Below are 226,551 nucleotides of genomic sequence, written 5' to 3'. Positions count from 1 at the left end.
ACTGGTACTAATCGGCCGAGGACTTATTAACAACACTCAACTACATTCGTGTGGTGAGTCGAGGTTGTTTGACGCACACGCACAAGTTGCGCGCATCCACTATGTACTTCTGAAACAACACACCATCCCCCCGGTTGGTGGGGGTGGTTGATAGTTTCATATTGTTTCGGTGGTTATAGCGGTGGGGAAACGCCCGGTCCCATTCCGAACCCGGAAGCTAAGCCTGCCTGCGCCGATGGTACTGCACTGTAATGGGTGTGGGAGAGTAGGTCACTGCCGAACACATTTTTGTTGAGCCCCCAACCGGGAACGGTTGGGGGCTCAACCCATTTCCGGGCCCGGGGGTCTCGATACGCGGCCTGCGCTTCGCTCGGTCGCTACTCGACCACCCTAAAGGGGAGCGCTGTCTTCCAGGGTGGTCGAGTAGCCCGCGAACGAAGTGAGCGAGCGTATCGAGACCAGGTGCGAGGGGCAGGGTCTCGATACGCGTCCTGCGCTTCGCTCCGGTCGCTACTCGACCACCCTAAGAACGGGCCGTGCGTGACGCGCGGGGTCTCGATACGCGGCCTCGCTGCGCTCGGTCGCTACTCGACCACCCTAGTGGGGAGCGCTGTCTTCCCTGGGTGGTCGAGTAGCCCGCGAACGGAGTGAGCGAGCGTATCGAGACCAGGTGCGAGGGGCAGGGTCTCGATACACGGCCTCGCTCCGCTCGGTCGCTACTCGACCACCCTAGAAGGGAGCGTGGCGGACGAGCTGAGCGGTCACTGGGTCGGCGGCAGGGCGATGTACTTGGTGTTCAAGTACTCGCCGATGCCTTCTGAGCCGCCTTCGGAGCCCAGGCCAGACTGCTTGATGCCGCCGAAGGGGGCGGCCGGATCGGAGATGACTCCGCGGTTGACGCCGACGAGACCGGCCTGCAGCCGGCGCGAGACCCGCTGGACACGGGCGAGGTCGGTCGAATAGAAGTACGCGGCCAGACCGTAGGCGGTGTGGTTGGCGATGCGGATCGCGTCGTCCTCGGTGTCGAAGCCTTGAACGGCGGCGACCGGACCGAAGATCTCCTCGACCAGGATGTCGGAGCCGGGGGCGATCTGATCGATGACGGTCGGGGCGTAGAAGAAGCCGCCACCCGGCAGCCGATCACCGCCGGTGTGGACCTTCGCACCCTGGGCGACGGCGTCGTCGACGAGGGCCGCGATGCGATCACGCTGCCTGGCGTTGATCATCGGCCCCAATTGAGACGACTCCGCCCACCCCGGCCCGACTGCCGTCGCGGCGATGCGTTCGGTGAGCCGCTCGGTGAACTCGGCACGGACACCGTTCTGTACGAGGATCCGATTGGCGGCGGTGCACGCCTCGCCGCCGTTGCGGAGCTTGGCGGCGATGGCGCCGTCGACCGCCGCATCGAGATCGGCGTCGTCGAAGACGATGAACGGTGCATTACCGCCCAACTCCATCGAAGTGCGCAGGACGTTGTCGGCTGCCTGTCCGAGCAGGATCTTGCCCACCTGGGTCGAGCCGGTGAAGGAGACCTTCCGGAGCCGCTCGTCGGCCATCAGCGCGGCCACCACTTCGGGAGCGCGAAGCGTCGGCAGCACCGTGAGCACCCCCGGCGGGACACCGGCCTCGCTGAGCACCTTCGCCAGCAGCATCGTCGTGAGGGGAGTGTCCTCGGCGGGCTTCACGATCATCGTGCAGCCGGCGGCCAGCGCCGGTCCGATCTTCCGGGTGGCCATCGCGAGCGGAAAGTTCCACGGGGTGACGGCCAGACAGATGCCGACCGGCTCCTTGGTGACCACGATCTGACCGTTGCCGGCCGGCGCCGTGGTGACCCGGCCGTTGATGCGCGCGGCCTCCTCGGAGAACCAGCGGAAGAACTCGGCGCCGTAGGTGACTTCGCCCTGGCTCTCGGCGAGGGTCTTGCCCATCTCCAGCGTCATCAACAACGCGAAGTCGTCACGCCGCGCGATGATGCTCTCGAAGGCGGCGCGCAGGATCTCCCCGCGGGTGCGGGGCGCGGTGGCCTCCCATTCGGCGGCAGCGGCCGCCGCGGAGTCGACGGCGCGGACGGCGTCGTCGACGGAGGCGCTCGCCACCGAGACCAGGGGGATTCCGGTCGCGGGATTGAGCACATCGAAGACGGCGCCGTCGGACGCCGCGCACGGACCACCGCCGATCCACAGGCCGGTCGGGACCTGCGCCAGCAGCGCGTCGGCGGTATCGGGGAGTCGGTTGTCGGAGTCGCTGGTCGGGGTCATGTCCCCGAGGGTAGTCCGGCAGGCGGCGGTCAGCAGGGGTTCTGAGGCCGTCGGAGGGCTCCACTAGACTTGCGGTGTGCGTCTTGTGATTGCCGATTGCCAGGTCGACTACGTCGGTCGCCTCACCGCTCATCTCCCGATGGCCAAGCGACTCGTGTTGGTCAAGTCAGATGGGTCAGTGAGCATCCACGCCGACGACCGCGCCTACAAACCGCTGAACTGGATGAGTCCGCCGTGCTGGCTCGTCGAAGAGGGGCCCGCCGAAGGCGCGGCGGGCATCGAAGCGGTCTGGGTGGTGGAGAACAAGGCCGGGGAACAGCTGCGGATCAGCATCGCGGGCGTTCATCACGACTCGAGCCACGAGTTGGGGATGGACCCCGGGCTCGTCAAGGACGGCGTCGAGGCCCACCTGCAGGAACTGCTGGCCGAGCACATCGAGACGCTCGGGGCCGGTTACACGCTCATCCGGCGCGAGTACATGACGGCCATCGGACCGGTCGACATCCTCTGCCGTGACGCCGACGGACAGACGGTGGCGGTCGAGATCAAACGGCGCGGAGAGATCGACGGGGTCGAGCAGCTGACCCGATACCTCGACCTGCTCAATCGGGACGCGACGCTGGCACCGGTCGCCGGGATCTTCGCCGCGCAGGCGATCAAACCGCAAGCCAAGACTTTGGCCACCGATCGGGGCATCCGATGCGTCACCCTCGACTACGACAAGCTTCGTGGAACTGAGAACAACGAATTCAAGCTGTTCTGAAGCGATCCGCGCCGGTTCGACCGGTCAGGCGGTCACCTGGCTGTGCGAGACGGGCTTGGTCGCGGGAGTCGTTCCGTAGCGCTCGCTCTCGAAATCGTCTGAGTGTTCACCGTCTGCGTCGTCGTGGTCTGCGCTGGTGTCGTCGGCCTCGTTGTCACCCGAGTCGACGTCCTCATCGAGGGCGCTGAGCACATCGGTCTTCTCGGCGGGGGCGTCCTCGCGGGTCGCGAAGCGGTCGCGGCCGACGAGCGTGCGATTGAGGAGTTCGAGGTCGTCGCCCTCGGTGAGCGCGACGAGTTCCCGTTCCTCCGCCGACAATGACAGGGCCTCGGGCAGATTCGTGATGTGCTCGCGCAGCGCATCGAGGTGATCGAGGATCTGTTTGTGGGCGCCGTGCGCCGACTCGGCGAGCTCGCGCGAGCGCCGCAGCCGGGCCATGGCGATGCTGTGCGACGCACCGCGCAGGCGGGCGGCGTCGGCCTCGGCAGCCGCGACGATCTCCTCGCCGCGCTTGCGGGCGGCTTCCTCATCGCGCTGCGACTGGGCCTCGCGGGCCTTGGCGGCCTCGTCGATCTCGGCCGCGCGCTTCTCCGCGTCGGTGATCATCGAGTCGGCGTGCTCCTGCGCCAGCTCCTTGGTGCGGGTGGCGGCGGAGGCCGCGGCGGCGCGGATGTCCTCGGCCTCCTGGCGTGCCACCGACAGGGTCTCGGCGGCCTCGTCGCGGGCCGTGGCGCGCAGCTCGCTGGACTCGTCGGTCGCCAACTGGAGCATCCGCGAGATGCGGTCGGTCATGCCGGCGACTGTCGTCGGCGGCACCGACAGCTTGTCGACTTCATCCTGGAGGTCGCGGATCCGGCGGCGGGCATCGTCGAGGTGGCCCTGCAGTTCGTCGGAGTTCGCGTGCGCCGAGTCACGGTCGGCGGCCATCATGCGCAGCTCTGCCTCGAGGCGTCGCAGATGATCGGTCACCTGATCGCGGTCGTAGCCGCGCATGACGATGGGGAAGGGGCTTTGACGATGGCCAGGAGCTGACATGAGGCCAGTCTATGGCGCTTCGCGGTCGGGCATGAGTAAGGCGAGCGGGGTGTTGTGCGGAGTTTTGGTAACGGCTTCGTCGCATCTCGCCGACAGCCGGGGCGGACACTCGGGCAGCGCCCGCCCCCGCGCCGTCGAATCAGTGCGAAGCGGCCGGCTCGACCAGCTCCAGCAGCACCCCGCCCGCGTCCTTCGGGTGGACGAAGTTGATGCGCGAATCAGCGGTGCCGCGCTTGGGTGCCGGGTACAGCAGCCGCACGCCGGCTGCGGTCAACCGCGCGGACACCTGGTCGAGATCGGTCACGCGGACCGCGAGTTGTTGCAGGCCGGGACCATTGCGGTCGATGAACTTGGCGATGGTCGAGGCCTCCGACAGCGGGGCCAGCAGCTGGATCATCGTCTCACCACCTACGGGGCCGATCATCGCCTCGCGGACCCCCTGCTCCTCGTTCACCTCTTCGTGCTGGTTGACGAAGCCGAGGTTGTCGAGCCACCACGCGGCCGCCGCGTCGAGGTCCGGGACGGCGATGCCGACATGGTCGACGGCCGTCACGAGGTCGCCGATCGAGGTCAGAGCACCGCCCGCGGTGGTATTTGTCACGTCGTTCGATGAGGAGTCAGTCATGCCATAACGGTAGCGTTGTCTGCAGGCGGGGCGCTCATCGCGGCTGCCCCGAGCACGACAGCAGCAATGGTCGCAGATCGCCGTCCAATGACTCGCGGCCGCAAGTAGTGCTGCCACATGCCAAGGAGCTGATACATGTCCGACAACACCACTGTCATCGTGTCCGGTGCGCGTACCGCGCAGGGCCGCCTGATGGGCTCGCTGAAGAACTTCTCCGCCGTCGATCTCGGCGCCATCGCGGTCAAGGGCGCGCTGGAACGCGGCGGCGTCGACCCGGCCGCCGTCCAGTACGTCATCATGGGCCAGGTCCTCACCGCGGGCGCCGGCCAGATGCCTGCACGCCAGACCGCGGTCAAGGCCGGGATCGGCTGGGACGTGCCCGCACTCTCGATCAACAAGATGTGCCTGTCGGGCATCGACGCGATCGCGCTCGCCGATCAGCTGATCCGCGCCGGCGAGTTCGACTGCGTCGTCGCCGGCGGCCAGGAGTCGATGACGCAGGCCCCGCACGTGCTGCCCGGCAGCCGCGGCGGCTTCAAGTACGGCAACACCGAGCTCGTCGACCACATGGCCTTCGACGGTCTGCACGACGTGTTCACCGATCAGCCGATGGGCGGTCTGACCGAGCAGGGCAACGACACCGACGGCTTCACCCGCGAAGAGCAGGACGAGTTCGCGGCCCGCAGTCACCGTCTGGCCGCCGAGGCCATCGCCAAGGGCGTCTTCGTCGACGAGATCGTCCCGGTCGAGATCCCGCAGCGCAAGGGCGACCCGATCCTGTTCGCCGAGGACGAGGGCGTGCGCGCCGACACCACCGTCGAGACGCTCGCCGGCCTGCGCCCGGCGTTCCGCAAGGACGGCACCATCACCGCGGGCAACTCCTCGCAGATCTCCGACGGCGCCTGCGCCGTCGTCGTGATGAGCAAGGCCAAGGCCGAAGAGCTCGGCCTGACCTGGCTGGCCGAGATCGGCGCGCACGGCGTCGTCGCCGGCCCGGACTCGTCGCTGCAGCAGCAGCCGGCCAATGCGATCGTGAAGGCCTGCGAGCGCGAGGGCATCACCCCCGCGGACCTGGATCTGCTGGAGATCAACGAGGCCTTCGCAGCCGTCGGCCTGGCCTCTACCAAGGCTCTCGGCGTCGACCCGGAGAAGGTCAACGTCAACGGCGGCGGCATCGCCGTCGGCCACCCGATCGGCACCTCCGGTGCACGCATCACCCTGCACCTGGTGCTCGAGCTGGCCCGCCGTGGCGGCGGCGTCGGTGTCGCGGCCCTGTGCGGCGCCGGCGGCCAGGGCGACGCCCTGATCGTTCGCGTTCCGAAGAAGGCTTGATCGCAGTGAACGACTTCTTCAACGTCTCCACCCCGGCTAAGCGGTTCCGGCTGATCGCCGTCATCGAGGCCTTCACGTGGGGCCTGCTGCTGATCGGCATGGCCGTCAAGTACGGCGCGGGTATCGACTCGGCCACCATGGTTCCGGGCGCCCTGCACGGTGCGGCGTTCGTCGTCTACCTCGTCATCACGCTCCTGACCGCACGGTCGCTCGGTTGGAACCTGAAGGTGCTGGCCTTGGCTCTCGTGGCGTCGATCCCGCCGTTCTTCACGGTGTGGTTCGAGGTGTGGGCCAAGAACAACGGTCATCTGGCGGAACTGTCCGACTCGGAGTTCACCGTCCCGGACGATCGTGACACACTGAATGTGTGAGTAGACCTTCCCGGCTCCAACAGCAGGCGAGCGTGGCAGCGGCGATGTCCGGTGCGGTAGATCTGTCAATTCTCAAGGAGCGGGCCGAGGCGCAGCGTGCCGCTGCGTCACGGCCCGCTCCTGAGTCGTATCCGGGGCAGGAACAGGGGTTGCCCGCCGACGTCGACGAGGCCGCGTACGCGTCCTCGGCCGCCGTGATCGACGTGACCGAGGCCGATTTCGAGGCGCAGGTGGTCGAGCGGTCGATGCGGCAGCTCGTCGTCGTCGATCTGTGGGCCACCTGGTGCCAGCCCTGCAAGCAGCTCTCGCCGGTACTGGAGAAGCTGGCCGCCGAGTCGGGCGGGCGCTGGGTGCTGGCGAAGGTCGACGTCGACGCCAACCCGCGCATCGCGCAGGCCTTCGGCGTGCAGTCGGTGCCGATGGTCGTCGCGCTGGTCGCCGGGCAGCCGGTCACCGCGTTCAACGGCGCGCAGCCGGAGGCGCAGATCCGCGCCTGGATCGACGACATCTTCGCCCAGGCCGGTCATCTGCTGCCGGAGACCGCAGGCGCGGGCGAGGCGCCCGAGCCCGAGCAGGATCCGCGGATGGCGGCGGCTGAGGAACTGATGAACGCCGGCGACATGGACGGCGCCCTCGCCGCCTACCGGGCGATCGCCGAACTCGAGCCCGACAACCTCGAGGCGAAGTCCGTGGTCCGCAACCTCGAGTTCGTCTCCCGCGCCCAAGCGCACGACCCCAACGTGGTCGCCGATGCCGAGACCGGAGACGTGGACGCCCAGCTCGCAGCCGCCGACGTGCTGCTCCTCGGCCAGCGGCCCGACGCGGCGTTCGACCGGATCATCGACCTGATCAAGGTGACGCGAGACGACGACCGCAGCCGTGCGCGCGCCCGGCTCCTGGAACTGTTCGAGCTCTTCGATCCGGCCGAGCCCTTCGTCGTCGCGGCCCGCCGAAAGCTGGCGACGGCGCTGTATTAGGGCCCGCGACCGAGCCCGACCCTCAAGAGTGCGACTTTTGACCACGTGGTGGTCAAAAGTCGCACTGTTGTTGTCAGGGGGCGGGGTCTTGCAACGGTGTGCAACTCTCCCACGCGGTTGCGAATCCGGACAGGGTGAAGGGCAGCGGAACTCACCGGGAGGGCCGCCTTCGCTGGACGGAGCGGGACATGACTCAGACTCGAGTGGCTTTGGTGACGGGTGCCGCGCGCGGAATCGGCGCGAGCATCGCGAATCGTCTTGCGGCGGACGGGCTGGACCTGGCCCTGGTCGATCTCACGGCCGAGGCGTGTGCAGGCACCGCCGACGAGGTGCGCGCGCTCGGGCGTCGCGCAGTGACGATCGGGGCCGACGTCTCCGATCGCGAATCGGTGTTCGCCGCCACGGCCCGCGCGCTGGACGAACTCGGTCGGCTCGACGTGGTGGTCAACAATGCGGGCGTCGCCCTCGTCGGGCCGGTCACCGATGCGACACCCGAGGCCTTGGAAAGGCTGTGGAGGATCAACGTGAACGGCGTGCTGTGGGGAATCCAGGCCGCCGCCGACGCCTTCCGCAGACAGGCCTCCGGCAGCGACGAGACGGTGGTCCGGAAGATCATCAACGCGTCGTCGATCGCCGGGCACGACGGCTTCCCGATGCTCGGCCCGTACAGCGCCACCAAGTTCGCCGTCCGGGCGCTCACGCAGGCGTCGGCACGTGAGCTGGCGGCTGATCAGATCACCGTCAACGCTTATTGCCCGGGCGTCGTCGGCACCGACATGTGGGTGGAGATCGATCAGGCCTTCGCCGACCTCACCGGTGCCGCAGTCGGTGAGACCTACGACAAGTTCGTCGGTGGGATCGCACTCGGTCGGGCGCAGACGCCCGCCGACGTGGCCGCATACGTGTCGTACCTGGCGAGCGCGGATTCGGACTACATGACCGGGCAGGCCGGGCTGATCGACGGCGGGTTGGTGTTCCGGTGACGCGGGACGGCTCGATCAACGGGTGGCGAGTTCGGCGACGTCTCCCGGGGTGAAGAAGACCGCGGACGCGGCGGGCAGGGTGATGGTGGCGCTGTAGGGGCGCCCATGGCTGGGTTCGTCGACGGCGACGATCCGGCCGAGGTTGCCGACACCGTGACCGCCGTATTCGCGTGCCGCGGTGTTGAGGATCTCGCGCCACGGTCCGACGACGGGGAAGCCGAGTCGGTAGTCGAACAGATCGCGGTCGGAGAAGTTGAAAACGCAGGCCACTGCGGCCGCGTCGTCGGAGCCCTCCGCGCGGCGCAGGAACGCGATCACCGTGTTGCGGAGATCGCGGGCGTCGAGCCATTCGAAGCCGCGCGCGTCGCCGTCGAGCCGATGAAGGGCCGGCAGACGGGCGTGAAGTCGCGCGAGGTCGGCGGCGGTCAGCGCGATGCCGCGATGCACGGGCGCCCGGGGCGAGGAGGCGTCGAGCAGGTCCCAGTCGAGGCTGCGATCGTCGGCCCACTCGCGGACCTGACCGAACTCCTGGCCCATGAACAGCAGCTTCTTGCCCGGGTGGGCCCACTGGAACGCCAGGGTGAGGCGGACGTGGGCGGCGCGGTCGCAGTCCGCGGGGATCCGGGTCATCAGGGTGCCCTTGCCGTGCACGACCTCGTCGTGACTGATCGGCAACACATGGTGCTCGGAGGTGGCGTGCGTGAGAGAGAAGGCGACGTGCTCCTGCCGCTGCGCGCGCGAGGCGGGCGGCAACGACACGAGGGTCAGCAGGTCGTGCATCCAGCCGAGATTCCACTTGAAGTCGAAGCCCAGCCCGCCGCGGTCGGTGGACTCGGTGACGCCCGGCCACGCGGTCGACTCCTCGGCGATCATCATCGCGCCCGGACAGGCGGCGTGGACGGCGTCGTTGAGGCGGCGCAGGAAGTCGACGGCCTCGTCGTTCTCGTTGGTTCCACGCGCATTGGGCCGCCACTGGTCCGGACCCCGCGAGTAGTCGAGGTACAGCATCGACGCGACCGCGTCGACCCGCAGACCGTCGAGGTGGAACTCGCGGCACCAGTACACCGCGCTCGCGATCAAGAAGTCGCGGACCTCGGCACGGCCGAGGTTGAACGCGTACGTGCCCCAGTCCGGCTGCTCGCGCCGCAGCGGGTCGGCGTGCTCGTAGAGCGGGGTGCCGTCGAACTCGCCGAGTGCGAACGGATCCTTCGGGAAGTGGGCGGGCACCCAGTCCAACAGCACGCCGACGCCCTCGGCGTGCAGGTGGTCGACGAAGAAGCGGAAGTCGTCGGCGCCGCCCCAGCGGGAACTGCACGCGAAGTACGACCCGACCTGATAGCCCCACGAGCCGCCGTAGGGATGCTCGGTGACCGGCATCAACTGCACGTGCGTGAAGCCGTGGGCGCGGACGTACTCGGCGAGTCGCACGGCCGTGTCTCGATAGCCCAGACCGCCGCGCCACGACCCCAGATGAACCTCGTAGATCGACATCGGTTCGGACCTCGGCGAGCGTTCGCGTCGAGCCGCGACCCAGGCCTCGTCGGTCCAGGCGAACGTCGAGGCCTCCGCGATCACCGAGGCGGTCTCCGGGGGGAGCTGTGCCGCGCGGGCGAGCGGGTCGGCCTTGTCGCGGACCAGACCGTCGGCGCCGACCACGCGATACTTGTACGCCATCCCGGCCGTCGCGCCGGGGACCGTCGCCGCCCACACTCCGTCGGGCCCCCGGCTCATGACGTGATCGACGGCGGCCCAGCCGTCGAAGTCGCCGAAGACGGTGACCGACCGGGCATTCGGCGCCCACACCGCGAACGTGACGCCGCCGGGGACCCGATGGGACCCCAGGCGGAGCCACAGCGGGCCCGTCGGTGCGGACGCCGTCACGGCTTCGCGGCGCCGGTGGTCAACCGTGACAGTGCGGCCCGGACCGCCTTCGGGTCGGTGGTCCGCCAGAACGGCGGCAGGCCCGCCAACAGGTAGCCGCCGTACCGGGCGGTGGCCAGCCGCGAGTCGAGGACCGCGACGACGCCGCGGTCGGCGGTGGCCCGCAGCAGCCGCCCGGCGCCCTGGGCCAGCAGGAGCGCGGCATGGTTGGCCGAGACCGTCAGGAAGCCGTTGCCGCCGCGCGCGTCGACGTCGCGCTGGCGTGCCGACAGCAGGGGGTCGTCGGGGCGGGGGAACGGGATGCGGTCGATCATCACCAGCCGCAACGACGGCCCGGGCACGTCGACGCCCTGCCACAGCGACAGCGTTCCGAACAGGCAGGTGCTCTCGTCGGCGGCGAACTTCTCGATCAGCGCCGACGTGGCGTCCTCGCCCTGGCAGAGGATCGGGAAACCGACCCGGTCGCGGAGCTTCTCGGTGGCCTCCTTGGCCGCCCGCATCGACGAGAACAGGCCGAGCGTGCGACCGCCCGCGGCGTTCATCAGATCGACCATCTCGTCGAGCGTGCCCGGATCGATGCCGTCGCGGCCCGGTGCGCGCAGATGCCGGCCGACGTACAGGATGGCCGCGCGCGGGTAGTCGAACGGACTGCCCGCATCCAGGCCGCGCCAACCCGAGCCCTCGACGTCGTCGCCGCTGCCGTGCGGGGGGAGCCCCCATGTGCGGGCGAGTGCGTCGAAGTTGCCGCCGATCGTCAGGGTCGCCGAGGTCAAGATCACGGTCGAGTCGGTGAACAGCGACGTGCGCAGCAGACCGGCCACCGACAGCGGCGCGATGCGCAGCACTCGTCGGACCGTGGTGCGGAACCGGTCGGCGGACAGCCAAACCACGTCGTGGCGCTTGGTGATGTCGGCTTCGCCGAACACGGTGAGCACGCGGACCACCGAATCGTGCAGCGAGTCGGTCGCCGACAACGCCATCTGCCGGGCGGCGGCCGCCTCCGGATCCGAGCCGGCCGACGGCGCGGGCCCGACGGCGTTGCGCGCGTTCCACAGCCGGTCGCGCAGCGACGCGAGGATCTCCGGCGCGCCGGTCGGCAGCCGCGTCCACTCGCCCTCGGGACAGTCCTCCAGCAGCAGCTCTAGCTGCTCACCGGCGCCGGCGAGGGCGTCGGCGGTGTCGTCGTCGATCAGCTTGCCGAGTCGTCGAGCCACCTGGGCGACGCCGGCCGCGGAGATCTCCTCGGTGGTGACCGAGGTGATCCGGTCGACGAGCTCGTGGGCCTCGTCGATCACCACGACCCGATGCTCGGGCAGGATCGTCGCCGGACTCATCGCATCGATGGCGAGCATGGCGTGATTGGTCACCACCACGTCGGCCGCGCCGGCCTTCTTGCGGGCCAGCTCGGCGAAGCAGTCCTCGCCGTATGCGCAGTTCGCGGCGCCGAGGCATTCGCGCGACGACACGCTGACCTGCCGCCACGACTGGTCGCTGACGCCGGGCGACAGGTCGTCGCGGTCCCCGGTCTCGGTGTCGGAGGTCCACTCGCGCAGACGGGTCACCTCGCGCCCCATCCGGGACAGGTCGAAGGCGTCGAACAGCTCCGCGTTCGGCTCCTCGTCGGCCATGCCCGAGTGGATCCGGTTCAGGCACAGGTAGTTGGCCCGACCCTTCAGGATGGCGAACGACGGCTCTCTGCCGAGGGGTTCGGTGAGCGTCGCCGACAGTCGGGGCAGATCGCGTTCGGTCAGCTGGCGCTGCAGCGCGATGGTCGCCGTCGACACGACCACCGTCTCGCTCGTGTCCACCGCGTGGCGAAGTGCCGGGACCAGATAGGCGAGCGACTTGCCGGTGCCGGTGCCCGCCTGCACGGCGAGGTGATGATCGTCGTCGATCGCCGCGCCGACCGCCTCGGCCATCGCGAGCTGACCGTCGCGCCGCGCGCCGCCGAGGGATTCGACGGCGGCGGCGAGCAGGGCGGGGACATCGGGGACGCTCACAGCGTGCTGGGACTCGCCGCCGGGACGCCGGTGTGGGTCAGATCGCCGACCAGGTCGACACCGAAGCCGCGCAGTTCGGCCAGGGCCGCCTCGGCGGTGGCTTCGGCGACCCCCGCCGTGTACGGGAGGAGCACGCGGGTGCGGAAGCCCAGGCCGACGGCGTCGATCGCGGTCGCCCGGACGCAGTGGTCGGTGGCGATCCCGACCACGTCGATGTCGGTGATGCCGCGAGCGGTCAGCCACTCGACCAGCGGGGTGCCGTCGCCGTCCTCGCCCTCGAAGCCCGAGTACGCGGCGCTGTACTCGCCCTTGATGAACACCTCCTGCACGGGATCGGTGTTCAGCGCGGGGTGGAACTCGACGCCGCCGGTGCCGACGAGGCAGTGCGGCGGCCAGGTGGTGACGAAATCGGGATCGGCGGAGAAGTGGGAGCCGGGATCGACGTGGTAGTCGCGGGTCGCGAGGACGGTCGCATAGTCACCGGTGAGGTCGTTGATCGCGGCGGCGACGGCACTGCCGCCGGCCACGGCCAGCGCGCCGCCCTCACAGAAGTCGTTCTGTACATCGACAATGATGAGTGCGCGATTCGCCTGGGTCATCGACTCTCCGGTTCGTTCCAATAGCGGGTGCCGATGGCGGGATCGCCGTGGCTCAGCCCCAGACCTTCCCACGGGAGTGTGACAAGGCCGTGCGCCAAATGACGGCGCGACTGCTCCAGTGTAGGCAAGTCGGTCACCCGCCGACCGTCGCGGACCAGCGGGATCTGCAGGTCGGTCACCTCCAGGCCCTCGGTACCGGGAATGGCGTCGAGTCGGGAGGCGCCGTCGCGCAGGATGATCTCCTCGACCACGGTGCCGGTGGCGCGGGCGGCGCGGACCGCGCGCTTGGCCCCGCCGTGCGACTCCTTGCGGCTCGACCGTTTGGCCACGGGCACCCCGTCGACCTCGACCAGCTTGTAGACCATGCCCGCGGTGGGGGAGCCGCTGCCGGTGACGAGCGAGGTGCCGACCCCGTACAGGTCGACCGGCTCGGCGCGCAGGGACGCGATCGCGTACTCGTCGAGATCGCCGGAGACGACGATCTTGGTCTCGGTGGCGCCCAGGTCGTCGAGCTGCTGACGCACCTGCCGGGCCAGCACGCCCAGATCGCCGGAGTCGATCCGGACCGCGCCGAGCCCGGTCCCTGCGACCTCGATGGCGTTGCGGACGCCGGTGGTGATGTCGTAGGTGTCGACCAGCAGGGTGGTCCCGACCCCGAGTGCCTCCACCTGGGCGGCGAAGGCGGCCCGCTCGTCGCTGCCGTCGGCGTGCGCGAACGACAGGGTGAAGGCGTGGGCGGCGGTTCCGGCGCTCGGCACGCCGTAGGTGCGGGCGGCCTCCAGGTTGCTGGTCGCATAGACGCCGGCCAGGTAGGCGGCGCGCGCCGAGGCCACCGCCGACTGCTCGTGGGTGCGGCGGCTGCCCATCTCGATGATCGGGCGACCGGCCGCGGCGTTGACCATGCGCGCGGCGGCCGAGGCGATCGCACTGTCGTGATTGAGGATCGACAGGATCAGGGTCTCCAGGATCACCGCCTCGGCGAAGCCGCCCCGAACCGTCAGGATCGGGGAGCCGGGGAAGTAGAGCTCGCCTTCGCGGTAGCCGTCGATCCGGCCGTCGAACCGGTAGTCCGACAGCCAGTCCAGGGTGTCCTGGTCGACGACGCCCGACAGCGCGTCGATCTCGTCGGCGCCGAACCGGAACGATTCGAGAGCGTCCAGCAGCCGCCCGGTGCCTGCGACGACGCCGTAGCGGCGGCCGTCGGGAAGCCTGCGGGCGAAAACCTCGAAGACGCACCGCCGTTGCGCGGTTCCGGCGCGCAGGGCGGCCGACAGCATGGTCAGCTCGTATTGATCGGTCAGCAGCGCGGTACTGGTCACCTTCGCTACCCTATTACTCATGGCGCTCGAGGAGGCGACACCAGGTACGAGCACCGGTACCGCGGTGGCAGAGCCGCAGGTGGTGCACGACCGCCCGTGGGTGACGCTGGTCTGGGACGATCCGGTGAATCTGATGAACTACGTCGCTTACGTCTTCCAGAAGATCTTCGGCTACTCGGAGGAGAAGTCGAAGGCGCTGATGATGCAGGTGCACACCGAAGGCAAGGCGGTCGTCTCCAGCGGTGATCGCGCGAAGATGGAAGCCGACGTCCGCAAGCTGCACGCGGCCGGCCTGTGGGCGACGATGCAGCACGATTCGTGATGAGGACCTGGCGAAGGACCGGCGCGGGCGACGCCGTCCGCATCTGCTCCAACCTCGAAGGGTACGAATGCCAGCTGCTGGCGTCGATGGTCGAGTCGATCACCGAACTGCTCACCGAACGGGTCGAGTCCGCGCCGCGTGACAGCCTCTCGGAGCTGACCGGCATCGTCACCGGGCACACCGACGCCCCCGAAGACGTGACGCTCGGCCGTCTGCTGCCCGACTTCCACCGACCGGACCAGGATTCGGAGCTGGTCGCCGGACCGATCGCCGCCGACCTCAACGGGGCGCTCCGGAGCGTCAACGAACCCCAGATCATCGACGCCAAGCTCGCGGCGGCGCGGACCGTGCTCGACACCCTCCCGTCGAACGGCGGCGATGTGACGCTGACCGAAGCGCAGGCCGACGGCTGGCTGACCGCCCTCACCGACATCCGGCTGGCCCTCGGTGCCATGCTCGGGATCACCGACGAGCCGTCGAAGATCCCGCCCGATCATCCGCACGCGGCGCACCAGGACGTCTACGACTGGCTGTCGGTGGTGCAGGGGCTGCTGGTGGAGGCGCTGATGTCGGCGGACTGGACGCAGCCGGAGGAGGGGAGTTCGGCGCCGGGGGAGCATCGCGGCGACGACCGCGGGGGCCAACCGTGGTGACGCGGGCGCCCGGCGCGCCCTCTCATGCGGGCAACCGCATCACCGACATCGCGGGCATCACGGTCGGCCACCATCACCGGCTCGACGAGGACGTGCAGCTGGCGACGCCGACCGAGCCCGGCAGCGGCTGGGCCACCGGGACCACGGTCGTCGCGCTGCCGCGCGGCTGTGCGACGGCGGTCGACGTGCGCGGCGGCGGTCCCGGCACCCGTGAGACGGACCTGCTCGATCCGGTGAACACCGTCCGTGGCGCCGACGCGATCGTCCTCACCGGCGGCAGCGCCTACGGCCTCGCGGCCGCCGACGGCGTGATGTCGGGGTTGGAGCAGGCCGGCATCGGTCTGCCGATGGACCGCCTCGGCCACGTGGTGCCGATCGTGCCCGCGGCGGTCATCTACGACCTTCCGGTCGGTCGGTGGGAGAACCGGCCGACGGCCGAGTTCGGTGCGCGGGCGCTCGCGGACGCCCGGACCGATTTCCTGATCGGTTCGGTGGGAGCCGGCGTGGGCGCGCGGGCCGGCGCGCTCAAGGGCGGCGTCGGCACCGCATCGATCACCGTGAGCGACGGTCCCGCGCGCGGGCTGACCGTCGCCGCACTGGTGGTCGCGAATCCGGTCGGCGGTGTGGTCGACACGTCGACGGGACTGCCGTGGGGCGCCGACGACCTCGACTTGCACCGGCTGCATGCGCCGAAGCAGTTGGAGATCCGCAGGCTCGCGGAACTGACTGCCAAGGGCACCGTCCTCAACACCACCATCGGCGTGGTCGCAACGGATGCCGAGTTGTCGGTGGCGGGCGCCGCGCGATTGGCGATGTCGGGCCACGACGGGTTGGCGCGCGCCGTTCGTCCGGCGCATTCGCCGCTCGACGGCGACACCCTGTTCGCCGTCGCCACCGGCCAGACTCGCACCGACCCGGCGGTCGCCGTCGACGTGCCGCCCGGGATGGACCCGGACACGGCGGTCGTCGCCTCGCTCGCCGAGACGGCCGCCACCGTGGTGCAGCGCGCGATCGTCTCCGCGGTGGTCTCGGCGACCAGCGTCGCCGGGATCCCGGCCTATCGGGACGTGCTGTTCTCGGCGTTCGGCGAGTGATGGTCTGCGTGCGGCAGTCGGCGAACGCACGTCGACCGGGGGAACGCAGGTAGCCTCGATGAGGCCGAAGCCGCGCTCGTCGACCGGGTGCGTGATCGGCTCGACGAAAGGGCATCCATGACCGGCCCAGCGGCGCCGCCGTCCACTCCCGCGCCCGGCGGGCCGATGCCGCGGTGGAAGCGGTCCGGCCTCACGATGGGCGTCATCACGGCCGTGCTGCTGTTGATCGAGGCGGTCGACCTCGCGATGAACGACGACCTCAACCGCTTCGGCATCGTGCCGCGGCAGGTGTCCGGTCTCGACGGCATCGTGTGGGCGCCGCTGCTCCACGCGGACTTCGCGCACCTGATCGGCAACTTGATCCCGGGTGTCGTGCTGGGCTTCCTGCTGCTGATGGCGCGCCGATTCCTGGCCGTCACGGCGATCGTGTGGATCGTCAGCGGATTCGGGGTCTGGCTCACCGCCCCCACCGGATCGGTGACCGTGGGGGCGTCGGGCGTGGTGTTCGGATGGCTCGCGTATCTGCTGGTCCGCGGCCTGTTCAACCGGGACGTCTGGCAGGTGCTCGGCGGCGTCGTCCTACTGGCGGTCTACGGTGGAATCCTGTGGGGCATGCTGCCCCAGGGCGGAAACGTGTCGTGGCAGGGGCACCTGTTCGGCGCAGCGGGCGGACTGCTCGCCGCGTGGGTGCTGACCGACCGTCGCCCCGATCGCAACGGTAAGGCCGGCCCGTCGTCGGTCCAGATTCCAGGAGGTCCGCGATAAGCGAGGCAGGCACTGGCCCCATCGGCATCTTCGATTCGGGCGTCGGCGGTCTCACCGTCGCGCGCGCCATCATCGACCAGCTGCCCGATGAGGACATCATCTACATCGGCGACACCGCGAACGGACCGTACGGTCCGCTCACCATTCCGGAGATCCGCAAGCACGCGCTCGCGATCGGCGACGAACTCGTCACGCGCGGGGTGAAGGCGATCGTCATCGCGTGCAACACCGCGTCGGCCGCCGGACTGCGAGACGCGCGCGAACGGTACGCGCCCATCCCCGTGATCGAAGTGATCCTGCCCGCGGTGCGTCGCGCGGTCGTGGCGACCAAGACCGGACGCATCGGCGTGATCGGAACGGAGGCCACCGTCGCCTCCCGCGCCTACCAGGATTCGTTCGCCGCCGCGCGCGATGTGGAGATCACCGCCGTCGCGTGCCCGCGGTTCGTCGACTTCGTCGAACGCGGCATCACCAGCGGACGTCAGATCCTCGGGCTGACGCAGGGCTACCTGGAACCGCTGCAGGAGGCGGACGTCGACACGGTGGTGCTCGGCTGCACGCACTACCCGCTGCTGTCGGGCGTCATCCAGTTGGTGATGGGCGATGAGGTGACCCTGGTGTCGAGCGCGGAGGAGACCGCCAAAGACACCTTCCGGGTGCTCACCGAGAACGACGCGCTGCATCCGCACTCGGGTCGTGAGGCACGTCGGTTGTTCTCTGCCACAGGTGATCCCGAGTCGTTCCGGAAGCTCTCGAAGCGATTCCTCGGCCCGTCGGTGGGTCGCGTCGAACATTTCTGAGAATCAGATGTGGTCTTGCGCATAGCAATCGAGGAGCGAACTCGCCGGTCACATGAGGGCGGTTCGATGCCGGGAATCTGCGACCGCATGGCAAAGTGTGTCTCATGCGGTTGACGGTGCTGGGGTGTTCGGGAAGCGTGAATGGCCCCGGTGCGCCGTGCTCTGGTTACCTGGTTCAGGCCGAGGGGCATCGCCCGGTTCTGCTCGACTGCGGGCACGGCGTGTTCGGTGAACTGCAGCAGCACGCGGACCCCAACGAGGTCGCCGTTCTGCTCAGTCATCTGCACGCCGATCACTGCATGGACCTGCCGGCGATGCTCGTGTGGCGGCGATGGTCGCCGAATCCGGCCACCGAACGTTCGCTGCTCTACGGGCCCGCGGGGACGGCGATCCGGCTCGGCGCCGGCGCCTCGGAGTATCCGGGGGAGGTCGACGACCTGTCGGACACCTACGACATCCGCGAGTGGGTCGATCGCGAGGCCGTCGACATCCACGGTCTGCACATCGAGCCGTACCAGGTGAACCATCCGCCGAGCACCTTCGGACTGCGCATCACCGGCCCCGACGGGGAGGTCCTGGTCTACAGCGGCGACACCGGAGTGTGCGACGAGGTCGTCGAACTCGCGCGAGACGCCGACCTGTTCCTCTGCGAGGCGTCGTGGACCCACGCCCCCGGGGTGCGACCGGAGAACCTGCACCTGTCGGGCGTCGAAGCCGGTCAGATGGCCGCCCGCGCCCGCGTCCGATCCCTGGCCCTGACCCACGTGGTCCCGTGGACCGACGCCGACGCCATCCTCGACGAGGCGTCCGGCGAGTACGCGGGACCGCTGCAGCTGGTGCATCAGGGTCAGATCATCGAGGTCCGCAAGCCTGTCTCCGCGTGCTGACGGCGGCAGCGGACGGGCGCCGGTCGTCAACCGTGTGACTTTTGACCACCTGGTGGGCAAAAGGCGCACGGATGATGCGCGGGTTCGGTTGTCGCGTCCTGGTCAGAACGAAGGCTCGCCCCAGTAGGCGTCCGTTGCGGCCTCGCGAGCTTCGCGGGCGCGGCGGTTGGCCGACCGCATCTGGCGACGGTATCGGTGTTTGGCCGCCAAGCGGGTCTCCGACCGCTGGGGCTCGTCGGCCGGATCGGCCGTACCCGGCTCGATCACTGCGCCGTGGCGGCACTGCATCTGACCGATCTCCGGCAGCAGCCAGTTGTTGAGCGCCCGCTGGCGCACGGTGATGCCCTCCGGGGTGGTGACCTCGGTCCACACGCCGCTGGCGGCGTCGATGAACTGCTCGTCGATCCAGCCCGCACAGTGCGTCTTGATCAGGTGATGGTGACGGCACTTCGGATTCAGATTGCACGGGCAGGTGGCACCGCCGGCGGCGGGCTCGGCGTGGTTGAACTCCACCACGTGGTCGAGGTCGCACTTCCACGCCGCGCGGTCGCAGCCGGGCGTCGTGCACTGGCCGAACAGGCCGCGGACGGCGGCATCGCACATCGCGGTCGGGCGATGCGGGTCGGCGGACTGGTGGGTGGCTTCGGCCAGAACGTCGAGGTCGAGGTCGCGGACGACGGCGTCATTGCGCTCTACGATGTCGCGGACGTGCTGGGCCGAGATCGGGCCGAACCCGTCGAGGTAGGCGGGAGTGGTGGTCGTACCGTCGAGGGTCTCTCGGCGGCACACCACGTGCAGGACGATCGACGCGCAGCGGGCGGCGACGGACTCGTCGGACAGTTCGGCGTCGCACTCGTCGATCCCGCACCGGCAGGTGAATGCCGTGCCGTGGATCCGCGAGGTGACCGCGTCGGAGCGGCGCTGGTCCTTGGTTCGGGGGTCACGTGCACACACTCCGGCGATCAGGGCGTTGATGATCTCGACCGAGAGCGCATTATCTTCCGCCGAGGCAGTGACGGTGAGCTCGGACAGCTCGAACGTCAGGGGAGCGAGCACCACGCGCTTGCCGGCCTTGGCGGCAGCGCGGGCGGCCCGCGCGGCATCGGGATCGAACTCGGCGACCACCGCGTGCGCAGTCTTCGACACCCGGGACACCGACAGCCCACCCATCCCGCGCAGTCGGTACGACAGTTCTGCGTCGATGACCGCCAAGACGTCGGGGTCCTCGACGAGTGAGGTCTCCAGCACCGCACGCGCGAACGCGGCGGGGGACAGCAGCCCATCGCGCATCAACAGTCCGGTCGCCGGGATCCGCTCGATGCACGCGACAGCGCGATCGAGGAACGAATCGGCAGCGAACGCACCGACATTCGCGACCACGCCGAAACTCGCACTGACCTGCGCGTACGGATCGCACACGCGGCCGAACTCCGTGACATCGGCGACAGTGCGCAACCGGATATCCAGCACGCGATAGATCGCTGCGTACCGGAACCACAGGATGACACCGTCGACCGCTCCGGCGCCTCCGGCGAAGGACATGAGGGCGCCCAGGTCTGCGGCGCCCTCGATCGTGGGCAGGGGGAGCTCGACGGTGAGCTGCCCGGCGTCGGCCCGAAACGAGCCGAGCCCGCCCGACAGTCGTGTGGCCTGCGAAGCGGGGGCCGCGAGCACCGATGCGTTCATGGTGTCCTCCTCAACTAAGTATTAGTTCTTATGTTCGATATTATGTCGGGGGTCTGACATTTCTCGGCGACGACGGCGTCGGACGCCGACTCGGGTGCGGTCCAGTAAGGTCGGAGCCGTGACTTCACGAGCAGATGGCAGGGCCGACAACGAACTCCGGCCGATCAAGTTCACCCGCGGATTCACCGCGCATCCGGCCGGTTCGGTGCTGGTCGAGTTCGGCAACACGCGCGTCATGTGCACCGCCAGCGTCACCGAGGGAGTGCCGTCGTGGCGCCGCGGTTCGGGCCTGGGCTGGCTGACCGCCGAGTACTCGATGCTCCCGGCCGCCACGCACGAGCGCTCCAAGCGCGAATCGGTGCGCGGCAAGATCGGCGGGCGCACCCACGAGATCAGCCGCCTCATCGGTCGCTCGCTGCGGGCCTGCATCGACCTGGCCGCGCTCGGCGAGAACACGATCGCCATCGACTGCGACGTCCTGCAGGCCGACGGCGGCACGCGCACGGCGGCGATCACCGGCGCCTACGTGGCGCTGGCCGACGCCGTCACCTACCTGGGTGCGGCGGGCAAGCTCGCCGACCCGCAGCCGCTCTCGTGCATCATCGCCGCGGTCAGCGTCGGCGTGGTGGACGGCCGCGTGCGGCTCGACCTTCCGTACGAGGAGGACTCGCGCGCCGAGGTCGACATGAACGTCGTCGCGACGGACGCGGGCACGCTGGTCGAGGTTCAAGGCACCGGCGAGGGGGCGACCTACTCGCGCGCGACCCTCGACAAGATGCTCGACGTGGCCTGCGCAGGCATCGAGAACATCGTCGCGGCTCAGCGCGAGGTGCTGGCGCAGCCGTACCCCGGCACGCTGCCCGGCGCTGACCGGTGACCGCACAGATCCTGCTGGCGTCCAACAACGCCAAGAAGCTCGCCGAACTGCGGCGCGTGGTCGAAGCGGCGGGCATCACCGGGCTCGACGTGCTGGGCCTGGCCGACGTCACCGCCTACCCCGAACCGGTGGAGGACGGAGCGACCTTCGAGGACAACGCGCTGATCAAGGCGCGGGTCGCCTGCGAGGTGACCGGACTGCCGTCGCTCGCCGACGACTCCGGGCTGGCGGTCGACGCCCTCAACGGCATGCCCGGAGTGCTGTCGGCGCGGTGGAGCGGCGGCAAGGGCGACGCGGCCAACAACGATCTCCTGCTGGCTCAGCTCGCCGACGTCCCCGACACCCGTCGCGGCGCAGCCTTCGTCTCGGTGTGCGCCCTGGTGCTCCCGGGCGGCGACGAGGTGGTCGTTCGGGGCGAGTGGCGCGGGACCATCCTGCGACAGCCGCGCGGCGTCGGCGGCTTCGGCTACGACCCGCTGTTCATCCCCGACGACGAGGCGGCCGCCGGTCGTACCTCGGCGGAACTGCCCGCGACCGAGAAGGACGCCCTGAGTCATCGGGGCAAGGCGCTGGCGCAGTTGGTGCCCGCCCTGCGCGCACTCGCTTCAGCTGACGCGGCCGGAGCGCCGCAGACGGAAGGAACCCACGAATGACGACATTCGACGATGCCGTGATCAAGGCGGTCACCGGCCACATGAACGGCGATCATACCGACGACAACCTCGTCATCGTGCGCGCCTTCGCCGAACCGACGGCCACGGCCGCGACGATGACCGGGCTCGATGCCGAAGCCGGCATCTGGTCCGCGACGGTCGACGGCGTCGAGCGGACGGTTCGCGTCGATTGGCGCGGTGAGCTGACCGACCGCGCGTCGATCCGGCGCGAGGTGGTCGCCCTCTACACCGCGGCGGCCGCGAAGCTCGGGATCGCCGCCGACGCGCACTGACTCGGCGCCTGCAGACGTCAATGAGAACGGCGCCGCCACTGGCGGCGCCGTTCTCATTGTTCACCGGCCCAAACCGGTCCCGATCACTGATCGAGCTTGAACGTCTTCTTCACGTCCAGGGTGCGGATGTGCTCGAACCAGAACGAGAGGAACGGGATCGTGCCCGCGATGGCGGTGGCGATCAGCTTCGGCATCGGCCAGCGGGCCTTGATGCCGAGGTCGACGGTGCAGATGAGGTAGATGAAGTAGATCCAGCCGTGGGCGATGCCCACCCATCCGAAGCCGTCGACGTCGAACCCGTACTTGGCGATCATCTCGGCCACCAGCAGCAGCAGCCAGACACCGGTCACCCAGGCGAGAACGCGGTAGCGGACGAGCGCGCTGCGAATCTGCGCGGGGCTCGCGGTGACACTGCCCTGGGCGGCGTCGGTCTTCGTATTCTCAGTCACTTCGGTCCTTCGTCACTTGCGTTCGGGCTGCTTGTCGAGAGCAGCGAGGTACTTGTTGTACTCGGCGAGGGCGTCGTCCGGCGCGCCGTCGATGATCGCCGACACCGACGGATCGCTGCTGGTGGGACGGTCGGGGAGGATGCCCTCGGGGATCTCGGTCGGCTCGGAGCGGTTACGACGCTCGGCGTCGGGGTCGGCCTCCATCACCACGAAGCGGCGGTATGCGTAGATCATGGCGGCGGCGAACGCCGGCCACTGCAGCGCGTAACCGAGGTTCTGTCCGGTGCCGCCGGCGGATTCGTAACGGCCCCACTGCCACCACGCCAGTGCCAGGCAGGTGCACGCCGCGACGGCCACGAGCACGATCAGCGCCGGACGATGGTGTCGTCTTCCCGGCGACGACGGAGAGTAGTTCACACCATCGACGGTACCTGGTGAGCGGGCGTGTCCCCACTTCGTCGAGGACGCCCGCGCTGTGCCGTCAGACACCCGTCTGCTAGAAATTAGCTAAGCCTAATCTTAGGTACTCACTGGATGGGGGATGGCATGGGCAAGGGCTTCCAGGGTGCGATGCTGCGCGCGCTCGGCGCGAGGAATCATCCGGCCACGGTCACGAGTGTCGGCTGGATCACCGACCACGTCGTGCGCATCGACTTCCACTGCGCGCAGATCCTGCACGCCGCGGGGGAGAAGCCCTCGGCGTGGATCCGCGCCTGGTTCCCCGACGTCGCCGGCGGCACCAGGTTCCACCAGCGCGGCTACACGCTGCTCGACGCGGATCCCGCTGCGGGAACCTTCGGCATCTGCTTCCTGGTGCACGATCCCGCGGGGCCGGCGTCGACGTGGGCACGCGCGGCGGCGGTCGGCGACGAACTGCTGATGACCAGGCTCGGCGGCGACGGATACGACGTCGCCACCGGCGACGACGCACCGCTCGGCTATCTGCTGATGGGCGACGTCGCCGCCTGGCCCGCGATCTGCACCGTGATCGAGAACGTGTCCGTCGACATCCCGATCCGCGCGGTCATCGAGTACCTCAACGACGACGACCGCGACCTGCCGCTGCCCGACCACCCGCGGCTGCGCGTCGACTGGGTCCCCTCGACACCGGACCGCCGCGCCCTCGCCGACGCCGTCGGCGACGCCGACTATCGGGGCTGGCACACCTGGGTCACCGCGGAGTCGAAGACCACCCGGCTCGCCAAGGGGGTCCTCACCCTCAACCACGAACAGAACAAGGCCACCCTGCACACCCAGGCGTACTGGATGGCCGGACGCGCGATGGGCAAGCAAGTCGACACCGCCACCGAACGCATCGTCGGGCCGCAAGCGGCCGAGGCGCAACCGGCCGACGACGCGCAGCCGGTCTCGTCGCCCGCGGTCCGGGCGCCGCGCCGGCGGGACGACCCGGCCCCGTCGGTTCTCGCACCGGCGGTCCCCGCGCTGGTCCTGGCCGGTCTGTTCGAGCTGATGCTGTCGTTGCTGGCGGTGGTTCCGCTGGTCCTGTTCGCCGAGTTGGCCCGGCTGCTGGTGGACGGAGCGGGGCGCCAGGAACTCGTCGACGTCGCAGTGTGGGCGTTCATCGTGCTGGCGGCGGGTTCGGTGGGAAGCACGATCCTGATCACCGCCCTGCACGTCTACGACCAGACATACGCCGCCGCAGTACGCCGACGGGTACTCGACAAACTGAGCCGGCTGCCTCTCGGCTGGTTCCTCGGCAGGCGCGACTCCGAGGTGAAGAAGCTCGTCCAAGACGACATCTCGTCGCTGCACCACCTGGTCACCCACGCGGTCGGGGACCTGGTCGCCGCAGTCGTGACGCCCCTGGCGATCCTCGGATACCTGTTCTCGGTGAACTGGGCGCTCGCGCTGGTACTGCTGGTCCCGGTCATCGTCTACATCGTCGCGATGGGGCGTCTGGCGACGGCGGACAAGCCGCGACTGGAACAGAAGATGCGGTGGGATGCGACACTGCCCGGCGACGCCGAACGGTACATCGTGTCGCAGCCGGTGAGCCGGGTGTTCGGCGACACCGCGACCACCGATCTGCCCGCCACCCTGCGTCGACTGACCGACTTCGTCAAAGACTGGCAGCGCGCCACCATCGACGTGAAGTCGGTGATACTGCAGCTCAACCGGCCGACCACGTCGATGGTGGTCGTCGCGCTGGCGGGAACCGCGCTGATCACCTCCGGGGCGATGGATGCGGCCGCGATCCTGCCCTTCCTGATTCTGGGCACCTCGTTCGGCGACCGGCTGCTGGCCGCGTCGTACGCGGTCGGCGGGCTCCGAGAGGGCATGAACGGCAAGACCTCTCTCGACCTGCTGCTGACGACCGCGGAACTCGAGCGCGCCGAGAACCCGGCGGCCGAGTCCGCCGGGCCCGCGCACGTCGCGTTGCGCGGCGTGAGCTTCGGCTACACACCCGGTCGGCCCGTGGTCAGCGACCTGACCCTCGACCTGGTGCCCGGTGGCACCACGGCGCTCATCGGAGCGTCCGGCGCCGGAAAGTCCACGGTCGCCGCGCTCGTGGCCCGCCTGTGGGATCCCGACGACGGGGCCGTCCTCCTCGACGGCGTCGATCTGCGCGACATCCCCGAAGAGCAACTGCGCCGTCGCGTCGCCGTCGTCCTCCAAGACGTGCAACTGGTCCGCGGCACCGTCGCCGACAACATCGCACTCGGTGTCCCCGACGCGACTCGCGAGGCGATCGAGGCCGCCGCGGGCGCCGCCCGACTCGCCGACGTCATCGACAGACTGCCAGACGGGTACGACACCGTCGTCGACCGCGACAGCCTGTCGGGCGGTCAGCGACAACGTCTCGCAATCGCCCGCGCGCTCCTCGGCGACCCGCGCCTGGTGGTGCTCGACGAGGCGACCGCCGCAGCCGACCCCGACTCCGAATGGGAGGTGCGGCAGGCGTTGTCGCAGCTGCTGGCCGGCCGGACCGTCCTGGAGGTGGCGCACCGCTTGCACACCGTCGCGGACGCCGACCGGATCGTGGTCCTGGACGGCGGGCGGATCGTCGAGCAGGGCGGCGGCGCGGAGCTGTCGGCCGCCGGCGGACGGTACGCGGCGATGGTCGCGCAGGCGCAGGAGTCACTGCGATGAGCACGGCATCGGTGAGCCGGGGGCAGGGGCGCCCGGGATCAGAGAGCAGGGGATCAGCGAACATGGATTCAGAGTGCAGAGGATCGGCGAGCAGGGAATCGGTGACCACGACCGGAGTGCTGCCGACGATCTTCAGCGACGTCCGCGCCGTCACCGGAGCGGCGGGACGGGCGCACCGCGCGACCTTCTATCTGCTCACGGCGCTCTCCACCGCCCTGCAGGCGGCAACCGTCTTGACGCTGGTGCCGCTGTTGCGGGCGCTGTTCGGCGACCACCCGGCAGAGGCGTGGAGCTGGGTCGCCCTGATGGTGGCACTGCTCGCGGGCGGTTGGGGCGCCGACATCGGCGCCACGCGGGCGGGACTGCGTATCGGCTTCGGGCTGGTGGACGCGAGCGAGCGCGCCGGGCTGGCGGCGATCGGCCGACTGGACATCGCCGACCTGCACGGCGAGCGCGCCACGCGCCTGCGAACGCTGGTCACCAGATCCGGCCCGGAGGCCACCTCCGCGGTGGTGCTGCTGTTCTCGCCGCTGATCCACGCCGCGCTCCTGATACCGATGCTGGCCGTCGGTCTGGCCTTCGTGTCCTGGCAGCTCGCAGCGGTCTCGCTGGGCGGCGGCATCGCCCTGCTGGCGGCCTTCTACCTCGGGCGACGTGCCGTCGCGCGAGCCGAGGAACGCTTCGCCGACGCCGATCGCGCGCTCGACGAGCGGATGCTCGAGTTCGGTTGGGCGCAGCCGACCCTGCGCGCAGCCGGGGTCGGAACCGCCACCGTCGACCAGGTGCTCACCGAATCCCGCCGTCACGGCCTCAAGCTGCTCGCGTGGCAGATCCCCGGCGACCTGCTCTTCACCGTCACCGGCCAGGCGGTGCTCCTGGCCTTCGGGTTCACCACCGGAGCGCTGTACCTGGGCGGTGACCTGTCCGGGGTGACCGCCGCGGCGATGGTCGTCGTCCTGCTGCGGGTGGTCGAGACGACCGGCTCGCTGTCGTTGCTGGCGACACCGATCGCCGGCGTGGAGCGGCTGCTGCGAGAGCTGCGCGAACTCGTCGAAGAAGACGCCGTCCGGGGAGCGCCGCCGCGCGCGGTCGCCTCGTCCGGAGCGGCCGGCGCGGTCCGGCTGCGCGCGATCGGGTACACCTACCCCGACGGCACGCGCGCCCTCACCGACGTCGACCTCGACCTTCGCGCCGGTGAGATCACGGTCCTGGTCGGCGGCTCCGGCTCGGGCAAGTCGACGCTGCTCGACGTCCTCGCCGGGCTGCGTGAGCCGACCGAGGGCGCCATCACCGTCGACGGCGTTCCCGCGGCCGCGGCCCGCCGACTGGCCGATGCGTCGGTGGTCTTCCAGACCACGTCGTTGCGGCCGGGAACGCTGCGGGACAACGTGGTGACCGTCGGTGATCCCGCGCTGGCCGAGATCGCGGACCTCGCCCGGCTCGATCCCGTCCTCGACGCCCTGCCCGCGGGCTGGGACTCGCGCGTCGGCGAGGGCGGCAATCCGCTGTCGGGCGGTGAGCGACAGCGGGTGGGCCTGGCGCGAGCACTCGCGAAACCGGCGTCGCTGCTCCTGATGGACGAGGTGACCTCGTCGCTCGACGTGGTCACCGAACGTGCGGTCGTCGAATCGCTGCGGCGGGTGCGCGGTAGCCGGACGGTGGTCGCGGTGACGCACCGACCGGCGCTCGTCGCGCTGGCCGACTCGGTGATCGTGCTCGACGACGGCCGCGTGGTGGAGGCCGGTCCGGTCGAGGAACTGCTCGCCCGCGACGGCGCCTTCGCGGGTCTCTGGCGCCGCTGGCGGGAGTCGGAGGGCTGGCAGGTCTAGGTCGGAATCGAGATCCGAGCGGCTCGCTGATCGTCGGGCGAGTCCGATATGTCGTAGGCGGCCGTTACGATGGCCGCAGGTCACGATGATCGAGGTCGGAACACTGACGAGCAGGCAGGGGATTGGCGATGGCACCGCGAAGCAACAGGCTGATGAAGTCGTCCGAGGCGATGAGTCCGGCGCAGCTCGCCGACCTCCTCGAAGGCCTGGCCGCTCGGATTCGAGGCGGTTCGGTGACGCTCAAGTCGGGGACTGAGGAAGTGGTGCTCGACCTGCCCGGGCGGGTGAAGGTCGACGTCGAGGTCACCGAGGCACAGCGACGACGCGGCACCAAGACCGAACTCGAGATCGAGATCGAGTGGTACCCGGGGGAATCGGGGACCGGCGGTCTGGAACTCGGGTGATTTCGGCTACTTGATCGCGAACAGCTCCAATGCGATGTTGTCGGGATCGCGGAACTCCAGGATCCAGGCCTCGCCGATGTCCTTGACCGGTTCGTGTGCGATGCCCTGCGCGTCGAGGACGGCGACGGCGTCGTCGAGGGCGGCCCGGTCGGCGACGGCGAGCGAGACGTGGTCGAGGCCGACGCGGTTCTCGTCGAACCGATCGTCGCCTGGGGCCACCGGTCGCAGGCCGAGCAGATTGCCGCCGACGCGATAGAGCACGCCGCCGAACAGGAATGCCAGCTTCTTCTTCGTCGCGTCGTCGGCGTCGGCGGGGACTTCGGCGTAGACGGGCAGGCCGAACACCGCGTCGTAGAAGGCGCGCGATCGGTCGATGTCGGTGACGGTCAATCGGATATGTGAAATACCTAGCGGGGCAATGGACATACTCTGAGTATGCGCTTCTCGCCGCGGTCGGTGAAGGGATCGGATCGGCGCGGGCGGCACATCTTCGGCAGAGAGAGGGCACGCGATGGCAGATCGGAACACACCCTGGTTCATCTCGAAGATCGCGCGTCATCTGCTCAAACCGATGTCGCAGTCGCACATCCGGCTGTACCGACTGACCGGCGGACGCGTCGGCGGAAAGCTCGGCGGCAAGCCGATCTGCCTGCTCACCACCACCGGCCGGAAGTCGGGGAAGGAGCGTACCCAAGCGCTCCTGTACGTCGCGGACGGTGACGACGTGCTGCTCGTCGCCGCCCAGGGCGGGCTGCCGCAGAACCCGATGTGGTTGCTGAACCTGCGTGCCGACCCGCGCGTTCGGATCCAGATCGGTGGCCGAGTCCGCGCCATGCGGGCACGCGAGGCGACCGAGGACGAGCGGACCGCGCTGTGGCCCCGACTCACCGCGCACTATCCAGGGTGGGCGCAGTACCAGTCGTGGACCGACCGTGTCATCCCGGTGGTCGTGTGCAGTCCGAGCAGCGGAGACGATGAAGGGGGTCGCGATGAGTGAGGATCCGACCGGCTGGCAGCGGGTGTGCCGGCTCGACGAGATCACCGCGGGCCGGGGTCGGCCGCTGATGCTCAAGGGCACCGAGATCGCGCTGATGCGCGACGGCGACGACGTGCATGCGATCGGCGGCATCTGCCCGCACCGCGGCGGGCAACTGGCCGACGGCGTCATCGTCGACGGCTCGGTGATCTGTGCCCTGCACCTGTGGGACTTCGAACTGCGCAGCGGCATCTCGGCGTTCAACCCGGCCGACAGCGTCCCCGTGTATGGAGCCCGGGTGCGCGACGGACAGGTCGAGGTCGACGCCGACTCGGTGCCGCGCGGGCCCGGCCGCCCCGACGTCTACCTCGGGCCGTGGCTGCGGCGCGGCGCCACCGATCGGGGAATGGAACTGGTCCACGCACTCGCCGACGGCGGTCGGGCGCCCGTCGACGCCATGGGCACCCTGCGGCTCGATCCCGACCACGATCGCGGCCGCCGATATCCGAGTCTGGACGATCTGGTCTTCATCCCCGCCCAGCTGAACCGCCTGCCGCTGCTCGACGACGAACCCGTCGACCTGTCGGTCGCCCTCGGCACCCGCGCGGCCAGACCGCTGCGTTTGGACCTGCCGCTGCTGGTGAGCCACATGAGCTTCGGAGCGCTGTCGGTCGAGGCGAAGGTCGCGCTGGCCGCCGGAGCCAAGGCCGCAGGGACCGCGATCGGCAGCGGCGAAGGCGGGATGCATCCCCGGGAGAAGGAAGCCGCGGGTGCGTACATCCTCGAGATGGCGTCCGGGTACTTCGGGTGGACACCGGAGGCGGTCGCCCAGGCCGACGCCGTCGAGATCAAGATCTCCCAGGGCGCCAAACCCGGTCAGGGCGGACTGCTGCCCGGCGCCAAGGTGACCGCAGAGATCGCCGCGGTGCGCGGCATCGCGCCCGGGACCCCCGCGCACTCGCCGTCGCGGTTCCCCGACATCAACTCCCCGGCCGACCTGCGCCGCAGGATCGAACAGATCCGCGAGATGAACCCCGGGATCCCCGTCGGCATCAAGTTCTCCACCGGCGATGTGGAGGCCGATGTGGCCGTCGCGGTCGACGCCGGCGCCGACTGGATCACCGTCGACGGACTCGGCGGTGGCACCGGGGCCGCACCGGTCCACGTGCGTGATCACGTCGGACTGCCGGGGTTCCTCGGAGTGCGGCGCGCACGACGCTGGCTCGACGACCACGGCGTCGACGACGTCCAGATCGTCGCCACCGGCGGCTATCGCACACCCGACGAGATGGCCAAGATCCTCGCGCTCGGCGCCGACGCCGTCGCGCTGGCGACCGCGTCGATGATGGCGATCGGCTGCCAGCAGTACCGGGCCTGCCATCGCGGCACCTGCCCGGTCGGGATCGCGACACAGCGCCAGGAGCTGCGCATGCGGCTCGATCCGGAGATCTCCGCGCGCCGGCTCACGACCTTCCTCACAGCCGCCACCACGATGATCGGCGATTACTACCGGCTCACCGGGCACCGTCGACTGTCGGAGCTGGGGGTGGGGGATCTGGCGAACCTTCACCAGGAGTCGGCGGGGGAGTCGCTGCTGGGGTGAGCCGCGCTCGATGGCGACGTCGAACCTCGAAGTCCCTGCGGGCGAGGAAGATTGTGCATTTCGGGCGTCCCGGGTATCGTCCGCGCGGGTGAACGTGATGTAGTCCACATCACTCGGCTGAGGGGGAGCAGGCATGACCGGATCGATACGGCGGGCGATTCTTCTGGTGGTCGTCGCGACCGTCGCAATGATCGTGCCCGCGATACCCCAGGCGCCGGCCAACGCCGCGACGATGACCGATTGGTTGTGTCATCCCGGTCAGAGCAATGATCCGTGCGATCTGCCGAACGACACCACCGACCTCGGAACCGGGACGACGACTCCCGCGGTTCGCGTCGACGATGCGGCGAAGAAGGTCGACTGCTTCTACGTCTATCCGACGGTCACCGATCAACCGACGTTCATCGCCGACCGGCGGGCCGTGCCGACGGTCACGTCGATCGCCCGGTTCCAGGCGGCGCGGTTCAACTCGCAGTGTCGGATGTTCGCGCCGGTCTATCGACAGATGACGCTGTGGGGTCTGTCCCCGGCCATCGCCGCCTCGTGGGTCGGGAACCGCGATCTGCCGAACATCGGCTACGGCGATGTTCGACGTGCCTGGCGCGACTACCTCCGCACCGAGAACCGCGGTCGCGGCGTGATCTTCATCGGCCACTCGCAGGGAACGATGATGCTGCGCAAGCTGATTCGTGAAGAGATCGATCCCGATCCGGTCCTGCGGAAGAAGGTCGTGGGCGCCTTCCTGATGGGCGGCAATGTGATGACCGCGCCCGGCAAGGCCACCGGCGGCGACTTCAAGCACATCCCGATCTGCACGCGTGAGGCCGAGACCGGCTGCGTGATGGCGTACTCGACGGAGGCGATCGGGCTGCCGTCGATGTTCGGAAACTCGGCGGTGGAGCTTCTGAGCACGCCGATGAATCTCCCGACCGGACCCCGTTACCAGGTGGCCTGCACCGACCCGATGAAGATCAGCGGCGACCATCGCCCGGTCGGCGCGACCACGCCGAGCAAGCCGTACGCGATGAGCATGATCGCCCTGTTGATGAAGTACACGACCTTCCCCGAGAGTCTGCCGTCGACCTCGTCGACGTGGACCACCGGCAAGGGGCGCGCTCGCCTCGCCTGCACCGACACCCTCGGCTTCCGTCGGCTGCACCTGACGATGGTGCGCCCGCAGCAGGTGAACGAGCTTCCGCTCGTCGACACCCATCTGCTCGACATGAACTTGGGCATCGACCGGTTGGTGGAGATCGCGCGGCAGCAGATCGCCGGATACCGGGGCTGAGCGCAGGTCGTTCGCGAACTCCGCGAGAGGGATCCCGGACGGTGATCGCCCCGATCCGAGGCCGGCAACTTCGATGGTGCGCGAGGGGGGACTTGAACCCCCACGTCCGTAGACACTGGAACCTAAATCCAGCGCGTCTGCCAATTCCGCCACTCGCGCGTGCCCTGCAACTGTACCGGTACGCTCTCGGGGTGACTCGCTACCCTCTGGACACCCCGGAAATCGTCGATGCCCTGGGCCGCGGACTGCGGTCGGCGGACTACACGTCGGAGGGGATCGAGCGCCTGCTGGGTGAGCAGGCGAGCCAGTCGCTGGTCGGCGGCGTGTGGTGGCCGGCGCTGCGGGCGACCCGCCGCGCCGATCCCGACGACGCCGCGCTGGCGACCCTGATCCGACTGTTCCTGCTCGGATCCACCGAACCGGCCGACGACGTCGCCGTCGCACTGCCGACCGTAGGCGTCGCCGATCTGCTCGACCAACAGGTCATCGAGACGGCCGACGACGGCGTCCGCGCCCTCCTCGACATCCGCCCGCACGGCAGCGACGCCGCCGACTATCTGGTGGTGGCCGATCAAGATGCATCGATGCGACCCGGCCCCGTCCGTCACGACCACGTCCTCGGTATCGGCGGGGCGTCGATGTCGTTGGCGCAGGCCGTGATTCGCACACCTTTCCGACGGGCGCTGGATCTCGGCACCGGCTGCGGGGTGCAGGCGCTGCACATGTCCGGGCACTGCAAGCAGATCGTCGCCACCGACACCAACCGGCGCGCGCTGGCACTGGCCGCGGCGACGGCGCGACTCAACGGGCTCGACTGGGACCTGCGCGAGGGCAGCCTGTTCGAGCCCGTCGCCGGCGAGCGCTTCGACCTCATCGTCTCCAACCCGCCCTTCGTCGTCGGGACCGGCGCGCAGGACTACATCTACCGCGACTCCGGGATGGTCGGCGATGGGATCAGCCGCTCGCTGATCGAGCAGATCGGCGATCACCTCAATCCGGGCGGCATCGCCCAGATCCTGGCGAACTGGGTGGTCCGCGACGTCGACGCGTGGGACGAGCGCGTCCGCGCCTGGGTGGAGTCGACGGGCCTGGATGCCTGGGTGGTTCAGCGCGAACTCGCCGACCCGATCAGCTATGTCTCCCTGTGGGTCTCGGACGCGGGGGAGTCGGTGACCGACGCCGCCGAGCGCGGCGCCCGCTGGCTCGACTGGTTCGACGAGCAGGGCGTCGTCGGCATCGGCATGGGGTCGATCACCTTCCGCAAGCCGATCGGCGATCGACCGGCCGACGTGGTGATCGAGGAGATCACCGCCGCCGGACAGGAGGTCACCGGCTTCGAGGCACAGTCGTGGTGGGCGCGGCGTGACTTCCTCCGCGAGAGCTCCGATGCCGACCTGCTGGCCTCACGGCTGTCCACGTCTCCGGTGTTTCTGGAGACGCAGTCCCTGCCGGGCGCGGACGGTTGGCAGCAGGTCAGTGCGGCGGTCACCCGGCCCGGCGGACCGGGCGCCGTCCTGCCCGTCGACGAGGTGCTGACCGCGCTGCTCGCCGGCTGCCGCGGACAGGTGCCGCTGGCGGCGCTGATCGCCCTGCTCGCCGACTTCCACGGCGTCGACGCCGACGCGCTCGCGCAGGCCGCGATGCCGTCGATCCGCGAGGCGATCGCGCGGGGGATCCTGTATCGCGCCGACTGACGCACCGCTTTTCGGGCTATCGCACCGCTTTCGTTTTGCGCACTCAGTCGCGACCGAGTGCGCAAAACGAAAGCGGTGCGATACGTCGGGACTACCGGCCCGTCGCCGAATCCAGGGCGGCGGCGAGGTCGGCCTTGATGTCGTCGACGTCCTCGAGGCCGACGGAGAAGCGCAGGTGGCCGTACTCCTTGAAGCCCGCCGGATAGGCCGCGACGCGGGGTCCGGTGGTGCCGACGTGCACGATCAACGACTCGTCGTGGCCCACCGAGACCGCCGAGGTGACCACCTTCAGGTCGTTGACGAAGCGGTTCTGCAGATCGGGGCCGCCCTTGAGCGCGAAGGCCATGATCCCGCCGTAGCCGCCCGAGCCGCGGCGTCCGTCGCCGAACTGGCGGGCGGCCAGCTCGTGTTGCGGGTGGCTCTCCAGACCCGGGTAGGCGACGTAGGCGATGCGGTCGTCGGCCTCCAGGAACCGGGCGATCTCCAACGCCGACTCCTGATGCTGGCGCAGGCGCAGCGGCAGCGTCACCGACCCGCGCATGATCAACCAGGCGTTGAACGGGGAGATGACCCCGCCGACGTCGACCATCGCCTCCGACCGGATCGGGTCGACCAGATCGGCGCGGCCGATCACGGCGCCGCCCATCGCATCGCCGTGCCCGTTGATGTACTTGGTCAGCGAGTGCACGACGAGGCCGGCACCGTCGTCGAGCGGCCGGTACAGCGGAGGCGGGGTGAAGGTGGAGTCGACCATCAGGATGATCCCGTGATCGTTGGCGATCTGCGCGAGCGCGGCGATGTCGGCGACCTTGGTGGTCGGGTTCGCGATCACCTCGGTCGCCAGCAGCTTGGTGTTCGGTCGGATCGCGGCGACCAGCGCGTCGAGATCGGTGACGTCGACGAAGGTGGCCTCGATGCCGTACTTGCGCGGCAGCAGCGAGGTCCACAGCTTGTAGGTGGCCTCGTAGGTGGTGTCGGAGACGAGCACGTGGTCGCCGACCGACACGTGCCCGAAGAAGACCGCGTGCAGCGCGGCCACCCCGGACGCCAGTGCGACGGCGTCCTCGCCGTGCTCCATCGCGGCGAGCTTGTCCTGCAGGGCGATCTGGTTGATGCCGGTGTTGCGCGTGTACGTCAGGTGCTCGGGATTCGACCAGTCCATCGTCGACGGGTCGGCGGGCAGATGATACGAGTTCGCCATGATGATCGGCACCCGGATCGCATTGCCCTCACCCGGTGCGTGATTGCCGCCGTGGACGCTCAGCGTCCGCTCGCCGATCGATCCGGGCACTGACTTGTCGGGCCTGCTCATCTCGCCGCTCTCCGTTCCGGGCCGACGCCCACGCGTGTGAATCGGGGGCGGGCCGACGCCGCGCGCCCCCGCAATCAGCGTAGGACTGCGGGGGCGCGCGGTTGCCGCGGGGCGCGGCGAGCGTCATGCGGCGGCGTGCTCGGACGCCGCCAATCATCTACGTGTACAGGTCGGCGATCGCCTGCTGGTAGGTCTGATGGATCACATTGCGCTTCAACTTCATCGTCGGCGTCAGCTCGCCGGTCTCGATCGTGAAGTCGGTGTCGAGGATCTCGTACTTCTTGATGGCCTCGGCCTTCGACACGGTCTTGTTCGCATCGGCGATCGCCCTGTCGATCTCCGCGCGCAGTGCGGCGTTGTTCACCAGGTCCGACAGCGGGGTCGACGCGGGCAGACCGTTGCGCTCCAACCATCCGGGAACCGATTCCGGATCGAGCGTGATCAGCGCCGCGATGAAGGGCTTCTTGTCACCGACCACCAGGGTCTGGCTCACCAGCGGATGCGCACGGATGGTGTCCTCGAGCTGCGCCGGCGAGACGTTCTTGCCCGCGGCGGTGACGATGAGCTCCTTCTTGCGCCCGGTGATGAACAGGTACCCGTCCTCGAGCCGGCCGATGTCGCCGGTGTGGAACCAGCCGTCGCGGATCGCGTCGGCGGTCGCCGCCTCGTTCTGCCAGTAGCCGCTGAACACCATCGGGCCCTTGAGCAGGATCTCGCCGTCCTCGGCGATCTTGACCGTGACGCCCGGAACCGGGCGGCCGACCGAGCCGATCCGGCTGTGGTCCTCGTTGTTCGCGGTCACCGCGGCGGTCGTCTCCGACAACCCGTAACCCTCGTACACCGGGACACCGGCGCCGCGGAAGAAGTGCCCGAGGCGCTCACCCAGCGGAGCGCCGCCGGAGATCGCACCCTCGCAGTCGCCGCCGAGCGCCGCCCGCAGCTTGCCGTAGACGAGCTTGTCGAAGACGGTGTGCTTGACCTTCAACAGCAGCCCCACGTCGCCGGCCTCGACGGCCCGGCTGTAGGCGATGGCGGTGTCGACCGCGGCCGCGAAGATCTTGCCCTTGCCGCCGTCGATCGCCTTCTGCTCGGCCGTGTTGTAGACCTTCTCGAACACGCGCGGCACCGACAGGACGTAGTTCGGCTTGAAGACGTCCAGGTCGGCGATCAGGTTCGGCAGGTCGTTGGTGTGGCCGAGCACCACGGCGTTCTCGACGCAGCCGACGGCGACGACGCGCGCGAAGACGTGGGCCAAGGGCAGAAACAGCAGCGTCGACTTGCCCTCCTCGAGTCCGTTGCCGACGGCTTCGGCGGTCGCGATGGTCTCCGCCAGGAAGTTCTCGTGCGTCAACACCACACCCTTGGGGCGGCCGGTCGTGCCGGAGGTGTAGATCAGCGTGGCCGCATCGGACGAGCGGGCGGCGGCCTCGCGCTCGTCGAGCACCGAGTCGGGGACGTCGGCGCCGCGCTTGCGCAGCGCATTCACGGCACCGTCGTCGATCACCAGGGTCTCGCGCAGTGCGGGCGCCCCGGCGATGACCTCCTGGTGCGTGGACCGGTTCGCGGCGGTCTCCACGATCAGGATCGATGACGCCGAGTCGGTCAGGATCCACTCCACCTGGTCGGGAGAGGAGGTCTCGTAGATGGCGACGGTGGTCGCGCCGGCCCGCCAGATCGCGTAATCGATGACGCTCCACTCGAAGCGGGTGGACGACAGCAGAGCGACCCGGTCGCCGGGGTTGACTCCGGCGGCGATGAGCCCCTTGGCGACCGCGTCGACCTCGTCGGCGAAGGCACTGGCGGTCACGGTGATCCACTGGCCGGAATCAGCGCGCTTGCGGAACAAGGGCAGCGTCGGACGGTTGCGCCGATAGTTCTGAAGCGAGGTGATCGTGGTCGCGTTCTCATCGACGGCCTTGATCGATGGAGTCGTGAACTCCTGCATAGTGTCGTCCCCTTTTGATACGAATTTCTGGATCCGTCTTACGGATCCAGTTACCGAACAGTACCCCAGCTGTCAGTGAGGAGCATCACAGGGCTCTGACGGGGTACTATCTACAGCCGATGACTATGAATGTTCGCCGATGAGCGAAGCAGAAAACAGCAGTTCCGCGGAGAATGCGGCCGACGGACCCTCCGGGTTCGACGGCCTCGGGATCGACGCCCGAGTTCTCAAGGCTCTCGACGACATCGGCTACGAATCCCCCTCGCCGATCCAGGCAGCCACCATCCCGCCGCTGATGGACGGCCGCGACGTGGTCGGCTTGGCGCAGACCGGTACCGGTAAGACCGCCGCGTTCGCCATCCCGATCCTCACCCGACTCGACACCGCCGCACGCAAGCCGCAGGCGCTGGTGCTGGCGCCCACCCGTGAGCTCGCGCTGCAGGTGGCCGAGGCGTTCGGCAGCTACTCGGTGCACATGCCCGAGGTCAAGGTGCTGCCGATCTACGGCGGCCAGAGCTACGGCATCCAGCTGTCGGGTCTGCGCCGCGGCGCACAGGTGATCGTCGGCACGCCCGGCCGCGTGATCGACCACCTCGACAAGGGCACGCTGGATCTGTCCGAGCTCGAGTACCTGGTGCTCGACGAGGCCGACGAGATGCTGACGATGGGCTTCGCCGAGGACGTCGAACGGATCCTCGCCGACACGCCCGACGACAAGCAGGTGGCGCTGTTCTCGGCGACCATGCCCGCGGCGATCGGTCGGCTGGCCCGCAAGTACCTGAACAACCCGCAGGAAGTCACCGTCAAGAACAAGACGGCGACCGCGCAGAACATCACGCAGAAGTACCTGCAGGTGTCGCATCAGCGCAAGCTGGACGCGCTCACCCGGGTGCTCGAGGTCGAGTCGTTCGACGGCATGATCATCTTCGTCCGCACCAAGTCGGCGACCGAGGAACTGGCCGAGAAGCTGCGTGCCCGGGGCCTGAGTGCGATGGCGATCAACGGCGACATGGTGCAGGCGCAGCGTGAGCGCACGATCAACCAGCTCAAGGACGGCTCGCTCGACATCCTCGTCGCGACCGACGTGGCTGCACGCGGTCTGGACGTCGACCGGATCTCGCACGTGGTGAACTACGACATCCCGCACGACGTCGAGTCGTACGTGCACCGGATCGGCCGCACCGGCCGCGCCGGACGGTCGGGGTCGGCGCTGCTGTTCGTCTCCCCGCGCGAGCGTCACCTGCTGCGGTCCATCGAGCGCCACACCCGGTCCGAGCTCGAAGAGATCGACCTGCCGAGCGTCGACGACGTCAACGCGCAGCGGGTGGCGAAGTTCGCCGACTCCATCACCTCGAACCTCGAGTCGAACAACCTCGATCTGTTCCGCGGCCTGGTGGAGAACTACGCCCGCGACCACGATGTGGCGATGGCCGACATCGCGGCGGCGCTGGCGCTGGAGACGCGCGACGGCGGCTTCCTGATGGCACCCGACCCGCCGAAGGGCGAGCGTCGCGATCGCGGTGAGCGTCGCGAGCGCACGCCGCGCGGCGGCGGCGGGCACTTCGCCACCTACCGCATCGCGGTCGGACGCAAGCACAAGGTCTCCCCGGGAGCGATCGTCGGCGCGATCGCCAACGAGGGCGGCCTGACCCGCGGCGACTTCGGCAACATCAGCATCCGCGACGACTTCAGCCTCGTCGAACTGCCGAACGATCTCGACGCGGAAACGCTCGGCATGCTCAAGCACACCAAGATCGGCAAGAACCCGATCGACCTGCGGCCCGACATGGGACCCCCTCGCGGTCGCAGCGGCGGCGGTGGCGGGCGCGGTTCGCGCAGCTACGACGACCGCGGTCGCAAGGGCGGCTTCCGCCAGGGCGGCGACAAGTACGGCAAGCGTCCCGCGCGCGTCGCCGGTCGCGGCCGCGACGGTCGCTGATCTCTCACGGCTGATCTTCCAGTGATTCGGCTCCCGGTGCTTCGGCACCGGGAGCCGAATGCGTCAGCGAGGCGTCGGCGTCGGCGTGCGGAGGTCGTCGTCGGCGTCGATGATCGCCTGGATGCGCGGCCCGAACTGGTCGATGATCTCCTGCGTCGAGAGAGCGGCGAAGGTCTCGGCGCCGACCAGGTACCGCATCAGCGCGAGGCCGAAGACGCAACTGCCGACGGCCCGGACCGTCTCGTCCGACAGCCCGGCCGTCGACGCCAGTGCGGGCATAATCTCGCCGGAGGCGAAGTCGCCGAAGGTGTTGGCGGCGCCGTCGTCGTTGACCGCGGACCGGAGCATCGCCTGCAGCGCGGTCCCCATGCCGTCGCTCTCCCAGATCGACGTGAACGTGATGATCAGCCGGCGGCCCAGCTCGTCTCGGGGGCCCTGCGCGGCTTCGATGACCCGTGAGACGGGGTCGCCCGGCACCTGCATCACCGCGGTGAACAAGCCGCGCTTGCTGCCGAAGTGATAGGAGACCAGGGCGACGTCGACGCCCGCATCCGCAGCGATCGACCGCATCGAGGTCTTCGTGAATCCGTTCTCGCCGAACAACTTCCGCGCTGCGATGAGAATGTCGTCGCGCGTGGTGCTCTCACCGCCGCGTCGGCCGCTGCGGGCGGCGGGCTTGGTCTTCGGGGAAGGGGTCTCGGCGGTCACGAGGTCGATCCTAGCGGTCGGCCGAAGAGGGATTTCAACAATCGTTGACTTACGACGCCGGCGGATCTACCGTCGGTATTCAACGAACGTTGAATAATCGGATGGAGGTCGTCATGTCCCACACGGCGAAGAAGCTGACCGGGGTGGTCGTCGGGCTCGCGCTGGTGATCCCGCTGGTGCTGCTGGCGTTCATCACGCCCGCCTCGCGCGCCACCCCGCACCACGTGCCGATCGGCGTCGCCGGACCGGCGCAGGCGGTCGGGCAGATCTCGGGGCAGCTGGAGCGGCGGCAGCCGGGAGCCTTCACGGTCACCGGTTACCGCACCGCCGACGAACTGCAGGCCGCCGCCCGCGATCGCGAGGTCTACGGCGGCTTCGTGGTCGGACCGACGCCGCAGACGGTCGTCGCCACCGGCGCGAGTCCGCTGGTCGCGGCGATGCTGACCGAGATCGGCGGTTCGCTGCCCGATGCCGGTCCGGTGGTCGACGTGGCACCGGCCACGGCCGACGACCCGCGCGGCGCGGGCTTCGGCTCCATGGTCCTGCCGGTGTTCATGACGGCGATGGCACTGGGACTGACCGCGGCCACGGTCGGTCGTCGGCGCCGGGTGATGGCGCTGATGCTGCCGGTCGGCGCGGCTGCGGTGGGAGCCACCGCCGTCGGTGTCGCCATGTGGGCCGGGGTGCTCGGCGGCGCCTTCTGGGGTCAGTGGCTGGCGATGTCGTCCGGCATTCTGGCGATCGGCGCGGTGGTCGCCGGTGCGGTGTCGGTCATCGGCACGGCCGGCGCCGGGATGGCGGCGGTGGTGGTGATGCTGGTCGGCATGCCGCTGGCGGGCATCGCCTCGCCGCCCGAGTTCCTGCCCTCGTTCTGGGCGACCCTGGGGCAGTCATTGCCCCTGGGAGCCACCGGCACCGCGCTGCGCAGCGCCGCGTTCTTCAATCCGGCGGGCATCGTCGGCGCCGGAGCGGGAACCGCGTACCTGGTGCTGGCTGCGTGGATCGCGGTCGGCTATGGGCTGATGCAACTGCGACGCGAGCCCGCGGACGGCCGCGCTGACGAACGCCGGCTCGCCGGCCGGTCCGATGCACCCGAGGTCGGCGAATCGGTGGGCGCCGCCGACGGGGTGCTGACCGTCAGATGATCGCGGGCAGCGCGACGGCGGCGGTCGACTCCACGTAGACCGTCGCCAGCGGGGTCAATGCCGAGGGCTCCGGGTTCACCTCGATGATCGGCGTGCCCGACTCGGCGGCCAGCAGGGGCAGGTCGGCGGCCGGGCGGACCACGCCGCTGGTGCCGATGACGATGAGGAGATCGCACGCCGCGACGGCCTCGGACGCGCTGCGCCACTCCCGTTCGGGCAGCATCTCGCCGAACCACACGACGTCGGGCCGCAGGCTCGCGCCGCACTCCGGGCACCGCGGCCGCTCGGCCGCGAGCGACAGCTCCGCCTCACCCCGGTGGGCGCACGCCTCGCATCGGGGGCCGAGCAGGCTGCCGTGCAGGTGGGCGGTGACGGTCGATCCGGCTCGCTCGTGCAGGTCGTCGACGTTCTGCGTGACGACGCTGACCCGTCCGGTGCCCGCGCGTTTGCGCCGCTCGAGTTCGGCGATCGCCAGGTGCCCGTCGTTCGGCGCCACCTCGCGCAGTCGCACGGCGCGGTCGCGGTACCAGCCCCAGACCAGGTCGGGGTCGCGCCGCCAACCGGCCGGTGAGGCCAGGTCGGTGGGATCGTAGTTCTCCCACAGCCCGGTGAGGGCGTCGCGGAAGGTCGGGATGCCGCTCTCGGCCGACATGCCCGCCCCTGAGAAGACGCACACCTTCGCCGCCTCGGCGACCAGGGCGGCGGCCCGGGCGAGGGCGTCGGCGGATGGGGAGTCGGTGTCGGGGGAGTCGCTCACGCCTGCGCCTGCATCGCTCGGCGCAGCATGGCGGCGGTCGACTCCAGATCCCCGCCCCGCCGGGTCAGCAGACCCTTGGCGAAGCTCAGCTTGTCGCCCGCGTGGCGCGGCACCACGTGCAGGTGCGAATGGAACACCGTCTGCGAGGCGGCGCGACCGTCGTTCATCGCCAGGTTGACGCCGTCGGCGGCGATCTCACTGGACCGCAGCACGGCCGCGATCCGCTGGCCCGTGGCGAAGACTCGACTGCCGATGAGCGGATCCAGATCGGCCAGCCCCGACGAGTGCCGGCGCGGAACGACGAGGGTGTGGCCACGGGTCACCGGCGAGATGTCCAGGAAGGCGATCACATCGTCGTCGGAGTAGACGGTGTGCGAAGGGGAGCGGCCTTCGATGATGGCGCAGAAGGGGCAGTCGAGCATGGTTCCCGAGCCTAGTGTCCGGCACCGGTGTCCCGCAGACGGCTCGTCCTCGGCGCCGGGGCGTGCGTCGCGGGAGCCGTCTTCTGTGAGCAGTGTCACGAAAGATTCTCTTCCCGCTGGCAGGGACGGTTACCGACTGGTCTACCAGCGGGTATACCTTCGGGTCACCCCAAAACATGAGGGAAGCCTCATGTTTCTGTGCGAATATGGGCCACGTTCCCGCGACACTATTCTCTGCCCCCAGACGCTCGACAGGAGAGCTTGTGACCCTCGACCAGCACCGCACCGGCCGATCCACCGACAAGACGGAGTCGGGCAGCTTGCTCGACCGACTCGCCGCAGGCGAGAGCTACGCGATCTGCTTCGGCGGCCAAGGCGGTGCCTGGCTCCCCACCCTCACCGAGCTGGTGACCGACGCCGATCTCGGCCAGTCGATCGCGGCCACGGTCGAGCAGGCCCGCGCCGCCGTCGCGCCGGTGGCCGACGAGCTGGCCGCCGCGGGCGGCGACCGGTTCGAGCCGCTCGAGTGGATTCGCGCCCAGGACGAGGAGCTCCCGGTCCCGAGCGAGACGCAGCTCGCCGACGCGCTCGTGTCCCTGCCCGGCATCCTGCTCACCCAGCTGGCCGCCGTCGCCAACCTCGGCAAGCAGGGGCTGGACACCGCGGTGCTGCCGCCGAGCGCGGTCATCGGCCACTCGCAGGGCATCCTGGCCACCGAGGCCGTCGCCGCCGACGGGCAGCTCCCGACCGTCGCCGACGCCGACCTGCTGGCGGTCGCACAGATCATCGGCGCCGCCTCGACCGTCGTCGCGCGCCGCGCGGGACTGCTCGGCACCCGAGACGCCGCCCCGATGATCTCGATCTCGGGCGTCAGCGCCGAGGCAGTCTCCGACCTGCTCACCGAGTACCTCGCCGGCCGTCCCGCGGACGGCCCGGGCCTGCCGACCGTCGCCATCGTCAACTCGCGCCGCAGCGTCGTCCTGTCCGGTGCGCCGCGTCACCTCGCCGCCTTCGCCGCCCTCGCCGAGCTGCGCGCCGCCGATGAGGCCGACGCGCGCAAGCGGAAGATCACCGGCGGCACGCCGTTCTCGCCCGTTCTGGAAGACCTCAACGTCACCGTCCCGTTCCACCACCCCGACCTGGCACCTGCCGTCGAGCTCGCCGTCGAGTGGGCGCAGCGCTGCGGCCTGGACGCCGAGCTCGTCCGCCGGTACGCCACGGCCGTCCTCGTCGACCCCGTCGACTGGGTGGAGCTGGTCGGTGAGGCCGCCGGTTCCGGAGCCCGCTGGATGATCGACCTCGGTCCGATGGACCTCGCCTCGCGCCTGTCGGCGCCGAACCTGCGCGGGCAGGGCGTGGGCGTCGTCGCCGCAGCCACGCGCGGCGGGCAGCGCAACCTGTTCGTCCCCGGCTCGACCCCGGAGGTCTCGCGCCCCTGGTCGGTCTTCGCACCGCGCCTGATCAGCCTGCCGAACGGCCGCACCGTCGTCGACACGGCGTTCACCCGCCTCACCGGCCGCTCGCCGATCCTGCTGGCGGGCATGACCCCGACCACCGTCGACCCGGCCATCGTCGCCGCGGCGGCCAACGCCGGGCACTGGGCCGAGCTCGCCGGCGGCGGACAGGTCACCGAGGAGATCTTCGAAGGCAATGTCGCCCGTCTCGAGGAGCTTCTCGATGCCGGCCGTCAGGTGCAGTTCAACTCGCTGTTCCTCGACCCGTACCTGTGGAAGCTGCAGCTGGGCGGCAAGAAGCTCGTCCAGAAGGCGCGCGCCAAGGGCGCGCCCTTCGACGGCGTGATCATCACCGCGGGCATCCCCGAACTCGACGAGGCCGTCGACCTGGTCCACGAGTTCACCGAGGCCGGCCTGCACTACGTGGCCTTCAAGCCCGGCACCGTCGACCAGATCCGTCAGGTCGTCCGCATCGCCCTGCAGGTCCCGCACTTCCCGATCATCGTTCAGGTGGAAGGCGGCCGCGCCGGTGGTCACCACTCGTGGGAGGACCTCGACGACCTCCTGCTGGCCACCTACGCCGAACTGCGCGACCGGTCCAACGTCGTCCTGTGCGTCGGCGGCGGCATCGGCACGCCCGAGCGCGCCAGCGAGTACATCACCGGCACCTGGGCGGTCGCCCACGGCTACCCGGTGATGCCGCTCGACGGGATCCTCGTCGGCACCGCCGCGATGGCCACCCTGGAGGCCACCACCGCTCCCGAGGTGAAGCAGCTGCTGGTCGACACCGAGGGCTGCGACACCTGGATCGGCGCCGGACACGCCGAGGCCGGCATGGCCTCGGGCCGCAGCCAGCTGGGCGCCGACATCCACGAGATCGACAACACCGCCTCGCGGACCGGCCGCCTGCTCGACGAGGTCGCCGGCGACGCCGAGGCCGTCGCCGAGCGGCGCGAGGAGATCATCGCCGCCCTCGCCGGCACCGCCAAGCCCTACTTCGGCGACGTCACCACGATGACCTACCGCGCGTGGCTCGGTCGCTACGCCGAACTCGCCACCGGTGCCGACGGCCGGTACGGCTGGGCCGACATCACCTGGGAGCAGCGCTTCGCCGACATGCTGCGCCGCACCGAGGCGCGGATGAACGAGCTCGACTCGGGCGAGTTCGTGTCCGCCTTCGGCGACGACTTCGCCGACCCGCACGCCGTGATCGCCGCGCTCGCCGAGATGTACCCGGCGGTCGACGTCGACATCCTGCACCCGGCCGACGTCGCCTTCTTCCTGGACCTGTGCCGCACCCCGGGCAAGCCCGTCAACTTCGTCCCCGTCATCGACAAGGACGTGCGCCGCTGGTACCGCAGCGACTCGCTGTGGCAGGCGCACGACGCGCGGTACTCCGCCGACGAGGTGTGCATCATCCCCGGCACCGTCGCCGTCGCGGGCATCACCGAGGTCGACGAGCCGGTCGGCGACCTGCTGAACCGCTTCGAGGCTCAGGTCACCGCGGATCTGCGCGCCATCGGCGAGCAGCCGCAGGTCGTCGCCGCGCGCCGTCGGCGCGACGTGGTCCCCGAGTCCGGGCCCCTCAGCGTCGTCATCGAAGCCGAGGACGTCCTCTGGGCGGGCCGCCAGGTCCGCAACCCGATCGCCCTGCTCGGCGACCGCGACGCCTGGAAGCTCTACGACGGCGAGTACGCCGAGCACCCCAGCGGCGCGATGCTGGCCTTCGTCCCCGATGCCGAGACCGCCGACGACGAGATCCGTCTCGACCTGGTGGTGCCGGTGTCGGGATCGATCCTGCGCATCCCGTTCGCCGGCGACCTCCGCGCGATCGACGGCGGCAGCCCCCGCATCACGACCGCGGGTGCCGCCGACGCGATGCGTGAGCTGCTGACCGTCGCCGCGGGCGGCGAGCTGATCGAGTCCGTCGACGGCGTCGTGACGTCGACCGTCGGCTGGCAGGCGCACTCGGTCGCCGACCACAGCGGCGCGACCGCGTCCGGGCTGCCCGGCGCCCTGACCCCGACCACCCCGGCCTCGCCCAACGGCTTCGCCGTCCCCGACACCCTCGTCGTGGCCTGCTGGCCGAGCGTCTTCTCGGTGATCGGCGCCGCCCGCACCGCCGACGGCCTGCCGGTCGTCGAAGGTCTGCTCGACCTGGTCCACCTCGACCACGCGGTCGAGCTGACCGGTGAGATCCCCGCGGTCGACACCGAGCTGACCGTCGCCGCCCGACTGATCGGGGTCACCGACTCCGACGTGGGCCGCGTCGTCGAGGTGCAGGTCGACGTCGCCGACGCGCAGGGCACGATCGCCGTGCTCACCGAGCGGTTCGCGATCCGCGGCCGCACCGGCGCAGCGACCCTCGCGGACCCGGTCCGTGCCGGCGGCGCCGCCGCCGACGAGCACGCGGGCACCCGCAAGCACCTGCGGTCGGCCACCATCGAGGCGCCGCACCGGATGAACGGCTTCGCCGTCGTCTCCGGCGACCGCAACCCGATCCACACCGACGCTCTCGCCGCCCGCCTCGCGGGCCTGGGCGATCCGATCGTCCACGGCATGTGGCTCTCGGCCGCCGCGCAGCAGGTGCTGTCGGCGGGGGACCGGGAGAACCCGGTGCCCGCGCCGCGTGCGATCCGCGGATGGACCGCCCGCTACCTGGGCATGGTCCGCCTCGGCGACACCGTCGACATCCGCGTCGACCGCGTCGGCATGGACACCGGCCGGGAGACCGTCGAGCTGACCGCCAAGGTCGACGGCGAACTGGTCATGGCCGCCACCGCGCTGCTCGATGCGCCGCGCACCGTCTACGCCTTCCCCGGTCAGGGCATCCAGCACAAGGGCATGGGCCTGGAGGCCCGGTCGCGCTCGGCTGCGGCTCGGGAGATCTGGGACCGTGCCGACAAGCACACCCGCGAGGCCCTCGGCTTCTCGATCCTGGCCGTCGTCCGCGACAACCCGACCACCCTCGTCACCGTCGCCGGGAGCGGGGCGGATCGGACCCGCGTCACCTACCACCACCCCGACGGCGTGCTGTTCCTGACGCAGTTCACCCAGGTCGCGATGGCGACCCTCGGCGTGGCGCAGATCGCCGAACTGCGCGAGTCCGGCTCGTTCGTCGACGGTTCGATCACCTGCGGTCACTCGGTCGGCGAGTACAACGCCCTCGCCGCCTGCGCGGGTGTGCTGCCGCTCGAGGCCGTCCTCGAGGTGGTCTTCCAGCGCGGCAGCGCCATGCACCACCTGGTCCCGCGCGATGAGAAGGGCCGCTCCGACTACCGGATGGCCGCCATCCGCCCGAGCCAGTTCGGGCTGTCCGACGCCGACGTCGAGGACTTCGTCGCAGGCATCGGCCGCGACGCCGACGAGTTCCTCGAGGTGGTCAACCTCAACCTGCTCGGCTCGCAGTACGCGATCGCGGGCAGCGTCCGAGGCCTGGAGCTGCTGGAAGCCGAGATCGAGCGCCGCGTCGCCGAGTTCGGCGGCAAGCGCGCGTTCATCCTGGTTCCCGGCATCGACGTGCCCTTCCACTCCACCGTCCTGCGCGCAGGCGTGCCGGAGTTCCGCGGCAAGCTCGAGGAACTGCTGCCGGCCGACATCGACCCCGACATCCTGGTCGGACGCTACATCCCGAACCTGGTGCCGCGACTGTTCAACCTGAGCCGCGAGTTCGTCACCGAGATCGCCGGCCTGGTGCCGTCCGATCCGCTCGATGCGGTGCTCGCCGAATGGGACGCCTGGGCCGCCCGTCCGTCGGAGCTGACCCGGGTCATCCTGATCGAGCTGCTGGCCTGGCAGTTCGCCAGCCCGGTCCGCTGGATCGAGACCCAGGACCTGCTGTTCACCCCGGCCGCCGAGGGCGGTCTGGGCATCGACCGGTTCGTCGAGGTCGGCGTCAAGAACGCGCCGACCCTGTGCGGGCTGGCTCGCAACACCCTGAAACTGCCCGACTACGAGGCGGCCGCCGCCGAGGTGCTCAACGTCGAATCCGACGCTGCGGTGCTGCGCGCTGAGGATTCCGCACCCGAGCCGGTCGAGGACGAGGTCGTCGAGGAGGTGGCGGCCGAGTCTGCTCCGGCCGCCGCACCCGCGGCCGCCGTCCCCGCCGCGGCTCCGGCAGCGGCCGCCGGGCCACGTCCGGACGACATCGCCTTCGGTCCCGCCGACGCGGTCCGCGCGGTGATCTCGCTGTGGACCAAGATGACCCCGGCGCAGATCGGACCGGCCGACACCATCGAAGCCCTGTGCGACGGTGTGTCCTCGCGTCGCAACCAGCTGCTCCTCGACGTCGGCACCGAGCTCGGACTCGGCGCCATCGACGGTGCCGCCGAAGCCGACATGGGCGCCCTCGCCTCGACTGTCAGCACCCTCGCCCGCGGTTACAAGCCCTTTGGCGCGGTCCTCACCGACGCCGTCGGCGACCAGATCCGCAAGGTCGTCGGCCCCATCGGCAAGCGCGCCTCGTACATCACCGACCGGGTCAGCGACGCCTGGCAGCTCGGTGAGGGCTGGGGCAGGCACACGCTCGTCGCGGTGGCCCTCGGCTCCCGCGAGGGGGTCAGCGTGCGCGGCGGCGACCTCGGCGACCTGCTCGACGGCGGCGTCGGCTCGGCCGCCGACTTCGACGCCCTGATCGACCGGGCCGTCCGCAGCGTCGGCGCGGCCCGCGGCATCGCGGTGGAACTGCCCGCGGCCGCTGCGGCCGGCGGCGGGACCGTCGACGCGGCCGCCCTCGGCGAGTTCACCGAACAGATCACCGGCCCCGACGGGGTGCTGGCGCAGGCCGCACACACCATCCTCGATCAGCTCGGGCTGACCGACGTCGTCGACGCCGCCGGTGTCGAGGCCGACCCCAACGCCGAACTGGCCGACCTGGTCAGCGCGGAACTGGGCTCGGACTGGCAGCGGACCGTCGCCCCGGCCTTCGACGAGCAGCGCGCCGTGCTCCTCGACGACCGGTGGGCGAGCGCCCGCGAGGACCTGGCCCGACTGTGGCTGGAGGAGGCGGCGGACGTCGACGTCCGCCACGACGAGCTCGCAGCGGCCATGACCGGCGCCGGCGAGCAGATCGCCGAGCACGCCACCTGGTGGCAGGGCAAGGCCCTGGCACTGGGCATGCACCAGCACGCCGCCGTGTACGCCGCCATCGCGCACGCCGCACAGCTGCCCGAGCCGGGCGAGTTCGCCGACGACGTCGCCGTCGTCACCGGCGCCTCGCAGGGATCGATCGCGGCGGCCGTCGTCGGACGCCTGCTGGCCGGCGGCGCGACCGTCGTCGCGACCACGTCGCGGCTGAACAGCGATCGGGTGGCCTTCTACAAGGACCTGTACCGCACGCACGCCCGCCATGACGCCGCCCTGTGGGTGGTGCCGGCCAACCTCGCCTCGTACGGCGACGTGGACGGCCTCGTGGAGTGGCTGGGCACCGAGCAGACCGAGAACCTGGGTGCCAGCACCGCCGTCGTCAAGCCGGTGATGCGACCGACCCTGCTGTTCCCGTTCGCCGCTCCGCGCGTGGCCGGCGACCTCACCGACGCCGGCGCCCGCGCCGAGATGGAGATGAAGGTCCTGCTCTGGTCGGTGGAACGGCTCATCGCCGGACTGTCCGGCATCGGCGCCGACCACGACATCGACGCCCGCCTGCACGTGGTGCTGCCCGGTTCGCCGAACCGCGGCATGTTCGGCGGCGACGGCGCCTACGGTGAGGCGAAGGCCGCGCTCGACGCGCTCGTCACCCGCTGGGGTGCCGAGGAGTCGTGGAACAAGCGCACCAGCCTCGCGCACGCCCTCATCGGCTGGGTCCGCGGAACCGGCCTGATGGGCGGCAACGACGGTCTCGTCGAGGCGGTCGAGGCTGCGGGCGTCAAGACCTGGAGCACGCCGGAGATGGCGGCCGCGCTGGTCGAACTGTGCACCCCGCAGGCCCGCGAGTCGGCGGCCGCGCAGCCGCTGGTCGCCGATCTGACCGCGGGTCTGGACCCGGAGAAGATCAACCTGCGCGAGCTGGCGGCCGAGGCCGCGGCTGCGGCGCAGGAGGCCCCGCAGGCGCCGGCCGACGACACCGTCGAGGACGGCGTCCGCCTGGCGGCGCTGCCCGCCCCGGCGCGCGCCGAGACCCCGCTGGCCCACGCGTGGCCCGAGCTCGACTCGCGTCCCGAGGACCTCGTGGTCATCGTCGGTGCGGGCGAGGTCGGCCCGTACGGCTCGGCCCGCACCCGCTTCGAGATGGAGGTGGACGAGGAGCTCTCGGCCGCCGGCGTCCTCGAGCTGGCGTGGACCACCGGGCTGATCACCTGGGAGCAGACGCCGAAGGCGGGCTGGTACGACGTCGAGAGCGGCGACCCGGTCGCCGAGGCCGACATCGCCGAGCGCTACCACGACGCGGTCGTCGAACGGTGCGGCATCCGCCGCTACGCCGACGAGGGCGCCATGGTCGACAACACGGCGCCGCTGCTCGAGTCGGTCTTCCTCGACAAGGACCTGACCTTCACGGTCCCGAACGAGGCGCAGGCCCGCGAGTTCGCCTCGGCCGATCCCGAGCGCACCCGGATCGCACCGAACGCCGAGACCGGCGACTGGACGGTCACCCGCCTGGCGGGCACCGAGATCCGCGTCCCGCGTCGCGCCAGCCTGTCGCGCACCGTCGGCGGGCAGATCCCGACCGGCTTCGACCCGGTCCGCTGGGGCGTCTCGCCCGACATGGCCGAGTCCGTCGACCGCGTCGCCCTGTGGAACCTGGTCGCGACCGTCGACGCCTTCGTCACCGCGGGCTTCTCGCCGTCGGAGCTGATGCGCTGGGTGCACCCCGGCCTGGTCGCGAACACGCAGGGCACCGGCATGGGCGGCATGACCTCGATGCGCTCGCTGTACATCGACACGCTGCTGGGCGAGTCGAAGGCCAACGACATCCTGCAGGAGGCCCTGCCGAACGTCGTCGCCGCCCACGTGGTGCAGTCGTACATCGGCAGCTACGGCGCCATGATCCACCCGGTCGCCGCCTGCGCCACCGCCGCCGTCTCGGTGGAGGAGGGCGTGGACAAGATCCGCCTCGGCAAGGCCTTGTTCGCCGTCGCCGGCGGCTTCGACGACCTCGGCATCGAAGGCATCGTCGGCTTCGGCGACATGTCGGCCACCGCGGACTCGGCGAAGATGACCGCCAAGGGCATCGACGACCGCCGCTTCTCGCGCGCCAACGACCGCCGTCGCGGCGGGTTCGTGGAGTCGGCGGGCGGCGGCACCGTCCTGCTGGCCCGCGGCGACGTCGCCGCGCAGCTCGGCCTGCCGGTCCTCGGTGTGGTGGCGTGGGCGCAGAGCTTCGGCGACGGCGTGCACACCTCGATCCCGGCCCCGGGCCTGGGTGCCCTGGGCGCGGCTCGCGGCGCCAAGGCGTCGCCGCTGGCCACCGCGCTGTCGGCGCTCGGCGTGAGCGCCGACGACGTGGCCGTGGTGTCCAAGCACGACACCTCGACCCGGGCCAACGACCCGAACGAGTCGGAACTGCACGAGCGTCTGGCCGAGGCCATCGGCCGCAACACCGGCGCCCCGCTGTTCGTCGTGTCGCAGAAGTCGCTGACCGGTCACGCCAAGGGCGGCGCCGCCGCCTTCCAGCTGATCGGCATGTGCCAGATGCTGCGCGACGGCGTCATCCCGCCGAACCGCAGCCTCGACTGCGTCGACGAGAAGATGCGCGAGTACCCGCACCTGGTGTGGCCGCGCGAGACCCTGCGGATGGGGGAGCGGTTCCCGCTCAAGGCCGGTCTGCTCACCTCGCTGGGCTTCGGTCACGTGTCGGGCCTGATCGCGGTGGTCCACCCGGAGGCGTTCATCGCCACCCTCGACGCGCAGGAGCGGGCGGCCTACCGCGCGCAGAGCGCCGAGCGTCTGCGCGCAGGTCGGCACCGTCTGCTCGAGGCCATGTGCGGCGGCGACGCCGTCTACCAGCGCCCGGCCGACCGTCGCCTGGGCGAGGGCGACGAGCACGAGGTCGAGGCCGGCCTGCTGCTCGACCCGCAGGCACGCCTGAACGAGCAGGGCGCCTACGCGGACGGTTCCCGATGACGGTCGTCGGAGTCGGCATCGACCTGGTGTCGGTGCCCGACTTCGCCGAGCAGCTGCGCACGCCGGGCTCGTCGTTCGGCGCCACCTTCACCGTCGGTGAACGCCGCGACGCCGCCGAGCGGACCGGCGACGACGCCCGCCACCTCGCCGCGCGCTGGGCGGCGCGCGAGGCGGTGATCAAGGCGTGGTCGTCGAGCCGCTTCGGTGCGGCGCCGCTCCTGCCGGAGAGCGCCGTCCACGACGTGGAGGTGCAGACCGACAACCACGGACGTCCGCGCATCCGGCTGCACGGCGACATCGCCCAAGCCCTCGCGGGCCTGGACATCCACGTCTCGCTGACCCACGACGGCGACATGGCCGCCGCGGTCGCGATCCTGGAGGACCGCGGCTGAGTCAGCACGACTGAGGCAGAACGACCACAGCAGAAACGACAACACTGTCGTTCGGTGTCACCAGGTGGCACCGAACGACAGTGTTGTCGTTTCCGTCGGGGCCGTTCCGTCGGGGCCGTTCCGTCGGGGCCGTCAGCCGCGGCCGGCGACCTCTTCGAGCATCAGATAGCCGCCGAGCATGCGCTTGAGTTCGTACACGGTCATCTCGTGATCGTGCCCCTCCTGCACCGAGAAGCTCAGCAGGGAGAAGGCGGTGTGCACCAGCACCTGCGCCATCATCGCGCGCCGCTCGCGCTGATCCGGGGTCAGCGGCGCGAGGATGCGGGCCACCTGGTCGGCGAGGATCCGTTCGTTGATCGACGCGGTCGCGCGAGTGGCGGGGGTGGACTGCACGGCCAGCCACACGGCGCGGCGTGACGGATCGGTCCGCCACAGCTCCGCGAGGTGATCGAGGAACTTCTCGAGCAGCTGCGGCCACTCCAGCGACGGGATCTCGGCGGCGAACTGGCTCAGCTCGTCGCGGACCGTGCTCGAATCCTGGCGGTCCAGTTCGCACACGACGACGTACTTGTTCGCGAAGTACTGGTAGATCGTGCCGATCGGCAGGTCGGCCCGCGTGGCGATCTGCTCGCACGTCAGGGACTCGAAGCCGACATCGATCAGGACCTCGCGAGCCGAGTTGAGGATCGACTCGAAGGTGCGCCGGCTGCGCGCCTGGGTGGGCCGCTTGCGGGGGACCAGCGGCTGTGCGGGATCGGTGTCGGACATCGGGCCGGTCGACGGCTCAGATCGACAGGTCGCGGCGCAGCTTCGCCACGTGCCCGGTCGCGCGGACATTGTACTGCGCCGCGCCGATGGTGCCGTCCTCGTTCACCAGGAACGTCGAGCGGATGACGCCGTTGACGATCTTCCCGTACAGCTTCTTCTCGCCGAAGGCGCCCCACGCGGTGAGGACCTCCTTGTCCGGGTCGGACAGCAGGGGGAAGGTCAGCTCGTCGCGGTCGACGAACTTCGCCAGCTTGGCGGGCTTGTCGGGGGAGATGCCGATGACGTCGATGCCCTGGCCGTTCAGCTCGGCGAGATTGTCGCGGAAGTCGCACGCCTGCTTGGTGCAGCCCGGCGTCATCGCGGCGGGGTAGAAGTACACGATCACCTTGCGGCCCGCGTAATCGGCGAGCGAGACGGGATTGCCCTCCGCGTCGGGAAGGGTGAACGCAGGCGCCTTGTCTCCGACCGAAAGTCGTTCATTGCCAGACATGGGGCAAGGCTATCGGATTCGAACAGGGCACCGACTGAAGTAGGCTCGAACCGTTGTCTGTCGTGTCGATTCATGATGCGACGTTGCGTGGCACAGACGCATGTGGGCGCGATATTCGAGACCGCTCGCCGAGCGTGAGCGGATGAGTAGAGGGAGGGCCGCAGTGGCCGACGAAACCGAACGCATCGAGCAGGAGATCGCCAAGGCCCGTGAAGAGCTGGCGGGCACACTCGACCAACTCGTCGAGCGGGCCAACCCGCAGCGACTGGCCGACGACGCCAAGACCAAGGCCGTCGAGATCGTCAACCGGCCGCCGGTGAAGTTCGGTCTGATCGGTGCCGGCGCCCTCGTCGTCGTGGTGGTTGTTCGCAAGATCTTCCGCTGATCGTCGTGCTGCCTTTGCGGGAACGTACAGAAATGGCCTCTGACCAGCCGATTTTTGTTCTGGGCGTGCAGGGTGTTAATGTTTTTTCCGCAAGGCCGCAGCGGCAACAGCCACCGCGGTAGTGCAGCAAGGCCAAGCGCCATTAGCTCAATTGGCAGAGCAGCTGACTCTTAATCAGCGGGTTCGGGGTTCGAGTCCCTGATGGCGCACAGAGAACGGCCGATCCCCTTCCAAGTCGGAGGGGATCGCCTTTTTCCAGACGACGATCGTCGTCACCACCGCGGGGTGGAGCAGCTCGGTAGCTCGCTGGGCTCATAACCCAGAGGTCGTAGGTTCGAATCCTGCCCCCGCTACTAGAAGAGAGAACCCCCGTTCGCCGAATCGGTGAACGGGGGTTCTCTCGTTTTCGGCATCCCCACCTGCCGCGCCCGACGCCTAACGCCTATCCTCGCCGATATCCGCCCGACAGTTCGGTCAGCAGATCGGCGACGAGGGGATTGGGTTCGGCGTCGGCACGCAGCGCCGCCGACACGGTCAGGGTGAACGCCGGATTGTGCCGGCACATGATCCCGGGCTGGCGCAGGTCCTCGTAGAGCAGCGTCCACGAGTCGGGCCGGTTGACCAGATCGAAGCTCACCGGATGCCCGTCGCGGATCTCCGGGCCGTAGGTCGCGGTGACGCCGGCCTTGGTGAAGACCCGTTCGACGAGCCGGTGCAGCAGGACCTGCTTGTCGAGCGGCGGCAGCAGCAGGGGGTACTCGGCCAGTTCCTCGGGCCGTGGCGGACGGCCCAGCCGGGCGAGTGGATGTCGGGGGCTGAACGCCACGACCGGCTGTTCGATCCACAGCGGGTCCAGATACAGGCCCGCAGTCTCGGGCCGGTCGTCGGGCAGTCGGCCTCGGATCAGCGCGAGGTCGGCGTCCCCCGCGGCGACGGCCGCGATCCGCTGGCCGAAGGGTTTGATCAGGAAGTCGACCTCCGCATCGTGGTGGCGTTCGCGGACCGCGGAGACGGCGGCCAGCGCGGCACCGGCGAAGGACATGTTGGCGGCGATCCGCACCCGGTTGGGCTGCGGCGCGACGGCGGCGATCGCGTCGTCGCGCAGGCGCAGCAGTTCGCGGGCGCGGGGCAGCAGTGCCTCGCCGGCGTCGGTGAGCCGGACCCGGCGGGTCGAGCGGTCGAACAGATCGATGCCCAGCTCACGTTCCAAGGCGGCGATCTGATGACTGATCGCGGACTGGGACACGAAGCAGCGTTGCGCGGCCCGGGAGAAGCCGCCGGTGTCGGCGACGGCGGCGAGATACTCGAGCTGGCGGAACTCCATTCCCTCATCTTATGAACAGAACAGATCAATCTCATCCGAAAAGCAGTGATCAACGAGATTGAAGCACCAGATTCCATCTGGAACGCTGATTAACACACCACCGGACGCCAGACAACGAGAGGGAAGTGGGGACATGCGCAGCACCGAGGTCGTCGTGATCGGCTCAGGATTCGGGGGACTGGCCGCCGCCAAGCAGCTGGCGAAGTCGGACGTCGACACCGTGCTGATCTCCGCGACGCCCGAGCATCTGTTCCAGCCGCTGCTGTATCAGGTCGCGACCGGTGTCCTGCGGGCCGAGGAGATCGCCCCGCCGATCGCCGAGGTGCTGGCCGACAAGGATTCGATCGAGGTGATCGAAGGCTACGTGACCGGACTCGATGCGAAGGCCAAGACGCTGACCTACGCCACCGGCGAGGGCGTCGAGCAGATCGCCTACGAGTACTTGATCGTCGCCGCCGGTGCCACCCAGGGCTACTTCGGGCACGACGAGTGGGCCGAGTCGACTTTCTCGCTCAAGACCCTCGATGACGCCGTCCGGCTGCGCGCGCACCTCAAGGATTGCTTCGCCGCCCCGATGAACGACGCCGCCGCACACACCTTCGTGGTCGTCGGCGGAGGCGCGACCGGCGTCGAGGTCGCCGGTCAGATCCGCGAACTCGGCAACCGCTACTTCACCGAGGCGCCTGCGACCGTCCACCTGGTGGAGGGCGCGGGCGATCTGCTGCCCGTCTACGGCGGGCGCCTGTCGGCGTTCACGCGCAAGACCCTCGCCCGATCCGGGGTCGACGTGCTCACCGAGACCTTCGTCACCGACATCGACGGGGAAGCGGTGACCCTCAAGCAGGCCGACGGCACCGAGCGGACGATCGTCGCGCGGACCGTCGTCTGGTCGGCGGGCGTGCAGGCGACGCCCCTGGCGGCGGTGATCGCCGAGGCGACCGGATGCGCGACCGACCGTGCCGGACGTCTGCTGATCAACCCGGACCTGACGGTCGGCGGCCGCGCGGACGTCTTCGCGATCGGTGACATGACCAGCCTGCACAAGCTGCCGGGGCAGAGCCCGGTCGCGATGCAGCAGGGCAGGCACGCCGCCGACATGATCCGCGGAGCGACGGTCCGCGGCACCCGGTTCCGCTACGTCGACAAGGGCAGCATGGCCGTCGTCAACCGCCACAACGCGGTGGTCGACGCCCCGCTCGGCGTCAAACTCACCGGAGTCCTCGGCTGGTTCACCTGGCTCGGCGTCCACCTGTTCTATCTGGTCGGCTTCCGCAACCGGCTCGGTGCGGTGCTGTCCTGGTTCCGCGCCTTCGCCGGCCGGTCGCGCCCGGGGTTCGCGCAGGTTCGCGCGGACGCCGCCCGGCCCGCCGTCGCGGAACGACACGACGACGGCGACCCCGCACGGGCGGGCACGCTCGCCGATTCGGCTGCTTGACACGCCTTCTCGCCCGCGGACCGGATGTCCGCGGGCGAGAAGCGATCCACGTCGTTCGCGTGAATGGTGTGTGTCGCTCCACACGTGTCCGATGTGGAGCCCGTCGCCGGGCTCTCGTACAATGGGCAACCGGAATAGGGTCCGCTTTCGGTGGATCCGGATGATTTGCTATGGGAGCACAATGCGTTTTCGTCGGATGCGCGATCGTGGGTTCGGGGCCAAGATCACGACCGTCTTTGCCTTCTCGGCTGTACTGATGCTGATCGCGTCGTGCAGCAGCTACGACGGTGAAGTCCACGCCAGCGGTGAGTACGCGGACATGATCAAGCCGGCGATCTCGGTCTCCGATGAGTCGGGCAAGCCGCTCACCAAGGGGGCGGTCGGCGTCCAGCCGGGTCGGCCGATCGTCGTGACCGCATCCGAAGGCGCCATCGGCTCGGTGACCATCCCGAAGTCCGACGGCACCCCGATCAAGGGGACCCTGAGCGACGACGGCACCAAGTGGACCAGCGCCGAGCCCTTCGGCTACGGCAAGAAGTACACGGTGACCGCCGATGCGATCGGCGTGGGCGGCAAGACCCGCAGCACCACGAGCTTCATCACCCGGGCGCCGAACAACGTCACCCACGCTTACATCAGCCCGCCCGACGGCGAGACGGTCGGCGTGGCGCAGACGATCGGCGTGCGCTTCGACGAGTCGATCCCGGATCGTCAGGCGGCCCAGGATGCCATCAAGATCACCAGCACGCCTGCGGTCAAGGGGGCGTTCTACTGGATCAGCGACCAGGAGGTCCGCTGGCGGCCGGAGAACTTCTGGAAGCCGGGCACCAAGGTCAGCGTGAAGGCCAACGTCTTCGGCATCGACCTCGGCGACGGGCTGTTCGGTGAGGACAACTCCTCGTCGTCGTTCACCGTCGGACGTCAGATGGAGCTGGTCGCGGACGACAACACCAAGACCGTGACCGTCAAGCGCGACGGCAAGGTGATCCGGACCATGCCGACCTCGATGGGCAAGGACGGCACGCCCACCGACAACGGCGTGTACATCATCGGCGATCGTCTCGATCACATCATCATGGACTCGTCCACCTACGGTGTGCCGATCACCTCGGCCGACGGCTACCGCACCCCGGTCGACTACGCCACCCAGATGTCGTACAGCGGCATCTACCTGCACGCCGCACCGTGGTCGATGTGGGCGCAGGGCAACACCAACACCAGCCACGGCTGCCTCAATCTGAGTCCGGACGACGCCCTCTGGATCGTTCGCAACACCCTGCGGGGCGACCCGGTGACGGTGAAGAACACCGTCGGCCCGGAACTGCCGGGCACCGACGGCCTGGGCGACTGGAACATCCCGTGGTCCACGTGGTCGAAGGGCAATGCCTGACCGACGCCTGACAGCACGAACGAACAAGGCGCCCGGAACCTCGACGGTTCCGGGCGCCTTGTTCGTCGACCGACGTCGGAGGCTGACGTTGTCATTGTTCGATGTTACGATCGACTCACGATGGATCCGGTACACGCGTATAGTACTGGTGAGTCAGATCAAGCACCGTTGCTGTTGTCACACTCGAGATAGGTAGCTCAACACATGGCACGTCCTTCGTGGGAGACCGAAGACCTGACCGCACTGCGCGACATGGCGCGCGCATTCTGCGAGAAGGAGGTCGCACCGAACTCCGAACGCTTCATCGAGCAGCATCACGTCGACCGTGACCTCTGGACCAAGGCGGGCGAGGTCGGCCTGCTGTGCATGTCGATCCCCGAGGAGTACGGCGGCGGTGGCGGCACGTTCGCGCACGAGGCCGTGCTCATCGAGGAGCAGGCGCGCGTCGTCGACTCGTCGTGGGGGCAGAGCCTGCACAACGGCATCGTCGCGCATTACATCCTCGCCTACGGGTCGGAGGAGCAGAAGAAGCACTGGCTGCCCAAGATGGCCTCGGGTGAAGTCGTGGGCGCCATCGCCATGACCGAACCGGGCACCGGCAGCGACCTGCAGAACGTCAAGACCAAGGCGATCAAGGACGGCGACGACTACGTCATCGACGGATCGAAGACCTTCATCACCAACGGCGGACAGGCCGACCTGGTGATCGTCGTCGCCAAGACCGACACCGGCGAAGGCGCCAAGGGCATCTCGCTGATTCTGGTCGAGACCGATCGCGAGGGCTTCGGTCGCGGCCGCATCCTGGACAAGGTCGGCATGCGCGGTCAGGACACCGCCGAACTCAACTTCTCCGGCGTCCGGGTTCCGCAGTCGAACCTGCTCGGCGACCAGGAGGGCCTCGGGTTCATCCAGCTGATGACCCAGCTTCCGCAGGAGCGCCTCATCATCGCCGTCGCCTCGGTCGCGGGCATGGAGATCGCGCTCGAGAAGACGCTCGAGTACACCAAGGAGCGCACCGCCTTCGGTCGCCCGGTGTTCGGCTTCCAGAACACCAAGTTCAAGCTCGCCGAGGTCGCGACCGAGGCGCACGTGGCGCGTGTCTTCCTCGACGACTGCATGGAGAAGCATCTGCGCGGCGAGCTCGACATCCCGACCGTCGCGATGGCCAAGTGGTGGACCACCGATCGCGCGATGGGCGTGGCCGACACCTGCCTGCAGCTCTTCGGCGGCTACGGCTACATGAACGAGTACCCGATCGCACGCATGTGGGCCGACAACCGCGTCCAGATGATCTACGGCGGCACCAACGAGATCATGAAGGAGATCATCTCCCGCTCGTTGTGACCGTCATGCCGCCGGCTCCTACGGGTTGATGAACGCCGCCAGGAACTCAGTGAGCATCCTGGCGGCGTTCGCGTCGTCGCGGGCGCGCCCGGTGATCAGTGAGGACCCGCGCTGCTCACGGAAACCCGATTAGGTAGACTGGTCTACCTAATCACTGTTCCGGTCCAGACCTCGTCCCGATTCGAGATCGCTGAACCGGGCCGAAAGGGGACCGCCATGGGACGGGGAGCGTCAGCGAAGGACCGGCTGCTCGACGCGGCGGCGCGACTGTTCTACGCCGACGGGATCGCGGCCACCGGCATCGACGCGATCACCGCGGAGGCCGGAGTGGCGAAGCAGAGTCTCTACAACAACTTCGCGTCCAAGGACGAGCTGATGCTCGCCTACATCGAGCGCAGGCACGCCGAATGGCTGGACCTGTACCGGGGACGACTGGCCGCGGCCGAATCCGCGCGCGCGGCGGTGCTCGCCGTCTTCGACGCTTACCTCGACCACGCTCGCGCAGGCTACGACCACGGCTTCCGCGGGTGCGGGCTGCTCAACGCCGCCGCGGAACTGCCGGTCGGGGCACCCGGCCGCGACGCGGTGCGAGCGCACAAGCAACACGTCGAGGAGATCCTGCGCGAGCATCTGGTGACTGCGGGATGCCCGGACCCGGCCGAGACCGCCGAGCATCTGGCCTTCCTCCTCGAAGGGGCCACCAGCCGGGCCGGGCTGGACGGGAACGAGGCGTGCATCCGCCGCGCCCGCGACCTCGCCGAGACGATCATGGCGCGATGGTGACGGCGCCCGGCTCGCTCGGCGCCGGACGGTCGGCGGGCATCGCCGCCGTCGCCGTGGCCTGTCTGCTGTGGGGGACGACCGGGACGGCCGCCACCTTTGCGCCCGGCGTCGGGCCGCTGGCGATCGGCGCGGCGGCGCTGGGGATCGGCGGCTTGCTGCAGGCGGTGATCGGTGCCCGACCGCTGCGTCGCGAACTGCCGCTGTTGCGCACCCGTCGACCGCTGGTGCTGCTGGGCGCGGTCGGCGTGGCGATCTATCCGCTGGCCTTCTACAGTTCCATGCAGCTCGCCGGCGTCGCGATCGGCTCGGTCGTCTCCCTCGGTTCGGCGCCGATCTTCACCGGCCTGCTCGAACGCATCGTCGACGGTGCCCGTCTGGGCTCGCGGTGGCTGCTGGCCGCAACACTCGGCATCGCAGGCAGCGTGCTGCTGTGCACGGCCGGGTTCGACGCCTCCGGCGTCGGCGGCTCAGTCGTGTGGGGTGTGCTTCTGGGCTTGATCGCGGGCCTGGCGTACGCCGGATACTCCTGGGTGGCGCACACCCTGATGGCGGCGGGCGTGAGCCGGGCCGCGTCGATGGGCGCCGTGTTCGGCGGCGGGGGACTGATGCTGATGCCGGTGCTGATCGTGACCGGGGCGCCGATCATCACCTCGCCCGGCGGGTTGCCGGTCGCGATCTACATGGCGCTGGTCCCCATGTTCGGGGGCTACCTCCTGTTCGGATTCGCCCTCACCCGGATCCCGGCGAGCACCGCCACCACGCTGACCCTCGCCGAGCCCGCGGTGGCGGCGATCCTCGCGGTGATCGTGGTCGGCGAACGACTGACCGCGACGGGCTGGCTGGGCATGGCCCTCATCGCCTGCGTCCTTCCGCTGCAGGCGATGTCGGGTTCGGCGGCGGACCGATCGCCCGAGGCCGAACGGACGACGCCCGAAGCCGTTCCGGTGGAATCAGTTCCGTGATCGGTGCCGATGGACGACAATTGGTCTTTGGCGCCGGGCGGTGAGCGTCCGGGGGTGAAACAGTCGAAGGGGTGGACCAGTTGGTCGAGATCGTCCTGGCCGACGTGCGGACGGCATGCGAACACGAGATCGTCACCGAGTGGGCCGCCCGACACCACCCGGGTGTCAGCGTCCGCGAGCTCGACCAGCTCGACGTCGACGCGCTCGACGCCGACACCCTGCTGATTCCGGTGCGGGTGGTCTGGCTGCCGCCGGTCCGGCACGGGGAACGCAAGGTGGCGCTGGCCGATGCGATCGTGCTGTCGAATCCGCGCCGCCCACCGGCCTTTCGGCAGGAGGCGATCCGCAAGCTGGGGCCCGACCGGGTCCGCGTGGTGGCGGGTGAACCGGCCACCGTCGCCGACCTCGGAGCCAGGTACGACGAGAAGCAGGCGCAGGGTGCGTCGTTCGCGGGCTTCGTCGGCATGCAGGCCGCGCTCTCGGCCGAACGCGCCGAACTGGAACTGGTCGGAACCCGCTACAAGGTTCCGCGACTGGTGGCCGAACAGATCAGCTCCTCGGCGCGGTTCCAGGCCGCGGCCGCCGAATTGAGCGCGGAACTGGGCCGGACCGCGGCGTCGGTGGCGCAGGAGGCCACCGACAAGATGAGCTCGTTCGTCGCGACCCAGAGCCGCCTGGTCCGCGACATCTTCACCTCGACTTTCAGCGGTCTCTACGAGCGCGCGTGGTCGGTGTCGGTCGACCTCGACACCCTCGGCAGACTGCGAACGCTCAACAAGTCGAGTTCGCTGGTCTTCCTGCCCTCGCACCGCTCGTACGTCGACTCGTTGATCCTCGCGAGCGTCCTGCACCAGCACGACTTCCCGCCCAACCTGGTGCTCGGCGGGGAGAACCTCGCCTTCTGGCCGATGGGGCCGATCGCCCGCCGTGCCGGGACCATCTTCATCCGCCGCAAGTTCGGCTCCGACCCCGTGTACAAGCTGGCGATGCGTTCGTACCTGTCGTTCATCGTCGAGAAGCGCTTCAACCTCGAGTGGTACATCGAAGGCGGCCGTAGCCGCACCGGCAAGCTCCGCCCGCCCATGCTCGGCCTGCTCGCCTACGTCGCCGACGCCGTCGAAGCGCTCGACGGCGCCGATGTGATGGTGGTGCCGACGTCGATCGTCTACGACCAACTGCCCGAGATCGCGGCGATGGCGCGCGAATCGGCGGGCGGCGCCAAGACGCCCGAAGACCTCAAATGGCTGCTCAAGTACGCGCGCGGTCAGCGCGTGTACCGCGGTGAGGCGCGCGTGCGCTTCGGCGAGCCCTTCTCGCTGCGGCAGGCCCTGGCCGAGTCTGGTGCCGGCCGGGCGCGATTGGAGAAGGTCTCGTTCAAGGTGATGGACGAGATCAACGCGGCGACCCCGATCTCGGCGACCTCGCTGGCCGGCTTCGCCCTGCTCGGAGCGCAGGACCGGGCCTACACGGCCCACGAGATCGAAGTGATCCTGGCGCCGCTGCTGAGCTACATCGACTCGCGGAAGCTGCCCGGTCCCGACCCGGCGCTGTGCCGCGGCATCGGGCTGCTCACCACGCTGCGCGAACTCACCGACGCCGGCGTGCTGCAGACCTACGACGGCGGACCCGAGCAGGTGTGGATCATCGCGCCCGACAGTCACGCGGTCGCCGCGTACTACCGCAACGGGGCCCTGCACCACTTCGTCGACCGCGCCATCGTCGAACTCGGGATGCTCGCGATCTCCGACGGCGACGTCGTCGAAGGGGGACCGGCGCCCGATGCGCAGGCGACCGAGGGGCTCCTGGCGCCCGCGCAGCAGGAGGCCCTCCGGATCCGCGACCTGCTGAAGTTCGAGTTCTTCTTCCCCGCCAAGAAGGAGTTCCTGCACCGACTCGGCGCCGAGATGGATCTGATCTCCGACGAATGGCGGACCGTCCGGCCCACCCAGGAATGGGTGCACCAGACGCTGCTGGCCAGCGCGGGCATGCTGCTGGCACGACGTTCGCTGCAGACCTTCTTCGACGCCCAGCTGGTGGTCGCGACCCGGCTGGCGGCGATGGGCACCGACGATCTGGACAAGCAGACCGTGCTGGCCGACTGCCTCGGCCTGGGGCATCAGCTGTCGTTGCAGGGCGTGATACCGAGCAAGGACTCGGTGTCGCGCGAACTGTACGACGCCGCCTACCAGCTGGCCGACAATCGCGGCGCGGTCCGCGGTGATTCGGCAGACGAGGTCGCGCGCAGCCGGCGCGCGTGGCTCGCCGAGGTGCAGGTGATGCGCTCGCGCCTGTCGCGGCTCGCCGCGATCGAGGCCGAGCAGGCCGCCGCACAGCAGGCCGCCGCCGAACCGCCCGCTCCAGAACCGCCCGCCGCCGAACCGCCCGTTGTCGAACCGAAGGAGACCGACCGATGAGCGCGCTGGCCGAGCGACTCCGGGAGATCCAGGCGGCGCCGCCCGGCAAGCAGGTGTGCGCCTTCTTCGACTACGACGGCACCCTGCTCGAGGGGTTCTCGGCGACGGCCATCCTGCGCGCTCGTCTCCGGAGCCTGGAGTTCACCGCCGGGGAGCTGGCCGACGGATTGATGATCGGCCTGCGCGGCTGCGTCTCCGAGCAGGACTACGCCGAGGTCCTGGAGGCGACGAAGCCAGCGTTCGCGGGGAAGACCTACAACGAACTCCTCGCGATGGGCGAGCAACTGTTCAAGCAGGACACCGCGGCCAAGCTGCGGCCGCAGATGTGGCAGATCCTGCGGGCGCATCGGGCGCGCGGGCACCGGATCGTGATCGCGTCGTCGGCGACCCGCTTCCAGATCGAACCGATCGCCAAGGAGATCGACGCCGACCACGCGCTGGCGACCGACGTCGAGGTGGTCGACGGCATCGTGACCGGGCGGATCCTGGGGCGTCCGCTGTGGGGGCCGGGGAAGGCCGCCGCCGTGCGGCGGCTGGCAGCCGAGCACGATCTCGATCTGGCGTCGTCGTTCGCCTACAGCGACGGCAACGAGGACGTTCCGTACCTGGAGTCGGTCGGTCACCCGGCCGCCGTCTCCCCGCAGCGCGAACTGCGCGCGGTCGCCGAAGCCCGCGGCTGGCCGATCCTCGACCTGCGCAATCCCACCTACAACCGGCTGGGGATGCTCGCCCGAACGGGCGCCTTCTACGGCAGCTTCCTCGGGGGTGCGGCGGCCGGTTTCGCCAGGTCGCTGTTCAGCGACGACGACACCGCCGCCATGCAGAATGCGATCTCCGCCGGCATCGACACCGGCTTCGCGCTCGCCGGCGTCGACGTCGCCGTCCTCGACGGGCAGGAATACCTGACCGCTGCCCGACCCTGCGTCTTCGTCTTCAATCACCAGTCCAAACTCGATCTGCCGGTGATGATCCATCTGATCCGCGACCATGCGACCGGCGTCGCCAAGAAGGAGATCAAGAGCCTGCCGCTGTTCGGGCAGATCCTCGAGGCGGGCGGTGTCGCCTTCATCGACCGCGCCGACGCCGGCCGGGCCATCGAACAGTTGGCGCCGGTGGTCCGCAAGATCACCGACGAGGGGTTCTCGCTGGTGGTGGCGCCGGAGGGCACGCGGTCGGCGACGCCGCGGATCGGCCGGTTCAAGAAGGGGCCCTTCCACATCGCGATGAACGCGGGTGTCCCGGTGGTGCCGGTGGTCCTGCGGAACGCCGGCGAACTGATGTGGCGCGGGGCGCAGTTGATCAAGCCCGGCACCGTCGAGGTGCGGGTGCTGCCGCCGATCGACACCGCCGACTGGGTGCCGGAGAAGGTGGGCGAGTACGCCGAGCAGGTGCGCGGACAGTTCCTCGACGCGCTCGCCGACTGGCCGGTGACGGCGTTCGCCGACGGCCGGATGACCCGGACGATGGGAGTATTCGAATGGCAGGAGCGTTCGCGTGACGAATGACCGGGTGACGGACGACGGCGTGACGGACGGCAGCCAGACGGCTGACCGTGTTGTGACCGACCCTGTTGTGAATGACCGTGTTGTCAATGATGAGGTCGTCGACCAGCCGCTGTCGTGGGGCAGCGAGCCGGAGATGAGCGCGGTCGACACCGTGATGTGGCGCGGGGACGCCGACCGCCGGATGCGCTCGACCATCTGCATGGTGGAGGTCTACGACTGCGAACCCGAGTGGGACAGGCTCGTCGCCGCGCACGACTGGGGCAGCCGGATGGCGCCGCGGTTCCGCCAGCGGGTCGTCGAATCGCCCTTGCACACCGGCACCCCGAGTTGGCAGGTGGATCCCGACTTCGACCTGCACTATCACCTGCGCCGCGTGCGGGTGGCCGGTGACGGTTCCATGCGGGAGGTCTTCACCCTGTGCGAGCAGTTGGCGATGACCCCGCTCGACCCGGCGCGCCCGCCCTGGGAGGGCTATCTGATCGACGGTCTGGCCGACGGCAAGACGGCGTACTTCTTCAAGGCGCACCATGCGCTCACCGACGGGCTCGGCGCCATTCTGGTGCTGGCGCAACTGCATTCGACGAGTCGGGAGCCGATCCCCGGCAAACCTCAGCCGCCCGCGCCGCAGACCGAGGACCTGTCGGCGCTCGGCGTGCTGACCCGCCAGCTCGGGGAGGAGGTGCGGCGGGTGCCCCGGTTGGCGGGGATGGCGCTGGATGGTGCGCGGGCCCTCACCGACCCGAAGCGGGCGCTGAGCCGCGTGCTGCGATACGGGCGGTCGGTGCCGCGGGTGGCCGGACTGGTCAGTCCGCCCGGCTCGCCGCTGCTCGCCGGCCGGAGCGTGTCGTGGCGGTTCAGCGCCTTCGAAGTGCCCTTTCCGGCGATCCGCGCCGCGGCCGCAGCGACCGGCGCATCGGTCAACGACGTCTACCTGGGCGGGCTGATCGGCGGCTTCCGCCGATACCACGAGCGCATGGGCGTCATGGTCGAATCGATCCCCGTCGCGATCCCCATCTCGGTGCGGACCGACGACGATCCGGCCGGCGGCAACCGCATCGCCGTCGGACGCCTGGCCGGGCCGGTCGGCATCGACGACCCGTTCGAGCGGGTGCTGACCATCCGCGAGCAGGTCCGTGCGGCGCGCGGGGAACCGGCCGTCGACATCTTCAACACCATCGGCCCGGTGCTGGCGTGGCTGCCCGGTCAGGTGCTCACGCAGTTCAGCGGTACCACCGCGCAGAACGACCTGCAGGCCAGCAATGTGCCCGGCATCCCCTGGGAGACCTTCGTCGCCGGCGCCAAGGTGGAGCGGATGTTCCCCTTCGGCCCGCTGCCCGGGTGCGCGGTGATGGCGACGATGATCACCCACGGTCAGACCGCCTGCCTGGGAGTGAACTTCGACGCCGCCGCAGTCACCGAGCCGGAGCTGTTCGCGCAGTGCCTGGTGGACGGATTCAACGAGGTGCTCGATCTCGCGGCGGACGCCGGTGCGGGCAGGTTGACCCACGTGGTGTGAGCGGTGCGGCGTGTGCCGGGCCGGGAATGCACGAGGGCCTGCGACACGCAGTGTGTCACAGGCCCTCGGCCATGTCAGCCGCTACTTGAGGTTGACTGACGCTCCACCCGAGAACATCGAGTCGTGAAGCTCGATCGATGCGGGCGCGGCGTTCTTCGGCATGTCGTACACCAATTTGACGTCAACCGAGTTTCCCGGATTGATGTTGTCCCAAATCGGGATGTCCGAACCGCCCAGGGCGACCTGCGCAGTGGTGTCGGGTTCAAAACTGCGCCCCTGCGAGTCCACGACCTTCTGGGAAGTCGGTGAGAATGACTGCGGCTTGTCTCCGATGTTCTCGACCTTGACCGAGACGATCACGAACTGCCCCTGGGCCTGTTGAGTGAGGTAGGGATTGTCGCCGACTGAGGACAGGTTCTTCTCGACGCCAGTCACAGTGAACTCGAACTTGCCGTCGCGCACGGGAGTATTGATCCCGGCGCTGCTGTTGTCCGAGCCGCCCTTCGCAGCAGACGAGGCGGTGTTGTCGGCCTTCTTCGTGTCGTCACCGCCGCCGAAGATTGCGACGAGTGCGATGATCACAACAATGGCCCCGAGGATCCACGGCCACTTCTTGCCCTTTTTCGGCGGCGCTTGCATCGGCTGAGGCGCCGGCGGGTACTGCTGAAAGGCGTCGGGCTGAGGCTGGTTGGGTGGCGGTTGCGTCATTGGTGCTCCTGATTCAGGCAACGAGACAATACAAACTTGGCAACTGTAGCAACATGCGTCTCACCGATATCACTGAAATGTGGCTAATCATATGAACGGGTGACACGGCTGGAATCTCGTCTATCTGGCACTTCAGGTGCAGGGCACGCGCGTCCCGAATGCACTTCACCGGCGAGGTGGTGCCTCGCCGGTGAAGTCGTTTTCCATGCCGGACCAGGTGAAGGGTCAGACCGGGCCTATGGGGTGGTCGCGCCGGGGGTGGTGGCGCTGTGGTGCTCAGACGTCGCCGCGGCGCAGCATCCGTCCGTGCGGAGTCTGGAAGTCGACCTTCTGTCCGCGAAGCCAGGTGCCCTTGACGACGCCGGCGAGGGCGCGGCCGTCGTACGGGCTGATCGGGTTCTTGTGGTGAAGGCGGTGCACGTCGACGACCTGTGCCGACTCGGGCTCGAAGATCGCGAAGTCGGCGTCGCAGCCGAGCGCGATGCGGCCCTTGTTCGACAGTCCGGCCAGCGCGGCGGGCTTGGCGGCCATCCACTGCATCACCTGCGGCAGGCTGATGCCGCGGCGCTTGGCCTCGGTCCAGATCAGCGACAGGCCCAGCTGCAGCGAGGCGACGCCGCCCCACGCGGTGCCGAAGTCGCCGCTCTCGACGTCCTTCAGATCGATGGTGGAGGGGGAGTGGTCGGAGACGATGCAGTCGATGATCCCGTCCTGCAGGCCCTGCCACAGCAGCTCTCGGTTCGACGCCTCGCGGATCGGCGGGCAGCACTTGAACGCGGTCGCACCGTCGGGGATCTCCTCGGCCAGCAGCGTCAGGTAGTGCGGGCAGGTCTCCACCGTGAGCCGGACGCCGTCGCGGCGAGCCGAGGCGATCATCGGCAGCGCGTCCGACGACGACAGGTGCAGGATGTGGGCGCGCGCACCGGTCCAGCGCGCGCGCTCGATGACCTCGGCGACCGCCACGTTCTCGGCGCCGCGCGGACGCGAGGCCAGGAAGCGCGAGTAGTGGTTGCCCTCGGCGGTCGGGGCGTGGTCGATGGCGCGGGAGTCCTCGGCGTGCACGATCATCATCGAGTCGAACTTCACCAACTCGCGCATGTCCGCTTCCATCTCGTCAGCGGTCAGGTGCGGGAACTCGTCGACGCCCGAATGCAGCAGGAAGCACTTGAAGCCGAAGACGCCTTCGTCGTGCAGGCCGCGCAGGTCGCCCTCGTTGCCGGGGACGGCGCCGCCCCAGAAGCCGACGTCGATGTACGTCTTGCCCGACGCCGCCTGCCGCTTGATATTGAGCGCGTCGACGGTGACCGTCGAGGGGATGGAGTTCAGCGGCATGTCGATGAGGGTGGTCACGCCGCCCGCGGCCGCCGCCTTGGTGGCCGACTCGAAGCCCTCCCACTCGGTGCGGCCGGGCTCGTTCACATGGACGTGCGTGTCGACCAGGCCGGGGATCATGACCTGGTCGGGGGCCAGTTCGATGACCTCGGCGCCCTGCAGGCCGGCGCCGAGCGGCTCGATGGCGGTGACGCGACCGTCGCGGATGCCGATCTCTCGGGCCACGATGCCCGCGGTGGTCAGCGTCTGCTCACCGCGTACGACGAGGTCGAACGGGGGCCGGTTCCCGGAGCTCGCGGGCTCGGGGGTGGCCGGGGCCGCGGTCTGCTCGGCAGTGTCGTCGGCGGGGCTGTCGGTCATGCGGATGCTCCTCCACGCGGGTCTGGTCGGTCGGCAGTCGTCGACCGGGCGGCGACGGGTCGCCCACTACGAGAGCCTACACCGAGGAAATTCCTCATAGTGGAATTCGCTGACTGTTTTTCGGAATTTTCTGAGATGTGCGGGGGCTCACCCGCCGGTCAGGGGCATGACCAGGCGGTCGTGGCGGTCGGGGCGACATGTTAGGGGGTTGACATCCGACTCGCGAGTAGGGATAAATAAGCAACCTCACGGAATTATGATTCCGCACAGTGGAATAGCGCGGTTGGCGGCAAGGTCCACCGCGACGAACGAGAGTCCTGCCATGAGTACCGAATCCTCTGGAGTGATTGAGGGCGCCGACGGCGCCTCCACTGCGCGGGCCGCCACCGGCCACGTCGACGGGCCCGAGGGCCTGCCGTTCAACATCGGTGGTGAAGGGCTGGCGGGCATCATCCCCGGCGACGCCGCTCCGGCCCTGCCCGCCGGCGTCAGCGGTGCCCTCTACAACAACGACCTCGCGCCCACCAAGCGCGAAGGACGCCGCTGGTCGGGATACAACATCTTCACCCTGTGGGCCAACGACGTCCACAGCCTCGGCAACTACGCCTTCGCGATCGGCCTGTTCGCCCTCGGCCTGGGCGGCTGGCAGATCCTCCTCGCCCTCGGCCTCGGCGGCCTGTTCCTGTTCCTGCTGCTGACCCTGTCGGGCTTCATGGGGGAGAAGACCGGCGTCCCGTTCCCGGTGATGAGCCGCATCTCCTTCGGCATCCGCGGCGCCCAGATCCCGGCGCTCATCCGAGGCGCGGTGGCGATCGCCTGGTTCGGCATCCAGACCTACCTGGCCTCGGTTGTCCTGCGGATCATGGTCGTCGCGCTGATCCCGTCGGCCGACACCCTCGACCAGAACAACTTCCTCGGACTGTCGACCCTCGGGTGGATCACCTTCCTGGTGCTGTGGGTGGTGCAGGTCGTCATCGTCAGCTACGGCATGGAGATGATCCGCAAGTACGAGGCCGTCGCCGGCCCGGTCATCCTCGTCACGATGATCGCCCTGGCCGTCTGGATGCTCAGCGAAGCGAACTGGTCGATCGCCTGGACCACCCCCGACTCGCTGACCGGCGGTGAGATGTGGCTGCGGATCGTCGGCGGCGCGAGCCTGTGGGTCGCGATCTACGGCACCTTCGTCCTGAACTTCTGCGACTTCACCCGCAACGCCTCGTCCAAGGGCGCCATCGTGCGCGGCAACGTCTTCGGCATCCCGCTGAACATGCTGGTCTTCGGCGGCATCGTCATCACCCTGGCGGGCGCGCAGTTCAAGATCGACGGTCGCGTCATCGAATCGCCGGCCGACATCGTGCAGACCGTGCCGAACACGCTGCTGCTGGTGCTCGCCTGCCTGGCGCTGCTCATCCTGACCGTCGCGGTGAACCTGATGGCGAACTTCGTCGCCCCGATCTACGCGCTGTGCAACCTGTTCCCGCGCTCGCTGAACTTCAAGCGCGCGGCCCTGGTGTCGGCGATCATCGGCCTGGTCATCCTGCCGTGGAACCTGTACAACTCGCCGGTCGTCATCAACTACTTCCTCGGCGGCCTGGGCGCCCTGCTGGGCCCGCTGTTCGGCATCGTGATGGCCGACTACTGGCTCGTGCGCCGCTCGCGGATCGACATCCCGGCGCTCTTCCGCGACGACGCCGAAGGCGCGTACAGCTACCTGCGCGGCGTCAACCCGCGTGCGGTGATCGCCCTGGTCCCGACGGCCGCCTTCGCCCTCGTGATGGCCTTCGTCCCGGCCTTCCACGTGGTCTCGGAGTTCTCCTGGTTCATCGGCGCCGGCGCGGGTGCGATCGTGTACCTCCTGGTCGCCGATCGCAAGGGGCCGTTCGCCGACGTCTCCGGCGAGCCGATCGCCGTCGTCAGCACCCACTGAGTCAGCCCCACTGAGTCAGCACCCACCGGGCCAGGACCCACTGGGTCGGCTCGATGTGAACCGAAAGCAGGAGTGAAGTGAGAATCCTCGTCGCCAACGTGAACACCACCGCGTCGATGACCGACGCCATCGCCGAATCGGCTCGCGCGGTCGCGTCGCCGGGCACCGAGATCGTCGGCATCACGCCGCGGTTCGGCGCCGACTCGTGCGAAGGCAACTTCGAGTCGTACCTCGCCGCGATCGCGGTCATGGATGCGATCACCGCCTACCCGGAGCCGTACGACGCGGTCATCCAGGCCGGCTACGGCGAGCACGGACGCGAAGGGCTGCAGGAACTGCTCGACGTGCCCGTCGTCGACATCACCGAGGCCGCGGCGTCGACCGCGATGTACCTGGGGCACAAGTACTCGGTCGTCACCACCCTCGATCGCACCGTCCCGCTGATCGAGGACCGACTCAAGCTGGCCGGTCTCGACGCCCGCTGCGCGTCGGTCCGCGCCTCCGGGCTCGGTGTGCTGGAACTGGAATCGGATCCGGAGCGCGCCGTGGAGGCGATCGTCGCTCAGTCGCTCGAAGCCGTCGAACGCGACCACGCCGAAGTGATCTGCCTGGGCTGCGGCGGCATGGCCGAGCTCGAGGAGAAGGTGCGTGCCGCCACCGGCGTGCCGATCGTCGACGGTGTCCGTTCGGCCGTCACCATCGCCGAAGGCCTGGTCCGGATGGGTCTGTCGACCTCCAAGGTGCGCACCTACGCGACCCCGCGCACCAAGACCGTCATCGGCTGGCCCTTCCAGCTGTAACCACCCTGATCCGACGGCAGCGGCCGGGCACCTCTCACCGAGGTGCCCGGCCGCTGCCGTGCCGCCGAAGCTCTTCGCTTCGCTGCTCGTTCCGCCCTCAGGGTGGTCGAGTAGCCCGCGAACGGAGTGAGCGAGCGTATCGAGACCTGCGCGTGCGGGGGTCTCGATACGCGTCCTGCGCTTCGCTTCGGTCGCTACTCGACCAGCCTGAAATGGGCTTCGTTTGGCCTTGCCAGGGTGGTCGAGTAGCCCGCGAACGGAGTGAGCGAGCGTATCGAGACCGCGGACCCGAGAAATGGAAACCGCCCGGCACGCCCTTGGAGGGGACGGCGTACCGGGCGGTGTATCGGGGGACCGGAGTCCGAGGGGACGTCAGAGCATGATCTGGCGGTTGACGTCCTTGTACAGGAGGTAGCGGTAGTTCGACGGGCCGCCGGCGTAGCAGGCCTGCGGGCAGAAGGCGCGCAGCGACAGGTAGTCGCCCTCCTGCACCTCCACCCAGTCGCCGTTGAGGTGGTAGACGGCTTTGCCCTCGAGCATCAGCAGACCGTGCTCCATCACATGCGTCTCGGCGAACGGGATGCTGGCGCCGGGCGAGAAGGTCACGATGTTGCAGTGCATGTCGTACGCCAGGTCTTCCGGGTCGAGCATGCGGGTGGTGCGCCAGGCGCCGTCGGTACCGGGCATCGCCGACGGCTCGATGTCCTGCTCGTTGCCGAACTTCACCGACGGGACGTGGCCGTCGATCGGCTCGTAGCGCTTGCGGATCCAGACGAAGCTGGCGTCGGCGTCGCCGTCGTTGCGGGCAGACCAGATGGTGCCCGCCGGAAGGTAGGCGAAGCCGCCTTCGGCGAGGGTCTCGGTCCGACCTTCGGCAGCGATGGTGAGGGCGCCGGAGGTGACGAAGATGAAGCCCTGGACCTCGGCCTGCGGCTCGGGGCGCTCGGCGCCGCCGCCCGGCTTGACCTCCATGATGGCCTGGAAAAAGGTGGTGGCCCCGCCGGCGACCGGCCGGTTCAGGATCCAGCCGCGGGTGTCGGTCCACTCGGGGAAGACCGAGGTGACGATGTCGGAGAGGGTTCCGCGGGGGATCACCGTGTACGCCTCGGTGACGATGGCGCGGTCGGTCAGCAGGTCGGTCTGCGGGGGCAGGCCGCCACGGGGCGTGTAGTACGACGCTTTCTGCGGTGCGGTCACCGGGTCTCCTTCGTTGGCGGGTGGGGTCGATCGTGGATGTCGAGGTCGGATGTCGGCTGCGGTCAGCCCAGCGGCGTGGTGATGCGCCCGAGTGCGACCTGGCGGACGGTGTCCATCGGCAGGTCGGTCGCGGCTTCCACATCGGCGGCCGGGAGCGCGCCGCACACGGCGCCGCGGTTGATGAATCCGGCCAGCGCGCGGGCCGTCGCGGGCTCGTCGAGGATCGCCGAGTCGATGCGGTGCATGTAGTTGCGCAGGCGGGTCGCGGCCGGGGCGAAGCCGTCACGGTAGAACGCGTAGGTGGCCAGGAAGCGGGTGACCAGCTGCGCCGGATGCAGGTCCCAGCCCTGGTAGATGCCGCGTTCCAGGTGACGGCGCACCAGGCGGGCGTGCAGCTTCCAGGCGGCGGCGACGTTGTCGGCGTCGCCGATGGGCAGGATGTTGGTCGATCCGTCCGAGAGGTGGACGCCGGTGCCCGCCACCGCGAGCTGCATGACGTTCTTGGCGTGGTCGGCCGCCGGGTGCTCCATCGACTGGTAGGCGGCGGCGATGCCGAGAGAGGCCGAGTAGTCGTAGGTGCCGTAGTGCAGCGAGGTGACGCGGCCGTCGCCCGCGTGGATGAACTGTGCGACCGGTGCGGTGCCGTCGGCGCCGAGGATCGACTGCGGGGTCTCCACCTGCACCTCGAAGCCGATGCGGCGTTCGGGGAGGCCGTGCGCCTGCTCCAGGGCGCGCGCGACGGTCACCATCGCCTCGACCTGGTCGACCGAGGTGACCTTGGGGAGGGTGAGGGTCAGCCCCTCGGGCAGGGAGCCCGCGGCCATCAGGCCGCCGATGAAGCCGTCCAGGGTGCGCAGACCGCGTCGTCGGACCGGAGCCTCGAAGCACTTGAAGCGGGTGCCGATGAAGGGCGGCAGCAGACCGGCCTCGGCGGCCTTGTTGACTGCAGCGGTGACCGTCGCGACGTCGGCGTCCTCGACCTCGTCGCCGCGATTGCCGTAGCCGTCCTCGAAGTCGAGGCGCAGGTCCTCGATGGGCTCGGCGGTCAGCTTGGCGGCGACGAGCTCGGCCAGCTTCTCGGGGGCCGAGTCGGGGGAGGAGCCGAGGCCGACGAGTGCGGCGACCTGGTCGAGGCCGCCGGCCTGCTGCGCTGCGTCGACCGCGGCCGCGCCCCACTGCTGCGGGAGCTCGGGGGTGTAGCGGTCGGCGGGGACGTACACGGTGTGGATCGGCTGGCGGCGACCGTCGTCGCCCGGGTAGCGGCGCGCGAGCGCTTCGTCGGCTGGGGCGAGCGAGGCGTCGACGGCTTCGAGGAAGCTGTCGTCAAGGTGGCGGCCGCTGGTCATAGATCCTCCCGATAGTTTGATTATGCGGAATCTCAATTCCACATCGTGGAGTTTAAAGGAAATCCAGGGTGGTGCACAAGGCCTGTTGGATAATGGTGATGCTTGGAATTCCGCATGGTGGAAGATATAGTTTGGTGGTATCCGAGCGGAGGAGGGCGGCGTGGCCGCAACGACAGCCGGCGCGAAGACCGGCGGGGGTGTGCAGTCCGTCGAGCGGGCATTCGAGCTGATCGAACTGATCGGCCGCGCAGGCGGGGAGTGCTCGCTGACGCACCTGTCGTCGGAGTCGCCGCTGCCCCCGCCAACCATTCATCGCCTGCTGCGCACGCTCGTCGGGATCGGCTACGTCCGGCAGCTGCCCAACAAGCGCTATGCCCTCGGGCCGCGACTGATCCGGCTCGGCGAGGTCGCCAACCGGCAGCTCGGCGCAGTCGCCGAGCCGGTGCTCGAGTCGCTGGTGGCCGAACTGTCCGAGACCGCCAGCCTGGCCGTGCTCGACGGCGACATGGTCATCTACACCGCGCAGGTCCCGTCGCCGCACACGATGCGGACCAACAACGAGGTCGGGCGCAGGGTCAACCTGCACAATTCCGGTGTCGGCAAGGCCGTGCTCGCCGAACTCGACGACGCCCGCATCCTCAAGCTCGTCTCGCAGGCGGGCATGCCTGCGGCCACCGAGCACAGCGTCACCTCGCTGTCGGGGGTGTTCGCCGAGGTCGAGAAGGTGCGGTCGAACGGTTTCTCGGTCGACGAACAGGAGCAGGAGATCGGTGTCCGCTGCGTCGCCATGGCGATTCCCGGTGCGCCGACGCCGATGGCCGTCGGCATCTCCGGACCTACTTCGCGGATGAACGACGTGCTCCTCGAACGTGCCGTGCTCGCGCTGAGGCGCGCGACGGGTGTGATCTCGGAGGCGTTGATCGGGGCTCGGGAGGGGTAGTTCGCCGTATATGGTGCGGTCACTGCACTCGTCGATGGGGGAGACGTCATGGTGAAACAGGCCGGTGGCTTCGCGCTGTTCGGGGTCGTGGTCGCGTTGTTGGCGTGGTCCCTCTCGAATGGATCCGGGTCGTTCGGGGATTCCGCTCAACTGGTCATCATCGGGTCGTTCAGATCCCTGCCCTCGTCCGGCGAGCAGTTGCTTGCAGCAGCGGCGGTGGGAGCTGTGGTGGGGGCGGTGATCGGCGCACTGTTGTGGGCGATCGGATTCCGCATGGTCGGTGAGCGCAACAATCGTGTGGGCCGGACCGTGGCCGCAGGCGTCGTCGGCGCGGCGGTCGGGGTCGGCGGCGGTGTCGCGTTCGCGTTCGGCGGCGTGGTCGGTTCGCCGCCGTCGACGTCGATGATTCTCGGGGCGTACGCGGTGTGTGGGCTGGTCGGCTACGGACTGGCACTTGCGGCGATCAGCGTGGTGCTGCGGCTGTCGGGCGACCTGGCGGTTCGGCGGACCATGGTGGTCTCGGCGGTCGCGATGGTGCCCGGTGCGCTGGTCGCGCTCGCGGCTGGTGTGGGTGCCGCGTGGATGCTCGGCTTCACGATCGCTCCCGACACCTGGGTGGCATCGTCGGTATCGGTGATCGTGGTACTTGCGGCGACGCTCGGGGCTGCCCGGATAGTGGCGATACGCGGTATCCAGGCGGCTGGTGAAGGGTCAGAGCTGCTGCCGACCTGAGGGGTCGGGAACTCGGCGGCGCTGATCGGGGCTCGGGTGGGGTGAGAGTGGCTCGAGCAATGTCGATCCCCGCGTAGGCTTGCACCCGCGCAGAAACTTCGTTGAGGTGTGTTCATGTGCGTGGACTCGCCGTTGGCGAGGTGATTCTCCGGTGCATGGCGCCGGAGCTTCGATGAGGGAGGGTGGTCGCCGGTGGCGGAAGCCGGCAACTGCCTTCCTCGTGGCACAGCTACATGTGTATCGGCACCAGAGGACGCCGCCGTGAGATCGATTATTGGTTGCGTGCCGCGTTGTCTGCGCTGTTCTGGGTGGCTCCGCAGGGGCGGAGGTACCGGTGACGCGAGGCTGAGGTACCTGGGCTCCCGGAGTGGCACCACAGCTTCAGTGAACTTCACCGGATCTCGTCGCCAAGCTTGACCGCGCCCAGTGATTCTCTTGACCACCTCTCGCGGCCCGAATCCGAATCGACCCGGGTTTGTTGAGACCTAGTCTTCCAAACTAGCTACGCAGGTTCGAGTACCACTCCACGACTTCGGTCGCGGCGCCGTTGTTGAGCTGGATATCCACTCTGAGCTGCAGGTATCTGCGGGCGACGACGGTGGACGAGAATTGTCAGACCCTCGCGCTAGTGTTCACACATACAATCGAATACCTAGTGAACCACCGCACATTGAAGGGGAGGTGACCGGCATGACCAGCCCGTTCCAGGCTCTGCCCGATGATCCGGCCGAGCTCGCCGCTCTCGCTGATGCGGTGTTCGGCAAGTTGGCTGCCGCCCCGATGGCGGCGGTCACCGAAGACGGTCTCCTGGCTGTGGTCGACACTCTGGAGGCGGCGCGTCGTCGTCTCGACGGCGTCGATGCCGCCGTGCTCACCGAGGTCTCCGATCGTGCCGTGTTCCGCAAGGCCGGCTACCTGTCTCTGCACGCCTACCTGTCTGCCGGTCTGCGCCTGGGTGATGGTGCGGCCAAACGCCGCCGCACCTCGGTGGCCGCGATCGGCCGGTTCACCAACCTGCAGGGCCAAACCCTGGCGCCGGCGTGCCCGGCCACCGCGGCGGCTGTCGCCGACGGCGCGATCGGCGCCGACCATGTTCGCGAGATCGACGCGGTGATGGACAAGATCCCCGCCGCGGTCGACCCGCAGACCCGGGGGCGGGCCGAAGCCCAGCTCGCCGCGGTGGCCCGCGACCTGACCCCGGACGGTGTCCGGATGGCCGGCGTGCGGTTGTTGGCGCATCTGGATCCGGATGGGCAGCTCACCGATGATCGGGACCGCCGCCGGCGTCGCGGGGTGGCGGTGATGCCGCAGGGGCGGGATCTGATGAGCAAGGTCCGCGCCCTGCTCACCCCGGCCCTGCGCGCCGAGATGGAAATCATGCTCGGCTCCTGGGCGGCACCGGGCATGAACAACCCCGACGACCCCGACTCCCCGTCCGGCGCCGTCGAGGCCGCCGACCCGACCGTCCTGGCCGCCGCGGCCGAGCGCGACGACCGGACTGCGATGCAGCGCAACCACGACGCCCTGCTGGCGATGTTCCAGTTCCTGCGCGCATCGACCGGGCAGGGTGCGGGACGGTTGTCGTCGGAGTTGGTCATCACCGTCACCGACAAGGAGTTGCGCGAGCAGGCCGGGGTCGCGATCACCGCGACCGGTACTCGTGTGCCGGTGACCGACCTGGTCCGTGTTGCGGCCGGGGCGGTTCCGCATCTGGCGGTGTTCTCCCATGCGACCGGCCAGCCCCTGTACCTGGGGCGGGGTCGACGGTTTGCGTCGAAGGCACAGCGGTTGATGTTGTTCGCCCGTGATCGCGGGTGCACCGCCCCGGGCTGCGCGGCGCCGTTCGCCCGCACCGAAGCCCACCACCTGCGCGAGTGGCAGAACGGGGGCCGGACCGATATCGGCAACCTCGGCGCCGCGTGCGGACGCCACAACCGCAGCGTCGGGCGCCGACTCGGCGACTGGGAGACCGTCGTGCTGATCGACGGCCGCCACGCCGGGCGCGTCGCCTGGCGGCCCGTCACCGCAGGCCGCACACCGGTGTGGCGGGTCAACCCGCTCCACCACGCGGAGTTGCTGCCCGACCAGGGGCCGAATGCCCCGCCCGCCGAGGAAGACTCGCGGGCCGAGGCGTACTTGGCCCGACTCCTGGCTGCCTGACCGGCGGCACCACCGCCGGTCAGGGGTCTCGGCGTGCCCCGGGGTGTGGGAAACCTCGGTGGCAAGGGGTCTCGATGCGCTTGTTCGCTTCGCTCGCAGGCTTACTCGACCAACCGAGGAAGGTCACGGCTTCACAAGTAGCACTTGACCCGCCCCCAGGCTGGTCGAGTAGCCACCGAGCGCAGCGAGGCGGCGTATCGAGACCTACACACTAGAGCGACCGCCCCGGGGTCTCGATGCGCTTGCTCGCTCCGCTCACAGGCTTACTCGACCAGCCTGGGAAGGGAAGGAGCCGATTGGAGACGCCGGCGTGCCCTGGTGGCCGGGTGGCAGGGGGCTCGATGCGCTTACTCGGCCGGGCTGGGAAGGGACCGGCCGGGGATGGCGGCGTGCCCCGGGGTGACCGGGGGCTCGCCGAAGTCGGCGTCGCGGACGGGGAGAAGACCCAGGAGTGGGGCGAGGAGCAACGACCAGGACGCGACGGGGAGCGCGGCAAGCGCGGCGGCGGAGGAGGGGAACCACCAGGCGACGGCGACGGCGACGAGCGCCGTCGTCACCGCGGCGCAGACGCCGGGAAGACGCCGCACCCATCCGGCAGTCGACAGCCCGACCAGCACGGCGGTCACCACACCGATCGCCGGAAGTAGCAGCCGCGGGTCCGTCGGCGTCGGCAACTCGATCGGCCACATGATGACCAGCGCGCCGCCCGCGACGACCACCGCGGCGACATCGCGCAACGGCCGTCGGACGGGATGCACCGGCGGCACCGACATCGCCCGCACGGACAACCACCACTGCACGCCGACCGCCGCGAACATCGCGGTCACCAGCGCGGCGGTCGTCGACCGCGGCAGCACACCCGCGACCTGCACCGCGACCGCGACCCCGGCGGCGAGAGTCACCGCCGCCCACACCCCGTGCTCGATCCGCCACCAGCGGGTCCCGGCATCGGCATCGGCGACGGCGCGGCGCCAGACGGGATCGTCATCGGGATCGTGGCCCGGGCTGCGCGCCCGCGACCACCGCCGCGCGCCCCGCGCCGCGGCGACCACGTTGTATCCGCCGCTCGCCAGCAGTACGACGGCCGCGCACGCGCCGACCACCGTGTTCGCCGGCCCGCCGGCCGCCGTCCGCACACACGCCAGGATCAGTACGAGCGCCGCGGCAAGCCGCAGCGGATCGGCGACGAGCGTCGCGGGCACACTCACCACCCGCGCGGCCTGCACACAGGCCCACCGCAACCACCGCGCCACCGTGCCCGTCCCCGGCTCGGGGAGCAGCGCGCGCCAGATCAGCGGCACGATGCGCGACACCACCGCGAAACGGTAACGCGGCGACAGCACAGGCACCTCACCACTGGCATCGAGCGGGAACACCCACCGACCATCGACGGTGAACGACTCCGGCTGCCCGACCACCGCCTCCTGCAACTCGGCGATCGCCGCGGCATCGGCCGCGCCGACGGCCCGATCGCCGGCCTCGGCGAGCATCCGGACGATGCCCGCGGCCGCGTCGAGCCGCCCCCAACGCCAATCGCCGGCCCGCCACCGCCAGTCGAGGAACCCGCCGAAATTGCTGAACGATGCGCCCGCCAGCTTCACCGACGCGATCGACGGTGTCGCCGCCGACTCCGGCGCGCCTTGCAGGATCCGGCGCAGCTTCGCGCGCGCCGCCTCCGCGGAGACCGACGCGGTCAGGGCAGGCAGCCGCGGCGGCTCGTCGCCGCTGACCGTGGTGAACGAGATGACCGCCGCCGTGCCGGGAACCCCGGTGACCGCCAGCGACCGCACCAGCGTCGGCACATCCCACCCACCATACGGTGCGCGATACAGATTCGCGTAGAGCGACGACGCCCAGCCGGGGCCGTCGCGGCGCGGCTCACCCGCCGCGATCAAGTCGCAGTGAAGTGCGGTCAGCGCCGACCACAGGGCCGGAAGCAACGGCGTCGTCTCATGGGCACCCGGCACCCACGCGGCGAGCGCACAGTAGAAGTCCGCCTCGCTGACATTGACATCATCGCTGTTCAGAGCGGTATTGCAGTTCAGTGCGGCGACGACCGCGGTCGGAACGGTCTCCTCGCGCTGCGCAGTCCACGAGGCGATCACCGCGTCGGGCAATGCCGCGAGCCGCCCGTCGGAGGTCACCGACAGCGCCAGTGGCAGATCGACGGTCCGGCGGCGGGCCTCCACCGCAACGGTCAGACAGCGGTACAGCCGATTCTTGATTCGGGACAGGCGGCGGAAGCGCACCGAGTCGACGGGTTCGGCCCGCATCGCATCCTGGGTCCACGAGATCAGGATCTGGCCGGCCTCCACCAGCGCGTGCATGTCGCCGTCGACCAGTCGGACGGCGCGGAGGTCGGGGTCAGCGTAGAGCCGCGACAGGAGCGGCTCGATGCCCAGCGCCGCGGTCTCGTCCGGCGCGGTCAACTCCATTCCGGTGCGCGGCGGGGTGCACACCTGCGGCCACGGATCGTGCAGGAGCTGCCCGATCCGAACCGTGTCGGTCCCGATCCGGGTGCGAAGGTAGGCCGCCGGACCGACGCTCGGCAGCGGCGTCCCGGCGCGCAGACTGGCGGCCAGAGCGAAGTCGCGCCCGCGCTGGGCCATCACCCGATCGTTGTGCCCGCGCACCAGCGCGAGCTCCTCCTGCAGATTCTCCTCGCGCTGCTGCAGCTTGAGCGCGGTCAGAATCGTCGTCTCCCAGTCGAACCGGCGCGGCTGCAGGGCCGGGGCGACGGCCGCGGGCGTCGGATCGAGGTACACCAGACGGCGCCGCGTGGGTCGGTCGGCGGGCGCCCGCGCGATGGCGTCGAGCGCGCGATCGATCGGGATGTTGTCGAACAGACCGCCGTCGACGACCGCGAAGCGGGCCGGATCGGAGTCGGCGCCGTCGGCCGGTGTGGCACCACGCCTGGTGGGACCGGGCGGGACGGAACCGGCTGCAGGGGGCACCGCATAGGGGAAGACGGGCGCCATGTTGCGGTCCATCCCGACTCCGGCATCGAGGTCGCCCAGCGTGGACACCAGCCGGGCCGGCTCGAAGGCGCCGGGGAACGACGAGGTGGACCGGATTGCGACGGCGATCCGATCCAACGCCGCTGCCGTCGACCGCGCGCCGTCGACCGCCTGCGGCAGCGTCGAATACCCGGACGCGATCGGCCCCGGCCGCCGAACGAACGTGAAACCGGCCCGGTGGTCGTGCAACTGGCCCGCGGGCGCCTCGATCAGCGTGGCCGACAGTTCGACCGTCTGCGTCGCCTGCACCAGATCGGGGCGTCCGGTCTGCCCGACCACGTCGGTCAGTGCGCGATGCGCCGCCGGGTAGAAGGCGCCGTCGCCGTCGAGCAGCGACGGGATGCGGCCCCGGCCGGGTCGGCGCAGGAGCCGCCACAGCGCGCCGTCGCCGATCCACGTCCGATGCACCGGATCGTCGAGCGGGACCCCGAAGCTCTGCGCCAGACCGAGGACGACGGCGTTGAGGCCGCCGGCCGACGTGCCCGCCAGGATGTCGATCTCGACGTGTTCGAAACCGTTGTCGTTCAGCAGCTTTCGGTAGATTCGGGCGCGTCGTCGGACTTCGGGGGAGTCCGGCGCGAGCCGATCGGGATCGGTGAGGGAGGCTCGCCGCAGCAGGTCGAGTTCGGCGACCGCGCCGCCGATCCACACCGCCAGACTCACCCCGCCCCGCAGCGCCAGCGCCAGGCGCAGGATGCGGGGAGTGGTGGGGCCGGCGGTGGTCATCGCCGTCAGCTCGGCCAGTACATGCTGTCGGGAGTCGCCCGCGCACCGAAGATCGCCTGTCCCACGCGCACGCACGTGGACCCCTCTTCGATCGCCAGCTCATAGTCGCCCGACATGCCCATCGACAGGCCGCCGTCGCCGATCAGGTCGGGGTCGGACTCGCGCATCTCATCGCGCAGACGACGCAGGAGCTGAAAGCACGGTCGGACGCGGTCGCGGTCGTCGGAGAACAACGCCAGCGTCATCAGCCCGCGCACGCGCAGCGACGAGTAGTGACGCAACTCGGTGAGCAGCGCGGGCAGCTCGCTGGGCGCCAGCCCGTACTTGCTGTCCTCGTCGGAGGTGTTGACCTGCACGTACACGTCGAGCGAGCGGCCGGCGGCCTGCAGTCGACGGTCGAGGGCCTGAGCGACGCGGACGCTGTCGAGAGCCTGGAACTCGGCGGCGAACGCGGCGACGTCCTTGGCCTTGTTGGTCTGCAGATGCCCGATCACCGACCACTCCACATCCAGGTCGGCGAGGTTGGTGTGCTTGCGCTTGGCCTCCTGCACCTTGTTCTCGCCGAGCCGACGACAGCCGGCGGCGACCGCGTTGACGATCCGCTCCTCGGGGACGGTCTTGCTGACCGGCAGCAGTTCGACCTCGCCGGGATCGCGGCCCGCACGCTGCGCCGCAGCGTCGATCTTCGCCTGCACGACCGCCAGATTGTGGCGGAAGTCCTCGACCTCGACGGCGGTGGTGTACTCGGAACGGTTGATGTCGGCGGAATCGGTCATGCTTCGATTATCCACCGCGGGTCGGACAGTCCGGGGCCGGTCCCGACGGTCATCTGCGGTTCCCGGGCCGGCGGCCCGCGATTACTGCGGCAGTGCCAGATGCAGGATCGGGTAGGGGCGGCCGTCGCCGTCGAGGTCGCTGCGGCCGACCCGGGTGAAACCGCGGTGCAGATAGAAGCCGACGGCGTCGGGATTCTGCTCGTTCACATCGACCCGCGTCACCGCGTGATCGGTGACCGCGTGGGCCAGGAGGGCGCCGCCGACACCGGTGCCGCGCATCTCGTCGGCGACGAACAGCATCTCCAGGCTGTCGTCGGCGACGCCCGCGAACCCGACCGGTGCGCCGTCGCGTTCGGCGACCACGAGGGTGACGGCCGGGAAGTAGTCGGTGGCGAGCCTGCTTTCGATGGCCGCGAAGTCGGCGGCGTCGAGGAAGTCGTGGGTGGCGAGGACGGCGCTGCGCCAGATGGCGACGAGGGCCGGGTACTCGGCCGGTCCGCTGGTGGGTCGGAGGCTCGGTGAGGAGGTCACGAGCGTCCACCGTACGGCAGTCCCGCCCACGCCACCCCGGCCGACAGGGCGGTCGCCGCGCCGAGGACGCCGAGGCCGATCGGGAGCGTCGCCGCCGCGGCCACCGCACCCACCAGGAGCGGACCGCCGGCGTCGCCGAGTTCGCGCCCCAACTCGGCATTGCCCATCGTGCGGCCCATCCGTTCCTCGGGCGTCGATGCGGCCAGGTGACTGAAGGCCAGGGGCGTCACCACGCCGATCGCGGTGCCGAGAGCGGCCGCGGCGACGAACAGGGTGATCGCGTGCGGGGCCGCCGCGAGCAGGGCCACCGCGGCGGTCAGCACCGTCAGGCCGACCGTGCAGCCGGTCCGCGCCGACAGCCTGCCGGCGTCGAGCGCGCGTCCGGCGCGGGGCTGAGCCAGGATGGACGCCAGCGCCAGCACGCCGACCGCAGCCGGGCCGACGAGCGGTGGAAGGTGCAGCTGGGTCGCCAGATAAGGGAGGAAGCCGACGGCGACCCCCAGCACACCGGTCGAGGTGGCGAGGATCAGCGTCGGGACGAGGAAGCCGCGTTCGGTGGTCTGGCGGACGAGGTCGGCGACCGTGTAGCGCGGTCGGGGCATCACGGGCAGCGCAGGCATGCCGAGGATCACCCAGACGGCGGCGCCGGCCGCGACGACGGCCATCGTCCCGAAGACGGCGGCGATGCTCCACCAGTGCGCGATCGCCACACCGATCAGCGGCCCCAACACGTAACCGACGCTCTTCCACGCCCCGTACCGGCCGAAGAATCGACCCATCTGCTTCTTGCCCGCGATCCGGGCCACCGACGACGACGCCGCGGGGGAGAAGGCCGAGGCGGCCACGCCCTGCCCGGCCCGGGCGAGCGCGAACATCAGCGACGTGGGATGCACCACCGCGAGCAGCGAGGCGACGACGAAGCCGAGCAGGCCGGCGACGATCACCGGTTTGGTGCCGACGCGGTCGCTCAGGGACCCGAAGATCGGTTTGAAGAGCACCTCGGCGACGTCGTAGAGGGCCAGGATCGCACCGAGCCCGAGCAGGCTCAAACCGACGTCGGCCGATTCGGCGCCGAGGACGGCCGCCACCCCGTGGGCGCCGAACGCGGTGGTGAAGCCGGCTAGGTACAGCGGCGGCAGTGAACGACCGGACTGGGAACGACCGGACGGTTCGGGGTCGGGACTCCTGCGGGGCACGCGTGCAACTTAGCGCACCCTTGGTCACGTCGCGCGCCGATGCGCGCAGCATGTCCGATGCGCCGGAAAGGCGGCCCGAAGCATCGGAGCCGAGCCCTGCCGCCTCGGAATATCCGTACCCGCCGCGGCGCTGACCCCGTCATGAAGAAGATCGGCTTCCTCTCGTTCGGTCATTGGTCGCAGGCGCGCGGTTCGCACGTCGCCTCGGCGTCCGATGCCCTCCTGCAATCGATCGACCTGGCGGTCGCCGCCGAGGAACTCGGTGCCGACGGTGCCTACTTCCGAGTGCACCACTTCGCCCAGCAGCTCGCATCGCCGTTCCCGCTGCTGGCGGCGATCGGCGCCCGAACCAGCCGCATCGAGGTCGGCACCGGGGTCATCGACATGAGGTACGAGAACCCGCTGTACATGGCCGAAGACGCGGGCGCCGCCGATCTGATCGCCGGCGGCCGACTGCAGCTGGGCATCTCCCGCGGATCACCCGAGCAGGTGATCGAGGGCTACAAGTACTTCGGGTACGACCCCGGTGAGGAGCGGACCGACGCCGACATGGCGCGGCAGCACGCCGGGGTGTTCTTGACAGTGATCGAAGGTGAGGGCTTCGCCCAGCCGAATCCGCGGCCGATGTTCCCGAACCCGCCCGGCCCGCTGCGCATCGAACCGCATTCACCGGGCCTGCGTGACCGGATCTGGTGGGGTGCGGGCACCCGCGCGACGGCCGAATGGACCGCGCGTCAGGGACTGAACCTGATGAGTTCGACGCTGCTCACCGAAGACACGGGCGTGCCCTTCCATCAACTGCAGGCCGAGCAGATCCAGCGGTTCCGGGACGAGTGGAAGGCGCAGGGATTCGAGCGTGAGCCGCGAGTGTCGGTCAGCCGCAGCATCTTCCCGCTGGTCACCGACGACGATCACCGCTTCTTCGGGCGCCGCGGTGCCGACAGCGACGATCAGGTCGGCGTCATCGACGGGTCGACGGCGCGGTTCGGCCGCTCGTACGCCGCCGAGCCCGACGAGCTGATCGAGCAGCTGCGCGAAGACGAGGCGATCGCCGCCGCCGACACGCTGCTGCTGACGGTGCCGAACCAGTTGGGTGTCGACTACAACGCGCAGGTGCTGGCGAACATCATCGAGCACGTGGCACCGGCCCTCGGCTGGCGCTGATCGCAGTCGGGCCCAGGCGAGGCGGCCGCGCGGGCCGGCGTCGTCTCAGACCCGCTGGATGATCGCCGCCAACCCCTGCCCGCCGCCGATGCACATGGTCGCCAGCCCGTAGAGAGCATCGCGACGACCGAGTTCGCGGGCCAGGGCGCCGAGCATCCGCGTGCCGGTCGCGCCGACCGGGTGACCGAGCGAGATGCCCGATCCGTGAACGTTCAGGCGCGCGAAATCGTCAGCGCCCAAACCCCATTCGCGGGTACAGGCGAGCACCTGCGCGGCGAAGGCCTCGTTGAGTTCGATGAGGTCGATGTCGGCCATCGTCAGGCCGGCGCGAGCCAGTGCGGCCTCGGTCGCAGGCACCGGCCCGATGCCCATGTAGGCCGGGTCGACGCCCGCGACCGCCCAGGACACCACCCGCGCCAGCGGTGTGAGTCCCAGCTTCTCGGCGTGCGCGGGATGGGTCACCAGGCACAGGGCGGCCGCGTCGTTCTGGCCGCTGGCGTTGCCCGCGGTGACGGTGGCCTCGGGGTCCTCGTCGAGGAGCACCGGCCGCAGGGCTGAGAGCTTCTCCACCGTGGTGTCGGCGCGGGGGTGCTCGTCGGCGTCGACGAGCACCGATCCCGCTTTCGTCGGGACCGTCACCGGCACGATCTCCTCGGCGAACACGCCGGCCTGCTGCGCGGCGACGGCGCGCCGGTGAGAGAGCGCGGCCAGCTCGTCCTGCTCGACGCGGGAGATGTCGTAGCGGCGGCGCAGGTTCTCGGCGGTCTCCAGCATGCCGCCGGGCACCGGATGATGCCGTCCGCCCGCGGTCAGCCGCCCGCGAACCAGCCCGTCGTGCAGCACGACCCCGGCGCCGCGGACTCCCCACCGCATGTCGACGCTGTAGAAGGGCACATTGCTCATCGACTCGACGCCGCCCGCGACCGCGAGATCGTTCGCGCCGACGGCCACCTGCATGCCCGCCACCATCACCGAGTACAGGCCCGACCCGCACCGGCGGTCCACCTGGGCGCCGGGGACGGTGACCGGCAGCCCCGCGTCCAGGGCCACCACGCGCCCGATGGCCGGCGCCTCGCTGGTGGGGTAGACGTTGCCGAGCACGACGTCGTCGATCGCCTCGGGGTCGACTCCGGTGCGGTCGAGGAGGGCGCGCAGGGCGGTCTCGCCGAGGCGGGCCGCCGACAGCGACGTCAGCGATCCGCCGTACCGGCCGATCGGGGTGCGGACGGGTTCGCAGATGACGACATCACGCATGCCTGCCACCCTGTCACGGTTGCGGTCCGGTCGACGCGAAAACTGTCAGCCACGCCGACAGGATCTCTCGTTCGCGGTCGGGCCGGTCGCGCAGGACCGCGCCGATGGCCAGGCCGCGCAGCAGGCTCAGCAGGCCGTCGAGGAAGACCGCGGACTGCTCGGGACCGAAGTCGGCGACGAAGGGCGCCAGCATCTGCTGGATCTCGGTGAACAGCCGGTGCGCGCCGGGCTGCAAGGCCTCGCGCAGGGCCGGCTCGGTGCGCGCCGCCGCCCACAGCTGCAGTCCGGCGACGAAGGTCGGGCGCCGCGTGGTCTCGTGGATGACCTCGACGACGCGGTCCATCGAGTCGCCGGGCCCGACCGCGTCGCGGATCTCGTCGGCCTGATTCTCGGCGATGAAGTCGACTGCGGCGACGGCGATCTCGGTCATCGACCCGAAGTGGTGGGTGAGGGCGCCGCGGCTCACGCCGGCCGCGGTCTGCACGCGCTGCATCGTCATCCCGGCGTATCCGTGCTCCACCAGGACGTCGACGGCGCCAGTCAGGATCTGGGTGCGCGTGCGGACGGCGCGCTCTTGACGGGGCTGGTTGCTCACGTCACAATAGTGGCAGAACGCAAAACAGACCATTTGATCTGTTTTATTGATCGGCGATCAGGACCACGACGACACTCCGGTGCGCTCAGGCGGCTGTGGGCGGCATGAGCGCACCGGATCTCACCAGGAGGAACAGGCCCCATGACCATGGCAGTGACCCACATCCGCCGCGGCGCGCTGGCGCACGCCGACCGGCCGGCGGTGTACTTCGGCGACGACGTGCTCACCTTCCGCGAGGTGAACGACCGCGCCAACCTGATCTCGCATCGGTTGCTCGAAGCCGGCGTGAGCAAGGGGACCCACGTGGCGCTGCTCGTGAACAACGGCCTCGACTCGGTCCCGATGGAGTTCGCCGCCATCAAGACCGGTCTGGTCCGCGTTCCGCTCAACGCGCGACTGTCCCTCGACGAGCACGCGGCGATGATCGTCGGATCGCACGCGACGGTCGTGGTCGCCGACGCGTCGCTGATCGACCGGGCGGTAGCCCTGCGGGAGCTCCACCCGGAGCTGACGGTGCTCGGTCTGCGCACCGCGGCGCCCGGCGGCGACCTCCTGGCCGCGACCGACGAAACCGTCGGGGAACCGGAGGTCGACCTGCGGCCGGAGGATCCCACGCTGATGCTCTACACGTCCGGCACCACCGGCACCCTCAAGGCCGTGATTCACACGCAGGGCTCGTACGGGGCGGTTTGCGCCAACATCCTGGCGAATCTGCTGGATCCGCAGCCTGATTCGGTCATGGTGCACGCGGCGTCGCTGATCCACGCCAGCGGCACCTTCGTGCTCCCGTACTGGATTCGCGGCGGGGCGTCGGCGATTCTGCCCGGCTTCGATCCCGCCGGATTCGCCGACGCGATCGGCCGTTACCGGGCCACTGAGATCAACCTGGTGCCGACCATGTTCGCGATGCTGCTCAACGCCGGCGTCCTCGCCGACGCCGACCTGTCGTCGTTGCGGAAGGTGATCTACGGGGCCAGTCCGATGCCCAAACCGGTGCTGGAGCGGTCGATCGAGGCGTTCGGCCCCATCCTGACGCAGTACTACGGGCAGACCGAGGCGCCGCTGGTGATCGCGGCACTCGACGAGCACGCCCACGCCGACCGTTCGCTGTGGGGCGCGTGCGGGCTGCCCTCCTGCGACGTGGAGCTCAAGCTCCTCGACGAGGACGGGATCGAGGTCCCCGCCGGTGAGATCGGGGAGATCACGCTCCGCGCGCCCTTCCAGATGGCGGGCTACTTCGAGTCCGCGGAGCTCAATGCCGCCACCTTCACCGACGACGGCTGGATCCGCACCCGCGACCTGGCCCGGTTCGACGACCGCGGCTACCTGTTCCTGGTGGACCGCACCAGCGACATGATCATCACCGGCGGCTACAACGTGTACCCGAGGGAGGTGGAGGACGCGCTCTCGTCGCACCCGGCGGTCGCCGAATGCGCCGTCGTCGGTGCGCCCGACGACCAGTGGGTGGAGGCGGTCACGGCGTTCGTGACCACCGTGCCGGGGAGCGAGGTCGGTGAGCGGGAGCTGATCGAGCACGTCCGTGCTCGGATCGCCGCTCACAAGGCGCCCAAGAGCGTGCGATTCGTCGAGTCGATCCCGAAGTCGGCGGTCGGCAAACTGCTGCGACGCGCCCTGCGCGAACCCCTGTGGGCCGACCGGACCGAGCAGGATCAGACGGATCAGGATCAGCCGAGCCAGGATCAGCCCGGCCGGGATCAGACCCGCCAGAATGAGGAGAACCGATGAGCGACATCCGGACCGAACGCGACGGCGACGTCCTGCTGGTGATCATGGCGCGCCCCGATAGGCACAACGCCGTCGACGGTGGCATGGCGCGCGAGTTGGCCGACGCCTTCCGCGATTTCGAGCAGTCGGACGCGAAGGTCGCGGTTCTGGCCGGGGACGGGCCGTCGTTCTGCGCGGGTGCCGACCTCAAGGCCGTCGGCACCGAGCGCTCCAATCCGCTGACCCTGGAGGGCGACGGGCCGATGGGGCCCACCCGGATGGATCTGGACAAGCCGGTGATCGCCGCCATCAACGGGCACGCGGTGGCCGGCGGACTCGAGTTGGCGCTGTGGTGCGACCTGCGGGTGGCCGACGAGGACGCCACCCTCGGCGTCTTCTGCCGACGGTGGGGCGTGCCGCTGATCGACGGCGGAACCATCCGGCTGCCGCGGCTCATCGGGCACAGTCGTGCGATGGACCTGATCCTGACCGGACGTCCCGTCGACGCGGCCGAGGCGCTGAGCTTCGGGCTGGTCAACCGGGTGGTGGCGACCGGAACCGCCCGTGCGGCCGCCGTCGCGCTGGCCCACGACATCGCGCGGATGCCCGGCACCTGCATGCGCGGTGACCGACGGTCGGCGCGCGCCCAATGGTCCGACACCGAGGAGACCGCGCTGCGGCGGGAGTTCGCGATCGGGATGACGTCGTTGCAGGCCGATGGGCGCAGCGGCGCCGGACGGTTCGCGGCGGGCAAGGGGCGCGGCGGCTCGTTCGACGACATCTGACCCGCGGCGTCTGACCGGTCCCCGCTCCGGGTGCGCGCGGGGACCGGCCGGCGACGTAGGGTTGACGCATGGCTGACGCAACAGCTCCGGAGACCTTCGCGGCGCCGCGACTCCGGGCTCTCGAACGAACCGACCTGCCCTTCGTCCACGAACTCTTCAACGACCCGGACGTGATGCGGTACTGGTTCGAACCGGCTCACGCCACCCTGACCGACCTGGAGGAGACGTTCACCCAGCAGCGCGGCAGCGATCGGGAACGTCGGTTCATCGTCGAGTCCGCCGGCCGTCGGGTGGGGCTGGTCGAGCTCGTCTACATCGACTACGTCCACCGCAACTGCGAGTTCCAGATCATCATCGCGCCGGGCGAGCAGGGCCGCGGCTACGCGGGCGCCGCGACGCGAGCCGCGCTCGACTTCGCCTTCACCGCACTGAATCTGCACAAGGTCTTCCTGCTCGTAGACACCGAGAACGCCGCCGCGATCCACGTCTACGAGAAGTCGGGCTTCACCGTCGAAGGGGTGCTCGTGCAGGAGTTCTTCGCCGGCGGCGCCTACCGCGACGCCACCCGGATGGGCATCTTCCAGGCCGACTACCTGGCGGCGAAGGCGGATCGGGTGGGCTGACATGGGGGCGCGCCGCAGCATCGGGTCGCTGATCGGACCGGTCGGCGTGCTGTGTGCTGCGGTGTGCCTGCTGCTGGGTGCGGGCCTCGCCCCGGCGTCCGCCAGTCCCGGTCGGTCGACCCCGTCGCGCCTGCCGGTCACCTACGACTTCCTCGACGGCATTCGCGCCGAACTGGCGAATCCGGGCGGCTCGCTCCCGGGAACCAACGACTTCTCGTGCCGGCCCACCGCCCGGCATCCGCGGCCGGTGATCCTCGTCCACGGCAGCGGCGGCGGACGCCAGACCAACTGGGCGACGCTGGCGCCGATCCTGAAGAACGACGGCTACTGCGTCTTCGCCCCGACCTACGGCGCGTTGTCGTCGGTGTGGCCGGCGTCGGCGCTCGGCGGGCTCGGCCCCAAACTCGACAGTGCATGGGACGTCAAGGAGTTCGCCGACCGCGTGATGGCGGCGACCGGGTCGTCGCAGGTCGACGTCGTAGGGCATTCACTGGGCACCGAGATCCCCACCTACTGGATGAAGTACCTCGGCGGCCGCGGGCACGTCGCGCACTACGTCTCGCTCGCGCCTTACTGGCGGCAGGGCCCCGACGACGATGATGCGCGCGGGGAGGCGATCGAGACCTTCCGGCGGGGTCTGGGCATCCCCGACCCCGCGCGGCCGGCGTGCCCGGAGTGCACGGCGCCGCCGAAGAACACCGATTTCAACCGTGCGGTCCGTGTCCCGACGCCGTACCTGCCGGGCGTCGAGTACACCAACATCGTCACCCGAGACGACGAGATCGTCGTCCCCTACGCCGCGGGCCTGCTCGACGGTCCGACCGGCACGCACGTCCGCAACATCGTCGTCCAGAACGACTGTCCGCAAGACCATTCGGACCACATGTCCATCACGTCCAACCGGCGCAGTGCGGCGATCGTGCTCAACGCCCTGGACCCGATGCACCCGCGGCCGGTGCCGTGCGTGCCCGTCCAACCAGTAATCGGAGGTTGACTCATGAGTGAACACGCACCCGAACCCGTCACCGACGCGGACGCCGGCGCGCAGACATCGGCGGCGTGGTCGGTGGCCGACGGAATGCTCACCGCCACCTACCGGCCCGGGAACATGGTCCGCGGTCTGGAGATGGTCACCGCGGTGGTCGGCGCCGCCGAGGAGGCGAACCACCATCCCGACATCGACCTGCGCTATCCGACGGTCACCTACCGGCTGGTGACGCACAGCGCCGGGCAGCTCACGTCCTACGACGTCGCTCTCGCGCGCCGGATCGACGAGATCGCCACCGGTCTGGACATCGCGACCGCCTGAACGGGCGCCGCGTAGTCTGGCGCCCATGGCCACACCCGAGTACGTCCTGCGTCTGCGCGAGCACATCGGCCACGACCCGCTGGTTCTCGTCGGCGTGACGGCGGTGATCCTCCGTGAGGTCGGCGGGGCGACCGAGGTGCTGCTGGGCCGGCGGTCGGACACGGGCGCGCTGACGCCGATCACCGGCATCGTCGACCCGGGGGAGCAGCCGGCGGTCGCGGCGAGGCGGGAGGCGATGGAGGAGGCCGGCGTCGAGATCGAGGTCGAACGCCTCGCGCGCGTGCATCAACTGCCGCGCAAGAGGCACGTGAACGGTGACCTGGTGGACTACCTGGATCTGACCTTCCGCTGCCGGTGGCTCGCCGGCGACCCGCACCCGGCCGACGGCGAGCTCACCGACGTCGGGTGGCACCCGCTCAGCGACCTGCGCGACGTCGCCTCCGACGACTTGCGCGAACGCATCCGTCTCGCGGCGACGGGGTCGGGCGAGGCGGTGTTTTCAGGGTTGTCGAGTAGCCACTGAGCGCAGCGAGGCGGCGTATCGAGACGGTGTGTGGGGGTCTCGATGCGCGGCCTCGCTGCGCTCGGTCGCTTACTCGACCAGCCTGGGTTGGGGCGGGCCTTCGTTTCGGTTGCGGTCGCTCGGGTGAGCGGTGGTTTCAGGGTTGTCGAGTAGCCACTGAGCGCAGCGAAGCGGCGTATCGAGACGGTGTGCGGGGGTCTCGATACGCGGCCTCGCTGCGCTCGGTCGCTACTCGACCAGCCTGGGTTGGGGCGGGCCTTCATTTCGCTTCGGTCGCCCGGGTGAGCGGTGGTTTCAGGGTTGTCGAGTAGCCACTGAGCGCAGTGATGCGGCGTATCGAGGCGGTGTGTGGGGTCTCGATGCGCGGCCTCGCTGCGCTCGGTCGCTTACTCGACCAGCCTGGGTTGGGGCGGGCCTTCGTTTCGGTTGCGGTCGCTCGGGTGAGCGGTGGTTTCAGGGTTGTCGAGTAGCCACTGAGCGCAGTGATGCGGCGTATCGAGGCGGTGTGTGGGGTCTCGATGCGCGTCCTGCGCTGCGCTTCGGTCGCTTACTTGACCAGCCTGGGTTGGGCCTGCGCTTCGTCCAAGTCGCTACTCGACCAGCCTGAGGCGGCGGGTGGTGCGGGCTGGCTGTGCTTCGGTCGCTACTCGACCAGCCGCGGCGTGTCGAGACGAGCGCGCGGGCTAACGCCAGAAGGTCGAGGCGGCGTCGGCGAGGTCGAGGAGCCACTGGGGGAAGACGCCCAGCAGCAGGGTGATGGCGGCGGAGACCGCGATCGGGATCGACGTCAGCAGGCTCGGGACGCGGATCTCGGGAGCGTGCTCGGGCGGATCGGCGAAGAACATCGCCACGATGACGCGGATGTAGAAGTACGCGGCAATGGCACTGCACACGACGCCGACGATGACCAGCGTCCACGCCCCGTCGTGTCCGGCGGCACTGAAGACCGCGAACTTGGCGATGAAACCGCTGGTGAGCGGGATGCCGGCGAAGGAGAGCAGCAGCAGCGACATCATCGCACCGACCAGCGGTCGACGTCGCCCGAGCCCGGCCCACGACGCGAGATCGGTGGCCTCCCGGCCGGTGGCGTCGCGCACCACCGACAGCAGGGCGAACCCGCCGAACGCCGACACCGCGTAGGCGGCCACATAGAACAGGGTGCTCGACACCCCGGCGCGCGACAGCGTGATGGCACCGACGAGAGCGAAACCGACGTGGCTCACCGACGAGTAGGCCAGCATCCGCTTGATGTCGTTCTGCGTCACCGCCATCAGCGTCGCGATCACCATCGTCGCGATGGCGACCACCCACAGCGCCGGCCGCCAGTCGCGTTCGACGGCGGGGAAGGCCACGTGCAGCACCCGCAGCAGCGCGCCGAACGCCGCCACCTTGGTCGCCGACGCCATCAGCGCCGTGACCGGGCTCGGCGCACCCTGATACACGTCGGGCACCCACGACCCGAAGGGCACCGCGCCGACCTTGAACAGCAGTCCGACGGCGATCAGCGTGACGGCGATCAGGGTCAGCGTGTGGTCGGCGACCGGGGTCAGCGACTCGCCGGCGACGCTCGCGCCGATCTTCGCCAGCGACACCGTGCCGGTGGCGCCGTAGGCGAAGGAGGTGCCGAACAGGAAGATCGCCGACGAGAAGGCGCCGAGCAGGAAGTACTTGAGGGAGGCCTCCTGCGACAGCAGCCGTCGGCGACGGGCCAAGCCGCACAGCAGGTACAGCGGCAGCGACAGCACTTCGAGGGCGATGAACATGGTCAGCAGGTCGCCGCAGGCGCCGAACAGCATCATGCCGCCGACGGCGAACAGCGCGAGGGGATACACCTCGGTGGTGACGGTCCCGGCACGCCCGGCGATCAACTCCTCCGCGGAGCCCGGGACCGTGGCGCCGGCGGGAGTGAAGGCGTCCGCGGGCAGATCGGCGTCGTCGACGACGGCCCCTTCTCCCTCGCCGGTGTCGGCGGTCGTGCCGCCGCCGATCGACACGCGCCGCCCGGCAGCGGTCCGCACCTCCAGCGGCGCCCACACCCGGTCCAGCCGCCGCTCGGCCATCAGCGCCACCGATCCCAGGGACACCAGCAGCACCGTGCCCTGCAGGAACAGGGTGGGACCGTCGATGATGACCGCTCCCGACATCGCGGTCGACGCCCCGTCGACCCGATAGGACCGAGTCACCAGCAGCAGGGCGACGAAGGAGGCGATCAGGCCGCCGCCGGCCAGCCAGAGCTGGACGCGGTAGCGGGCGGCGGCAGGGACGAACGCCTCCACCAGCACCGCGACCACCGCGACCCCGAACACGATGAGCATCGGCGACAGCCGGAAGTAGTCGACGCTGTGCGGATCCAATGCCGGGGTCATCGAGAGCCTCCCTGTTCGGCGACGGGCACGGGGACACAGGTGGAATCGACGCAGTCGACGGTCACCGACGTCGCGGGCACCGCCGGATCGATGTACTTCAGCGCCAACTGCGGGAAGATCCCGAGGATCAGCAGCCCGGCGATGAGCGGCGCGACGACCGCCTTCTGCCGCACGTCGAGATCACGGATCGGCGCCTGACCGTCGACGTCGACGGTGGCGCTGTGCCGGACCGGCCCGCCCATCATCCGCTGATACGCCCACAGGACGTACAGGGCCGACAGGACCAGCGCCGACGTCGCGACGATCGCCGCGACCGGATACTTCCCGAAGGTGCCGATGATGACCAGGAACTCACTGATGAACGGGGCCAGGCCGGGCAGCGACAGCGTCGCCATCCCGGCGACGAGGAAGGTGCCGGCCAGCACCGGTGCGAGCTTCTGCACTCCGCCGTAGTCGTCGATCAGCGCGGTGCCGCGCTGGGTCACCAGGAAGCCCGCGATGAGGAACAGCGCGGCCGTCGACAGCCCGTGGTTGACCATGTACAGCGCCGACCCCGACTGCCCCTGGGCGGTGAGTGCGAAGACGCCGAGCACGATGAACCCGAAGTGCGAGATGGACGTGTACGCGATCAGCCGCATCACATCGCGCTGGCCGATCGCGCAGACGGCGCCGTAGACGATGCTCACCACGGCGAGCGCCGACACCCACGGTGCGAACGTGATCGACGCGTCCGGGAACAGGCCGAGACAGAATCGGAGCATCGCGAACGTGCCGACCTTGTCCATCACCGCCATCATCATCACCGCGGCCGCCGGAGTCGTCGACACGGCGGCGTCGGGCAGCCAGGAATGGAAGGGCCACAGCGGCGCCTTGACCGCGAAGGCGAACAGGAAGCCGAGGAACAGCAGGTTCATGGTGGCGGGGGAGGCGTCGAGCCGGCCGGTGGCCGACGCGGATCCCAGGTCGACCAGGCTGAAGGTGCCGCCGCCGCCGGGCCCGAGCCCCGACCGCGCGCTCACCACGTACAGGCCGATCACGGCGGCGAGCATGATGAGCCCGCCGAACAGGTTGTACAGCAGGAACTTGACCGCGGCGCGGGCGCGGACCCGTTCATCGGCGCCGCCGAAGCCGCCGATGAGGAAGTACATCGGGACCAGCATCGCCTCGAAGAAGAGGTAGAACAGCAGCACGTCGGTGGCGACGAAGCTCATCAGCACCATCGACTCCACCGCGAGCATCAGCGAGACGTAGATGTGTGTGCGACGCGGTGCGCCGGTCTCGGCGGCTGCCGGGTCTGCGTCGGCGTCGCGCCAGCCCGCCAGCAGCAGGAGGGGTGTCAGAGCCGCCGTCAACAGGATCAGGGCCAGTCCGATGCCGTCCAGCGCCAGCGAATAGCGCGCCCCGAACGCCGGAATCCAACTGACGTCCTCGACGAGCTGGAAGCCGACGCCGTCGGTGGAGAACCGGGTGGCGACGACGATCGCCCACGCCAGCGTCAGCAACGAGGCACCGATCCCGACCTGCTTCGCATTGACCGCGCGGGCCGCCGGAATCAGCATGACCACGAGCGAGGCGACGGCCGGCAGCAGCCACAGGACGGTGAGCCAGGGAACCGAACCGGGTCCGGCGGCGAGCGCCGCGGCCGAGAGGTTCAGCGTCGAGGTGTCGGTCACAGCACGCTCACCACCATCGTCAGGGCGGCCACCACGACGGTGCCCGCGAGAATCGAGAGAGCGTAGGTCCGGACGAACCCGTTCTGACGTCGCCTGGTGACCTCCGACAGACCCACGACCCCGGCGCCCACCGCGGCGGGCACGGCTCCGAGTCCGCGGTCCTCCAACTGCACCAGCCCGGTGGTGACGAGTTGCCCGGGGCCGGCGAAGACGCGTTCGTTGAAGGCGTCGCCGTAGAGGTCGGCGCGCGCGGCGACGGTCAGCGCCGACACGTCCTGCGGCGCCGTCTCCGGGATCTCGGCACGGCCGTACATGCGCCAGGCGACGCCGACGCCGACCAGGACCACCGCCAGCACCAGCACGGTGACCGCCCAGCCGGGCAGCGTTCCGCTGTGCTCGGGCGCGGTCCCGACGACCGGGGCCAGGAAGTCCGACAGGGTGCCGCCGATCGCGAGCAGTCCGCCGGAGAACACCGAACCGACGGCCAGGACGATCATCGGCCACGTCATCGACCGCGGCGACTCGTGCGGCTCGGGGGCGCTCTCGCCGGGGCCGGCCGCCTCCCAGCGGGGTCTGCCGAGGAAGGTCATCACCATCACGCGCGTCATGTAGAAGGCGGTGATGCTTGCGCCGAGGATCGCCGCCCCGCCGAGCACGGCCCCGCGCACCCCGCCCGTGCCGAGGGCGGCCTCGATGATGTGGTCCTTGGAGTAGAAGCCGGCGAAGGGCGGGATCCCGATGATCGCCAGATAGCCGAGGCCGAAGGTGACGAACGTGATCGGCATGAACACCCGCAGGCCGCCGAGCCTGCGCATGTCGGTCTCGTCGTTCATCGCGTGCATCACCGAACCGGAGCCGAGGAACAGTCCGGCCTTGAAGAAGCCGTGCGTGAGCAGGTGCATGATGGCCACCGCGTACCCGGCGGGGCCCAGCCCGGCGGCCAGGACCATGTAGCCGATCTGGCTGACCGTCGAAGCGGCGAGGGCCTTCTTGATGTCGTCCTTGGCGCAGCCGACGACGGCGCCGAACAGCAGGGTCACCGCACCGACCACGACGACGCCGGTCTGCGCATCGGGGGCGAGGTCGAACAGCGGTGCCGACCGGGTGATCAGGTAGACGCCCGCGGTCACCATCGTCGCCGCGTGGATGAGCGCCGACACCGGAGTCGGGCCCTCCATCGCATCACCCAGCCACGCCTGCAGCGGCACCTGCGCGGACTTGGCGCACGCACCGAGCAGCAGCATGAAGCAGATGCCGGTCAGCGCCGCCTGGCTCGCGGTGCCCGCGGCGCCGAAGACGCCGTCGAAGCTGACCGACCCGAAGGTGGCGAACATGACCGCCAGGGCGATCACCATTCCGATGTCGCCGACCCGGTTCATCACGAACGCCTTCTTGGCGGCGGTCGCCGCGACCGGCTTGTGCTGCCAGAAGCCGATCAGCAGGTACGACGCCAGACCGACGCCCTCCCAGCCCAGATACAGACCCAGGTAGCCGTCGGCCAGGACCAGGATCAGCATCGCGGCGACGAACAGGTTCAGGTAGGCGAAGAAGCGCCGTCGGCCCGGGTCGGTCGCCATGTAGCCGATCGAGTAGACGTGGATCAGGGTGCCGACCACCGTGATCAGCAGGACGAAGCACATCGAGAGCTGGTCGAGGCGCAGCGCGGCGTCGACGGTGAAGTCGCCGGTCTGGATCCACCGGTAGCCGCCGCTGACGACGGTGCGCGCGGCGTCGTCGCGCCTGATCATGCCGATCCACATCGCAATGCCGAGCACGGCGGCGACGCCCGACAGCGCGGTGGCCAGCAGGTGGCCCCAGCGGTCGGTCCGACGTCCCGCGACCAGCAGGAACAGTGCGCCGAAGGCCGGCAGGCCGGGGATCAGCCAGAGGAGGGCACGAGTCAGGTCGTGGCTCATCGCCTCACCGCCTCAGCAGGTTCGCGTCGTCGACCGAGGCCGAACGCCGGGTCCGGAAGATCATCATGATGATCGCCAGCCCGACCACCACTTCGGCGGCGGCGACGACCATCGTGAAGAAGGCGATCACCTGGCCGTCGAGGCTGCCGTGCATGCGGGCGAAGGTGACGAAGGAGAGGTTGGCGGCGTTGAGCATCAGCTCCACGCACATGAACACGACGATCGCGTTGCGGCGCAGCAGCACCCCGGCGGCGCCGATGGCGAACAACAGGGCCGCCAGATAGAGGTAGTTCGCCGGATTCATCGCCTGTCCTCCACATCGCTGCCCGGGGATCTCCCGCCCCGACCCGCGGCGATCTCGCGGGCCGTGATCATCGCGTTGACCGACAGCGTCGACGGGCTGCCGTCGGGTTCGCGCGCGGGGACGTCGACCGCGTTGTGGCGCGCGTACACGCCCGGCGGCGGCAGCGGCGTGGCGTGCGAACCGCTCTTGAATCGCTCGATGGACTGCTCGCGTTGGCCGCCGCGGGGGCCGAACCTGCGTCGGTGGGCGAGCACCATCGCGCCCAGCGTGGCGACGATCAGCAGCGCTCCGGTGAGCTCGAAGGCCCACAGGTAGCGGCCGAAGATCAGTTGGGCGAGCATCCGGATGTTCTCGTTGCCGCCTGTGCTGAGCCCCGTCGAAGTGCCTGTGCCGCTGTAATCGGGGGCGCCGACGAAGGCGGCCAGGGAGGCGCTGCCGATCGCCGCGATCAGCAGCACCGCGAACCCCAGTCCCAGCCCTGCGGCGAGGTATCGCTGGCCGCGGATCGTCTCGACCAGCGACTCGGACGAGTCGACGCCGATCAGCATCAGCACGAACAGGAACAGCATCATCACCGCGCCGGTGTAGACCACCACCTGCACCACCCCGAGGAACAGCGCACCCTGCATCACGTAGAAGACGGCCAGGATCACCATCGTCATGGCGAGGAAGACGGCCGAGTACACGGCTTTGGGACTCAGGACCACGCCGAGGGCGCCCAGCACGACGATCACCGCCAGCACCCAGAAGGTGACGGCCTCGGTGCCGGTGGTGCGCGAGAGTTCGGCCAGGAGCATCGACGCGGTGCTCATTCGTCACCCGCATCGGGAACGGTGAGGCCGTCGGCGTCGACGTCCCCGCGGTAGTAGTTCTCCGGGCGCGCCCCCTCGGCCATCGGATGCGGCGGCGGCGTCATCCCCGGCTGCAGCGGCGCCAGCAGCCGATCCTTCTCGTAGATCATGTCGGCGCGGGAGTCGCTCGCCATCTCGTACTCGTTGGTCATCGTCAACGCGCGCGTCGGACAGGCCTCGATGCACAGTCCGCAGCCGATGCAGCGCAGGTAGTTGATCTGGTAGACGCGGCCGTAGCGTTCGCCGGGCGAGTAGCGCTCCTCTTCGGTGTTGTCGGCGCCCTCCACGTAGATCGCGTCGGCCGGGCACGCCCAGGCGCACAGTTCGCAGCCGATGCACTTCTCCAGACCGTCGTCGTACCGGTTGAGCTGGTGCCGACCGTGGTATCGACGCGAGGTCGGCACCTTCTGATCGGGGTACTCCTCGGTGATGGTCTTGCGGAACATGCCGGTGAAGGTGACTCCGAAGCCGGCGAGGGCGTCGGGGATCTTGAACAGCGACGACCGCGGGGTGTCGGCGGGATCAGGCATGGGAGGCCTCCGGTTCCGAGGGTGGCGGGGACGCGGTGGTCCCGGACAGTTTCGGGGTCGGCAGCACCTGTCCCGGCAGCGGCGGGACGGGGAAGCCGCCGGCCATCGGGTCGAACGGCGCCTGCGTCGGCGGCAGCGTCGGCGGCGGACGCCTGCCGATGGTCTCGCGGCTGATCGCGACCAGCAGGGTGGCGGTGACCACCACGCCCGCGCCGGCCAGGATCGACCCGGAGGCCCATCCCGACAGGGATCCGGTGGCCTCGCGGATCACCGCGACCACCAGCACCCAGCCGAGGGCGAACGGGATGAGCACCTTCCATCCCAGTCCCATGAACTGGTCGTAGCGCAGGCGCGGGAGGGTGGTCCGCAGCCAGAAGAAGACGAACAGGAAGCTCCACATCTTGATGACGAACCAGAGCAGCGGCCACCAGCCGGAGTTGGCGCCGTCCCAGATCGACAGCGGCCACGGCGCCTGCCAGCCGCCGAGGAACAGGGTGGTGGCCAGTGCCGAGACGGTGGCCATGTTGATGTACTCGGCGAGCATGAACATGGCGAACTTCAGCGACGAGTACTCGGTGTGGAAGCCGCCGACCAGTTCGCCTTCGGCCTCCGGCAGGTCGAAGGGGGCGCGGTTGGTCTCGCCGACCATCGAGATCGCATAGATCGCGAACGAGGGCAGCAGCAGGACGATGTACCAGTGGTGCGCCTGCGCGGAGACGGTCTCCGAGGTCGACATGGTGGTCGAGAGCAGGAAGACCGCCGCGAAGGTCAGCCCCATCGCGATCTCGTACGAGATGACCTGGGCGGTGGAGCGCAGCGCGCCCAGCAGCGGGTAGGTGGAGCCGGACGACCAGCCGGCCAGGACGATGCCGTAGACACCGATCGACGCCAGCGCCAGGACGTACAGCACACCGATCGGCAGGTCGGTCAGCTGCAGCGGCGTCCGATGACCGAAGATCGACACCTCCGGTCCCATCGGGATCACCGCGAACGCCATGATCGCCGGGACCACCGACACGACCGGTGCCAGCAGGTAGAGGACCTTGTCGACCCCGAACGGCGTCAGGCCCTCCTTGAGCGCGAGTTTGACGCCGTCGGCCAGCGATTGGAGGGCGCCGTGCCAGCCGACCCGATTGGGTCCGAGCCGGTACTGCATGCGGGCCATGATCTTGCGTTCGGCGAGGATCGCGACGAGCACCGTGAGCACCAGGAAGGCGAAGACCGCGACCGCCTTGACCAGGACCAGCCACCAGGCGTCGGTGCCGAAACTGTCGAGGTCGGGGAACACGGTCTGCGCCGCGGTCTGCTCACGCATGGTCGTCCCTCGCGATCGAGACGACGGCTCCGGCGGCGGCCTCCAGAATCGGATACACCCGCGATCCCGGCGAGTTCAGCGGCAGCCACACCACGCGGTCGGGCAGATCGGTGACGGTCAGCGGCAAGACGATGGTGCCGTGGTCGGTGGAGACCGTGACGCGGTCGCCGCCGGTCGCGCCGATCTCGGCGGCGGTCGCGGCGTTGAGCCGCACGGTGGCGGCGTGCGCCGTGCCCGCCAGGTGAGGTTCACCGTCCTGCATGCGGCCGAAGTCGAGCAGCATCCGCCACGAGGCCAGCACGGCCTCGCCGCGCCCCGGGGCGCGGTCGGCGTCGACGGCCGGGTCCGGCGTCTGGCCGACGGGGGTGCGGGGACCGTCCCAGCCGCCGATCTCGGCGAACTCGGCGTGAATCGTCGCAGCGTCGTTGCAGCGGAGGTCGACGCCCATCTCGGCGGCCAGGGCGTGCAGCACCCGGTGGTCGGAGACCGGCAACGACCGCCCGCCCGACTCGGCCGAGGGCAGCGCGACGCCGAAACGGCGCGGTCGGCCCTCCCAGTCGACGAAGGTGCCCGCCTTCTCGGCGACGGCGGCGACCGGCAGGACCACGTCGGCGTGGGCGGTGACCACACCCGGTCTCAGTTCGAGGCTGACGACGAAGTCGGCGGCGGCCAGCGCGGCCTCGGCCGCCGACGGGCGGGGCAGGTCGGCCGGTTCGATGCCGCCGGTCACCGCCGCCGACAGCTCCCCGCGATGCAGCGCCGACAGGATCGCGTCGGTGTCCCGACCCGGGGTGGCCGAGGGCATCACACCCCAGACGGCGGCGATGTCGCGTCGTGCCCGCTCGGCTGACAGCGGTCGCCCGGCGGGCAGCAGGTTGGGGGCGGCGCCGACGTCGAGGGCGCCGCGTTCGCCGGCCCGGCGCGGCACCCACGCGAGGCGGGCGCCGGTGTCGGCGCACACCTGCGAAGCGGCGGTCAGCGCGCCGGGAGACCCGGCGAGGCGCTCCCCGACGAGGAGCGCCGCGCCGGGTGCGGAGAGCAGTGCGTGCAGTCGCGGGTCGCGCAGCACCGCGCCCTCGCGCCCCGGCACGCACTGCAGGAGGCTGCCGCCGGTCTTGGTGACGCTCGCCGACGCCCACGGCCCGATCGAGTGGATCCGCTGCCCGTGCCTGCGGGCGGCCTTGCGCAGGCGAAGGAACAGGATCGGGCATTCCTCCTCCGGTTCGAGTCCGGCCAGCACCACCACCGGCGCCTTCTCCAGCTCGGCGTAGGTCAGACCGATCCCGCTGCCCGCCACGTGCGCGGACAGGAACCGGTCCTCCTCGTCGGAGTGGGCGCGCATGCGGAAGTCGACGTCGTTGCTGCCCAGCACCGCGCGCGCGAACTTGCCGTAGGCGTAGGCGTCTTCGACGGTCGCCCGGCCGCCGACGAGGACGCCGGTGCGGGTGCCCGCCCGGCGCAGGCCGCGCGCGGCGATCGCCAGCGCGGACGACCACGGCGCCTCGTGCAGCTCGCCGTCGTCACCGCGGACCTGGGGCGTGGTGATCCGGTCGGGGCGGGTGGCGTAGGTGAAGGCGAAGCGGCCCTTGTCGCAGTTCCACTCCTCGTTCACCTCGGGATCGTCGCCGGCCAGCCGGCGCATCACCGTGCCGCGACGGTGGTCGGTGCGCTGGGCGCAGCCCGCGGCGCAGTGCTCGCAGATGCTGGGGGAGGAGATCAGGTCGAAGGGACGGGACCGGAAACGGTAGGCGGTGCTGGTCAGGGCGCCGACCGGACAGATCTGGATGGTGTTGCCGGAGAAGTACGACTCGAAGGGCTCGTCGGTGTAGGCGCTGACCTGCTGCAGGGCGCCGCGTTCGGCCATGTCGATGAGGGGATCGCCTGCGATCTCGTCGGAGAACCGGGTGCAGCGGGCGCACAGGATGCAGCGTTCGCGGTCGAGCAGGATCTCGCTGGACAGGGCCAGCGGTTTGGTGAAGGTGCGTTTGACGCCGCCGTACCGGGACTGGGGGCGTCCGGCGGTCATCGCCTGATTCTGCAGCGGGCATTCGCCGCCCTTGTCGCAGGTCGGGCAGTCGAGCGGGTGGTTGATCAGCAGCAGTTCCATGATCCCGGCCTGCGCTCGGTGGGCGGCGTCGGAGGTGTGCTGGGTGTGCACCACCATGCCGTCGGTGACGGTGATCGTGCACGAGGCCATCGGCTTGCGCTGGCCCTCGATGTCGACCAGGCACTGCCGGCAGGCGCCCACCGGGTCGAGCAGCGGGTGATCGCAGAAGCGGGGGATCTCGACGCCGATCAGTTCGGCGGCCCGGATCAGCAGGGTGCCCTTCGGGACCGACACCTCGACGTCGTCGATGGTGAGGGTCACCATGTCGTCGGGCGGGGCGGCGGCCTGGTCCGGGGCACCGGTGGTCTTGTCGGAGGCGGTCACGACGATGCTCCTTCGGTGCGGGGGAAGACGGTGGCCTTCGCGGGATCGAAGGGGCAGCCGCCCGGATGGCCGTCGCGGGGGAAGTGCGCCAGGTATTCGTCGCGGAAGTGTTCCAGCGAACTCATGATCGGGGCGCCCGCGGCGTCGCCGAGGGCGCAGAAGGCCTTCCCGACGATGCTGTCGGTGATCTCGGTGAGTGTCGTCAGATCGTCCTCGGTGGCGTCGCCGGCCTCGAGGCGGCGCATCATCTGGACCAGCCAGTACGTGCCCTCCCGGCAGGGCGTGCACTTGCCGCACGACTCGTGCTTGTAGAACTCCGACCACCGCAGGACCGTGCGGACGACGCAGACGGTGTCGTCGAAGATCTGCAGCGCCTTGGTTCCCAGCATCGATCCCGCGGCGCCGACGTTCTCGTAGTCGAGCGGCACGTCGAGGTGGTCGGCGGTGAAGATCGGCGTCGACGAGCCGCCCGGCGTCCAGAACTTCAGTTCGTGCCCGGCTCGGATGCCGCCGGCCTGTTCGAGCAGTTCGCGCAGGGTGATGCCCATCGGCGCCTCGTACTGGCCGGGCCGCGTCACGTGCCCGGACAGCGAGTACATCGTGAAGCCGGGCGACTTCTCGGTACCGAACTCGCGGAACCAGTCCGCACCGTTGCGCAGGATCGCAGGCACGCTGGCGATCGACTCCACGTTGTTGACGACGGTCGGACTCGCGTACAGGCCCGCGACGGCGGGGAAGGGGGGACGCAGCCGGGGCTGGCCGCGTCGCCCCTCGAGGGAGTCGAGGAGCGCGGTCTCCTCACCGCAGATGTAGGCGCCCGCGCCTGCGTGCACCACCAGGTCGACGCCGACGCCGGAGCCGAAGATGTCGTCGCCGAGCAGTCCGGCGGCGTAGGCCTCGTCGACGGCGGTCCGCAGGCGACGGATGACGCTCGCGACCTCGCCGCGCACGTAGATGAAGGCGTGTCGGGCGCGGATCGCGTAGCAGGCGATGATCGCGCCCTCGATGAGCGTGTGAGGCGAGGCGAGCATCAATGGCATGTCCTTGCAGGTGCCGGGCTCGGACTCGTCGGCGTTGACCACGAGGTAGTGCGGGGTGTCGCGTCCGCCGGGCTTGTCGCCCTGCGGGATGAACGACCACTTGGTGCCGACCGGGAAGCCCGCACCGCCGCGGCCGCGCAGGCCCGAGGCCTTCACCTGCTCGACGACCTCGTCGGGGGTCTTCCGCAGCGCCGCCTTGAGGCCCTGATAGCCGTTCTGCCGCAGGTAGTTTCGCAGGGTCCACGACTCCGGTTCGGACCAGTGCCTGCTCAGCACCGGGACCTGCGCGGGTTCGGGCGTCGTCGAGGGCAGGCTGACGGCGATCATCACTGCGCCCCCGTTTCGGATTCGGGTTCGGGCTCGGGCCGGGCTTCGGTCGGAGCCGGCGGGCCCTGCTCGGGGAGGCCGGCGAGCAGTCGCGCGGCCTGCCGGAAGGTGCACAGGGTGTCCGGCCCGCGGGAGGGGGCCCGCGGGGTCCCGGAGCGCAGGTCGGCGACGAGGGTGCGGGCCGACTCGGGGGTCTGATTGTCGAAGAACTCCCAGTTCACCATCACCACGGGCGCGAAGTCGCAGGCGGCGTTGCATTCCACGCGTTCGACGGTCACCTTGCCGTCGGCGGTGGTCTCGCCGGGGTTGATGCCGAGCGAGTCGGTCAGCTCCGACAGGATCGCGTCGCCGCCCATCACCGCGCACAGTGCGTTGGTGCAGACGCCGACGAAGTAGTCGCCGGTCGGGGACCGCCGGTACATCGTGTAGAAGGTCGCGACGCCGGCGACGTCGGCGGGCGTCAACTCCAGTTGCTCTGCGCAGAACATGATGCCGGCGCGGGTGAGGTAGCCGTCGTGGCTCTGGACCAGGTGCAGCAGCGGCAGCAGGGCCGATCGCGAATGCGGGTAGCGGGCGATGATCTCGGCCGCCTCGTCGGCCAGCGCCCTCGTCTCCTCGTCGGGGTAGCGGTCGGGGCCGTCGAAGTCGATCGGCGGGTGGGGCGCGACCGTGGAGAACGCCGGCGGGCCGGCACTGATCTCCGCCGGCGGGCCGGCACTGATCTCCGCCGGCGGGCCGGCACTGATCTCAACGAAGACCGGTTCGCTCATCGGTCCACCCCTCCCATCACCGGGTCGATGCTCGCCACCGCGGTGATGACGTCGGCTACCAGACCGCCCTCGCACATGGCGGCGACGGCTTGCAGGTTGGTGAACGACGGATCGCGGAAGTGGACGCGGTACGGGCGGGTGCCGCCGTCGGAGACCATGTGCACGCCGAGCTCGCCGCGCGGCGATTCGATGGCCGTGTAGCACTGTCCGGCCGGGACGCGCATGCCCTCGGTGACGAGTTTGAAGTGGTGGATCAGCGATTCCATCGACATGCCCATGATCTCGGCGATGTGTTCGGGGGAGTTGCCCAGGCCGTCGGGCCCGACCGCGAGGTCGGCGGGCCAGGCGAGTTTGCGGTCGGCGACCATGACCGGACCGGGTTCGAGGGCGGCCAGGCATTGGCGGGCGATCGCGATGGACTGCTTGCACTCCTCGACGCGGATCACGTAGCGGCCGTAGGAGTCGCAGCCGGTGTCGGTGATGACGTCGAAGTCGTAGTTCTCGTAACCGCAGTACGGTTCGGACTTACGCAGGTCGTACGGCAGGCCGGTGGATCGCAGGATCGGGCCGGTGATGCCGAGCGCCATGCAGCCGGTGAGGTCGAGGTAGCCGACGCCCTGTGTGCGGGCCTTCCAGATGTAGTTCTCCGTCAGCAGCGCCTCCACCTCGCCGATCTGGCCGGGCAGCTTGTCGAGGACGGCGGCGATCTTCTCCTCGGCGCCGTCGGGCAGGTCCTGCGCGATCCCGCCGGGTCGGACGAAGGCGTGGTTCATTCGTAGGCCGGTGATGTCCTCGAACAGGTCGAGGATGTCTTCGCGGGCGCCGAAGCCGAGGAACATCGGCGTCACCGCACCCAGTTCCATGCCGCCGGTCGCCAGTGCGACCAGGTGCGAGGCGATGCGGTTGAGCTCCATCAGCAGGACGCGGATCACGGTGGCGCGTTCGGGGATGTCGTCGGTGATGCCGAGCAGCTTCTCGACCGCCAGGCAGTAGGCGGTCTCGTTGAAGAAGGGGGCGAGGTAGTCCATGCGCGTGACGAAGGCGACGCCCTGAGTCCAGGTGCGGAACTCCAGGTTCTTCTCGATCCCGGTGTGCAGGTAGCCGATGCCGCAGCGGGCCTCGGTGACCGTCTCGCCCTCCAGTTCCAGGATCAGGCGCAGCACGCCGTGGGTGGAGGGGTGCTGCGGACCCATGTTGACGACGATCCGCTCGTCGTTGGGGCCGGCGGTCGCGCGGGCGTGGACGGCGGCGACCACGTCCTGCCAGTCGCGGCCGCTGACGGTGAAGGTGGTCGGGGCGGGCATCAGTTGTACCTCCGCCGCTCGTCGGGCGGCGCGATGGTCGCACCCTTGTACTGCACCGGGATGCCGCCGAGGGGGTAGTCCTTGCGTTGCGGGTGGCCGTCCCAGTCGTCGGGCATCTCGATGCGGGTCAGCGACGGATGTCCGTCGAAGACGATCCCGAAGAAGTCGTAGGTCTCGCGCTCGTGCCAGTCGTTGGTCGGGTACACCGGAAGCAGGCTCGACACGTGGGGGTCGGCGTCGGGGATGGCGACTTCCAACCGCATGCGGCGGTTGTGGGTGATCGAGCGAAGCGGGTACACCGCGTGCAGCTCGCGCCCGGTCTCGTCGGGGTAGTGGACGCCGCTGACGCCCAGGCACAGCTCGAACCGCAGGGTGGGTTCGTCGCGCAGGGTCGCGGCGACGGGCAGCAGGTGGCTTCGGGGCACGTAGACGGTCAGGTCGCCGCGATCGACGATGACCTTCTCGACGGCGTCGTCGAAGGCGATGTCGCGGCGTGCGAGCCCGGCCTCGAGCTCGTCGACGATCTCGTCGAAGTATCCGCCGAAGGGGCGTGACGTGTTGCCCGGCAGGGTGATCGGTGCGACGAGACGGCCGTAGCCGGAGGTGTCGCCGGTACCCTCCGCCCCGAACAGGCCGCGGCGCACACCGATCACCTCGTGGCCGCTGACCGGGCGGGCGAGCTCGTCGCTCATCGCAGCAGCCCCTTCAACTCGATCGTGGCCGGGGCGGACAGGGCGGCGGCCTCCGTCGCTCGGATCACCTCCTCGCGGTGCACGCCGAGCGGCATCTGGCCGATCTGCTCGTGCAGTTTCAAGATGGCGTGCAGCAGCATCTCCGGGCGTGGCGGGCAGCCGGGCAGATAGATGTCGACCGGGACCACGTGGTCGACGCCCTGGACGATCGCGTAGTTGTTGAACATGCCTCCCGAGGACGCGCACACGCCCATCGCCAGCACCCATTTCGGTTCGGCCATCTGGTCGTAGATCTGGCGCAGGACCGGGGCCATCTTCTGGCTCACCCGCCCGGCCACGATCATCAGGTCGGCCTGTCGCGGGGAGGCGCGGAAGGCCTCCATGCCGAAGCGGGCCAGATCGTAGCGCCCGGCGGTCGTCGCCATCATCTCGATCGCGCAGCAGGCCAGGCCGAAAGTGGCCGGCCACAGTGAGCCCTTGCGCATGTACCCGGCGAGTTTCTCAACCGTGCTCAGCAGGAAGCCTCCGGGCAGTTGTTCCTCGAGCCCCATCGCTTGTCTCCTTCACTGATCTGGCGCAGTTCGCGTCGGTCGATCTCGTCGCTCACCTCGCAGGGGGCGAGCGGATCGATCGCTATTCGGTTGGCGGGTCTGGTCGGTCGGCGCGGGTCAGTCCCAGCGCAGTCCGCCGCGGCGCCATTCGTAGGCGTAGGCGACCGAGACGTTGACGATGAACAGGGACACCGCGATCAGCCCGAACCAGCCGAGGCTGTCGGCGGCCACCGCCCACGGGTAGAGGAAGACGATCTCGATGTCGAAGATGATGAACAGCATCGCGGTCAGGTAGTACTTGACCGGGAAACGCTGTACCAGGCCGGCGGTCGGGGGGAGCGGTTCGATGCCGCACTCGTAGGCTTCCAGCTTCGCGCGGTTGTGGCGCCGCGGTCCGACGACGGTGGAGATGACCACCGAGACGACGGCGAAGGCCAGGGCGATCGCACCGAGTACGAGGATCGGTCCGTATGCATTCATGCCCGCGCGCCTCCACTTCCGCGACCAGTGGTGAGGTGGCCCCCACGCCCGATGTCCGACTGTGACTCAGTCCACACCCTACTCACGTAAAGACGTGCGCTGTGGGACTTCTCGGGGAACTCCCAGATCGGTGACGCGTCGGTCGTCGGTCCTCGGCGCGGGCTGCGGCGGCGGGTTCGCGCGCCCCGGATCGGGGCGGCAGGACAAGGCCCTCGACGATGAGTCGAGGGCCGGGGTTCGGGTGTCTCTCCGGGGCGTTTAGGGGCAGGACACTAGGGGGCGGTGGCGGTCGGGAGCGGCGGCGGTTCGGGGGCCGGCACCACGCCCATCCGCACCAGGGCGCCGAGCTCGTCGCGCACGCCCCAGTGCTCGGCGAGGCGGTCGCCCTCGGTGCGATAGATGTGGATCGTGGTCATCTCGTAGGGGCGGCCGGCGGCCTCGGGGCCGTGGAACTGGGCCAGTCCGAAACCGGTGGCGCGGGCTCGGATGACGATGCGGTCGGTGGTCTCGATGAGGTCCTCGAGGGAGTATCGGATCTGCAGTCGGTCGTGGACGAAGCCGAGGATGCCCGCGTACCCCTCGGGGCCCGGCGGCAGCGGGAACGGCGAGCCGTGATCGACGAAGTCGTCGGTCACGCAGTCGGGCAGGCAGGACAGGTCGCCGGAGTTGATGGCGTCGAACACGCGGCGGGCGGCGGGGGTGGCGGGATTGGACACGGTGATCAACCTTTCGGTAGAACTAAATTCCAATGTAATCATGTTCCACTCGATTGATGGGGGATGTCAATGGCTCGGGACTACGACAACCGGGCGCGGACCGCAGCGGCCCGCGAGACGCGACGTCGGATCCTCGCCGTCGCACGGACCTCGCTGGTCGACGACGGCTATCCCGCGCTGCGGATCTCCACGCTCGCGGCGGCCGCCGGAGTCAGCCCGCAGACGGTGTACAACGCGATCGGCGGCAAGGCCGAGGTCCTCAAGGCGGTGTACGACGTGGCGGTGGTCGGCGACGACGAGCCCGTCCCGATGAGCGAGCGACCCGAGTTCATCCGCCTCGCGGAGGCGACCTCACCCGCGGACTGGTCGTCGGCGTACGCCCACTACACCGCCGAGCTGTACCGGCGGATCGGCGACGTGGTGGGCGCGGTCCTGCGTCCGGGCGAGGCGCTCGACGGCGGGGCCGGGCAGTTCGCCGAGACGATCGACCGCGAACGCCGAATCGGCACCACGCACGCGGTGACCGCCCTGGGCGCACGGCTGGGCTGGCCCGACTCGGCCGTCGCGCCGACCATCGACGCGGTCTGGGTGCTCAACGCGCCGGAGGTCTACGACCGGCTGGTCCGACGATCCGGCTGGAGCGTCGAACGATACGAGCGGTGGCTGGCCCGGCAACTCGCGGCCTGCCTGCCGCCGACTCCCGGCGCGTCGGGGGACCGCGGGTAGGGCCGATTGCGGCCGGCCGGAGCAGGTCGCCGGCGCACGCAGGCGGCGCAGGTCAGCGGAGCAGGTCGACGACCGTCCGCGGCAGCTCGAGGGGATCGACGGGCAGGGCCGCGGTCGCGTCGGCCCGCGACCAGTCGGCGAGCCACCGGTCGGTCCGCCGGGCGATCAGGACCAGCAGCGGCGGGCACGGCTCGTACTCGTCGCGGATCTGCTTGGCCAGTCCCATCCCGCCGGTGGGTGCGGCCTCGCCGTCGAGGATCGCCAGATCGACGGTGCCCTCGTCGAGGTGTCTTTGCACCATCGGCGCGGTCGCGACCTCGATGAACTCCAGGTCGGGAAGGTCGGGGTGCAGTTGCGCGCCGAGCGCTCCCAGGACCTGGCGCCGCGTTCCCGGATCGCTGGAGTACACCAGCACGCGGAGGGTGACGGGATCGGCGGCGCTGCCTGCGCCGGACCTGGTCGGGACGGAACTTCTGGGACGGCTCACCCCTCCGACCCTAGTGGCGGGCGCCCGCGCGACGAGGCGTTTCGTCGACCGGGCCGAGCCCGACCACGTCCGAGGAGTCGCCGCGGGAGTCGATCGCCCGCCGGACCCGCCGGGCGGCGACGTCGACGGCGTCGGCCAGGTCGGCGCCGGTCGACCACGCGGAGACCAGGGCGGCGGTGAAGGTGTCGCCCAGGCCCTTGGCCCCGGTCGGGATCTCCCGACCCGTGACCGTCTGCACCGACAGCGCCGAGACGATGACGTTGTCGATGCGGGTCGGCGCCGATCGCGTGCCGGTCACGACGACCGCGGCGTCGTCGGCCGTCGGCAGCGAACGCGCCCGGTCCACGACCGTCGCGGGATCGTCGGACGAGGGGACCGCGGCGCGGCCGGGTGCGCTGCTCAGATGCGCGAGCTCGAACAGATTCGGGGTGACGATCGCGGCGAGCGGCAGCAGGGTCTCGCGCAGCGCCGGTGCGACCGCCGGATCGGTGTAGAAGCCGACGTCGCCGTCGCCGAAGGTGGGGTCCAGGACCAGCGGCGGGCGGGTGCCCGGGTCGAGCGACCGGTACCAGTCGGCGATCGCGTGCGCCTGCTCCGGCGCGGCGAGGTAGCCGACGGCCACCACCCGCGCCGAGCGCAGGGCGCCGGTGGCAGCCAGGTCGCGCAGGGCGGCGCCGATCCACTCGGCGGACACGTCGATCGCCTGCACGGACGGGTAGTGCGGGAGATTGCTCAGCACCACGGTCGGCACGGCGGCGCACCGCAAGCCGGCCTCGGCGTACACCGGCAGGCCGGCGTTGAGACCCACCGAGCCGAACAGCAGGTGCGAGCCGAATACGACGACGTCGGCCGGTCGGGTGTCGAGTTCGAACGCGGCGGCGTCGGGCGTGGTGAAGATCGCGGTGTCGGGTCGCTCGGGGGTCATGCACGCTCACTGTCGGTTCGGAAGGGGGACCAGCACAGTTTAGGCGGCGCCGGTGCGCCCCCCTGCGCCGACGACCGTCGATCGGACCTCACGTTCGACGGTCGTCGGGCGTCTGCTCTATGAATGGAGATACCGGGCGCACGAGAGAGCGGCCCGGGCACGGAAGGGCGCGCGAGGAACGATGACACGACGACACGCCACGGTCGGGACCGATCTCGGCGAGCTCACCATGGTCGCCGACGGCACGGCGCTGGTCGGGGTGTACTTCCCGCACCACTGGCATCTGCCGCCGGAGTCGTATTACGGCGAGCTCGTCGAGGAGGGCGACGAGGTCTTCGCCGCGGCGGCGCGCCAACTCGACGAGTACCTTGCCGGGCGGCGCCGCGACTTCGACGTCGAGGTCCGGACCAGCGGCGACGACTTCTCCGAACGGGTGTGGGCGCTGCTGACCGAGATCCCGTACGGGACGACGACCACCTACGGCGCGCTCGCCACCCGGCTCGGCAACCCGCGACTGGCCCAGCGCGTGGGGCAATGCGTGGGACGCAACCCGGTCAGCGTCATCATTCCCTGCCATCGGGTGATCGGCGCCGACGGCTCGCTGACCGGATACGCCGGCGGACTCGACCGCAAGCGCAGGCTGCTCGAGCTGGAGGAGCCGCCGGAGGTGTCGGGTGCCCGGCTCTTCTGACCCGCGCGGCGCCGACCCGCGCGAACCGTTCGACCGGGTCGTGCAACAGCACGGCGCGACCGTCCTGCGCGTGTGCCGTGCCGCGCTCGGGACCGGCCCGGACGCCGACGACGCCTGGTCGGAGACCTTTCTGGCGGCCCTGCGCGCCTGGCCGGACCTGGCGCCGGAGACCAACGTCGAGGCGTGGCTGGTGCGCGTGGCGCAGCGCAAGGCGATCGATCAGATCCGCGGTCGGGCCCGCCGCCCGGCGCCCACGGCCGAGGTCCCCGACGTCGCCTCGACCGCCGCAGTCCCCTCGGGCGCCGACGCGGTGTGGGATGCGGTGGCCGCGCTGCCCGACCGGCAGCGCCTGGCCCTCGGGTACCACTACCTCGGCCACCTGACGCACGTGGAGACCGCCGAGCTCATCGGCAGCACGCCCGCGGCCGTGCGTCGCGCCGCCGCCGACGGGATCAAGAAGTTGCGCGAGAGGTACCGGAAGGAGGATTTGGAGCCATGACCGAGATGACGGGGAGCGAACAGTCCGACCTGTTTCCGATCGAGACGGGCGACGTGGCGCGACTGCGGGCCCGATTGGCCGCCGACGCCGCCGCCGACGGGCTGCTCGACGTCGCGTACCGGACCGTCGACACCCCGGTGGGGCCGCTGCTGTTGGCCGCCACCGACCGCGGGCTGGTGCGGGTGGCGTTCGCCGGCGAGGGCTTCGACACCGTGCTCGACGCCCTCGCCGGCGCGGTGAGTCCGCGCATCCTGCATGCGCCTGGGCGGTTGGATGCGGTGGCGGCCGAACTCGACGACTACTTCGCCGGGCGGCGTCGCAGCTTCGACGTTCCGCTCGACTTCCGGCTCTCGGCCGGCTTCCGCCTGCGGGTGCAGCAGTATCTGCCGCACATCGGGTACGGACACACGCTGTCGTACAAGGAGGTCGCCGACGCCGTCGGCAACCCCGGTGCGGTCCGCGCGGTCGGGACCGCGTGCGCGCGGAATCCGCTGCCGGTGGTGGTGCCCTGCCATCGGGTCCTGCGTTCGGACGGGGCCCTCGGCGGGTACCTGGGCGGCGCCGCGGCCAAGACGACGCTGTTGACGCTGGAGGGTGCCGCGCGAGCGGGATGTCCGGGCGGGGACGTCGGGGTGGGCGAGGCCGGAATAGGAGAGGCCGGAATAGGAGAGGTCGGAATAGGAGAGGTCGGAATAGGAGAGGTCGGGGGTAGGAAGGAGACATGACTTCCGAACCTGCAGTGGCGTCCGACGGGCTCGTCCGCGGAGCCGACGGGCTCCTGCGGCCGGCCTGGGCGAGCACCGACCCGCTGATGCGTGAGTACTACGACACCGAGTGGGGGATGCCGGTGCGGGACGAACGCGGCATGTACGAGCGGCTGACTCTCGAGGCCTTCCAGAGCGGACTCTCGTGGGCCACCATCCTGCGCAAGCGGCCGGCCTTCCGAGCCGCGTTCGACGACTTCGATCCCGACCGGGTCGCGCAGTACGGCGACGCGGACGTGGAGCGGCTGATGGGCGACGCCGCGATCGTCCGCAACCGCGCGAAGATCACCGCCGCCTTCGGGAACGCCCGCGCGACCGTCGCGCTGCGCGAGCGGGGCGGTCTGGCCGAGTTCGTCTGGGGCTTCCGGCCGTCGACGACGCCGCGACCGCGGACCGTCGCAGAGATCCCGACACAGTCGCCGGAGTCTCGGGAGCTGGCGAAAGCGCTCCGCGGGCAAGGGTTCTCGTTCGTCGGACCCACTACCATGTACGCCCTGATGGAGGCGGTCGGCATCGTCGACACCCACCTGATCGGCTCGCACCGGCGCGGCACCTCCGGCGTGTGGTCCGGCTGAGGACGCGGGCATGAGCGAGGTGCGCCTGGCGGCCCGGGGCGCCTTCGATCACCGGGCCGCGCTCGCGGTGCTGCGCGCGCACCGGGTGGACGGTCTGGGCGACGTGGACGCCGGGGGCGCGTTCCGGCGGCTGGTGCAGACCGACGACGGCACCCACCTGGTGTCGGCCCGGTTCGACGATCGGGGAGTGACCATCGGCGTCGACACCGCCGACGGCGGCGTCGTGGAGGCGATCGCGGCCCGGGCCCGGCACTGGTTCGACCTCGACACCGATCTGGCGCCGATCAACGCGCACCTGCGCGCGGACCGGCTGTTGACCGAGCACGTCGACCGCCGACCCGGCCTGCGGCTCACCCGGGCCGCCGAACCGTTCGAGGCCGTCGTGCAGACCGTGCTGGGGCAGCAGGTGACACTCGCGGCGGGTCGCACGTTCGGTGCGCGCCTGGTCGCGGCGTACGGGGTGCCCGATCGGCGCGGCCTGGTGCGGTTCCCGGCTCCGCACCGGCTGGCGGCCGTCCCCGTCGACGAGCTGCAGCGCTGTCTGCGCATCACCGGCGCCCGGGCCCGGACCGTCCACGGGGTCGCCGAGTACTTCACCGGCCGCGTTCCCGGCGCCCCGCTGCCGAGCCGGGTCGAACTGGCCGCACTGTACGGGATCGGGGCGTGGACGCTCGACTACCTGGCCGTCCGCGCCGGGGCCGACCCGGACGCGTTCCCGGCGTCGGACGCCGTGCTGCGGCGGATGCTGCGAGGTGCCGGTGCCGGTGCAGACGCCGCGGCCGACACCGCGCGGTGGAGTCCATATCGCAGTTACGCCGCCTTCCGGCTGTGGGCGATGTCGGGGATGTGGCCGGGCAGCGAATAGTCCCGGACGCGGGCAGGCTGAAAACTGTGCCGACCGACGGTGTGCGGCCGGGCGAAAGCCCAGTACGATGAGTCGATTTCAGTGCAACAGATCGATGTCACTCGCCGGCGGAAGGGCTGACGGAACCGTGATCGAGAAACTATCTGCGAACGATGCGACCACGGTGGACCCGAACGGCCCGGCGAGGACCGCGGGATCCGCGGCGATGGCGTCGCTCCGACGAGCCGGTGCGACGAGTTGGGCGATCCTCGGGCTGATCGGCGTCGTCGTGGTGATCGCGCTCGCGGTGGCGGCCGTCAGCGGAATCCTGATCCCGCTGATCATCGCCGTCATCGTCGGCATCGTGCTCGAACCGCTGGCGGCCGCATTGCAGCGGCGCGGTGTCCCCTCGGTCCTGGCGACGGTGGCGTGCCTGCTGCTGGCTCTGACCGTGGTGGCCGGCACCGTCGCGATCGTGGTCGTCGGATTCCTCCGTCAATGGCCCGAGATCTACCGGCAGCTCAACCTCGGGTGGGCGTCCATGATGGCCTGGCTCAACGACCTGGACGCCGACACCCAGTGGCTGCAGCATGCCCGCACCGCGTTCGAGGAGCATGTCCCTCAGCTCGGGCAGGGCGCGTTGTCGGCGGTCACGAGCACCTTCTACGGGCTGCTGTCGCTGGTCATGGGCACCTTCTTCGCCGTCTTCTTCCTGTTCTTCGTCCTGCGCGACGGCACTCGTTTTCCGGCATGGCTCGCGCGCAGCACGGCCTGGAACACCGACGAGGTCCACGCGGTGGCCGAGCTGACACGGCAGTCGTTGCGCGGATACTTTCGCGGCACCGCGGTCACCGCGCTGCTCACCGCGCCGATCTTCGTCATCCCGCTGCTGATCCTCGGTGTTCCGCTGGTGATCCCGATCTTCGTCCTGTACTTCTTCCTGTCCTTCGTCCCGTTCGTGGGCGCGTGGATCACCGGGGCCTTCGCCGTGCTCATCGCCTTCGGTTCCGGCGGCACCGCGGCCGCTGTGATCGTCGCCATCACCTTCACAGTCTCCAACGGCACCATTCAGAGTGCGGTCAGCTCGTGGGCGCTGGGGTCGTCGCTGAAGATCCATCCGGTGGTGGTGCTTCTGGCGACCATGATCGGCGGCACCGTCGCGGGACTGATCGGCATGGTGCTCGGCGCCCCGGTGACGGCGGCGGTGATCAAGTCGGTCGGCGCCGTCCGAGCTCTGCGGGCTGAGCGATCGGCGACCGACTGATCGTGTCCTCCGCAGCGTCGACCCGGCTCCGACGCCGCTACTGCGACACGCCGAGAGTGCTATCTGCAGCTAGCATCCCAGGTCATCGACTTCAAGAGTGTGTGCAGGGTCTCCCATTCGCGACTCTGGTCGATTCGCGTCACGAACAGCGGGATAATGCATGACGACTGACCTATCCGAAGTTCCACAAGAACGATAATTCAGAAGAGGTTGCCACAGATGGCCTCCCAGCCGCAGACGATCATCTACACCCTTACCGACGAGGCGCCGCGTCTTGCGACCGCGTCGTTCCTGCCCATCATTCAGACCTTCGCCGAACCGGCGGGCATCGAATTCCAGACCAGTGACATCTCGGTCGGCGCCCGCATCCTGGCCGCGTTCCCGGACTACCTGACCGACGAACAGAAGGTTCCCGACAATCTGGCTGAGCTCGGCCGGCTGACCCAGCTGCCCGAGACCAACATCATCAAGCTGCCCAACATCAGCGCCTCGGTGCCGCAGCTGCACGCCGCGATCCACGAGCTGCAGCAGAAGGGCTACGCCGTCCCGGACTACCCGCAGGATCCGAAGACTCCCGAGGAGGAGGAGATCCGCGACCGCTACTCGGCGTGCCTGGGCAGCGCCGTCAACCCGGTTCTGCGCGAAGGGAACTCGGACCGTCGGGCGCCGAAGGCGGTCAAGGAGTACGCGCGCAAGCATCCGCACAGCATGGGCAAGTGGTCCATGGCGTCGCGCTCGCACGTGGCGCACATGAAGCACGGCGACTTCTACCACGGTGAGAAGTCGATGACCATCGACCACGCCTGCGATGCGCGCATGGAGGTCATCACCGGCAGCGGCGAGACCATCGTCCTCAAGCCGAAGGTCGCCCTCGACGCCGGCGACGTCATCGACAGCATGTTCATGAGCAAGAAGGCGCTGCTGGAGTTCTACGAGGAGCAGCTCAACGACGCCCGCGACACCGGCGTCATGTTCTCCCTGCACGTCAAGGCGACGATGATGAAGGTCTCGCACCCGATCGTCTTCGGGCACGCGGTCAAGGTCTTCTACAAGGACGCCTTCGCCAAGCACCACGACCTGTTCGAGGAGCTGGGCGTCAACGTCAACAACGGCCTGGTCGACCTCTACGAGAAGATCGACACCCTGCCCGCCTCGCGGCGCGAGGAAGTGGTCGCCGACCTGCTCCGCTGCCACGAGGACCGCCCCGAGCTGGCGATGGTCGACTCGACCAACGGCATCAGCAACTTCCACTCGCCCAGCGACGTGATCGTCGACGCGTCGATGCCCGCGATGATCCGCGCCGGCGGCAAGATGTACGGCGCCGACGGCCGTCTGAAGGACACCAAGGCGGTGATGCCGGAGTCGACCTTCGCCCGCATCTACCAGGAGATCATCAACTTCTGCAAGACCAACGGCGCCTTCGACCCGACCACCATGGGCACCGTGCCGAACGTCGGCCTGATGGCTCAGAAGGCCGAGGAGTACGGCTCGCACGACAAGACCTTCGAGGTTCCAGAGGACGGCGTCGCCAACATCGTCGACTGCTCCACCGGTGAGGTCCTGCTGTCGCAGAACGTCGAGGCCGGCGACATCTGGCGCATGTGCACCGTCAAGGACGCCCCCATCCGCGACTGGGTCCGGCTGGCCGTCGAGCGCTCGCGCGAGTCGGGCATGCCCGCCCTGTTCTGGCTCGACCCGTACCGCCCGCATGAGAACGAGCTCATCAACAAGGTCCACACCTACCTCGAGGACCACGACACCGAGGGCCTCGACATCCAGATCATGTCGCAGGTCCGCGCGATGCGGTACACGCTCGAGCGCCTGATCCGCGGCCTGGACACGATCGCCGTCACCGGCAACATCCTGCGCGACTACCTGACCGACCTGTTCCCGATCCTGGAACTGGGCACCAGCGCCAAGATGCTGTCGATCGTGCCGCTGATGGCCGGCGGCGGCCTGTACGAGACCGGTGCCGGCGGCTCGGCGCCCAAGCACGTCAAGCAGCTCGTGGAAGAAGATCACCTGCGCTGGGATTCGCTCGGCGAGTTCCTCGCGCTCGCGGTCAGCATCGAGGACCTGGGCCGCAAGAACGACAACCCCAAGGCCAAGATCCTCGCGACCGCGCTCGACGCCGCCACCGGCAAGCTGCTCGACAACAGCAAGTCGCCGTCGCGCCGCACCGGCGAGCTCGACAACCGCGGCAGCCAGTTCTACCTCGCCATGTACTGGGCGCAGGAGCTGGCCGCCCAGACCGACGACGCCGAGCTGGCCGCGCACTTCGCGCCGCTGGCCAAGGCGCTGACCGACAACGAGGACAAGATCGTCGGCGAGCTCAACGAGGTTCAGGGCCGTCCCGTCGATCTCGGCGGCTACTACCTGGCCGATGTGGAGAAGCTCGACGCCGCCATGCGGCCGAGCGCCACGCTCAATGCGGCCCTGGCGGCCTCGCGTGGTGAGTGACCGATAGCTGATCGCTGAACGGTTCAGCGGGCGCCCGATCTGCTTCGTACAGGTCGGGCGCCTTCGCGTCACAGGGCGGCCGGGTGGTGAGCCGGTCATGTGCTGATCCGGTCATGGCGTCGGCCGGTGGTGTCGCCGTCGTAGACTTCTGCACGTGCCGAATCCGGGAGAGCGAACCGCCGACTGCCCGCCGCGACAGTTCCCGCTGGCGACGCGGCTGTCGGCCGCATACGACGACTTCGTGACCGGTCGGCCGCCGACGGCCGACGAAGACGTCCACATGTTGCCCGGCATCGTCGAGCACGTGATCGACAGGTGCAGCCGGCCCGGCGATCTCGTCGTCGACCCGTTCGCAGGCTTCGGCACGACGATCGAGCGGGCCGTGGCGCTCGGACGGGAGGCGATCGGCGTCGAACTGCTCCCGGAGCGGGTGCGATCGACCCGACGGGCGGCGCCGGGGGCGCGGGTCCACGAGGGCGACGCGCGCGAGCTGCTGCGCGTCCTGCAGCGTTCGGGCGAGCCGTTCGCGGGCGCGGCCGACCTCGTCCTCACCTCGCCGCCGTACATGACCCACCACGACCATGACGCCGACCCGCTGACCGCCTACGAGCTCGACGGCGGCGACTACGAGCGCTACCTGTCCGAGCTGGGACTGGTCGCGGCGCAGTGCGCGCACCTGCTGGTACCGGGCGGGTGGATGGTGTGGAACGTCGCCGACATCTGCCACCGCGGGCAGACGACGCACTTGATCGCCGACTGCGCCCGCGTCCTCGACGAGCACCTGGTGCGGGTCGGGATCACCGAGATCGGGTGGGACCGGTATCCGCATGATCTGGTCGCCGACGCCCTGCTGGTGTACCGCCGCCCGTGACGGCGTGCGCGGTCTCAGCGCTGTTCGACGTCGGCGAGCGAGGCCGCCAGGTAATCGTCTTCAGCGCGGTTGCCGGGCAGCGCCAGCGCCTCCCGGTAGGCGTGCGCGGCGGCGGCGGCGTCACCGAGTTCGACGAGGGTGAGAGCCCGGGCGATGTGGAAGGGGCGGTAACGGATCATCGCCGTGTTCGACGCGAGGTCGTCGAGCAGCCGCAGGCCGTGCGACGGGCCGAGGGCCCGGCCCACCGCCACCGCACGACCCAGCTCGACCACCGGTCCTGGATCGACGGCCTGCAGCATCCGATACAGGACCGCGATCTGCGACCAGTCGGTGCCGTCGGCGTCGTCGGCCTCGGCGTGCACCGCGGCGATCGCAGCCTGGATCGCGTAGGGGCCGGCCCCGGGCGAGCCGGCGGCACGCTCGGTCAGTTGCAGTCCTTCGGCACGCAGGGCCGCGTCCCAACGCGACCGGTCCTGCTCCGAGAGCGGGACGGGTCGGCCGTCGGCGCCGAGACGAGCGGGGCGTCGGGCCTCGGTCAGCAGGAGCAGCGCCAGCAGTCCGACGGTCTCGGCGCGGGGGAGCAACCGATGCAGCAGGCGTGCCAGGCGGACCGCCTCGGCGGTGAGGTCGTCGCGCACGTGCGCTGGTCCGGCTGATCGCGCGAAGCCCTCGGCGTAGAGCAGATAGATCACGCGCAGCACACCGGGCGCGCGTGCCGGCAGGTCACCGGGCGCGGGCGCGGTGAAGGGCACCCCCAGCGTGGCGATTCGCCTCTTGGCGCGGACGATGCGCTGCTGCATCGTCGCCGTCGGAATCAGGAGGGCGTGCGCGACCTCGACGGTCGTCAAGCCGGCGACGAATCGGAGCGTCAGCGCGATCCGGTCCTCCGCACTGAGGACCGGGTGCGTGCACGCGAAGAACATGCCGAGGCGTTCGTCGGACAGCGGCGGCTGCTCGGCGAGGTCCGCCGGGTCGGCGTGGTGGTCGGACCGATGCTCCCGCTCGGCGGCGAGCTGCAGCCGTGACAGTTTGTCGGCCAGCACCTTCTCGCGACGCACCACGTCGAGCCCCTTGCGTTTGGCGGTGGTGGTGAGCCAGGCCGCCGGGGAGGCCGGCACACCGGATGTCGGCCAGGTGACCAGTGCCTGCGCGAGGGCCTCCTGCATGGCGTCCTCGGCCAGGTCGAGGTCGCCGAAGTACCGGGTCAGCCGGGCCAGCAGGAGCGTTCGCGCGTCTCGGTCGACGGCCGCCACCGCCCGGCGAGCCGAGTCGTCGGCTCGCGGGCGGCGGCGCGGGGTGTCGGGCATCGGTCGAGGACGGGGTCGGTACGTGACTGTCAGTACGGGGCGAGCGGGCGGATCTCCACGTGTCCACCCGGCGCGGAACCCGGACTGCGGCGGGCCCAGGCGATCGCCTCGTCGACGTCGGCGACGTCGATGATGTAGGCGCCGCCGACGAATTCCTGAACCTCGGCGAACGGACCGGACGCGGCGACGACGCGCTCGCCCGAATCGTCGCTGTGGACCACGACCCGCTCGTCTTCGAGAGCGAAGGAGCTGACGACGACGCCGGCTTCGGTGATCTCCTGGTGGAAGGCGAAGAACTCCGCGGGGTCGGCCCCACCGTCGTCTCCGCATGCCGGATCGTCGACGTGTCCCATCAGCAGCAGTGCGTACTTCATGATCTCTCCCAACGTGCGTTGTGAAGCCGAGCAGGACTGCCCGACACCATGGTGACGGATGGGAGGGGCCGATATCGACAGCGCGTCCTCTTCGCCGGTGAGGCCGTCGGTGAACAGCGAAGAACCCCGCCTCGTCGAGACGAGGCGGGGTTCTTCACTTCGGGGTGGCTGACGGGACTCGAACCCGCGACAGCCAGGATCACAACCTGGTGCTCTACCAACTGAACTACAGCCACCATTGGCGCGTTCACAGCGTTCACACGCTGTTTCCCGAGCCAGGTCCATACTCTAGCGGGTTTGGGGTCGGAAACTCCAATCGGTTTCTGACCTGCCGGTTTCCGGCGTCAGGCCGGGCCGAGCCGGTCGACGATCCGCTCGAGGCTCTTGGCATCGGGGCCGGGGGCCGGCACGAAGGCGGCCTCGCGGTAGTAGCGGAGTTCACGAATGGATTCGCGGATGTCGGCCAGCGCGCGGTGCGCCAGTCCCTTCTGCGGCTGCCCGAAGTAGATCGGCGGGTACCAGCGGCGGCACAGCTCCTTGATCGAGCTGACGTCGACCATCCGGTAGTGCAGGTAGGCGTCGAGCTCGGGCATGTCGCGGGCGATGAAACCGCGGTCGGTGGCGATCGAATTGCCGGCCAACGGGGCGGCGCCCGCAGTGGTGATGTGCTCGCGCAGGTAGTCGAGCACCGCCTTCTCGGCCTCGGCGAGGGTCACCGTCGACGCGCGGACCTCTTCGGTGAGGCCCGAGTCGGCATGCATCTTGGTGACGATGTCGGGCATGTTCGCCAGCGCCTCGTCGTCGGCGTGGATCACCACGTCGACGCCGTCGCCCAGGATGTTGAGGTCGCTGTCGGTGACGAGAGCGGCGATTTCGATGAGTTTGTCCGATCCGACGTCGAGGCCGGTCATCTCACAGTCGATCCACACGAGTTTGTCTTGCACTCGATCAACACTAGTGGCGGCGGCCGTCGCCTGCCCGGGCGGATCGTCGGGGTCGGCTACTCGTCGCCGCCGAGCTTGCGGTAGAACCGTCCGACGATCGGCGCCACGACCGCCCGCGGCGAGTAGCCGCCGGCGACCGACATCGCCTTGCTCAGCGTGCCGGGAACGACGCGCATCTTGTTGCGCGACAAGGCGTCCAGGCTCATCGCGGCGACCTTGTCGGATGAGTGCCAGAGGAAGTCGGGGACCAGCTTGTCGACGATCGATTCGTCCTCGGGAGCCGGCGTCTGGGTGCGGACGGGGCCGGGAGCCAGGAGGGTGACGTTGACGCCCGTGCCCGTCAACTCGCCGCGCAGGGATTCGCTGAAGGTGTTGACGAAGGCCTTGGTCGCCGCGTAGGTCGCGTTGTTCGGGATCGGCATGTTGCCTGCGGCCGAACCGACCATCAGGATGCCGCCGGAACCGCGCCGGATCATCTGCGGGAGGACGGCGAGGGTCAGATCGTGCACGGCGTTGGCGTTCAATCGCACCTGAGCCCGCTCGTAGGCCGGATCGAGTTCGGCGACCGGGCCGAAGGTCGCGATGCCTGCGTTGTTGCAGAGGATCGAGATCTCGCGACCGGCGAGTTCTGTGCACAGGGGCTCGACGGCCGCCGGATCGGAGAGGTCGACGGCGCGGACGTCGACCGCCACGCCGCTGCGGGACCGCAGTTCGGCGGCGAGCTCCTCGAGGATCTCGCCGCGGCGGGCCACCAGGATCACCGAATGGCCGCGGGCGGCGAGTTCGCGCGCCAACGCCATTCCGATGCCGGAAGAGGCTCCGGTGACGACGGCGCGGGCAGCGGGGGACGGAGCGGGAACTGGCATGGGCGACATCCTAAACGGGGCCGGCGATGGTCTGGACGGCAGTTCGGTGCCGGCTCGACGCGGCGACGGCTCGACACGGCGACGAGGCGGTAAGGCGGTGGTTCGGTGCCACCGGGTGGCACCGAACCACCGCCTTATCCGGTCTCGCGCGGGTCAGCTCACGGCAGGCCCGCGGCGACCTCCGTGCCCTGCCGGATGGCACGCTTGGCGTCGAGCTCGGAGGCGAGGTCGGCGCCGCCGATGACGTGCGTGATCACGCCGGCCTCGGTCAGCGGGTCGACGAGGTCGCGGACCGACTCCTGGCCGGCGCACACCACCACGTTGTCGACCGCCAGGACGCGTTTGCCGGTCTCGTTGCCCTCCTTGTCGTGCACGGTGATGTGAAGTCCGGCGTCGTCGATCTTGTCGTAGACGGCGCCGGAGATCTGCTCGACGCCTTTCATCTTGACCGTCGCCCGGTGCACCCAGCCGGTCGTCTTGCCCAGGCTCTTGCCCTGCTTGCCGGTCTTGCGCTGCACCATGTACACCTCGCGCGCGGCGGGCGTCGGGCGCGGCTTGGTGAGGAAGCCGGGGGTGTCGAGGTCCTCGGTGACGCCCCACTCCTGCTCCCATTCCTTCAGGTTCAGAGTGGGGGAGTCGTCGACCGTGAGGAACTCGGTGACGTCGAAACCGATGCCGCCCGCACCGATGACGGCGACGCGCTTGCCGACCTCGCGGTGCCCGAGGACGGCGTCGGCGTACGACATCACCATCGGGTGGTCGATGCCGTCGATCTGCGGAACGCGGGGAACCACGCCGGTCGCGACGATCACCTGATCGAAGCCGCCGTCGATCAGCTCCTGCGCGGTGACGCGGGTGTCGAGGTGAACCTGGACGTGGTTGATCTCGAGCTGGCGACCGTAGTAGCGGATGGTCTCGTTGAACTCCTCCTTGCCCGGGATGCGGGCGGCGATGGAGAACTGGCCGCCGATCGCGGCGCCGGCCTCGTAGAGGTCGACGCGGTGACCGCGCTGGGCCGCCGAGACCGCCGCCGAGAGCCCGGCCGGCCCGGCGCCGACCACCGCGACGCGTTTGGCGGTGCGGGTGGCGCCGAGTGTCAGGACGGTCTCGCGGCCGGCGCGCGGGTTGAGCAGGCACGAGACCTTCTTGCCGACGAAGGCGTGGTCCAGGCAGGCCTGGTTGCAGCCGATGCACGTGTTGATCTCGTCGGCGCGACCCTCGCGTGCCTTGTTGACGAACTCCGGGTCGGCCAGCAGCGGTCGGGCCATCGACACCGCGTCGACCTTGCCGCGCTCGAGGATCTCCTCGGCGAACTCGGGGGTGTTGATGCGGTTGGAGGCGATCAGCGGGATGTCGACCACCTCGCGCAGTCGCTCGGTGAACTTGACGAAGGCGCCGCGCGGGACGGAGGTGACGATGGTCGGGACCTGCGCCTCGTGCCAACCGATATCGGTGTTGATGGCGTCGACGCCGAGCTCTTCGGCACGCCGTGCCAGCAGGGCGATCTCATCGAAGGTCTGCCCGTTCTTCACGAAGTCGGCCACGCTCTGGCGCAGGATGACCGGGAAGTCGCGCGGGACCTTCTTGCGGACGTCCTTGATGATCTCGATCAGGAATCGCTGGCGGTTCTCGGTGGATCCGCCCCAGCGGTCGGTGCGGTCATTGGTGTGCGGGCACAGGAACTGATTGATCAGGTAGCCCTCGCCGCCCATCAGCTCGATGGCGTCGTAGCCGGCCTCGCGCGCCAGCTTGGCGGCGCTGCCGAACGAGCGAATGACGTGCCAGATGACCTGCTCGGTCATCTGGATGTGCTTGAACGGGTGGATCGGGCTCGGTTCGCTCCCCGCGGCCACCTTCAGCGGGGTGTACCCGTAGCGGCCGGCGTGAATGATCTGCAACGCGATCTTGCCGCCCTCGGCGTGGACGGCCTTGGTGAACTCGCGGTGCCGAAGCACGTCGGCGCGGTTGGTCATCTTGCCCGCGAAAGGCAGCAGCAGACCCGTGCGCGAGGGTGAGAAGCCGCCGGTGACGATGAGGCCGACGCCGCCGCGCGCGCGTTCGGCGTAGTACGCGGCCAGTTTCGGCGTGTCCCACAGCCGGTCCTCCAGGCCGGTGTGCATCGAACCCATGACGACGCGGTTGTCGAGCGTCATGCCGCCGATCTGCAGCGGCTCGAAGAGCTTGGGATAGTGGGCGTTGGGCGCCTGCTGGGCTGTCATCGGCGCGACCTTTCTTCTTGTGGGTTGCGGGCTCGACGCGGTGTGCGTCGCGGGTCGGGGCGTGTCATGTGCCGGAAGTCGCCGACGCGGCGGAGCGGTCGAGCTCGCGCTCGAAGCGCTCGATCACCTCGTCGCACCACTCCACCGTGTACTCGCTCATGCGAACGCCGCCGCGAAGGACCAGATACTGATTCAGCTTGCGGCCGGTCAACGCGTCCGGGTCGGGGTAGTACTGCTCCGACCATCCGCTGTAGACGGCCAGCATTGCCGCCGCCTCGTCGCGATGGGCGCGCAGTTCGGTGAGCACGGTCGGCATGTCCCCGAGGTCGGCGGCCCGGAGCTTGACGCCGAGGTCGCTGCGCAGCGGGGGAAGCGGGGTGGGGCTGTTGACCCAGTCGGCGAGTACTTCCTCCCCGGACGGGGAGAGCGTGTACACCTTCTTGTCCGGACGACCGTCCTGGGCGACGGAGGTGTAGCTGACGAGGCCGTCGGCGTGCAGCTTCTTGAGGGTCCGATAGATCTGCTGGTGCGTCGCCGACCAGAAGTAGCCGATCGACCGCGAGAACTGCTGACCGATCTCGTACCCGGTGCCGGGTCGCTCGGAGAGCGACACCAGGATCGCGTGCTCCAGTGCCATGCGAGCACGGTAGCAGTGCAACTATGCGCTATGCAACGAAGTTCATATGAAGCAAGTTGTGTATCGGATTCAGTCGTCCGTTCGGCGGTTCCGAATAGGGTCTTTGGTCGGCCCCCTCAGCTCTGGAGGATGCGCGATGGGCAGCACAGAGGGCATTCGTGACGAATTGCTGCTATGAAAGGGCCGTGACATCCTTTCGCCGCATCGCCCTTCCCGGACACGCCCCCGAGGATGTGATCTGTCTGCCCGACGGCACCGTGGTCACCGGCCTGGACGATGGTCGGCTGCTGTCCGTGGACCCCGCCACCGGCGACGTCGAGGTCCTCGCCGACACCGCAGGGCGCCTGCTGGGGCTGGAGTACAGCGAGGCCGACGGCGCGATCTACATCTGTGACCACGACCGCGGACTGCTGCGGCTCGAAACCGACTCGGCCCGTGCCGAGGTGATCGCCGACACCGTCGACGGTCGCCCGCTCCGCTTCGCGAGCAACGTCGCCCGCGCCGCGGACGGCACCTTGTACTTCTCGTCGTCGTCACAGAACTTCACCATCGACCGCTGGAGGTCGGACCTGATCGAGCATTCGGGCACCGGCCGGCTCATGCGACTGGCCCCGGGCTGCCGCGACTCGGGCGGCGAAGGGGCGAGCGGCGAGGTCGAGGTCCTGCGTGACGACCTGCAGTTCGCCAACGGTGTCGTGCTCGGCCCGGACGACGAGTACGTTCTCGTCGCCGAGACCGGTGGCTCCCGGATCTCGCGCTACTGGCTCACCGGTGAGCACGCCGGCACCTCCGACGTCTTCCTCGACGGTCTCGGCGGATATCCCGACAACATGTCGATCGGCAGTGACGGGCTGCTGTGGGTCGCTCTCGCCTCGCCGCGGAACTCGGTGCTGGAGAGCATCTTCCGCCTTCCGCTGCGGGCACGGCGGGTCTTGGCTCGGGCGCCGCAGGGGGTGGGGCCCGCGCCGGAGGAGATCTGCTGGGTGCAGGCCTTCGACTTCGACGGCAGACTGGTGCACGACATCTGCCTCGACGACGTCGACTTCAGCTTCGTCACCGCCGTCGCCGAGCACGCCGGTGTGCTCTACCTCGGCACGATCATGGGCAATGCGCTCGGCGTGCTCGACCTCGCGCAGATGCCCGCCCGCTGACGGTGCGGGCCACCGCCAGTCGTTGCCGCTGGCCACCCGATAACTCCAGCCCATCACCGGCGAGCCGGGTGTCGTAGCCGTCCGGCAGTCCGGTGATGAAGGCGTGTGCGCCGGCTCCGACGGCGGTGACGATCTCGGTCCGCGCCGCGTCCGGGTGTCCGTAGGCGATGTTCTCTGCGACAGTCCCGGCCCGGACCTGGGCAGTCTGCGGCAACAGGGTCACCCGGTCGCGGATCGACCGGTCCGTGGCGTCGGCCAGATCGCGTCCGCCAATGGTGATCCGGCCCGCGTCGGGATCCTCGAGGGCGCAGATCGGGACGGCCGGTCGACTTGCCCTCCCCGCCGGGTCCGGTGAGGGCGGGGATCGATCCCGCGGTCAGATCGAGGTCGACCCCTCGCAGCACCGTGCGCTGAACGCACCGTCGACGCCTGTGTGCGTTCTGGAATGCCGCCGGCAATCGCCTTCCGATCAATGACGCCGCGGATGACGAATGTGAATGCCGCAGCCGAATGGAGGGCCGTGAACTGTACTGCCGCGCCGCCTGGCCGACGACCTCACCGGCACGGACCGGACGTCGTGAGGCTTCTCTTACGCGCAGGTGACCGGGGTCGCCGCTGACGGCAACATCGCGTCCGTACGGTCGAGCCGATCGGCGGCCCAACTGGGCTGCCGACGCGAACAGGAAGGCGAGTCCGTGCACGATCGACAACAGCGACACCGCGGCCGACGGTCACACCGGGTCACCGGGTGGGACCCCGAGGATCTCGCCGCATGGGAGGCAGGTGGGGCTGCGACGGCCCGGCGCAACCTGATCTGGTCGGTGGTGGCCGAGCACGTCGGATTCTCGGTGTGGACACTGTGGTCGGTGATGGTGCTGTTCATGCCGACCGACGTCTACGGCATCGGCTCCGGCGACAAGTTCCTGATCGGGGCCGTCGCGACGCTGACCGGCTCACTGCTTCGGCTGCCCTACGCCATGGCGACCACGCGTTTCGGCGGTCGCAGGTGGACGGTGTTCTCGGCGCTGGTGCTGACGATCCCGGTGACTGCGACCATCGCCGTTCTCGCCCACCCGGGGCAGCCGCTCTGGGTATACCTGGTGTGCGCCGCCCTCGCCGGCTTCGGCGGCGGCAACTTCGCCTCGTCGATGACGAACATCAACGCCTTCTACCCGCAGCGCCTCAAGGGCTGGGCGCTGGGCATGAACGCCGGCGGCGGCAACCTCGGCGTCCCGGCCGTGCAGTTGGTCGGGCTGCTGGTGATCGCGACGGCCGGAGCCGGAGAGCCGTACTGGGTGTGCGCCGCCTACCTGGTCCTGTTGGCCGTCGCCGCGCTCGGCGCGGCCCTGTTCATGGACGACCTCGACGGTCCAGGCGTGGACCCGGCCGCGATGCGGACCGCCGCCGCCGACCGGGACACCTGGATGATCTCGCTGCTGTACATCGGTACCTTCGGGTCGTTCATCGGTTTCTCGTTCGCGTTCTCCCAGGTCCTCGCGCTGCAGTTCCTGGCCGACGGACAGAGCGCGGCGCAGGCCTCGCTGCACGCCGCGCAGATCGCCTTCCTCGGACCGCTGCTCGGATCGGTGGCCCGCGTCTACGGCGGCAGGCTCGCCGACCGCGTCGGCGGCAGCCGCGTCACCCTCGCCGTGTTCGTCGGCATGATCGCCGCCGCGGGCGTGCTGCTGGCCGGCCGGACGATCGCGATCCCGTTGATCGGCTTCATCGCGCTGTTCGTCCTGTCGGGAATGGGCAATGGCTCGGTGTACAAGATGATCCCGTCGGTGTTCGATGCCAAGGCGCGGTCGCTGCCGCTCGACGAGGCGGGCCGTACCGCCTACTCGCGAGCGACATCGGGCGCGGTGATCGGCATCGCCGGCGCCGTCGGCGGGCTCGGCGGCGTCGGGATCAACATGGTGCTGCGCCAGTCCTACCTGGCCACGGGTGGCGCCACCGGTGCCGTGGCGGTCTTCGCGGCGTTCTACGCGGTGGCGGCCCTGGTCACCTGGCGGGTGTACGCGGGGGTCCCGCGGCGGGCCGCGGCACCGGTCGTCGAGCGCACATCTGCCAAGCTGTCCTCATGAACACGGGATCGACGGGCGCCATCGCGCCGACGGCCGGAGACGGCACCCCGCCGGCGCAGCAGTCGCTGGCGGGGTTCGCCGTGGCCGTGACCGCCGCCCGCCGCGCCGAGGAGTTCGAGGCGCTGCTGACCCGGCGGGGAGCGCGGGTGGTGTCGGCGCCGGCGATCGAGATGATTCCGCTGCCCGACGACGAGGCGCTGCGCATCGGCACCGAATCGGTGATCGCCGATCCGCCCGATCTGCTCATCCCGACCACCGGCATCGGCTTCCGCGGCTGGATGGAGGCGGCCGAGGAGTGGGGCCTGGCCGAGGCGCTGATGGCCGCCTTCGCCCGGGCCCGGGTGATCTCACGCGGACCCAAGGTCACCGGAGCCGTCCGCGCCGCCGGACTGCGCGAGGAGTGGTCGCCCGCGTCGGAGTCTGCGGCCGGGGTGCTCGAGCATCTGACCCCCGACGATGTGGCCGGCCGCCGAGTGGCGGTGCAGTTGCACGGTGCCATCGACGGCTGGGATCCCAACCGCGAGTTCGTCGACGGGCTCACCGCGATGGGCGCCCAGGTGATCGAGGTGCCGGTGTACAGCTGGCGCCGCCCCGCCGACCTCACCGCATTCGACGCCCTCATCGCCGACATCGCCGCCCGCAGGCTCGACGCCGTCACCTTCACCTCCGGCCCGGCCGCGGTGTCGCTGCTGACCCGGGCCGACCGACTCGGGTTGCGCGAGGATGTGATCGGCGCGCTCGCCGGGCCGGTGCTCGCCTACAGCGTCGGACCGGTGACTGCGGCACCGTTGCAGCAGGCCGGCGTCGAGAGCCGCTGGCCCGAGCGCATGCGGCTGGGATCGCTGGCGCGCCTGGTAGCCGAGGACCTGCCCCTGCGGAGACCGGAACTACCGGTGGCCGGGCATCGGCTCGGCGTGCGAGCGGGCGGCGCCGTCGTCGATGGACGGGTCTGCGACATGGCGGCGTCGTCACATCGCCTGCTGACGATGCTCGCGGAGCGGCCGGGGACGGTGGTCTCCCGCGCCGACCTGCTGACCCGCACCGGGGCCGGTGACGAGCACGCGGTGGAGGTGGCGATCGGTCGGCTGCGCGCGGCGCTCGGCCATCGCGAGATGATCGCGACCGTCGTCAAGCGCGGCTATCGACTGGCGATCGACGAGTGAACAGGGCCTCGGCGACGTCGATGCGGTGGCAGGCCAGTTCGATCACCGGACCGGCGAGTCCGAGCGGACGTGCGACGACGTCGGCGCCCGAATCGTCCAGCCTGCGCTGAAACAGTCCGTCGGCCAGCAGGTACGAGGCGACGGCGACGGGCCCGCCGGTGCGGCGGCGAGCCTCGGCCACCGCGTCGGTGACGGACGGATGCGGCGAGTCCGCCGGGGTGCTCGCGAATGCGATGTGCACGGGTGCGGCCAGGCGCGCCGACAGCAGTCGGGCGACGGTTTCGACGTCGCGCTGCGCGCGGGGGTCGGCGGACCCGGCCGCGGCCAGGACGACGGCGCCGTTGCACGTCGTCCCGGCCTCGGCCAGGCGGTCGTGGAGGGCCCGGGCCAACAGCCGGGACGGACCCAGGGGCTGCGCGAGGCGGACTTCGCGGCCGGCGCCGCGGACGTGCCGCGGGATGTCGACGCGGACATGATGCCCACGGGCCAGGAAAGCGGGCAGCAGGGTCACCGGCCCGGGCGGCAGGGAGCCGAGGAGTTCGCTCGGCGACGGACCGAGGACGTCGACGAAGCTCACCGCGACCTCCTCACCGCGGCGTGCAGCGATGTCCGCGGCGAGGCGGCCGACCATATCGACGCCGCGCGGGTCCCGCGTGCCGTGTGCGACCAGGACGACCGTCACGCCGCACCGAATCCGTCGCGGCGGAAACCGAAGCGGATGGCGGGGGAGTTCGCGACGAAGACCGTTCCGTCGAGTCCGATGCGCGTGCCGTACACCGGTACCGAGATCCCCTCCGAGTCCAGGCAACGTCCGTCGATGAGGCTGAAGGCCTGCTTCTTCAGCGGGGACGCCACCACCGGGAAACCGCCGCGATCGCCGACGATGCCGCGCGACAGGACCGCGGCCCGCCCGATCGGATCGATGTTGCCGATCGCGCGGAGACTGTCGTCGGCGAGCCGGAACAGGGCCACCTGGGCGCCGTCGGGCAGCAGGACCGCCACGCCGCGCAGGGGTTCGAGACGATCGCGGTGGCAGGCCGCCGTCCAATCGCGGGTCCAGCGGTGCAGGTCGAAGTCGATGGTCATCGGAAGCCTTTCGTGCAGAGATCGATCGGGTCGGATCGCCGGGTCAGACCGGCGGCATGGCCGGCGAGCCGAGGAGGACCGGGACCTTGCGGCCGTGACTCTCTCCGAAGGAGACAGTGGGATCGGGAACCCCGGGGGCGTTGACGAACGAGACGAACCGCGCGAGTTTGTCGGGATCGTCCAGCACGCCCTTCCACTCGCACTCGTACGCCGCCACGTGCCGCGCCATGTCGGCCTCGAAGTCGGCGGCCAGGCCGAGGGCGTCGTCGATGACGACCTCCTTCAGTCGGTCGAGCCCGCCGTCGAGAGCTTCGAGCCACGGTGCGGTGCGCTGCAAGCGTTCCGCGGTGCGGATGTAGTACATGAGGAAGCGGTCGATGTAGGCGGTCAGCGTCGCGTCGTCGAGGTCGCCGGCCAGCAGTTGCGCGTGCTTGGGCGTCATGCCGCCGTTGCCCGCCACGTACAGGTTCCAGCCCTTCTCGGTGGCGATGACGCCGACGTCCTTGCCGCGCGCCTCCGCGCATTCGCGGGCGCATCCGGAGACGCCCATCTTGATCTTGTGCGGCGACCGCAGGCCCCGGTACCGCAACTCCAGATCGATCGCCATCCGGACCGAGTCCTGCTGACCGTAGCGGCACCAGTCCGAGCCGACACAGCTCTTGACCGTCCGCAGTGACTTGCCATAGGCGTGGCCCGACTCCATTCCGCCCTCGACCAGGCGCCGCCAGATGTCGGGGAGTTGGTCGACGGTGGCGCCGAACATGTCGATTCGCTGGCCGCCGGTGATCTTGGTGTACAGCCCGTAGTCGCGGGCGATCTCGCCGATCAGGATCAGGTGTTCGGGGGTGATGTCGCCGCCCGGCACCCGAGGGACGACGGAGTAGGAGCCGTTGCGTTGGATGTTGGCCAGGAACAGGTCGTTTGAGTCCTGCAGAGAGGCCTGTTCGCCGTCGAGGATGTGACCGGAGCCGATGGAGGCCAGGACGGAGGCGACCGTCGGCTTGCAGATGTCGCAGCCGGTCCCGGTGCCGAACCGTTCGACGATCCCCGAGAACGTTCGGATGCCCGAGGCTCGGACCGTCTCGTACAGTTCCGAGCGCGTGAGGGCGAAGTGCTCGCACAGCGCGGTCGACTGCTCGACACCGGAGTCGGCCAGGATCTGCGAGAGCAGCGGCACGCACGAGCCGCACGAGGTACCCGCACCGGTGCGTGCCTTGAGTGCGGCGACATCGCAGGCGCCGTCGGCGATCGCCGCGCACAGTGCGCCCTTCGAGACGTCGTTGCACGAGCAGATCTGCGCGTCGTCGGCAAGGGCGTTCACGCCGAGTGCGGGGGGTCGGCCGGTCGGCCCGATCAAACTCGCCGGATCGCCCGGCAGACTCGACCCGACCAGCGGCCGCAGTAGACCGTAGGCGCTCGCATCGCCCACCAGCACCCCGCCCAGCAGCGTGGTGGCGTCGTCGGACAGGACGAGCTTCGCGTAGGTGCCGCCGATCGGATCCGACATCACCACGTCGAGGGCGCCGGGCGTGGTGCTGAGTGCGTCGCCGAAGCTCGCGACATCGACGCCCATGAGCTTCAGCTTGGTCGACATGTCGGCGCCGGGGAACGACGCGGTGCCGCCGACGAGGCGATCGGCGACCACCTCCGCACTGGCGTAGCCGGGTGCGACGAGACCGTAGCAGCGGCCCTCGATCGCGGCCACCTCGCCGACGGCGTAGATCGCCGGGTCGCTGGTGACACAACTCGTGTCGGTGAGCACACCGCCGCGTTCGGCGACGGCCAGGCCCGCGTCGCGGGCGAGGTCGTCGCGCGGTCGGACGCCGGCGGCGAAGACGAGCAGGGCGGCCTCGACGACGGTGTCGTCGGCGAGGGTGACCCGGACGCCGGCCTCGCCGGGCTCGATGCTCCTGGTGCCCGACGAGAGTGAGATGTCGATGCCGAGATCGCCGATCATGCGGGCCAGGTGCTCGCCGCCGCCGGAATCGACCTGCTGCGGCATCAGCCGCGGATTCACCTCGACCACGTGCGGTGTCAGCCCCAGTCGGCGCAGGGCGTCGGCCGCCTCGAGGCCGAGCAGTCCGCCGCCGACCACCAGGCCGACGGGTGTGCGGCCCGATGCGGCGCCGACGAGCGCGCGGTCGGCGTCGGCCCGGATGCGGTCGAGGTCGTCGAGGGTGCGGTACACGTGGCAGCCCGCCGTGTCGTGTCCGGGCACCGGCGGGACGAAGGCGCGCGAGCCTGTTGCCAACACCAGTGCGTCGTAACCGATCTCGCCGCCCGACTCGGTCGCAACGAGGCGACGGTCGCGATCGATGGCGACCGCCGCCTCGCCGACCCGAAGGTCGACGGCGTCGTCGCCCGCATAGCCGTTGCCGGGCAGAGCCAGGGCCCGGCGGTCCCATTTGCCGACGTAACTCGACAGACCCACGCGGTCGTATGCGGGGTCGGCCTCCTCGCCGACCACCACGATCCGCCACTGCCGGTCCGCGTCGCGCGCCCGCAGCGCCTCGACGAATCGGTGCCCGACCATCCCGTGTCCGACCACCACGACGGTCCCCCCGCTGGTGCTGTCTGCGGCTGTCGTCTGCATCGCAGGTGTCCTTTCGTCGCTTCATTCGGCCTCGTCAACGACGTTAGGAACCGGGTGTTGCAGAGCCGGACGTCGTACGTTGCCGTCAGATGACGTCTCGCTCACCGGGTTTCGGCGCGGTTACACGGCTGCTCAGGACACGTCGCGGATCAGTACACGTCGCGGACGTATCGACCGTCGGCGGCGAGCGCCTGCACGAAGGCGCCGGCGCCGGAAGGGGATAGGCGGCCGTGCTCGGCGACGATCGCGCGTAGGCGATCGTCGACGTCGCGCGCCATCTGCGCGGCGTCACCGCAGACGTAGACGTAGGCGCCGCGTCGCAGCCACGCCCAGATCTCGGCGGCCGCGTCCCGCATCCGGTCCTGGACGTACACCTTCTCGGGTTGGTCGCGGGAGAAGGCGAGATCGAGCCGGGTGAGCAGTCCGGACTCCAGGAATCCGGTGAGCTCGTCGCGAAAGTAGAAGTCGGTCTCGCGGTGACGCTCGCCGAAGAACAGCCAGTTGTCACCCGGAGCGCCGCTCGCCGCGCGCTCGTGCAGGAAGCCGCGAAACGGTGCCACCCCGGTGCCGGGGCCGATCATGATGATCGGCGCGTCCGGGTCGGCGGGCAGACGGAAACGATTGTTGCGCTGAACGAAGATCCGAGCATCGTCGCCGACGATCAGGCCGTGCAGGTGCCCCGAGCACACCCCCTGCTGTCGGGGCTGCACACCGAAGCGGACCGCCGACACCATCACCTCGATGCGCTCCGGGGTCGTGGACGGACTCGACGAGATCGAGTACAGGCGCGGGCGAAGGCGCCGAATCACCGTGAGCCACTCGGCCGGGCTCGCCGTGACCGGGTGCGCGGCGAGCACGTCTACCGACTGGCGCTCGGTGGCCCACTGCGCCAGTCGGATCGGATCGTCGGCCAACGCCATCAGGTCGGCGTCGTCCCGGCGGGCGGCGACGAACGCGACGAGATCGTGCGTGCAGGCGGCGATCTCGTACTCGTCGGTGAGGGCCGCGCGCAAACTGGTCGCGGCTGCGCCGACGGTCACGGTCGTCTCCCCGTCGCACCCGGTCAGACGCAGCCACTCGTCGACCAGCTCCGGGTGATTGCGCGGCCACACGCCGAGCGCGTCGCCGGCCGAGTACCGCACCTGTGCCGGGTCCACGCTGAACGCGATGCGGCGCACCGACTTCGCCGACTCCGGCGCGGTGACCGGCACGGTGTCGAGAATCGGAGCCCGGACCGGGTGCTTGCGCGAGACCGGCGGCGACTCGGCGGCAACCGCAGAAATGACCTCGACGATCCGCTCGGGCCCCGGATCGTCGGACGCGGCGAGCGCGTTCGCGACGGCGTCGAACCATGCCGCGGCCGTCTCGGCGAAGTCCGGTTCGCAGTACGCGGCGGGGGAGGTTCGGACGGCGCCGAGCGTGTGGAGCCGGGCGTCGAGTCTTCGGGCGAAACCGCAGAAGTCGGCGTACGACGAATCGCCGAATCCGAGGACGGCGTAACGCAGACCGGCCGCATCCCGGGCTCCGGCGAGCGCGTCCCACAGGGCCACGCCGCTGTCCGGGGCGTCGCCGTCGCCGGTGGTGGCGACGACGAACAGCGCGTCGCCGATCAGGTCGTCGAGGCCGACCCGGTCGGCGCAGACGGTAATCACATCGAATCCTCGTTCCCGGAGTCCAGCGCCGCACTCGGCCGCATACTCCTCGGCGGTGCCGGTCTGGGACGACCACACCACCCGGATCCGGCGCGACTGCGAGGAGACCGCGAGGTCCTCGGGCGACGTCGCGAGGGGCAGTCGGGCGAAGTAGCCAGCGAGCACCCCGTCGACCCAGGCCCGCGTCGGCGCCGACAACGGTGCATGGCTCGGAACGGTCGGCACCGACCCCATCGGCGGGTTGGCGGCCAAGCCGTGCAGCAGTCCCGCCAGATAGCCGCGTTCGGTGTCGGTGAACGAGGGCTCGGCACACCGGACGCCCAGCGCCGCCGCCAGGGAATCGGACGTGTCGAAGGCGGGGGTGGACGCGGCGGGGGTGGACGCGGCGGGAGTGGACGTGGCGGGGGCGGACGTGTGGAAGGCGGTCACGGGCGACTCCTGGGTGTCGGGGACGGCGCCGGCGATCCGCACGAGCGAGACCGCGCACGCTTTGAACTCCGGCTGAAACGACTCGGGGTCGACCGCGTCGTTGGTGACGGCGTTGATCGCGAGGTCGGCGCCCTGACCGTCGGCCCAGTGCATGGGGACGAAGCAGACGCCGGCGCGGATGTCCTCGTCGAGGCGTGCGGCCACACGCGCGGCACCCCGCCGTGATCGGACCTCGACCAGGTCGCCGTCGGCGATGCCGCAGGCGGCCGCGTCGTCGGGGTGCAGTTGGACGAAGCTCTCCGGGTCGAGTCGACACAGTTTCGCCACCCGCCCGGTCTTGGTCATCGTGTGCCACTGGTGGGCCACCCGTCCGGTGGTCAACGTGAACGGGTAGACGTCGTCGGGCAGTTCGGCGGGTGGCAGGTGCGGGCGCGGCCAGAAGCGGGCCCGACCGTCGGGGGTGGGAAAGGTGAGCGCGGCCGCGCCGTCGGCGTCGACGGTGGTTCGGTAGCGGATCGGGTTGCGGTCCGGTCCGCCGGGTGCGGCCGGCCACTGCACGGGCCCTCGACGCAGCCGCCGGTAGTCGATGCCGCGCAGGTCCCAGCCGGTCTGCGGATTGTAGAAGCCGGTGATCTCGTCGAACACGGCGGCCGCGTCGGGGTGGGAGAACCCGTCGACGTATCCCATGCCGCGGGCGACCTGAGAGATCAGCTGCCAATCGGCGCGGGCCTGGCCGGGCGGCGGCAGCGCCGGTACGGTCAGCGCGACGCTGCGTTCGGAGTTGACCATCGTTCCCTCGGCCTCGGACCACAGGGCGGCCGGCAATACCACGTCGGCGTACTCGGCGGTCTCGGCCCCGGCGAACGCCTCCTGCACGACGACGAACTCGGCGCGCTCCAGGGCGGCGATCACGGTCGCCCGGTTCGCCACCGAGGCGACCGGGTTGGTGCAGATGATCCAGACCGCGCGGATCCGGCCGTCGGCCAGCGCCTGGAACATGTCGACGGTGCCGCGACCGGCGTCGCTGCGCAGGATGCCGGGCGGCACTCCCCAGATCTGCTCGACCTCCGCTCGGTGCGCGGGATCGGCCACGGTGCGTTGTCCGGGCAGCCCCGGACCCATGTATCCCATCTCGCGGCCGCCCATCGCATTGGGCTGGCCGGTGAGCGAGAACGGCCCGGAGCCGGTGCGGCAGATCGTGCCGGTCGCCAGATGCAGATTGCACACGGCGTTGGTGTTCCACGTGCCGTGCGTCGACTGATTCAGGCCCATCGTCCACAGGGTCATCCAATCGGCGGCCCCGCACAGGATCTGAGCGGCGGCGCGCAGGTCGACCTCGTCGACGCCGGTCAGATCGGCCACGCGCGCCGGTGGATAGTCGGCCGCCAGCGCCGCCGTCTGATCCCACCCGTCGGTGTGCGCGGCGATGAAGGCGTCGTCGACGCCGCCGGCCTCGATGATCAGGTGCAGGAGCCCGTTGAGGAGCGCGAGGTCGGTTCCCGGGCGCACCGGCAGGTGCAGGTGTGCTTTCCGGGCCGTCGCGGTGCGTCGGGGGTCGACGACGATCAGCCGCGCTCCGGCGGCGACCCGATCCATCATGCGCAGGAACAGGATCGGGTGACAGTCGGCCATGTTGGCGCCGATCACCAGGAAGGCGTCGGCGTGGTCGATGTCGTCGTAGCTTCCCGGTGGTCCGTCGGCCCCCAATGACTGCTTGTAACCGGTGCCGGCGCCGGCCATGCAGAGCCGGGAGTTCGATTCGATCTGATTGGTTCCGAGGAAACCCTTGGCGAACTTGTTGGCCAGGTACTGGGCTTCCAGCGACATCTGCCCGGAGACGTACAGCGCGATGGCGTCGGGGCCGTGGCGGTCGCGAATCCGGGCGAGCCGCCGAGCGGTGGCGTCGACGGCATCGTCGACGGCCACCGTGCGGCGCTCGCGATCGCGATCCTCGCGCAGGGTGGCCGCGGTGAGGCGCCCGGGCGCGTTGAGCAGGTCGGCGGTGGTCGCGCCCTTGGTGCACAGCCGGCCCCGGTTGGCCGGGTGGGCGGCGGTGCCTCGGGAGCCGGTGACGGCGCCGCCGGAGACGTCGAGGGTGATTCCGCACCCGACACCGCAGTAGCCGCAGACGGTCTCGACCGAGCCCGTCGGCGTGTCGGAGGACGCGGCGCGGGTGGGAGGTGTCGGCTGCGGGGTCATGGCTGCCACGGTGCCGGGAGACTGTTTCGGGGTGGGCAGGTCGGCGTTACGGGCACGTCAATTCCGAGCCGGTGCGCGGGCGCGATTTCCGTGAGGCAGTTCCCAACCGAGCGCTTGTTAGCGTATGAAGGACGTCATGCGAGATGCAGTGATCGTCGATGCCGTCCGGACCCCGATCGGCAAGCGAAACGGTGGCCTGTCCGAAATTCACCCCGGTGACCTGAGTGCGCACGTGCTCACCGCGTTGGCCGATCGCGTCGGGTTCGACCCGGCGTCGGTCGACGACGTCATCTGGGGCTGCGTGAGCCAGGTCGGCGACCAGGCCGGCAGCATCGGCCGCGTCGGCGTGCTGGCCGCGGGCTGGCCCGAGTCGGTGCCCGCCACCGTCGTGGACCGGCGTTGCGGCTCCAGCCAGCAGTCGGTGCACTTCGCCGCCGCCGGCGTGATCGCCGGACACTACGACATCGCCATCGCCGGCGGTGTGGAGTCGATGTCGCGGGTGCCGATGGGCGCCGCGCGCGGCGACGGCAAGCCGTACCCGGCCTCGGTCCTGGACCGTTACGGCGTCGACGGCTTCAATCAGGGGCTCGGCGCGGAGATGATGGCCCAGCGCTGGGGACTGTCGCGCACCGAACTCGATGAATACTCGGCGCGGTCGCACGAGCGCACCGCCGCCGCGCAGGATGCCGGGGCCTTCGACTCGCAGATCATTCCGATCGCCGGGGGACTTGCTGCCGACGAGGGCCTGCGCCGCGGAACCACCGCCGAGAAGCTCGGCGGGCTCAAGACCCCGTTCGCCGCCGACGGCGTGATCACCGCGGGCAACGCCTCGCAGATCTCCGACGGTGCCGGCGCGCTGCTGATCACCAGCAGCGAGATCGCCGAGGCCAATGGATGGACGCCGATGGCCCGCGTGCACACCGCCACCCTCGCGGGCGACGACCCGGTCATCATGCTGACCGGCCCCATCGCCGCCACCCGCAAGGCCCTCGACCGCTCCGGTCTCAAGGTGTCCGACATCGGCGCCTACGAGGTCAACGAGGCCTTCGCACCGGTGCCGATGGCCTGGCAGAAGGAGATCGGCGCCTCCGACGACGTGCTCAACCCGGTCGGCGGCGCCATCTCGGTGGGGCATCCGCTGGGCGGGTCCGGCGCGATCCTGATGACCCGGCTCGTTCACCACATGCGCGACAACGGCATCAAGTACGGTCTGCAGACCATGTGCGAAGCAGGCGGCATGGCCAACGCGACGATCCTGGAACTGCTGTGAGCGATGCGCTGCTGGTGCAGCGTGACGGCGACGTCGTCACCTGGACCGTCAACCGGCCGCAGACCCGCAACGCGATCTCCGCAGACGACGCGATCGACGCCTTCGTCGACGCTGTCGCCGAGGTCAACCGCGATCAGTCGGTGCGGGCGGTCATCCTCACCGGGGCCGGTTCGGCGTTCTCCGCGGGCGGCAACGTCAAGGACATGGCGGCTGCTGTCGGCTTGTTCGGCGGGGCACCGCACCAGCAGCGCGTCGGCTACCGCGAGGGCATCCAGCGGATCCCGCGCGCCATGTACTCCCTCGAGGTGCCGGTGATCGCCGCCGTCAACGGCCCGGCCGTCGGCGCCGGCTGCGATCTGGCGCTGATGTGCGATGTGCGGATCGCGTCGACGACCGCGTTCTTCGCCGAGAGCTTCGTCAAGCTCGGCCTGATCCCGGGTGACGGCGGCGCCTGGCTGCTCCCGCGGATCGTCGGACCGGCTCGAGCTGCCGAGATGTCGCTGACCGGGGATCGCGTCGACGCCGCGACCGCACTCGACTGGGGCATCGTCTCGCGGGTCGTCGAACCCGACGACCTGCTGCCGACCGCCCGGGAGTTGGCCGCGCGCATCGCCGCGAATCCGCCGATCGCCGTGCGGATGACCAAAAAGCTGCTGCGGGAGTCGTCGCAGCAGACGCTCGATCAGCTGCTGGAGCTGTCGGCCACGATGCAGGCGGCCGCGCACCACACCGAGGACCATCGTGAGGCCGTCGCCGCCTTCCTCGAGAAGCGGCCCGGGCGGTTCGTCGGGCGGTAGGCAGGTGAGGGCCGAGCTCCGAAGTCGCCGCGAGATGCGAGTGATCGTCGTCGGAGCCGGCATCGGGGGACTGGCCGCGGCCGCCGCCCTGGTGCGCGACGGCCACCAGGTCCTCGTCCTGGAACGACGACTCGACCCCGCATCGGGTGCGGGCATCAGCCTGTGGCCCAATGGGCTCGCCGCGCTCGACGCGATCGGCCTCGGTGACCGCGTGCGCGGTGCCTCCGCGCCGGTCGGCGCCGCCACGCTGCGTTGGTGCGACGGCGCGCTGCTGAGGAAGCTGCCGGCGCAGACGTTGTCCGAGGCGTTGGGGGAGTCGCCGGTGGTGATTCGGCGCGGCGTCCTGCACGCGATTCTCATCGGTGCCCTGCCGTCGGACACCGTGCGGTACGGGGCGGCGGCGATAGGGAGCCGGATGCGCGGTGACGGCTCGATGACCGTCACCGACTCGTCAGGCGACAGACTGCAGGCCGACCTCGTCGTCGCCGCAGACGGCACGCGATCCCGATTGGCGCGCACCTTCAACGCGGGCCTCGACCACCGGTACGCGGGGTACACGGCATGGCGCGGCATCGCAGAGCGTCCGCTGGATCCGGTGTGGGCCGGGGAGGTGTTCGGGCGGCGCACCCAGTTCGGGTTGGCGCCGCTGCCCGACGGTCGTACCTACTGGTTCGCGACCGAACGGGTCGCTGAGGGCACCACTCATCCAGACAAGCTCGCACGGGTCCGACTCCTGGCGGACGGGTGGCCGGAGCCGATCGGGGCGGTCCTCGCCGCGACTGATCCGGACTCGGTGATGCGCACCGATCTGTTCGACCGCCGCATGGCCCGACGCTGGTACGACACGCGGACCGTGCTGATCGGTGACGCCGCACACCCGATGCGACCCCACCTGGGGCAGGGCGGCTGTCAGGCGTTGGAGGACGCGGCGACGTTGGCAGCGGCGCTGCGGGCGACAGACGGTGTCGATGAGGCGTTGGCGAGATATCAGCGGGTGCGCCGACGTCGCGTCCGCGGGGTGGTCGGGCGGTCGCGCCTCATCGGGCAGGCGATCAATTCGATTGCTCCGGCGGTGTCCGAGCGTCTCATTCGGGCGAGTCGGCTGATTCCGGATCAGGTCGTGATGACGCATCTGACCCATATCGCCGGCCGGGACGCCGGCCGACTGCAATTGAATCAACCGTGAATTCTAAAGAGAGATCAAATTCGGCAGGACATTGTCTGCGGATGCCGATCGGCGACCGGCACCCGCAGACTCGTCGATTCGAATGCGCTGAGCCTTCGAATACGCAGGGCCTTCGAATGCACTGAGCCTTCGAATGCGCAGGGTCTTCGAATGCGGTGTGTCTCAGCGAATGGTGATCTTGCCGGTGAAGGTGTTCGGGGTCGCGCCCGGCAGGCAGCCGTGGAAGTCGTTCGTCGGCATCGGCCCCTGCACTCCGACGTGATCGACCTTGCCCTTGCGCACGCTGATCTTGACCGCGAGCTTGCCGCGCGCGGACGGCGGCACCAGCTCGGGGGTGGTGCCGGTGATCGGGTAGACGAGAGCGGCGGTGTCGCCGTGAGTGTAGATGCAGGTCACCGGACCCTTCACCTGGTACGGGGTCTTGTGCTTGCCGTCCATGACGGTCGCCACGTACGAGCCGTGCGTCTTGCCGTGCTTGTCCTTGTGACCGTGCGCCGAGATGTTCAGGACGTGGACGCCGGGAGCGAGGGTGAGGTCGCCGTCGATCATCAGCATGGAATCGGCGTGCTTGTGGCCCTTGTGATGGTGGGCGCCGTGCTGGTGGGTGGGCTGCTGCTGGGTGGGTGCGGCGGCAGCGATACCCGGCACGGCCAGGGCGCCGATTACCGAGAGCGCACCGATGCCGGTGATCGCGGTTCGAGTGATTCGAGCATTCATTTCACAACTCCTCAGGATTCGGTGCTCCGACCGCGTTGACGGTACGCGCCGGTATCAATGATGAAAACCGCGCCGACAACGGTATTCGGTGAGGATTATCAATCGATTACTCAAATGATCCTCTAATAATGCCTGGTCGAGGAGTCTGCGCGCCTGCGATTTTGCGCGCATTGGTTGATTCGCGAGCCCTTTGGGAAACCTGAGGGGAGCCCGCGGCGGCAACGGATGAGGAGGCCCGTCTGTCTTGTCGACGGAGGATCTTCGTGGCGGTCGGCCTCCCGGAACGGACGGGCGGCGAGCCACACAAAGGAGCTGATCGGTGACCAGCCGACCGGCGTCGGACTGTGCAGCGTCATCGGCGAAGAGGGCGATCGGCGTGTCTGGTGCGGTCGCCCCGGGCGTAGCGGATGGCCGGTGTCAGGCGGTACGGAGTGCGTAACGCAGGTGCGCGCCGGTGGAGACCACGGCGATGATCGCCCACAGGGTCCAGATGTACCACGGTGCGGCGAGTACGACGAAGATGACGGCGGCGCCGGCCAGCGCGACCGCTGTGCGCATTGCTGCGGGACTCATCGTGATGCTTCCTCCCTCCTGATCGTATTATCCATTGTGCCGCATCTGTCCACGTCGAGGGGCTTCGGCTGCCGTTCGCCTCGCTCTCGGTGCCGCGAACGCCCCGAATTCCCCGGTGCCGACTGTTATGTCGGCAACAGTGCGCGGAATCGCACACGCAGGGCACGACCAGAGGCGAAACGTCTCTGACCTGTGCAAACTGTGCGCCCCCGGCAGGACTCGAACCTGCGACCTCGGGATTAGAAGGCCCTTGCTCTATCCATCTGAGCTACGGAGGCATGCCGCACCCACAGGTGACGGCGAAGGACTACTATATCGCGTCCTACAGTGGAGGTCATGACAGCGACGTCCGTCGGAACGGCGGAGGAACCAGTGCGTGACCGACTGACGGATCCCTCCGGGGTCCGTGCGGTACTGATCTCTCTGTTGGCGGTCCTGGGCGGGATCGCCGCGGTCCTGGTCACCGCGGCGTCTGCGGCCACCGCCCTGACTCTGGCCGGCGTGCCCGACCCCGGCTGGGTCACCACATACGGGCTCCCGGTGGTCACCGTCGTCGGCCAGCTCAGTGCGGCGATCGGGTTCGGTTGCATCGTCTTCGCGGCGTTCTTCGTGCCGCCGCAACCCGATGATTCGCTCGACGCCGGCGGCTATCGCGCGATGCGCTGGGCGGCGACGTCGATGTTCGTCTGGGCGGTGTGTGCGCTCGCCCTTATCCCGCTGTCGATCTCGAACGTCAGCGGCACCCCGCTGTCGCAGTCGCTGGTGCCGCGCAACCTGTTCACCGCCTACAGCTCGGTCATCGAGGCGCGGTACTGGTTGTGGACGGCGATCTTCGCGATCGCGGCGGCGGCGGTCGCGCGGGCCGCACTCCGATGGGGTTGGACGTTCCTGGGGCTGCTGCTGGCCTTCCTGTCGCTGATGCCGTCGGCGCTCGCCGGCCACTCGTCGTCGGGCGGGGCCCACGACGTCGCCACCAACAGCCTGATCCTGCACATCGTGGCCGCCGCGCTGTGGATGGGCGGCCTGCTCGCCGTGCTGGCGTACGCCTTCGGCAACGGCCGGTGGCGGACGCTCGCGATCTCGCGGTACTCGCGGGTGGCGTTCTGGTGCCTGTTCGTCGTCGGGATCAGCGGCGTCATCAACGCCCTGGTGCGCATGTCGATCGACGACCTCTTCACCACCACCTACGGCCTCGTCGCCGTCGGCAAGGTGTTCACGCTGGTCATCGCCGGGATCATCGGCGGCCTCCACCGGCGATTCACGATTCGTGAGCTGACCGAGACGCAGGAGCCGCGGCGGTCGCTGTTCGTCCGGTTCGCCGCCGTCGAGCTGATGGTGTTCGCCGTCGCCTTCGGCTTCGGCGCGGGCCTGGCGCGGACCCCGCCACCGGTTCTCGGCACCGCCAACGTGTCTCCGATGGAACTGAAGATCGGCTACGACCTGGCCGGTCCGCCGACCTTCGCGCGCCTGTTCCTCGACTGGCGGTTCGATCTGATCTTCGGCACGGCCGCCATCATCGCGGCGATCGTCTACCTGCGCGGGGTCGTTCGACTGCATCGGCGCGGTGACAGCTGGCCCGTCGGCCGCACCGTCGCGTGGCTGCTGGGCTGCGCCACCCTGCTGCTGGCGACGTCGTCGGGCTTCGGCCGGTACTCGCCGGCGATGTTCAGCACGCATATGATGAGCCACATGATGCTCTCGATGCTGGTACCGGTGCTGCTGGTCCTGGGCGGACCGGTGACGCTCGCGCTGCGGGCGCTGCCGCCGGCCGGCCGCGGCAATCCGCCCGGGCCGCGCGAATGGATCCTCACCGCGATCCACAGTCCGTACTCGCGATTCATCACCAACCCGTTCATCGTGGTGACCTTGTTCGTCGGCAGCTTCTACGTGCTGTACCTGGGCGGGCTGTTCGACGCGGTGGTCGCCAACCATTCCGCGCACCTGGTGATGAACCTGCACTTCCTGGTGAGCGGCTACCTGTTCTACTGGCTGGTGATCGGCATCGATCCGGCGCCCCGACAGATCAGTCCGGTCGCCAAACTGGGCGTCGTCTGGGGCTCGCTGCCCTTCCACGCCTTCTTCGGCGTGGCGCTGATGATGACCGGGTCGATCATCGCCGAGTCGTACTACAAGTCGCTGCAGCATCCGTGGGCGTTCGACCTGGCCGCCGACCAACGCGTCGGCGGCGGCATCGCGTGGGCGACCGGCGAGTTCCCCCTCGTCGTGGTGATGCTGGCGCTGCTCATCCAATGGCATCGGCAGGACGACCGGGCCGCCCGACGGTTCGACCGGAGCGAAGAGCGCGATCACGACGCCGAGTTGGAGAGCTACAACGCCATGCTCCGCAAGATGAACGCACCCGCACCTGCGCACGACGAGAGCGGTGACAACGAGTCGGTGAGGATGGCCGACGAGGCCGTCGAACCGGCCCCGTCGGGAGGTATGACCTCGTCGGAAGGCATGTCATCGTCGGCGGGTGCGGCCTCCGACGAGAAGTCCGAGCGCTGAGGGCTGCGGCGGCTCAGGCGGCGACGAGCTGAAGCTGGGCCGGCTGGAACCGGCGCTGGTGCTCCATCCAGCTGCGGACGTACAGGACGCCGGACTGGTAGTCGAGGTGACGGGCCGCCCACCCGCGCGCAGTGGCGGCGGCGTGTCCGGTCACCTCGCCGACGCGATGCAGGAGCCCGCGCATGAAGGCGATCACCCGGTGGGCCCATTCGAACTCGGTCGACAGCACGCCGAGACCGAGAAAGAACGTCACCCAGCCCGGGCCGGGGATCGGCAGCGGGATCATCACCAACCCGGCCATCACCATCAGGGTTCCGACGACGCCGACGCCGAAGCGGTAGAAGCGGTTGAGTGCCGGACGTTGCCGGATGGCGTAGCGGTGTCGCCGGTGCCAGATCTTCAACCGCAGTCGCATCGTGAAACAGAACCTCTCGTCGTTGCGTCGTCTGTCATGCATGTCGGGCATGCAGGTGTCGGGCATGCGGTGCCGGGCGAGGTCACCGCGCTCGGCGACGACCAGCGTCAGGCACGCGCTCACACCCGGCGATCACCGGGGAACCGGTACGCACTGGAAACGAGCGGGCGCGCTCGACGGTTCCCAGTGTGACACACCGCACCGTGGTGAGGTAAGGGTCCCGGCGCCCTATTCGGCGCGCCAGACGGGCGCGCGCTTCTCGGCGAACGCCCGCGGCCCCTCCCGGGCGTCCCTGCTGGAGAACACCGCGGCGATCTCCCGGATGTTGGACTGCCAGTCGACGCTCTCGGCGGGCACCTCGCCGTCGATGATGCCGAGCGCCAGTCGCTTGGACGCCTGCACGGCCAGGGGTGCGTTGGCGGCGATCTGCTCGGCCAGCGCGAGCGCCGCCGCGACGACCTCGGCCTGTGGCACCACCTGGTTGACCAGTCCGAGGTCCTTCGCCTCGGCCGCGGAGATCGGGCGGCCGGTCAGCAGCAACTCCATGCCGATCTTCGGCGGCAGCGCGCGGACCAGGCGGAAGGCACCGCCGGCGGCCGCGATCAGCCCCCGCTTGACCTCGGGCAGACCGAAGCTCGCCGTGTCGGCGGCGACGGCGAGATCGCACGACAGCACGATCTCGGTGCCGCCGCCGAACGCGGTGCCGTTGACGGCGGCGATCAGCGGGGTGCTGATCATGTGCTGGGTGACACCGGCGAAACCCCACTTGGCATGGTCGGGATCGGTCGGCCCGAGGCCCGCCCCGCTGGCGATGGCCTTCAGATCGGCCCCGGCGCAGAAGGCCTTGTCCCCGGCGCCGGTCAAGACGATGGCCCGGACCTCGGGGTCGCGGTCGGCCTCGTCGAGGGCCAGGCCCAGGCCGTCGGTCACGGAGGCGTCGACGGCGTTGCGGGCGTCGGGTCGGTTGACCGTCACGAGGGCGACATTGCCGCGTCGTTCGACCAGAATCGCGGCGTCGGCGGCGGAATCGTTCTGAGATCCAGTCATTCTCGTAGCAGTATCACGGGGGCTGTTCGAAGCAGCAGCGTTCGGAACGAAACGGCACGGGGGTCGCGCTGACGGGCAGGCGCTGCCCGATGGGACCGTCGCCGGTCGAGAATGGCTAGGCTGGAGGCATGCAGACGGCCCGAGTCTGTGCCGTCGACGTCGGCGCGGACTCGGGCGCATCCATGTACTCGACTCGATTACCACGATGGCGCGGTGTGGTGCCGCAGCAAGGAGCGATGAGGCGATGGCAGAGTTCATCTACACCATGAAGAAGGTGCGCAAGGCGCACGGCGACAAAGTCATCCTCGACGATGTCACGATGGCGTTCTACCCGGGCGCCAAGATCGGTGTCGTCGGCCCCAACGGCGCCGGTAAGTCCTCGATCCTCAAGATCATGGCCGGACTCGACCAGCCGAGCAACGGCGAGGCCTTCCTCGATCCGAACGCGACCGTCGGCATCCTGATGCAGGAGCCCGACCTCAACGAAGAGAAGACGGTCAAGCAGAACGTCGAAGAGGGCATGGGCGAGATCAAGGTGAAGCTCGACCGCTTCAACGAGGTCGCCGAACTCATGGCCACCGACTACTCGGACGAGCTGATGGAGGAGATGGGCAAGCTCCAGGAAGACCTGGACAACGCCGACGCCTGGGACCTCGACTCGCAGCTCGAGCAGGCGATGGATGCGCTGCGCTGCCCGCCCGGCGACCTCCCGGTCACCAACCTGTCCGGCGGTGAGCGTCGTCGCGTGGCGCTGTGCAAGCTGCTGCTGAGCAAGCCCGACCTGCTGCTGCTCGATGAGCCGACCAACCACCTGGACGCCGAGAGCGTGCTGTGGCTGGAGCAGCACCTGGCGAACTACGCCGGCGCCGTCCTGGCCGTGACCCACGACCGGTACTTCCTCGATCACGTCGCCCAGTGGATCTGTGAGGTCGACCGCGGCAAGCTCCACCCGTACGAGGGCAACTACTCGACGTACCTGGAGAAGAAGGCCGAGCGCCTCGAGGTTCAGGGCAAGAAGGATCAGAAGCTGCAGAAGCGCCTCAAGGAGGAGCTCGCCTGGGTCCGGTCCGGCGCCAAGGCCCGCCAGACCAAGAACAAGGCGCGCCTGGCCCGCTACGACGAGATGGTGGCCGAAGCCGAGAAGCACCGCAAGCTCGACTTCGAGGAGATCCAGATCCCGACGCCGCCGCGACTGGGCAACGTGGTCGTCGAGGTCAACAACCTCGACAAGGGTTTCGACGGCCGGGTGCTGATCAAGGACCTGTCGTTCACCCTGCCGCGCAACGGCATCGTCGGCGTCATCGGTCCCAACGGTGTCGGCAAGACGACCCTGTTCAAGACCATCGTGGGGCTCGAGGAGCCGGACTCGGGGACGGTCAAGGTCGGCGAGACGGTCAAGCTGAGCTACGTGGACCAGAACCGCGCCAACATCGACCCCAAGAAGACGGTGTGGGAAGTGGTCTCCGACGGCCTCGACTACATCGAGGTGGGCCAGAACGAGATGCCCTCGCGCGCCTACGTGAGCGCGTTCGGCTTCAAGGGGCCCGATCAGCAGAAGCCGTCGGAGGTCCTCTCCGGCGGTGAGCGCAACCGGCTCAACCTGGCGCTGACCCTCAAGGAGGGCGGCAACCTGATTCTGCTCGATGAGCCGACCAACGACCTGGACGTCGAGACCCTGAGCTCGCTGGAGAACGCGCTGCAGCAGTTCCCCGGCTGCGCCGTGGTGATCTCGCACGACCGTTGGTTCCTCGACCGCACCTGTACCCACATCCTGGCGTGGGAGGGCAACGTCTCCGAGGGGCAGTGGTTCTGGTTCGAAGGCAACTTCGAGGCCTACGAGGAGAACAAGGTGGAGCGACTCGGACCCGATGCCGCGCGTCCGCACAGCGTCACCCACCGTCGCCTCACGCGCGACTGACCCCGTCGCGGCCGACCGCCGCGCCGCGCCCGCCTGCATCCGTTCCCGGTGCAGGCGGGCGTTCGTCGTCTCTGGGCGTTCGCAGTCGTGAGCTCTCTGCGGCCGGGCGCGGCGAGTGCCCGGTGCGGCGGCCTCGCGAGCGGTAACGTACGAGCCGTCAGACGAGAACGGTTCGACGCGAACGGTTCGACGAGCATGTGGCGGAGCGGACCGCCGGTCGGCTCCGGTCCTCTCCCCGGTTGACCTTGGGAGGCAGATTTCCATGAACGACTCGCCGGATCGGTCGACGGTGGCGCTCGCCGCAGAGTTCGCGGCCTACTACTTTCCCGAGTTCGGCGCCGCCGAACCGATGCCCGAGAGCGCGTGGGAGCGGTTGGACAGGCACCTGGACCTCGGGGAGTTCCGCGCGCCGGGGGAGGCGTCGGTGGCGACGACCGCGATGCCCGACGGGTCCGTCGAGATCCAGGTGGTCGCCGACGACATGCCGCTGCTGGTCGAGGCGGTGCTCGCAGTTCTCGACGTGCACGCCCTGGTGATCGAGACGACCGAGCACCCGGTGCTGGCGGTGCGCCGCGACGACGACGGCGCGTTGGTCTCGCTCGAGGACGCGGTGCCGGCCGACGGTTCCGAACCGGGTGCGGAGTCGTGGATCAGCATCACCACCGCACCCGCCTCGGCCGTCGACCTCGACGCCCTGCGCGGTGAGATCGGCGCCGCGCTGGTCCGGGCCCGCGCCGTGCACGCCGACACCGCCGAGATCCACCGCCGGCTCGCCGCCCTCGTCGAGTCGCTGAGCGGCGAGCCCGAGGACGCGGCGCTCGTCGAATGGTTCGCGGCGCGCGAGAACTTCCTGCCGGTCGGGTACCGGTCGGCCGACGCGGACACCGGGCTCGGCGTGTGGCGTGATGCGCGGACCGGGCGACCCGCCGTCGTGGCCGACACCGGCGGGACGAGGGTCGGCGTCGACCGCGCCTTCCTGCCGACCGGTCTGCTCCGCAGCCGCTTCCCGCTGATCGTGCGCATCCGCCAGGGCGGCCGCGAACACCAGATCGCAGGCATGATCACCTCGATCGGCAACTATCAGTCGGTGCGCTCGATACCCCGGGTGCGTCACAAGGTCGCCGAGGTGCTGCGCGGTCTCGGCTTCGCCGACGATTCGTACGGCGGCTTCGCCGCTCTCGACCTGCTCCAGACCTATCCGGTGGCCGAACTGCTGATCACCGACGCCGCAGCCCTGACCGTCCGCATCGGTGAACTCCTCGACGCGCAGACCGCACGCGATCCGCGGTTCTACGCGCGGCCGGGCGCGGGCGGCGGGTTCGTCAGCGTCCTGGTCTTCATGCCGCGCGAGCTGTACTCGACGGCGGTCCGAACCCGGATCGTCGACCTCCTCGAAACCCGACTCGACGGCGGCGACACCGAGTTCTTCACCCGGCTGTCGCTCTCGCCGCTGGCGCAACTGCACGTCCTCATGCGCACCGACGCCGACGTCGACGCGGTCGGCGACGACATCGTCGAGCAGCTGACCGACTCGGTGCGGACCTGGGCCGACCGGGTGCGCACGCTGAGCTCGGCGGACCCGGCGGCGGTCCGCCTGTCGGCGACCGTCAGCGACCGCTACCGGGACGAACGCGACCCCGAGGACGCGGCCGTCGACCTGCCGATCGCGGCCCGACTCGACTCCGGCGACCTGCACGTTCGCGTCGATCGGGCGGTGCCCGACGCCTGGCGGTTCGTCCTGTACCTGGCCGACCGTCCGGCCGCGCTGACCGAGCTGCTCCCGATGCTGCAGAGCCTGGGACTGACCGTCCTCGACGAGCACCCGCACGTGGTGGACCGGCCCGACGGGGTGCAGGTCGGCGTCTACGACTTCACCGTGCATCCGGCGCCCCACGTGCTCGTCGCAGACAGCGGGGACACAGGCGGCGGGGACACAGCGGGCGGGGACACAGAGGGCGGGGACACAGACGGCGGGGACGGGCTCGATCGCGTCGCCGAGCGGGTCGCGACCGCCTTCTGCGACATGTGGCGGGGAGTCACCGAAGTGGACGCCCTCAACGAACTGGTGCTGCGCGCGGGCCTGGCATCGTCGGCCGTCGCGATCATCCGCACCTACGCCCGATACCTGAACCAGTGCGGCGTCGGATTCACCATGTCGCACGTCGCCGCGGTCCTCGGCGGGCATCCGGAGGTGACGCGCGGCCTGGTCGAGGTGTTCGCCGCGACCTTCGACCCGGACGGTGCCGCACCGGAGCGCCGCGAGCGTGCCCTCGCCGACCTGCGCGGGCACATCGCGAAGATCCTCAGCCTGGACGCCGACCGCGTCGTCTCGGCGCTCGCATCGGCGGTCGAGGCGACCTTGCGGACGAACTTCTACCTGTCTCCAGCCGATGCGGGGCGCTTCGGCATCCGCCCGACGATCGCCGTCAAACTCGACACCGCCTCCATCGCGCAGGCCCCGCAGCCGCGACCCGAGTACGAGATCTACGTGTACTCGCCGCAGATCGAGGGCGTGCACCTGCGGTTCGGCGCCGTCGCCCGCGGCGGCCTCCGGTGGTCGGACCGCCGCGAGGACTTCCGCACCGAGATCCTCGGCCTGGTCAAAGCGCAGGCGGTCAAGAACGCGGTGATCGTGCCGGTGGGCGCCAAGGGCGGATTCGTGGTGCGCCGGCCCGCCGCGCCGACCGGCGACCCGACCGCCGATCAGCAGGCCGCCCGCGCCGAGGGCGTCGCCTGCTATCGCGCGTTCATCGCCGCGTTGCTGCAGGTCACCGACAATCTCGATCCGGCGACCGGGCAGGTGCGCCCGCCCGCCCGGGTGGTCCGGCGCGACGGGGACGACCCCTATCTGGTGGTGGCGGCCGACAAGGGCACCGCCGGCTTCTCCGACGTCGCCAACGCCGTCGCCGACCAGTACGGCTTCTGGCTCTCGGACGCCTTCGCCTCCGGCGGCTCGGTCGGCTACGACCACAAGGCGATGGGCATCACCGCCCGCGGCGCATGGGAGTCGGTGAAGCGGCACTTCTGGGAGATGGGCGTCGACACCCAGACCGAGGACTTCACCGCCGTCGGCATCGGCGACATGAGCGGCGACGTCTTCGGCAACGGCATGCTGCTCTCGCGGCACACCCGGCTGGTCGCCGCCTTCGACCACCGGCACATCTTCGTCGACCCCGACCCCGACGCGGCGTCGTCGTACGGCGAACGCGCCCGGCTGTTCGCGCTGCCGCGCTCCTCGTGGGACGACTATCGCCGTGAGCTCATCTCCGCAGGCGGCGGCGTGTGGTCGCGCGGGCTCAAGTCGATCGAGATCAGCCCGCAGATGCGGCTCGCGCTCGGTCTGGCGGCGGAGGTGACCGCGCTGTCGCCGCCGGAACTGATCCGCGCCGTGCTGTTGGCCCCGGTCGACCTGCTGTTCAACGGCGGCATCGGCACCTACATCAAGGCCTCGCACGAGCCCGACGCCGCCGTCGGAGACAAGGCCAACGACGCGATCCGCGTCGACGCCGAGCGGCTGCGGGTCAAGGTGGTGGGGGAGGGCGGCAACCTCGGCGTCACCGAGCACGGCCGGATCGAAGCGGACCTGTCCGGGATCCGGATCAACAGCGATGCGCTGGACAATTCGGCGGGCGTCGACTGCTCCGACCACGAGGTCAACATCAAGGTCCTGCTCGGCTCGCAGATCTCCGCCGGAACGCTCGCCGCCGACGACCGGGATGAGTTGATGCTGTCGATGACCGACGACGTCGCCGAACTGGTGCTGGCCGACAACGTCGACCAGAACGCCGAGCTGGGCCTGGCGCGCGACACCGCGGACGCCGACACCGATCTGCACGGCCGCCTGCTCGGCTACCTCGCGCACGCCGGCGTCGACCTGGAACTGGAGGCCCTGCCGACCCCGGACGGGCTGCGCCGACGCCGAGCCGGCGAGCTCGGCCGCGGACTGACCAGCCCTGAACTGGCGACCCTCATGGCGCACGTCAAACTCGACACCAAGGCCCGACTGCTGGCCTCGAACCTCCCCGACAACGAGATGTTCGACTCGCTGGCCGCGGCGTACTTCCCCGATCCGCTGCGGACCCGGTTCGACGCCGGCATCCGCGGCCATCGTCTGCGGCGCGAGATCGTGACCACGGTGCTGGTGAACCGGATCGTCGCCGACGGCGGCATGACGCACCTGTTCGCGCTCGCCGAGATGACCGGCACCGACGTCGCCGACGCGATGCGCGCCTCGGTCGTCGCCACCCGAGTCTTCGGTGTGGCCGCCCTGCTCGGCGAACTGCGGGAGGAACGACTGCCCGCCACGGTCCTCGACGACGCCACCCGCCGCGTCCGCAACCTGCTCGCGGCCGGCTCACGATGGTTCCTGGCGCATCGCCCGCAACCGCTGGCGATGGCCGCCGAGACGACCCGGTACGCGCAGGTCGCCGAACTCGGCGGTCGCCTCGACGAATGGCTGTCGGGCACCGCGGCCCGCGCGGTGCGCGAGCACCGGCAGCGGCTGATCGACACCGGGGTGCGGCCGGCGCTCGCCCAGGCGATCGCGATCAGCCCGTACCGACTGCAACTGCTCGACGTGCTCGATCTGGCCGAGATCTCCGACCGCTCGCCCGACGAGGTGGGGGAGCTGCTGTTCGCGGTCGTCGAACGGTTCGGGGTCGACGAACTGGTGACGCAGATCGTCGCGCTGGAGCACAACGACCGGTGGACGCTCCTGGCGCGCCTGTCGCTGCACGATGAGATCTACGCGGTCGTGCGCTCCCTCGTCCGATCGGTCCTCACTCTGTCGGAGCCGGAAGAGCCTGCGGTGCAGAAGATCTCCGACTGGGCGCAGGCGCGGTCGGCGATCATCGACCGCGTGGAGTCGACGCTGCACGAACTGTTCGCCGGCGGCCGGTGGGACCTCGCCACCCTCTCGGTGGCGGTCCGCTCGTTGCGTAGTGTGGTGGGGTAGCGGCAGGAGGATCACACCCATGGCAGAGGCAGACGTGGCATACGCGGACAGCGGCGCGCTGAACGGCAGCGACCTGAACGGCAGCGCCGGAGACCGGGAACGGCGGCGTCTGTTCGCCGACGACGGACGGCGGACCGACCGCGGGTACGAGGTGTCGGTTCCCGTCCGGTGGTCGGACATGGACGTCTTCCAACACATCAACCACGCCCGGATGGTGACCCTCCTGGAGGAGGCGCGCATTCCGTGGCTGTTCTACGACGACAAGCCGACCGCCCTCATGCGCGAGGGCTGCCTGGTGGCCGACCTGCACGTCAAGTACCAGGGGCAGATCCGGCACGACGAGTCGCCGATCAGGGTGACGATGTTCGTCGAGAAGCTGCGGGCGGTCGACTTCACCGTCGGCTACGAGGTGCGCCCGCACGGCGCCGCCCCCGATTCGAAGCCGGCGGTCGTGGCGAGCACCCAGCTGGTGTCGTTCGACATCGACACCCAGCGACCCCGGCGCATGACGGCGGCGGAGAAGGCCTACCTGCAGGGTTTCGTTCGTGAGCCGGTGACCAGGTGAGCGCGCCGACCGGGACCGACCGCGAGTTGGTTCCGTACCGGCCCGACGATCGCACCGATCTCACGGCATTCCTCGAACGCGCCCGCCGCGTCGACGACTCCGGCGTCCTGCGGGCGCGGCAGCGCCCCGACGGTCGCGTCGGACTGTGGATCCGCACGGGCTTCGACATCCTCGCCACCCGCTCGGTGTTCGGGACCGTGACCCCCGACGACGTCGTCTGCGACATCGCCGCGATGACGTCGGGCCTGACCGGCGACGGCCCGATCCCGCTCGGCTTCGCCCTTCCCGGCGCCTGGCAGGGGGCGCTGCCGCCCGCGGACGGCTTCACCCATCTCGACGACGTGCCCGCCCGCGAACTGATCGACCTGTCCCGCAAGGGAGTCGACGTCGCCCGCAACGAGTCGGGTGCGCTCGGGCCGGCGTCCTCGCTGCTCGATCAAGCCGTTCTGGAAGTCAGCGGCCACGGTGCCGACGACGTCGCCAAGGTCTCGATGCGCGCCGTCTTCGCCCTCACCGCCATGGGTTTCGTCCGTGACGGCGCGGGCCACGAGATCACGGAGGACTCGCCGATCGACCGCATCGCCGCCGACGAACCGGTCCGCGTCCGGGTCTCGTCGAGCTGGGTCCGGGTCGACGCCCGCTTCGGCTCGGTGTATCAGCGTCGCGCGGTGCTCAACCTGTCGGTGACATAGCGTCCTGCGCCGAAAGCGAATTTCCGGCGCAGGACACTAGTGTTCACACCAGCCAGGCGGCCGAGCCCGGCACCAGCATCCCTGCTTCGAGGGGCGTGCTGACCAGCAGAATCTGCCCCGGCGGGAGCGGGACCGGCTGGTCGGAGGCGTTGAGCGCACAGATCAGTCCGCCCGGGCGCCGGAAGGCGATGCAGCCCTCGGGGGCGCCGTACCACTGGACGCCGTCGCCGCTGAACTCCAGGCGCGCGTACCGCAGCTCGATGGCCTGACGGTAGAGCGACAACGTCGAATAGATGTCCTCGAGCTGCGCCTCGACGGTCAGACCGGCCCACTCGGCCGGCATCGGGAGCCACGTCCGGTCGGCGGTGCTGAACCCGAACGGGGGAGCGGTGCCCTCCCACGGGATCGGCACCCGGCAGCTGTCGCGCCCGCGGTCGGTGTGCCCCGAGCTCTCCCACACCGGGTCCACCAGCGCCTCGTCGGGCAGTTCGACGTTGGGCAGGCCGAGTTCGGCGCCGTTGTAGATGAAGACGGTGCCCGGCAGCGCCAACTCCACCAGGATCATCGCTCGAGCGCGGGCGGTGCCGATCGCCAGCAGCTCCGCCGACGACAACCCCTCGGCGTCGGCCCCGGTCGGCAGGTAGCGCGTCACCTCGCGCGGCACATCGTGATTCGACAGCGTCCAGGTCGGCACCGCACCGACCGACTCGGTCGCCGCGAGCGACTCGGCGATCGCCTGCCGGATCTGCGCGGCGTCGAAGCCGACCGTCGCCAACCGGAAGTTGAAGCCCAGGTGCAGCTCGTCGGGCCGCACGTACTTGGCGAAGGCCTCGTTCGACTTCACCCACACCTCGCCGACATTGAAGGTGCCCGGGTACTCGTCCATCACCGACCGGATCGCCCGGTGGACCTCGTGCACGCCCTCGTTGTTGAACCGGGGGTCGTCGTCGGTGTGGCGCAGGACCTCGGCCGGCTCGGTCAGATCCGGCAGGCCGTCCGCCTTGACCATGCCGTGCGCCACGTCGATGCGGAAGCCGTCGACGCCGCGGTCGAGCCAGAAGCGCATCGTCCGCTGGAGATCGGCGAGGACCTCGGGGTTGCCCCAGTTCAGATCGGGCTGCTGCGGGGCGAACAGATGCAGGTACCACTGTCCGGGGGAGCCGTCGGCCTCGGTGATCCGGGTCCACGCCGGGCCGCCGAAGACACTCGTCCAGTTGTTCGGCGGCTCGTCGCCGTTCTCGCCGCGCCCGTCGACGAAGTGGTAGCGGGCCCGCTCGGGACTGCCGGGCGCCGCACCCAGGGCGCTCGAGAACCAGGGATGCTGATCGCTGGTGTGGTTCGGGACCAGGTCCATCGTGACCCGGATGTCGCGGTCGTGCGCCTCGCGGATCAGCGCGTCGAAGGTGTCCAGGTCGCCGAAGAGCGGGTCGACGGCACGCGGATCGGACACGTCGTACCCGTGATCGGCCATCGGCGAGCGCATGATCGGCGACATCCAGATCGCGTCGACGCCGAGCAGTTCGAGATAACCGAGCTTGTCGATCAGGCCGGCGAGGTCGCCGACGCCGTCACCGGACAGGTCCGAGAACGATCGGGGATACACCTGGTAGACGACCGCCGACCGCCACCACTGGGCGTCGTCCGTCGCGGAGTCGTTGGCCATGCTCTGCTCACTCACCGTCTTCTGATTCCTCACCGTCTGCCGGTCGGGGACCGGCTGCCTGCACCTCGCCGCCGGCGCCGGTCACGTCGGGCTGTTGACCAACGTCTGGGCGGCCATCGCGATGTAATCGGTCAGCGCCTTGCGATGGGCGTCGTCCAGAACGTCCGATTCGATCGAGTCGATGGCGATGTACATGCACCGTAGCCAGGCATCGCGTTCCAGCGCGCCGATCGTGTACGGGACGTGACGCATTCGCAACCGAGGATGGCCGCGTTCGTCGTTGTAGGTGTGCGGCCCACCCCAGTACTGCTCCAGGAACATCCGGAGCCGACGCTCGGCCGGGCCGAGGTCCTCCTCCGGGTACATCGGCTTGAGGATCTCATCGCGCGCGACCTCTTCGTAGAAACGTGCGGTGATGCGGCGGAAGGTCTCGTGGCCGCCGACTTCTTCGTAGAACGTGCTCACCCGTCCCATTGTCCACTATCGTCGCGACGGCCGGTGCGAGGCGCGTCTACGACCTGAGCGCTTGCGCGTCTACGACACTGTGTAGGCCCTCCGGGGACAGCGGCGGGTGCCGTGCGTTAAATTGGTCCCAGATGATCTGCACACGGCAGGTCTGCGCGCTTAGCTCCGAGCGCTAGTCGAAAGGGTGGGGTGTGGACCAGCTTCTTGTCCCCGTCGGAATGACCGTTGTGGTGCTGTGTCTTCTCGCAGTCGCGGCGTGCGTCGTTTCGATGGTGTTCTCACATGGAATGAAGCGGCCGAAGGTCACCGAGTACACGCTCGATCAGCGGTGGGAGAACGGGCCCACGCTGTTCAGCGCGACCGAGATCGAGCCGATGGCCCTGAGCCGGCACTTCGAGCCGGGTGATGTCGAGGGAGGATCGGCAAGTGGCAAGTGGTGAAGTGACTCAGAAGGGCTCGGCGGTCAGCCCCGTCGGCAGCCTGCCGTACGGCACGGTCGTGACCAACAGCGGTCGCGTCTCGGTGGCACTGTTCCCCGGCGACGGCTTCGACACCCCGCCGTTCAGCCGTGACGACCTGATCCTGCTGGACGAGGCGCTGAGCCAGGCCAGCGAGGTCGCCCTGGTCCGCTTCTCGGTCTACATCGGCGAGCTGGGCGCAGATCCGGTCGCCGGCGCCCGCGAGATCCTGGCCCAGGCACCCGAGCCGGCTCACGGCACGCTGGTCGCCGTGTCGCCCAACTCGAAGGACGTCGCCGTCGTCTCCGGCGCGCTGGTCGCCGGCCGGGTCAACGACCGGGTCGCCGAACTCGGCGTCTCGGCGGCCCTGTCGTCGTTCAAGCAGGGCAACCTGATCGACGGTCTCGTCTCCGCGCTGCGCGTGATGGCGACCGCGGTCGATCGCCCCTGATCTCTCGCACCAGCACAGTTCGGGCCCCGCGGTGACGCGGGGCCCGAACTGTTTTCGGTGTGCGTGCGCGAAACGTCCCCGTCAGCCGCCTCCGCCGACAAATAGTCGGTGAGGGCCGCTGACGGGGACGTTTCCGTCGGTGTCAGGCGTCGGCGGCGCCGTCGAAGGCGCGCGCCCGGAGCGCGCGGGCCACCGAGTCGCGACCTTCGGCGATCAACCGTGCCAGGGCAGGCGGATGGTCCTCGGTGAGGAAGGCGTCGGCCGCGGCCAGTCCCTCCTCGCTGATCTCCCACGCCGGGTACAGGCCGATGACGACGGTCTGCGCCACCTCGCTGGTCCGGCGCTCCCACAGGTCGGCGACGCTGTCGAAGTAGCGCTTCGGGTACGCGGACATCAACTCGGCCTGACCCGGTCGGGTCAGCCCTTCGACGATCGAGCGAACGGTCACGTTGGCGATCGAGTCGTCGTCGAACGCCCGCGCCCAGGCCTGCTCTTTGGCTTCGGCGCTCGGGCGGGCGGCGCGGGCGGCCTCAGCGTGACGAGCGCCCGCGGCGGTGTTGTCGCGCGCTGCTTCGGCGTCGATGACGTCGCTGTCGATCGTGCCGTGGGCGGCGAGCGCCTTGACGAGCTTCCAGCGGAGCTCGTCATCGACCGTCAGGCCGGGCAGGCCGTGCGCGGCCGGGTCGGCGCCGTCGAGCAGGGCGCGCAACAGCGGTTGCTGGGAATCGGTGGTGACACCGGACAGCAGCGCGTTGACGAAGGCGAGCTGGTGGTCGGACCCGGCTTCGGCCTCGCCGGCGAGCGTGAGCAGCCGCTCGCTGAAGGCCGGCCGACCGGTGGTCGCCGCCCAGTCGGGCGCCGCATACGACTCGAGGGCGGTGACGGCCTGCAGCAGCACCCGCTGCACCACGCCGACCTCGGTCTCCGCACCGATCCCCGCGCTGACCAGGGCGATGAAGTCGCGTGCGGTCATCTCCGCCTGACGGGTCATCTCCCACGCCGCCGACCAGACGAGGGTACGGGGCATCGGGTCGGTGATGTCGGCGAGCCGGGCGGTCGCGGTCGCCAGCGAGTCGGCGTCCAGGCGGATCGAGGCGTAGGTGAGGTCGTCGTCGTTGAGCAGGACCAGGTCGCCGCGTGCGACGCCGACGAGCTCGGGGACCTCGGTGCGGGATCCTTCGACGTCGAGTTCGACGACGTGGCTGCGTTCCAGGGCGCCGTTCGTGTCGGCGTAGACGCCGATCCTCATCCGGTGCACGCGCGCCTCGCCGGCGCCCGGCGCGGCGCCGTCCTGCAGGACGGCGAAGGAGGTGAACCGACCGTCGGCGTCGACGGTGAACTCCGGCCGCATCACGTTGATGCCGGTGGTCTTGAGCCACTGCGCACCCCAGCCGGACAGGTCGCGACCCGACGCGCGTTCCAGCGAGCCGAGCAGGTCGGCGAAGGTCGCGTTGGCGAAGCGGTGTTCGGCGAAGTACTCGCGCAGCCCGGTCAGGAAGGGCTCCAGCCCGACGTAGGCGACGAGCTGTTTGAGCACCGAGGCGCCCTTGGCGTAGGTGATGCCGTCGAAGTTGACCTCCACGGCGGCGATGTCGGGGATGTCGGCTGCGATCGGATGCGTCGACGGCAGCTGGTCCTGCCGGTACGCCCACGACTTCTCGACATTGGCGAAGGTGGTCCAGGCGTTGGTGTACTCGGTGGCCTCCACCTGCGACAGGACCGAGGCGAAGGTCGCGAACGACTCGTTGAGCCACAGGTCGTCCCACCACTGCATGGTCACCAGGTCGCCGAACCACATGTGCGCCATCTCGTGCAGGATCGTCTCGGCGCGGCGCTCGTAGAGGTAGCGGGTGACGCGGGACCGGAAGACGTAGTCCTCGAGGAAGGTCACGGCGCCGGCGTTCTCCATGGCGCCCGCGTTGAACTCAGGGACGAAGAGCTGGTCGTACTTGCCGAACGCGTAGGGGACGCCGAAGGTGCGGTGGTAGAAGCCGAATCCCTGCTTGGTCTCGGTGAACAGCCGGTCAGCGTCCATGTGCTCGGCGAGCGAGGCTCGGCAGTACAGGCCCAGCGGAATGGTGCCGTGCTCGTCGACGTACTCGTCGGTCCACACCGCGTATGGGCCGGCGATGAGGGCGACCAGATAGGTGCTGAACACCTCGGTCGTGACGAATCGGTGGATCCGGGCGCCGGTCTCATCGGCCGTCGGTTCGCCGGCGGCCGCACCGTTGGAGATCACCTGCCAGTCGGCGGGGGCGGTCACGGTGATCGAGTAGGCGGCCTTCAGGTCGGGCTGGTCGAAGCACGCGAACATGCGCTTGGCGTCTGCGGTCTCGAACTGGGAGTACAGGTAGGTCGCGCCGTCGGCGGGGTCGACGAACCGGTGCAGGCCCTCGCCGGTGTTGGAGTAGGCGCAGTCGGCGACCACCTCCAGCGTGTTGTCGGCGGCCAGGTTCGGCAGCACCAGGCCGACGGACTCGTCGAATCCGGTGACGTCGAGCGCGACGCCGTTGAGGGTCGCCGACACCAGGCGGGGGGCGACGAGGTCGATGAAGGTCGACTCGCCGGCCGTCGCCGAGAAGGTCACCACGGTGTGCGACGCGAAGCGTTCGGTGCCGGGGCCACCGGCTCCGTCGGTCAGGTCCAGGTCGACGCGGTACTCGTCGACGGAGACGATGGCGGCGCGCGCTCGCGCCTGGTCACGGGTCAGATTGGGTGCGCTCACCCGATCCAGCCTAGTGCCGATCGGCGCCGGGGCGGCGTCGGCGCGGCGGGTCAGCGCGCGGTGAAGTAGCCGGTGCCGGGCACGGCGAGGATCGGGCCGAGGGGAATTCGATCCGGATAGATGATTCGGACGGTGACCCGACTGGTGAAGGCGATCGGCCCCGAACCCGTGGTGACGCTCCGTTCGGCTGGGGCGTCGCGCGCTGCGCCGGTGCACGGCGAGAGTCGGGCATGGCCCGCGCGGCCGGTCGTGATGTTGACGTAGTCGACGTCGACGACATTGAGGATGTCGGGACGGCCCGGTCCGATCACCGACGAACAGCTCGATCCGGTGCCCGAGCTCCGCACGGAGAGCACCGTTCGGCCGGGCGTGTCGCCGGTCCTGGCCTGCAGCGACAGGACGGCGCTGACGCCGCGGACGGCGAGCGCAGGCCTGCCCAGCACCAGGCCGGCCGATGCCCACGCATTCGCCGTCGGGATCTGCTGGACGGTGACGGGGGTGCCGGAGACGCGGACGGGCTCGGCCTGGGCCGCCGGCGCCGCCAGTGCGGAGCCGACCAGCCCGCTCAGTCCGACCAGGGCGCCGACTGCGGTTCGCAGGGTCATCTGGACTCCTTGCATCGATGGGTGACTCACCCTCGACACAACCACCTGACCGACCATGTCGTGATGCGGTGACCGGTGATTCCACCGAATGCGCGACACCGCGAGAACGGCGAGTGCACCGGGCGGCGAAGCCCACGACCGGGTCGAGGGGAGTCGGATGCGCGTCGACTCCGTGACCGGCGGGCCGGTGGTTGAATGGGGTCATGGCTGACACCACCGCTTCCCCCGACCGCGTCGACTTCTGGTTCGACCCCCTGTGTCCCTGGTGCTGGATCACCTCCCGCTGGATCCTGGAGGCCGAACAGGTCCGTCCCATCGACGTCAACTTCCACATCATGAGCCTGGCGGTGCTCAACGAGAACAAGGACGTCTCCGACGACTACCGCACCTGGCTCGAACAGGCGTGGGGCCCGGTGCGGGTGCTCGCGGCCGCGTCGGCGCGACACGGGGAGCAGGTGCTGCCTGAGCTCTACACCGAGCTGGGCACCCGCATCCACAACGAACAGAACAAGGATCTGGCCGCGGTGATCCCGGCTGCGCTGGCGGCAGCGGGACTGGAGGCAGAACTCGCCGACGCCGCGGAGTCGACCGAGTTCGACGGCGCGATCCGGGTGAGCCATCGGGCCGGCATGGACAAGGTCGGCGACGATGTCGGCACGCCGACGATCCACGTCAACGGCACCGCCTTCTTCGGTCCGGTCCTCTCGCGCATCCCGCGCGGGGAGGAGGCCGGACGAGTCTGGGACGGCACCGTGGCACTGGCGTCGTTCCCGCACTTCTTCGAGCTCAAGCGCACCCGCACCGAGGAACCCGAGTTCGACTGATCGATCGGCGAGGGCCCCGGCGGATGGCCGGGGTCCTCGCCGCTCTCAGTACTGCCGATCCCAGCACTCCAGAACCCCTGACCCCAGAACCCCAGAACCATCGACCCCAGCACTGGCGGGTCTCAGTACTGACGGGTCTGCTCCAACTGATTGGGCAGGGTGCCGGGAGCGGCGGCGGCCGGCGGCGCGGGCGCGGGGACCGGTACCACGTGGCCGCTGCCGGAGCCGCGGACGAACCGGCGCGGACCGAACACGAGCGCGCCGGGTCGCGTCCGGTCGCGCAGGGCGGCGGCGCGCCAGGTCAGCACGGGGTGCGACGACAAGGCGTTGGCGAGGGTGACGAAGAAGCCCTTCTCGTGCACTGCGCGATCGGCGAACTGGTCGAAGTCGACCGCGCCGAGCAGGTACTTGCCGCTGGCGAGCAGGCCGATCGCCGAGTGCGCGCCGTCGGGCCGGGTGTAGTAGCCGTAGTTGTCGGCGGTGTACTCCTGCGTGCGCGACAGCAGTGCGCCGAGGAACGGCACGCTCATGATGAGGCTGCTGAACAGCTGCCGCCAATACGAGACGTGCCCCGCCGCGATGTGTCCCACCTCGTGACCGATCACGAACTCCAGGGCCTCCGGGCTGCGGGCGCGACCGCCGACCTCGAACAGGTCGGAGTAGACGACCACGTAGCGGCGGAAACCGTGTCCGGCCGCGAAGGCGTTGATCGTGCCGTTGCCGTTCATGACGTAGCCGTCGGGGACGAACTCCATGCCGTATCGGGCGGCCGCCTCCACCAGCATGCGGTACCCCTCGGGGAACTGAGTCGGACTCAGCTGCACGGCGTTGACCCGCATGTTTGCATAGTTGAGGCCGCGGCCGAGGAACAGGAGCAGGGGCAGCGCCAGTGCCAGCAACAACCACTGGGAGACCAGGCCGACCGCGACCAGCGTGATGATCACCGCATAGGCCGCCACCGCGAGGACGACTCCGATCACCAGGGTCGGGATCTCACCGGGATGTCTGCGCGGGGCGCCGGCGAAGGGTGCGGGCGGACGCCACACGGAGTCTGGACCGGGAAGGTCGGCGGGCGGGGCGACGACCCGGGGGTCGTCGACGCCGGGAACTGACGGGATGGGGCCGTGGGTATCCACGTCCATCAATCTACTGGTGCCCCTCTACACTGGCTCCATGCGGATTTATCTCGGTGCCGACCATGCAGGCTTCGAACTCAAGAACCAGATCGCCGACCACCTCAAGACCGCGGGCCACGACGTGGTCGACTGCGGAGCGCACGAGTACGACGCGCTCGACGACTACCCCGCCTTCTGCATCGCGGCCGCGCAGCGGACCGTCGCCGACCCCGGCAGCCTCGGCATCGTCCTCGGCGGCAGCGGCAACGGTGAACAGATCGCCGCGAACAAGGTGCCCGGCGCCCGGTGCGCCCTGGCCTGGAGCGTCGAGACCGCACAGCTGGCACGTCAGCACAACAACGCCCAGCTGATCGGCATCGGCGGCCGCATGCACAGCACGGAGGATGCGCTCGCGATCGTCGATGCCTTCATCGCCACCGAGTGGTCGGACGAGGCCCGCCACCAGCGTCGCATCGACATCCTCGCCGAGTACGAGCGCACGGGAGAGGCGCCGGCGCTGCCCGACGCTCCGCGTAGCTGAGCCGCGGGCGACATGCCCGAAGGCCACGCGCTGCACCGCCTCGCTCGGCGGCAGCAGCGTCTTCTCGGCGGGCAGCGACTGTCCGTCTCCAGTCCGCAGGGCCGCTTCGCACACGAGGCGGCCCTGCTCGACGGGATGGTCTTCCGTCGTGCCGAGGCGTGGGGCAAACATCTGATCCACCGCTACGACGACGGTCGGCGCGGGGGGAGTGCCACACGCCGGATCGTGCACATCCACCTCGGCATCTACGGCGCCTTCCGCGAGGAGTCGCTGCCGATGCCCGAGCCGATCGGCCAGGTCCGGATGCGCTTGATCGGCGACGAGATCGGCATCGATCTGCGCGGCCCCAACGCCTGCGAGATCTATACGCCGGCCGATCTCGACGCCTTGGTCGCCAGGCTCGGCCCCGACCCGCTGCGTGCTGACGCCGATCCGGAGATCGCGTGGCGGGCGATCAGCCGTTCGCGGCGGGCCATCGGGTCGCTGCTGATGGATCAGAAGGTGATCGCGGGGATCGGCAACATCTATCGCGCCGAAGTCCTGTTCCGCGTCGGCGTCGACCCGCACCGACCGGGGACCGGGATCACGCGCACGGAGTTTGACGAGATCTGGGCCGATCTGCTGCATCTGATGCCGATCGGCATGCGACGCGGGCTGATCCACGTGGTCCGCCCCCACGACGATCACGGTGCCCCCGCCTATGCGGTCGACCGACCCCGCACCTACGTCTACCGGCGGTTCGGCGAACCGTGCCGGTTGTGCGGCACCCCGATCGCCTGGGCGGAGATGGAGGGGCGCAACCTGTTCTGGTGTCCCTCCTGCCAGTCCTGACCGACCGTCGGGCCACGCAGCGATCTTTCACACCCGGCGATCTTTCACACGCAGCGATCTTTCACACGCAGCGATCTTTCAGCAGACACTCAGACTGAGGCAGTGCATCTCCCAGGCGCAGGCGGCATGCTCGAAGCATGGTTGCGACACGGGAAGTCACCGTCCTGGCAGTCGGGGGAACCGGCGAATCGTTCACCGGCGACACCGGAACGCGGGTGCGCGGGATGCTCCAGGCGGTCACCGACCGTCTCGACGACCGATTCGACGCCCGCTGGGTCGGCTATCCGTCCAGCTACGGGCCCGCCCCGACCTTCGACGGCATCAGCTACGCCGACAGTGTCAGCGCAGGGGTGGCAGCGCTGGCGGAGGCCATCGCCGCCACCGAGGGACCGGTGATGCTGATCGGCTATTCGCAGGGGGCCGCCGTGATCCGCACGCTCATCGCACATCCGTCGGCGTTTCGACTGCTGGAGCGGGTGGCCGCGGTCGGTTTCGTCGCCGATCCGAACCAGCCGCGCGGGGCGGTGGCGGGCTGCACCGGATGGGGCGTCGCCGGGCCGGGCGGCGGACTGCCCGAGGATCTGCCCGCGTACTGGGTGGGCGCCGCGTCGGACGTGATCTGCAACGCGAGCGAGGACTCGCTGATCCGCGACATCGCCGACCTCACCGACTCCCTGTCCCTGACGCAGGTGCGGCGGTCGCTGACCGATGCGACGGCGCGGGTGATGAGTCGGCGCATGCAGAACGCGGACGCGACCAGGGTCGCTCCGGCGCAATGGCGGCGCGACCTCACCCGTCTGCGGACCGCTGCGCGCGAGGTGGCCGGCTATCTGCCGTCGCAGATCGAACTCGGCCGGTGGCGGTTGTCCAACCGATCGGGCGGGCGGCACGTCTCCTACGCCACCGAGCCGTATCGGCGGGCGCCGCTGACCGACCCGGAGGTCACCGGATGCCAGACGCTCGCGCACTGGCTGCAACTGCAGGCGACGATGGGGGAGCTGGACCGATCGGTGCGCGAGAGCGGGCAGCAGACTCGGAGTTCGGGAGAATGAGAGCGGGCCGCCCCGAGTCGACTCGGAGCGGCCCGCGTGGACTTCGATCGTGAGGATCGAGGTCCGGAAGGATCAGTCGCCGGTGTACTGTCCGCCGACGGTTCCGCGCACCACGATCGGGGTGCCGGAACCGATGTTGTCGTATACCCACTTACCGTTCTCGGTGCTCACGTTGATGCAGCCGTGACTCGCGTTCGAGACGCCCTGCTGAGCGACCGACCACGGGGCAGCGTGGATGAAGATGCCGTCCCACGACATGCGCGTGGCGTACTCGACGTAGGTCCGGTAGCCCTCGGGCGAGTCGATCGGGACACCGTACGTGGAGCTGTCCATGTACATGTCCCGGTACTTCTCCTTGGTGTGGTACACGCCATTGGGAGTCGGGTGCTTGTCGGTGCCCATCGAGATGGGCATCTGCTTGACGAACTTGTGGTCCTTCCACCAGTAGATCTGGTGGTCGCCGTCGACGGCGAGCGCGACCCAGCCGGTCGGCGACTTCACGTTCGGCTCGGCCGGAATCGCCGGCTTCTCCGGAGTCGTGGTCTGCGGCTGAGGCTGCGGCTTGGGCTTCGGTGCGGGCGCCTGCGGCAGACCGGGCACGGTCGGCATGGTGGGCACCTCGACCGGAGGCAGGCCCGGGACTACGGTGACCGGCGTGGCATTGGACACTGCGGGCGCCCCCATCGCCAGTGCGGCCGCGCCGGCCGCCACAGCAATGACTCGAGCGGTCCGGCTGTACCGGCCGCTCGACGATTTGGTGGAAAACACGTGGTCTCTACCTTCGTTTCGTGGTCATGAAATCAGCGCCGCCCCCGGAGGCGCTTATGAAGCATCGTTACACAACCGTTGTATGCACGCCAGTAACTTTCGTCCTCAATCATCCTGAACCGCCGACGAAAGGGCAGGTCAGCACGGTGAGTGTACTCACACGCCGAGTTCGTCACGACCGTGGCGGGCGGCCCGCGCGAGGGCTCATTCGGGCGTGGTGATGACGACGATGGCCTCGGCGTCGCCGTCGGGTGCGGAGAAGACGTGGTCGCGGTCGCTCACCCAGGAGTGGCAGTCGCCCTCGCGGAGGACGGCGGCATCGTCGGTGACTCCGGCGACAAGGGTTCCGGAGACGACGGACAACTGCTCTCGGACGTCGGCGCCGTGAGCGGGCGACACGTGATGCGCACCCGCCGGGAACTCCAGCCGAAAGACCTCGATCGCGCGGCCGGGCAGGTGCCGCGTGGACAGCAGTACCGTCACCATTCCGCCTGCTGCGGCGCCGTGTGCGCCGGGCGTCTCGCCCAGCATCGCCGTCAGCGGCACGTCGAGCGGCGCGCACAGGGCGTACAGGGTCTCGATGTTCGGATTGCGGCGGCCGCTTTCGATCTCGGACAGGGTCGCCTTGCCGATGTCGGCGCGGCGGGCTAGCTCGGACATGCTGATGCCGCGGGCGGTGCGCAGTTCGCGGAGCCGGTCGCCGATGCCGAGGTCGTTCACGCCTGCCGATGGTACGGGGCGGACGACCGTTCGGTTTACAGAACGTTCGGTTCGTGGAACGATGCGGCGATGATGTCTGATCGGATTGCGGACTCGGCGGCACGCGCCGCGGCGAGCGACGGGCGGGGCCGGCTCGGCGTTCCGATCGGCGCCGGCGTGATCTGCGCGCTCGTGGGATTCACCTCGTCGTTCGCCGTCGTGCTGGCCGGACTTCGCGGAGTCGGAGCCGATCCGACGCAGGCGGCCTCGGGTCTGCTGGCGGTCTCGGTCGCGATGGGGTCGGCGACCGTCCTGCTGTCCTGGCGGTACCGGATGCCGATCACCTCGGCGTGGTCGACGCCGGGGGCGGCGCTGTTGGCGACCACCGGTGCCGCCGCGGGCGGCTGGCCCGCCGCCATCGGCGCCTTCCTGGTCTCCGGCGGGCTCCTGGTACTCACCGGGTGGTGGCCGCGGCTGGCCGAGCTCGTGCAGCGCATTCCGGCGTCGATAGCGCAGGCGATGCTGGCGGGAGTCCTGCTCCCGCTCTGCGTCGAGCCGCTTCGCGGTCTCGCCGACAATCCGGCGGCGGTCGGGCCGGTCCTGGCGGTCTGGGTGATCCTGCTCAGACTCCGGCCGCGATGGGCCGTGCCGGGAGCCTTCCTCGTCGCGCTGGCGGTGATCGTCGCCGACCTGCTGCGCACCGGGTCCGCGCCGTCGCCGGGACAGTTCGTTCCCGTGCTGACTCTCAGCGCCCCGTCGTGGACCCTCGGGGCGCTGACCGGAATCGCCGTGCCGCTCTACCTGGTGACGATGGCCGCCCAGAACGTTCCCGGCGTCGCGGTGATGTCGGGCCTGGGCTACCCGGTGCCGTGGCGCCCGGCGATGACCGTCACCGGCGCCGGTTCGGTGCTCGCGGCGCCCTTCGGCGCTCACGCAATCAATCTGGCCGCGATCAGCGCCGCGCTGGCGGCCGGCCCCGACGCCGGCCCCGACCGGAGTCGACGATGGATCGCCGGTCTCGCCGCGGGCATCGCCTATGTGCTTCTCGGGGTGACCTCGACGGGGCTGGTCGCCGTCGTGCTCGCCGCCCCGCCCGGGGTGGTGCAGGCGGTGGCGGGTGTCGCGCTGCTCGGCGTCTTCGCGAGCGCGTCCGCGGGCGCGATGTCGGACGCCGACGACCGACTGCCCGCCGCGGTGACCTTCGCGGTCGCGGCGTCCGGCATCGCGGTGCTCGGTGTCGGATCGGCGTTCTGGGCGCTGGTCGCGGGCGTTGCGCTGCGGGCGCTTGTCGTCAGTGAGCGGCGGTCGGAGCCACGCGCGGAACCGCGATCACCGGCACCGGCGAGGTCCGAATGATCTTCGCCGAACGCGAACCGATGAAGACCCGCGACAGCGGTCCGGTCGCGCTCGACCCGATCGCCAAGACGTCGGTCGGGGTCCAGTCGACGTCCTCGAGCGCCTCGTTCCAGTCTGAGCCGCGACCGACGACGAGCTCGGGCCTGATCGGCGCCGCGGCGGTCATCGCATCGGCTGCGGCTCGGGTGGCGGTGAGCCAGGCGCGGAACAGCGCGTCGTCGACCGGTGCGGCCTCCACCCCCGCCGGGGAGTCCAAACCGACCGCGAACGAGGCCAGCCGCAGGTCGGCACGCAGGCGCGTCGCCAGAGCCGTGGCGGTGGCGAGCTGAGATTCGTCGGAGCTGTCGCTGCTGAAGGCGAGGGTCAGGCGGGCGGCGATCACGTCGGCGCCGCGGAAGCCGCCCGGCGCGACGGCGACCGGAATCGGTGAACTGTGCAGCAGGCGGTCGGCGATGCTGCTCACCGTGATCCGTTCGAGCAGCCCGGCCGCCGAGCCGACGACGATCATCGTCGCGCCGAAGTGCTCGGCCGCATCGATCAGTCCGGCGCTGATCGAGCGGGCGTCGACGGTGGTGAACCGGGTCGGCACGTCGGCCGGGAGCGCGGCACTCGCGTGGGCGAGTGCGTCGTCGGCCAGCCCGCCGCCGAAGGGTCGGTACTCCGGCATCTCGTCGTGTTGGCGCGACGACCAGACCGTCGGCACGACCACCGTGCACACGACGAGATCCTCGCCGCTCGAGCGGGCCAGCATGGCGGCCAGCGACAGCACGCCGTCGGCCCGGCGGTTGTGGGGATAGGCGACCAGGATCGTCATGGTGGTTCTCGTCCTTCGTACGACGGGGGTGTCGGCGAGCGTTCGACAGCCGCGCCGCGGGTGGCCCGGCAAACGAGATCAGGGCCGCTCTCCAAGACGGAAAGCGACCCTGACCTGCTGGAGCGGGTGACGGGAATCGAACCCGCGTAGCTAGTTTGGAAGACTAGGGCTCTACCATTGAGCTACACCCGCGTCGCGCTGTGCGCCTGCCGAACTCTACCCAGCCGCCCGCTGATTCACAAAATGGGAGGCGGGTTGGCCGGGGCGCCGGGTCAGCCCGTACTATGTCCCTTTGGCCGAGCCGGAAACGGCGACGGCCACCGGGATGTGGCGCAGCTTGGTAGCGCATCCGCTTTGGGAGCGGAGGGTCGCAGGTTCAAATCCTGTCATCCCGACGGAGTTGTGGCGGCCGGGCGGCCACGCACTGTCATTACGTACCGACTAAGGAGTACCAACACCGTGAAGAGCACCGTCGAGCAGCTGAGCCCGACCCGAGTCAAGGTGAACGTCGAGGTTCCGTTCGAGGAACTCTCCGGTGACTTCGACCGCGCCTACAAGTCGCTGGCGCAGCAGATCCGCATCCCGGGCTTCCGTCCCGGCAAGGCGCCCGCGAAGCTGATCGAGGCCCGCGTGGGTCGCCAGGCGATCCTGGAGCAGGTGGTCAACGACGCACTGCCCGGCAAGTACTCGCAGGCGATCGCCGAGGCCGACGTGAAGGCCATCAGCCAGCCGGAGATCGACGTCGCCGAGCTCGTCTACGGCGAGCCGGTCACCTTCACCGCCGAGGTCGACATCCGCCCCGAGATCACGCTGCCGGAGTACTCCGAGATCGCCGTTCAGGTCGATCCCATCGAGGTCGCCGACGCCGACGTCGAGACCGAGCTGGACAACCTGCGCGCTCGCTTCGGCACCCTGGTCGGTGTCGAGCGCGGCGTCACCGGCGGCGACTTCGTCTCGCTGGACCTGACGGCCACCGTCGACGGCGAGCCCGTCGAGGACGCCTCCACCGAGGGCCTGTCGCACGAGGTCGGCAGCGACACCCTGATCGAGGGTCTGGACGAGGCCCTCGAGGGCGTCAAGGCCGGCGAGAGCACCACCTTCACCTCGAAGCTGGTCGCCGGTGACCACGCGGGCAAGGATTCGGAGATCACCGCCACCGTGAACTCGGTGAAGGTCCGCGAGCTGCCCGAGCTGGACGACGAGTTCGCTCAGATGGCCTCCGAGTTCGACACCGTCGAAGAGCTGCGCGTCAGCCTGCGCGAGCGGGTCGAGGAGTCCAAGAAGTACGAGCAGGCCGGCGCCATCCGCGACGCCGTCCTGGAGCAGCTGCTCGACACCGTCGAGTTCCCGCTGCCCGAGGCGATCGTCGCCGAAGAGGTCGAGGCCGTCCAGCACCAGCTGGTTCACGCGCTCGGCCACGACGACGCCCAGGTCGACCGCTTCCTGGAGGCGCAGGGCAAGACCCGCGAGGAGTGGGAGGCCGAGAGCAAGACCGACGCCGAGAAGTCGGTCCGCACCCAGCTGCTCCTCGACGCGATCGCCGACGCCTCCGACGTCGAGGTCGGTCAGGACGAGCTGACCCAGCAGATCTTCATGCAGTCGCAGCGCTACGGCATCGCGCCGCAGGAGTTCATCCAGCAGCTGCAGAACGCCAACCAGATCGGCGCCCTGTACGCCGACGTGCGTCGCAACAAGGCCCTCGCCGAGCTCATCGGCGAGGTCACCGTGACCGACACCAACGGCGAAGCGATCGACACCAAGAAGTTCTTCGGATCGGACGAGGCGGACGACGCCGAGGACGAGGCGGAGGCCGACGCCTGATCGACGCTCCCATCGGAGTGCACTGCGACAGCCGGGACGAGTCATCGTCCCGGCTGTCGCCGTCTGCGCCCCGCCTCCCACGCGGCGGATCGACTGTTCCGCTGTAAGCGAATTAGGGGTGTCGACGGAACATCTCGGGGGGTGGAATTGATTAACCTCGGTGACAGCTTCTTCATCGGACGGGCGCCCGCGCCCGATCTGCCCGGCCGGCCCGGTCGGGCGCGACGGAGAGAAACCGCACCGCTAGACAGATTGGGACAACTCAGTGAGCAACCTGTACACGCCCTCGATGAGCTCGGGTGTCGCCGGCCTGAATCTGACCGATTCGGTCTTCGAGCGTCTGCTGCGCGAACGCATCATCTTCCTCGGCACCCAGGTCGACGACGACATCGCCAACCGGCTGTGCGCCCAGATCCTGCTGCTCGCCGCCGAGGATCCGACCAAGGACATCAGCCTCTACATCAACTCGCCCGGCGGCAGCGTGACCGCGGGCATGGCGATCTTCGACACCATGCAGCTGGCGCCGTGCGACGTCGCGACCTACGCGATGGGAATGGCTGCCTCGATGGGCCAGTTCCTGCTGGCCGCCGGCGCCAAGGGCAAGCGGCACGCGTTGCCGCACGCGCGGATCATGATGCACCAGCCGTCGGCGGGCATCGGCGGCACGGCGGCCGACATCGCGATTCAGGCCGAGCAGTTCGCGGCCACGAAGAAGGAGATGAACCGACTCAACGCCGAGTTCACCGGCCAGCCGCTGGAGAAGATCGAGGCCGACGCCGACCGCGACAAGTGGTTCACCGCGGAGCAGGCGCTCGAGTACGGCTTCGTCGACCACGTCGTCACCAGCGCCGGCGCCTGACCCGCCCGCATCCCCATTGACCACTCCTCACCGGTTACGGAGAATCCATGACTAACTCGCTTCCCGCAGATGTGCGTGCGGGCATCCCCGACGCGGCGCTGGCGCTGAAGAACATCCAGGCCCGGTACATCCTGCCGAGCTTCATCGAGAACACGCCGAACGGTCAGCGGCAGTACGACCCGTACGCCAAGCTCTTCGAAGAGCGGATCGTCTTCGTCGGCACGCCGATCGACCAGACCGTCGCCAACGACGTGATGGCCCAGCTGCTCGTCCTGGAGAGCCAGGACCCCGACCGCGACATCACCATGTACATCAACAGCCCCGGCGGCAGCGTCCCCGACATGCTGGCGATCTACGACACCATGCAGTACGTGCACTGCGACGTGATGACGGTCTGCCTCGGCGAGGCCGCGTCGGCGGCGGCGATCCTGCTCGCCGGCGGCACCCCGGGCAAGCGCGCCGCGCTGCCCAACGCGACCATCCTGATCCACCAGCCGCGTACCGGCGGCGCCTACCAGGGGCAGGTGTCGGACCTGGAGATCCAGGCCGCCGAGATCGAACGCATCCGCAAGCGGCTCGACGAGATCCTCGCCGACCACACCGGTCAGGACCCCGAGAAGATCCGCAAGGACACCGATCGCGACAACATCCTGACGGCGGCGCAGGCCAAGGAGTACGGGATCATCGACGAGGTCTTCGAGTACCGCAAGAAGTCGGCGCGTAACTAGTCGCCGAGTGTCGGCCGACGCTGCCGACACGCCGGGTCTGCGAGCCCGGTGTGTCGGCGTCGGTCTTCTGAACACCAGGACTGCCGCATTTCGGCTCGTCGAAGACATCGTGCGCGGGTACCGTCGAGGTAGCTCGCAGACAGGGAAGTAGGTGGGGTCTAAATGGCGCGAATGGGAGACGGTGGTGACCTCCTCAAGTGCTCGTTCTGCGGCAAGAGCCAGAAGCAGGTCAAGAAGCTCATCGCCGGGCCGGGCGTGTACATCTGTGACGAGTGCATCGACCTGTGCAACGAGATCATCGAAGAGGAGCTCGCTGAGAACAGCGATGTGAAGCTCGACGAGCTGCCCAAGCCCGCCGAGATCCGCGACTTCCTCGATACCTACGTCGTCGGGCAGGACACCGCCAAGCGCACCCTGGCCGTCGCCGTCTACAACCACTACAAGCGGATCCAGGCCGGCGAGAAGCGTTCGGGCGACAAGCGTTCGGGCGCCGAACCGGTCGAGTTGGCCAAGTCGAACATTCTGATGCTCGGTCCCACCGGCTGCGGGAAGACCTATCTGGCGCAGACGCTGGCCAAGATGCTGAACGTGCCCTTCGCCATCGCCGACGCCACCGCGCTCACCGAGGCGGGCTACGTCGGCGAGGACGTCGAGAACATCTTGCTCAAGCTGATTCAGGCCGCCGACTACGACGTCAAGCGCGCCGAGACCGGCATCATCTACATCGACGAGGTCGACAAGATCGCGCGCAAGAGCGAGAACCCGTCGATCACGCGCGACGTGTCGGGCGAGGGCGTGCAGCAGGCGCTGCTGAAGATCCTGGAGGGCACGCAGGCGAGCGTTCCGCCGCAGGGCGGCCGCAAGCACCCGCACCAGGAGTTCATCCAGATCGACACCACCAACGTCCTGTTCATCGTCGCAGGCGCCTTCGCCGGCCTGGAGAAGGTCGTCGACGAGCGGATCGGCAAGCGGGGGATCGGCTTCGGCAACGAGGTGCCGAGCAAGGACAAGGTCGACATGTCCGATCACTTCGCCGAGGTGATGCCCGAGGACCTGATCAAGTTCGGGCTCATCCCCGAGTTCATCGGCCGCCTGCCGGTCGTCGCCTCGGTCGCCAATCTCGACAAGGACGCCTTGGTCTCGATCCTGTCCGAGCCGAAGAACGCGCTGGTGAAGCAGTACGTGCGGCTGTTCGACATGGACGACGTGGAACTCGAGTTCACGCGCGATGCGCTCGAGGCGGTCGCCGACCAGGCGATCCACCGCGGCACCGGCGCCCGCGGACTGCGCGCGATCATGGAGGAGGTGCTCCTGCCGGTGATGTACGACATCCCGAGCCGCGACGACGTCGCCAAGGTCGTCGTGACGGGGGAGACCGTCCGGGACAACGTCCTGCCGACGATCGTGCCCCGCACCGAGGACGACGGCCCGCGGGAGAAGTCCGCCTGAGGAGTGTCCCGCTCACTGGAATCGACCCGATTGTGACTTCCCGCACACCGTTAGCGTCGACGAAGCATAAGATTTCGTCGGAAAGCGGAGGTGCGGATGTTCTCGAAGTTCACCGAGCGGTCGGTCGGGCGAGTGCCCGGCGCGCGGTGGTCGCCACGATCTCGGCGGCCACCGTCGCCGCCTCACTCGTCGCATGCGGTGGCGACGACGGGTCGACGAACGCGGTGCAGGCCGGTGAACTGCTGTCCGCGACACCGCTGACCGGTGCGCCGGTGTTGCCGAGCGCCGGTCGCAGCGAACTGATCACGTACATCTCCGACAACGCGAAGGGCGAGCCGGTCGTCGTCTCGGGTACCGTGCAGGTCCCGAAGGGGCAGGCCCCCGACGGCGGATGGCCGGTGATCAGCTGGGCGCACGGAACCACGGGCGTCGCCGATGCGTGCGCCCCCTCCGCGGACTTCGTCGGTGGACCGGCGCACGACTACCTCGGCGGCGTGAGCACCGAGCTCAACCGGTACATCGACGCGGGCTACGCGGTCGTGCAGACCGATTACCAGGGCATGGGGACGCCGGGCGGGCACCCGTACATGGACGGGATCACCGAGTCGAACGCGGTCACCGACATCGTGCGGGCCGGTCGCCGGCTCGACGGCTCCCTCGGCAAGACCTGGTACGCGATGGGACACAGTCAGGGCGGACACGCCGCACTCTGGGCGGCCACCAAGTGCGCCGAGCGGGCGCCCGAACTGGATCTGAAGGGCGCGGTGGCCGTCGCACCCGGCGGCGACACCTGGCAGACGCCCGAGTACTTCCGCAGCGGCAGCCCTGCGGTCGCCCCGATGATGGCCTTCCTGCCGCTGCTGCTGCTGGGCGCCCAAGCCGGCGACCCGTCGATCGACGCCGAGTCGTATGTGACCCCCGAGTCGAACGCCCTGCTCGACGTCGGACGCACCCAGTGCATCGCGCAGATCCGCGCGATGGCCGGAACGGTCCCGGTCGACAAGGCGTTCTCGCCGAACGCGGACGTCACCAAGCTCGTGGACTACCTGAAGAAGCAGAACGACAGCACGCTCAAGCCGACCGTACCGGTGCTGGTCGTCAACGGCACCGCCGACGTCGTGGTACCCGAACCCGGAACCAAGAAGCTGGCCGATCAGCTGTGCAAGAACGGCGGCTCGGTGGCGTTCAAGACCTACCCGGGCGTCGACCACCGCGGTGCGGTCGGCGCATCGGTCGACGACGCGACGAGCTTCGCCAAGGACGCGGCCGCCGGGAAGGCCTTCCCCGGCACCTGCTGAGTCGGGCTGAGTCGGTCCGGCTCAGACCGACTCAGGCCGGGGCGGCACGGCCCGCGGTGAGCACGGCCAGCGTCATCGTCGTGAGGTCGGCTTCGAACACGGACAGGTCCGGTGCGGAGCCGACCTCGGCGTCTCGTTCCCACGCCGCCAGCGCGGTGGTGACGAACCGCGAGACGAGCGCGGTGCGGCGTGCCCGATCGGCGTGCGGAATCGCGTGTGCCGAGAGTGCGGTGAGCCGATCGAACAGGTCGTAGAGGTCGGGGGTGTCGGCGGCGGGTGCGTAACCGACGACGTCGGTGCCGATCCAAGTCGGCCGGGAGAAGTAGTCCAGGTGCAGGCCCAGCAGGCACTGTTCGTTGAACCGGGCCCAGTACGAGGGCGTCCGCGATCCGACCGCGGTCGCGTACGGGGGGACGTAGGCCTCGACGAGGCGGAGCGTCTCGTCGGCGGATCCGGGCTCGATGGCGTCGACCATGACGCGCCGGTGCTCGTTGACGACGGCGGCGCGGGTGGTCCAGATCTCGGCGACGAGTCCGTTCCACGAGCCGAAGTGGTAGACGATCGCGGAGTTGTTGCGTTGCTCGGCCGCCTGCAGAACTTCACGCGCAGAGGTCCCATGCACCCCTTTGAGCGCGATCAGCCTCTCGGCGACCTCGAGGATGCGGGTCCGGCTGTTCTGGCGGGTCATTCGAACGAGCGTATCGGGCGCACCGATCGCAGAGGTTGCGGACGTCACCGAGCCCGCGTCGCGGCCGACGGGCGGGAGATCGAGGCGCAGTTTCGGCAATGGCGGGACCCGTCGGTCTCCGATGTCCCAGACTGTGGAGCATGACCTCCACACGGGAACAGAAACTGGCTGGAATCATCCTGGCGGGCGGCCGTTCTCGCCGCATGGGGCAGGACAAGGCGGCGCTGCTGTGGGACGGCGTGCCGATGCTGTCGCGGATCGCCTGGGCCATCAGCGCCCGGTGCGAGCCGGTGCTCGTCGCGGCGCCGCCCACCTCGCAGGCCTACGTCGACCTCAACGATGAGACGGACCTGGAGTGGGTGACCACGGAGAAGGCGGGCAGCGGCCCGCTGGGCGGCCTGGTCGCGGCGCTGCGCGTGGCCCGCGAGCGCGGTGCCGAGGCCGCCTTCGTGTGCGCCACCGACATGCCGCTGGTCGATCCCGGGCTCATCGACGAGCTGCTCGCCGGTCTGACCGAATCGGCGGACGCCGTCGTCGCGAACGACGCCGGACGCGATCATCCGATGGCCGGGATCTACCGGACCGGCGCCGTGGACCGGCTGGCCGAGTTGGTGGAGGAGGGCGAGTTGCGCATGGTGGCGGCTCTCGACGCCCTGGTGACCCAGCGCGTGGGCGTGTCGGATCCGGAGTGGCTGGCCAACGTCGACGCGCCCGAAGACCTCCACCGGCTGCGCATCTCCCGGGCCTCGTGACCGCACAATCTGCAGGGTGGTGCCGAGCACGTTGGGCTCTTCCATAGAATTGTCCAGGTGACTACCCCGAACTCAGAGCGCCCCGACGTCTCGGCCGCTCTCCCCGCAGCCTGGAATCCCGTCGAGCACGAGGAGAAGCTCTACGAGGGGTGGGTGGACGCCGGCTACTTCACCGCCGATTCCGGCAGCGACAAGCCCGGGTACTCGATCGTGCTGCCGCCGCCGAATGTCACCGGCTCGCTGCACATGGGGCACGCCCTCGATCACACGCTGATGGACACCCTGACCCGCCGCAAGCGGATGCAGGGCTTCGAGGTGCTGTGGCTGCCGGGCATGGACCATGCGGGCATCGCGACGCAGACGATCGTCGAGAAGCAGCTCGCCGCCGAGGGGACCAGCCGCGCCGAACTCGGCCGCGAGGGCTTCATCGAGCGGGTCTGGCAGTGGAAGGCCGAATCGGGCGGCACCATCGCCGGACAGATGCGCCGCCTGGGCGACGGCGTCGACTGGAGCCGCGACCGCTTCACCATGGACGAGGGGTTGTCCCGGGCGGTCCAGACGATCTTCAAGCAGATGTACGACGACGGCCTGATCTACCGGGCCGAACGCCTCGTCAACTGGTCGCCGACCCTGCAGACCGCGATCTCCGACATCGAGGTCAAGTACGACGACGTCGACGGTGAGCTCGTCTCCTTCCGCTACGGCTCGCTCGACGATGCGCAGCCGCACATCGTGGTCGCGACCACCCGGATGGAGACGATGCTCGGCGACACGGCGATCGCCGTGCACCCCGACGACGAGCGCTACCGCGACCTCGTCGGCGTCGAGCTCGACCACCCCTTCCTGGATCGCAAGATCCCGGTCATCGCCGACGACTACGTGGATCCCGAGTTCGGTTCGGGCGCGGTCAAGATCACCCCCGCGCACGACCCGAACGACTTCGCGATCGGGCAGCGTCACGGTCTGCCGATGATCACGATCATGAACAAGACCGCCGTCATCGAGGGCACCGGCACCGCATTCGACGGCCTCGATCGCTTCGCCGCCCGGGTGGCCGTCCGGGAGGCGCTCGCCGAGCAGGGGCGCATCGTCAAGGAGGTGCGTCCGTACCAGCACAGCGTCGGACACTCCGAGCGGTCCGGCGAGCCGATCGAGCCGCGGCTGTCGATGCAGTGGTGGGTCAGCGTCGAAGCCCTCGCCAAGGCCGCAGGCGACGCGGTGCGCGACGGCGACACCGTCATCCACCCCAAGAGCCAGGAACCCCGCTGGTTCGACTGGGTCGACGACATGCACGACTGGACCATCTCCCGCCAGCTGTGGTGGGGCCACCGCATCCCGATCTGGTACGGCCCCGACGGGGAGGTGGAGTGCTTCGGTCCCGACGAGACGGCGCCGGCGGGCTGGGAGCAGGACCCCGACGTCCTCGACACGTGGTTCTCGTCGGGCCTGTGGCCCTTCTCGACCATGGGCTGGCCCGAGCGCACCGCCGACATCGACAAGTTCTATCCGACCTCGGTGCTCGTCACCGGGTACGACATCCTGTTCTTCTGGGTCGCTCGGATGATGATGTTCGGCACCTACGTCGGCAAGCTGGCCCACAGCGGTTTCGGCGAGCGCGGCGAGGCGCGCGTGCCCTTCGCCGACGTCTTCCTGCACGGTCTGGTCCGCGACGAGCACGGCCGCAAGATGAGCAAGTCGAAGGGCAACGGCATCGACCCGCTCGACTGGGTCGAGCGGTTCGGCGCCGACGCGCTGCGCTTCACCCTCGCGCGGGGCGCCAACCCCGGCAGCGACATCTCGGTCGGCGAATCGCATGCGCAGAGCTCGCGCAACTTCGCGACGAAGCTGTTCAACGCCACCAAGTTCGCGCTGATGAACGGTGCCGCCGTCGCCGACGGCCCGCGTCCGGACGCCGCGTCGCTGACCGTCGCCGACCGGTGGATCCTGTCTCGGCTCGACCAGGTGCTGGCCGACGTCGACGCCGGCTTCGAGAGCTACGAGTTCTCCAAGGCCTGCGAGGCGCTGTACCACTTCGCGTGGGACGAGGTCTGCGACTGGTATCTGGAACTGTCGAAGGTCCAGTTCGGTGAGGGGGGCGAGCGCGCCGCGCAGACCGCGCGGGTGCTCGGGGAGGTCCTCGACAAACTCCTGCGCGCCCTGCACCCGGTGATGCCCTTCGTCACCGAAGTGCTGTGGAAGGCGCTGACCGGCGGCGAATCGGTGGTGATCGCGCCGTGGCCCACCGGCAGCGGTGCCGAGGTCGACGCCGATGCCGCGCAGCGGATCGACGACCTGCGCAAGCTGATCACCGAGGTCCGCCGCTTCCGCAGCGATCAGGGACTCAAGCCGGGGCAGCGGGTGGCGGCGACCGTCGACGGACTGGAGGCCGCAGGCCTGGCGCCGTTGCGATCGCAGCTCGACTCGCTGGCGCGCCTGGAATCGGCCGACGAGGGCTTTGCGGCCACCGCCACCGTCGAGGTGCGGTTGTCGACCGGCACCGCGACCGTCGCGATCGACACCTCCGGCACCGTCGACGTCGCCGCCGAACGCAAGCGCGCGGCCAAGGATCTCGCGGCCGCCGAGAAGGAGCTGGCGGGCACGACGGCCAAGCTCGGCAACGAGCAGTTCCTGTCGAAGGCGCCGGACGCCGTCGTCGCGAAGATCAAGGCGCGACGCGAACTGGCTGAGGCCGAGGTCGAACGCCTCACCGCCAAGCTGGCCGAACTGGGTGCCCAGTGACGTCGTCCGCCGATGCGGCCGCCGACTTCGCCGAACTGCAGGCGCTGGAGGCCGAGCTCGACACCCGCTGGCCCGAGACCAGGATCGAGCCGTCCCTGACGCGCATCAATGCGCTGATGGAACTGCTGGGTCAGCCGCAGCGCGCCTACCCGGCCATTCATGTCGCGGGGACCAACGGCAAGACCTCGGTGACGCGGATGATCGATTCGCTGCTGCGTGCCTTTCACCGGCGGACCGGCCGGATCACCAGCCCGCACCTGCAGTCGGTGACCGAACGGATCGCGATCGACGGCGCGCCGATCTCCGCGCGCACCTACATCGACACCTACCGGGACATCGAGCCGTACGTGCAGATGGTCGACGACTCGTCGATCGCCTCGGGCGGCCCGCGAATGAGCAAGTTCGAAGTGCTCACGGCCATCGCCTACGCGGCGTTCGCGGAGGCGCCGATCGAGGTCGCCGTCGTCGAGACCGGCATGGGCGGACGTTGGGACGCCACCAATGTGATCGACGGCCAGGTCGCCGTCATCACCCCGATCGCGATGGATCACGCCGACTACCTGGGTGACACGCTGACCGCGATCGCGGGGGAGAAGGCCGGGATCATCAAGCCGGGACCGGCCGACGCCGTGATCCCGATGGATCCCATCACCGTGATCGCCCCGCAGGAGCCCGAGGTCGCCGACGTCCTGCTCCGCGCCAGCGTGGAGGCGGGCACCATCGTCGCCCGCCAGAACTCGGAGTTCACCGTCCTCGAGGCGACCACCGCGGTCGGCGGTCAGATGCTTCGCATCCAGGGTCTCGGCGGCGTCTACGACGAGATCTTCCTGCCGCTGCACGGCGCCCACCAGGCCCAGAACGCGGCGCTCGCGCTGGCGGCGGTCGAGGCCTTCTTCGGCGCGGGCGCCAACCGGCAGCTCGACGTCGACACCGTGCGCGAGGGATTCGCGGCGGCCGCCAGCCCGGGCCGGTTGGAGCGGGTGCGCAGCGCCCCGACCGTCTTCATCGACGCCGCTCACAATCCGCACGGCGCGCGGGCCCTCGCCGCCGCCCTCACCTCCGAGTTCGACTTCCGCAGTCTCATCGGGGTGGTCGGCGTGCTCGGCGACAAGGATGCGCGCGGGCTGCTGACCGCGCTGGAGCCGGTGCTCGACAAGGTGGTCCTGACCAACAACGGGTCCCCGCGGGCACTCGACACCGACGCTCTCGCCGACATCGCCGTCGAGGTCTTCGGCGAGGACCGGGTGGTCGTCGAACCCTTCCTTCCCGACGCGGTGGACGCGGCCGTCGCGCTGGCGGAGGACGATCAGCAGGGAACCGTGTCCGGCGCCGGCGTGATCATCACCGGATCGGTGGTGACCGCGGGTGCCGCCCGCACTCTCTTCGGCAAGGAGCCGTCATGACCGAGAACTCGACGCACCCGCAGTTCACCCCGCCGCCCACCGATCCGTGGAAGGGCTTCCGCGGCGTGATGGCCGGGACCCTCATCCTCGAAGTCATCGTCGTGGCCCTGGCCTTTCCGGTCGTCGCGAAGCTCGCGGGCGGTGTCACCTGGGTGTCGGGACTCTATCTCGGTGCGGTGACATTGATCCTGCTGCTGCTGTCGGGCAGGCAGGGCAAGCCGCACGCCCTGGAGATCAACCTGGTCATGCAGGTGTTCGTCATCGCGGGCGGCGTCTTCCACTGGTCGATCGCCGTCGTCGGCGCCGTGTTCGCGTGCGTGTGGATCTACATCGCGTACATCAAGCGTGACGTGGCCAAGCGGATCGAGCAGGGACGGCTGCCGGGACAACAGGCGATCTGACTCCGTGCGTGTCGTCTGAACGGCCGAATCGTCGCCTGTCGGTACCGTCGGTTACACTCGCTGTTCACCGACGTCGGGAGGATCAGGTCAGTGGGGAAGACGATGGGGAAGGCGATGAGGTCGATCATCGCATCGGCGGCAGCGTTGACGGCTGCGGCGGCGTTCTGGTCGGCGCCGACGGCGTCGGCGGCGCCGACTTCGAAGCATCCCGCTCTGCAGGCTGAACCGGCCCCGCATGGGGAGACCGCCCCGAATGCGGAAGCGGACGCCGTGGAGCCCAGCGTGCCGATGCCCGTGCGCAGCGGTGCGCTCGGCTACCTCGCCACCCGGTCGGCGACCCTCTGGCTCGACGCCCGCGGGGCCGATTCGGTGATCGCGAACCTGCCGGTTCCCGGACAGTATCGGGCGGCCAACAAGCAGATGGCGGCGAGCCTGGCGCGTGAGCTGGACGCAGCGGTCGCCACTCCCGGCGCCTGCCTGCAGATCATCGTCGACACCGCAGACGGTGCCGGCGGGCTGTTCAACTACGGCTTCTTCGCCGTCGAGCGCCAGTACTGCCCCGAATAGCAGTCCTGACTCGAATAGCAGTACCGGACCGAACGGCAACACTGGCACGAACGGCAGTCGGCGCGTTGTCGCGGGCCGGTGGTCGCGCCGACGGCGTCGGTGAACGGACTCGTGTGCAGCGGGGCCAGGCGCGGGTCGCTACAGTGTCCTGCGTGACTGAACAGACTCTCGTCCTCATCAAGCCCGACGGTGTCCAGCGCGGACTGGTCGGCGAAGTACTCGCACGCGTGGAGCGCAAGGGCCTGACCCTGGCCGCACTCGAACTGCGCACCGTCACCGCCGAGGTGGCAGCCGAGCACTACGCCGAGCACGCTGAGCGCCCGTTCTTCGCCTCGCTGCTCGAATTCATCACTTCCGGTCCGATCGTCGCCGCCGTCGTCGAGGGGCCGCGCGCGATCTCCGCCTTCCGTCAGCTGGCAGGCGGCACCGACCCGGTCGAGAAGGCCGTCCCCGGCACCATCCGCGGTGACTTCGGTCTCGAGACGCAGTTCAACATCGTTCACGGATCCGACTCGCCCGAGTCCGCGGCCCGCGAGATCGCACTCTGGTTCCCGGCGCTGAGCCGCTGATCGGTCGCTGACCACCCGAGGAAGCCCCGGACCGGACGGTCCGGGGCTTCACTGCGTCAAGGACGCGGGCGTCCTTTTCGTCACTCGTGTGCGGGCATGCGCCCGTGATGTGGGATACTTGCCTAGTCGTCGGCTTCACGCTTTGGCGCCGACGATCGACGCAACAGCCAGATACAGGTACCCGGTTCCGTCCGACCCCCATCGGGGTCCGGCTTTGGTCCGAGCCTTGCGTCGCGCAAGGCGTCTTGACGACGCGAAGACCACATAACACCCGGCCCTCTCGGCCGGCACACACTGGAAAAGGCCCTCGCGTGGCCGCGTTGTTCCCGATCATTGCGACGACGCGCCCGGGGGTCTTGAGGAGACCACGTGACCGATAACGGGTCGCCGACTGACGCCACCTCGGCTGATCAGTCTGCGGAAAAGTTCCCCCTCCGACTCCGCGTGCATGCACTCGCTCGCGCTCTGGGGATGACAAGCAAGCAGGTGCTGGCGCACCTGCACGAGATGGGAGTGACGGCGCGGACCGCGCAGTCGTCGATCTCGCGGGCCGACGCTGAAGCCGTCGAGCTCCGCATCACCGGCGGCGACGCGGCCGGTGCCGAGACCACCGGCCCTGGGACTGCCGGCCCTGAGGCTGCCGGTGCCGAGGCCGCCCCGGCCTCCGAGAGCGCGTCGGCGCCGTCGTTGTTCTCTGCCGTCGAGACTCCGCAGCCGGTCACCGCCTCCCGCGCGGACGCCTCGGCGCCGCTGTTCATCTCCGCCGAACCCGAGGCGGCGGCGAAGGCCGCCAAGCCGGCTAAGAAGACCACCAAGAAGGCCGCAGCGAAGGCAGCGGCTGACTCGGACGAGGCCACGACGACCGAGGCCACGACGACCGAGGGCACGACGACCGAGGCGACCGACGGTGCCGCCAACGAGGCCGAGTCGGGGCAGGTCGCGGGCAAGAAGGCGGCGGGCAAGAAGACGGCGGGTAAGAAGGCCGCAGGCAAGAAGGCGGCAGAGAAGAAGTCTGCGGAGAAGAAGACGGCGGAGAAGAAGACCGCCGCGCAGAAGGCGGCTCCGGTCGAGTCAGCGGAGGCCGTGCCGGGCTCTTCGGACGACGAGCCGGTCGCGGGGGAGTCGACCCCCGACGAGAGTGCACAGCAGAGCACCGGTGCCGACGAGACCATCGCGGCGTCCCCCGAGGCGTCGACCGATCGAGCATCGGATCAGGGAGCCGAAGCCGCCGACACCGGGGCAGCCGACACCGAAGCCGCTGACACCGAGACTTCCGACACCGAGACATCCGATAACGGGGCCGACCACGGTCACCGTTCCGATCACGACAGCCGGTCCCGCCGGCGTCGTCGCGGGCGCCGCGGCCGCGGCCGTGGACGCGGGGACCAGGGAACTGACGGCGAGGGCACCGACCACGACGGCACCGCCGACTCGGAGGAGACGGGCGCGGAGGCCGCTCGCGCCGACTCGAGTGCCGAAGCCGCCTCGGCCTCGGCCACGACGGCTCGCGCGGCCGCCGACGGTGAGGGCGCGGGCAGCGCGGTCGCCGACGCCGAATCAGCAGACACGCAGTCCGCGGGCACGGCTTCCGCAGACTCAGAATCCACAGACTCCGAATCCGCAGCCACCGAATCCGCAGACTCCGAATCCACCGACACCGAGACCGACGACGCGGACGGCGGGGTGCCGTCCAGCAAGCGTCGGCGTCGGCGTCGGCGTCGTCGCGGTGGTTCCGATACCGACGAGTCGGCATCCGACGATCCGCCCAACACCGTCGTCCACGAGCGCGAACCGCGGACCAAGCGGGTCCGCGACGAGGTGCAGGGCATCTCCGGATCCACCCGCCTGGAGGCCAAGCGGCAGCGTCGCCGTGACGGGCGTGACGCCGGGCGTCGTCGCCCGCCGATCCTGACCGAGTCGGAGTTCCTGGCCCGCCGCGAGTCGGTGGAGCGAGTCATGGTGGTGCGTGAGCGGGCCGCCAACTCGGCGATCACCTCGAGCGAGCCGCATGCCGCGCCCACCGAGGATTACACCCAGATCGCGGTTCTCGAGGACGGCGTGCTCGTGGAGCACTTCGTCACCACCGAGACCTCGCAGTCGATGGTCGGCAACATCTACCTGGGCCGCGTGCAGAACGTGCTGCCCGGCATGGAGGCGGCCTTCGTCGACATCGGCCGTGGGCGCAACGGCGTCCTGTACGCGGGCGAGGTGAACTGGGAGGCAGCCGGCCTGGACGGCGGCTCGCGCAAGATCGAGCAGGCGCTCAAGCCCGGCGATCACGTGCTGGTGCAGGTCAGCAAGGATCCGATCGGCCACAAGGGCGCCCGGCTGACCACGCAGATCTCGCTCGCCGGTCGCTACCTGGTGTACGTGCCCGGCGGGACGTCCACCGGGATCAGCCGCAAGCTGCCCGACACCGAGCGTCGTCGGCTCAAGCAGATCCTGGCCAAGATCGTCCCCGACGAGGCGGGCGTGATCGTCCGGACCGCGTCGGAGGGCGTCAGCGCCGAAGAACTGGGCGCCGACATCGAGCGTCTGGAAGCCCAGTGGCGAGGCGTGCAGGCGGCTGCCGAGGACCACAAGGCCAAGGGCTCGGGCACGCCGAAGCCGCTCTACGAAGAGCCCGACCTGCTGGTGCGCGTGGTGCGCGACCTGTTCAACGAGGACTTCCGGAAGCTGGTCATCGAAGGCGACCGGGCCTGGGCCCAGGTCTCCGACTACGTCGGCGACGTGGCACCCGACCTCGCCGAGCGACTCGACCGGTTCACCAAGAACCACGCCGATTCGCCCGACTCGTTCGCGGTGTACCGCATCGACGAGCAGCTGGCGAAGGCGCTCGACCGGAAGGTCTGGCTGCCGTCGGGCGGCACGCTGATCATCGAGCACACCGAGGCGATGACCGTCGTCGACGTCAACACCGGCAAGTTCACCGGTTCCGGCGGCAACCTCGAAGAGACGGTCACCCGCAACAACCTGGAGGCGGCCGAGGAGATCGTCCGCCAGATGCGTCTGCGCGACATCGGCGGCATGATCATCGTCGACTTCATCGACATGGTCCTCGAGTCGAACCGCGACCTGGTGCTGCGGCGTCTGACCGAGGCTCTCGCCCGAGACCGCACGCGGCACCAGGTGTCGGAGGTCACCTCGCTCGGACTGGTCCAGATGACGCGCAAACGGCTGGGCACCGGCCTGCTGGAAGCCTTCTCCACGACCTGCACCACGTGCGCGGGCCGCGGCGTCATCGTCCACGCGAACCCGGTCGAGGTGCGCCCGGCCGACGGCGCCGCGCGCGGCGACAACGGCGACGGCGGCTCCAAGCGGTCGCGGCGGTCGCGGCGTCGCAGTTCGGACCAGCCGCAGACGCCGGCGCCCGAGCAGCCGAAGGTCGCGCACAAGCCGGCCTCCGAGCATCCGATGTTCCGGGCGATGGCGCACGGGGAGGAACTGCACGGGCACGACCACGATCACGGGCATGATCACGGGCACGAACACGGTCAGTCTCGGGACCACGCCGAATCGGTGACGGTCGAGGCCACCCGGGTCGAGACCGTGGTGGTCGTCGAGGCCGAGCAGGACGTGGTCGTCGCGGCCGCCGTCGAGCAGGTCAGCACGGAGACGGTCTTCGAGAAGACTGGGGCCGAGAAGACTGGGACCGAGAAGACTGGGGCCGAACCGGCTGCGGTCGAACCGGCTGCCGCCGTCGCAGCGTCGGCCGACCGGGAAGCGGGCGAGAACACCTCGCCGGCTCCGACGGTTCGTCGGCGTCGGCGGGCGGTTCGTCGGACAGCGGCCCCGACCGCGGTCGCCGAGCCGGTCGAAGCGACCGTCCCGGACACCCCGGTGACGACCGTGGCGCCGCAGGCGAGTGAACCCGTGGTGGCCGTCAAGCGCACCGCGCGCCGACGCAGCGGTCGGCGAGTGGCCGGTCCGCCGCCCGCTCAGCAGTGACATTTCTCTCGGCGCGCACCGAGCGCGCCGAGAGTTTGACCTGGACACGGCGGGTACCGTAGCCTTGACAGGTCGCCTTCTGCAGGCGCGCGGATTGCTGCGCGCATCGGCAGGAGGGGGTTGCCGGTCCCGGGGATCGGAGCCATACACACTAAATTACGCCGGTGGGCAGGGATGACCTGCGGAATCCGGCCCGATGACGAGTTAAGAGGACAGCGGGAATGGCAACGTACGCGATCGTCAAGACCGGCGGTAAGCAGTACAAGGTCGCCGAGGGTGACACTGTGAAGGTCGAGAAGATCGACGGCGAGCCGGGCAGCACTGTGCAGCTGCCGGTGGCGCTGGTCGTCGATGGTGCGAACCTGACCACCGACGCAGACAAGCTGGCCGCTGTCTCGGTCACCGGTGAGGTCGTCGAGCACGTCAAGGGACCGAAGATCCGGATCCACAAGTTCAAGAACAAGACCGGCTACCACAAGCGCCAGGGTCACCGTCAGCAGCTGACGGTCCTCAAGGTCACCGGTATCAAGTAGAACTCGCTCGTCAGAACTTTCAGGAGGACAGTCAGATGGCACATAAGAAGGGTGCATCGAGTTCGCGCAACGGTCGCGACTCCAATGCCCAGCGACTCGGCGTCAAGCGCTTCGGCGGCCAGACCGTCAACGCCGGCGAGATTCTGGTCCGTCAGCGCGGCACCAAGTTCCACCCCGGAATCGGCGTCGGCCGCGGCAAGGACGACACCCTGTTCGCGCTTGCCGCCGGTGCGGTCAAGTTCGACGTGAAGCGCGGCCGCAAGACCGTGAACATCGTCCCGGAGCCGGTCGCAGTCTGACCTGGCATCCGAACACCTAAGCTCTTTCGACAGGGCGGGTCAGGGTCACTTTGACACCCTGACCCGCCCTGTCGGCATATCATCACCCCTTTGAGGAAGGCGAGAACATGTCACGCTTCGTCGACCGCGTGCAGATCGACGTCGTCGCCGGCAACGGCGGCCACGGCTGCACCTCCGTGCACCGGGAGAAGTTCAAGCCACTCGGCGGACCGGACGGAGGCAACGGCGGACGCGGCGGCGACGTCCGACTCATCGTCGACCCGCAGGTTCACACCCTCCTCGACTTCCACTTCCGTCCGCACGCGCGTGCCACCAACGGCAAACCGGGAATGGGCGGCAACCGTCACGGCGGCGCCGGTGAGGATCTGATCCTCAAGGTGCCCGACGGCACCGTCGTCATGGACACCGACGGCGAGGTCGTCGCCGATCTCGTCGGTGCGGGCACCGAGTTCGTCGCCGCGCAAGGCGGTCGCGGCGGGCTGGGCAACGCCGCGCTGGCCTCGCGTGCGCGCAAGGCGCCCGGCTTCGCACTGCTGGGTGAACCGGGTGACGAACGCGAACTCGTCCTGGAGCTCAAGTCGGTGGCCGACGTCGGCCTCGTAGGCTTCCCGTCGGCCGGCAAGTCCTCGCTGGTGTCGGTGCTGTCGGCGGCCAAACCGAAGATCGCCGACTACCCGTTCACCACGCTGGCACCCAACCTCGGGGTGGTGACCGCGGGGGCCGAGGTCTTCACGATCGCCGACGTGCCCGGTCTGATCCCCGGAGCGTCGCAGGGGCGCGGCCTGGGACTGGACTTCCTCCGTCACCTGGAGCGCTGCGCGGTGCTCGCGCACGTCGTCGACTGCGCCACCCTGGAGCCGGGACGCGATCCCGTCTCCGACATCGACGCGCTCGAAGCGGAACTGGCCGCGTACCGGCCGGCGCTCGACGCCGACCACTCGCTGGGCGATCTCGCCGACCGCCCCCGGGTGGTGATCTTGAACAAGGTCGACATCCCCGAAGCCGCCGAGCTCGCCGACCTCGTCGAGGCCGACATCGCCGAGCGCGGATGGCCGGTCTTCCGGATCTCGGCGATCGCCCACCAGGGCCTGTCGGAGCTGACCTTCGCGCTCGCCGAACTCGTGGCGCAGTACCGCGCCGTCGCGGTGAAGCCGGAGGCCCCGCGCCCTGTCATCCGCCCGAAGGCGGTCGATCAGGCGGAGTTCACCGTCGTTCCCGATCCGGACGTGGAGGGCGGATACATCGTGCGCGGCGCCCGGCCCGAACGCTGGGTGCGACAGACTCAGTTCGAGAACGACGAGGCCGTGGGCTACCTCGCCGACCGGCTCAACCGGCTGGGTGTGGAGGCCGCACTCGTCAAGCGCGGCGCCAAGCCCGGTGCGCCGGTCACCATCGGCTCGATGACCTTCGACTGGGAGCCGACCGCCGCGATGGGCGACGAGGTCCCGCTGACCGGCCGCGGCACCGACGTGCGGCTCGAACGCAACGACCGCGTCGGCGCAGCCGAACGCAAGCTGGCGCGCAAGATGCGCCGTGTGGCCACCGACGACACGGAGTTGGGTTGGGGCGGCGAGGAATTCGATGACGACGACGATGACGAGTGAGGTCGGTGCCGACCCGATGATCAGCGCGGCGCGACAGGTGATCGCCGACGCACGCAGCGTCGTGGTCAAGATCGGCTCGTCGGCCGTCACCGACATGGTCACCGGGATCGACTACGCGCGGCTCGACGCGCTCGTCGACGCCTTGGAAGCGCGCATGCGCGCCGGGTCGGACGTGATCGTGGTGTCGTCGGGCGCGGTGGGGGCGGGGATCGCGCCCCTCGGCCTCAAGAAGCGCCCGCGCGATCTGGCGACCAAACAGGCCGCGGCCAGCGTCGGGCAGCTCAGGCTGGCGCACGCCTGGGGCACCTCGTTCGCGCGCTACGACCGGACGGTCGGGCAGGTGCTGCTCACCGCCGACGACATCTCCAACCGGGCGCACCACGCCAACGCCCAGCGCACGCTCGACCGCCTGCGGGCCCTGCACGCGGTCGCCGTGGTCAACGAGAACGACACGGTGGCGACCAACGAGATCCGGTTCGGCGACAACGATCGTCTCGCCGCGCTCGTCGCACACCTGGTGCACGCCGATGCGCTGGTCCTGCTCTCCGACGTGGACGGACTCTACAACGGAGATCCCCGCAAGCCCGGTCCCGACGGACAGCCCGCTCGCCTGATCGAGCAGGTCGACGGCCCCGAGGACCTCGACGGGGTGATCGCGGGCACCGGCGGCGCGCTCGGCACCGGCGGGATGGCGTCGAAGCTGGCGGCCGCGCGGCTGGCCGCCGACTCCGGCGTGCCGGTGCTCCTGGCCGCCGCCGAGCAGGCCGGAGCCGCGCTGGCGGACGCGTCGGTCGGAACGGTCTTCAAACCGCGACCGACCCGGCTCTCGGCGCGGAGGTTCTGGGTGCGGCACGCCGCTGAGACCCACGGCTCGCTGGTGCTCGACGACGGCGCCGTCGCCGCGGTCTGCGGCCGTCGCCGCTCCCTGCTGCCCGCCGGGGTGACCGCCGTGCGCGGCGACTTCTCCGACGGCGACGTGCTGGAACTGCTCGACAGCACGGGCACGGTCCGCGCGCGCGGAGTCACCTCGTACGACGCCGAGGACGTGGTGAAGATGATCGGCCGCTCGACCGCCGACCTCCCGCCCGACCTGCAGCGTCCGATCATTCACGCCGACGATCTGGTGCGCACCTAGCACCACCGGAGACGAAGACCACCCCGGAGCGACGATCTCTCGTGCTCCGGGGTGGTCTTCGCGTATGGCCCGCGCTCAGCCGCGGTGATGCCTGCCGGCCGGTGCCGGGACCGGGACCAGGGGATACACGCCGTTCTCGTCGTGGACCTCGGTGCCGACGACCGGTGGGTTGAACACGCACAGCATCCGCATCTGCTCGTCGACGGTCACGGTGTGGCGTTCGTGCCCGTCGAGCAGGTACATGCTGCCCGCGCGCAGCGGGTAGATCTTGCCGGTCTCGCGATCCAGGAGCGACCCGGAGCCCTCGATCAGCCACACGGCCTCGATGTGGTTCGCGTAGTGGAACTCGTTGATCGAGCCGGCCGCGATGGTGGTCTCGTGGAACGAGAAGCCGACGCCGTCGCCGCCGAGCACGATCCGCTTGGAGACCCAGTTGCCCTTCGGGTCGGCGACCTCGCGGTCGGTCCCGGTGATCTCCTCGGTGGTACGGACGATCACTTGCCCACCTCCTGGAAGGCCTCGTCGACGGCTTCGCCGAGCAGGGCCAGGCCGTGCGCGAGATCGTCGCTGCTCATCGTCAGCGGCGGCAGCAGCTTGACGACCTCCGAATCGGGGCCGGAGGTCTCGGCGAGCAGGCCCTTGCCGAAGGCGATCGCGCAGGCGCGGTCGGCGAGCTCGGCCTGTTCGAAGACCAGGCCCCGGACCATGCCGCGGCCCCGGTGCGAGAGGCCGGAGTGGCGACGGCACAGTTCGTCGAAGGCTTCGGCGATCTCGATTCCCTTGGCCTTGACCTGAACCGACAGCGAGTCGTCCGACCAGTACTTGCGCAGCGCCGCGGTGGCGGTGACGAAGGCCGGGTTGTTGCCGCGGAAGGTTCCGTTGTGCTCACCCGGCTCCCAGACGTCGAGGTCGGGCCGCATCAGGGTCAGGGCGAGCGGCAGACCGTAGCCGCCGATCGACTTGGAGAGCGTGACGATGTCCGGGACGATGCCGGCCTCTTCGAACGAGAAGAAGTCGCCGGTGCGGCCGCAGCCCATCTGGACGTCGTCGACGATCAGCAGGATGTCGCGACGCTTGCAGAGGTCGGCCAGTCCGCGCAGCCATTCGGCGCGCGCGACGTTGACGCCGCCCTCGCCCTGCACCGTCTCGACGATGACGGCGGCGGGAAGGTTGAAGCCGGAGCCGGAGTCGTCGAGCACGCGCTCGAACCAGGCGAAGTCCTCGACGCTGCCGTCGAAGTAGTTGTCGAAGGGCATCGGCGTGGTGTGGACCAGCGGGACGCCGGCGCCGTTGCGCTTCATCGCGTTCCCGGTGACCGCCAGCGAGCCGAGAGTCATGCCGTGGAAGGCGTTGGTGAAGTTGATGATCGCCTCGCGGCCGGTCACCTTGCGGGCCAGCTTGAGTGCGGCCTCCACGGCGTTGGTGCCGGTGGGGCCGGGGAACTGGACCTTGTAGTCGAGTCCGCGCGGCTGAAGAATCAAGCCGGCGAAGGCCTCGAGGAACTCGCCTTTGGCGCGAGTGGACATGTCGAGTCCGTGGGTGATCCCGTCTCGAACGAGATAGTCGATCAGGGCTTCCTTCAAGACCGGATCGTTGTGTCCGTAATTGAGTGCGCCGGCCCCGGCGAAGAAATCGAGATAGTGATTGCCGTTGACGTCGGTGAGCCAGCTGCCCTGTGCGGTGTCGAAGACGGTCGGCCAATCACGGCAGTAGGAGCGGACTTCAGATTCGTGTTCGGTGAAAGTTCGATCGTCCAGTGCAATTTCGATAGTCATAGTCGAAGATGTCCTCGTTGAGTTGTACCGATTTCGCCCTTATCGGGGATTCGGTGTCAGCAGATACAGGTCCTCGCGCTCGTGGGAGTCGGACTCCGGCTCGGCGGGGAACAGGTCTGCGCTGAAGAACGGCTCGCAGGAGAAGTGCAGGCCGAGCGCTCGGGCGGCGCCTGCAAAGAGGCGCGCAGACGCCTGGTTGTCGGGGCTGATCGTGGTGTTGAGGTCGGTGACACCGGCCGCGGCGCAGTGGGTGAACAGTTCGCACAGCATGCGCTTGGCGATCTGCTTTCCACGGTGCGCGTCGTCGACGGCGACCTGCCACACCATCAGGATGTGTGGATTGTCTGGTCGGCGATATCCGGTGACGAAACCGACTGTTCGACCGTTGATCTCAGCCACGATCGACGTCTCGGAAAAGTCCTGTGACCATAGGACGTACGCATATGGGGAATTCACGTCGAGAACCCGCGAATCACGGGCGATCTCCCACATCCGTTGTCCGTCACGGGCCCGCGGCCGCCGGAAGGCGGCCGTATTTCCGGTGTCTGTGTCCGGTAACTCGTTATTCGGGTTCATGACGTGACCGAGGCTATCGACCATCCAAGTGAAAGTCATGGTGGATTCGATATCGGTGCCGTCGAAGCCTGCCTTTGTGCAGTACAGGCGACCCGTGTGGCATATGTCACAGTAACGACGACCGTCGGCCGACGATTGCATCGGCGACGGCGGGCAGGATCACCTCGCAGCGGTGATCGATCTTGATCGTGGCGAGGGCGTCGGCGCGCGTCGCGCCGCGGTTGACGATCGCCACCTGCTTGCCGGTGGCCGCGGCGTGGCGGGCGAAGCGCAGACCCGACATCACCGTCAGCGATGAACCGGCGACGAGCAGGGCGTCGGCGGCGTCGACCAGGTCGAATGCGGCGCGGACCACCGGTCGCGGGACCGTCTCGCCGAAGTAGACGATGTCGGGCTTGAGAGTGCCGCCGCACGCGGGGCAGTCGATCATCTGGAAGTCGCCGATGTCTTCGAGAGCGGCGTCGGCGTCCGGCGCGACCTCGATGGCGCCGCGCGAGGTCATCGACTGCGCGTAGCCCGGATTCGCGGCCTCGAGTGCCTCGGCCAGGCCGTGCCGTGACATCAGCGCGCCGCAGTCGAGGCAGCGCACGCGCCCGTACGAGCCGTGCAGATCGACGACCGGGGCGGAGCCGGCCTTCATGTGGAGCATGTCGACGTTCTGGGTGATGACCCCGGACACGGTGCCGCACTCCTGCAGTCGGCGCAGGGCGCGATGGGCGGCGTTCGGTGCGGCGGCGTCCATGTGTCGCCAGCCGATGTGGTTGCGCGCCCAGTACCGGCGCCGGCTGTCGGGGGAGGAGAGGAAGGCGTCGATCGTCATCGGCGCTCGGGCGGGCGAGTCGGGGCTGCGGTAGTCGGGGATCCCGGACGGCGTCGACAGGCCGGCGCCGGTCAGGGCGACGACCCGGCGGTCGCGCATCAGGGCGGCGAGTTCGGCGGCCCGCGCCTGCGGGTCGGGGTCGGCGACGGTGGCCGGTGCCGGGGTCCACGCGGTGGTGCGGGTGCGCATGGTCTCCACGCTACTGCGGCGGGGCGGTACCGCGGATGCACTAGAATTTCGACGATATGACCAGAATCATCGCCGGCGAATTCCGCGGTCGGCGGCTCGCTGTTCCGGCCGACACCACCCGTCCGACCTCCGATCGCGTCCGCGAGGCGGTCTTCTCGATGCTCGGCTCGCGCATGGATCTGGCCGACCTGCGGGTGCTCGACCTGTACGCCGGGACCGGCGCGCTCGGTCTGGAGGCCGTCTCGCGCGGCGCGGCGTCGGCCGTTCTCGTCGAGGCCGACCGTCGTGCCGCGGGGGTGCTGCGGGACAACATCGCGGTGTGCAGTGCGGGTGCCCGGGTGCGGGTGGTCAACCGGACCGCCGAGGCCTTCGTGGCGGCGCAGTCGGGCGTCTTCGACCTGATCTTCCTGGATCCGCCGTACGACGTGACGACCGAGCAGTGCGATGCGGTCATCGCCGGATGCGCCGCCGTGCTCGCCCCCGGCGGCTGGATCGTCGTCGAACGCGCTCGCCGCAGCGACCCGATCACCTGGCCTGCGGGCATCGACGAGGTGGCGACCAAGCAGTACGGCGACACCGTCGTGGTGGTCGGCGGCAGCGACGCACCCGTCGCGTAGATTCACCACCTATGAGCGCTGCAGTCTGCCCCGGTTCGTACGATCCGTTCACCCTCGGCCACCGCTACGTCGTCGAACGCACGGCGGCGCGCTTCGACCGAGTCGTCGTGGCGGTCGTCGTCAACCCGAACAAGCAGGGCATGTTCACCGTCGACGAGCGCATCGACCTGATCGAGGCGGACTGCGCCGATCTGCCGAACGTCGAGGTGCGCAGCTGGACCGGACTGGTCGTCGATCTGTTGCTGGAGGAGAAGGCAGACACCATGGTCAAGGGGCTGCGGTCGGAGGCCGACTTCGCCTACGAGATCCCGATGGCGCAGATGAATCGCGAACTCACCGGCTGCGAGACCTACTTCATGCTCACCGACCCGCGCTTCGCGCACGTGTCGAGTTCGTTGGTGAAGGAGGTCGCGCGCCTCGGCGGCGACGTGACGCCCTACCTGTCCGAGCACATTCATTCGGCGCTGCTCGATCGGCTGGCGCAGACCCGACGCGCCTGACGGTCGCGCAGTCGGCGACACGCCCCGGTCGCCTCCGGTGCCACCGCAGCAACATTCGGCACAATGGCCTTCAGTGACATCAATGGCCGCCGAATCGATTGGTTGAGCCGGATTGGGGTAACCGTGTATCGCGTATTCGAAGCATTGGACGAACTGGTCGCGATCGTCGAAGAGGCCCGAACCGTGCCGATGACCGCAGGTTGCGTGGTTCCGCGAGGCGACGTGCTCGAGCTGCTCGACGACCTGCGCGATGCGCTGCCCGCCGAGCTCGACGACGCGCAGGACGTGCTCGACGAGCGCGACACGCTCGTCTCGAATGCCCGCGAGCAGTCCGACCGGCTGATCACGGGTGCGGAGAACGACTCCGAGTCGATGATCGCCCACGCCCGCGCCGAGGCCGACCGCATCCTGGCCGAGGCCAAAGCGCGCGCCGACCGGATGCTCGACGAGGCCAACGGAAACGCCCAGGCGATCGTCGGCGAGGCATCCGACGAGGCGCAGCGACTCGAGCACAGTGCGGCCCGCGAGTACGAGGCCGTCACCGGCCGTGCCCGCGCGGAGGCCTCACGCGTGGTCGAGGCGGGCAACTCCAGCTACAGCAAGTCGGTGGCCGACGGCATCGCCGAGCAGCAGCGGCTGGTCTCCGAGTCGGAGGTCGTCGCGGCGGCGAAGTCCGAAGCCGAACGGATCGTCGACGCGGCGCACGCGGAGTCCGATCGCCTCCGGGGCGACTGCGACATCTACGTCGACGACAAGCTGGCCGACTTCGAGGAGATCCTGACCGGGACGCTGCGGTCGGTGAACCGCGGGCGCCAGCAGCTCCGGACCGGCGCGGGCATGCACGACTACGTCGAGTACAGCCATGGCGGCGGCGCCGCGCCGGAGCCCGGTCCCGCTCAGATGGCGGGTTGATCATCCGTTTCGGATCGACTGGGTAACATCGTCTGAGTGACTGATTCTGTTTTCGTGATCGATGTCCGGTCCGTGCCCCGTCGTGCCGGCTCGATGGTCGAGCGCGCGTGGACGATCCAGGCTCCGCACCGGCTCGGTGCCGAGATGATCGGGATCCCGGTGGGCGCCGACGTCGACTTCGATCTGCGCCTCGAGTCGGTGACCGAGGGAGTTCTGGTGACCGGCACGGTCAGCGGTCACGCCGAAGGACAGTGCGGACGCTGCCTGGACGCCATCGACGAGGACGTCACCGTCTACCTCACCGAACTGTTCGCCTACCCCGACAGCGAGACCGATCGGACCGCGGAGGAGGACGAGGAGGTCGAGCGGATCGTCGACGAGCAGATCGACCTCGAGCAGGTGGTGATCGACGCGGTGGCGACCGAGCTGCCGATGTCGCCGCTGTGCGACCCGGAGTGCCCGGGGCTGTGCCCGGAGTGCGGGATCAAGCTCGCCGACGCCGAACCCGACCACGGTCACGACCTGATCGACCCGCGGTGGGCCAAGCTCGCCGACAAGGTGGCCACCGACCAGCCGCAGGCCGGCGAAGGGCGGGAGCAGTGAGCAAACGCCCCGATTCGACTCTTCTCACCGACGTGCTCGGGGTGACGATCAGCGATGAGCTGCTCACCCTGGCATTGACCCATCGGTCGTACGCCTACGAGAACGGCGGCCTGCCCACCAACGAACGACTCGAGTTCCTCGGCGACGCGGTGCTCGGCGTCGTCGTCACCGAACGGCTCTATCTGGGTTTCCCGAACCGACCCGAAGGCGAGCTCGCCAAGATCCGCGCCAGCGTCGTCAACATGCACGCCCTGGCCGACGTGGCGCGCGAGCTGGGGGAGGGCGGACTCGGAGCGCACCTGTACCTGGGGCGCGGCGAGGAGTTGACCGGCGGTCGGGACAAGGCCTCCATCCTGGCCGACGGCCTGGAGTCGCTGTTCGGCGCGATCTTCCTCGACCACGGCATCGAGGTGGCGCAGCGGGTCATCCTGGGCCTGTTCGAGCCGATCATCGAGCGGTCCGGCAGCCTCGGCGCGGGGCTCGACTGGAAGACCTCGCTGCAGGAACTGGCCGCCGAACGGAACCTGGGCCAGCCGCAGTACCAGATCTCGTCGACCGGTCCCGACCACAACAAGGAGTTCACGGCGGTGGCCGTCGTCGGCGGCGACCGGCTCGGGGACGGCGTCGGCCGGACCAAGAAGGAAGCCGAACAGCACGCCGCGGAGTTGGCGTGGAAGGCCATCAAGGACCGTGCCTGAGCTTCCCGAGGTCGAGACCATTCGGCTCGGACTCGCCGCCCACCTGGCCGGAACCACCGTCCGATCGGTCGAGGTGCTGCATCCGCGCGCGGCCCGCAGACATGTGGGCGGTCCGGTAGACCTGTCGAACCGGTTGCGCGGCAAGCGATTCGACAGCGTCGAACGACGCGGCAAGTACCTGTGGCTGATGGCCTCCGACAGTGCAGACGACGTGGCCGCCGTCGTCCATCTGGGCATGAGCGGGCAGATGCTGCTGGCCGAGCAGGGCGCCGAGGATCCGGTGCACCTTCGCATCCGCGCGGTGCTCGACGACGGTCACGAACTGCGGTTCGTCGACCAGCGGACGTTCGGAGGCTGGCACCTCGACGACCTCGTGGAGGTCGGCGGTCGGCGGCTGCCCGAGTCGGTGGCGCACATCGCGCCCGACCCGTTCGAGGAGGCCTTCGACCGCGACGGCGTCGTCGATGCGCTGCGGAGCAAACGGACCGAGATCAAGCGCGCGATCCTCGACCAGACGGTGATCTCCGGCGTCGGCAACATCTACGCCGACGAATCGCTGTGGCGTGCTCGACTGCACGGCCGGCGGCGCACGCGCGGCATCCCGCGCGCGGCACTCGGCGAACTGATCGACCATGTGACCGCGGTGATGGGGGAGGCCATCGAGGTCGGCGGCACGTCGTTCGACGAACTATATGTGAATGTGAACGGGCAGTCGGGGTACTTCGAGCGCAGCTTGAACGCCTACGGCCGCGAAGGGCTGCCGTGTTCTCGTTGCGGTGCGCCGATGGTCCGCGAGTCGTTCATGAATCGCAGTTCGTTCTCGTGTCCGACGTGTCAACGAGTCCCGAGGGCGCGACGTCCTTAGGTCAGTCGAGGCTTCTTAGGCTGGTCGAGTACGGGAGGAGCGCAGCGACGACCACATCGAGACCCCCGGGAGCATCGCCACGTCTGGTTGGCGCGCGGAAGATGAGCTCGGCTGGGTCGATGAGGCCCCGTGCGCACCCGTCTCACTCCTGCGCGCTCAGCACGCACCCCACTGATGCCTGCTCGCCATACGCTCGGCGAACCACTCGTCGACGGCGACCGCGGCACGACGTCCGACCGGCGTCGGATGGATCGAGAACCCGTGGGGGACGTCCGGGTAGACGCGGAGGTCGACCCGATTGCCGGCCGCCGACAGCCGCGCCGCCATCAGCAGGTTGTCGGCCAGCACGACGTCATCGCTGCCGACCACCAACAGCGTCGGCGGCAGGCCTCGCAGGTCGCCGTAGGCGGGCGACACCTCGGGATCGGAGCGGTCCGCGACGCCACCGGCATAGGCCTCCACGAAGTAGTCGTCGAACACCGCCGACCCCGACGGACTGTGCGTGGTCAAGTCGTAGGTGCCGGCCTCGAGGACCGCGCCACCGAACGCGGCGACGGTCCCTCGGGCGCGAAGCCGGAGCAGGGTGACGGCGACCAGCGTCGCCCCTGCAGAGAAGCCGCCGAGCAGGAGTCTGTCGGTTCCGAACCGCTCGCGCGCGTGATCGATCAGCCATTCGGCGACCGCGAGGCAGTCGTCGGGCGCCGCGGGCCACGGGCACTCGGGAGCAATGAGGTAGTCGACGCTGATCACGGTGAGCCCGGTCGTATCTGCCCGCCTGGCGTTCCGCTCGTCGTCGGCGACCGCGGAACTCAGATAGAACCCCCGCCGGGGAGATGGAGCAGGACGCCGACGGCGGGGCGTCCGACGGGTTCGACGATCCGGACCGGAACGACGCGGCCGTCGACGCACACCGAGTCGACGATCGCGCGATCGGAACCGACGAAGCGTCCGTCGCGCTCCGCTCGCACCGCCAGCAGGTCGTCGTAGCACTCGGGCCCGCGGCCGGCGGGTCTGGCCGCGTAGAACTCCTCGGTGGCCGCAGCCTCGACTGCAGGCACCGGTTGACTGAGGCTGCGCAGCGAGAAGTCCACGGGGTCACGCTACTGAAACTTCCGCGGCCGGCGCAGGCTCGCATGCCCGACCCGTGACCGACGCCGCTCCCCGTCTGTCACAGCAGGTGCGTAGTCTCAAGAGTCTCCCGTGACGAAAGGCATGACGACATGACTGAACTGTGGGTCCAGCGCACCGGAACCCGGCGATACACCGGACAGAGTTCGCGCGGTGCGCAGGTGCTGATCGGCTCCGAGGACGTCGAAGGCGTCTTCACGCCCGGCGAACTGCTCAAAATCGCTCTGGCCGCCTGCACGGGCATGTCGTCGGACCGACCGCTCTCTCGCCGCCTCGGCGACGACTACGACGCCACCGTCCGCGTCTCGGGCGACGCCGACCGTGACAACGAGGTGTACCCGCGGCTGTCCGAGGTCCTCGAAGTCGACCTGTCCGAGCTCGACGCCGACGCCGCGCAGCGACTGCTGGTGGTCGTCGAACGGGCGGTCGACAAGGTCTGCACCGTCGGACGCACCCTGAAGGCCGGTACCGAGGTCGACCTCACCATCGAGACCCAGTAGCGGCCATGAGCACCTCGCAGCGAATGACCGCCTGGGTGCACGGCCACGTCCAAGGCGTCGGGTTCCGCTGGTGGACGCGGTCGCGAGCACTGGAGCTCGGGCTGGTCGGTTACGCCTCCAATCAGCCCGACGGGCGCGTGCTGGTCGTCGCCGAAGGACCGCGCGACTCACTCGAGGCGTTGTTGGGCAAGCTGCGGTCGGGAGACACCGCGGGCCGAGTCGACCTCGTCGTCGAGTCGTTCGAGGCCGCGCGCGGTGACCTGACCGGATTCCGCGAACGCTGAGCCGACGCGCCTGACGGGGCGGCAGCGACCGAAACCGCAGGCCCGGGCCGGTAAGCTAGCTACCCGTGCACTTGAAGAGCCTGACCCTGAAAGGGTTCAAATCGTTCGCGTCGTCGACGACGCTGCGATTCGAACCCGGCATCACCTGTGTGGTGGGGCCCAACGGGTCGGGCAAGTCGAACGTCGTCGACGCCCTCACCTGGGTGATGGGCGAGCAGGGCGCCAAAGCGCTGCGCGGCGGCAAGATGGCCGACGTCATCTTCGCGGGAACCTCCGGTCGGGCCCCGCTGGGGCGCGCCGAGGTGACGCTGACCATCGACAACTCCGACGGCGCGCTGCCCATCGAGTACTCGGAGGTCTCGGTCACGCGGCGAATGTTCCGCGACGGCGCCGGCGAGTACGAGATCAACGGAAACTCCTGCCGCCTGATGGACGTGCAGGAGCTGCTGTCCGATTCGGGCATCGGCCGCGAGATGCACGTCATCGTCGGGCAGGGCCGACTGTCGGCCATCCTGGAATCACGCCCCGAAGAGCGCCGGGCGTTCATCGAAGAGGCCGCGGGCGTCCTCAAACACCGACGTCGGCGGGAGAAGGCCGTCCGCAAGCTCGACGCGATGGCGGCCAACCTGGCCCGCCTGACCGACCTCACCACCGAACTGCGAAAACAGCTGAAACCACTCGGCCGCCAGGCCGAGGTGGCGCGCCGCGCCGCGACCGTGCAGGCCGACCTGCGCGATGCGCGACTGCGCCTGGCCGCCGACGACCTGGTGGCGCGCCGCGCCGAGATGGCACAGCACACGGCGGTCGAGGCGGAGGTCCGGCGACAGCAGGACGAGGTGGCCGCGGGGCTCGACGCGGCGACCGAGGCGCTCGCCGCCGCCCAGGAACAACTCGCACACGTCGCACCCGCTGCCGCCGAGGCGAATCGGGTGTTCTACCGGCTGGGAGCGCTCTCCGAACGGGTCACCGGAACCCTCCGGTTGGCCGGCGAACGCGCCGCGCACCTCGCCTCGCCCAGTGCGGCCGCCACCGGACCCGACCCGGACGAGCTGGAACGACAGGCCGAGCACGCCGCGCTGACCGAGGCCGAACACGCCGCGGCCGTCGAAGACGCCGCCGAGCGCCTCGAGTATGCGACCGCCGGACTGCAGGCCGCCGAACAGGCCGCAGCCGCCGCCGAACGCGCCCACCTCGCAGCCGTGCAGGCGGTCGCCGACCGACGCGAGGGACTGGCCAGGCTGGAGGGCGAGGCCGCCAACCTGCGGACCAGAGTGGAGTCGGTCGACGGTGAGACCGCCCGGCTGACCGTCGCGATCGAGGACGCCGCCCGCCGCGCCGACACCGCCCAGGCTGCGCTGGACGACGAGGTGGCCCGCGTGCGGGTCCTCGAGGACGCCGAACGCGGACTCGACGAACACCACGAGAACTGCGCGGCCGCGTTGGCCGCCGCCGACGAGACGATGGCCCGGCTCGAAGCCGACGACCGCGAGACCGCGCGGGCGATCGCCTCGCTGACCGCGCGGATCGACGCGCTCGCCGTCGGCCTGGAGCGCGGCGACGGCGGACGCTGGCTGATCGAGCGGGAGACCGACGGACTGCTGTCGCCGCTGTCGGAACTGCTCACCGTCGACCCGGGGTTCGAAGGGGCGCTGGCCGGAGCGCTGGGGCCCGCCGCCGAAGCCATCGCCACCGTCGACGGACTGGCCGCGGTCCGCGCGCTCGCCGAACTGCGGCGCGGCGACGGCGGTCGTGCGGCGTTGATCGTCGGCGGCCTGACCGGCCGATCAGCCGCCGAGCGGCCCGCGCTGCCCGACGGGGTGGTTTGGGCGCGGGACCGCGTGCACGCCCCCGACTCGGTCGCCGGCGCCATCGACGTTCTGCTCGACGGGATCGTCATCGTCGACGACGCCGCCGTCGGCCTGCAGTTGGCCCACGACCTGCAGTTGATCGCCGTCACCCGCGACGGCGACCGGATCTCCGCGGCCAGCGTGGAGGGCGGCTCGTCGCGGCGGCCGTCGACCATCGAGGTCCAGTCCGCGATCGACACCGCCACCGACGATCTGGCGCGCAGCCGTGCCGCCGCCGAGCAGATGACCGAACAGCTGGAGCTCGCGCGCGCCGCCCAGACCCGTGCGCGCGACGCGGTCGAGGGGGCCTTGGCAGCGCTGCACGAGTCCGACGCAAACCTCGGCGCCGCCTACGAGACGCTGGGTCGCCTCGGCGCCGACATCCGTTCGGCGCGGCAGGAGGCCGACCGGCTGATGCGGCAGCGCAACTTCGTCGAACAGGGGCGGGCCGAGAACCTCGCGGCGCTGACCGAGGTCGAGGAGCGTCTCGCGCGCGCCGCCGACGACGGATCGGAGGAGGCAGTCGGCGACGACGACCGCCAGATGCGCGACACGGCCGCCGCGGAGGTCGCGTCGGCGCGGTCGGAGGAGGTCGAGACTCGCCTGACTCTGCGCACGGCGGAGGAGCGGCTGGCGTCGGTCCGCGGCAAGGCGGAGAGCCTGCGCCGCGCCGCCGCCGCCGAACGGACGAACCGCGAGCGGCAGCGTCGCCTCGACGCCCAGCGTCGCTACGCGGCCGGGGTGGCCCATGCCGTCGCCGAGGGCGGCGAGCGGCTGGCCGACGCCGTTGCACGCGCCGTCGCCTCCGCCGCCGAGAGCCGGGACGAACTCGAGGCCGACGCCGCGCAGCGCACCGCCGAAGTCGATGCGCTGCGCGCCCAGGTCGACCAGCTTACCGCGGTGATGAACAAGCTGCGCGACGCGGTCCACCGGGACGAACTGGCCAGAGCGCAGGCGGCACTGCGCATCGAGCAGCTCGAAGAACAGATCCTCGAGCAGTTCGCCGTCGCCCCCGACGACCTGGTCGCCGAGTACGGACCCGACGTGCCGATGCCGCCGACCGAATTGGAGATGCGCGAATACCAGGAGGCCAGGGAGCGCGGCGAGCAGGTGGTCGCGCCCGCGCCGATGCCCTTCGACCGGGCCGCGCAGGAGGCTCGGGCGCGCAAGGCGCAGAAGGACCTCAAGACCCTGGGGCGAGTCAATCCGCTGGCGTTGGAGGAGTTCGCGGCGCTCGAGGAGAGATACGAGTTCCTGTCCACCCAACTCGAGGACGTCAAAGCCGCGCGGCAGGATCTGCTCGAGGTGATCGACGACGTCGACGCCCGCATCCTGCAGGTCTTCACCGACGCCTACGCCGACGTCGAGCGCGAGTTCGTGCAGGTCTTCGCCACACTGTTCCCCGGCGGTGAGGGCCGGCTGATCCTCACCGACCCGGACGACATGCTCACCACGGGCGTCGAGGTGGAGGCTCGCCCACCGGGCAAGAAGGTCAAGCGACTGTCGTTGCTATCGGGCGGCGAGAAGTCGTTGACCGCGGTGGCGATGCTCGTCGCGATCTTCCGCGCCCGCCCGTCGCCGTTCTACGTGATGGACGAGGTGGAAGCAGCACTCGACGACGCGAACCTGCGCAGGCTCATCTCGCTGTTCGAGCAATTGCGCGAGAAGTCGCAGCTGATCGTCATCACCCATCAGAAGCCGACGATGGAGATCGCCGACGCGCTCTACGGTGTGAGCATGCGCGGCGACGGCATCACCCAGGTGATCTCGCAACGACTCCGGGGTGTCGAGATCACCCCGACGGTGCACCTGTCCGACGACGGGTCACCGGAACCGACCACACCAACCGACTCCGCTCCCACGAGCTGAAGGGAAGATGTCTGCAGTGGACACCCAATTGATCATCGGCATCGTCATCGCGATCGTCGTCGTCCTCGCACTGGTCGGCGGCACCGGCTACGCGCTGAACCGAAAGCGGCGCATCTCGCTGCGCGACGACGCGAAGACCACCGAGCAGGTGATCGACGGCTCGTCGCGCCAAGTCGACAGGTCGGGCGGCTACCAGGCCGGTTCCGGCTTCAGCTTCAGTCAGGGCGGGGCCGGAGCGGCGACGATCGACCGGCCCGAGCCGGGCAAGGACCAGCCGGTTGAGCAGGCGCCGGTTGAGCAGGCGCCGGTTGAGCAGGCGGCTGTCGAGGCAGAGCCCGTCGAGGCAGAGCCGGTCGCAGATGCATCCGCCGCGGCCGACCAGGCTGATGTCGCTGCTCCGGCCGACGGTGCGGCGGTCGAGGCTCCGGCTGGTGACGAAGCTGTTGTCGACGAGCCTGTCGTCGCTGAACCGGTCGCCGAGGAACCCGTTGCGGAGGCGCCCGCGAGCCAGGCGCCTGCGCCGCAAGCCGAGCCGGCCGCAGAAGAGGCTGCGGCTCCGCCTGCGCTGGACGAGATCGCGCCCACCGAGGGCCGGCTCACCCGGCTGCGCGGGCGGCTGTCTCGCTCGCAGGGTGCCATCGGCGCCAGCGTCCTGGGCCTGCTCGGCGCCGGCGATCTCGATGAGGACAGCTGGGAGGAGATCGAGGACACGCTCGTCATGGCCGACCTCGGCACTTCGGTGACGACCACCGTCATCGAGAAGCTTCGCGCGGAACTCGCGACGGGCAAGGTCCGGTCGGCCGACGATGCGCGCGCGGCGTTGAGGCGTGTGCTGGTCTCGCAGCTGCATCCGGAACTGGATCGTTCGGTCAAGGCACTGCCGCACGCCGGCGGTCCCGCGGTGGTGCTCGTGGTCGGTGTCAACGGTGTCGGAAAGACCACCACCACCGGAAAGTTGGCCCGCGTGCTGGTGGCCGACGGTCGGCGTGTGCTGCTCGGTGCGGCCGACACCTTCCGCGCCGCCGCGGCCGACCAGTTGCAGACGTGGGGCGAGCGCGTAGGCGCCGGAATCGTCCGCGGCAAGGAAGGCGCCGATCCGGCGTCGGTCGCCTTCGACGCGGTGACGACCGGTATCGCCGACGGCGTCGACGTGGTCCTCATCGACACGGCCGGCCGACTGCACACCAAGACGGGCCTGATGGACGAGCTCGGCAAGGTCAAGCGGGTGGTCGAGAAGAAGGCTCCGGTCGACGAGGTCCTGCTGGTCCTGGACGCGACGGTGGGGCAGAACGGTTTGATGCAGGCCAAGGTCTTCGCCGAGGTCGTCGCACTGACCGGTGTCGTGCTCACCAAGCTCGACGGCACCGCCAAGGGCGGCATCGTCTTCCGCATTCAGGAGGAGTTGGGCGTCCCGGTGAAGCTGGTCGGTCTGGGCGAAGGCGCCGACGACCTCGCGCCCTTCGTTCCGGAAGCGTTCGTCGACGCGCTGCTGTAACTCTCGACATTCTGACACCCGCCGCAGACATTCTGCGGCGGGTGTCTTTCGTTGCGACCCCTTGTCCTAGTTGAATGTGATGTGTATCATAGAACACATGATCGATTGGAGTGGCCCTCAGGGGTTGCTTCTCGTTCTTTGAGAATTTGATAGCGCGTCGCGTACATGGCGACACCGACTACGCCCACGGCACTGCTGAGGGCGCAAGGGTGGGTACGCGGCGGCACAATGTCAGACCGCCGCCGGCTCTGGGAGTTTCTTCGGGTTGGTTGCCACAAGAGTGCGCCGCCGGGGTCCCTCTCTGGGGGTTCTCGTGCGGGTGGTCGATTCCCAAGGTGGCCTCCTTTCTAGGGTGGTCGAGTAGTCCGAGGCGCCAGCCGAGGACGTATCGAGACCCCGGGCGAGGTGCTCTCCAGTGGAGGCGGCGGTGGTCTGGCATCCGGGTGACGGACCACGCACAGCGCATCTGCATTTCCAACTGCTTTGTCGTTCAACCGTATTTCGTCTCGCAGGCGACGGTCGGTGACCGGCACGCTCGCCTGCGGGGAGTTCAAGACCGGAATCACGACCGCCACCAACGGCTTTCGGCGATCCCGAAGGTATCGACGGTGACCGGGTTGTGGAGAGGGGGAGTCATGACCATGACGATGACCAGGACCGTGGTTGATGTTGTCACCGAACTCGCTGACCTGCTCAGTGATGCACTCGATCCGCCGGGAACCGCATCGCCGGGTGGGGAATGGGCCCGGGTGTTCGCGTCCCCGTCGCCGACCGGCGCCGATGATCGGCTGATTCTGGCGGTGATGGTGGAGGTGACCAGGCTGCTCAACCTGTGCACCACCACCCTCGCTGCCGCGACCGAGGCGGCTGAGCGCGGCGGGATCCCGGCCCGCAAACGCGTCAAACGCGCGACCGATCTGCTGCGTGAACTGGGGCACCCGCCGGCGGTCGCGTACCGGTTGTCTCGGGTCGGCGCGGCCGCGGCGGGGTTGCCGGACCTGTCGCGGCAGGCGCGTACCGGTGGTGTCTCGCTTGAGCAGGGTGATGCGGTCGGGCGTGGGGTCGCGTTCGTGGGCAGGCGGGTCCCGCTCGACGAACCGGCCCGGCAGGATCTGGCGCGCAGGCTCATCGTGCAGGTGACGCCGGCCGACGTCGACACCCGAGCCCGCGAGCTCGCCCTCGAATGGGCGCCCGCCCCCGATCCCACCGATCCAGAGTCGGAGGTGGTGCCGGTAGCTGAGAGGCCCGACCTGAACGAGATGACCCTGACCACCGGCGCTGATGGCCGCACCACCGCCACGCTCGACCTGGACGCGCTGTCTGGGGAGGAGTTGCATCAGGCGCTTGATCCGCTGTGTCGGCCGGTGCCGCTGCCGGATGGGTCGCGGGATCCGCGGACGGTGACTCAGCGGCGGGCTGAGGCGTTCGGGCAGATCGTGCGCGGCTACCTGGCCGGCCGCGACCGGCCGACCGCCTCGGGTGGGGTGTTGCCGCACGTGACGCTGATCGTCCCCACCCACACCCAGACCGCCCGCACCCAGGCCGCCGGGCCCGCGGCGGGGATGTCTGCGGGCGCGTCGCCGGTGGCTTCGCTCGGGTTCACCGGGCCGGTCTCGCCGGCCACGGTGGGGTTGGTGGTGTGTGAGGCGGCGATGCGGCGGGTCGTCCTCGATGGGGAGTCGACGCCGTTGGATGTGGGCCGTGAGCACCGTCTGGTGACGGTGGCTTTGCGTAAGGCCCTCGAGGCGCGTGATCGGGGGTGTGCGTTCCCCGGCTGCGGGCGCCCGGTGTCCTGGACCGATGCGCATCATTGCGTGCCCTGGTCGGATGGTGGTGAGACGGCGGTCGACAACTGTGTGCTCCTGTGCCGGATGCACCACACCGTCGTCCATCACACCGGCTGGGAGGTGTTCATCGGCCACGACCGGCACCCCTGGTTCCGGCCACCGGCCGACACGTCCCGTCCGGTGCGCTCGCGGGAACCGATCCGCTCCAACGCACGCCGCACGATGACCACCGCACCCACCGCCGCCGCATGAGCGGCCTCGCGGATGTTCTGGAGGGATTCGAGCGCGCTTGGTCACCCATTCGGGTTCCGCGCCATTGCCTCAAGGATTGAATCGTGATTCAATGATGGCAGCGAAAGTCTGAACCATGATTCAAACCTTGGGGGTGCAGTGGCGTACCGAAAGACGGAGGCGACGCGGCGCAGCGCGGAGGCGAAGCGCCAGAGCATGCTCGACACCGCTCGCGGCCTGGTCGCCGAGTCCGGTTTCGGTGCCGCCACGGTGGCCGCGATCGCCGAGGGGAGTGGCGTGAGCGTCGGCTCGGTGTACTCGTACTTCGACAACCGCGAAGCGCTTCTGGCCGAGGTCTTCCGCGAAGCGGCCGTCTTCGAGTTCGGCCAGGTGCACAGTGCCGTCCGAGCGGCCGGCAACGATCCGGCCGCAGCACTGCGTGCCCTGATCGACACCTTTGCCGACCGTGCACTCCGTGGGCGGCGACTGGCGTGGTCGCTGCTGTTCGAGCCGGTGATCCCCGCCGTCGACGCCGAACGGCTGCGCCTCCGGCAGTCCTATCGGGAATTGGGCGAGACGATCATCGCCGAGGGGATCGCGGTAGGCGCGTTCGTGGACCAGGACGTCCCGGTGGTCGCATCCGCAGTGATGGGTGCCATCTCCGAGGCGCTGGTGGGCGCGCTCGACCCGGCCGAGGCGCATCTGTCCAACGTCGATCCGGTGGCGCTGGTCGCCACGATCCGCCGATTCTGCTTCCTGGCGCTCGGCGCCACGGGTGCCGCGCCCTGAGCGGAACCGAGTCCCGCCGGTCCACGAGATCCGTTCTCAGGCATCAGCTTTCATCAGCCACTCACGATCAACACCTAGGAGTCGACATGTCCGCAACGCACGAGGTCTTCAATCAGGCACCGTCACGCGTCGACGTGAACGAGTACACCAGCCACGCCGCCCTCGTCGAGGCGGTGAGCGTCTACGGCGGGGGATGGGCAACGGACTCGCTGATCGAGGCCGGCGCCCTCGTCGGTCGCGCCGACTTCCAGCGCGACGCCGAACTCGCCAACACCATCACCCCGAAGCTCCAGACGCACGACCGCTGGGGCAACCGGATCGACGATATCGAGTTCCACCCGGCCTATCACCGGATCATCCGCGACGCCATCGCCCACGGCGCTCACACCAGTTGTTGGTCGGACCCCCGTGACGGGGCGCACGTCGCTCGTGCCGCGACGTTCATGCAGTTCGCGCAGATCGAACCGGGCCACTCGTGCCCGGTCAGCATGACGCACGCCGTCGTTCCGTCGCTTCGCGCGGACCAGCGGATCGCCGACGAATGGTTGCCGCGCGTGTTCTCACGCGAGTACGCACACGAGCTCGGTTCGGGAGCGAAGCCGTCGGCGATCTTCGGCATGGCGATGACCGAGAAGCAGGGTGGCTCGGATGTGCGAGCCAACACCACCCGTGCCGTCGAACAAGCCGACGGCACGTACCTGATCACCGGCCACAAGTGGTTCTGCTCGGCGCCGCAGTCCGACGCCTTCCTGGTCCTCGCCCAGGCCCCGGGCGGCGTCACCTGCTTCGTGGTCCCGCGGATCCTGCCTGACGGCACCCGCAACGTGTTCAACATCCAACGGCTCAAAGACAAGTTGGGTAACAAGTCCAACGCCTCGAGCGAGGTGGAGTTCGACGCGACCGTCGGACGTCGTCTCGGCGACGAGGGCGCCGGTGTGCGGACCATCATCGAGATGGTCAACCAGACGCGCCTCGACTGCGTCTTGGGCAGTGCAGCCGGCATGCGCCAATCGGTGGCGGAGGCGGCCTGGCACGTGCGCCACCGCTCGGCGTTCGGCGCCACCCTCATCGACCAGCCGGCGATGACCGCCGTCATCGCCGACCTGCAGATCGAGGCGGAGGCCGCGGTCTGGACCGGCATGCGCCTGGCCGCAGCCTACGACGACGACGCCGCCGAGTCGGCCGCGTTCCGTCGTCTGGCGACCGCGGTCGGCAAGTACTGGGTGTGCAAGCGCGGACCGAACCACGCCTACGAGGCGCTCGAATGCCTCGGCGGAAACGGCTACTGCGAGAACGGCTTCCCGCTGTCGCGTCGATACCGCGAACAGCCGGTGATGGCCGTCTGGGAGGGTTCGGGCAATGTGATCGCCCTTGACGTCCTGCGTGCGATGGTGCGAGACCCGCTTTCGGTGGAGGCCGTCGACAACGAGTTCGAACGAGCACTCGGCATCTACCGCGACTACGACCTGCACGTGGAGAAGACCCGCAAGCTGATCGCGCAGGCGGCCGCCGATCCCGCAGCGGCCCCCGCCCTCGCCCGCCGTCTCACCGAGTCGATGGCGATCGCCCTGCAGGGCTCCATCCTCATCCGGCAGGCCCCGGAAGCCGTGGTCGACGGGTTCGTCGCCTCGCGCATCACTGATCCGGGTCACATGTACGGCGTCCTCGACTCGACGCTCGACCTCGCCGGCATCGCAGCCCGCGCCTGAATCCAACCCCGCACAGAGATCGGAAACCGAACGACGCCATGCACCTGACCGCCACCCTAGAGCGCAGCGCCCGCGTGTACCCGGACAAGGCGGCTCTCGTCGCCGACGACCAGGAGATCAGCTACGCCGAACTCCTCGACCACGCCCGCCGAGCGGCGACGGTGCTCATCGACCGAGGGATCCGGCCGGGCGACCGCGTCGCCGTGATGACCTGCAACACCCCCGGATTCGTCGTCGCCGCGTTCGGCGCATGGTTCGCCGGTGCGGCGCTGGTGCCGATCAACCACAAGTTCGCCGCACCCGAGGTCGCCTACGCGATCGATCACAGCGGTGCACGAATCGGCATCGTCGCAGGCGACCTCGCCGACACCGCCACCACCGGGAGCCCGGATCTGATGTGGCTGACGACCGAGTCCGGGCACGGCGCCCTGGGCGACTTCGACGCCCTGGTCCGCGCGGCGGAGCCGGTGTCCGGACCGGTGCACACCGACCTCGACGCGGTGGCCCAAGTCCTCTACACGTCGGGAACCACCAGCTCCCCGAAGGGCTGTCTGCACACCCACCGCACCCTGTCGGCCCTGGCCCCGGCACTCGCGGCGACACTCGGCTTCACCTCCGACGAACGATTCCTGCTCGCGATGCCGATCTGGCACGCCGCACCCCTCAACGACTGGCTGCTCACGATGATCTCGCTGGGCGCGACCACCGTCCTCATGCGCGAATTCCATCCGGCCGCCTTCCTGCCGGCCGTCGCCCGGCACCGGATCACCGCCTTCTTCGGCTCGCCGATCGCCTATCTGCTGCCCGTGCAGCTGGCCGACGCCGGGCAGCTGGACTTCGACGACCACGACCTGTCGACCGTGTCGAAGTGGCTGTACGGCGGGGCGTCACTCGGCGAACCGACCGCCCGCAAGCTCATCGCCGCCTACCGCAGCGACCGCTTCTTCCAGGTGTACGGGATGAGCGAGATGGGGCCCTCGGGGACCGCCCTGTACCCGCACGAGCAGGTGACCAAGGCGGGGTCGATCGGCCGCGGCGGGATGGTCGGCGTCGACCTCAAGCTGATGTCCGCTGCCGGAGACGAGGTCGGGCCCGGCGAGATCGGGGAGATCTGGTTGCGCGGCGACAGCCGCATGATCGGCTACCTCGACAACGAGGCGGCGACGGCCGCGTCGTTCGTCGGCGACTGGTTCCGAACCGGTGACGTCGCTCGGATGGACGAGGACGGATACCTGTACATCGTCGACCGTCTCAAGGACGTCATCATCGTCGGCGGCGAGAACGTCCATTCGCAGGAGGTCGAGGAGGCGCTGCGCGGCCACCCGCGCGTGGCCGACGTCGCAGTGGTCGGGCGCCCGCATCCGGAATGGGGCGAGACGGTCGTCGCGGTGTGCGTCACCACCGACGGCGCAGACATCACCGCCGACGAGATCCGCGACTACCTGACCGACAAGCTGGCTCGCTACAAGATCCCCCGCGAGACGGTCGTCGTCGACGCGCTCCCGCGCAATCCGAGCGGCAAGATCGTCAAGCACGTCCTCCGGGAGTCGGTCGCTCCCGCCACCTAGTGTCGCAGGACACTAGCGGACCGGCCGGGCATCCGAAGGGCAGGGAACCCGAAGGGCCGAGAATCCGGGCCGTTACGTGAGCGAAACATGGCCCGGATTCTTTGACGCGCCCGAAACATCGGCGCGTTCACACGCGCAACAGGAGCGCTGCATTCTTTCCCCGAGGACGTCGAACGTCGACGATCCACGAGGAGGTGCGACAGTGCAGATCGCCTTGCCCGACAACGTGTTCGGAACAGTGGATCCGGGGAATACCGCGTGGGTGATCATGAGTGCCGCGCTGGTGCTGTTGATGACGCCGGCGCTGGCGTTCTTCTACGGCGGGCTTTCCCGCTCGAAATCGGTGCTCAACATGATGATGATGTCGTTCGCCGCGCTCGGCACGGTGACCGTCGTCTACGTCCTGTGGGGATTCTCGATGTCGTTCGGCGACTCGCTCACCGGCACCGGCGACATCGGGGGAGTCTTCTCGAACCCGCTGGCGCTGTTCGGCTCCGACCAACTCACCCAGACGCGGACGGTCGGCGGCCAGACCCACTACGTGGTGTGGGGCTCCACCCACATCCCGGCGATCGTGTTCCTCGCCTTCCAGCTGACCTTCGCGGTCATCGCGGTCGCCCTGATCAGCGGCGCCCTCGCCGAGCGCGTCCGATTCGCCACCTGGCTCGTCTTCACCGTCCTGTTCAGCACGATCGTCTACTTCCCGCTGGCGCACATGGTGTGGGGCGGAGGTCTGCTGTCCGGGGCGAAGGACTCGATCGCGGCCTGGATGTTCGGTGTCGCCGACGGCGTCGCGAAGGTGGCGCCCATCGACTTCGCCGGCGGGACCGTCATCCACATCAACGCGGGCATCGCCGGTCTGGTGCTGGCGCTCGTCGTCGGCAAGCGCCGGGGCTTCGGTCGCACCGCCTATCGGCCGCACAACATCCCGTTCGTGATGCTCGGCGCCGCGCTGCTGTGGTTCGGCTGGTTCGGCTTCAACGCGGGGTCTGAGTTCGGCGCCGACATGACCGCGGGCCTGGTCTGGGTCAACACGGCGGTGGCCGCGGCGGCCGCGATGGCGGGCTGGCTGGTCGTCGAATGGATTCGTGACCGGCACCCGACGAGCGTGGGCGCCGCCTCCGGTCTGGTCGCGGGTCTGGTCGCGATCACCCCGGCCTGCGGGGCCGTCACCCCGGTCGGCGCGATACTGCTCGGCCTGATCGCGGGCGCGCTGGCCGCCGTCGGCATCCGGCTCAAGCACCGGTACGGCTTCGACGACTCGCTCGACGTCGTCGGCGTGCATCTGGTCGCCGGCCTGTGGGGCACGCTCGCGATCGGTCTGCTGTCGAAGGAGACCGGCCTGTTCTACGGGCACGACTACCGCCAGCTGGCGGTGCAGGCGGTCATCGCCTTCGCCGCCCTGGCCTTCACCGCGACCGCGACCTTCGTGATCGCCATGGTGCTCAAGCCGATGGGCTGGCGGATCGACCGAGAGTCCGAACTCACCGGCATCGACGCGACCGAGCACGCCGAGAGCGCCTACGAACCGGCATGAGCAGACCAGACACTAGTGTCGATCGGGAGAGATAAGGGGATATCCATGAAGCTGATCACCGCAATCGTCAAACCGTTCACCCTCGAAGACGTGAAGGCCGGTCTGGAGCAGATCGGGATCGTCGGAATGACGGTCAGCGAAGTGCAGGGATACGGCAGACAGAAGGGGCACACCGAGGTCTATCGAGGCGCCGAGTACGCCGTGGACTTCGTGCCGAAGGTGCGAGTGGAGGTCGTCGTCGACGACGACGCCGTCGATCAGGTGACCGAGGTGATCGTCGAGTCGGCCCGCACCGGGAAGATCGGCGACGGCAAGGTGTGGGTGATGCCGGTGGAATCGATCATCAGGGTGCGGACCGGTGAACGCGGGCCCGAAGCGATCTGACGGCGCGCCACCGCCCGGCGCGGTCCTCGGCGCGGCCCGGGCGGTGCTGCTCGCCGACGACTCGCTCGTCGGCGCGGCGCGGCGCGCGGCGATCGGCGACCTGTACGAGGAGTGGCTGACCGCTCGCGCCGACGAACTCGGGATCGCCGACGGCAGCGGCTTCGCCGTCGTCGCCGTCGGCAGCCTCGGTCGGCGCGAGATGATCGGCTACTCCGACCTCGACCTCATCCTGGTTCACGACGACCGGTTCCCCGAACGGCTCGGGCCGGTGGCCGACGGTCTCTGGTACCCGCTGTGGGACGCGGGGATCGGCCTCGATCACAGTGTCCGCACCGTCCCGGATGCGCTGCGGGTGACGCGCGAGGACGCGACCGCGGCGCTCGGCCTGCTCGACGCCCGATTCATCGCCGGCGACGAGGACCTGGCGCATCTGATGATCTCCTCGGTCCGCAGCCTGTGGCGGTCGGAGGCGCGGCTGCGGCTGCCGCAGGTGATCGAGGCGGCGCAGGACCGGTGGCGGCGGGCCGGTCATCTCGCGCACCGCGCCGAACCCGACGTGAAGAACGGGCAGGGCGGTCTGCGCGACATTCAGCTGCTCAACGCACTGGCCTTGGCGCAGCTGACCGACGGGCCGGCCCGCCTCGACCCGGGGACGCCCGGATCGCCGCTGGCGCACGCCTACGACTTCCTGCTCGGGGTTCGCGGGGAAGCACACCGGATCGCCGGCCGAGCCCGCGACCAGGTACGCGCTCAGGACGCCGACGAGATCGCCGCCGCCCTCGGCGTCGGCGACCGATTCGATCTGGCACGACGGATCAGCGACGCCGGGCGCACCGCGTCGTACGCGGTCGACGCGGGACTGCGGACCGCGCAGAACGCGGTGAGCCGGCGCGGCTTCTCCCGGCTGCGGCACCCGCCGCTGCGGCGGCCGCTCGACGAGGGCGTCGTCGAGCAGAACGGCGAGGTGGTGCTGGCACGCTCGGCGATCCCGAGCCGCGACCCGGGACTGGTGCTGCGGGTCGCGGCGGCCGCCGCCCGACACCGGCTTCCGATCAACGGCTCGGTCCTCGATCGTCTCGTCGAGTACGGGGCACCGATGCCGCAGCCGTGGTCGCCGGAAGCATTGTCGGACCTGTTGGTGCTGCTGGCCTCCGGCCACGACATGGCCGGGCCGATCGAGGCGCTCGACCGGGTGGGGCTGTGGGGCGCGCTGTTCCCGGAGTGGGATCAGGTCCGCGACCTCCCGCCCCGGGACGGCATCCACACCTGGACGGTGGACCGGCACCTGATCGAGGCCGTCGCCGTCGCGGCCGACCTGACCACCAGCGTGTCGCGGCCCGACCTGCTGCTGCTGGGCGCTCTTCTGCACGACATCGGCAAGGGAGCCGCCCGCGCCGAACCGGGCGCCGATCACTGTGTGACGGGCGCCGCGATCGCCGAGGGCGTCGGCCGCCGCCTCGGGTTGTGGCGGGCCGACTGCGAACTGCTGGCGAGCCTCGTGCGGCATCACCTGCTGCTGCATCGCGTGGTGAGCAGACGAGACGCCGCCGACCCGGCGGTCGTCGCGGAAGTCGCCGAGACGCTCGGCGGCGACGCCGTCCTCGCCGAACTGCTGGGCGCGCTCGCCGAAGCCGACTCGCGCGCCACCGGCCCCGGCGTGTGGGGAGAGTGGAAGGCCGCCTTGATCACGGGTCTGGTCGACCGCGTCGTCGCGCACATCGGCGGGGCGCCGGTGCCCGCACCGGCGCGGCTGTCGGAGACCGATCGGGCGCTGGCCGAGAGCGGGGGACTGCACGTGGTGCTGAGGCCGGGCGACGGCCCCAACATGACGGTGGTCACGATGATCGCCCCCGACCGGGTCGGGGTCCTCTCGCAGATGGCCGGTGTGCTGGCGCTGTCCGGGCTGCAGGCGCACTCGGCCGCAGTCGTCTCGCACGCCGGTCACGCCGTCGACTCCTTCGTGGTGATGCCGGTCTTCGGGGTGCCTCCCGACGGGCCGCTGCTGCGGCAGCGGTTGGCCGCGGCGGTGGCCGGCGACCGCGATCCGGTCGCCGAACTGGCCGCGCGGGCGGCTGCCGCCCGCCCGCCCGCCGGACGCGCGGGGCAGACCGCGGTGCCGGTCTCGCGGATCGCGGCGCCGCCGCGCGTTCGCTGGCTCCCCGGCCCGGCAGGTCAGTGGCTGCTGGAGCTGCGGGCAGTCGACGACGACGGCCTGCTGGCGCGGGTCAGCGCCGAGTTGGAACGGGCCCGTTGCGACATCGCCTGGGCCACGGTCTCGACCCTGGGCGCCACCGCGATCGACACCTTCTGCCTGGGACTCGGCGACGGCGGGGCGCCGGCTCGCGAGTCGATCGCCGCGGCGGTCCTGTCGGTCTGCACCCCGATGAGGTGAGGTCGCCGAGGACCCGGGGACGGCCGGTCGAGCTCGGTCTGCTGTCCCGCGGTCCCGCCGCTCGCCGCGACGTGGAAGGATGGGGGAATGTTCGAATCCCTCTCTGACCGGTTGACCGGTGCGCTGAAGGACCTCCGCGGCAAGGGGCGGCTGACCGACGCCGACATCGACGCCACCGCGCGCGAGATCCGGCTCGCGCTGCTCGAGGCCGACGTCTCCCTGCCGGTGGTGCGCGCCTTCATCGGTCGCATCAAGGAACGGGCGAAGGGCGCCGAGGTCTCGGCGGCCCTGAATCCGGCGCAGCAGATCGTCAAGATCGTCAACGAGGAGCTCGTCGGGATCCTCGGCGGCGAGACGCGGCGCCTCCAACTGGCCAAGACTCCGCCGACAATCATCATGCTCGCGGGTCTGCAGGGCGCCGGTAAGACCACGCTTGCGGGCAAGCTCGCGGCGTGGCTGGTCGGCCAGGGGCACACCCCCATGCTGGTGGCCTGTGACCTGCAGCGTCCCGGTGCGGTGCAGCAGCTGCAGATCGTGGGCGAGCGGGCCGGCGTGCCGGTGTTCGCACCTCACCCGGGAACCTCGGTCGGCGGCGAGGGCGAACTCGGCGTCGACGGTTCCGGCGACCCGGTCTCGGTGGCGCAGGCCGGCGTGCAGGAGGCCCGCGCCAAGCAGCACGACGTGGTCATCATCGACACCGCCGGCCGTCTCGGCATCGACGAGGAGCTGATGCGGCAGGCGTCGTCGATCCGCGACGCCACCCAGCCCGACGAGGTGCTGTTCGTCCTCGACGCCATGATCGGCCAGGACGCGGTCACCACCGCACAGGCCTTCGCCGACGGCGTCGACTTCACCGGCGTGGTCCTGACCAAGCTCGACGGCGACGCCCGCGGCGGCGCCGCGCTGTCGGTGCGCGAGATCACCGGCCGACCCATCATGTTCGCGTCGACCGGTGAGAAGCTCGAAGAGTTCGACGTCTTCCACCCCGACCGCATGGCGAGCCGGATCCTCGGCATGGGCGATGTCCTCTCGCTGATCGAGCAGGCGGAGGCGCACTTCGACGCCGAAGAGGCCGAGCGGACCGCCGCCAAGATCAGCCAGGGCGAGCTGACCCTCGAAGACTTCCTGCAGCAGATGCTGATGATCCGCAAGATGGGTCCGATCGGAAACCTGCTCGGCATGCTGCCCGGTGCGGGCGACATGAAGGACGCCCTCGCTCAGGTCGACGACAAGCAGCTCGACCGGATCCAGGCGATCATCCGGGGCATGACGCCCGCCGAGCGCGACGACCCGAAGATCATCAACGCCTCGCGCCGCATCCGCATCGCCAAGGGCTCCGGCGTCACCGTCACCGACGTCAATCAGCTCGTCGACCGGTTCTTCGCCGCGCGCAAGATGATGTCGCAGATGTCCGGCCGCATGGGCATGGGCATGGGCGGCGGACGCAAGAACGCGCGCAAGGGCAAGAAGGGCAAGAAGGGCGGCAAGGGACGCGGTCGGGGACCGACGCCGCCGAAGGCGATGCGCGGCGGTTTCCCGGGGATGCCCGGCATGCCGCCCGGGATGGGCCTGCCGCCGGGCATGGACCTGTCGAACATGCCGCCCGGCCTGGATCAGCTTCCTCCCGGCCTCGAGGGCATCGACTTCAACGACCTTAAGTTCCCGAAGAAGTAGGGCGCGCGGCGCTCGGCAGGCGTGTCGGGCACGAAGAGCGTGGGACCGAAACTTTGGCTGCATCGAGGCCTCCAGAGGGTGTCGATGCAGCCAACGTTGATCGACAGTGAACCGAGAGGCGAGCATGAGCGCACCCGTGGAGTTCCTCGGCACCGACCCGTTCAGCGGTGAGCCGCTGCATTTCTGGGTGGTCGACGGGACGATCTCGACCGAGCCGGTGGCCGGGGCCGACACCGTCGACGGCGGCTGGATCGTGCCCGGCCTGGTCGACGCGCACAACCACGTCGGCATCGCACCCGGTCTGGGCGTGACGATCGAGCAGGCGCGCGGCCTGGCCCGCCGAGACCTGGCGGCCGGGACCATGCTGATCCGCGAGGTCGGATCACCGCTGGACACCCATCCGCTCGACGACGACGCGCACGGACCCAGGTTCGTGCGGTCGGGCAAGCACATCGCCCGACCCAAACGCTATCTGCGCGACTACGGTGTCGAACTCGACGATCCCGATCAGCTGGCGGCCGAGGTCGCCGCGCAGGCACGGGCCGGCGACGGCTGGGTGAAGCTGGTCGGCGACTGGATCGATCGCGAGATCGGCGACCTCGCGCCGCTGTGGACCCGGGAGCAACTCGAGGCGGCCGTCGCCGCAGCACACGAGAACGGCGCCCGGATCACCGCCCACGTCTTCGGTGCCGACGCCCTGCCCGACATCATCAGCGCCGGCTTCGACTCGGTGGAGCACGGCACCGGACTCGACGAGGACCTCATCGACGAGATGGTCCGACGCGACATCGCGCTGGTGCCGACGCTGATCCAGCTCGAGACCTTCCCCGACATCGCGGCGGGCGCCGACCGGTTCCCGAAGTACAAGGCCAACATGCTCGCCCTGCACGCCGGCCGCCACGAGGTCTTCGCCCGCGCCCGCGAGGCGGGGGTCCGGATCTACGCGGGCACCGACGCCGGCGGCACCATCACCCACGGGCGCATCGTCGACGAGATCGAGGCCCTGACCGGAATCGGCTTCACCGCCCTGGAGGCACTGGGTGCGGCGTCGACCGCGCCGCGTGAGTGGCTCGGCGCCGACGGCCTGAGCCACGGCGCCCGCGCCGACTTCCTCGTCCTGGACGCCGATCCGGCGTCAGATCCGACGACGCTGCGGCGCCCGACTCATATCGTCTGCGGCGGCGCGAAGATCGCCTGACGACCCGCATTACCAACGCGTATGCGGTGATATCGGGAACGAAACGCTCAGATTCGTGAGAATCGGTGGCGGAAATGTTCGAGGAGTCGGTCAGCCGACGATCTGAATCACACCGATGCCGATCAGCAGCACCGTGACCAGCCAACCCGCCCAGCGGGTGACCGCGGTCTGATTGCGCCGCCCGTAGGCGAAGACACGACCGATCCACGAGTGCGGACGCGCCCGCACGACCACGAGTGCGAGGCCTGCCAGCAGCGGCAGGCTCAGCGCGACGCTGGCGTACAGCAGCAGCCCCAGGTAGCGCTCGGCGACGGGCATGTCGGCCGCGGACAGGACGGCCAGTCCGGCGTAGAAGGGCACCGAGGTCGCCGACTGGATCACGCCGAGCACGAACCCGATCAGCGCGGTCGCCGCCGACGGCTCGCGCAGGGGGTTCAGGATCCGGTCGACCAGGTCGGACGAATCACCGCCTCGCCAGGTCAGGAACGCCGTCAGCAGGCCGGTCGCGATCAACAGGATCCCGAACAGGGGAGAGCCGAGGACCGCATCGACCACCGACTGCAGGCCGTCGAACACGAGCAGGACGATGACCGCGAGGGCCAGGACGCCGAGCCAGTCGCCGACCAGCAGCAGGGGAGCGATACGGCGATAGCGGCCCGGCCCGAGCATCATCGCCAGGGTCACCAGGACCCCGATCAGGAGGACGTTGACCGAGTCGACGAAGGCGAACGACAGAGCGTGCAGCATGGGCGTCTCGGGTCCTCCGGATCTCTGCCGACGGTCCGGGGTGCCGCCGATCTCCGGTGACACGCTACCGGGTTCGGCCGCGGTGACCGATTCGCGGTGACGCCGCCCGCGCCGCGCAGACGACGGCGGTTTGAACGTGCGGGGGCGCGGATGGCAGAATGAAACGCTGGTTCGCCGGAGCCGGCCACGGCCGACCGGCGGTCACCCCGAAAGAGATCGCAAAACCGGGCCCGTCGCCTATCGGCGGGTCGCTGAATTGCGCAGTGACACAAGGAGACGCCACATGGCTGTCAAGATCAAGCTCACCCGGCTCGGCAAGATCCGCAACCCGCAGTACCGCATCATCGTCTCGGATGCGCGCACCCGTCGCAACGGCCGCGCCATCGAGACCATCGGCAAGTACCACCCGAAGGAAGAGCCGTCGCTGATCGAGATCGACTCGGAGCGCGCGCAGTACTGGCTGAGCGTCGGTGCGCAGCCGACCGAGCCCGTCGCGGCTCTGCTGAAGATCACCGGTGACTGGCAGAAGTTCAAGGGCCTGCCGGGCGCCGAGGGCACCCTGAAGGTCGCCGAGCCGAAGACCTCGAAGCTCGACCTGTTCAACGCCGCGCTCGCCGCTGCCGAGAACGAGCCGGCCGCCGCAGCGACCACCGCCAAGAAGAAGAACAAGAAGGCCGACGAGGCTGCCGAGGCGCCTGCCGCCGAGGCCGCCGAAGAGAAGGCCGCCGAGGAAGCCGGTGACGCCAAGGCGGACGCGTGAGCGCGATCGTCGCTGACGCCGTCGAGCATCTCGTTCGCGGCATCGTCGCCAACCCGGACGACGTTCGGGTCGACCTGATCACCGGCCGCCGTGGCCGGATGGTCGAGGTGCACGTCAACCCCGACGATCTCGGCAAGGTGATCGGCCGCAACGGTCGCACCGCCACCGCCCTGCGCACCCTTGTCACCGGCATCGGTGGCCGCGGTATGCGGGTCGACATCGTCGACACCGATCGCTGATCGCACAGGATTCGCATCTGATGGATCTGGTGATCGGTCGTGTGGTCAAGACGCACGGCGTCCGTGGTGAGGTCGTCGTCGATGTCCGCACCGACGACCCGGCCACTCGTTTCGCGGTGGGTGCGCGGCTTCGCGGCCGCGCCCCCCGCAACGCCGGTGGCGGGGAAACCGAATACGAAGTGACAGCCGCCCGGATGCACGCCGGGCGGCTGTTGCTCTCGCTCGCGGAGGTCGCGGGGCGCGACGAGGCGGACAAGCTGCGCGGCACCCTGTTCCTCATCGACGCCGCCGACGTCGACTCCGGGGACGACCCCGACGAGTTCTACGACCACGAGCTCGAAGGTCTGCCGGTCGCGACTGTCGGCGGCGAGGCCGTCGGCGTCGTCAAGGAGGTCATGCACCTGCCGGGCGGTGAACTGCTCGCGGTGACGACCGACGACGGCCGCGAGGTCCTGATCCCGTTCGTCCGAGAGATCGTCCCGGTGGTCACCCGCGAGCGGATCGAGATCGATCCGCCCGCCGGTCTCATCGAACCGATCGAGGACTGACTCGCATGCGCATCGACGTGCTGACGATCTTCCCCGAGTACCTGGACCCGATGCGGGCCGCGCTGCTGGGGAAGGCGATCGACGCCGGCCTGATCGAGGTCGGCGTCCACGACCTGCGCAAATGGACCTACGACGTCCACCACAGCGTCGATGACGCCCCCTACGGCGGCGGACCGGGCATGGTGATGAAGCCGCAGGTGTGGGGCGAGGCGCTCGACGAGGTGTGCCCCGACGAGGCGCTCCTGGTGGTCCCCACGCCGGCCGGCGTGCCGTTCACGCAGGCCACGGCGCAGCGGTGGAGCACCGAGCAGCACCTGGTGTTCGCGTGCGGTCGCTATGAGGGCATCGACCAGCGCGTCTTCGACGACGCGGCGCGGCGCGTGCGCGTCGAAGAGGTCTCGCTCGGCGACTTCGTCCTCATCGGTGGCGAGGTGGCGGTGCTGGCGATGGTCGAGGCGACCACCCGCCTCATGCCGGGAGTGCTCGGCAATCCGCAGTCGCACCAAGAGGATTCGTTCTCCGACGGCCTCCTGGAGGGACCCAGCTACACCCGCCCGAAGGTGTGGCGAGACCTCGAGGTTCCCGCGATCCTGCTGTCCGGCGATCACGCGAAGGTCGCGGCCTGGCGTCACGAACAGGCGCTCGAGCGGACCAGGCAACGCAGGCCCGATCTGCTCGCGGACTGACGAATCTCTTCGCCGCCCGGCGTGTCGTGGAACCGAAGACGGCCCGGGTGCGTCCTTGAAGGCATGGGCACCTCGTGGACGGTCTCGACCCAAGAACTTCTCTCACGTCTGGACTCCATGGACTCCGCGGCGGCTGCGGCCGACGCTGCCGAGATCAACCGGATCATCGCCGCGGCACGTGCGGTGGCGGCTCGGCTGTCGGCGGCGTTCGCGCCGGGAGAGCTGGTCGGCGCGGCCGCCGACGGCGCAGCACAGGCGGGTGCCCGTTTGGCTGAGCAGGTGAGCGCGGCCGCCGACGGCCTCGTCGGCGGCCAGTCGTCGCTGACCGGTGCCGCCGGGATACTGGCGGCGACCGTCGCCTACCGGCCGCGGGTGCTCGCCATGACGATCGTCCTGCCGCGGTCCGCAGCCGCGGGGGCGGCGGCTCGGGCCGCACTCGGCGCCGAACTGACCGGCGCGTACAACGCGCCGATGGCGGGTTCGGCGCACGGGCTCACCGCCGTCGCGGGCCCGCCGCCCGGCATCGGGGCGAGCGCTGCGGGGCACGCCGTCGATCAGGTGGCCGGCGTCGGCCGCTCGGCCGACGTGTCGCTCGCCGACTCCGCAACGACGCGGACGGCCGGCGCGACTTCCGACGTTCCAGCTTCCGATGCTTCAGTGCTCTCCGGTCCCGGGTTCGGGCCCGGCGGGAAGGACGAACCGGTCGCTGCGCCGCCGACCGCACCCGGGGCGCCGCCTGCGGGACCGGCCGGCGCCCCGGGTGCGCCAGGCCCCGCGCCGAGCGGTGCGTCGAGCCCGTCGCCGGTGCCGCCGGCCGCTCCGCTCCCATCAGCCCCGGCGCAGGCCCGCGGACCGGGCGCCGCCCGAGCCGCCGTCCCGGCGACGACCACGCGGATGCCGACGTCGAGCACGGCGCTGTCGAGCACCGCATTGTCGAACACGGCATTGTCGAACGCCGCGCTGCGTGGCACCGCCTCGGCGGGGACGGGCAGCGGTGCGCCGACGACGTCCGGTGCCGCCGGGGCCGGCACGACGAACCCGGGCGCGGCGAACTCAGGTGCGACGAACTCAGGCACGACGAACCCTGGCACGCCGAATTCCTCCGGCAGCGGGCCCTCGTCGCCCCGGACCGGGAGTGGCCCGTACGGCCCCGGTCCGACCGCCCGCCGCTCCGACGACGACCGCGGCCATCGACCGGCCGACTATCTGCGCTCGACCACCGAGGGGATCCTCGTCATCGGCCCGCAGCCGGTGGTCGGACCGGCGATCATCGGTGCGATCGAGATCCCGGCCCATGACGACGCCGGTGGCGGGGACGACGGCGGTGGGAGAGAGGGCGTCGACGATGACCAAGAACTCGACCCGACCCTGTGAACTCGGGGCCGCGGCTCGGGCGATTTCCCAAGGGCCGGGTGAAGGTGGCACAATGTTTCAGGTTGCCTGCGGGAGGATTGTCTCTCCGATGCAGTGCGAACAGACCTTTGACACGGGCATGAACCGGTTGAACCACGTCGCATCGCGGCGCGGCCGCCAGGTTCCTCTGTCCCCGCCCAGATTGGACGAGAACTATGAACACCCTGGACTTCCTCGACAAGCAGTCGCTGCGTGACGACATCCCCGAGTTCGGCCCCGGCGACACGCTCGACGTGCACGTCAAGGTCATCGAGGGCTCGAAGGAGCGCGTGCAGGTCTTCAAGGGCGTCGTGATCCGTCGTCAGGGCGGTGGCGTCCGTGAGACCTTCACCGTCCGCAAGGTGTCGTTCGGCGTCGGCGTGGAGCGCACCTTCCCGGTGCACAGCCCCAACCTGGCCAAGATCGACGTCCTGACCCGCGGCGACGTGCGTCGCGCCAAGCTGTACTACCTGCGCGACCTGCGCGGCAAGGCGGCGAAGATCAAGGAGAAGCGCTGACCTGCTGACGCGCTGACCGTCGACTGTTGAAATCACGGTCGACCGGAACAGACCACGAGACCCCGCACCGACTGGTGCGGGGTCTCTGTCGTCTGCACAGCAGTTTCGCGGATGCACAGCAGTCCCGCGGACCGGCGGTCGCGAGTCCGGGTGGCAGGACCATGCCGTGCCGTTCAGTTCGTGCGGACTTCGTGTCCGGCCGCTCTCGGGCCGGATTCGAGACCTCGGATGAGTACATCGACGGCGTCGAGGCCCTGCGGGAGCACGATCTCGGCGATCTTCGAACCGGGCAGACCGTCGGCGGCGAGGCGGCCGATCTCGTGAGTCATGGTCTGCTGGATTCCGATCAGGGCGATGCCGAGGAACCGCGGGTTGATCCGGTACGTCGAGTTCTCGGCGATGAGGTCGGCGAGGTCCATCGCAGTGGCTACGGCGATGAGGTGCTCCCGGGCCTGCAGGCTGGTGCTGGAGGCGATGATGCGCCGTACCCGCACCAGTTCGGCGATCGCGGCGGGGTCGGGATTCGCCAGGAAGCCCACCGGGCGGGAGAGCCGGTCGCGATACGCCGTGAGCACTGAGGTTCCGGGATCCCGTTCGCGGAGTGCGGCGATCAGGCGCTTGCCGTAGTCGGCCATGCCGAGCAGGATCAGATCCTCTTTGGTGGGGAAGTAGTTGAAGATGGTCGCTTCGGAGACGTCAGCCTGTGCGGCGATCTGCGCGATGGTGACGTGGTCGAATCCGCGTTCGTCGAAGAGCTCGATCGCGACGGCGCGGATGCGGCGACGGGTCTCCTGCTTCTTGCGCTCCCTCAGACCCAGCGGCTTCGACTCGATGTCCACGCCTGCGACCATACCCGCAGAAAACGGTTGCCATAAAAATATAGTCACTATCAAATTAATGTAACCCTGGTGGAGGTGGGGTCCATGACCGAGTTCGCGAAGCGGCGCTTTCCATTCACTGACATGCCGGTGGGGCTCATGCTGGCTCTGGTCGCGATCGGACTGCCGCGCACGGTGCTGGCCGATCTCGACATCGTTTCGCCGGAGAGTTCGCTGCTCTACTTCGTCCTCGCGCTCGCGCCGTTCGCGGCGTGGACGGCGGTCGCGATCATGCGACCGACGCGACGACCGTTCAGGGATTTCCTGGTTCTGGGCGGGCTGTACGCGATCTCGCTCATCGTCGTGCATCAGTCGCTGCTGCAGGGACCCGGTGCCGCTCACGAGATCCCGCAGGCCGCTGTCGATTTCTCGTCGTCGTTCGCTCCCGGCGTGCAGGAGTGGGCCCTGCGCGGTTACACCGCGGTCGTCAGCCTGGTCATCGGCCTCGGTACCGGGCTGGTCGTCGCCCTCGTCGCGGTCGTCGCCGGCCGGGTGCGTCGATCTCGCGGCGGTCGGATCTCTACCAGCCGAGGCGCGCCGATCTCCAGGTTGAGCCCACGCGCAGCACCGAGTGGCCGACGTCGCTGAGAAGCCGAAGAAGGGAAACACCATGCACAACGGAACCATCGTCTCGGACGACGGAACACGGATCGCCTATTCGGCGTGGGGATCGGGCGCCCCGATCGTCATCGTCGACGGCGCGACCGCCCATCGCGCGACGACACCGGAGAACCAGGCGACCGCCGAACTGCTCGACGACGAGTTCCTCGTCATCTCGTACGATCGTCGCGGACGCGGGGAGAGCTCCGACACCGTCCCATACGCGAAGGAACGCGAATTCGAAGACCTCGCGGCAATCATCGCGCAGGTCGCAGATGGTCGCCCGGCGACCGTGTTCGGGTGGTCTTCCGGAGGCAACCTGGCACTGAACGCGGCTGACGCCGGAGTGCCGATGGCCCGGGTCGCTGTCTTCGAGGCCAACGCGCTGGTCGACGACTCGCGTCCGCCGCTGCCCGCCGACTACGTGCCTCGTCTGGAGGCGGCCGTTGCGGCCGGCCTCCCCGGCGATGCGGTCGAGATCTTCATGACGGCCGCGGTCGGCATGCCATCCGAGTTCGTCGCAGGCAAGAAGCAGGACCCGAACGTCTGGCCGGGTCTGGAAGCCATCGCACCGACGATCGCGTACGACGGACGCCAGGTCGGCGACGCGATGTCGGGTCGCCCGCTCGCCGAAGACCGTTGGGCGGCCATCACGGTTCCGGTACTCGTGATGTACGGCGAGAACACCTGGCCCGCTCTCGCCGGCGGTGCGAAAGCGATCGCCGGGGTGCTGCCCACCGCGACCGTGAAACCGGTGCCCGGCGAGAACCACAGCACAGCCCCCGACGTGCTCGCTGCCGCACTGCGGGCCTTCGCCTCGGAGAACTGACATGGGAGACATCGTCCTCACGGAGTTCATCTCACTCGACGGCGTCGTCGAAGCGCCCGGCAGGGAGGACTTCAAGTACCCGAACTGGAGCCTGGAGATCGAGCGGGGCGCCGAAGGCGAGCGATTCAAAGAACGCGAGGCGTTGGACGCGGCGGCGCTGTTGATCGGCAGGAAGACCTATGAGGGGTTCGCTGCCGCCTGGCCCGAGTACGACGGCGAGATCGCCGACAAGTACAACACGATGCCCAAGTACGTGGTCTCGCGAACGCTCGCGGCCCCGACCTGGACGAACACCACGGTCCTCGACGGCGACATTCTCGAGGAGGTCGCCGCGCTCAAGAAGGGGGTCGACGGTGAGATCTCGGTGCCGGGGAGCATTCGGTTGGCGCAGGGACTGCTGGCGCACGACCTCGTCGACGAGATCCACCTGATGACCTTCCCGGTCATCCTCGGCCACGGGCGTCGACTGTGGCACACCACACCGGACAAGACCCGCTGGGCGCTGCAGGAATCGACCGTGTGCGGCGACGGGGTCCTCGTGACGGTGCTGCGCCGAGCGCGCTGAGTCGCACGCCCGACATGAATCGAATCCGCCGCCGAGATGCATCAGACACTCGAATTCGACTGAGGAGGTCGGCGTGACGACACTGGAGCGGCAGAGGCGTCGATCGACGGGTGTCGGCGTCTCGTGGACGCTGTCTCGGCGATGGCGACAAGGAGTGCTCATCGCGCACATCATCTCTGCGGGAGCCTGGATCGGAGTCGACGTCGTCGTCGCGATCCTCGTGCTGGTCGGGTGGTTCGGATCAGACCTGGAACTGCGGGGACTGGCATACCGCGCGTTGGCGAACTTCATCGTCGCACCGATGCTCGCTTGCGCGGCGATCGCGCTCGTCACCGGCGTACTGCTGGGCGTCGGCACCAAATGGGGCCTGACCCGCTACTGGTGGGTGCTGGTCAAGCTGGTGCTGAACATCGCCCTCCTGACGACGATGATCGTGGTGCTCGCTCCGGGGATGGCGAAGGTCGATCAGTACGGTGCCTCGCTCCCCGACGGAACCGCGCACGCCGATCGCATCGTCACCCTGTTCTTTCCGCCGGCGGTCTCGTTGACCACGTTGACCTTCGCCGTCGTCCTCGCCGTCATGAAGCCGTGGGGCCGGGTCCGCCCGGCCACGGGGAGGGGCAGGTCGCGATGACCTCTCATCACCCGGCCGAGGACGGGCTGCGCGACCCCCGACCACGACGACCGCGAGGACCACGACGACCACGACGACAGCGAGGACCACGACGACCGCGCCCACGGTGGCTCGACGGGTGGCCGCTCCTTCCCGGGCTGCTGCTGGCACTCCTGATCGGACTGGACCTCGACGACGGACGCAGCCTGGCGCCGATTCTCACCGCCTCCGGATTCGTCTACGTCGCGACGGCTGCGCTCGGCCGAGGGTGGCTCGCGTGGCCGGCCTTCGGACTCACCTTCGTGGTGATCGTCGTCGGCGAGGTGATCGGAGTGAATCCGACGCCGGTTCTGCTCGGCCTCGCGGCGGTTCTGGTCGTCGGTGTCGGTGTCGGCGATCGGGGAGGCGTGCGAACCGTGCTGCTTCTGGAATCGGCCGCTCTCGCGGTGCTGGGCGCGGCGGCGCTGCTCGTGGCTCGCTCGACACCCGCGGCGGGTGGACTGATCGTCGCGTCGCTTCTCGTCGGTCACGCCGCGTGGGACGTCGTCCACCATCGGATGAGGATCGTCGTCACCCGGCCGTTCGCGGCCTTCTGTGCTGCACTCGACATCGGGCTGGCGATTCTCATCGCCTGGAGCCTGATGTAGAAC

Annotated in this window: 196 protein-coding genes, 7 tRNA genes, 1 rRNA gene and 1 pseudogene; 123 read left to right on the top strand and 82 right to left on the bottom strand. The window is 69.7% G+C overall.

Annotated elements, in window-relative coordinates:
- Positions 1 to 165 precede the first annotated feature (165 nt).
- A 5S ribosomal RNA gene (gene rrf, locus AAFO60_RS02900) occupies positions 166 to 282 on the top strand.
- Between the two features lie 479 nt (positions 283 to 761).
- Here rrf and AAFO60_RS02895 read toward each other — a convergent pair.
- On the bottom strand, positions 762 to 2,258 hold the full coding sequence (locus AAFO60_RS02895) for an NAD-dependent succinate-semialdehyde dehydrogenase (RefSeq protein ID WP_347954622.1): 1,497 nt from the start codon (positions 2,256 to 2,258) through the stop codon (positions 762 to 764).
- 76 nt (positions 2,259 to 2,334) lie between these two features.
- Between AAFO60_RS02895 and nucS the strand changes: the two genes are divergently transcribed.
- The gene (gene nucS / locus AAFO60_RS02890) at positions 2,335 to 3,021 is read left to right on the top strand and encodes an endonuclease NucS (protein WP_347954621.1); all 687 of its coding nucleotides are present in this window, start codon (positions 2,335 to 2,337) and stop codon (positions 3,019 to 3,021) included.
- Between the two features lie 24 nt (positions 3,022 to 3,045).
- Here nucS and AAFO60_RS02885 read toward each other — a convergent pair whose 3' ends face one another.
- Together AAFO60_RS02885 and mce are read right to left on the bottom strand one after the other, a co-directional pair.
- Positions 3,046 to 4,056 carry a hypothetical protein gene (locus tag AAFO60_RS02885; RefSeq protein ID WP_347954620.1) on the bottom strand — a complete coding sequence of 337 codons (1,011 nt, stop codon included), beginning with the start codon at positions 4,054 to 4,056 and terminating at the stop codon, positions 3,046 to 3,048.
- A gap of 139 nt (positions 4,057 to 4,195) precedes the next feature.
- Entirely contained in the window at positions 4,196 to 4,681 is a 486-nt protein-coding gene (mce, locus tag AAFO60_RS02880) for a methylmalonyl-CoA epimerase (protein WP_347954619.1), read from the bottom strand.
- Positions 4,682 to 4,816: 135 nt separating this feature from the next.
- On the opposite strand from mce, the gene AAFO60_RS02875 reads away from it, so the two are divergent.
- From AAFO60_RS02875 to AAFO60_RS02860, 4 genes are all read left to right on the top strand, one after another.
- Positions 4,817 to 6,013 (top strand): acetyl-CoA C-acetyltransferase, encoded by a 1,197-nt coding sequence (locus AAFO60_RS02875; RefSeq protein ID WP_347954618.1) that lies wholly within the window; start codon positions 4,817 to 4,819, stop codon positions 6,011 to 6,013.
- Positions 6,010 to 6,384 (top strand): DUF3817 domain-containing protein, encoded by a 375-nt coding sequence (locus tag AAFO60_RS02870; RefSeq protein WP_347954617.1) that lies wholly within the window; start codon positions 6,010 to 6,012, stop codon positions 6,382 to 6,384. Before AAFO60_RS02875 ends, AAFO60_RS02870 begins: the two co-directional genes overlap by 4 nt.
- A 44-nt stretch (positions 6,385 to 6,428) precedes the next feature.
- Positions 6,429 to 7,361, top strand: coding sequence for a tetratricopeptide repeat protein (locus AAFO60_RS02865; protein ID WP_347954668.1), 933 nt, complete (start codon positions 6,429 to 6,431; stop codon positions 7,359 to 7,361).
- 188 nt (positions 7,362 to 7,549) lie between these two features.
- Entirely contained in the window at positions 7,550 to 8,344 is a 795-nt protein-coding gene (locus AAFO60_RS02860) for an acetoin reductase (RefSeq protein ID WP_347954616.1), read from the top strand.
- Positions 8,345 to 8,359: 15 nt separating this feature from the next.
- Here AAFO60_RS02860 and glgB read toward each other — a convergent pair whose 3' ends face one another.
- Genes glgB through AAFO60_RS02840 form a run of 4 tightly spaced genes read right to left on the bottom strand, consistent with a single transcriptional unit; the run spans position 8,360 to position 14,164 of the window.
- Positions 8,360 to 10,225 carry a 1,4-alpha-glucan branching protein GlgB gene (glgB, locus tag AAFO60_RS02855; protein ID WP_347954615.1) on the bottom strand — a complete coding sequence of 622 codons (1,866 nt, stop codon included), beginning with the start codon at positions 10,223 to 10,225 and terminating at the stop codon, positions 8,360 to 8,362.
- The gene (locus AAFO60_RS02850; RefSeq protein ID WP_347954614.1) at positions 10,222 to 12,225 is read right to left on the bottom strand and encodes an ATP-dependent DNA helicase; all 2,004 of its coding nucleotides are present in this window, start codon (positions 12,223 to 12,225) and stop codon (positions 10,222 to 10,224) included. The genes glgB and AAFO60_RS02850 overlap by 4 nt, the downstream gene beginning before the upstream one ends.
- On the bottom strand, positions 12,222 to 12,824 hold the full coding sequence (locus AAFO60_RS02845; RefSeq protein ID WP_347954613.1) for an isochorismatase family protein: 603 nt from the start codon (positions 12,822 to 12,824) through the stop codon (positions 12,222 to 12,224). Before AAFO60_RS02845 ends, AAFO60_RS02850 begins: the two co-directional genes overlap by 4 nt.
- The gene (locus AAFO60_RS02840) at positions 12,821 to 14,164 is read right to left on the bottom strand and encodes a nicotinate phosphoribosyltransferase (RefSeq protein WP_347954612.1); all 1,344 of its coding nucleotides are present in this window, start codon (positions 14,162 to 14,164) and stop codon (positions 12,821 to 12,823) included. Before AAFO60_RS02840 ends, AAFO60_RS02845 begins: the two co-directional genes overlap by 4 nt.
- On the opposite strand from AAFO60_RS02840, the gene clpS reads away from it, so the two are divergent.
- From clpS to AAFO60_RS02810, 6 genes are all read left to right on the top strand, one after another.
- Positions 14,163 to 14,465 carry an ATP-dependent Clp protease adapter ClpS gene (clpS, locus tag AAFO60_RS02835; RefSeq protein ID WP_347954611.1) on the top strand — a complete coding sequence of 101 codons (303 nt, stop codon included), beginning with the start codon at positions 14,163 to 14,165 and terminating at the stop codon, positions 14,463 to 14,465. The genes AAFO60_RS02840 and clpS overlap by 2 nt on opposite strands.
- Positions 14,465 to 15,118: a DUF2017 domain-containing protein gene (locus AAFO60_RS02830; RefSeq protein ID WP_347954610.1), complete on the top strand. Its 654-nt coding sequence runs from the start codon at positions 14,465 to 14,467 to the stop codon at positions 15,116 to 15,118. Before clpS ends, AAFO60_RS02830 begins: the two co-directional genes overlap by 1 nt.
- Complete coding sequence (locus AAFO60_RS02825; protein ID WP_432211683.1) at positions 15,115 to 16,212, top strand: P1 family peptidase; 1,098 nt, start codon at positions 15,115 to 15,117, stop codon at positions 16,210 to 16,212. The genes AAFO60_RS02830 and AAFO60_RS02825 overlap by 4 nt, the downstream gene beginning before the upstream one ends.
- Positions 16,213 to 16,329: 117 nt before the next feature.
- Positions 16,330 to 16,977: a rhomboid family intramembrane serine protease gene (locus tag AAFO60_RS02820; RefSeq protein WP_347954608.1), complete on the top strand. Its 648-nt coding sequence runs from the start codon at positions 16,330 to 16,332 to the stop codon at positions 16,975 to 16,977.
- A complete protein-coding gene (gene murI, locus AAFO60_RS02815) occupies positions 16,974 to 17,777 on the top strand; it encodes a glutamate racemase (RefSeq protein ID WP_347954667.1) in 804 nt (267 codons plus the stop codon). Before AAFO60_RS02820 ends, murI begins: the two co-directional genes overlap by 4 nt.
- 104 nt (positions 17,778 to 17,881) lie before the next feature.
- Positions 17,882 to 18,664, top strand: coding sequence for a cyclic nucleotide-degrading phosphodiesterase (locus AAFO60_RS02810; RefSeq protein WP_347954607.1), 783 nt, complete (start codon positions 17,882 to 17,884; stop codon positions 18,662 to 18,664).
- Between the two features lie 102 nt (positions 18,665 to 18,766).
- On the opposite strand, the gene AAFO60_RS02805 is transcribed toward AAFO60_RS02810, so the two are convergent.
- Positions 18,767 to 20,350, bottom strand: coding sequence for an HNH endonuclease signature motif containing protein (locus AAFO60_RS02805; RefSeq protein WP_347954606.1), 1,584 nt, complete (start codon positions 20,348 to 20,350; stop codon positions 18,767 to 18,769).
- Positions 20,351 to 20,468: 118 nt separating this feature from the next.
- Between AAFO60_RS02805 and rph the strand changes: the two genes are divergently transcribed.
- Genes rph through AAFO60_RS02790 form a run of 3 tightly spaced genes read left to right on the top strand, consistent with a single transcriptional unit; the run spans position 20,469 to position 22,173 of the window.
- Positions 20,469 to 21,227 (top strand): ribonuclease PH, encoded by a 759-nt coding sequence (gene rph / locus AAFO60_RS02800; protein WP_347954605.1) that lies wholly within the window; start codon positions 20,469 to 20,471, stop codon positions 21,225 to 21,227.
- Complete coding sequence (rdgB, locus tag AAFO60_RS02795) at positions 21,224 to 21,880, top strand: RdgB/HAM1 family non-canonical purine NTP pyrophosphatase (RefSeq protein WP_347954604.1); 657 nt, start codon at positions 21,224 to 21,226, stop codon at positions 21,878 to 21,880. The genes rph and rdgB overlap by 4 nt, the downstream gene beginning before the upstream one ends.
- Positions 21,877 to 22,173 (top strand): DUF2470 domain-containing protein, encoded by a 297-nt coding sequence (locus AAFO60_RS02790; protein WP_347954603.1) that lies wholly within the window; start codon positions 21,877 to 21,879, stop codon positions 22,171 to 22,173. Before rdgB ends, AAFO60_RS02790 begins: the two co-directional genes overlap by 4 nt.
- Positions 22,174 to 22,256: 83 nt before the next feature.
- On the opposite strand, the gene AAFO60_RS02785 is transcribed toward AAFO60_RS02790, so the two are convergent.
- Together AAFO60_RS02785 and AAFO60_RS02780 are read right to left on the bottom strand one after the other, a co-directional pair.
- Positions 22,257 to 22,562 carry a DUF3817 domain-containing protein gene (locus tag AAFO60_RS02785; RefSeq protein WP_424307269.1) on the bottom strand — a complete coding sequence of 102 codons (306 nt, stop codon included), beginning with the start codon at positions 22,560 to 22,562 and terminating at the stop codon, positions 22,257 to 22,259.
- Positions 22,563 to 22,634: 72 nt separating this feature from the next.
- Complete coding sequence (locus AAFO60_RS02780; RefSeq protein ID WP_347954601.1) at positions 22,635 to 23,039, bottom strand: transcriptional regulator; 405 nt, start codon at positions 23,037 to 23,039, stop codon at positions 22,635 to 22,637.
- A gap of 117 nt (positions 23,040 to 23,156) precedes the next feature.
- Here AAFO60_RS02780 and AAFO60_RS02775 point away from each other — a divergent pair, with 117 nt between their 5' ends.
- The 3 genes from AAFO60_RS02775 (at position 23,157) to AAFO60_RS02765 (ending at position 27,966) form a co-directional block, all read left to right on the top strand.
- Complete coding sequence (locus tag AAFO60_RS02775) at positions 23,157 to 25,733, top strand: ABC transporter ATP-binding protein/permease (RefSeq protein ID WP_347954600.1); 2,577 nt, start codon at positions 23,157 to 23,159, stop codon at positions 25,731 to 25,733.
- Between the two features lie 101 nt (positions 25,734 to 25,834).
- Positions 25,835 to 27,562, top strand: coding sequence for an ABC transporter ATP-binding protein (locus AAFO60_RS02770; RefSeq protein ID WP_347954599.1), 1,728 nt, complete (start codon positions 25,835 to 25,837; stop codon positions 27,560 to 27,562).
- Positions 27,563 to 27,714: 152 nt separating this feature from the next.
- Positions 27,715 to 27,966 carry an amphi-Trp domain-containing protein gene (locus AAFO60_RS02765; RefSeq protein ID WP_347954598.1) on the top strand — a complete coding sequence of 84 codons (252 nt, stop codon included), beginning with the start codon at positions 27,715 to 27,717 and terminating at the stop codon, positions 27,964 to 27,966.
- 6 nt (positions 27,967 to 27,972) lie between these two features.
- Here AAFO60_RS02765 and AAFO60_RS02760 read toward each other — a convergent pair whose 3' ends face one another.
- Complete coding sequence (locus tag AAFO60_RS02760; protein ID WP_347954597.1) at positions 27,973 to 28,392, bottom strand: VOC family protein; 420 nt, start codon at positions 28,390 to 28,392, stop codon at positions 27,973 to 27,975.
- A gap of 85 nt (positions 28,393 to 28,477) precedes the next feature.
- Between AAFO60_RS02760 and AAFO60_RS02755 the strand changes: the two genes are divergently transcribed.
- The 3 genes from AAFO60_RS02755 (at position 28,478) to AAFO60_RS02745 (ending at position 31,833) form a co-directional block, all read left to right on the top strand.
- Positions 28,478 to 28,963, top strand: coding sequence for a nitroreductase family deazaflavin-dependent oxidoreductase (locus tag AAFO60_RS02755; RefSeq protein ID WP_347954596.1), 486 nt, complete (start codon positions 28,478 to 28,480; stop codon positions 28,961 to 28,963).
- Entirely contained in the window at positions 28,956 to 30,545 is a 1,590-nt protein-coding gene (locus tag AAFO60_RS02750; protein ID WP_347954595.1) for a glutamate synthase-related protein, read from the top strand. The genes AAFO60_RS02755 and AAFO60_RS02750 overlap by 8 nt, the downstream gene beginning before the upstream one ends.
- Positions 30,546 to 30,678: 133 nt before the next feature.
- Complete coding sequence (locus AAFO60_RS02745; protein ID WP_347954594.1) at positions 30,679 to 31,833, top strand: DUF3089 domain-containing protein; 1,155 nt, start codon at positions 30,679 to 30,681, stop codon at positions 31,831 to 31,833.
- Positions 31,834 to 31,907: 74 nt separating this feature from the next.
- Here the strand turns inward: AAFO60_RS02745 and AAFO60_RS02740 are convergent.
- Positions 31,908 to 31,992, bottom strand: a tRNA-Leu gene (locus AAFO60_RS02740).
- Positions 31,993 to 32,024: 32 nt separating this feature from the next.
- On the opposite strand from AAFO60_RS02740, the gene AAFO60_RS02735 reads away from it, so the two are divergent.
- Entirely contained in the window at positions 32,025 to 33,527 is a 1,503-nt protein-coding gene (locus tag AAFO60_RS02735; protein ID WP_347954593.1) for a DUF7059 domain-containing protein, read from the top strand.
- 91 nt (positions 33,528 to 33,618) lie between these two features.
- Here AAFO60_RS02735 and AAFO60_RS02730 read toward each other — a convergent pair whose 3' ends face one another.
- Together AAFO60_RS02730 and AAFO60_RS02725 are read right to left on the bottom strand one after the other, a co-directional pair.
- Positions 33,619 to 34,839, bottom strand: coding sequence for a trans-sulfuration enzyme family protein (locus AAFO60_RS02730; RefSeq protein ID WP_347954592.1), 1,221 nt, complete (start codon positions 34,837 to 34,839; stop codon positions 33,619 to 33,621).
- Between the two features lie 157 nt (positions 34,840 to 34,996).
- Positions 34,997 to 36,784: an AMP-dependent synthetase/ligase gene (locus tag AAFO60_RS02725; RefSeq protein WP_347954591.1), complete on the bottom strand. Its 1,788-nt coding sequence runs from the start codon at positions 36,782 to 36,784 to the stop codon at positions 34,997 to 34,999.
- 139 nt (positions 36,785 to 36,923) lie between these two features.
- On the opposite strand from AAFO60_RS02725, the gene AAFO60_RS02720 reads away from it, so the two are divergent.
- A complete protein-coding gene (locus tag AAFO60_RS02720; protein ID WP_347954590.1) occupies positions 36,924 to 38,723 on the top strand; it encodes a DEAD/DEAH box helicase in 1,800 nt (599 codons plus the stop codon).
- Between the two features lie 63 nt (positions 38,724 to 38,786).
- Here AAFO60_RS02720 and AAFO60_RS02715 read toward each other — a convergent pair whose 3' ends face one another.
- Positions 38,787 to 39,431, bottom strand: a complete 645-nt coding sequence (locus AAFO60_RS02715; RefSeq protein WP_347954589.1) for a TetR family transcriptional regulator — start codon at positions 39,429 to 39,431, stop codon at positions 38,787 to 38,789.
- A 113-nt stretch (positions 39,432 to 39,544) separates the two neighbouring features.
- Here AAFO60_RS02715 and AAFO60_RS02710 point away from each other — a divergent pair, with 113 nt between their 5' ends.
- On the top strand, positions 39,545 to 40,576 hold the full coding sequence (locus tag AAFO60_RS02710) for an ABC transporter permease (RefSeq protein WP_347954588.1): 1,032 nt from the start codon (positions 39,545 to 39,547) through the stop codon (positions 40,574 to 40,576).
- On the opposite strand, the gene AAFO60_RS02705 is transcribed toward AAFO60_RS02710, so the two are convergent.
- Positions 40,569 to 41,333 (bottom strand): SIR2 family NAD-dependent protein deacylase, encoded by a 765-nt coding sequence (locus AAFO60_RS02705; RefSeq protein ID WP_347954587.1) that lies wholly within the window; start codon positions 41,331 to 41,333, stop codon positions 40,569 to 40,571. The two genes, AAFO60_RS02710 and AAFO60_RS02705, sit on opposite strands and share 8 nt — an antisense overlap.
- Positions 41,330 to 41,755, bottom strand: a complete 426-nt coding sequence (locus AAFO60_RS02700; protein WP_347954666.1) for an HIT family protein — start codon at positions 41,753 to 41,755, stop codon at positions 41,330 to 41,332. The genes AAFO60_RS02705 and AAFO60_RS02700 overlap by 4 nt, the downstream gene beginning before the upstream one ends.
- A 263-nt stretch (positions 41,756 to 42,018) precedes the next feature.
- On the opposite strand from AAFO60_RS02700, the gene AAFO60_RS02695 reads away from it, so the two are divergent.
- Both AAFO60_RS02695 and acpS read left to right on the top strand, forming a co-directional pair.
- Positions 42,019 to 51,267, top strand: a complete 9,249-nt coding sequence (locus AAFO60_RS02695; RefSeq protein ID WP_347954586.1) for a fatty acid synthase subunit beta domain-containing protein — start codon at positions 42,019 to 42,021, stop codon at positions 51,265 to 51,267.
- On the top strand, positions 51,264 to 51,659 hold the full coding sequence (acpS, locus tag AAFO60_RS02690; protein ID WP_347954585.1) for a holo-ACP synthase AcpS: 396 nt from the start codon (positions 51,264 to 51,266) through the stop codon (positions 51,657 to 51,659). The genes AAFO60_RS02695 and acpS overlap by 4 nt, the downstream gene beginning before the upstream one ends.
- A gap of 132 nt (positions 51,660 to 51,791) precedes the next feature.
- On the opposite strand, the gene AAFO60_RS02685 is transcribed toward acpS, so the two are convergent.
- Together AAFO60_RS02685 and bcp are read right to left on the bottom strand one after the other, a co-directional pair.
- The gene (locus AAFO60_RS02685) at positions 51,792 to 52,427 is read right to left on the bottom strand and encodes a TetR family transcriptional regulator (RefSeq protein ID WP_347954584.1); all 636 of its coding nucleotides are present in this window, start codon (positions 52,425 to 52,427) and stop codon (positions 51,792 to 51,794) included.
- Between the two features lie 16 nt (positions 52,428 to 52,443).
- Entirely contained in the window at positions 52,444 to 52,917 is a 474-nt protein-coding gene (gene bcp / locus AAFO60_RS02680) for a thioredoxin-dependent thiol peroxidase (RefSeq protein ID WP_347954583.1), read from the bottom strand.
- Positions 52,918 to 53,080: 163 nt separating this feature from the next.
- On the opposite strand from bcp, the gene AAFO60_RS02675 reads away from it, so the two are divergent.
- The 3 genes from AAFO60_RS02675 to AAFO60_RS02665 all read left to right on the top strand — a co-directional run bounded on the left by AAFO60_RS02675 (position 53,081) and on the right by AAFO60_RS02665 (position 53,655).
- A complete protein-coding gene (locus AAFO60_RS02675; protein WP_347954582.1) occupies positions 53,081 to 53,302 on the top strand; it encodes a DUF3618 domain-containing protein in 222 nt (73 codons plus the stop codon).
- A 136-nt stretch (positions 53,303 to 53,438) separates the two neighbouring features.
- Positions 53,439 to 53,511, top strand: a tRNA-Lys gene (locus tag AAFO60_RS02670).
- 70 nt (positions 53,512 to 53,581) lie between these two features.
- A tRNA-Met gene (locus tag AAFO60_RS02665) sits at positions 53,582 to 53,655 on the top strand.
- Positions 53,656 to 53,744: 89 nt separating this feature from the next.
- On the opposite strand, the gene AAFO60_RS02660 is transcribed toward AAFO60_RS02665, so the two are convergent.
- Positions 53,745 to 54,626: a LysR family transcriptional regulator gene (locus AAFO60_RS02660; protein ID WP_347954581.1), complete on the bottom strand. Its 882-nt coding sequence runs from the start codon at positions 54,624 to 54,626 to the stop codon at positions 53,745 to 53,747.
- Positions 54,627 to 54,759: 133 nt separating this feature from the next.
- On the opposite strand from AAFO60_RS02660, the gene AAFO60_RS02655 reads away from it, so the two are divergent.
- The 8 genes from AAFO60_RS02655 to AAFO60_RS02620 all read left to right on the top strand — a co-directional run bounded on the left by AAFO60_RS02655 (position 54,760) and on the right by AAFO60_RS02620 (position 65,975).
- The gene (locus AAFO60_RS02655; RefSeq protein WP_347954580.1) at positions 54,760 to 56,061 is read left to right on the top strand and encodes an NAD(P)/FAD-dependent oxidoreductase; all 1,302 of its coding nucleotides are present in this window, start codon (positions 54,760 to 54,762) and stop codon (positions 56,059 to 56,061) included.
- A gap of 196 nt (positions 56,062 to 56,257) precedes the next feature.
- Positions 56,258 to 57,451: a L,D-transpeptidase gene (locus AAFO60_RS02650; RefSeq protein WP_347954579.1), complete on the top strand. Its 1,194-nt coding sequence runs from the start codon at positions 56,258 to 56,260 to the stop codon at positions 57,449 to 57,451.
- A 204-nt stretch (positions 57,452 to 57,655) separates the two neighbouring features.
- Complete coding sequence (locus AAFO60_RS02645) at positions 57,656 to 58,795, top strand: acyl-CoA dehydrogenase family protein (RefSeq protein ID WP_347954578.1); 1,140 nt, start codon at positions 57,656 to 57,658, stop codon at positions 58,793 to 58,795.
- Between the two features lie 216 nt (positions 58,796 to 59,011).
- Entirely contained in the window at positions 59,012 to 59,578 is a 567-nt protein-coding gene (locus tag AAFO60_RS02640) for a TetR/AcrR family transcriptional regulator (protein WP_347954577.1), read from the top strand.
- Positions 59,572 to 60,540: a DMT family transporter gene (locus tag AAFO60_RS02635; protein WP_347954576.1), complete on the top strand. Its 969-nt coding sequence runs from the start codon at positions 59,572 to 59,574 to the stop codon at positions 60,538 to 60,540. The genes AAFO60_RS02640 and AAFO60_RS02635 overlap by 7 nt, the downstream gene beginning before the upstream one ends.
- 80 nt (positions 60,541 to 60,620) lie before the next feature.
- Positions 60,621 to 62,954, top strand: a complete 2,334-nt coding sequence (locus AAFO60_RS02630) for a glycerol-3-phosphate 1-O-acyltransferase (protein WP_347954665.1) — start codon at positions 60,621 to 60,623, stop codon at positions 62,952 to 62,954.
- Positions 62,951 to 64,459 carry an HAD-IB family hydrolase gene (locus AAFO60_RS02625; protein ID WP_347954575.1) on the top strand — a complete coding sequence of 503 codons (1,509 nt, stop codon included), beginning with the start codon at positions 62,951 to 62,953 and terminating at the stop codon, positions 64,457 to 64,459. The genes AAFO60_RS02630 and AAFO60_RS02625 overlap by 4 nt, the downstream gene beginning before the upstream one ends.
- A gap of 133 nt (positions 64,460 to 64,592) precedes the next feature.
- Entirely contained in the window at positions 64,593 to 65,975 is a 1,383-nt protein-coding gene (locus tag AAFO60_RS02620; protein WP_347954664.1) for a wax ester/triacylglycerol synthase domain-containing protein, read from the top strand.
- Between the two features lie 81 nt (positions 65,976 to 66,056).
- Here the strand turns inward: AAFO60_RS02620 and AAFO60_RS02615 are convergent, their stop codons facing one another.
- On the bottom strand, positions 66,057 to 66,683 hold the full coding sequence (locus AAFO60_RS02615; RefSeq protein WP_347954574.1) for a DUF4352 domain-containing protein: 627 nt from the start codon (positions 66,681 to 66,683) through the stop codon (positions 66,057 to 66,059).
- Between the two features lie 276 nt (positions 66,684 to 66,959).
- Complete coding sequence (allB, locus tag AAFO60_RS02610) at positions 66,960 to 68,375, bottom strand: allantoinase AllB (protein ID WP_347954573.1); 1,416 nt, start codon at positions 68,373 to 68,375, stop codon at positions 66,960 to 66,962.
- Positions 68,376 to 68,697: 322 nt separating this feature from the next.
- On the opposite strand from allB, the gene AAFO60_RS02605 reads away from it, so the two are divergent.
- Together AAFO60_RS02605 and AAFO60_RS02600 are read left to right on the top strand one after the other, a co-directional pair.
- Positions 68,698 to 70,302 carry an NCS1 family nucleobase:cation symporter-1 gene (locus AAFO60_RS02605; RefSeq protein WP_347954572.1) on the top strand — a complete coding sequence of 535 codons (1,605 nt, stop codon included), beginning with the start codon at positions 68,698 to 68,700 and terminating at the stop codon, positions 70,300 to 70,302.
- A gap of 77 nt (positions 70,303 to 70,379) precedes the next feature.
- Complete coding sequence (locus tag AAFO60_RS02600) at positions 70,380 to 71,102, top strand: aspartate/glutamate racemase family protein (RefSeq protein WP_347954571.1); 723 nt, start codon at positions 70,380 to 70,382, stop codon at positions 71,100 to 71,102.
- A 372-nt stretch (positions 71,103 to 71,474) separates the two neighbouring features.
- Here AAFO60_RS02600 and AAFO60_RS02595 read toward each other — a convergent pair whose 3' ends face one another.
- Entirely contained in the window at positions 71,475 to 72,299 is an 825-nt protein-coding gene (locus AAFO60_RS02595; RefSeq protein WP_347954570.1) for a bifunctional allantoicase/(S)-ureidoglycine aminohydrolase, read from the bottom strand.
- 62 nt (positions 72,300 to 72,361) lie between these two features.
- Positions 72,362 to 73,645, bottom strand: coding sequence for a DUF6986 family protein (locus AAFO60_RS02590; protein ID WP_347954569.1), 1,284 nt, complete (start codon positions 73,643 to 73,645; stop codon positions 72,362 to 72,364).
- A 160-nt stretch (positions 73,646 to 73,805) separates the two neighbouring features.
- Between AAFO60_RS02590 and AAFO60_RS02585 the strand changes: the two genes are divergently transcribed.
- The 3 genes from AAFO60_RS02585 (at position 73,806) to AAFO60_RS02575 (ending at position 77,477) form a co-directional block, all read left to right on the top strand.
- Positions 73,806 to 74,585, top strand: a complete 780-nt coding sequence (locus AAFO60_RS02585; protein ID WP_347954568.1) for an IclR family transcriptional regulator — start codon at positions 73,806 to 73,808, stop codon at positions 74,583 to 74,585.
- 48 nt (positions 74,586 to 74,633) lie between these two features.
- Positions 74,634 to 75,317 (top strand): hypothetical protein, encoded by a 684-nt coding sequence (locus tag AAFO60_RS02580; protein ID WP_347954567.1) that lies wholly within the window; start codon positions 74,634 to 74,636, stop codon positions 75,315 to 75,317.
- A 690-nt stretch (positions 75,318 to 76,007) separates the two neighbouring features.
- Positions 76,008 to 77,477: an HNH endonuclease signature motif containing protein gene (locus AAFO60_RS02575; RefSeq protein WP_347954566.1), complete on the top strand. Its 1,470-nt coding sequence runs from the start codon at positions 76,008 to 76,010 to the stop codon at positions 77,475 to 77,477.
- Positions 77,478 to 77,824: 347 nt separating this feature from the next.
- On the opposite strand, the gene AAFO60_RS02570 is transcribed toward AAFO60_RS02575, so the two are convergent.
- The 4 genes from AAFO60_RS02570 to AAFO60_RS02555 form a co-directional block, all read right to left on the bottom strand.
- On the bottom strand, positions 77,825 to 81,220 hold the full coding sequence (locus AAFO60_RS02570) for a DUF3376 domain-containing protein (RefSeq protein WP_347954565.1): 3,396 nt from the start codon (positions 81,218 to 81,220) through the stop codon (positions 77,825 to 77,827).
- A gap of 5 nt (positions 81,221 to 81,225) precedes the next feature.
- Positions 81,226 to 81,996 carry a YggS family pyridoxal phosphate-dependent enzyme gene (locus AAFO60_RS02565; RefSeq protein WP_347954564.1) on the bottom strand — a complete coding sequence of 257 codons (771 nt, stop codon included), beginning with the start codon at positions 81,994 to 81,996 and terminating at the stop codon, positions 81,226 to 81,228.
- 81 nt (positions 81,997 to 82,077) lie between these two features.
- A complete protein-coding gene (locus AAFO60_RS02560; protein WP_347954563.1) occupies positions 82,078 to 82,527 on the bottom strand; it encodes an acetyltransferase in 450 nt (149 codons plus the stop codon).
- A complete protein-coding gene (locus AAFO60_RS02555; RefSeq protein WP_347954562.1) occupies positions 82,524 to 83,723 on the bottom strand; it encodes an MFS transporter in 1,200 nt (399 codons plus the stop codon). Before AAFO60_RS02555 ends, AAFO60_RS02560 begins: the two co-directional genes overlap by 4 nt.
- A gap of 141 nt (positions 83,724 to 83,864) precedes the next feature.
- Here AAFO60_RS02555 and AAFO60_RS02550 point away from each other — a divergent pair, with 141 nt between their 5' ends.
- A complete protein-coding gene (locus tag AAFO60_RS02550; protein ID WP_347954561.1) occupies positions 83,865 to 84,887 on the top strand; it encodes an LLM class flavin-dependent oxidoreductase in 1,023 nt (340 codons plus the stop codon).
- A 45-nt stretch (positions 84,888 to 84,932) separates the two neighbouring features.
- Here AAFO60_RS02550 and AAFO60_RS02545 read toward each other — a convergent pair whose 3' ends face one another.
- Both AAFO60_RS02545 and AAFO60_RS02540 read right to left on the bottom strand, forming a co-directional pair.
- The gene (locus AAFO60_RS02545) at positions 84,933 to 86,141 is read right to left on the bottom strand and encodes an acetyl-CoA C-acetyltransferase (RefSeq protein WP_347954560.1); all 1,209 of its coding nucleotides are present in this window, start codon (positions 86,139 to 86,141) and stop codon (positions 84,933 to 84,935) included.
- A gap of 13 nt (positions 86,142 to 86,154) precedes the next feature.
- A complete protein-coding gene (locus AAFO60_RS02540) occupies positions 86,155 to 86,736 on the bottom strand; it encodes a TetR/AcrR family transcriptional regulator (RefSeq protein WP_347954559.1) in 582 nt (193 codons plus the stop codon).
- A 141-nt stretch (positions 86,737 to 86,877) separates the two neighbouring features.
- Between AAFO60_RS02540 and AAFO60_RS02535 the strand changes: the two genes are divergently transcribed.
- The 6 genes from AAFO60_RS02535 to AAFO60_RS02510 all read left to right on the top strand — a co-directional run bounded on the left by AAFO60_RS02535 (position 86,878) and on the right by AAFO60_RS02510 (position 91,701).
- On the top strand, positions 86,878 to 88,482 hold the full coding sequence (locus tag AAFO60_RS02535) for a class I adenylate-forming enzyme family protein (protein ID WP_347954558.1): 1,605 nt from the start codon (positions 86,878 to 86,880) through the stop codon (positions 88,480 to 88,482).
- Positions 88,479 to 89,246 (top strand): crotonase/enoyl-CoA hydratase family protein, encoded by a 768-nt coding sequence (locus AAFO60_RS02530; RefSeq protein WP_347954557.1) that lies wholly within the window; start codon positions 88,479 to 88,481, stop codon positions 89,244 to 89,246. Before AAFO60_RS02535 ends, AAFO60_RS02530 begins: the two co-directional genes overlap by 4 nt.
- A gap of 68 nt (positions 89,247 to 89,314) precedes the next feature.
- Positions 89,315 to 89,869 (top strand): GNAT family N-acetyltransferase, encoded by a 555-nt coding sequence (locus tag AAFO60_RS02525; protein ID WP_347954556.1) that lies wholly within the window; start codon positions 89,315 to 89,317, stop codon positions 89,867 to 89,869.
- Between the two features lies 1 nt (position 89,870).
- On the top strand, positions 89,871 to 90,863 hold the full coding sequence (locus tag AAFO60_RS02520; protein WP_347954555.1) for an esterase/lipase family protein: 993 nt from the start codon (positions 89,871 to 89,873) through the stop codon (positions 90,861 to 90,863).
- Between the two features lie 3 nt (positions 90,864 to 90,866).
- Positions 90,867 to 91,178 (top strand): 4a-hydroxytetrahydrobiopterin dehydratase, encoded by a 312-nt coding sequence (locus AAFO60_RS02515; protein WP_347954554.1) that lies wholly within the window; start codon positions 90,867 to 90,869, stop codon positions 91,176 to 91,178.
- Positions 91,179 to 91,203: 25 nt separating this feature from the next.
- On the top strand, positions 91,204 to 91,701 hold the full coding sequence (locus AAFO60_RS02510) for an NUDIX hydrolase (protein WP_347954553.1): 498 nt from the start codon (positions 91,204 to 91,206) through the stop codon (positions 91,699 to 91,701).
- Between the two features lie 683 nt (positions 91,702 to 92,384).
- Here AAFO60_RS02510 and nuoN read toward each other — a convergent pair.
- The 15 genes from nuoN to AAFO60_RS02435 form a co-directional block, all read right to left on the bottom strand.
- A complete protein-coding gene (nuoN, locus tag AAFO60_RS02505; RefSeq protein ID WP_347954552.1) occupies positions 92,385 to 94,067 on the bottom strand; it encodes an NADH-quinone oxidoreductase subunit NuoN in 1,683 nt (560 codons plus the stop codon).
- Positions 94,064 to 95,740: an NADH-quinone oxidoreductase subunit M gene (locus AAFO60_RS02500; protein ID WP_347954551.1), complete on the bottom strand. Its 1,677-nt coding sequence runs from the start codon at positions 95,738 to 95,740 to the stop codon at positions 94,064 to 94,066. Before AAFO60_RS02500 ends, nuoN begins: the two co-directional genes overlap by 4 nt.
- The gene (gene nuoL, locus AAFO60_RS02495; protein ID WP_347954550.1) at positions 95,737 to 97,656 is read right to left on the bottom strand and encodes an NADH-quinone oxidoreductase subunit L; all 1,920 of its coding nucleotides are present in this window, start codon (positions 97,654 to 97,656) and stop codon (positions 95,737 to 95,739) included. The genes AAFO60_RS02500 and nuoL overlap by 4 nt, the downstream gene beginning before the upstream one ends.
- 4 nt (positions 97,657 to 97,660) lie before the next feature.
- Positions 97,661 to 97,960: an NADH-quinone oxidoreductase subunit NuoK gene (gene nuoK, locus AAFO60_RS02490; RefSeq protein ID WP_347954549.1), complete on the bottom strand. Its 300-nt coding sequence runs from the start codon at positions 97,958 to 97,960 to the stop codon at positions 97,661 to 97,663.
- A complete protein-coding gene (locus AAFO60_RS02485) occupies positions 97,957 to 98,772 on the bottom strand; it encodes an NADH-quinone oxidoreductase subunit J (protein WP_347954548.1) in 816 nt (271 codons plus the stop codon). The genes nuoK and AAFO60_RS02485 overlap by 4 nt, the downstream gene beginning before the upstream one ends.
- Complete coding sequence (gene nuoI, locus AAFO60_RS02480; protein WP_347954547.1) at positions 98,769 to 99,341, bottom strand: NADH-quinone oxidoreductase subunit NuoI; 573 nt, start codon at positions 99,339 to 99,341, stop codon at positions 98,769 to 98,771. Before nuoI ends, AAFO60_RS02485 begins: the two co-directional genes overlap by 4 nt.
- Positions 99,334 to 100,656 (bottom strand): NADH-quinone oxidoreductase subunit NuoH, encoded by a 1,323-nt coding sequence (gene nuoH / locus AAFO60_RS02475; RefSeq protein ID WP_347954546.1) that lies wholly within the window; start codon positions 100,654 to 100,656, stop codon positions 99,334 to 99,336. The genes nuoI and nuoH overlap by 8 nt, the downstream gene beginning before the upstream one ends.
- A complete protein-coding gene (locus tag AAFO60_RS02470) occupies positions 100,649 to 103,087 on the bottom strand; it encodes an NADH-quinone oxidoreductase subunit G (protein ID WP_347954545.1) in 2,439 nt (812 codons plus the stop codon). Before AAFO60_RS02470 ends, nuoH begins: the two co-directional genes overlap by 8 nt.
- A complete protein-coding gene (gene nuoF, locus AAFO60_RS02465) occupies positions 103,084 to 104,454 on the bottom strand; it encodes an NADH-quinone oxidoreductase subunit NuoF (RefSeq protein WP_347954544.1) in 1,371 nt (456 codons plus the stop codon). Before nuoF ends, AAFO60_RS02470 begins: the two co-directional genes overlap by 4 nt.
- Positions 104,454 to 105,224 carry an NADH-quinone oxidoreductase subunit NuoE gene (gene nuoE, locus AAFO60_RS02460; RefSeq protein ID WP_347954543.1) on the bottom strand — a complete coding sequence of 257 codons (771 nt, stop codon included), beginning with the start codon at positions 105,222 to 105,224 and terminating at the stop codon, positions 104,454 to 104,456. The genes nuoF and nuoE overlap by 1 nt, the downstream gene beginning before the upstream one ends.
- Positions 105,221 to 106,528, bottom strand: coding sequence for an NADH dehydrogenase (quinone) subunit D (gene nuoD, locus AAFO60_RS02455; RefSeq protein WP_347954542.1), 1,308 nt, complete (start codon positions 106,526 to 106,528; stop codon positions 105,221 to 105,223). Before nuoD ends, nuoE begins: the two co-directional genes overlap by 4 nt.
- Positions 106,528 to 107,220 carry an NADH-quinone oxidoreductase subunit C gene (locus AAFO60_RS02450; protein WP_347954541.1) on the bottom strand — a complete coding sequence of 231 codons (693 nt, stop codon included), beginning with the start codon at positions 107,218 to 107,220 and terminating at the stop codon, positions 106,528 to 106,530. Before AAFO60_RS02450 ends, nuoD begins: the two co-directional genes overlap by 1 nt.
- Positions 107,217 to 107,771, bottom strand: coding sequence for a NuoB/complex I 20 kDa subunit family protein (locus AAFO60_RS02445; protein WP_347954540.1), 555 nt, complete (start codon positions 107,769 to 107,771; stop codon positions 107,217 to 107,219). The genes AAFO60_RS02450 and AAFO60_RS02445 overlap by 4 nt, the downstream gene beginning before the upstream one ends.
- 117 nt (positions 107,772 to 107,888) lie before the next feature.
- The gene (locus AAFO60_RS02440) at positions 107,889 to 108,251 is read right to left on the bottom strand and encodes an NADH-quinone oxidoreductase subunit A (protein ID WP_347954539.1); all 363 of its coding nucleotides are present in this window, start codon (positions 108,249 to 108,251) and stop codon (positions 107,889 to 107,891) included.
- Between the two features lie 272 nt (positions 108,252 to 108,523).
- On the bottom strand, positions 108,524 to 108,967 hold the full coding sequence (locus AAFO60_RS02435; protein WP_347954538.1) for an ester cyclase: 444 nt from the start codon (positions 108,965 to 108,967) through the stop codon (positions 108,524 to 108,526).
- 63 nt (positions 108,968 to 109,030) lie between these two features.
- Between AAFO60_RS02435 and AAFO60_RS02430 the strand changes: the two genes are divergently transcribed.
- Positions 109,031 to 109,693 (top strand): TetR/AcrR family transcriptional regulator, encoded by a 663-nt coding sequence (locus AAFO60_RS02430; RefSeq protein WP_347954537.1) that lies wholly within the window; start codon positions 109,031 to 109,033, stop codon positions 109,691 to 109,693.
- 52 nt (positions 109,694 to 109,745) lie between these two features.
- Here AAFO60_RS02430 and AAFO60_RS02425 read toward each other — a convergent pair whose 3' ends face one another.
- On the bottom strand, positions 109,746 to 110,180 hold the full coding sequence (locus tag AAFO60_RS02425; RefSeq protein WP_347954536.1) for a hypothetical protein: 435 nt from the start codon (positions 110,178 to 110,180) through the stop codon (positions 109,746 to 109,748).
- 10 nt (positions 110,181 to 110,190) lie between these two features.
- Positions 110,191 to 111,105: a PfkB family carbohydrate kinase gene (locus AAFO60_RS02420; protein WP_347954535.1), complete on the bottom strand. Its 915-nt coding sequence runs from the start codon at positions 111,103 to 111,105 to the stop codon at positions 110,191 to 110,193.
- A 181-nt stretch (positions 111,106 to 111,286) separates the two neighbouring features.
- Between AAFO60_RS02420 and AAFO60_RS02415 the strand changes: the two genes are divergently transcribed.
- The 8 genes and pseudogenes from AAFO60_RS02415 (at position 111,287) to AAFO60_RS02380 (ending at position 119,073) form a co-directional block, all read left to right on the top strand.
- Entirely contained in the window at positions 111,287 to 111,796 is a 510-nt protein-coding gene (locus tag AAFO60_RS02415) for a methylated-DNA--[protein]-cysteine S-methyltransferase (RefSeq protein WP_347954534.1), read from the top strand.
- Complete coding sequence (locus tag AAFO60_RS02410; protein WP_347954533.1) at positions 111,780 to 112,295, top strand: RNA polymerase sigma factor; 516 nt, start codon at positions 111,780 to 111,782, stop codon at positions 112,293 to 112,295. The genes AAFO60_RS02415 and AAFO60_RS02410 overlap by 17 nt, the downstream gene beginning before the upstream one ends.
- A 5-nt stretch (positions 112,296 to 112,300) precedes the next feature.
- A pseudogene (locus tag AAFO60_RS02405) lies at positions 112,301 to 112,897 on the top strand (methylated-DNA--[protein]-cysteine S-methyltransferase); the annotation flags it as partial.
- Between the two features lie 119 nt (positions 112,898 to 113,016).
- Positions 113,017 to 113,634 (top strand): DNA-3-methyladenine glycosylase I, encoded by a 618-nt coding sequence (locus AAFO60_RS02400; RefSeq protein ID WP_347954532.1) that lies wholly within the window; start codon positions 113,017 to 113,019, stop codon positions 113,632 to 113,634.
- Between the two features lie 10 nt (positions 113,635 to 113,644).
- Positions 113,645 to 114,499, top strand: a complete 855-nt coding sequence (locus tag AAFO60_RS02395; protein WP_347954531.1) for a DNA-3-methyladenine glycosylase family protein — start codon at positions 113,645 to 113,647, stop codon at positions 114,497 to 114,499.
- A 127-nt stretch (positions 114,500 to 114,626) separates the two neighbouring features.
- A complete protein-coding gene (locus tag AAFO60_RS02390; RefSeq protein ID WP_347954530.1) occupies positions 114,627 to 115,742 on the top strand; it encodes an AI-2E family transporter in 1,116 nt (371 codons plus the stop codon).
- 219 nt (positions 115,743 to 115,961) lie between these two features.
- A complete protein-coding gene (locus tag AAFO60_RS02385; protein WP_347954529.1) occupies positions 115,962 to 118,202 on the top strand; it encodes an NADP-dependent isocitrate dehydrogenase in 2,241 nt (746 codons plus the stop codon).
- 154 nt (positions 118,203 to 118,356) lie between these two features.
- Positions 118,357 to 119,073, top strand: a complete 717-nt coding sequence (locus AAFO60_RS02380) for a DNA methyltransferase (RefSeq protein ID WP_347954528.1) — start codon at positions 118,357 to 118,359, stop codon at positions 119,071 to 119,073.
- Between the two features lie 14 nt (positions 119,074 to 119,087).
- Here the strand turns inward: AAFO60_RS02380 and AAFO60_RS02375 are convergent, their stop codons facing one another.
- The 7 genes from AAFO60_RS02375 to AAFO60_RS02345 form a co-directional block, all read right to left on the bottom strand.
- Positions 119,088 to 120,380, bottom strand: coding sequence for an RNA polymerase sigma factor (locus AAFO60_RS02375; RefSeq protein WP_347954527.1), 1,293 nt, complete (start codon positions 120,378 to 120,380; stop codon positions 119,088 to 119,090).
- Positions 120,381 to 120,409: 29 nt separating this feature from the next.
- On the bottom strand, positions 120,410 to 120,754 hold the full coding sequence (locus AAFO60_RS02370; protein ID WP_347954526.1) for a YciI family protein: 345 nt from the start codon (positions 120,752 to 120,754) through the stop codon (positions 120,410 to 120,412).
- 163 nt (positions 120,755 to 120,917) lie between these two features.
- A tRNA-His gene (locus AAFO60_RS02365) sits at positions 120,918 to 120,990 on the bottom strand.
- A 108-nt stretch (positions 120,991 to 121,098) separates the two neighbouring features.
- On the bottom strand, positions 121,099 to 121,698 hold the full coding sequence (orn, locus tag AAFO60_RS02360; RefSeq protein WP_347954525.1) for an oligoribonuclease: 600 nt from the start codon (positions 121,696 to 121,698) through the stop codon (positions 121,099 to 121,101).
- Positions 121,699 to 121,754: 56 nt separating this feature from the next.
- The gene (gene cmrA / locus AAFO60_RS02355) at positions 121,755 to 122,564 is read right to left on the bottom strand and encodes a mycolate reductase (RefSeq protein WP_347954524.1); all 810 of its coding nucleotides are present in this window, start codon (positions 122,562 to 122,564) and stop codon (positions 121,755 to 121,757) included.
- Positions 122,565 to 122,722: 158 nt separating this feature from the next.
- Positions 122,723 to 124,783, bottom strand: a complete 2,061-nt coding sequence (locus AAFO60_RS02350; protein ID WP_347954523.1) for an NADPH-dependent 2,4-dienoyl-CoA reductase — start codon at positions 124,781 to 124,783, stop codon at positions 122,723 to 122,725.
- A 64-nt stretch (positions 124,784 to 124,847) separates the two neighbouring features.
- Positions 124,848 to 125,420: a PadR family transcriptional regulator gene (locus tag AAFO60_RS02345; protein ID WP_347954522.1), complete on the bottom strand. Its 573-nt coding sequence runs from the start codon at positions 125,418 to 125,420 to the stop codon at positions 124,848 to 124,850.
- A 185-nt stretch (positions 125,421 to 125,605) separates the two neighbouring features.
- On the opposite strand from AAFO60_RS02345, the gene AAFO60_RS02340 reads away from it, so the two are divergent.
- Positions 125,606 to 126,571 (top strand): SMP-30/gluconolactonase/LRE family protein, encoded by a 966-nt coding sequence (locus tag AAFO60_RS02340; RefSeq protein WP_347954521.1) that lies wholly within the window; start codon positions 125,606 to 125,608, stop codon positions 126,569 to 126,571.
- Here AAFO60_RS02340 and AAFO60_RS02335 read toward each other — a convergent pair.
- The gene (locus AAFO60_RS02335) at positions 126,519 to 126,830 is read right to left on the bottom strand and encodes an ATP-binding cassette domain-containing protein (protein WP_347954663.1); all 312 of its coding nucleotides are present in this window, start codon (positions 126,828 to 126,830) and stop codon (positions 126,519 to 126,521) included. The genes AAFO60_RS02340 and AAFO60_RS02335 overlap by 53 nt on opposite strands.
- Before the next feature lie 436 nt (positions 126,831 to 127,266).
- Here AAFO60_RS02335 and AAFO60_RS02330 point away from each other — a divergent pair, with 436 nt between their 5' ends.
- Both AAFO60_RS02330 and AAFO60_RS02325 read left to right on the top strand, forming a co-directional pair.
- Positions 127,267 to 128,655 (top strand): nitrate/nitrite transporter, encoded by a 1,389-nt coding sequence (locus tag AAFO60_RS02330; RefSeq protein ID WP_347954520.1) that lies wholly within the window; start codon positions 127,267 to 127,269, stop codon positions 128,653 to 128,655.
- On the top strand, positions 128,652 to 129,818 hold the full coding sequence (locus AAFO60_RS02325) for a uroporphyrinogen-III synthase (protein WP_347954519.1): 1,167 nt from the start codon (positions 128,652 to 128,654) through the stop codon (positions 129,816 to 129,818). The genes AAFO60_RS02330 and AAFO60_RS02325 overlap by 4 nt, the downstream gene beginning before the upstream one ends.
- Here the strand turns inward: AAFO60_RS02325 and AAFO60_RS02320 are convergent.
- The 4 genes from AAFO60_RS02320 to AAFO60_RS02305 all read right to left on the bottom strand — a co-directional run bounded on the left by AAFO60_RS02320 (position 129,784) and on the right by AAFO60_RS02305 (position 137,777).
- Positions 129,784 to 130,500 (bottom strand): sirohydrochlorin chelatase, encoded by a 717-nt coding sequence (locus tag AAFO60_RS02320; RefSeq protein ID WP_347954518.1) that lies wholly within the window; start codon positions 130,498 to 130,500, stop codon positions 129,784 to 129,786. The genes AAFO60_RS02325 and AAFO60_RS02320 overlap by 35 nt on opposite strands.
- The gene (gene nirD, locus AAFO60_RS02315; RefSeq protein WP_347954517.1) at positions 130,497 to 130,904 is read right to left on the bottom strand and encodes a nitrite reductase small subunit NirD; all 408 of its coding nucleotides are present in this window, start codon (positions 130,902 to 130,904) and stop codon (positions 130,497 to 130,499) included. Before nirD ends, AAFO60_RS02320 begins: the two co-directional genes overlap by 4 nt.
- Positions 130,905 to 130,947: 43 nt before the next feature.
- Positions 130,948 to 133,497, bottom strand: coding sequence for a nitrite reductase large subunit NirB (gene nirB / locus AAFO60_RS02310; RefSeq protein WP_347954516.1), 2,550 nt, complete (start codon positions 133,495 to 133,497; stop codon positions 130,948 to 130,950).
- 149 nt (positions 133,498 to 133,646) lie between these two features.
- Positions 133,647 to 137,777, bottom strand: coding sequence for a bifunctional nitrate reductase/sulfite reductase flavoprotein subunit alpha (locus AAFO60_RS02305; protein WP_347954515.1), 4,131 nt, complete (start codon positions 137,775 to 137,777; stop codon positions 133,647 to 133,649).
- Between the two features lie 136 nt (positions 137,778 to 137,913).
- Here AAFO60_RS02305 and AAFO60_RS02300 point away from each other — a divergent pair, with 136 nt between their 5' ends.
- From AAFO60_RS02300 to AAFO60_RS02290, 3 genes are read left to right on the top strand one after another with little or no spacing between them, the layout of a single operon-like run.
- On the top strand, positions 137,914 to 139,047 hold the full coding sequence (locus AAFO60_RS02300) for a thiolase family protein (RefSeq protein WP_347954514.1): 1,134 nt from the start codon (positions 137,914 to 137,916) through the stop codon (positions 139,045 to 139,047).
- Positions 139,044 to 139,844, top strand: coding sequence for a crotonase/enoyl-CoA hydratase family protein (locus AAFO60_RS02295; RefSeq protein WP_347954513.1), 801 nt, complete (start codon positions 139,044 to 139,046; stop codon positions 139,842 to 139,844). The genes AAFO60_RS02300 and AAFO60_RS02295 overlap by 4 nt, the downstream gene beginning before the upstream one ends.
- A 34-nt stretch (positions 139,845 to 139,878) precedes the next feature.
- Positions 139,879 to 141,030, top strand: a complete 1,152-nt coding sequence (locus AAFO60_RS02290; RefSeq protein ID WP_347954512.1) for an FAD-dependent oxidoreductase — start codon at positions 139,879 to 139,881, stop codon at positions 141,028 to 141,030.
- A 162-nt stretch (positions 141,031 to 141,192) separates the two neighbouring features.
- On the opposite strand, the gene AAFO60_RS02285 is transcribed toward AAFO60_RS02290, so the two are convergent.
- From AAFO60_RS02285 to AAFO60_RS02275, 3 genes are all read right to left on the bottom strand, one after another.
- Positions 141,193 to 141,747, bottom strand: coding sequence for a hypothetical protein (locus AAFO60_RS02285; protein ID WP_347954511.1), 555 nt, complete (start codon positions 141,745 to 141,747; stop codon positions 141,193 to 141,195).
- A gap of 417 nt (positions 141,748 to 142,164) precedes the next feature.
- Positions 142,165 to 142,320 carry a hypothetical protein gene (locus AAFO60_RS02280; RefSeq protein ID WP_347954510.1) on the bottom strand — a complete coding sequence of 52 codons (156 nt, stop codon included), beginning with the start codon at positions 142,318 to 142,320 and terminating at the stop codon, positions 142,165 to 142,167.
- 204 nt (positions 142,321 to 142,524) lie between these two features.
- Positions 142,525 to 142,598: transfer RNA gene (locus tag AAFO60_RS02275), tRNA-Arg, on the bottom strand.
- A gap of 58 nt (positions 142,599 to 142,656) precedes the next feature.
- Here AAFO60_RS02275 and AAFO60_RS02270 point away from each other — a divergent pair.
- The gene (locus tag AAFO60_RS02270; protein ID WP_347954509.1) at positions 142,657 to 144,828 is read left to right on the top strand and encodes a cytochrome c oxidase assembly protein; all 2,172 of its coding nucleotides are present in this window, start codon (positions 142,657 to 142,659) and stop codon (positions 144,826 to 144,828) included.
- Positions 144,829 to 144,841: 13 nt separating this feature from the next.
- Here the strand turns inward: AAFO60_RS02270 and AAFO60_RS02265 are convergent, their stop codons facing one another.
- Complete coding sequence (locus AAFO60_RS02265; RefSeq protein ID WP_347954508.1) at positions 144,842 to 145,366, bottom strand: PGPGW domain-containing protein; 525 nt, start codon at positions 145,364 to 145,366, stop codon at positions 144,842 to 144,844.
- Between the two features lie 105 nt (positions 145,367 to 145,471).
- Positions 145,472 to 146,290 carry an enoyl-CoA hydratase-related protein gene (locus AAFO60_RS02260; protein WP_347954507.1) on the bottom strand — a complete coding sequence of 273 codons (819 nt, stop codon included), beginning with the start codon at positions 146,288 to 146,290 and terminating at the stop codon, positions 145,472 to 145,474.
- A 244-nt stretch (positions 146,291 to 146,534) separates the two neighbouring features.
- On the opposite strand from AAFO60_RS02260, the gene ettA reads away from it, so the two are divergent.
- The 4 genes from ettA (at position 146,535) to AAFO60_RS02240 (ending at position 154,419) form a co-directional block, all read left to right on the top strand.
- On the top strand, positions 146,535 to 148,208 hold the full coding sequence (gene ettA / locus AAFO60_RS02255; protein WP_347954506.1) for an energy-dependent translational throttle protein EttA: 1,674 nt from the start codon (positions 146,535 to 146,537) through the stop codon (positions 148,206 to 148,208).
- A 262-nt stretch (positions 148,209 to 148,470) separates the two neighbouring features.
- Positions 148,471 to 153,162, top strand: a complete 4,692-nt coding sequence (locus AAFO60_RS02250; protein WP_347954505.1) for an NAD-glutamate dehydrogenase — start codon at positions 148,471 to 148,473, stop codon at positions 153,160 to 153,162.
- Between the two features lie 19 nt (positions 153,163 to 153,181).
- The gene (locus AAFO60_RS02245) at positions 153,182 to 153,727 is read left to right on the top strand and encodes an acyl-CoA thioesterase (protein ID WP_347954504.1); all 546 of its coding nucleotides are present in this window, start codon (positions 153,182 to 153,184) and stop codon (positions 153,725 to 153,727) included.
- Positions 153,724 to 154,419: a hypothetical protein gene (locus AAFO60_RS02240; protein ID WP_347954503.1), complete on the top strand. Its 696-nt coding sequence runs from the start codon at positions 153,724 to 153,726 to the stop codon at positions 154,417 to 154,419. The genes AAFO60_RS02245 and AAFO60_RS02240 overlap by 4 nt, the downstream gene beginning before the upstream one ends.
- Positions 154,420 to 154,462: 43 nt before the next feature.
- On the opposite strand, the gene AAFO60_RS02235 is transcribed toward AAFO60_RS02240, so the two are convergent.
- The gene (locus tag AAFO60_RS02235) at positions 154,463 to 156,082 is read right to left on the bottom strand and encodes a glycoside hydrolase family 13 protein (protein ID WP_347954662.1); all 1,620 of its coding nucleotides are present in this window, start codon (positions 156,080 to 156,082) and stop codon (positions 154,463 to 154,465) included.
- An 81-nt stretch (positions 156,083 to 156,163) separates the two neighbouring features.
- The gene (locus tag AAFO60_RS02230; RefSeq protein WP_347954502.1) at positions 156,164 to 156,556 is read right to left on the bottom strand and encodes a globin; all 393 of its coding nucleotides are present in this window, start codon (positions 156,554 to 156,556) and stop codon (positions 156,164 to 156,166) included.
- A gap of 182 nt (positions 156,557 to 156,738) precedes the next feature.
- Here AAFO60_RS02230 and ctaJ point away from each other — a divergent pair, with 182 nt between their 5' ends.
- Both ctaJ and AAFO60_RS02220 read left to right on the top strand, forming a co-directional pair.
- Positions 156,739 to 156,987 carry an aa3-type cytochrome oxidase subunit CtaJ gene (ctaJ, locus tag AAFO60_RS02225; protein WP_347954501.1) on the top strand — a complete coding sequence of 83 codons (249 nt, stop codon included), beginning with the start codon at positions 156,739 to 156,741 and terminating at the stop codon, positions 156,985 to 156,987.
- Positions 156,974 to 157,456, top strand: coding sequence for a DUF5130 domain-containing protein (locus AAFO60_RS02220; protein WP_424308557.1), 483 nt, complete (start codon positions 156,974 to 156,976; stop codon positions 157,454 to 157,456). Before ctaJ ends, AAFO60_RS02220 begins: the two co-directional genes overlap by 14 nt.
- A gap of 142 nt (positions 157,457 to 157,598) precedes the next feature.
- Here AAFO60_RS02220 and pepN read toward each other — a convergent pair whose 3' ends face one another.
- Positions 157,599 to 160,181, bottom strand: a complete 2,583-nt coding sequence (pepN, locus tag AAFO60_RS02215; protein WP_347954500.1) for an aminopeptidase N — start codon at positions 160,179 to 160,181, stop codon at positions 157,599 to 157,601.
- Between the two features lie 50 nt (positions 160,182 to 160,231).
- Positions 160,232 to 160,786 carry a hypothetical protein gene (locus AAFO60_RS02210; RefSeq protein ID WP_347954499.1) on the bottom strand — a complete coding sequence of 185 codons (555 nt, stop codon included), beginning with the start codon at positions 160,784 to 160,786 and terminating at the stop codon, positions 160,232 to 160,234.
- A 203-nt stretch (positions 160,787 to 160,989) separates the two neighbouring features.
- On the opposite strand from AAFO60_RS02210, the gene AAFO60_RS02205 reads away from it, so the two are divergent.
- Positions 160,990 to 161,610: a DsbA family protein gene (locus tag AAFO60_RS02205; protein WP_347954498.1), complete on the top strand. Its 621-nt coding sequence runs from the start codon at positions 160,990 to 160,992 to the stop codon at positions 161,608 to 161,610.
- Between the two features lie 122 nt (positions 161,611 to 161,732).
- Here AAFO60_RS02205 and AAFO60_RS02200 read toward each other — a convergent pair whose 3' ends face one another.
- Positions 161,733 to 162,752, bottom strand: coding sequence for a M48 family metallopeptidase (locus tag AAFO60_RS02200; protein WP_347954497.1), 1,020 nt, complete (start codon positions 162,750 to 162,752; stop codon positions 161,733 to 161,735).
- A gap of 31 nt (positions 162,753 to 162,783) precedes the next feature.
- Here AAFO60_RS02200 and AAFO60_RS02195 point away from each other — a divergent pair, with 31 nt between their 5' ends.
- The 3 genes from AAFO60_RS02195 (at position 162,784) to AAFO60_RS02185 (ending at position 165,149) form a co-directional block, all read left to right on the top strand.
- Positions 162,784 to 163,266, top strand: a complete 483-nt coding sequence (locus AAFO60_RS02195) for a ribose-5-phosphate isomerase (RefSeq protein WP_347954496.1) — start codon at positions 162,784 to 162,786, stop codon at positions 163,264 to 163,266.
- Positions 163,267 to 163,278: 12 nt separating this feature from the next.
- Entirely contained in the window at positions 163,279 to 164,097 is an 819-nt protein-coding gene (locus tag AAFO60_RS02190; RefSeq protein ID WP_347954495.1) for an Fpg/Nei family DNA glycosylase, read from the top strand.
- 137 nt (positions 164,098 to 164,234) lie between these two features.
- Positions 164,235 to 165,149: a PE-PPE domain-containing protein gene (locus AAFO60_RS02185; protein ID WP_347954494.1), complete on the top strand. Its 915-nt coding sequence runs from the start codon at positions 164,235 to 164,237 to the stop codon at positions 165,147 to 165,149.
- Between the two features lie 72 nt (positions 165,150 to 165,221).
- Here AAFO60_RS02185 and AAFO60_RS02180 read toward each other — a convergent pair whose 3' ends face one another.
- Together AAFO60_RS02180 and AAFO60_RS02175 are read right to left on the bottom strand one after the other, a co-directional pair.
- The gene (locus AAFO60_RS02180) at positions 165,222 to 165,917 is read right to left on the bottom strand and encodes a L,D-transpeptidase (RefSeq protein WP_424308682.1); all 696 of its coding nucleotides are present in this window, start codon (positions 165,915 to 165,917) and stop codon (positions 165,222 to 165,224) included.
- 204 nt (positions 165,918 to 166,121) lie between these two features.
- Positions 166,122 to 166,637: a helix-turn-helix domain-containing protein gene (locus tag AAFO60_RS02175; RefSeq protein WP_347954493.1), complete on the bottom strand. Its 516-nt coding sequence runs from the start codon at positions 166,635 to 166,637 to the stop codon at positions 166,122 to 166,124.
- A gap of 72 nt (positions 166,638 to 166,709) precedes the next feature.
- Here AAFO60_RS02175 and AAFO60_RS02170 point away from each other — a divergent pair, with 72 nt between their 5' ends.
- On the top strand, positions 166,710 to 167,972 hold the full coding sequence (locus AAFO60_RS02170) for a benzoate/H(+) symporter BenE family transporter (RefSeq protein WP_347954659.1): 1,263 nt from the start codon (positions 166,710 to 166,712) through the stop codon (positions 167,970 to 167,972).
- Here the strand turns inward: AAFO60_RS02170 and AAFO60_RS02165 are convergent.
- On the bottom strand, positions 167,908 to 168,786 hold the full coding sequence (locus AAFO60_RS02165) for a universal stress protein (protein ID WP_347954492.1): 879 nt from the start codon (positions 168,784 to 168,786) through the stop codon (positions 167,908 to 167,910). The two genes, AAFO60_RS02170 and AAFO60_RS02165, sit on opposite strands and share 65 nt — an antisense overlap.
- A gap of 118 nt (positions 168,787 to 168,904) precedes the next feature.
- Positions 168,905 to 168,978 (bottom strand) — tRNA-Gly (locus AAFO60_RS02160).
- Positions 168,979 to 169,107: 129 nt separating this feature from the next.
- Here AAFO60_RS02160 and AAFO60_RS02155 point away from each other — a divergent pair.
- The 6 genes from AAFO60_RS02155 (at position 169,108) to AAFO60_RS02130 (ending at position 174,941) form a co-directional block, all read left to right on the top strand.
- Positions 169,108 to 169,181: transfer RNA gene (locus tag AAFO60_RS02155), tRNA-Pro, on the top strand.
- A gap of 64 nt (positions 169,182 to 169,245) precedes the next feature.
- A complete protein-coding gene (gene tig / locus AAFO60_RS02150) occupies positions 169,246 to 170,607 on the top strand; it encodes a trigger factor (protein ID WP_347954491.1) in 1,362 nt (453 codons plus the stop codon).
- A gap of 289 nt (positions 170,608 to 170,896) precedes the next feature.
- On the top strand, positions 170,897 to 171,466 hold the full coding sequence (locus tag AAFO60_RS02145) for an ATP-dependent Clp protease proteolytic subunit (RefSeq protein ID WP_347954658.1): 570 nt from the start codon (positions 170,897 to 170,899) through the stop codon (positions 171,464 to 171,466).
- Positions 171,467 to 171,513: 47 nt separating this feature from the next.
- Positions 171,514 to 172,194, top strand: coding sequence for an ATP-dependent Clp protease proteolytic subunit (locus AAFO60_RS02140; protein WP_347954490.1), 681 nt, complete (start codon positions 171,514 to 171,516; stop codon positions 172,192 to 172,194).
- 162 nt (positions 172,195 to 172,356) lie between these two features.
- Positions 172,357 to 173,643, top strand: a complete 1,287-nt coding sequence (gene clpX / locus AAFO60_RS02135) for an ATP-dependent Clp protease ATP-binding subunit ClpX (protein ID WP_347954489.1) — start codon at positions 172,357 to 172,359, stop codon at positions 173,641 to 173,643.
- 146 nt (positions 173,644 to 173,789) lie between these two features.
- Positions 173,790 to 174,941, top strand: coding sequence for a lipase family protein (locus AAFO60_RS02130; RefSeq protein ID WP_347954488.1), 1,152 nt, complete (start codon positions 173,790 to 173,792; stop codon positions 174,939 to 174,941).
- 31 nt (positions 174,942 to 174,972) lie between these two features.
- On the opposite strand, the gene AAFO60_RS02125 is transcribed toward AAFO60_RS02130, so the two are convergent.
- Entirely contained in the window at positions 174,973 to 175,629 is a 657-nt protein-coding gene (locus AAFO60_RS02125; protein ID WP_347954487.1) for a TetR/AcrR family transcriptional regulator, read from the bottom strand.
- A gap of 140 nt (positions 175,630 to 175,769) precedes the next feature.
- On the opposite strand from AAFO60_RS02125, the gene mobA reads away from it, so the two are divergent.
- The 11 genes from mobA to proB all read left to right on the top strand — a co-directional run bounded on the left by mobA (position 175,770) and on the right by proB (position 189,579).
- Entirely contained in the window at positions 175,770 to 176,381 is a 612-nt protein-coding gene (gene mobA, locus AAFO60_RS02120; protein WP_347954486.1) for a molybdenum cofactor guanylyltransferase, read from the top strand.
- Between the two features lie 57 nt (positions 176,382 to 176,438).
- Positions 176,439 to 179,120, top strand: a complete 2,682-nt coding sequence (locus AAFO60_RS02115) for a valine--tRNA ligase (protein ID WP_347954485.1) — start codon at positions 176,439 to 176,441, stop codon at positions 179,118 to 179,120.
- Positions 179,117 to 180,523, top strand: coding sequence for a bifunctional tetrahydrofolate synthase/dihydrofolate synthase (gene folC / locus AAFO60_RS02110; protein WP_347954484.1), 1,407 nt, complete (start codon positions 179,117 to 179,119; stop codon positions 180,521 to 180,523). The genes AAFO60_RS02115 and folC overlap by 4 nt, the downstream gene beginning before the upstream one ends.
- Positions 180,520 to 180,924: a DUF4233 domain-containing protein gene (locus AAFO60_RS02105; RefSeq protein WP_347954483.1), complete on the top strand. Its 405-nt coding sequence runs from the start codon at positions 180,520 to 180,522 to the stop codon at positions 180,922 to 180,924. Before folC ends, AAFO60_RS02105 begins: the two co-directional genes overlap by 4 nt.
- 90 nt (positions 180,925 to 181,014) lie before the next feature.
- Complete coding sequence (locus AAFO60_RS02100; protein WP_347954482.1) at positions 181,015 to 181,491, top strand: hypothetical protein; 477 nt, start codon at positions 181,015 to 181,017, stop codon at positions 181,489 to 181,491.
- Positions 181,492 to 181,643: 152 nt separating this feature from the next.
- Complete coding sequence (ndk, locus tag AAFO60_RS02095; RefSeq protein ID WP_347954481.1) at positions 181,644 to 182,060, top strand: nucleoside-diphosphate kinase; 417 nt, start codon at positions 181,644 to 181,646, stop codon at positions 182,058 to 182,060.
- 369 nt (positions 182,061 to 182,429) lie between these two features.
- Positions 182,430 to 186,008 (top strand): translation initiation factor IF-2 N-terminal domain-containing protein, encoded by a 3,579-nt coding sequence (locus AAFO60_RS02090; protein WP_347954480.1) that lies wholly within the window; start codon positions 182,430 to 182,432, stop codon positions 186,006 to 186,008.
- A 221-nt stretch (positions 186,009 to 186,229) separates the two neighbouring features.
- Complete coding sequence (gene rplU / locus AAFO60_RS02085) at positions 186,230 to 186,541, top strand: 50S ribosomal protein L21 (protein WP_347954479.1); 312 nt, start codon at positions 186,230 to 186,232, stop codon at positions 186,539 to 186,541.
- 35 nt (positions 186,542 to 186,576) lie between these two features.
- Positions 186,577 to 186,840 (top strand): 50S ribosomal protein L27, encoded by a 264-nt coding sequence (gene rpmA, locus AAFO60_RS02080; RefSeq protein ID WP_347954478.1) that lies wholly within the window; start codon positions 186,577 to 186,579, stop codon positions 186,838 to 186,840.
- 107 nt (positions 186,841 to 186,947) lie between these two features.
- The gene (obgE, locus tag AAFO60_RS02075; protein ID WP_347954477.1) at positions 186,948 to 188,444 is read left to right on the top strand and encodes a GTPase ObgE; all 1,497 of its coding nucleotides are present in this window, start codon (positions 186,948 to 186,950) and stop codon (positions 188,442 to 188,444) included.
- Positions 188,445 to 188,460: 16 nt separating this feature from the next.
- Complete coding sequence (gene proB, locus AAFO60_RS02070; protein WP_347954657.1) at positions 188,461 to 189,579, top strand: glutamate 5-kinase; 1,119 nt, start codon at positions 188,461 to 188,463, stop codon at positions 189,577 to 189,579.
- Between the two features lie 75 nt (positions 189,580 to 189,654).
- Here proB and AAFO60_RS02065 read toward each other — a convergent pair whose 3' ends face one another.
- The 4 genes from AAFO60_RS02065 to AAFO60_RS02050 all read right to left on the bottom strand — a co-directional run bounded on the left by AAFO60_RS02065 (position 189,655) and on the right by AAFO60_RS02050 (position 192,939).
- Positions 189,655 to 190,077, bottom strand: a complete 423-nt coding sequence (locus AAFO60_RS02065; protein ID WP_347954476.1) for an ectoine synthase — start codon at positions 190,075 to 190,077, stop codon at positions 189,655 to 189,657.
- Positions 190,074 to 191,354: a diaminobutyrate--2-oxoglutarate transaminase gene (ectB, locus tag AAFO60_RS02060; protein ID WP_347954475.1), complete on the bottom strand. Its 1,281-nt coding sequence runs from the start codon at positions 191,352 to 191,354 to the stop codon at positions 190,074 to 190,076. The genes AAFO60_RS02065 and ectB overlap by 4 nt, the downstream gene beginning before the upstream one ends.
- 39 nt (positions 191,355 to 191,393) lie before the next feature.
- Complete coding sequence (gene ectA / locus AAFO60_RS02055; RefSeq protein WP_347954656.1) at positions 191,394 to 191,930, bottom strand: diaminobutyrate acetyltransferase; 537 nt, start codon at positions 191,928 to 191,930, stop codon at positions 191,394 to 191,396.
- Between the two features lie 106 nt (positions 191,931 to 192,036).
- Positions 192,037 to 192,939, bottom strand: a complete 903-nt coding sequence (locus AAFO60_RS02050; RefSeq protein WP_347954474.1) for an NAD-dependent protein deacetylase — start codon at positions 192,937 to 192,939, stop codon at positions 192,037 to 192,039.
- Positions 192,940 to 192,995: 56 nt separating this feature from the next.
- On the opposite strand from AAFO60_RS02050, the gene rsmD reads away from it, so the two are divergent.
- The 6 genes from rsmD to mutM all read left to right on the top strand — a co-directional run bounded on the left by rsmD (position 192,996) and on the right by mutM (position 197,134).
- On the top strand, positions 192,996 to 193,556 hold the full coding sequence (rsmD, locus tag AAFO60_RS02045) for a 16S rRNA (guanine(966)-N(2))-methyltransferase RsmD (protein ID WP_347954473.1): 561 nt from the start codon (positions 192,996 to 192,998) through the stop codon (positions 193,554 to 193,556).
- A gap of 11 nt (positions 193,557 to 193,567) precedes the next feature.
- Positions 193,568 to 194,056, top strand: coding sequence for a pantetheine-phosphate adenylyltransferase (gene coaD, locus AAFO60_RS02040; RefSeq protein WP_347954472.1), 489 nt, complete (start codon positions 193,568 to 193,570; stop codon positions 194,054 to 194,056).
- A 123-nt stretch (positions 194,057 to 194,179) separates the two neighbouring features.
- On the top strand, positions 194,180 to 194,968 hold the full coding sequence (locus AAFO60_RS02035) for a DivIVA domain-containing protein (RefSeq protein ID WP_347954471.1): 789 nt from the start codon (positions 194,180 to 194,182) through the stop codon (positions 194,966 to 194,968).
- Between the two features lie 93 nt (positions 194,969 to 195,061).
- Entirely contained in the window at positions 195,062 to 195,571 is a 510-nt protein-coding gene (locus AAFO60_RS02030) for a YceD family protein (protein ID WP_347954655.1), read from the top strand.
- Positions 195,568 to 196,269: a ribonuclease III gene (gene rnc, locus AAFO60_RS02025; RefSeq protein WP_347954470.1), complete on the top strand. Its 702-nt coding sequence runs from the start codon at positions 195,568 to 195,570 to the stop codon at positions 196,267 to 196,269. The genes AAFO60_RS02030 and rnc overlap by 4 nt, the downstream gene beginning before the upstream one ends.
- A complete protein-coding gene (gene mutM / locus AAFO60_RS02020) occupies positions 196,262 to 197,134 on the top strand; it encodes a bifunctional DNA-formamidopyrimidine glycosylase/DNA-(apurinic or apyrimidinic site) lyase (protein ID WP_347954469.1) in 873 nt (290 codons plus the stop codon). Before rnc ends, mutM begins: the two co-directional genes overlap by 8 nt.
- A gap of 156 nt (positions 197,135 to 197,290) precedes the next feature.
- On the opposite strand, the gene AAFO60_RS02015 is transcribed toward mutM, so the two are convergent.
- Together AAFO60_RS02015 and AAFO60_RS02010 are read right to left on the bottom strand one after the other, a co-directional pair.
- Complete coding sequence (locus AAFO60_RS02015) at positions 197,291 to 198,043, bottom strand: alpha/beta hydrolase fold domain-containing protein (protein ID WP_347954468.1); 753 nt, start codon at positions 198,041 to 198,043, stop codon at positions 197,291 to 197,293.
- Entirely contained in the window at positions 197,944 to 198,225 is a 282-nt protein-coding gene (locus tag AAFO60_RS02010) for a hypothetical protein (protein WP_347954467.1), read from the bottom strand. Before AAFO60_RS02010 ends, AAFO60_RS02015 begins: the two co-directional genes overlap by 100 nt.
- 129 nt (positions 198,226 to 198,354) lie before the next feature.
- Between AAFO60_RS02010 and AAFO60_RS02005 the strand changes: the two genes are divergently transcribed.
- From AAFO60_RS02005 to AAFO60_RS01945, 13 genes are all read left to right on the top strand, one after another.
- Positions 198,355 to 198,762: an OsmC family protein gene (locus AAFO60_RS02005; RefSeq protein ID WP_347954466.1), complete on the top strand. Its 408-nt coding sequence runs from the start codon at positions 198,355 to 198,357 to the stop codon at positions 198,760 to 198,762.
- A gap of 5 nt (positions 198,763 to 198,767) precedes the next feature.
- Positions 198,768 to 199,046, top strand: a complete 279-nt coding sequence (locus tag AAFO60_RS02000) for an acylphosphatase (protein WP_347954465.1) — start codon at positions 198,768 to 198,770, stop codon at positions 199,044 to 199,046.
- A gap of 65 nt (positions 199,047 to 199,111) precedes the next feature.
- Positions 199,112 to 202,762, top strand: coding sequence for a chromosome segregation protein SMC (gene smc / locus AAFO60_RS01995; RefSeq protein WP_347954464.1), 3,651 nt, complete (start codon positions 199,112 to 199,114; stop codon positions 202,760 to 202,762).
- Positions 202,763 to 202,778: 16 nt separating this feature from the next.
- Positions 202,779 to 204,257, top strand: a complete 1,479-nt coding sequence (ftsY, locus tag AAFO60_RS01990) for a signal recognition particle-docking protein FtsY (RefSeq protein ID WP_347954463.1) — start codon at positions 202,779 to 202,781, stop codon at positions 204,255 to 204,257.
- Between the two features lie 635 nt (positions 204,258 to 204,892).
- The gene (locus AAFO60_RS01985) at positions 204,893 to 206,296 is read left to right on the top strand and encodes an HNH endonuclease signature motif containing protein (protein WP_347954462.1); all 1,404 of its coding nucleotides are present in this window, start codon (positions 204,893 to 204,895) and stop codon (positions 206,294 to 206,296) included.
- A gap of 195 nt (positions 206,297 to 206,491) precedes the next feature.
- Positions 206,492 to 207,064, top strand: a complete 573-nt coding sequence (locus AAFO60_RS01980) for a TetR/AcrR family transcriptional regulator (protein WP_347954461.1) — start codon at positions 206,492 to 206,494, stop codon at positions 207,062 to 207,064.
- A gap of 86 nt (positions 207,065 to 207,150) precedes the next feature.
- Positions 207,151 to 208,773 (top strand): acyl-CoA dehydrogenase family protein, encoded by a 1,623-nt coding sequence (locus tag AAFO60_RS01975; protein ID WP_347954460.1) that lies wholly within the window; start codon positions 207,151 to 207,153, stop codon positions 208,771 to 208,773.
- Positions 208,774 to 208,811: 38 nt separating this feature from the next.
- A complete protein-coding gene (locus AAFO60_RS01970) occupies positions 208,812 to 210,341 on the top strand; it encodes a class I adenylate-forming enzyme family protein (protein WP_347954459.1) in 1,530 nt (509 codons plus the stop codon).
- A 202-nt stretch (positions 210,342 to 210,543) separates the two neighbouring features.
- On the top strand, positions 210,544 to 211,878 hold the full coding sequence (locus AAFO60_RS01965; protein ID WP_347954458.1) for an ammonium transporter: 1,335 nt from the start codon (positions 210,544 to 210,546) through the stop codon (positions 211,876 to 211,878).
- Positions 211,879 to 211,923: 45 nt separating this feature from the next.
- The gene (locus AAFO60_RS01960) at positions 211,924 to 212,262 is read left to right on the top strand and encodes a P-II family nitrogen regulator (protein ID WP_347954457.1); all 339 of its coding nucleotides are present in this window, start codon (positions 211,924 to 211,926) and stop codon (positions 212,260 to 212,262) included.
- Positions 212,237 to 214,654 carry a [protein-PII] uridylyltransferase gene (locus tag AAFO60_RS01955; protein WP_347954456.1) on the top strand — a complete coding sequence of 806 codons (2,418 nt, stop codon included), beginning with the start codon at positions 212,237 to 212,239 and terminating at the stop codon, positions 214,652 to 214,654. The genes AAFO60_RS01960 and AAFO60_RS01955 overlap by 26 nt, the downstream gene beginning before the upstream one ends.
- An 87-nt stretch (positions 214,655 to 214,741) precedes the next feature.
- On the top strand, positions 214,742 to 216,328 hold the full coding sequence (ffh, locus tag AAFO60_RS01950; protein WP_347954455.1) for a signal recognition particle protein: 1,587 nt from the start codon (positions 214,742 to 214,744) through the stop codon (positions 216,326 to 216,328).
- A gap of 124 nt (positions 216,329 to 216,452) precedes the next feature.
- A complete protein-coding gene (locus AAFO60_RS01945) occupies positions 216,453 to 217,526 on the top strand; it encodes an amidohydrolase family protein (RefSeq protein ID WP_347954454.1) in 1,074 nt (357 codons plus the stop codon).
- A 90-nt stretch (positions 217,527 to 217,616) separates the two neighbouring features.
- Here AAFO60_RS01945 and AAFO60_RS01940 read toward each other — a convergent pair whose 3' ends face one another.
- Positions 217,617 to 218,273, bottom strand: a complete 657-nt coding sequence (locus AAFO60_RS01940) for a hypothetical protein (RefSeq protein ID WP_347954453.1) — start codon at positions 218,271 to 218,273, stop codon at positions 217,617 to 217,619.
- A gap of 283 nt (positions 218,274 to 218,556) precedes the next feature.
- Between AAFO60_RS01940 and rpsP the strand changes: the two genes are divergently transcribed.
- The 6 genes from rpsP (at position 218,557) to rplS (ending at position 222,416) form a co-directional block, all read left to right on the top strand.
- Positions 218,557 to 219,033 (top strand): 30S ribosomal protein S16, encoded by a 477-nt coding sequence (gene rpsP, locus AAFO60_RS01935; RefSeq protein WP_347954452.1) that lies wholly within the window; start codon positions 218,557 to 218,559, stop codon positions 219,031 to 219,033.
- Positions 219,030 to 219,272 carry an RNA-binding protein gene (locus tag AAFO60_RS01930; RefSeq protein ID WP_347954451.1) on the top strand — a complete coding sequence of 81 codons (243 nt, stop codon included), beginning with the start codon at positions 219,030 to 219,032 and terminating at the stop codon, positions 219,270 to 219,272. Before rpsP ends, AAFO60_RS01930 begins: the two co-directional genes overlap by 4 nt.
- Before the next feature lie 20 nt (positions 219,273 to 219,292).
- A complete protein-coding gene (gene rimM / locus AAFO60_RS01925; protein ID WP_347954450.1) occupies positions 219,293 to 219,820 on the top strand; it encodes a ribosome maturation factor RimM in 528 nt (175 codons plus the stop codon).
- A gap of 5 nt (positions 219,821 to 219,825) precedes the next feature.
- Entirely contained in the window at positions 219,826 to 220,506 is a 681-nt protein-coding gene (gene trmD / locus AAFO60_RS01920) for a tRNA (guanosine(37)-N1)-methyltransferase TrmD (protein ID WP_347954449.1), read from the top strand.
- A 63-nt stretch (positions 220,507 to 220,569) separates the two neighbouring features.
- A complete protein-coding gene (locus tag AAFO60_RS01915; RefSeq protein WP_347954448.1) occupies positions 220,570 to 221,880 on the top strand; it encodes a hypothetical protein in 1,311 nt (436 codons plus the stop codon).
- Positions 221,881 to 222,074: 194 nt separating this feature from the next.
- Complete coding sequence (rplS, locus tag AAFO60_RS01910; protein ID WP_347954447.1) at positions 222,075 to 222,416, top strand: 50S ribosomal protein L19; 342 nt, start codon at positions 222,075 to 222,077, stop codon at positions 222,414 to 222,416.
- A gap of 173 nt (positions 222,417 to 222,589) precedes the next feature.
- On the opposite strand, the gene AAFO60_RS01905 is transcribed toward rplS, so the two are convergent.
- Positions 222,590 to 223,255, bottom strand: a complete 666-nt coding sequence (locus AAFO60_RS01905; RefSeq protein WP_347954446.1) for a TetR/AcrR family transcriptional regulator — start codon at positions 223,253 to 223,255, stop codon at positions 222,590 to 222,592.
- Positions 223,256 to 223,339: 84 nt separating this feature from the next.
- On the opposite strand from AAFO60_RS01905, the gene AAFO60_RS01900 reads away from it, so the two are divergent.
- The 5 genes from AAFO60_RS01900 to AAFO60_RS01880 all read left to right on the top strand — a co-directional run bounded on the left by AAFO60_RS01900 (position 223,340) and on the right by AAFO60_RS01880 (position 226,548).
- Positions 223,340 to 223,882 (top strand): hypothetical protein, encoded by a 543-nt coding sequence (locus AAFO60_RS01900; RefSeq protein WP_347954445.1) that lies wholly within the window; start codon positions 223,340 to 223,342, stop codon positions 223,880 to 223,882.
- A 22-nt stretch (positions 223,883 to 223,904) separates the two neighbouring features.
- A complete protein-coding gene (locus AAFO60_RS01895; protein WP_347954444.1) occupies positions 223,905 to 224,723 on the top strand; it encodes an alpha/beta fold hydrolase in 819 nt (272 codons plus the stop codon).
- 1 nt (position 224,724) lies between these two features.
- Positions 224,725 to 225,288: a dihydrofolate reductase family protein gene (locus AAFO60_RS01890; protein WP_347954443.1), complete on the top strand. Its 564-nt coding sequence runs from the start codon at positions 224,725 to 224,727 to the stop codon at positions 225,286 to 225,288.
- Positions 225,289 to 225,361: 73 nt separating this feature from the next.
- The gene (locus AAFO60_RS01885) at positions 225,362 to 225,922 is read left to right on the top strand and encodes a hypothetical protein (RefSeq protein ID WP_347954442.1); all 561 of its coding nucleotides are present in this window, start codon (positions 225,362 to 225,364) and stop codon (positions 225,920 to 225,922) included.
- Positions 225,919 to 226,548: a hypothetical protein gene (locus tag AAFO60_RS01880; RefSeq protein ID WP_347954441.1), complete on the top strand. Its 630-nt coding sequence runs from the start codon at positions 225,919 to 225,921 to the stop codon at positions 226,546 to 226,548. The genes AAFO60_RS01885 and AAFO60_RS01880 overlap by 4 nt, the downstream gene beginning before the upstream one ends.
- The last annotated feature ends 3 nt before the right edge of the window (positions 226,549 to 226,551 follow it).

Origin of the sequence: Gordonia aichiensis (assembly GCF_039946255.1) — a bacterium.
GTDB classification, from domain to species: domain Bacteria; phylum Actinomycetota; class Actinomycetes; order Mycobacteriales; family Mycobacteriaceae; genus Gordonia; species Gordonia aichiensis_A.
This window is presented reverse-complemented; position numbering and strand designations above follow the sequence as displayed.

Bases quoted from the DNA above. Each gene is read 5' to 3' on its own strand.
- AAFO60_RS02860 (WP_347954616.1), top strand. From the start codon at position 7,550: ATGACTCAGACTCGAGTGGCTTTGGTGACGGGTGCCGCGCGCGGAATC.
- AAFO60_RS02545 (WP_347954560.1), bottom strand. From the start codon at position 86,141: ATGCGTGATGTCGTCATCTGCGAACCCGTCCGCACCCCGATCGGCCGG.
- AAFO60_RS02250 (WP_347954505.1), top strand. From the start codon at position 148,471: ATGAACGACTCGCCGGATCGGTCGACGGTGGCGCTCGCCGCAGAGTTC.
- clpS (WP_347954611.1), top strand. From the start codon at position 14,163: ATGGCGCTCGAGGAGGCGACACCAGGTACGAGCACCGGTACCGCGGTG.
- AAFO60_RS02050 (WP_347954474.1), bottom strand. From the start codon at position 192,939: ATGCGCACCCGCACCACCGCGTGGACCCCGGCACCGGCCACCGTCGCC.
- AAFO60_RS01940 (WP_347954453.1), bottom strand. From the start codon at position 218,273: ATGCTGCACGCTCTGTCGTTCGCCTTCGTCGACTCGGTCAACGTCCTC.
- allB (WP_347954573.1), bottom strand. From the start codon at position 68,375: ATGACCGACAGCCCCGCCGACGACACTGCCGAGCAGACCGCGGCCCCG.
- AAFO60_RS02515 (WP_347954554.1), top strand. From the start codon at position 90,867: ATGAGTGAACACGCACCCGAACCCGTCACCGACGCGGACGCCGGCGCG.
- AAFO60_RS02290 (WP_347954512.1), top strand. From the start codon at position 139,879: ATGCGAGTGATCGTCGTCGGAGCCGGCATCGGGGGACTGGCCGCGGCC.
- AAFO60_RS02350 (WP_347954523.1), bottom strand. From the start codon at position 124,783: ATGACAGCCCAGCAGGCGCCCAACGCCCACTATCCCAAGCTCTTCGAG.
- AAFO60_RS02710 (WP_347954588.1), top strand. From the start codon at position 39,545: ATGTCCCACACGGCGAAGAAGCTGACCGGGGTGGTCGTCGGGCTCGCG.
- AAFO60_RS02415 (WP_347954534.1), top strand. From the start codon at position 111,287: ATGACACGACGACACGCCACGGTCGGGACCGATCTCGGCGAGCTCACC.
- coaD (WP_347954472.1), top strand. From the start codon at position 193,568: ATGAGCGCTGCAGTCTGCCCCGGTTCGTACGATCCGTTCACCCTCGGC.
- AAFO60_RS02235 (WP_347954662.1), bottom strand. From the start codon at position 156,082: ATGGCCAACGACTCCGCGACGGACGACGCCCAGTGGTGGCGGTCGGCG.
- AAFO60_RS02700 (WP_347954666.1), bottom strand. From the start codon at position 41,755: ATGCTCGACTGCCCCTTCTGCGCCATCATCGAAGGCCGCTCCCCTTCG.
- rimM (WP_347954450.1), top strand. From the start codon at position 219,293: ATGGATCTGGTGATCGGTCGTGTGGTCAAGACGCACGGCGTCCGTGGT.
- AAFO60_RS01975 (WP_347954460.1), top strand. From the start codon at position 207,151: ATGTCCGCAACGCACGAGGTCTTCAATCAGGCACCGTCACGCGTCGAC.
- nuoL (WP_347954550.1), bottom strand. From the start codon at position 97,656: ATGAGCCACGACCTGACTCGTGCCCTCCTCTGGCTGATCCCCGGCCTG.
- AAFO60_RS02345 (WP_347954522.1), bottom strand. From the start codon at position 125,420: ATGGCACTGGAGCACGCGATCCTGGTGTCGCTCTCCGAGCGACCCGGC.
- AAFO60_RS02810 (WP_347954607.1), top strand. From the start codon at position 17,882: ATGCGGTTGACGGTGCTGGGGTGTTCGGGAAGCGTGAATGGCCCCGGT.
- AAFO60_RS02440 (WP_347954539.1), bottom strand. From the start codon at position 108,251: ATGAATGCATACGGACCGATCCTCGTACTCGGTGCGATCGCCCTGGCC.
- AAFO60_RS02140 (WP_347954490.1), top strand. From the start codon at position 171,514: ATGACTAACTCGCTTCCCGCAGATGTGCGTGCGGGCATCCCCGACGCG.
- AAFO60_RS02105 (WP_347954483.1), top strand. From the start codon at position 180,520: ATGACCGAGAACTCGACGCACCCGCAGTTCACCCCGCCGCCCACCGAT.
- AAFO60_RS02280 (WP_347954510.1), bottom strand. From the start codon at position 142,320: ATGAGTCCCGCAGCAATGCGCACAGCGGTCGCGCTGGCCGGCGCCGCC.
- AAFO60_RS02805 (WP_347954606.1), bottom strand. From the start codon at position 20,350: ATGAACGCATCGGTGCTCGCGGCCCCCGCTTCGCAGGCCACACGACTG.
- AAFO60_RS02830 (WP_347954610.1), top strand. From the start codon at position 14,465: ATGAGGACCTGGCGAAGGACCGGCGCGGGCGACGCCGTCCGCATCTGC.
- AAFO60_RS02510 (WP_347954553.1), top strand. From the start codon at position 91,204: ATGGCCACACCCGAGTACGTCCTGCGTCTGCGCGAGCACATCGGCCAC.
- AAFO60_RS02185 (WP_347954494.1), top strand. From the start codon at position 164,235: ATGGTTGCGACACGGGAAGTCACCGTCCTGGCAGTCGGGGGAACCGGC.
- AAFO60_RS02875 (WP_347954618.1), top strand. From the start codon at position 4,817: ATGTCCGACAACACCACTGTCATCGTGTCCGGTGCGCGTACCGCGCAG.
- AAFO60_RS02765 (WP_347954598.1), top strand. From the start codon at position 27,715: ATGAAGTCGTCCGAGGCGATGAGTCCGGCGCAGCTCGCCGACCTCCTC.
- AAFO60_RS01960 (WP_347954457.1), top strand. From the start codon at position 211,924: ATGAAGCTGATCACCGCAATCGTCAAACCGTTCACCCTCGAAGACGTG.
- nuoF (WP_347954544.1), bottom strand. From the start codon at position 104,454: ATGATCGCCGTCAGCCTGCCCTCGACGACGCCCGAACCCGCGCAGGTC.
- AAFO60_RS02170 (WP_347954659.1), top strand. From the start codon at position 166,710: ATGTCTGATCGGATTGCGGACTCGGCGGCACGCGCCGCGGCGAGCGAC.
- AAFO60_RS02525 (WP_347954556.1), top strand. From the start codon at position 89,315: ATGGCTGACGCAACAGCTCCGGAGACCTTCGCGGCGCCGCGACTCCGG.
- AAFO60_RS02145 (WP_347954658.1), top strand. From the start codon at position 170,897: ATGAGCTCGGGTGTCGCCGGCCTGAATCTGACCGATTCGGTCTTCGAG.
- rplU (WP_347954479.1), top strand. From the start codon at position 186,230: ATGGCAACGTACGCGATCGTCAAGACCGGCGGTAAGCAGTACAAGGTC.
- AAFO60_RS02650 (WP_347954579.1), top strand. From the start codon at position 56,258: ATGCGCGATCGTGGGTTCGGGGCCAAGATCACGACCGTCTTTGCCTTC.
- trmD (WP_347954449.1), top strand. From the start codon at position 219,826: ATGCGCATCGACGTGCTGACGATCTTCCCCGAGTACCTGGACCCGATG.
- AAFO60_RS02760 (WP_347954597.1), bottom strand. From the start codon at position 28,392: ATGTCCATTGCCCCGCTAGGTATTTCACATATCCGATTGACCGTCACC.
- AAFO60_RS02520 (WP_347954555.1), top strand. From the start codon at position 89,871: ATGGGGGCGCGCCGCAGCATCGGGTCGCTGATCGGACCGGTCGGCGTG.
- nuoD (WP_347954542.1), bottom strand. From the start codon at position 106,528: ATGCCCGCCCCGACCACCTTCACCGTCAGCGGCCGCGACTGGCAGGAC.
- rpsP (WP_347954452.1), top strand. From the start codon at position 218,557: ATGGCTGTCAAGATCAAGCTCACCCGGCTCGGCAAGATCCGCAACCCG.
- ectA (WP_347954656.1), bottom strand. From the start codon at position 191,930: ATGAACCCGAATAACGAGTTACCGGACACAGACACCGGAAATACGGCC.
- AAFO60_RS02230 (WP_347954502.1), bottom strand. From the start codon at position 156,556: ATGGGACGGGTGAGCACGTTCTACGAAGAAGTCGGCGGCCACGAGACC.
- ettA (WP_347954506.1), top strand. From the start codon at position 146,535: ATGGCAGAGTTCATCTACACCATGAAGAAGGTGCGCAAGGCGCACGGC.
- AAFO60_RS02755 (WP_347954596.1), top strand. From the start codon at position 28,478: ATGGCAGATCGGAACACACCCTGGTTCATCTCGAAGATCGCGCGTCAT.
- AAFO60_RS02635 (WP_347954576.1), top strand. From the start codon at position 59,572: ATGGTGACGGCGCCCGGCTCGCTCGGCGCCGGACGGTCGGCGGGCATC.
- AAFO60_RS02190 (WP_347954495.1), top strand. From the start codon at position 163,279: ATGCCCGAAGGCCACGCGCTGCACCGCCTCGCTCGGCGGCAGCAGCGT.
- AAFO60_RS02775 (WP_347954600.1), top strand. From the start codon at position 23,157: ATGGGGGATGGCATGGGCAAGGGCTTCCAGGGTGCGATGCTGCGCGCG.
- mce (WP_347954619.1), bottom strand. From the start codon at position 4,681: ATGACTGACTCCTCATCGAACGACGTGACAAATACCACCGCGGGCGGT.
- AAFO60_RS02285 (WP_347954511.1), bottom strand. From the start codon at position 141,747: ATGAATGCTCGAATCACTCGAACCGCGATCACCGGCATCGGTGCGCTC.
- AAFO60_RS01985 (WP_347954462.1), top strand. From the start codon at position 204,893: ATGACCATGACGATGACCAGGACCGTGGTTGATGTTGTCACCGAACTC.
- AAFO60_RS02305 (WP_347954515.1), bottom strand. From the start codon at position 137,777: ATGACCCCGCAGCCGACACCTCCCACCCGCGCCGCGTCCTCCGACACG.
- AAFO60_RS02375 (WP_347954527.1), bottom strand. From the start codon at position 120,380: ATGCCCGACACCCCGCGCCGCCGCCCGCGAGCCGACGACTCGGCTCGC.
- AAFO60_RS02420 (WP_347954535.1), bottom strand. From the start codon at position 111,105: ATGACCCCCGAGCGACCCGACACCGCGATCTTCACCACGCCCGACGCC.
- AAFO60_RS02570 (WP_347954565.1), bottom strand. From the start codon at position 81,220: ATGACCACCGCCGGCCCCACCACTCCCCGCATCCTGCGCCTGGCGCTG.
- AAFO60_RS02325 (WP_347954519.1), top strand. From the start codon at position 128,652: ATGAACACGGGATCGACGGGCGCCATCGCGCCGACGGCCGGAGACGGC.
- nuoK (WP_347954549.1), bottom strand. From the start codon at position 97,960: ATGAATCCGGCGAACTACCTCTATCTGGCGGCCCTGTTGTTCGCCATC.
- AAFO60_RS02430 (WP_347954537.1), top strand. From the start codon at position 109,031: ATGTCAATGGCTCGGGACTACGACAACCGGGCGCGGACCGCAGCGGCC.
- AAFO60_RS02550 (WP_347954561.1), top strand. From the start codon at position 83,865: ATGAAGAAGATCGGCTTCCTCTCGTTCGGTCATTGGTCGCAGGCGCGC.
- AAFO60_RS02845 (WP_347954613.1), bottom strand. From the start codon at position 12,824: ATGACCCAGGCGAATCGCGCACTCATCATTGTCGATGTACAGAACGAC.
- nuoE (WP_347954543.1), bottom strand. From the start codon at position 105,224: ATGAGCGAACCGGTCTTCGTTGAGATCAGTGCCGGCCCGCCGGCGGAG.
- AAFO60_RS02260 (WP_347954507.1), bottom strand. From the start codon at position 146,290: ATGACTGGATCTCAGAACGATTCCGCCGCCGACGCCGCGATTCTGGTC.
- AAFO60_RS02530 (WP_347954557.1), top strand. From the start codon at position 88,479: ATGAGCGACATCCGGACCGAACGCGACGGCGACGTCCTGCTGGTGATC.
- mobA (WP_347954486.1), top strand. From the start codon at position 175,770: ATGACCTCCACACGGGAACAGAAACTGGCTGGAATCATCCTGGCGGGC.
- obgE (WP_347954477.1), top strand. From the start codon at position 186,948: ATGTCACGCTTCGTCGACCGCGTGCAGATCGACGTCGTCGCCGGCAAC.
- AAFO60_RS02720 (WP_347954590.1), top strand. From the start codon at position 36,924: ATGAGCGAAGCAGAAAACAGCAGTTCCGCGGAGAATGCGGCCGACGGA.
- cmrA (WP_347954524.1), bottom strand. From the start codon at position 122,564: ATGCCAGTTCCCGCTCCGTCCCCCGCTGCCCGCGCCGTCGTCACCGGA.
- AAFO60_RS02485 (WP_347954548.1), bottom strand. From the start codon at position 98,772: ATGAGCACCGCGTCGATGCTCCTGGCCGAACTCTCGCGCACCACCGGC.
- AAFO60_RS02615 (WP_347954574.1), bottom strand. From the start codon at position 66,683: ATGACGCAACCGCCACCCAACCAGCCTCAGCCCGACGCCTTTCAGCAG.
- AAFO60_RS02300 (WP_347954514.1), top strand. From the start codon at position 137,914: ATGCGAGATGCAGTGATCGTCGATGCCGTCCGGACCCCGATCGGCAAG.
- AAFO60_RS02725 (WP_347954591.1), bottom strand. From the start codon at position 36,784: ATGCAGGAGTTCACGACTCCATCGATCAAGGCCGTCGATGAGAACGCG.
- ectB (WP_347954475.1), bottom strand. From the start codon at position 191,354: ATGACTATCGAAATTGCACTGGACGATCGAACTTTCACCGAACACGAA.
- AAFO60_RS02210 (WP_347954499.1), bottom strand. From the start codon at position 160,786: ATGACCCTGCGAACCGCAGTCGGCGCCCTGGTCGGACTGAGCGGGCTG.
- AAFO60_RS02030 (WP_347954655.1), top strand. From the start codon at position 195,062: ATGGTCGAGCGCGCGTGGACGATCCAGGCTCCGCACCGGCTCGGTGCC.
- AAFO60_RS02645 (WP_347954578.1), top strand. From the start codon at position 57,656: ATGGCACGTCCTTCGTGGGAGACCGAAGACCTGACCGCACTGCGCGAC.
- AAFO60_RS02895 (WP_347954622.1), bottom strand. From the start codon at position 2,258: ATGACCCCGACCAGCGACTCCGACAACCGACTCCCCGATACCGCCGAC.
- acpS (WP_347954585.1), top strand. From the start codon at position 51,264: ATGACGGTCGTCGGAGTCGGCATCGACCTGGTGTCGGTGCCCGACTTC.
- AAFO60_RS02590 (WP_347954569.1), bottom strand. From the start codon at position 73,645: ATGACCAGCGGCCGCCACCTTGACGACAGCTTCCTCGAAGCCGTCGAC.
- AAFO60_RS02620 (WP_347954664.1), top strand. From the start codon at position 64,593: ATGAGCGCGGTCGACACCGTGATGTGGCGCGGGGACGCCGACCGCCGG.
- AAFO60_RS02200 (WP_347954497.1), bottom strand. From the start codon at position 162,752: ATGGACGTGGATACCCACGGCCCCATCCCGTCAGTTCCCGGCGTCGAC.
- AAFO60_RS02660 (WP_347954581.1), bottom strand. From the start codon at position 54,626: ATGGAGTTCCGCCAGCTCGAGTATCTCGCCGCCGTCGCCGACACCGGC.
- rpmA (WP_347954478.1), top strand. From the start codon at position 186,577: ATGGCACATAAGAAGGGTGCATCGAGTTCGCGCAACGGTCGCGACTCC.
- clpX (WP_347954489.1), top strand. From the start codon at position 172,357: ATGGCGCGAATGGGAGACGGTGGTGACCTCCTCAAGTGCTCGTTCTGC.
- nirD (WP_347954517.1), bottom strand. From the start codon at position 130,904: ATGACCATCGACTTCGACCTGCACCGCTGGACCCGCGATTGGACGGCG.
- AAFO60_RS02535 (WP_347954558.1), top strand. From the start codon at position 86,878: ATGACCATGGCAGTGACCCACATCCGCCGCGGCGCGCTGGCGCACGCC.
- AAFO60_RS01900 (WP_347954445.1), top strand. From the start codon at position 223,340: ATGACCGAGTTCGCGAAGCGGCGCTTTCCATTCACTGACATGCCGGTG.
- AAFO60_RS02580 (WP_347954567.1), top strand. From the start codon at position 74,634: ATGGTGAAACAGGCCGGTGGCTTCGCGCTGTTCGGGGTCGTGGTCGCG.
- AAFO60_RS02885 (WP_347954620.1), bottom strand. From the start codon at position 4,056: ATGTCAGCTCCTGGCCATCGTCAAAGCCCCTTCCCCATCGTCATGCGC.
- AAFO60_RS02450 (WP_347954541.1), bottom strand. From the start codon at position 107,220: ATGAGCGACGAGCTCGCCCGCCCGGTCAGCGGCCACGAGGTGATCGGT.
- AAFO60_RS02245 (WP_347954504.1), top strand. From the start codon at position 153,182: ATGGCAGAGGCAGACGTGGCATACGCGGACAGCGGCGCGCTGAACGGC.
- AAFO60_RS02685 (WP_347954584.1), bottom strand. From the start codon at position 52,427: ATGTCCGACACCGATCCCGCACAGCCGCTGGTCCCCCGCAAGCGGCCC.
- AAFO60_RS01945 (WP_347954454.1), top strand. From the start codon at position 216,453: ATGAGCGCACCCGTGGAGTTCCTCGGCACCGACCCGTTCAGCGGTGAG.
- bcp (WP_347954583.1), bottom strand. From the start codon at position 52,917: ATGTCTGGCAATGAACGACTTTCGGTCGGAGACAAGGCGCCTGCGTTC.
- nuoH (WP_347954546.1), bottom strand. From the start codon at position 100,656: ATGCGTGAGCAGACCGCGGCGCAGACCGTGTTCCCCGACCTCGACAGT.
- AAFO60_RS02865 (WP_347954668.1), top strand. From the start codon at position 6,429: ATGTCCGGTGCGGTAGATCTGTCAATTCTCAAGGAGCGGGCCGAGGCG.
- AAFO60_RS02565 (WP_347954564.1), bottom strand. From the start codon at position 81,996: ATGACCGATTCCGCCGACATCAACCGTTCCGAGTACACCACCGCCGTC.
- AAFO60_RS01895 (WP_347954444.1), top strand. From the start codon at position 223,905: ATGCACAACGGAACCATCGTCTCGGACGACGGAACACGGATCGCCTAT.
- rplS (WP_347954447.1), top strand. From the start codon at position 222,075: ATGAACACCCTGGACTTCCTCGACAAGCAGTCGCTGCGTGACGACATC.
- AAFO60_RS01980 (WP_347954461.1), top strand. From the start codon at position 206,492: ATGCTCGACACCGCTCGCGGCCTGGTCGCCGAGTCCGGTTTCGGTGCC.
- proB (WP_347954657.1), top strand. From the start codon at position 188,461: ATGATCAGCGCGGCGCGACAGGTGATCGCCGACGCACGCAGCGTCGTG.
- AAFO60_RS02195 (WP_347954496.1), top strand. From the start codon at position 162,784: ATGCGGATTTATCTCGGTGCCGACCATGCAGGCTTCGAACTCAAGAAC.
- AAFO60_RS01890 (WP_347954443.1), top strand. From the start codon at position 224,725: ATGGGAGACATCGTCCTCACGGAGTTCATCTCACTCGACGGCGTCGTC.
- nuoI (WP_347954547.1), bottom strand. From the start codon at position 99,341: ATGCCTGATCCCGCCGACACCCCGCGGTCGTCGCTGTTCAAGATCCCC.
- AAFO60_RS02655 (WP_347954580.1), top strand. From the start codon at position 54,760: ATGCGCAGCACCGAGGTCGTCGTGATCGGCTCAGGATTCGGGGGACTG.
- AAFO60_RS02640 (WP_347954577.1), top strand. From the start codon at position 59,012: ATGGGACGGGGAGCGTCAGCGAAGGACCGGCTGCTCGACGCGGCGGCG.
- AAFO60_RS02575 (WP_347954566.1), top strand. From the start codon at position 76,008: ATGACCAGCCCGTTCCAGGCTCTGCCCGATGATCCGGCCGAGCTCGCC.
- AAFO60_RS02820 (WP_347954608.1), top strand. From the start codon at position 16,330: ATGACCGGCCCAGCGGCGCCGCCGTCCACTCCCGCGCCCGGCGGGCCG.
- AAFO60_RS02395 (WP_347954531.1), top strand. From the start codon at position 113,645: ATGAGCGAGGTGCGCCTGGCGGCCCGGGGCGCCTTCGATCACCGGGCC.
- AAFO60_RS02445 (WP_347954540.1), bottom strand. From the start codon at position 107,771: ATGGGGCTCGAGGAACAACTGCCCGGAGGCTTCCTGCTGAGCACGGTT.
- AAFO60_RS02165 (WP_347954492.1), bottom strand. From the start codon at position 168,786: ATGACGATCCTGGTCGCCTATCCCCACAACCGCCGGGCCGACGGCGTG.
- AAFO60_RS02385 (WP_347954529.1), top strand. From the start codon at position 115,962: ATGGCCTCCCAGCCGCAGACGATCATCTACACCCTTACCGACGAGGCG.
- AAFO60_RS02840 (WP_347954612.1), bottom strand. From the start codon at position 14,164: ATGAGTAATAGGGTAGCGAAGGTGACCAGTACCGCGCTGCTGACCGAT.
- AAFO60_RS02730 (WP_347954592.1), bottom strand. From the start codon at position 34,839: ATGAGCAGGCCCGACAAGTCAGTGCCCGGATCGATCGGCGAGCGGACG.
- AAFO60_RS02000 (WP_347954465.1), top strand. From the start codon at position 198,768: ATGAGCACCTCGCAGCGAATGACCGCCTGGGTGCACGGCCACGTCCAA.
- AAFO60_RS02790 (WP_347954603.1), top strand. From the start codon at position 21,877: ATGACGACATTCGACGATGCCGTGATCAAGGCGGTCACCGGCCACATG.
- AAFO60_RS01880 (WP_347954441.1), top strand. From the start codon at position 225,919: ATGACCTCTCATCACCCGGCCGAGGACGGGCTGCGCGACCCCCGACCA.
- AAFO60_RS02400 (WP_347954532.1), top strand. From the start codon at position 113,017: ATGACTTCCGAACCTGCAGTGGCGTCCGACGGGCTCGTCCGCGGAGCC.
- AAFO60_RS02270 (WP_347954509.1), top strand. From the start codon at position 142,657: ATGACAGCGACGTCCGTCGGAACGGCGGAGGAACCAGTGCGTGACCGA.
- nuoN (WP_347954552.1), bottom strand. From the start codon at position 94,067: ATGACCCCGGCATTGGATCCGCACAGCGTCGACTACTTCCGGCTGTCG.
- ffh (WP_347954455.1), top strand. From the start codon at position 214,742: ATGTTCGAATCCCTCTCTGACCGGTTGACCGGTGCGCTGAAGGACCTC.
- AAFO60_RS01915 (WP_347954448.1), top strand. From the start codon at position 220,570: ATGGGCACCTCGTGGACGGTCTCGACCCAAGAACTTCTCTCACGTCTG.
- AAFO60_RS02625 (WP_347954575.1), top strand. From the start codon at position 62,951: ATGAGCGCGCTGGCCGAGCGACTCCGGGAGATCCAGGCGGCGCCGCCC.
- AAFO60_RS02745 (WP_347954594.1), top strand. From the start codon at position 30,679: ATGACCGGATCGATACGGCGGGCGATTCTTCTGGTGGTCGTCGCGACC.
- nirB (WP_347954516.1), bottom strand. From the start codon at position 133,497: ATGCAGACGACAGCCGCAGACAGCACCAGCGGGGGGACCGTCGTGGTG.
- rsmD (WP_347954473.1), top strand. From the start codon at position 192,996: ATGACCAGAATCATCGCCGGCGAATTCCGCGGTCGGCGGCTCGCTGTT.
- AAFO60_RS02370 (WP_347954526.1), bottom strand. From the start codon at position 120,754: ATGAAGTACGCACTGCTGCTGATGGGACACGTCGACGATCCGGCATGC.
- AAFO60_RS02750 (WP_347954595.1), top strand. From the start codon at position 28,956: ATGAGTGAGGATCCGACCGGCTGGCAGCGGGTGTGCCGGCTCGACGAG.
- AAFO60_RS01970 (WP_347954459.1), top strand. From the start codon at position 208,812: ATGCACCTGACCGCCACCCTAGAGCGCAGCGCCCGCGTGTACCCGGAC.
- AAFO60_RS02005 (WP_347954466.1), top strand. From the start codon at position 198,355: ATGACTGAACTGTGGGTCCAGCGCACCGGAACCCGGCGATACACCGGA.
- AAFO60_RS02205 (WP_347954498.1), top strand. From the start codon at position 160,990: ATGGCTGACACCACCGCTTCCCCCGACCGCGTCGACTTCTGGTTCGAC.
- AAFO60_RS02605 (WP_347954572.1), top strand. From the start codon at position 68,698: ATGAGTACCGAATCCTCTGGAGTGATTGAGGGCGCCGACGGCGCCTCC.
- AAFO60_RS02125 (WP_347954487.1), bottom strand. From the start codon at position 175,629: ATGACCCGCCAGAACAGCCGGACCCGCATCCTCGAGGTCGCCGAGAGG.